The organism is Candidatus Defluviilinea gracilis, from assembly GCA_016716235.1.
GTDB lineage: Bacteria > Chloroflexota > Anaerolineae > Anaerolineales > Villigracilaceae > Defluviilinea > Defluviilinea gracilis.
Genome location: JADJWS010000001.1, coordinates 2017431 through 2248116, shown reverse-complemented (window position 1 = coordinate 2248116; position 230686 = coordinate 2017431). Strand labels below are relative to the sequence as shown.

At 53.9% G+C, this 230686-nt stretch carries 210 protein-coding genes, 3 tRNA genes and 2 pseudogenes (2 of these 215 only partly in view); 97 read left to right on the top strand and 118 right to left on the bottom strand.

From position 1 onward, the window contains the following. The 13 genes from IPM31_10535 to IPM31_10475 all read left to right on the top strand — a co-directional run. Positions 1 to 372 carry the 3' end of an aldo/keto reductase gene (locus IPM31_10535; GenBank protein ID MBK9007417.1) on the top strand. Its footprint begins 444 nt before the window's first position, so 372 of the gene's 816 nt are visible here — the last part of the coding sequence; the start codon falls outside the window, past its left edge; its stop codon occupies positions 370 to 372. Positions 373 to 452: 80 nt separating this feature from the next. Continuing rightward, positions 453 to 758, top strand: coding sequence for an ATP-dependent Clp protease adaptor ClpS (locus IPM31_10530; GenBank protein MBK9007416.1), 306 nt, complete (start codon positions 453 to 455; stop codon positions 756 to 758). A 94-nt stretch (positions 759 to 852) separates the two neighbouring features. Beyond that, positions 853 to 1737 carry a hypothetical protein gene (locus IPM31_10525; GenBank protein MBK9007415.1) on the top strand — a complete coding sequence of 295 codons (885 nt, stop codon included), beginning with the start codon at positions 853 to 855 and terminating at the stop codon, positions 1735 to 1737. A gap of 86 nt (positions 1738 to 1823) precedes the next feature. Beyond that, positions 1824 to 2798: a flippase-like domain-containing protein gene (locus IPM31_10520; GenBank protein MBK9007414.1), complete on the top strand. Its 975-nt coding sequence runs from the start codon at positions 1824 to 1826 to the stop codon at positions 2796 to 2798. Positions 2799 to 2938: 140 nt separating this feature from the next. Continuing rightward, complete coding sequence (locus IPM31_10515) at positions 2939 to 3283, top strand: hypothetical protein (GenBank protein MBK9007413.1); 345 nt, start codon at positions 2939 to 2941, stop codon at positions 3281 to 3283. A gap of 66 nt (positions 3284 to 3349) precedes the next feature. Continuing rightward, positions 3350 to 4384, top strand: a complete 1035-nt coding sequence (locus IPM31_10510; GenBank protein MBK9007412.1) for a zinc-binding alcohol dehydrogenase — start codon at positions 3350 to 3352, stop codon at positions 4382 to 4384. Continuing rightward, entirely contained in the window at positions 4381 to 4737 is a 357-nt protein-coding gene (locus tag IPM31_10505; GenBank protein ID MBK9007411.1) for a hypothetical protein, read from the top strand. Before IPM31_10510 ends, IPM31_10505 begins: the two co-directional genes overlap by 4 nt. Before the next feature lie 14 nt (positions 4738 to 4751). After that, positions 4752 to 5435, top strand: coding sequence for a 2-phosphosulfolactate phosphatase (locus IPM31_10500; protein MBK9007410.1), 684 nt, complete (start codon positions 4752 to 4754; stop codon positions 5433 to 5435). Positions 5436 to 5445: 10 nt separating this feature from the next. Beyond that, positions 5446 to 5823 (top strand): 6-carboxytetrahydropterin synthase, encoded by a 378-nt coding sequence (locus tag IPM31_10495; GenBank protein MBK9007409.1) that lies wholly within the window; start codon positions 5446 to 5448, stop codon positions 5821 to 5823. A gap of 104 nt (positions 5824 to 5927) precedes the next feature. Continuing rightward, positions 5928 to 7007, top strand: a complete 1080-nt coding sequence (locus tag IPM31_10490) for a glycosyltransferase family 4 protein (GenBank protein MBK9007408.1) — start codon at positions 5928 to 5930, stop codon at positions 7005 to 7007. A gap of 139 nt (positions 7008 to 7146) precedes the next feature. Beyond that, positions 7147 to 8382, top strand: a complete 1236-nt coding sequence (locus tag IPM31_10485; protein MBK9007407.1) for an MFS transporter — start codon at positions 7147 to 7149, stop codon at positions 8380 to 8382. A 92-nt stretch (positions 8383 to 8474) separates the two neighbouring features. Then, positions 8475 to 8858, top strand: coding sequence for a hypothetical protein (locus IPM31_10480; protein ID MBK9007406.1), 384 nt, complete (start codon positions 8475 to 8477; stop codon positions 8856 to 8858). Positions 8859 to 8878: 20 nt separating this feature from the next. Beyond that, positions 8879 to 9682, top strand: coding sequence for a hypothetical protein (locus IPM31_10475; protein ID MBK9007405.1), 804 nt, complete (start codon positions 8879 to 8881; stop codon positions 9680 to 9682). 18 nt (positions 9683 to 9700) lie between these two features. Here the strand turns inward: IPM31_10475 and IPM31_10470 are convergent, their stop codons facing one another. Beyond that, positions 9701 to 10192, bottom strand: a complete 492-nt coding sequence (locus IPM31_10470) for a peptidylprolyl isomerase (protein ID MBK9007404.1) — start codon at positions 10190 to 10192, stop codon at positions 9701 to 9703. A 193-nt stretch (positions 10193 to 10385) separates the two neighbouring features. Here IPM31_10470 and IPM31_10465 point away from each other — a divergent pair, with 193 nt between their 5' ends. The 3 genes from IPM31_10465 (at position 10386) to IPM31_10455 (ending at position 16650) form a co-directional block, all read left to right on the top strand. Further along, on the top strand, positions 10386 to 11270 hold the full coding sequence (locus IPM31_10465; GenBank protein MBK9007403.1) for a hypothetical protein: 885 nt from the start codon (positions 10386 to 10388) through the stop codon (positions 11268 to 11270). A 78-nt stretch (positions 11271 to 11348) separates the two neighbouring features. Further along, positions 11349 to 12443, top strand: coding sequence for a P1 family peptidase (locus tag IPM31_10460; protein ID MBK9007402.1), 1095 nt, complete (start codon positions 11349 to 11351; stop codon positions 12441 to 12443). Positions 12444 to 12807: 364 nt separating this feature from the next. Continuing rightward, positions 12808 to 16650, top strand: coding sequence for an ExeM/NucH family extracellular endonuclease (locus tag IPM31_10455; protein MBK9007401.1), 3843 nt, complete (start codon positions 12808 to 12810; stop codon positions 16648 to 16650). A gap of 234 nt (positions 16651 to 16884) precedes the next feature. Here IPM31_10455 and IPM31_10450 read toward each other — a convergent pair whose 3' ends face one another. Together IPM31_10450 and IPM31_10445 are read right to left on the bottom strand one after the other, a co-directional pair. Next, positions 16885 to 17529, bottom strand: a complete 645-nt coding sequence (locus IPM31_10450; GenBank protein ID MBK9007400.1) for a response regulator transcription factor — start codon at positions 17527 to 17529, stop codon at positions 16885 to 16887. Next, positions 17529 to 18731, bottom strand: coding sequence for a hypothetical protein (locus IPM31_10445; protein MBK9007399.1), 1203 nt, complete (start codon positions 18729 to 18731; stop codon positions 17529 to 17531). Before IPM31_10445 ends, IPM31_10450 begins: the two co-directional genes overlap by 1 nt. A 190-nt stretch (positions 18732 to 18921) precedes the next feature. On the opposite strand from IPM31_10445, the gene IPM31_10440 reads away from it, so the two are divergent. Further along, complete coding sequence (locus IPM31_10440) at positions 18922 to 20376, top strand: carbon-nitrogen hydrolase family protein (GenBank protein MBK9007398.1); 1455 nt, start codon at positions 18922 to 18924, stop codon at positions 20374 to 20376. An 82-nt stretch (positions 20377 to 20458) separates the two neighbouring features. Then, positions 20459 to 21451, top strand: coding sequence for a GNAT family N-acetyltransferase (locus IPM31_10435; GenBank protein MBK9007397.1), 993 nt, complete (start codon positions 20459 to 20461; stop codon positions 21449 to 21451). A 251-nt stretch (positions 21452 to 21702) separates the two neighbouring features. Here IPM31_10435 and IPM31_10430 read toward each other — a convergent pair whose 3' ends face one another. Then, a complete protein-coding gene (locus IPM31_10430; GenBank protein ID MBK9007396.1) occupies positions 21703 to 22032 on the bottom strand; it encodes a translation initiation factor in 330 nt (109 codons plus the stop codon). A 257-nt stretch (positions 22033 to 22289) separates the two neighbouring features. Between IPM31_10430 and IPM31_10425 the strand changes: the two genes are divergently transcribed. Next, the gene (locus IPM31_10425; protein MBK9007395.1) at positions 22290 to 23183 is read left to right on the top strand and encodes a site-specific integrase; all 894 of its coding nucleotides are present in this window, start codon (positions 22290 to 22292) and stop codon (positions 23181 to 23183) included. Positions 23184 to 23209: 26 nt separating this feature from the next. On the opposite strand, the gene tilS is transcribed toward IPM31_10425, so the two are convergent. From tilS to IPM31_10350, 15 genes are all read right to left on the bottom strand, one after another. Then, entirely contained in the window at positions 23210 to 24640 is a 1431-nt protein-coding gene (gene tilS / locus IPM31_10420) for a tRNA lysidine(34) synthetase TilS (GenBank protein ID MBK9007394.1), read from the bottom strand. A 70-nt stretch (positions 24641 to 24710) separates the two neighbouring features. Next, positions 24711 to 25679, bottom strand: coding sequence for an ABC transporter permease (locus tag IPM31_10415; protein MBK9007393.1), 969 nt, complete (start codon positions 25677 to 25679; stop codon positions 24711 to 24713). A 444-nt stretch (positions 25680 to 26123) separates the two neighbouring features. Continuing rightward, complete coding sequence (locus tag IPM31_10410) at positions 26124 to 27248, bottom strand: ABC transporter permease (GenBank protein MBK9007392.1); 1125 nt, start codon at positions 27246 to 27248, stop codon at positions 26124 to 26126. Further along, positions 27241 to 28782: an ABC transporter ATP-binding protein gene (locus tag IPM31_10405; protein MBK9007391.1), complete on the bottom strand. Its 1542-nt coding sequence runs from the start codon at positions 28780 to 28782 to the stop codon at positions 27241 to 27243. Before IPM31_10405 ends, IPM31_10410 begins: the two co-directional genes overlap by 8 nt. A gap of 205 nt (positions 28783 to 28987) precedes the next feature. Next, positions 28988 to 30187, bottom strand: a complete 1200-nt coding sequence (locus IPM31_10400; protein MBK9007390.1) for a BMP family ABC transporter substrate-binding protein — start codon at positions 30185 to 30187, stop codon at positions 28988 to 28990. A gap of 186 nt (positions 30188 to 30373) precedes the next feature. Beyond that, positions 30374 to 32377: a hypothetical protein gene (locus IPM31_10395; protein MBK9007389.1), complete on the bottom strand. Its 2004-nt coding sequence runs from the start codon at positions 32375 to 32377 to the stop codon at positions 30374 to 30376. Between the two features lie 338 nt (positions 32378 to 32715). Then, complete coding sequence (locus tag IPM31_10390) at positions 32716 to 34740, bottom strand: hypothetical protein (GenBank protein MBK9007388.1); 2025 nt, start codon at positions 34738 to 34740, stop codon at positions 32716 to 32718. Beyond that, a complete protein-coding gene (locus IPM31_10385) occupies positions 34737 to 35336 on the bottom strand; it encodes a GNAT family N-acetyltransferase (GenBank protein ID MBK9007387.1) in 600 nt (199 codons plus the stop codon). The genes IPM31_10390 and IPM31_10385 overlap by 4 nt, the downstream gene beginning before the upstream one ends. 125 nt (positions 35337 to 35461) lie before the next feature. Continuing rightward, positions 35462 to 35995 (bottom strand): cytochrome b, encoded by a 534-nt coding sequence (locus tag IPM31_10380; protein ID MBK9007386.1) that lies wholly within the window; start codon positions 35993 to 35995, stop codon positions 35462 to 35464. Positions 35996 to 36243: 248 nt separating this feature from the next. Continuing rightward, positions 36244 to 37422 carry a hypothetical protein gene (locus IPM31_10375; protein ID MBK9007385.1) on the bottom strand — a complete coding sequence of 393 codons (1179 nt, stop codon included), beginning with the start codon at positions 37420 to 37422 and terminating at the stop codon, positions 36244 to 36246. A gap of 74 nt (positions 37423 to 37496) precedes the next feature. After that, positions 37497 to 37808, bottom strand: coding sequence for a cupin domain-containing protein (locus IPM31_10370; GenBank protein MBK9007384.1), 312 nt, complete (start codon positions 37806 to 37808; stop codon positions 37497 to 37499). Between the two features lie 127 nt (positions 37809 to 37935). After that, positions 37936 to 38223, bottom strand: a complete 288-nt coding sequence (locus tag IPM31_10365) for a winged helix-turn-helix domain-containing protein (protein ID MBK9007383.1) — start codon at positions 38221 to 38223, stop codon at positions 37936 to 37938. Continuing rightward, a complete protein-coding gene (locus IPM31_10360) occupies positions 38172 to 38621 on the bottom strand; it encodes a cyclic nucleotide-binding domain-containing protein (protein ID MBK9007382.1) in 450 nt (149 codons plus the stop codon). The genes IPM31_10365 and IPM31_10360 overlap by 52 nt, the downstream gene beginning before the upstream one ends. Then, positions 38618 to 39997, bottom strand: a complete 1380-nt coding sequence (gene lysA / locus IPM31_10355; GenBank protein ID MBK9007381.1) for a diaminopimelate decarboxylase — start codon at positions 39995 to 39997, stop codon at positions 38618 to 38620. Before lysA ends, IPM31_10360 begins: the two co-directional genes overlap by 4 nt. Before the next feature lie 94 nt (positions 39998 to 40091). Beyond that, positions 40092 to 40472 (bottom strand): hypothetical protein, encoded by a 381-nt coding sequence (locus tag IPM31_10350; GenBank protein MBK9007380.1) that lies wholly within the window; start codon positions 40470 to 40472, stop codon positions 40092 to 40094. A gap of 188 nt (positions 40473 to 40660) precedes the next feature. Here IPM31_10350 and mce point away from each other — a divergent pair, with 188 nt between their 5' ends. From mce to IPM31_10285, 13 genes are all read left to right on the top strand, one after another. Next, complete coding sequence (mce, locus tag IPM31_10345; protein ID MBK9007379.1) at positions 40661 to 41065, top strand: methylmalonyl-CoA epimerase; 405 nt, start codon at positions 40661 to 40663, stop codon at positions 41063 to 41065. 166 nt (positions 41066 to 41231) lie between these two features. Next, positions 41232 to 42131 carry an FAD binding domain-containing protein gene (locus tag IPM31_10340; protein ID MBK9007378.1) on the top strand — a complete coding sequence of 300 codons (900 nt, stop codon included), beginning with the start codon at positions 41232 to 41234 and terminating at the stop codon, positions 42129 to 42131. 305 nt (positions 42132 to 42436) lie between these two features. Continuing rightward, positions 42437 to 42853, top strand: a complete 417-nt coding sequence (locus IPM31_10335) for a GxxExxY protein (protein MBK9007377.1) — start codon at positions 42437 to 42439, stop codon at positions 42851 to 42853. A 105-nt stretch (positions 42854 to 42958) separates the two neighbouring features. Then, entirely contained in the window at positions 42959 to 45841 is a 2883-nt protein-coding gene (locus tag IPM31_10330; protein ID MBK9007376.1) for a molybdopterin-dependent oxidoreductase, read from the top strand. Positions 45842 to 45942: 101 nt separating this feature from the next. Continuing rightward, on the top strand, positions 45943 to 46107 hold the full coding sequence (locus IPM31_10325) for a DUF2281 domain-containing protein (GenBank protein ID MBK9007375.1): 165 nt from the start codon (positions 45943 to 45945) through the stop codon (positions 46105 to 46107). A 109-nt stretch (positions 46108 to 46216) separates the two neighbouring features. Continuing rightward, positions 46217 to 46528, top strand: coding sequence for a hypothetical protein (locus IPM31_10320; GenBank protein MBK9007374.1), 312 nt, complete (start codon positions 46217 to 46219; stop codon positions 46526 to 46528). A gap of 275 nt (positions 46529 to 46803) precedes the next feature. Further along, positions 46804 to 48072: a threonine synthase gene (gene thrC / locus IPM31_10315; protein ID MBK9007373.1), complete on the top strand. Its 1269-nt coding sequence runs from the start codon at positions 46804 to 46806 to the stop codon at positions 48070 to 48072. Beyond that, positions 48069 to 49316, top strand: a complete 1248-nt coding sequence (locus IPM31_10310; GenBank protein MBK9007372.1) for an AI-2E family transporter — start codon at positions 48069 to 48071, stop codon at positions 49314 to 49316. Before thrC ends, IPM31_10310 begins: the two co-directional genes overlap by 4 nt. Beyond that, positions 49313 to 50245: a glycosyltransferase family 2 protein gene (locus IPM31_10305; protein ID MBK9007371.1), complete on the top strand. Its 933-nt coding sequence runs from the start codon at positions 49313 to 49315 to the stop codon at positions 50243 to 50245. The genes IPM31_10310 and IPM31_10305 overlap by 4 nt, the downstream gene beginning before the upstream one ends. A 126-nt stretch (positions 50246 to 50371) precedes the next feature. Beyond that, positions 50372 to 51775: an MATE family efflux transporter gene (locus tag IPM31_10300; GenBank protein ID MBK9007370.1), complete on the top strand. Its 1404-nt coding sequence runs from the start codon at positions 50372 to 50374 to the stop codon at positions 51773 to 51775. A 109-nt stretch (positions 51776 to 51884) separates the two neighbouring features. Continuing rightward, entirely contained in the window at positions 51885 to 52532 is a 648-nt protein-coding gene (locus IPM31_10295) for an SGNH/GDSL hydrolase family protein (protein MBK9007369.1), read from the top strand. A gap of 146 nt (positions 52533 to 52678) precedes the next feature. After that, positions 52679 to 53317: an O-methyltransferase gene (locus tag IPM31_10290; GenBank protein ID MBK9007368.1), complete on the top strand. Its 639-nt coding sequence runs from the start codon at positions 52679 to 52681 to the stop codon at positions 53315 to 53317. A gap of 112 nt (positions 53318 to 53429) precedes the next feature. After that, positions 53430 to 54647, top strand: coding sequence for a pyridoxal phosphate-dependent aminotransferase (locus tag IPM31_10285; protein MBK9007367.1), 1218 nt, complete (start codon positions 53430 to 53432; stop codon positions 54645 to 54647). A gap of 410 nt (positions 54648 to 55057) precedes the next feature. Here IPM31_10285 and IPM31_10280 read toward each other — a convergent pair whose 3' ends face one another. Continuing rightward, positions 55058 to 55489, bottom strand: coding sequence for a hypothetical protein (locus IPM31_10280; GenBank protein ID MBK9007366.1), 432 nt, complete (start codon positions 55487 to 55489; stop codon positions 55058 to 55060). Between the two features lie 65 nt (positions 55490 to 55554). Here IPM31_10280 and IPM31_10275 point away from each other — a divergent pair, with 65 nt between their 5' ends. Together IPM31_10275 and IPM31_10270 are read left to right on the top strand one after the other, a co-directional pair. After that, entirely contained in the window at positions 55555 to 57021 is a 1467-nt protein-coding gene (locus IPM31_10275; protein MBK9007365.1) for a pyridoxal-phosphate dependent enzyme, read from the top strand. Between the two features lie 83 nt (positions 57022 to 57104). Further along, positions 57105 to 57731, top strand: coding sequence for a zinc ribbon domain-containing protein (locus tag IPM31_10270; protein ID MBK9007364.1), 627 nt, complete (start codon positions 57105 to 57107; stop codon positions 57729 to 57731). A 99-nt stretch (positions 57732 to 57830) separates the two neighbouring features. Here the strand turns inward: IPM31_10270 and IPM31_10265 are convergent, their stop codons facing one another. The 5 genes from IPM31_10265 to IPM31_10245 all read right to left on the bottom strand — a co-directional run bounded on the left by IPM31_10265 (position 57831) and on the right by IPM31_10245 (position 62370). Next, positions 57831 to 58745, bottom strand: coding sequence for a CPBP family intramembrane metalloprotease (locus IPM31_10265; protein MBK9007363.1), 915 nt, complete (start codon positions 58743 to 58745; stop codon positions 57831 to 57833). A 25-nt stretch (positions 58746 to 58770) separates the two neighbouring features. Beyond that, complete coding sequence (locus tag IPM31_10260) at positions 58771 to 59391, bottom strand: DUF4386 family protein (protein ID MBK9007362.1); 621 nt, start codon at positions 59389 to 59391, stop codon at positions 58771 to 58773. Positions 59392 to 59695: 304 nt separating this feature from the next. Beyond that, positions 59696 to 60397: a hypothetical protein gene (locus IPM31_10255; GenBank protein MBK9007361.1), complete on the bottom strand. Its 702-nt coding sequence runs from the start codon at positions 60395 to 60397 to the stop codon at positions 59696 to 59698. 123 nt (positions 60398 to 60520) lie between these two features. After that, entirely contained in the window at positions 60521 to 61186 is a 666-nt protein-coding gene (locus IPM31_10250) for a response regulator transcription factor (protein MBK9007360.1), read from the bottom strand. Beyond that, entirely contained in the window at positions 61186 to 62370 is a 1185-nt protein-coding gene (locus IPM31_10245) for a sensor histidine kinase (protein ID MBK9007359.1), read from the bottom strand. Before IPM31_10245 ends, IPM31_10250 begins: the two co-directional genes overlap by 1 nt. A 113-nt stretch (positions 62371 to 62483) precedes the next feature. Between IPM31_10245 and IPM31_10240 the strand changes: the two genes are divergently transcribed. Both IPM31_10240 and hydA read left to right on the top strand, forming a co-directional pair. After that, a complete protein-coding gene (locus IPM31_10240) occupies positions 62484 to 63047 on the top strand; it encodes a hypothetical protein (protein ID MBK9007358.1) in 564 nt (187 codons plus the stop codon). Then, complete coding sequence (hydA, locus tag IPM31_10235; protein MBK9007357.1) at positions 63031 to 64485, top strand: dihydropyrimidinase; 1455 nt, start codon at positions 63031 to 63033, stop codon at positions 64483 to 64485. Before IPM31_10240 ends, hydA begins: the two co-directional genes overlap by 17 nt. 12 nt (positions 64486 to 64497) lie before the next feature. Here hydA and IPM31_10230 read toward each other — a convergent pair whose 3' ends face one another. From IPM31_10230 to IPM31_10170, 13 genes are all read right to left on the bottom strand, one after another. After that, positions 64498 to 66252 carry a GAF domain-containing protein gene (locus IPM31_10230; protein MBK9007356.1) on the bottom strand — a complete coding sequence of 585 codons (1755 nt, stop codon included), beginning with the start codon at positions 66250 to 66252 and terminating at the stop codon, positions 64498 to 64500. Positions 66253 to 66315: 63 nt separating this feature from the next. Further along, positions 66316 to 67044, bottom strand: a complete 729-nt coding sequence (locus IPM31_10225; protein MBK9007355.1) for a sulfotransferase domain-containing protein — start codon at positions 67042 to 67044, stop codon at positions 66316 to 66318. Then, positions 67041 to 68483 carry an O-antigen ligase family protein gene (locus tag IPM31_10220; GenBank protein MBK9007354.1) on the bottom strand — a complete coding sequence of 481 codons (1443 nt, stop codon included), beginning with the start codon at positions 68481 to 68483 and terminating at the stop codon, positions 67041 to 67043. The genes IPM31_10225 and IPM31_10220 overlap by 4 nt, the downstream gene beginning before the upstream one ends. 304 nt (positions 68484 to 68787) lie before the next feature. Further along, entirely contained in the window at positions 68788 to 69399 is a 612-nt protein-coding gene (locus IPM31_10215; GenBank protein ID MBK9007353.1) for a hypothetical protein, read from the bottom strand. A 116-nt stretch (positions 69400 to 69515) separates the two neighbouring features. Further along, on the bottom strand, positions 69516 to 70334 hold the full coding sequence (locus IPM31_10210) for a glycosyltransferase (GenBank protein ID MBK9007352.1): 819 nt from the start codon (positions 70332 to 70334) through the stop codon (positions 69516 to 69518). A 55-nt stretch (positions 70335 to 70389) separates the two neighbouring features. Further along, positions 70390 to 71325 carry a sulfotransferase gene (locus IPM31_10205; GenBank protein ID MBK9007351.1) on the bottom strand — a complete coding sequence of 312 codons (936 nt, stop codon included), beginning with the start codon at positions 71323 to 71325 and terminating at the stop codon, positions 70390 to 70392. A gap of 5 nt (positions 71326 to 71330) precedes the next feature. After that, positions 71331 to 72782 carry a hypothetical protein gene (locus IPM31_10200; protein MBK9007350.1) on the bottom strand — a complete coding sequence of 484 codons (1452 nt, stop codon included), beginning with the start codon at positions 72780 to 72782 and terminating at the stop codon, positions 71331 to 71333. A gap of 137 nt (positions 72783 to 72919) precedes the next feature. Beyond that, entirely contained in the window at positions 72920 to 74035 is a 1116-nt protein-coding gene (gene dnaJ, locus IPM31_10195; GenBank protein MBK9007349.1) for a molecular chaperone DnaJ, read from the bottom strand. A gap of 64 nt (positions 74036 to 74099) precedes the next feature. Then, positions 74100 to 75980 carry a molecular chaperone DnaK gene (dnaK, locus tag IPM31_10190; GenBank protein ID MBK9007348.1) on the bottom strand — a complete coding sequence of 627 codons (1881 nt, stop codon included), beginning with the start codon at positions 75978 to 75980 and terminating at the stop codon, positions 74100 to 74102. Positions 75981 to 76120: 140 nt separating this feature from the next. Continuing rightward, on the bottom strand, positions 76121 to 76666 hold the full coding sequence (grpE, locus tag IPM31_10185; GenBank protein ID MBK9007347.1) for a nucleotide exchange factor GrpE: 546 nt from the start codon (positions 76664 to 76666) through the stop codon (positions 76121 to 76123). 78 nt (positions 76667 to 76744) lie between these two features. Beyond that, a complete protein-coding gene (gene hrcA, locus IPM31_10180; GenBank protein ID MBK9007346.1) occupies positions 76745 to 77782 on the bottom strand; it encodes a heat-inducible transcription repressor HrcA in 1038 nt (345 codons plus the stop codon). A 308-nt stretch (positions 77783 to 78090) separates the two neighbouring features. Next, entirely contained in the window at positions 78091 to 80286 is a 2196-nt protein-coding gene (locus IPM31_10175; protein ID MBK9007345.1) for a PD40 domain-containing protein, read from the bottom strand. A 60-nt stretch (positions 80287 to 80346) separates the two neighbouring features. Continuing rightward, positions 80347 to 81330 (bottom strand): phosphatase PAP2 family protein, encoded by a 984-nt coding sequence (locus IPM31_10170; GenBank protein MBK9007344.1) that lies wholly within the window; start codon positions 81328 to 81330, stop codon positions 80347 to 80349. A 334-nt stretch (positions 81331 to 81664) separates the two neighbouring features. On the opposite strand from IPM31_10170, the gene IPM31_10165 reads away from it, so the two are divergent. The 6 genes from IPM31_10165 to IPM31_10140 all read left to right on the top strand — a co-directional run bounded on the left by IPM31_10165 (position 81665) and on the right by IPM31_10140 (position 90823). Then, positions 81665 to 84037 carry a transglutaminase domain-containing protein gene (locus tag IPM31_10165; protein MBK9007343.1) on the top strand — a complete coding sequence of 791 codons (2373 nt, stop codon included), beginning with the start codon at positions 81665 to 81667 and terminating at the stop codon, positions 84035 to 84037. 20 nt (positions 84038 to 84057) lie between these two features. Continuing rightward, the gene (locus IPM31_10160) at positions 84058 to 85773 is read left to right on the top strand and encodes a GAF domain-containing protein (protein MBK9007342.1); all 1716 of its coding nucleotides are present in this window, start codon (positions 84058 to 84060) and stop codon (positions 85771 to 85773) included. A 127-nt stretch (positions 85774 to 85900) separates the two neighbouring features. Further along, positions 85901 to 88945 (top strand): SUMF1/EgtB/PvdO family nonheme iron enzyme, encoded by a 3045-nt coding sequence (locus IPM31_10155; protein MBK9007341.1) that lies wholly within the window; start codon positions 85901 to 85903, stop codon positions 88943 to 88945. Between the two features lie 82 nt (positions 88946 to 89027). Continuing rightward, positions 89028 to 89375, top strand: a complete 348-nt coding sequence (gene avd, locus IPM31_10150; GenBank protein ID MBK9007340.1) for a diversity-generating retroelement protein Avd — start codon at positions 89028 to 89030, stop codon at positions 89373 to 89375. A 31-nt stretch (positions 89376 to 89406) separates the two neighbouring features. Beyond that, positions 89407 to 89577 (top strand): SUMF1/EgtB/PvdO family nonheme iron enzyme, encoded by a 171-nt coding sequence (locus IPM31_10145; GenBank protein ID MBK9007339.1) that lies wholly within the window; start codon positions 89407 to 89409, stop codon positions 89575 to 89577. 202 nt (positions 89578 to 89779) lie between these two features. Further along, positions 89780 to 90823 carry an RNA-dependent DNA polymerase gene (locus IPM31_10140; protein ID MBK9007338.1) on the top strand — a complete coding sequence of 348 codons (1044 nt, stop codon included), beginning with the start codon at positions 89780 to 89782 and terminating at the stop codon, positions 90821 to 90823. Between the two features lie 44 nt (positions 90824 to 90867). On the opposite strand, the gene IPM31_10135 is transcribed toward IPM31_10140, so the two are convergent. The 3 genes from IPM31_10135 to IPM31_10125 all read right to left on the bottom strand — a co-directional run bounded on the left by IPM31_10135 (position 90868) and on the right by IPM31_10125 (position 94412). Further along, on the bottom strand, positions 90868 to 92019 hold the full coding sequence (locus IPM31_10135; GenBank protein ID MBK9007337.1) for a M20/M25/M40 family metallo-hydrolase: 1152 nt from the start codon (positions 92017 to 92019) through the stop codon (positions 90868 to 90870). A 92-nt stretch (positions 92020 to 92111) separates the two neighbouring features. Beyond that, entirely contained in the window at positions 92112 to 93110 is a 999-nt protein-coding gene (locus IPM31_10130) for a carbohydrate kinase family protein (GenBank protein MBK9007336.1), read from the bottom strand. Between the two features lie 33 nt (positions 93111 to 93143). Beyond that, the gene (locus tag IPM31_10125; protein MBK9007335.1) at positions 93144 to 94412 is read right to left on the bottom strand and encodes a GAF domain-containing sensor histidine kinase; all 1269 of its coding nucleotides are present in this window, start codon (positions 94410 to 94412) and stop codon (positions 93144 to 93146) included. 64 nt (positions 94413 to 94476) lie between these two features. On the opposite strand from IPM31_10125, the gene IPM31_10120 reads away from it, so the two are divergent. The 7 genes from IPM31_10120 (at position 94477) to IPM31_10090 (ending at position 102171) form a co-directional block, all read left to right on the top strand. Next, complete coding sequence (locus IPM31_10120) at positions 94477 to 95562, top strand: inositol-3-phosphate synthase (protein MBK9007334.1); 1086 nt, start codon at positions 94477 to 94479, stop codon at positions 95560 to 95562. 100 nt (positions 95563 to 95662) lie between these two features. Beyond that, positions 95663 to 96808, top strand: a complete 1146-nt coding sequence (locus IPM31_10115; GenBank protein ID MBK9007333.1) for a polysaccharide deacetylase family protein — start codon at positions 95663 to 95665, stop codon at positions 96806 to 96808. Between the two features lie 213 nt (positions 96809 to 97021). Then, complete coding sequence (locus tag IPM31_10110) at positions 97022 to 97726, top strand: class I SAM-dependent methyltransferase (protein MBK9007332.1); 705 nt, start codon at positions 97022 to 97024, stop codon at positions 97724 to 97726. Positions 97727 to 97884: 158 nt separating this feature from the next. Beyond that, positions 97885 to 100134, top strand: a complete 2250-nt coding sequence (locus IPM31_10105; GenBank protein ID MBK9007331.1) for a hypothetical protein — start codon at positions 97885 to 97887, stop codon at positions 100132 to 100134. Positions 100135 to 100247: 113 nt separating this feature from the next. Further along, complete coding sequence (locus IPM31_10100; GenBank protein ID MBK9007330.1) at positions 100248 to 101222, top strand: hypothetical protein; 975 nt, start codon at positions 100248 to 100250, stop codon at positions 101220 to 101222. 117 nt (positions 101223 to 101339) lie between these two features. Beyond that, on the top strand, positions 101340 to 101573 hold the full coding sequence (locus tag IPM31_10095; GenBank protein ID MBK9007329.1) for a helix-turn-helix transcriptional regulator: 234 nt from the start codon (positions 101340 to 101342) through the stop codon (positions 101571 to 101573). Continuing rightward, complete coding sequence (locus IPM31_10090) at positions 101566 to 102171, top strand: restriction endonuclease (GenBank protein MBK9007328.1); 606 nt, start codon at positions 101566 to 101568, stop codon at positions 102169 to 102171. The genes IPM31_10095 and IPM31_10090 overlap by 8 nt, the downstream gene beginning before the upstream one ends. On the opposite strand, the gene IPM31_10085 is transcribed toward IPM31_10090, so the two are convergent. The 12 genes from IPM31_10085 to IPM31_10030 all read right to left on the bottom strand — a co-directional run bounded on the left by IPM31_10085 (position 102163) and on the right by IPM31_10030 (position 117307). Then, complete coding sequence (locus IPM31_10085; GenBank protein ID MBK9007327.1) at positions 102163 to 102912, bottom strand: site-specific DNA-methyltransferase; 750 nt, start codon at positions 102910 to 102912, stop codon at positions 102163 to 102165. The genes IPM31_10090 and IPM31_10085 overlap by 9 nt on opposite strands. Before the next feature lie 64 nt (positions 102913 to 102976). Then, complete coding sequence (locus IPM31_10080; GenBank protein MBK9007326.1) at positions 102977 to 104014, bottom strand: PD40 domain-containing protein; 1038 nt, start codon at positions 104012 to 104014, stop codon at positions 102977 to 102979. Positions 104015 to 104132: 118 nt separating this feature from the next. Then, positions 104133 to 105335 (bottom strand): DUF1501 domain-containing protein, encoded by a 1203-nt coding sequence (locus IPM31_10075; protein MBK9007325.1) that lies wholly within the window; start codon positions 105333 to 105335, stop codon positions 104133 to 104135. A gap of 336 nt (positions 105336 to 105671) precedes the next feature. Then, entirely contained in the window at positions 105672 to 107147 is a 1476-nt protein-coding gene (locus tag IPM31_10070) for a DUF1800 family protein (GenBank protein MBK9007324.1), read from the bottom strand. Between the two features lie 139 nt (positions 107148 to 107286). Next, positions 107287 to 107826 carry a hypothetical protein gene (locus tag IPM31_10065; GenBank protein MBK9007323.1) on the bottom strand — a complete coding sequence of 180 codons (540 nt, stop codon included), beginning with the start codon at positions 107824 to 107826 and terminating at the stop codon, positions 107287 to 107289. A gap of 195 nt (positions 107827 to 108021) precedes the next feature. Beyond that, positions 108022 to 108513, bottom strand: coding sequence for a hypothetical protein (locus tag IPM31_10060; GenBank protein MBK9007322.1), 492 nt, complete (start codon positions 108511 to 108513; stop codon positions 108022 to 108024). A 100-nt stretch (positions 108514 to 108613) separates the two neighbouring features. Further along, on the bottom strand, positions 108614 to 109147 hold the full coding sequence (locus IPM31_10055) for a hypothetical protein (protein ID MBK9007321.1): 534 nt from the start codon (positions 109145 to 109147) through the stop codon (positions 108614 to 108616). Beyond that, positions 109134 to 109670, bottom strand: coding sequence for a sigma-70 family RNA polymerase sigma factor (locus IPM31_10050; protein ID MBK9007320.1), 537 nt, complete (start codon positions 109668 to 109670; stop codon positions 109134 to 109136). Before IPM31_10050 ends, IPM31_10055 begins: the two co-directional genes overlap by 14 nt. A gap of 166 nt (positions 109671 to 109836) precedes the next feature. After that, the gene (locus tag IPM31_10045) at positions 109837 to 111918 is read right to left on the bottom strand and encodes a hypothetical protein (GenBank protein ID MBK9007319.1); all 2082 of its coding nucleotides are present in this window, start codon (positions 111916 to 111918) and stop codon (positions 109837 to 109839) included. Positions 111919 to 112140: 222 nt separating this feature from the next. Next, positions 112141 to 115023 (bottom strand): PQQ-dependent sugar dehydrogenase, encoded by a 2883-nt coding sequence (locus IPM31_10040; GenBank protein ID MBK9007318.1) that lies wholly within the window; start codon positions 115021 to 115023, stop codon positions 112141 to 112143. A gap of 68 nt (positions 115024 to 115091) precedes the next feature. Next, positions 115092 to 115736: a hypothetical protein gene (locus IPM31_10035; GenBank protein MBK9007317.1), complete on the bottom strand. Its 645-nt coding sequence runs from the start codon at positions 115734 to 115736 to the stop codon at positions 115092 to 115094. Between the two features lie 53 nt (positions 115737 to 115789). Then, positions 115790 to 117307, bottom strand: coding sequence for a hypothetical protein (locus tag IPM31_10030; GenBank protein ID MBK9007316.1), 1518 nt, complete (start codon positions 117305 to 117307; stop codon positions 115790 to 115792). 288 nt (positions 117308 to 117595) lie between these two features. Here IPM31_10030 and IPM31_10025 point away from each other — a divergent pair, with 288 nt between their 5' ends. After that, positions 117596 to 118795, top strand: a complete 1200-nt coding sequence (locus IPM31_10025) for a sulfotransferase (GenBank protein MBK9007315.1) — start codon at positions 117596 to 117598, stop codon at positions 118793 to 118795. 32 nt (positions 118796 to 118827) lie between these two features. On the opposite strand, the gene lgt is transcribed toward IPM31_10025, so the two are convergent. Further along, entirely contained in the window at positions 118828 to 119913 is a 1086-nt protein-coding gene (gene lgt, locus IPM31_10020; protein MBK9007314.1) for a prolipoprotein diacylglyceryl transferase, read from the bottom strand. Positions 119914 to 120000: 87 nt separating this feature from the next. On the opposite strand from lgt, the gene IPM31_10015 reads away from it, so the two are divergent. The 5 genes from IPM31_10015 (at position 120001) to IPM31_09995 (ending at position 124019) form a co-directional block, all read left to right on the top strand. Beyond that, on the top strand, positions 120001 to 120456 hold the full coding sequence (locus IPM31_10015; GenBank protein ID MBK9007313.1) for an SRPBCC family protein: 456 nt from the start codon (positions 120001 to 120003) through the stop codon (positions 120454 to 120456). A gap of 244 nt (positions 120457 to 120700) precedes the next feature. Then, positions 120701 to 121978: a transcription termination factor Rho gene (gene rho, locus IPM31_10010; protein MBK9007312.1), complete on the top strand. Its 1278-nt coding sequence runs from the start codon at positions 120701 to 120703 to the stop codon at positions 121976 to 121978. A gap of 18 nt (positions 121979 to 121996) precedes the next feature. Next, positions 121997 to 123061, top strand: a complete 1065-nt coding sequence (locus tag IPM31_10005) for a peptidoglycan DD-metalloendopeptidase family protein (GenBank protein ID MBK9007311.1) — start codon at positions 121997 to 121999, stop codon at positions 123059 to 123061. A gap of 44 nt (positions 123062 to 123105) precedes the next feature. Beyond that, positions 123106 to 123870, top strand: coding sequence for a biotin--[acetyl-CoA-carboxylase] ligase (locus IPM31_10000; GenBank protein MBK9007310.1), 765 nt, complete (start codon positions 123106 to 123108; stop codon positions 123868 to 123870). A gap of 2 nt (positions 123871 to 123872) precedes the next feature. After that, positions 123873 to 124019: a hypothetical protein gene (locus IPM31_09995; GenBank protein ID MBK9007309.1), complete on the top strand. Its 147-nt coding sequence runs from the start codon at positions 123873 to 123875 to the stop codon at positions 124017 to 124019. Positions 124020 to 124342: 323 nt separating this feature from the next. Here the strand turns inward: IPM31_09995 and gyrA are convergent, their stop codons facing one another. After that, positions 124343 to 126862, bottom strand: coding sequence for a DNA gyrase subunit A (gene gyrA, locus IPM31_09990; GenBank protein MBK9007308.1), 2520 nt, complete (start codon positions 126860 to 126862; stop codon positions 124343 to 124345). A gap of 231 nt (positions 126863 to 127093) precedes the next feature. Beyond that, a tRNA-Leu gene (locus tag IPM31_09985) sits at positions 127094 to 127177 on the bottom strand. A gap of 892 nt (positions 127178 to 128069) precedes the next feature. Here IPM31_09985 and IPM31_09980 point away from each other — a divergent pair. Then, positions 128070 to 130490: a sortase gene (locus IPM31_09980; protein ID MBK9007307.1), complete on the top strand. Its 2421-nt coding sequence runs from the start codon at positions 128070 to 128072 to the stop codon at positions 130488 to 130490. 196 nt (positions 130491 to 130686) lie between these two features. Here IPM31_09980 and IPM31_09975 read toward each other — a convergent pair whose 3' ends face one another. The 5 genes from IPM31_09975 to IPM31_09955 all read right to left on the bottom strand — a co-directional run bounded on the left by IPM31_09975 (position 130687) and on the right by IPM31_09955 (position 136654). Next, positions 130687 to 132399, bottom strand: coding sequence for a thiamine pyrophosphate-binding protein (locus IPM31_09975; protein ID MBK9007306.1), 1713 nt, complete (start codon positions 132397 to 132399; stop codon positions 130687 to 130689). Between the two features lie 319 nt (positions 132400 to 132718). Continuing rightward, entirely contained in the window at positions 132719 to 133129 is a 411-nt protein-coding gene (locus IPM31_09970; GenBank protein ID MBK9007305.1) for a GxxExxY protein, read from the bottom strand. A gap of 203 nt (positions 133130 to 133332) precedes the next feature. Beyond that, positions 133333 to 134331: an NAD-dependent epimerase/dehydratase family protein gene (locus IPM31_09965; GenBank protein ID MBK9007304.1), complete on the bottom strand. Its 999-nt coding sequence runs from the start codon at positions 134329 to 134331 to the stop codon at positions 133333 to 133335. A gap of 69 nt (positions 134332 to 134400) precedes the next feature. Further along, positions 134401 to 135222 (bottom strand): SDR family oxidoreductase, encoded by an 822-nt coding sequence (locus IPM31_09960; GenBank protein MBK9007303.1) that lies wholly within the window; start codon positions 135220 to 135222, stop codon positions 134401 to 134403. Between the two features lie 97 nt (positions 135223 to 135319). Then, positions 135320 to 136654, bottom strand: coding sequence for an MFS transporter (locus tag IPM31_09955; GenBank protein MBK9007302.1), 1335 nt, complete (start codon positions 136652 to 136654; stop codon positions 135320 to 135322). A 194-nt stretch (positions 136655 to 136848) separates the two neighbouring features. Here IPM31_09955 and IPM31_09950 point away from each other — a divergent pair, with 194 nt between their 5' ends. From IPM31_09950 to IPM31_09920, 7 genes are all read left to right on the top strand, one after another. Further along, positions 136849 to 137244, top strand: a complete 396-nt coding sequence (locus tag IPM31_09950) for a hypothetical protein (protein MBK9007301.1) — start codon at positions 136849 to 136851, stop codon at positions 137242 to 137244. Beyond that, positions 137241 to 137525 (top strand): hypothetical protein, encoded by a 285-nt coding sequence (locus tag IPM31_09945; protein ID MBK9007300.1) that lies wholly within the window; start codon positions 137241 to 137243, stop codon positions 137523 to 137525. The genes IPM31_09950 and IPM31_09945 overlap by 4 nt, the downstream gene beginning before the upstream one ends. 19 nt (positions 137526 to 137544) lie before the next feature. Continuing rightward, positions 137545 to 137850 carry a DUF433 domain-containing protein gene (locus IPM31_09940; GenBank protein MBK9007299.1) on the top strand — a complete coding sequence of 102 codons (306 nt, stop codon included), beginning with the start codon at positions 137545 to 137547 and terminating at the stop codon, positions 137848 to 137850. Positions 137851 to 138021: 171 nt separating this feature from the next. Continuing rightward, complete coding sequence (locus IPM31_09935) at positions 138022 to 138792, top strand: electron transfer flavoprotein subunit beta/FixA family protein (protein MBK9007298.1); 771 nt, start codon at positions 138022 to 138024, stop codon at positions 138790 to 138792. Then, positions 138789 to 139802, top strand: a complete 1014-nt coding sequence (locus IPM31_09930) for an electron transfer flavoprotein subunit alpha/FixB family protein (protein ID MBK9007297.1) — start codon at positions 138789 to 138791, stop codon at positions 139800 to 139802. The genes IPM31_09935 and IPM31_09930 overlap by 4 nt, the downstream gene beginning before the upstream one ends. 162 nt (positions 139803 to 139964) lie before the next feature. Then, complete coding sequence (locus tag IPM31_09925) at positions 139965 to 140537, top strand: hypothetical protein (GenBank protein ID MBK9007296.1); 573 nt, start codon at positions 139965 to 139967, stop codon at positions 140535 to 140537. 311 nt (positions 140538 to 140848) lie between these two features. Further along, positions 140849 to 141946, top strand: coding sequence for a hypothetical protein (locus IPM31_09920; GenBank protein ID MBK9007295.1), 1098 nt, complete (start codon positions 140849 to 140851; stop codon positions 141944 to 141946). A 207-nt stretch (positions 141947 to 142153) separates the two neighbouring features. On the opposite strand, the gene IPM31_09915 is transcribed toward IPM31_09920, so the two are convergent. From IPM31_09915 to IPM31_09895, 5 genes are all read right to left on the bottom strand, one after another. Then, the gene (locus IPM31_09915) at positions 142154 to 142561 is read right to left on the bottom strand and encodes a hypothetical protein (GenBank protein ID MBK9007294.1); all 408 of its coding nucleotides are present in this window, start codon (positions 142559 to 142561) and stop codon (positions 142154 to 142156) included. Between the two features lie 222 nt (positions 142562 to 142783). Then, positions 142784 to 143413 carry a sigma-70 family RNA polymerase sigma factor gene (locus IPM31_09910; GenBank protein ID MBK9007293.1) on the bottom strand — a complete coding sequence of 210 codons (630 nt, stop codon included), beginning with the start codon at positions 143411 to 143413 and terminating at the stop codon, positions 142784 to 142786. Between the two features lie 91 nt (positions 143414 to 143504). Beyond that, positions 143505 to 144479: a HAMP domain-containing histidine kinase gene (locus IPM31_09905; protein ID MBK9007292.1), complete on the bottom strand. Its 975-nt coding sequence runs from the start codon at positions 144477 to 144479 to the stop codon at positions 143505 to 143507. Next, positions 144480 to 145199: a response regulator transcription factor gene (locus IPM31_09900; GenBank protein ID MBK9007291.1), complete on the bottom strand. Its 720-nt coding sequence runs from the start codon at positions 145197 to 145199 to the stop codon at positions 144480 to 144482. It lies immediately after the preceding gene. Positions 145200 to 145310: 111 nt separating this feature from the next. Next, entirely contained in the window at positions 145311 to 148175 is a 2865-nt protein-coding gene (locus tag IPM31_09895; protein MBK9007290.1) for a hypothetical protein, read from the bottom strand. Between the two features lie 160 nt (positions 148176 to 148335). Here IPM31_09895 and dinB point away from each other — a divergent pair, with 160 nt between their 5' ends. The 5 genes from dinB to IPM31_09870 all read left to right on the top strand — a co-directional run bounded on the left by dinB (position 148336) and on the right by IPM31_09870 (position 151773). Continuing rightward, a complete protein-coding gene (dinB, locus tag IPM31_09890; GenBank protein MBK9007289.1) occupies positions 148336 to 149580 on the top strand; it encodes a DNA polymerase IV in 1245 nt (414 codons plus the stop codon). Between the two features lie 38 nt (positions 149581 to 149618). Then, positions 149619 to 150263: a GyrI-like domain-containing protein gene (locus IPM31_09885; protein MBK9007288.1), complete on the top strand. Its 645-nt coding sequence runs from the start codon at positions 149619 to 149621 to the stop codon at positions 150261 to 150263. An 81-nt stretch (positions 150264 to 150344) separates the two neighbouring features. Beyond that, a complete protein-coding gene (locus IPM31_09880) occupies positions 150345 to 150704 on the top strand; it encodes a hypothetical protein (GenBank protein ID MBK9007287.1) in 360 nt (119 codons plus the stop codon). Continuing rightward, entirely contained in the window at positions 150705 to 151460 is a 756-nt protein-coding gene (locus tag IPM31_09875) for a zinc dependent phospholipase C family protein (protein MBK9007286.1), read from the top strand. 103 nt (positions 151461 to 151563) lie between these two features. Then, positions 151564 to 151773 (top strand): PspC domain-containing protein, encoded by a 210-nt coding sequence (locus tag IPM31_09870; protein ID MBK9007285.1) that lies wholly within the window; start codon positions 151564 to 151566, stop codon positions 151771 to 151773. 29 nt (positions 151774 to 151802) lie between these two features. Here IPM31_09870 and IPM31_09865 read toward each other — a convergent pair whose 3' ends face one another. The 11 genes from IPM31_09865 to IPM31_09815 form a co-directional block, all read right to left on the bottom strand. Next, positions 151803 to 152951: a hypothetical protein gene (locus tag IPM31_09865; GenBank protein MBK9007284.1), complete on the bottom strand. Its 1149-nt coding sequence runs from the start codon at positions 152949 to 152951 to the stop codon at positions 151803 to 151805. After that, on the bottom strand, positions 152948 to 153451 hold the full coding sequence (locus IPM31_09860; GenBank protein MBK9007283.1) for a response regulator: 504 nt from the start codon (positions 153449 to 153451) through the stop codon (positions 152948 to 152950). The genes IPM31_09865 and IPM31_09860 overlap by 4 nt, the downstream gene beginning before the upstream one ends. After that, complete coding sequence (locus tag IPM31_09855; GenBank protein ID MBK9007282.1) at positions 153448 to 154971, bottom strand: PAS domain-containing sensor histidine kinase; 1524 nt, start codon at positions 154969 to 154971, stop codon at positions 153448 to 153450. The genes IPM31_09860 and IPM31_09855 overlap by 4 nt, the downstream gene beginning before the upstream one ends. Positions 154972 to 155018: 47 nt before the next feature. After that, positions 155019 to 155921: an ABC transporter ATP-binding protein gene (locus IPM31_09850; GenBank protein ID MBK9007281.1), complete on the bottom strand. Its 903-nt coding sequence runs from the start codon at positions 155919 to 155921 to the stop codon at positions 155019 to 155021. Then, entirely contained in the window at positions 155918 to 157009 is a 1092-nt protein-coding gene (locus tag IPM31_09845) for an ABC transporter ATP-binding protein (GenBank protein ID MBK9007280.1), read from the bottom strand. Before IPM31_09845 ends, IPM31_09850 begins: the two co-directional genes overlap by 4 nt. Positions 157010 to 157064: 55 nt before the next feature. Then, entirely contained in the window at positions 157065 to 157475 is a 411-nt protein-coding gene (locus IPM31_09840) for a four helix bundle protein (GenBank protein MBK9007279.1), read from the bottom strand. Positions 157476 to 157553: 78 nt separating this feature from the next. After that, on the bottom strand, positions 157554 to 158894 hold the full coding sequence (locus tag IPM31_09835; GenBank protein MBK9007278.1) for an efflux RND transporter periplasmic adaptor subunit: 1341 nt from the start codon (positions 158892 to 158894) through the stop codon (positions 157554 to 157556). Between the two features lie 11 nt (positions 158895 to 158905). Next, the gene (locus IPM31_09830) at positions 158906 to 160033 is read right to left on the bottom strand and encodes an ABC transporter permease (protein MBK9007277.1); all 1128 of its coding nucleotides are present in this window, start codon (positions 160031 to 160033) and stop codon (positions 158906 to 158908) included. Positions 160034 to 160175: 142 nt separating this feature from the next. After that, entirely contained in the window at positions 160176 to 160469 is a 294-nt protein-coding gene (locus tag IPM31_09825; protein ID MBK9007276.1) for a hypothetical protein, read from the bottom strand. Beyond that, a complete protein-coding gene (locus IPM31_09820) occupies positions 160466 to 160786 on the bottom strand; it encodes a TetR/AcrR family transcriptional regulator (protein ID MBK9007275.1) in 321 nt (106 codons plus the stop codon). Before IPM31_09820 ends, IPM31_09825 begins: the two co-directional genes overlap by 4 nt. Then, complete coding sequence (locus IPM31_09815; GenBank protein ID MBK9007274.1) at positions 160783 to 161244, bottom strand: hypothetical protein; 462 nt, start codon at positions 161242 to 161244, stop codon at positions 160783 to 160785. Before IPM31_09815 ends, IPM31_09820 begins: the two co-directional genes overlap by 4 nt. Positions 161245 to 161357: 113 nt before the next feature. On the opposite strand from IPM31_09815, the gene IPM31_09810 reads away from it, so the two are divergent. After that, positions 161358 to 162626, top strand: coding sequence for an MFS transporter (locus tag IPM31_09810; GenBank protein ID MBK9007273.1), 1269 nt, complete (start codon positions 161358 to 161360; stop codon positions 162624 to 162626). A 22-nt stretch (positions 162627 to 162648) separates the two neighbouring features. Continuing rightward, positions 162649 to 163839 (top strand): aminopeptidase P family protein, encoded by a 1191-nt coding sequence (locus tag IPM31_09805; protein ID MBK9007272.1) that lies wholly within the window; start codon positions 162649 to 162651, stop codon positions 163837 to 163839. A gap of 34 nt (positions 163840 to 163873) precedes the next feature. Here the strand turns inward: IPM31_09805 and IPM31_09800 are convergent, their stop codons facing one another. The 13 genes from IPM31_09800 to nusA all read right to left on the bottom strand — a co-directional run bounded on the left by IPM31_09800 (position 163874) and on the right by nusA (position 175079). Continuing rightward, a complete protein-coding gene (locus tag IPM31_09800) occupies positions 163874 to 164302 on the bottom strand; it encodes a type II toxin-antitoxin system VapC family toxin (GenBank protein ID MBK9007271.1) in 429 nt (142 codons plus the stop codon). Continuing rightward, a complete protein-coding gene (locus tag IPM31_09795) occupies positions 164286 to 164573 on the bottom strand; it encodes a type II toxin-antitoxin system prevent-host-death family antitoxin (protein ID MBK9007270.1) in 288 nt (95 codons plus the stop codon). The genes IPM31_09800 and IPM31_09795 overlap by 17 nt, the downstream gene beginning before the upstream one ends. A gap of 51 nt (positions 164574 to 164624) precedes the next feature. Continuing rightward, on the bottom strand, positions 164625 to 166037 hold the full coding sequence (locus tag IPM31_09790) for an FAD-dependent thymidylate synthase (GenBank protein ID MBK9007269.1): 1413 nt from the start codon (positions 166035 to 166037) through the stop codon (positions 164625 to 164627). 95 nt (positions 166038 to 166132) lie between these two features. After that, positions 166133 to 166810 carry a metal-dependent hydrolase gene (locus tag IPM31_09785; protein ID MBK9007268.1) on the bottom strand — a complete coding sequence of 226 codons (678 nt, stop codon included), beginning with the start codon at positions 166808 to 166810 and terminating at the stop codon, positions 166133 to 166135. A 25-nt stretch (positions 166811 to 166835) separates the two neighbouring features. Continuing rightward, positions 166836 to 167399, bottom strand: a complete 564-nt coding sequence (locus tag IPM31_09780; protein MBK9007267.1) for a hypothetical protein — start codon at positions 167397 to 167399, stop codon at positions 166836 to 166838. Between the two features lie 87 nt (positions 167400 to 167486). Next, positions 167487 to 168404: a bifunctional riboflavin kinase/FAD synthetase gene (locus tag IPM31_09775; protein ID MBK9007266.1), complete on the bottom strand. Its 918-nt coding sequence runs from the start codon at positions 168402 to 168404 to the stop codon at positions 167487 to 167489. A gap of 68 nt (positions 168405 to 168472) precedes the next feature. Continuing rightward, on the bottom strand, positions 168473 to 169414 hold the full coding sequence (gene truB, locus IPM31_09770) for a tRNA pseudouridine(55) synthase TruB (GenBank protein ID MBK9007265.1): 942 nt from the start codon (positions 169412 to 169414) through the stop codon (positions 168473 to 168475). A gap of 43 nt (positions 169415 to 169457) precedes the next feature. Next, positions 169458 to 170423, bottom strand: a complete 966-nt coding sequence (locus IPM31_09765) for a DHH family phosphoesterase (protein MBK9007264.1) — start codon at positions 170421 to 170423, stop codon at positions 169458 to 169460. A gap of 77 nt (positions 170424 to 170500) precedes the next feature. Further along, positions 170501 to 170851, bottom strand: coding sequence for a 30S ribosome-binding factor RbfA (rbfA, locus tag IPM31_09760; GenBank protein MBK9007263.1), 351 nt, complete (start codon positions 170849 to 170851; stop codon positions 170501 to 170503). 107 nt (positions 170852 to 170958) lie between these two features. Beyond that, positions 170959 to 172734 (bottom strand): translation initiation factor IF-2, encoded by a 1776-nt coding sequence (gene infB, locus IPM31_09755; protein MBK9007262.1) that lies wholly within the window; start codon positions 172732 to 172734, stop codon positions 170959 to 170961. Between the two features lie 110 nt (positions 172735 to 172844). After that, a complete protein-coding gene (locus IPM31_09750; protein ID MBK9007261.1) occupies positions 172845 to 173150 on the bottom strand; it encodes a YlxR family protein in 306 nt (101 codons plus the stop codon). Positions 173151 to 173221: 71 nt separating this feature from the next. Next, positions 173222 to 173548 carry a hypothetical protein gene (locus IPM31_09745; protein ID MBK9007260.1) on the bottom strand — a complete coding sequence of 109 codons (327 nt, stop codon included), beginning with the start codon at positions 173546 to 173548 and terminating at the stop codon, positions 173222 to 173224. Continuing rightward, complete coding sequence (gene nusA / locus IPM31_09740) at positions 173526 to 175079, bottom strand: transcription termination/antitermination protein NusA (protein MBK9007259.1); 1554 nt, start codon at positions 175077 to 175079, stop codon at positions 173526 to 173528. Before nusA ends, IPM31_09745 begins: the two co-directional genes overlap by 23 nt. Positions 175080 to 175211: 132 nt before the next feature. Between nusA and IPM31_09735 the strand changes: the two genes are divergently transcribed. The 3 genes from IPM31_09735 (at position 175212) to IPM31_09725 (ending at position 177058) form a co-directional block, all read left to right on the top strand. Further along, positions 175212 to 175709: a four helix bundle protein gene (locus IPM31_09735; GenBank protein MBK9007258.1), complete on the top strand. Its 498-nt coding sequence runs from the start codon at positions 175212 to 175214 to the stop codon at positions 175707 to 175709. Between the two features lie 81 nt (positions 175710 to 175790). Continuing rightward, the gene (locus IPM31_09730; GenBank protein MBK9007257.1) at positions 175791 to 176525 is read left to right on the top strand and encodes a class I SAM-dependent methyltransferase; all 735 of its coding nucleotides are present in this window, start codon (positions 175791 to 175793) and stop codon (positions 176523 to 176525) included. Further along, positions 176522 to 177058: a DinB family protein gene (locus IPM31_09725; protein MBK9007256.1), complete on the top strand. Its 537-nt coding sequence runs from the start codon at positions 176522 to 176524 to the stop codon at positions 177056 to 177058. The genes IPM31_09730 and IPM31_09725 overlap by 4 nt, the downstream gene beginning before the upstream one ends. 92 nt (positions 177059 to 177150) lie before the next feature. Here the strand turns inward: IPM31_09725 and IPM31_09720 are convergent, their stop codons facing one another. The 7 genes from IPM31_09720 to IPM31_09690 all read right to left on the bottom strand — a co-directional run bounded on the left by IPM31_09720 (position 177151) and on the right by IPM31_09690 (position 186776). After that, positions 177151 to 178671 (bottom strand): hypothetical protein, encoded by a 1521-nt coding sequence (locus IPM31_09720; protein MBK9007255.1) that lies wholly within the window; start codon positions 178669 to 178671, stop codon positions 177151 to 177153. Then, positions 178668 to 179222: a hypothetical protein gene (locus tag IPM31_09715; GenBank protein ID MBK9007254.1), complete on the bottom strand. Its 555-nt coding sequence runs from the start codon at positions 179220 to 179222 to the stop codon at positions 178668 to 178670. The genes IPM31_09720 and IPM31_09715 overlap by 4 nt, the downstream gene beginning before the upstream one ends. Before the next feature lie 210 nt (positions 179223 to 179432). Then, positions 179433 to 180620, bottom strand: coding sequence for a hypothetical protein (locus IPM31_09710; protein ID MBK9007253.1), 1188 nt, complete (start codon positions 180618 to 180620; stop codon positions 179433 to 179435). A 3-nt stretch (positions 180621 to 180623) separates the two neighbouring features. After that, on the bottom strand, positions 180624 to 183014 hold the full coding sequence (locus IPM31_09705; protein ID MBK9007252.1) for an FTR1 family iron permease: 2391 nt from the start codon (positions 183012 to 183014) through the stop codon (positions 180624 to 180626). Positions 183015 to 183327: 313 nt separating this feature from the next. Continuing rightward, positions 183328 to 184041 carry a glycosyltransferase family 2 protein gene (locus IPM31_09700; GenBank protein ID MBK9007251.1) on the bottom strand — a complete coding sequence of 238 codons (714 nt, stop codon included), beginning with the start codon at positions 184039 to 184041 and terminating at the stop codon, positions 183328 to 183330. A gap of 23 nt (positions 184042 to 184064) precedes the next feature. Continuing rightward, positions 184065 to 184814 carry a methyltransferase domain-containing protein gene (locus IPM31_09695; GenBank protein MBK9007250.1) on the bottom strand — a complete coding sequence of 250 codons (750 nt, stop codon included), beginning with the start codon at positions 184812 to 184814 and terminating at the stop codon, positions 184065 to 184067. A 9-nt stretch (positions 184815 to 184823) separates the two neighbouring features. Next, positions 184824 to 186776, bottom strand: coding sequence for a glycosyltransferase family 39 protein (locus tag IPM31_09690; GenBank protein ID MBK9007249.1), 1953 nt, complete (start codon positions 186774 to 186776; stop codon positions 184824 to 184826). Between the two features lie 456 nt (positions 186777 to 187232). On the opposite strand from IPM31_09690, the gene IPM31_09685 reads away from it, so the two are divergent. Continuing rightward, positions 187233 to 188207 carry a TerC family protein gene (locus IPM31_09685; protein MBK9007248.1) on the top strand — a complete coding sequence of 325 codons (975 nt, stop codon included), beginning with the start codon at positions 187233 to 187235 and terminating at the stop codon, positions 188205 to 188207. Positions 188208 to 188352: 145 nt separating this feature from the next. Here IPM31_09685 and IPM31_09680 read toward each other — a convergent pair whose 3' ends face one another. From IPM31_09680 to IPM31_09665, 4 genes and pseudogenes are all read right to left on the bottom strand, one after another. Continuing rightward, positions 188353 to 189264, bottom strand: coding sequence for a class I SAM-dependent methyltransferase (locus tag IPM31_09680; GenBank protein ID MBK9007247.1), 912 nt, complete (start codon positions 189262 to 189264; stop codon positions 188353 to 188355). A 75-nt stretch (positions 189265 to 189339) separates the two neighbouring features. After that, positions 189340 to 189492, bottom strand: a pseudogene (locus IPM31_09675) (PT domain-containing protein). A 110-nt stretch (positions 189493 to 189602) separates the two neighbouring features. Then, the gene (locus tag IPM31_09670) at positions 189603 to 190922 is read right to left on the bottom strand and encodes a UDP-glucose/GDP-mannose dehydrogenase family protein (protein MBK9007246.1); all 1320 of its coding nucleotides are present in this window, start codon (positions 190920 to 190922) and stop codon (positions 189603 to 189605) included. A 209-nt stretch (positions 190923 to 191131) separates the two neighbouring features. Further along, complete coding sequence (locus IPM31_09665) at positions 191132 to 191539, bottom strand: response regulator (GenBank protein ID MBK9007245.1); 408 nt, start codon at positions 191537 to 191539, stop codon at positions 191132 to 191134. A 55-nt stretch (positions 191540 to 191594) separates the two neighbouring features. Between IPM31_09665 and IPM31_09660 the strand changes: the two genes are divergently transcribed. The 3 genes from IPM31_09660 to IPM31_09650 all read left to right on the top strand — a co-directional run bounded on the left by IPM31_09660 (position 191595) and on the right by IPM31_09650 (position 195800). Next, positions 191595 to 192782, top strand: coding sequence for a glycosyltransferase family 4 protein (locus IPM31_09660; protein MBK9007244.1), 1188 nt, complete (start codon positions 191595 to 191597; stop codon positions 192780 to 192782). Between the two features lie 225 nt (positions 192783 to 193007). Next, positions 193008 to 194534, top strand: a complete 1527-nt coding sequence (locus IPM31_09655) for a methylenetetrahydrofolate reductase C-terminal domain-containing protein (GenBank protein ID MBK9007243.1) — start codon at positions 193008 to 193010, stop codon at positions 194532 to 194534. Between the two features lie 399 nt (positions 194535 to 194933). After that, positions 194934 to 195800 (top strand): dihydropteroate synthase, encoded by an 867-nt coding sequence (locus IPM31_09650; GenBank protein MBK9007242.1) that lies wholly within the window; start codon positions 194934 to 194936, stop codon positions 195798 to 195800. 223 nt (positions 195801 to 196023) lie between these two features. Here the strand turns inward: IPM31_09650 and IPM31_09645 are convergent, their stop codons facing one another. Together IPM31_09645 and IPM31_09640 are read right to left on the bottom strand one after the other, a co-directional pair. Then, on the bottom strand, positions 196024 to 198162 hold the full coding sequence (locus IPM31_09645) for an alginate lyase family protein (GenBank protein ID MBK9007241.1): 2139 nt from the start codon (positions 198160 to 198162) through the stop codon (positions 196024 to 196026). 82 nt (positions 198163 to 198244) lie between these two features. After that, positions 198245 to 199264: a glycosyltransferase family 4 protein gene (locus IPM31_09640; protein MBK9007240.1), complete on the bottom strand. Its 1020-nt coding sequence runs from the start codon at positions 199262 to 199264 to the stop codon at positions 198245 to 198247. A 177-nt stretch (positions 199265 to 199441) separates the two neighbouring features. On the opposite strand from IPM31_09640, the gene IPM31_09635 reads away from it, so the two are divergent. Together IPM31_09635 and IPM31_09630 are read left to right on the top strand one after the other, a co-directional pair. Next, positions 199442 to 199774 (top strand): hypothetical protein, encoded by a 333-nt coding sequence (locus IPM31_09635; protein MBK9007239.1) that lies wholly within the window; start codon positions 199442 to 199444, stop codon positions 199772 to 199774. Between the two features lie 9 nt (positions 199775 to 199783). Then, a complete protein-coding gene (locus IPM31_09630; GenBank protein MBK9007238.1) occupies positions 199784 to 199999 on the top strand; it encodes a DUF4926 domain-containing protein in 216 nt (71 codons plus the stop codon). A 35-nt stretch (positions 200000 to 200034) separates the two neighbouring features. Here the strand turns inward: IPM31_09630 and IPM31_09625 are convergent, their stop codons facing one another. Together IPM31_09625 and IPM31_09620 are read right to left on the bottom strand one after the other, a co-directional pair. Beyond that, complete coding sequence (locus IPM31_09625) at positions 200035 to 200892, bottom strand: NAD(P)H-binding protein (GenBank protein ID MBK9007237.1); 858 nt, start codon at positions 200890 to 200892, stop codon at positions 200035 to 200037. Positions 200893 to 200971: 79 nt separating this feature from the next. Continuing rightward, complete coding sequence (locus tag IPM31_09620; protein ID MBK9007236.1) at positions 200972 to 202195, bottom strand: glycosyltransferase family 4 protein; 1224 nt, start codon at positions 202193 to 202195, stop codon at positions 200972 to 200974. Between the two features lie 204 nt (positions 202196 to 202399). Between IPM31_09620 and IPM31_09615 the strand changes: the two genes are divergently transcribed. Together IPM31_09615 and IPM31_09610 are read left to right on the top strand one after the other, a co-directional pair. Then, positions 202400 to 202864 carry a DUF3597 domain-containing protein gene (locus tag IPM31_09615; protein MBK9007235.1) on the top strand — a complete coding sequence of 155 codons (465 nt, stop codon included), beginning with the start codon at positions 202400 to 202402 and terminating at the stop codon, positions 202862 to 202864. Between the two features lie 229 nt (positions 202865 to 203093). After that, positions 203094 to 203504: a Zn-ribbon domain-containing OB-fold protein gene (locus tag IPM31_09610; GenBank protein MBK9007234.1), complete on the top strand. Its 411-nt coding sequence runs from the start codon at positions 203094 to 203096 to the stop codon at positions 203502 to 203504. A gap of 74 nt (positions 203505 to 203578) precedes the next feature. Here IPM31_09610 and IPM31_09605 read toward each other — a convergent pair whose 3' ends face one another. The 3 genes from IPM31_09605 to IPM31_09595 form a co-directional block, all read right to left on the bottom strand. Beyond that, positions 203579 to 204523, bottom strand: a complete 945-nt coding sequence (locus IPM31_09605) for a ketopantoate reductase family protein (protein ID MBK9007233.1) — start codon at positions 204521 to 204523, stop codon at positions 203579 to 203581. Continuing rightward, positions 204520 to 205482: a ketopantoate reductase family protein gene (locus tag IPM31_09600; GenBank protein MBK9007232.1), complete on the bottom strand. Its 963-nt coding sequence runs from the start codon at positions 205480 to 205482 to the stop codon at positions 204520 to 204522. The genes IPM31_09605 and IPM31_09600 overlap by 4 nt, the downstream gene beginning before the upstream one ends. 108 nt (positions 205483 to 205590) lie before the next feature. Next, positions 205591 to 208221 (bottom strand): tetratricopeptide repeat protein, encoded by a 2631-nt coding sequence (locus IPM31_09595; GenBank protein MBK9007231.1) that lies wholly within the window; start codon positions 208219 to 208221, stop codon positions 205591 to 205593. A 269-nt stretch (positions 208222 to 208490) separates the two neighbouring features. Between IPM31_09595 and IPM31_09590 the strand changes: the two genes are divergently transcribed. From IPM31_09590 to IPM31_09540, 11 genes are all read left to right on the top strand, one after another. Then, positions 208491 to 209834, top strand: a complete 1344-nt coding sequence (locus IPM31_09590; protein ID MBK9007230.1) for an ISKra4 family transposase — start codon at positions 208491 to 208493, stop codon at positions 209832 to 209834. A gap of 76 nt (positions 209835 to 209910) precedes the next feature. Next, positions 209911 to 210348 (top strand): hypothetical protein, encoded by a 438-nt coding sequence (locus IPM31_09585; GenBank protein MBK9007229.1) that lies wholly within the window; start codon positions 209911 to 209913, stop codon positions 210346 to 210348. Then, on the top strand, positions 210348 to 211433 hold the full coding sequence (locus IPM31_09580) for a hypothetical protein (protein MBK9007228.1): 1086 nt from the start codon (positions 210348 to 210350) through the stop codon (positions 211431 to 211433). The genes IPM31_09585 and IPM31_09580 overlap by 1 nt, the downstream gene beginning before the upstream one ends. Positions 211434 to 211929: 496 nt before the next feature. After that, positions 211930 to 213030: an alpha/beta hydrolase gene (locus IPM31_09575; GenBank protein ID MBK9007227.1), complete on the top strand. Its 1101-nt coding sequence runs from the start codon at positions 211930 to 211932 to the stop codon at positions 213028 to 213030. A gap of 83 nt (positions 213031 to 213113) precedes the next feature. Next, positions 213114 to 213884: a CPBP family intramembrane metalloprotease gene (locus IPM31_09570; GenBank protein MBK9007226.1), complete on the top strand. Its 771-nt coding sequence runs from the start codon at positions 213114 to 213116 to the stop codon at positions 213882 to 213884. Further along, the gene (locus IPM31_09565; GenBank protein MBK9007225.1) at positions 213881 to 214735 is read left to right on the top strand and encodes a hypothetical protein; all 855 of its coding nucleotides are present in this window, start codon (positions 213881 to 213883) and stop codon (positions 214733 to 214735) included. The genes IPM31_09570 and IPM31_09565 overlap by 4 nt, the downstream gene beginning before the upstream one ends. A 2-nt stretch (positions 214736 to 214737) precedes the next feature. Beyond that, positions 214738 to 214920, top strand: a complete 183-nt coding sequence (locus IPM31_09560) for a DUF2759 domain-containing protein (protein MBK9007224.1) — start codon at positions 214738 to 214740, stop codon at positions 214918 to 214920. A 101-nt stretch (positions 214921 to 215021) separates the two neighbouring features. Then, on the top strand, positions 215022 to 216281 hold the full coding sequence (locus tag IPM31_09555; GenBank protein MBK9007223.1) for a glycosyltransferase family 1 protein: 1260 nt from the start codon (positions 215022 to 215024) through the stop codon (positions 216279 to 216281). A 3-nt stretch (positions 216282 to 216284) separates the two neighbouring features. Next, positions 216285 to 217079 carry a 2-oxo acid dehydrogenase subunit E2 gene (locus IPM31_09550; protein ID MBK9007222.1) on the top strand — a complete coding sequence of 265 codons (795 nt, stop codon included), beginning with the start codon at positions 216285 to 216287 and terminating at the stop codon, positions 217077 to 217079. 6 nt (positions 217080 to 217085) lie between these two features. Continuing rightward, on the top strand, positions 217086 to 218165 hold the full coding sequence (locus IPM31_09545; GenBank protein ID MBK9007221.1) for an alpha/beta hydrolase: 1080 nt from the start codon (positions 217086 to 217088) through the stop codon (positions 218163 to 218165). Then, positions 218162 to 219022 carry a CPBP family intramembrane metalloprotease gene (locus tag IPM31_09540; protein MBK9007220.1) on the top strand — a complete coding sequence of 287 codons (861 nt, stop codon included), beginning with the start codon at positions 218162 to 218164 and terminating at the stop codon, positions 219020 to 219022. Before IPM31_09545 ends, IPM31_09540 begins: the two co-directional genes overlap by 4 nt. A 79-nt stretch (positions 219023 to 219101) precedes the next feature. On the opposite strand, the gene IPM31_09535 is transcribed toward IPM31_09540, so the two are convergent. From IPM31_09535 to IPM31_09515, 5 genes and pseudogenes are all read right to left on the bottom strand, one after another. Continuing rightward, complete coding sequence (locus tag IPM31_09535) at positions 219102 to 219788, bottom strand: rhomboid family intramembrane serine protease (GenBank protein MBK9007219.1); 687 nt, start codon at positions 219786 to 219788, stop codon at positions 219102 to 219104. Positions 219789 to 219794: 6 nt separating this feature from the next. Continuing rightward, a complete protein-coding gene (locus IPM31_09530) occupies positions 219795 to 220820 on the bottom strand; it encodes a hypothetical protein (GenBank protein ID MBK9007218.1) in 1026 nt (341 codons plus the stop codon). A 141-nt stretch (positions 220821 to 220961) separates the two neighbouring features. Continuing rightward, positions 220962 to 223423: pseudogene (locus IPM31_09525) on the bottom strand (leucine--tRNA ligase). A gap of 782 nt (positions 223424 to 224205) precedes the next feature. Further along, positions 224206 to 224278: transfer RNA gene (locus IPM31_09520), tRNA-Ala, on the bottom strand. An 87-nt stretch (positions 224279 to 224365) separates the two neighbouring features. Continuing rightward, positions 224366 to 224441 (bottom strand) — tRNA-Ala (locus IPM31_09515). Positions 224442 to 224668: 227 nt separating this feature from the next. On the opposite strand from IPM31_09515, the gene radC reads away from it, so the two are divergent. The 5 genes from radC (at position 224669) to IPM31_09490 (ending at position 226807) form a co-directional block, all read left to right on the top strand. Continuing rightward, entirely contained in the window at positions 224669 to 225340 is a 672-nt protein-coding gene (radC, locus tag IPM31_09510) for a DNA repair protein RadC (GenBank protein ID MBK9007217.1), read from the top strand. A 33-nt stretch (positions 225341 to 225373) separates the two neighbouring features. Then, positions 225374 to 225634 carry a type II toxin-antitoxin system HicA family toxin gene (locus IPM31_09505; GenBank protein ID MBK9007216.1) on the top strand — a complete coding sequence of 87 codons (261 nt, stop codon included), beginning with the start codon at positions 225374 to 225376 and terminating at the stop codon, positions 225632 to 225634. After that, positions 225631 to 225960 carry a type II toxin-antitoxin system HicB family antitoxin gene (locus IPM31_09500; GenBank protein MBK9007215.1) on the top strand — a complete coding sequence of 110 codons (330 nt, stop codon included), beginning with the start codon at positions 225631 to 225633 and terminating at the stop codon, positions 225958 to 225960. Before IPM31_09505 ends, IPM31_09500 begins: the two co-directional genes overlap by 4 nt. Next, a complete protein-coding gene (locus IPM31_09495; GenBank protein ID MBK9007214.1) occupies positions 225961 to 226071 on the top strand; it encodes a hypothetical protein in 111 nt (36 codons plus the stop codon). 70 nt (positions 226072 to 226141) lie between these two features. Continuing rightward, positions 226142 to 226807, top strand: a complete 666-nt coding sequence (locus tag IPM31_09490; GenBank protein ID MBK9007213.1) for a hypothetical protein — start codon at positions 226142 to 226144, stop codon at positions 226805 to 226807. Positions 226808 to 226817: 10 nt separating this feature from the next. Here the strand turns inward: IPM31_09490 and IPM31_09485 are convergent, their stop codons facing one another. The 5 genes from IPM31_09485 to IPM31_09465 all read right to left on the bottom strand — a co-directional run. Further along, positions 226818 to 227108 (bottom strand): acylphosphatase, encoded by a 291-nt coding sequence (locus IPM31_09485; GenBank protein ID MBK9007212.1) that lies wholly within the window; start codon positions 227106 to 227108, stop codon positions 226818 to 226820. A 131-nt stretch (positions 227109 to 227239) separates the two neighbouring features. Beyond that, the gene (locus IPM31_09480; GenBank protein ID MBK9007211.1) at positions 227240 to 228451 is read right to left on the bottom strand and encodes a hypothetical protein; all 1212 of its coding nucleotides are present in this window, start codon (positions 228449 to 228451) and stop codon (positions 227240 to 227242) included. Between the two features lie 2 nt (positions 228452 to 228453). Next, positions 228454 to 229371, bottom strand: coding sequence for an AEC family transporter (locus IPM31_09475; protein MBK9007210.1), 918 nt, complete (start codon positions 229369 to 229371; stop codon positions 228454 to 228456). Between the two features lie 252 nt (positions 229372 to 229623). Next, complete coding sequence (locus IPM31_09470; protein ID MBK9007209.1) at positions 229624 to 230625, bottom strand: HEAT repeat domain-containing protein; 1002 nt, start codon at positions 230623 to 230625, stop codon at positions 229624 to 229626. Between the two features lie 3 nt (positions 230626 to 230628). After that, positions 230629 to 230686, bottom strand: partial view of a site-2 protease family protein gene (locus IPM31_09465; GenBank protein MBK9007208.1) — the final stretch only. The gene runs 1061 nt beyond the window's last position; the window shows 58 of its 1119 coding nt (coding positions 1062–1119); the start codon falls outside the window, past its right edge; it ends in the stop codon at positions 230629 to 230631.

The following is a 230686-nucleotide window of genomic DNA, read 5'->3' as shown; positions in this document are numbered from 1 at the left end:
TTCGATCTGAAACTGCTCAAACAAGCGCAGTCGCTTTCTGAAACGCCGATCATTACGAACCAAGTCCCATTCAGTATTTCGGATCGTTCGTATGTGAAGAACGGCATGTTGGACTATTGCCAACAAAATGACATCATCCTCACCGCCTACTCGCCTGTAGACCAGGGCAAGCTACGCTCGAACAAAACACTGGAAGCGATCGCCAAGGCGCACAACGCAAGCATCTTTCAAATCGCGCTGGCGTGGGTCATCTCGCATCCGCGCGTCATCGCCATCCCCATGTCGTTCAACCCGCAACACATCCAAGAAAACTTTGACGCGGCGGAGATTGAGTTGACGAAAGAAGAAATTGACGCGCTAAAGAAAAAATGAAAGATGACAATGGAAAATAGAAAGTGGAAAGTTGAAAGATTAATTCCTTCGTGCTCCTTCGTGTCCTTCGTGGTAAAAAAATGAATTTCCAAACCCTCCCCGAAATCGAAATCCTCGAAGACTCCGAAACCGCCCTCGAGCCGCTCTATAAAGTCCTCATCCATAACGACAACGTCACACCGATGGATTTTGTCGTGCATATCCTCAAGACCGTCTTCTACCTCGGCGTTGACCGCGCCTCCGAAATTATGATGACCGCGCACATCAACGGCAACGCGTATGTGCAGACGCTGGCAAAGTCCGAAGCCGAGAAGCGGATCGACAAAGCGCATTTCGAATCGAACAATGCAGGCTATCCCCTGAACTTCACCATGGAGCGCGAATGAGACAACGGGCGACAACCAATTACAAATTACCAATTACCGATCACTGCTCACTGATCACTGCTAACTGATCACTCGTATCCCGCAACTCTCCCTCATGCCATCCCAACTCGACACCGTCACACAGATCAATCTCGATGACATCGCCTCCTCTTTCGGTTTGCGAAGCGGCACGTTGCCTGCGCGATTCGTTCAAAAGGTTTTTTTCAACCATGCGCAAACCTTCGCGCGTCAAATGGTGGAGTTCGACACGGTCACAGGCAAACGCGGATTACCCGAAGGCGCGCGCGCTGTCTTGCGACGTCACTTCGACGATGTGCGCGTCCACGGCGCGGACCTCATCCCTGCTTCGGGCTTTCTGGCATTGTCCAACCATCCAGGCTTGGCAGATTCAGTTGCAACCTTTGCCGCGTTGAACCGACCCGACTTAAAAATCATCGCCTTGCAACGTCCATTCCTCGAAGCGTTGACGAACGTTTCAAAACAACTCTTTTATGTGACCGATGACCCGTCGTCAAGAATGACGCTTGTGCGACAAGTCAGCACTTTTCTGCGGAATGGCGGCGCGGTGTTAACTTATCCCGCAGGACACATCGAGCCTGATCCCGATTTCCATTCCGACGCGGCAGAGTCGCTTCAACAATGGACGGACAGCGTCGGCGTCTTTTTGCGCATGAGTCCCGAGACTCCGATCTTGCCGATACTCGTCCGCGGCGTGGTGTGGAAGAAAGCCATAACCCATCCGCTTACAAGGATCAGAAAAACTCGTATGGAGCGCGAAGCCCTCGCCGCCGCATTTCAAGTCTTCATGATGATGCGCGGCAAGATCACAGATGTCCGCGTTCGCGTGCAAATTGGAAATCCCATTTACGCAAAGCAACTTGGGACAACAGAAACCAATGTGATTCATCAAGCCGTATTGACAGAGATGAAGCGATTAATTGAGAATCCGCCTGAAGGTGAAGGAGTTTCTGTACTTTGACACCTCCCTCACCCCTAACCCCTCTCCCAGCGGGAGATGGGGATTCTGATGCCGTAAGTCCCCTCTCCCAGCGGGAGAGGGCTAGGGTGAGGGCGAAATTCCTTCGCGTCTTCGCGATTTACTCGATCCTACTCATCCTCCTCTACCTCGCCCTCCGCAACGCACCCTTCGCCGAAATTTGGAATGCGCTCAAAAATCTGCAACTCTGGCAAATCGGAACGATCCTGTTCGTCAACGCGTTCGTCATCGTCTGCATAACCGCGCGCTGGTGGATCATCGTCCGCGCCGAGAATCCGTCCATGCCGTTTTTGCCGATGATTCGATACCGCCTGTCGGTGTTTGGGTTGAGTTACTTCACATTCGGTCCGCAGGTGGGAGGCGAACCACTGCAAGTCATTTACCTGCAACGCAATCATGGAATCACGCTTGCGCGCGCCACGTCCGCGGTGATCATGGACAAACTGATCGAGTTCCTTGTCAACTTTGTGCTGATCGGCATTGGTACATGGGCGATCGTCAGGCTGGGATTAATTTCAGGAAACGGAATCAGGCTGGCCCTGAGTCTGATCGGGCTGGGAGTGTTGCTGACGTTGCCGCTGGCGTACACCATCCTGCTGTTCAACAAAATCCGCCCCATCGCAAAGATACTTCACAGCAAATCATTTATCCAGAAAAAAAGTAAAGCGACGCGGCTGATCGTCGTGGCTGAACAAATGGCTTCGATCTTTAGCAGGAAACACGCGCGCGCAATGGCTCTCGCAATCACCGTATCATTGGCGGGGATCGCGGGCATAGCAACCGAATATTATTTGATGGTGGCGTTTCTCGGAATGAACATCAGCGCGGTTCAAATTTTTGCCGCGCTGACCGCCATGCAGATCGCGTTCCTCATGCCGTTGCCTGGGGGCTTGGGCGCGTTGGAAGCGAGTCAAGTGTTCGCGCTCGGCGCGTTCGGACAACCCGCCTCTGCCGCGATCAGCCTCACGTTACTCATGCGCGCGCGCGACATTCTGAACGGCGGCATTGGTTTGCTTCTGGCAGGGCGCGGCATTGCAAAGTAAAATGCTTGTACCAAAACCGCCCCGCAGGTTTTCATGTAAAACTCCAATTCGATAAACCAATCCTGCGGGACGTTCTGCGCAAGAAAAGTAAAATAAAGTTCAGCAGACGCATCTATTCAGCAAACCAAAAGGAGTTAACCATGAACCTTGATTGGAAAAAGATCGGCATCATTCTCACGAACCTTGCCACCGCTTTTTTGCATTTATCGTTGTATCCGCAAATGGGAGCCGACCCCATCGTGATGAACGGCGCGGGTTACCTCGGTTTGCTTGCCGCCTATTTCGCCCCGATGGAGATGTTCCAAAAGAATCACAAAACAATGTGGTGGGCTATGTTCGGGTACTGCGCGCTCACGATCGTGTTATGGGTCATCATGGGCGACAAAAATTTTGTCGCTGGCACATCCAGCGCAACAGGCTATTACGCCAAAGCCGCAGAAATTCTTTTGATGGCATTCCTCTGGGCTGATAAATCAAAATCATGAAAACATCCTTGCGAGGGTTGAGAACCTTCGCAAGGAAAAACACAAGCCCTGATGTAAAATTGGGGGATGAAACGAAAGACCGTCTACTTCACCGCGCCGCGACAGGTGGAACTCCGCGAGGAGCCTCTGCCTGCCCTCGGCGCGGAGGATGTTTTGGTCGAAACCATTTGCTCCTCGATCAGCGCGGGCACCGAGATGCTGGTCTATCGCGGGCAATTCCCTCACCTCAGCGATTCGCGCGATACCTTAAGCAGTGATTTATGCTTTCCCCTCGCGTTCGGTTACGCGTGTGTTGGCACGATCAAAGACATAGGCAAACAAGCGGATAAATCGTTACGCGATAAACTTGTTTTTGGATTTGCTCCGCACACCTCGGCATTTATCTGTCATCCGTCAACCTTGATCTTCGCCCCCGCTTCTCTCCACGCCGAAGCCTGTTCCTTCCTCCCCAACATGGAAACCGCCGTGAACCTGATCCACGACGCGGCTCCGATTCTCGGTGAGCGCGTTTTAGTTTTAGGGCAAGGAGTCGTCGGCTTGCTCGTTGCATCCTTGCTCAAAGAATTTCCACTTGATCAATTAGTCTCCTCTGATTGTTACGATTTGCGAAGAAAAGCCTCGCGCGAAATCGGCGTGGACGATTCGTTTGATTCAGATAAATTGAAAGATGGTAATTCAAACAAAATAGATAAATCTCCCCGAAAACCCCAATCTGCCTACGCGCAGACCTTCGATCTCACTTTTGAACTAACAGGTTCCCCATCCGCGCTGGATGATGCCATTGCAATGACCGCCTTCAGCGGACGAATCGTCATCGGCTCATGGTATGGAGAGAAACGCGCGGAGGTTGACCTCGGCGGCGCGTTCCATCGTTCACGCATCAAACTTATTTCATCGCAAGTCAGCACCATCGCTCCAGAGTTGAGCGGACGCTGGGATAAGGCGCGCAGGTTCAACGTCGCGTGGGAAGCGTTGAGGCGAATCCAACCGCAGAAGTGGATCACGCATCGCTTTCCGATTGACAAAGCCGCTGAAGCATATCGTCTGCTGGATGAACATCCGCAGAAGACAATTCAAGTTTTGCTTGAATACACTAAATGAAAATCCTTATCGGCGCAATTTTCACCTTCATGATGGTTGTTGGGGTATTTCTATTTTACATTGGGAGCAAAGGCTATAGATTCCCCACAACCATTCGAGAACGATGGGCACGTTCGCTTAAGCTTGGTTTTGCTATCCCTCTCCTCATGTATGGTGGTTTTTATTTCTATGATTTACTTACTCGATCTAAATCGATCATTGAAAATCAAATCGAGATGATTCTTGTTATGGTGCCAGTAGGGGGCATAATTTCTACAATCGGGCTATTTCTTAGCCTAACCAGCCATGAATTGCGAAGAAAATTAGAGAAGAGCACAAAGAGCAAGAAAGACAACCCAGACAATTTCCTTTAACAAAATCAAACACCATGAAATTTCACTACACCAACCTGGATACCTGCCACGAAGCGACGGGAGTCGTTGTGGTCATTGACGTGATCCGCGCGTTCACAAATGCGGCCTTCGTGTTTCATCGCGGCGCAAAAGAGATCTATCCCGTCAGCGGCGTGGAGGAGGCGTTACAGCTCAAGGCGCAGATCCCCAATTCACTCGCGTGCGGCGAAGTGGGCGGACTCCCGCTTGAGGGGTTCGACTTCGGCAACTCCCCCACTCAAACGAACGCGCTTGATTTAAGCGGAAAAATTATTGTCCAACGCACGGGCGCTGGGACGCAGGGAATCGCTCGCAGTGTGAAAGCCAGCAAAATAGTTGCCGCAAGTTTCGTTGTCGCGCGCCAGACCGCGATGTATTTGCAAAAACTTTCGCCTGATTCAGTCACCTTTGTGGTCACAGGTCAAACATACGATGGCGGTGAAGAAGACCTGGCGTGCGCGGAATATCTGGAGGCGTTGTTGAGGGGTCATACGCCTGACCCAACTCCATTTCTGGAACGCGTGCGAAACTCGAACGATGCAAAAATATTTAATAACCCTCTACGACCCGAATTCCCAGAGATCGACCTTGTCCATTGCACCAGTTTGGATAAGTTCGATTTTGCCATGCCTGTCATCAAAGAGAACGGACATCACATCATGCGTGCGGTGAAGTCTTGATCGGAGGAGAATGTACACCCTGGGAGTAAAACGAAATTTCATCGCAAGGCATTTTCTCATCGGTGGAGATTGGGGACCCGAGAATTTCCCGAACTCGCATCATTACGTTCTTGAACTGCAACTTGAAGGGAAGGAATTAGATCAGCACGGCTATCTCGTTGACATTGTGGATGTTGAGAAACACCTTGACGAAGTCATTGGTCAATACAAGGAACAGATGTTGAATGATTGTCCCGCCTTTGATGGACTGAACCCATCCATCGAGCATTTCGCGCGGATATTGGCAATGTCGTTGAGTGAACGCATCACAGCAAAAAGCATCTCCGCGGTGAAGGTTGTGTTGTGGGAGAACGAGTCCGCGTGGGCGGCGTATCGAGTGGAACGCTAGGCATGTCATGCTGAGGAGCGACGAAGCATCTCTTACACCGCATCAGAGACTCTTCGCGAAGTTTATCCTGAGTTTATCGAAGGGCTCAGAGTGACATACCAATTATGAAGATCGGATTTGTTATTTACGGCTCCTTAGAAACAGTCAGCGGCGGGTATTTGTATGACCGCAAGCTGGTGGAATATCTTCGAGCGCAAGGGGATCAAGTTGAGATCATTTCCCTGCCCTGGCGGAATTACGCGTCACATTTGACGGATAATTTTCCATTTCGACTTCCGCCCAACCTGGATATTCTGATTCAAGATGAACTCAACCACCCATCGTTGATCGCGGCGAACGCAGGGAAACATCCCTACCCCATCGTTTCTCTTGTCCACCACTTGCGATGCTCTGAGTTGAGACCCGCATGGCAGAATTGGCTTTATCGGATCGTTGAAAAGAAATACCTGCAAAGCGTAGACGGGTTTATTTTCAATTCAAAGACCACAGAAAGAGTAGTTAGTCGATTATTAGATAATAGTAAACCATCGGTCGTTGCGTATCCGCCGACGGACAGGTTTGGGGATGGGATTTCGGAAAAAGAAATTATCGAACGCGCGAAAAGTGACGAGTTACGAATTCTGTTTCTTGGGAATGTGATTTATCGAAAGGGACTTCATATTTTGCTCGAAGCAGTCAAAGGTCGAAGGTCGAAGGTCGGGGTGGACGTGGTTGGAGGACTAACCGCTGAACCAAAATATGCCGAGGAAATGAAAAAGTTTGTCATGGTCAACGGTCTATCGTCCATTGTCACATTTCACGGCACATTAGATAACGAACCCCTCATCGAAAAGCTCAAGCAGGCGCATGTGCTGGTCGTGCCTTCGAGTTACGAGGGATTTGGGATCGTCTATCTCGAGGGGATGTGCTTCGGTCTGCCCGCGATCGGGTCAACGGCTGGCGCGGCGGGAGAGATCATCGCGCATGGCGAGAATGGATATTTGATCGAGCCGAATGATGCGGAAACGCTGGCAAATCACTTGAGCGAATTGGCGAGAAATAGAGAATTATTGGCGAGATTGTCATTGCATGCGGTGAAAAGGCACAGGTCACAGCCAAGATGGGAGGAGATGGGAAAGATTGTTAGAGAATTTCTATATCGGATGGCTGGTGTTTCGTCCCCGCGCTCCGCTCAGCGTGGGTGAGTAGAGAATCACCCAAATTACAAAATAATGACGAACAGCTGTAAAACAGGACTGAACAGTAAACTCCCCGAAAAAGCGATTATCATTATCCAAGTCCGCAGGCGGGAAAGATTCCCGACGCCTGAAAAACAGGTCACTCATGCTCAACAGCGTCAAAAAGACATATAACGGGTTTCCCTCTCTTTTTTGGGTCGTTGTCTTTACTTCGTTCATTGATTCCATCGGCAGTACGCTACTCTTCCCCTTCTTCGCGCTCTACATTACAGAAAAATTCGGCGTCGGCATGACCCAAGCGGGGATCCTCATCGGCATGTCGTCACTCGCGGGAATTATCGGCTCCACCATCGGCGGCGCCCTGACAGACCGCTTCGGCCGCCGCAGATTGATCCTCTTCGGCTTGATCTTCAGCGCGGTGAGCAGTCTCTCTTTTGGGTTGGCAAACAACATCAACCTGCTCTACTTCCTTGTCATCCTTGTCGGCTTGCTCTCCCGCGTCGCCGCGCCCGCCCAAGACGCGATGATGGCAGATATCCTGCCGGAAAATAAACGCCAGGAAGGGTTCGGGATCACGCGCGTCGTCTTCAATTTTTCGTGGATCATCGGCACCGCGCTCGGCGGGTTGCTTGCTGAAAAATCCTTTTTTGCCCTCTTCGTTACCGACGCGGTCCTCAGTAGTCTCGTCGCGCTCATCCTATATTTCAAACTGCCCGAAACCCAGCCCGCGCATCACAAAGAAGCAAAGAAAAACGAATCGTTGAAAAAAACCTTCGCCGATTATCGGATCGTCCTGCGCGATGCGGGCTATATCTCGTTCACGGTGGCGGGCATCCTTTCCCTGCTGGTGTACCAACAGCAATATAGCTCCCTGCCCGTCTATTTGCGCGACACGCACGGGATCGCCCCGAAAATTTACGGCGCCATGTTATCCATCACCGGGCTTGAAGTGGTACTACTTCAGTTTTGGGTTAGCCGAAAAATACGAAAATTCACACCCTTTCTCACCATGACCGCCGGCGTGCTCTTCTTCATGGCAGGCTTCACGATGATTGGGCTCATCCGTTCCGTTCCGCTGTTTCTCGCCGCTGTAATCATCATCACCATCGGCGAAATGATCGTCTTCCCCACCAACCGGGTAATCGCCACCGGCTTCGCCCCCGAAGATATGCGCGGACGGTACATGGCAATCTATGATCTCGGTTGGACCCTGCCAGCCACCATCGGGCCCGCCGCGGCAGGTTTGATCCTCGATCACTACAACCCGCACTTACTTTGGTATCTCGGCGGGGCGCTCTGCGCGCTTTCCGCATTTTGGTATTACCTTCTTCATTTGAAATTGGGGGCTGAGCCTCGCTTCCAACCATCCAACGACGAGTAACCGGTCAACTTTCAAGTCTTTGAGAGCCTCCATAGAGTCTTTGAGAGCCTCACGCGCCTATGCTGGGAGAAACTTCAACCCGGAGGCGTCTCATGAAAACCATATCCCTGTTTCTCGCGTTGATCAATTCCATCGTGGCTGGATTGTTACTCGCCCTCACCCTCTCCAATTCAGGAATCCGAGCAAATGAGATTCCATGGATGACAGCAAAAATTGTTGCGGGAACAAGCGTCATCCTCATCGGCTTACTCACATGGGTTGCATGCGCCCGCCCCATCGCGCCGGGCATACTTCCCATCGCCGGGCTATGTCTCGTCATCCTCGGCACCGCCACCCTCGTGTGGACCTTCCAACGCGGACTCTTCACTAACAATATGGAATACTCCATGGTTTTCTTCGGCGGTAGTCTCCTCGTTCAAGGCATGGCATCCCTGCTCGGTTTTGCCAATGACTCGAGAAGCATGGCGGCAACATAACAATTGGGTACAATGCGAGGATGAACATCAAAGCATTCTCCCTCCTCTGCCTCATTCTGACCTCCTCCTGCGCGCCGAATCCATCGGGACAAACCGCCTCCCCCTCCCTTACAGTTGCGAACACACCCCCGGCAATTCCCGCAACCTCAACCGCCACCGCTCTACCCATATCCACTGACACACCGCGACCCACCGATACCCCCCTGCCAACACCTACGCCCACACAAACGCCGCCCCCCACCGTGGAAAATCTATCCGCTAAAGTGATCGCGGACAAGTTGAGTTGCCGCTACGGTCCCGGCGCTGAATACCTCTATCTATTCGCGTTCAACGCCTCCACGAAAGTCAAATTAATCGGGCGGACAGACGCCAACAATTGGGTCTGGGTGGCAAACAAAGACCAAAACAACCGGGATAATAATTGCTGGGTAAACGCAAAATTCCTTGAAATTCAAGGCGACCCGGGACAACTGCCCATTGTGTACCCCGGCTTGAAATTGCCGGTCTCGCCATATTATCCCGGCCCAGCATGGGCAACCGCCGAACGCAAGGAGGATGGCAAGGTTGTCATTTCGTGGGAGCCGGTACCCATCAGCCCGGGGAAATACGAAGACGCGAACATGCAACAATATCTTATCGAAGTATGGCGATGTGAAAGTGGACAAATCATCTTCGAAACGCTGGGCTCCAATTTCCCCTTCATCACCGTGGAGGTGGATGAGCCGGGGTGCGGCATCCCTTCGCATGGACGCGTGTTCGTGCAGGAAAAACACGGCTATGGCGGACCTGTTGAAATCCCCTGGCCCCCGGCGAATGCGCCTTAGGCTAATTACCGACCAAACTCAGTGATGATGATGCCCCTCTTCGTGGACGTGCCCATGCGCCAGTTCCTCTTCGTTCGGCTCGCGCAACTTGACAATTTTCACGTAAAAGTGCAATACATCTCCCGCCAGGGGGTGATTGAAATTTAGCGTCACCATATCGCCATCGATGCGGTCAACACGCGCCATGCGGACATTGTCTTCGTTATCGCGCACTGTTAACTCTGACCCCTCCTCGAATTTCATGTCTTTGGGGAATTGATCGCGCGGCACATCCATGAACGCGCTCTCATCGAATTCGCCGTACCCATCCACCGGCTGAACGACCACTTTTTTGCTGTCGCCGATCTTCATCCCCATCATTTCATCTTCGAGCCCGGGGATGATGTTCCCATACCCGACCAAGAACTGCAACGGGCCTTGTCCATCCGAGCTATCCAACAACTCGCCATCCACATGCAGGGTGTAATCCATCGACACCACCACGCCATCCTGTACCGAATCAATGCTCATGTTAAGTTCCTTTCTTGAAGTGCGTTGATTGTATCAGCGGGAGAGAAACATGTACACTCGGAATCAGATGAGTATGTAAACACGTAGACAGGTAGAACCGTGCAAGCAGATGCGCAGAAATCCGTATCTCATATCTCATATCTCGTACTCTCCTGTCTTGCGCCTTGTCCCCTTCATCCCTTACAATTCCCCTATGCAGCACGACATCTGCCTGCCGTGGTATTGGGAATATGATATTGACTTTGTTCAACTTGTCGAAAAAGCCTGTAAAGAACAGGGGCTGACGCTCTGGCAGGTCACGCCAGACAACTTACTCGAATCGGTCAACGCGCTGTACAAAGGCGAACACACCTTCCACACGTTGCTAGACCGCTCACAAGGCGAGGACCGCTTCCTCCCGATCAACAATTGGGCAAAAGAACACGGCAAAAAACGGATCAACCCCGCCGAACTGTCTCTTTGGTCCGAAGACAAAGCCACAATGCACCTCGAACTCATCACAGCGGGCGTCATCACGCCTCACACAATACTGCTTCCTCCTTTTCTTGAACAACCCATCCTTCCCGAACTGGACCTGAACCCGCTCGGATCTCAATTCGTGATCAAACCCTCCAACGAGGGAGGCGGCGAAGGAGTTGTTCTGGGCGCTTTCTCCCTCGAGCAGGTGTTGCGCGCGCGCATGCAATTCCCCAAACAGAAATACCTGCTTCAAGCCACAATCATTCCCCGCACCATTCAGGGACGCCCCGCCTGGTTCCGAGTTTTCTATGCGGCGGGAAAAACCCATCCCTGCTGGTGGCACCCGTTCACGCACGTGTATGCCGAGGTTACAACGGCAGAGGAACATCGATATGGACTCGCCCCGCTACGCCACATCACCCAGACGATCGCTTCACTCTGCCGTTTAGATTGGTTCACCACCGAGATCGCTCTCACACTTGAAGATTTTGTCGCTGTGGATTATGTCAACGACCAGATCGATACCCGCATCCAATCGAAAGCGGTGGATGGCGCGCCAGACGAAATTATGCAGGATGTGGCAAGGCAGTTAGTTGGGCTGGCGAAGGCAACTCAATGAACGGATTCATACGCGCTACGTATTGCTCAACGCATAACCCGTAACCCGCATAGTATCTTTATCTCAACGGAGACATGTATGAAAAAACCACGCGCGCGAGATTTGGGGATTCCATTTGAGGGGAACACAGGAAAGTACAACGCGATTACCGATGTGGCGGGCGTCGAAGTCGGTTATTCAACGATCATCGAAGGCGAGTCGGCGCGGACAGGGGTCACCATTATCCACCCTCGCGGAAAAGCAAATCATGACCCGGTGTTTGCGGCGTGGTTTCCTTTTAATGGCAACGGCGAAATGACCGGTGCGGCATGGGTGGAGGAAGGCGGCTTTCTCGAAGGTCCCATCGGCATCACGAACACGCACTCGGTGGGAATTGTGCGCGATACGATCATCGAATGGCAGGCGGAGAACAATGCCCTGTTTCAGAAATGGTCGTGCCCGGTGGTGGCAGAGACCGCCGATGGCTGGCTCAACGATATGAACGGATTCTTCGTCAAACCGCATCACGCGCGAGAAGCGCTGAGGAAAGCCGAATCAGGTCCACTCGAGGAGGGAAACGTGGGCGGCGGGACGGGCATGATGAGTTACGAGTTCAAAGGCGGGAGCGGGACCTCCTCCAGAAAACTTCCTGAACGATTCGGCGGGTGGATGGTCGGCGCGTTCGCGCAATCCAATTTTGGAGTCCGCTATCAGTTGACGATCGCGGGCGTGCCTGTGGGGCGATATCTCACCGAACATAGCGCATGGACGAACGGCGAGAACCCATATAAACAAGAACAGGGTTCGTTGATCGTGGTAATCGCTACTGACGCGCCTGTGTTGCCGCATCAACTCAAGCGGATCGCGAAGCGCGTATCGTTGGGCATGGCGCGGACGGGGTCGTTGGGCGGCAACGGCTCGGGCGATATCTTTCTCGCGTTCTCAACGGCGAATCCCAACGCCGCGCTGGCGGGTAAAAGCGGAGTGGTTGATCTGAAAGCGCTCGACAACGAACGGCTCAATCCGCTGTTGCACGCGACAGTGTTTGCGACGGAAGAAGCCATTATCAACTCGATGGTCGCGGCAGAAGATATGACCGGGCATCTTGGGTTTTCTGTGAAGGCATTGCCGCACGAAGAATTGAAAAAAGTTTTTCTACCGTACATGAAAGATTTTTACCGCAAAGCACGCTAAGGTCGCCAAGTGAAAAAGGTTTTCTTTGCGTTCACTTCGGCTTCGCTCAGTACAGGCTTTGCGGGTGTCGCATGGCGCCATGGCGACACTTAGCGGTGCAAATGTACGGTAGAGAGAAAAAAGTGATGAAACTAAAATCGTGAACCGGGCGTACCGCAGACCGGATCGAGCAATTGGTTACACTTGCCTTGCCTTTTTATTGCCCTTCATCTAAAATGGGCGGGCGGGGAATCGGAATACTCTGGTTCGATTGTGATCGATATGAGGAGGTGCTTGCGTTCGTAAAAACCGAACTTCACAACCGACCAGCCTTTGAGGCATGTTTGCGCATACCAACCCATCCATATTTTCTGAGGAGAAACGTATGAAAAGGTACCTACCTAAGTTGTTTTCAGTCAGTTTGATTCTGGCGCTGATCTTGAGCGGAGTATCAACCGCCCAGGTTGCCCAAGCGGCGCCGCGCTCGTTTTCCAACCCCACCTCGACAATCTTCATTAACGAAATCCATTACGACAATGCCGGCGACGATGCCGGCGAATCGATCGAAGTCGCTGGCCCTGCAGGCACCGACCTGACAGGCTGGGACATTGTCCTTTACAATGGCTCCGGCGGAGCGACTTACGATACCGACGCATTAAGCGGAACGATCCCGAATCAACAAGGCGGCTATGGGACGGTCTTCCTTTCCTACCCGTTGAATGGGATACAAAACGGAGCCCCAGACGGTATCGCGTTGGTCAATGCCAGCGATACGGTTATCCAGTTTCTGAGCTATGAAGGTAGCTTTACCGCAACAAACGGACCCGCCAACGGTATGACCAGCACAGATATTGGAGTCGCCCAGTCGAGTTCGACAACTGTAGGTTCATCTCTACAATTGACCGGCAGTGGCGACGCATACGGTGATTTCACCTGGGCATCTACAGCCGCCCACACGTTTGGAAGCCCCAACACCGGTCAGACATTTGTTGTGGCTGGTCCCACGAATCCATCCGGCGCAGGCTCCGCCACCCCGGCGACCGTGGCGCCAGGCGACCCCAGCCTGCTCGCGGTCACTGTGACGCCCGGCACAAACCCTGCCAGCACAGGCTTGGCGGTGAGTTGCGATCTTTCATCCATCGGCGGGAGCGCCACACAGGCGTTTCTCGATGACGGCTTGAATGGGGATGCCGCCGCCGGCGACAATATCTTCTCATTCTCTGCGACGGTGGACGGCGGCACAAGCGAAGGCGTCAAGACTTTGGCGTGTTCCATTACCGATGCGGAACTGCGCTCAGGAAATACTTCGATCGCATTGACAGTCCAGGAACCTGTCGCCATCGTCATCAATGAAATCCACGCCGACCCGGATGCCGCCAATGGCGATGCGAACGGCGACGGCACAGCCAACGCCACCCAGGATGAATTTGTCGAGATCGTTAACAACGAACCGGCGAGTTTAGACATTAGCGGCTGGACGTTAAGCGATGGCAATAGCGCGCGTCACACTTTCCCTGCCGGCACGGTCATCCCTGCCAGTTGTTCGATCGTCGTGTTCGCGGGCGGCACACCTGCCGGCACATTCGGCTTCAGCCTAGTGCAAACGGCTTCCGCCGGGCAGTTGGGATTGAACAACACCGGCGATACCGTCACGTTGAATAACGGCGCGGTGGATGTGGCAAGTTACACATACGGCGCGGAAGGCGGCGACAATCAATCCCTGACGCGCGACCCAGACGTAACTGGGGCTGACCCGCTTGTCAAACATTCCATCGCTACCGGCTCGGGCGGGTCGTTATTCTCGCCCGGCAAAAAAGTGGATGGCAGTCAGTTTGCCGGATGCCCCGCCGAAAATAAGATCCATGATGTTCAGGGCAACGGCGCCTCCTCCCCAGTGGCTGGGCAGACTGTAGTCATTAAAGGTATCGTCGTTGGCGATTTCCAGGATGGCGCCAGCGGCGCGAACGGCGACCTCAACGGCTTCCACGCGCAAGAAGAGGATGCCGATGCAGACGCCGACCCGCTTACCTCGGAAGGCATCTTTGTCTTCGATGGATCTTCCCCGGCGGTCAATGTGGCGATTGGCGACCTCGTGCAAGTTGTAGGCGTTGTCTCTGAATTCAATGGCTTAACCGAGATTACAGCCTTCACCGGCGTGACAGTGCTAAGCAGTGGCAATCCGCTCCCCACCGCCGCAACCGTATCACTGCCTGTGAGCGCCGTTACAGATTTCGAGCCTTTTGAAGGCATGCGCGTGACCTTCCCGCAGGCGTTGGTGATTTCCGAATACTTTAACTTCGACCGCTTCAACGAGATCGTGTTAACTTCGGAACGCCACCTCACCCCCACCGCCCAATTTGAACCCGGCTCGCCGCAGGTGACGCAAGCCGTGCAAGATTTCCTGCTCGATAAAATCACCCTCGACGATGGGCGCTCGACTTCCAACCCGGACCCAGCCATCCACCCCAACGGAAGCCCGTTCGATCTCTCGAACCTCTTCCGCGGCGGAGATACGCTTGCGAACGTGACCGGCGTCATGGATTACTCGTTCAACATTTACAGAATCCAGCCGACGCAGGGCGCATCGTATGCCTCTGTTAACCCGCGCCCGGCCTCTCCCGAAGATGTTGGCGGCAGTATCAAAGTTGCCTCGATGAACACGCTCAACTTCTTCCTGACGCTCGATACCACGAACAGCGATACCGGACCCGGCCCATGCGGCGCGAATCAAAACCTCGACTGTCGCGGCGCCGACGCCAGCCAGCCGTTGGAATTCCAACGCCAGCGCAATAAACTGCTCGCCGCGCTCACCGGCTTGAACGCCGACGTGATCGGCTTGAACGAATTGGAAAACACCCCCGGCGTCAGCCCGCTCGGCGACCCCACCAACGGGATCGTAGCCGGACTCAACGCAACCTTCGGACCCGGCGCCTATTCCTTCATCGACACTGGCGTCATCGGCGGCGATGCGATCCGCGTGGGCTTCGTCTACAAAACAAGCACGGTTGTACCGGTTGGCAACTTCGCCATCCTCGATTCATCGGTCGACCCGCGCTTCAACGACAGCAAGAGCCGCCCGGCGCTCGCTCAAACCTTCGAAGAGATCGCCACCGGCGCGCGCTTCACGGTTGTCATCAACCACCTCAAATCCAAAGGCTCCGCCTGCGCCGACGTTGGCGACCCGGATCTTGGCGATGGTCAGGGCAACTGCAATCAGACCCGCAAAGCCGCCGCGCAAGCCATTGTGGACTGGCTCGCCACCGACCCGACCAATAGCAACGACGCCGACTTCCTCATCATCGGCGACCTCAACTCGTACGACAAGGAAGACCCCATCGACGCCATCAAGGCTGGCTCAGACGATACCGCCGGCACCAGCGACGATTACACCGACCTTGCCTTCCACTTCCAGGGTGAGGATGCCTACTCGTACGTGTTCGACGGACAAACTGGCTACCTCGATTACGGCTTGGCAAACAGCTCGCTCTTCCGCCAGGTGACCGGCATGGCAGACTGGCACATCAACTCCGATGAAGCCGACCTGATCGACTACGACACGTCCTTCAAACAAGCCGCGCAGGAAGCCATTTACGCGCCGGATGCCTACCGTTCATCGGATCACGACCCGGTTCTTATCGGACTGGAACTTGATCCGCCCTTCCCAAGCGCCTCCGTGCTTGACAATTTCAATCGCCCCGGTTCCGCGCTCGGACCCAACTGGCGCGGCTCCACCAGCGCGTACAAGATCGTCGGCAATCAAATGGTGGACGTGCGCAACAACGGACCGATCTACTGGCGGAACGCTTTCGGCGTGGATCAAGAAGTCTTCGTAACCCTCACCGATGTGGACGAGGACGGGCTCGAACAAAACCTGCTGTTGAAAGTTCAGGGTTCGATCCTGCCCAACTGGGGTTCTGGCGTGATCGAAGTGTTATACGACGCCAACACCAACACAGTCACCGTGTGGACCTACCGCCCCGACACGCTCGCATGGTACGGCTATAGCCAGATCCCCGTCACCTTCGCGGATGGCGATCAGTTCGGCGCGCGCGCTCTCTCCAACGGCTTGGTGCTGATCTACAAGAACGGCGTCGAGATTGGCGCTGTCACCCTCAACGCCGGCGACCAGGCTTTCTTCAACCCCAAAGGCGGCCGCATCGGACTCTGGTTCATCAACGCCAAAGACGCCTACTTCGACGACTTCGGCGGTGGGACTTTCGTCCCGTAAACAGATTCAACCTACTTGACTTGGATTGATCGTCAAGTGAATAACAAGAAAACAGCCCTGCGAAACAAATCGCAGGGCTGTTTTCTTGCATCCTCAGGACTTACGCAGTTGGCGGGCAGTTGCACTGCCGCCACCGCAGTCAACTACGGCGCAACAGATTCAACTGCGTAAATCCTAATCCTGTGGGATTGAACTGCATCAGGTGAACTAACTCACAGGGTGATACCTTTCACGTCACGTTCCTAACAACCCCTTGCCTGCCGCCACAGCCACAGCCGCCGCGCGCGAATCGACGCCAAATTTTTGGTAGATGCTTTGCAAGTGCGCCTTGACCGTTCTTTCGGTGATTCCCAATTGATAAGCGATCTCTTTGTTGCGCTCGCCTTTTGCGGCGGATTGCAACACCTCCAGTTCGCGCTCTGTCAGCGTGGAGTCGGCTTGGATGGGCGAAACAGGCTTCCCCTGCGTCTGAGGCGCGAGGACGCGGGCGAGAATCTCCGGCTTGAGCAACGTCTCGCCCTTCGCGGCGGCGCGGATCGTATCCAATAAACTTTCGCGGCTCGAGTCTTTGAGCAGATAACCGCGCGCGCCCGCTTGCAAACCGCGGATCATTAGATCGTCTTCGTTGTAGGTGGTGAGGATGACAATGGCGATTGCGGGAAAATCTTTTCGCAGGCGCTCGATGGCGGTGATGCCGTCCATGCGCGGCATTTGCAGATCCATGAGGATGACTTGCGGGTTGAGTTTTTTCGTTAACTCCAGACATTCCGCGCCATCCACCGCCTCGCCAACGACTTCGATATCGTCGGCTGTTTCGAGAATCAATCGCAATCCCTCGCGGACGATGAGATGGTCATCCGTGATCATCACGCGGATCATCACGACCTCCCCATCACGAATTGCACGCACGTTCCATTTAAATCGGATTGGATGGAGAGTATTCCGCCTGTGAGCCGCGCCCGCTCGCGCATCCCCACCAGCCCGTAGCGACCTTTTGCCTGCCGATTCACGTCGAAGCCTTTGCCATTATCGCAGACTTCAAGTTCGAGCGTTTGACCTTGCGCGATGAATTTTATCCTCACCCGCGCCGCCTGCGCGTGACGCGCAACATTGGTCAACGACTCGCCCAGAATGTTCAGCGCGTGATTCATCGTTTCGGGGGAAAGCTGATTCTCGTTCACCACGATTTCACTTTCGCATGGAATACCCGTCGCGCGTGTGAAGCGTTCGATCCTTTCCTGGACCGAGTCTTCGATCTTGCTCGGCGCCGCCCGCAAATCGTCAATCGCGGCGCGAGATTCTGCCAGCGTGCTTCGCGCCCGCGCAATGGACTGCTCGACGATGGCGGCGGCGCGTTCATTTCGATGCGACGCCAGATGCGCTTTCGCCGCTTCGAGTTGCAAGACCAACCCCGCCACGCCCTGCGCCAGCGTGTCGTGTAACTCCCGCGCCATGCGTTGGCGTTCGTTCTGTAACGTCAGCGACTCGATCTTGGCGGCGGAGGCGGCGAGTTTGGCATTCGCGCTTTCGAGGCTTTCGGCGAGATCGATCGCCTTTTGGCGTTGCGCGAACAAGTGGTTGAACATCACCATGAATAAGATGATCGCCCCGCCGTTGACCAGCAATCCCGTCAACGACCCGAAGAAGGTCTCGCGGTCGGAAAACCAATACAATATGCCCAGCAACAAGGCGATGTAAAACACGCCGATTAAAAAAGCGCGGCGCGTATTGCCCCAAACGCCCAGCGATTCTCCCACAATGGACAGGGTGGCGGAAAAAAGAAACGCCAGTCCCACTTCTGAGCGTCCGTTCAACAACAAGACGATTCCCGCCATCGCCGCCGTCTGCGCGGGGTAATAGAAAAAAAGCCAGCGCTCACTACGCTCCACCCACAACACGTTCAGCCAATACAGCCCGATGTGCAGAACGAATAACGCGATCACTGAAACGATCACCGCCATTTCGCCCGCCTCCCAAACAGACATCACCGCCGCCACGCCCAAATACCCCATCAGCACGGTCAGGAAGATATAGAACGGGAAAACTATTTTTCGGTCAAGATTGACGTTGGGGCTGTTCATGCTTCGCATTGTACTTCAACCCACCCACAAGCATATTGTCCGAACGGACAATGTCCGCTTTCGCGCCGAAAGGACGATGCGGCGAGCGGGGGAAATCCATACAATGACGCTATCTCGACCATAGACCACAGGCGATACACGATCTCCAGCGTCAATGGTCAATCGCCCATCGTCAAACAAGGAGTCCCTCATGTCCAACTACCTCTACCTGCTCATCATCTTCGCGCTCAATTTCATTGCCGTCGGCGGCAAATGGAACCTCCCTCTCGCCGCGTGGATCGTCCCCGTCTTCGCCTTGCGCTTCTATCGCAACAGCCAAAGACCAGGGCTCGACTTTGCCCTGCTCTGGCTCGCCACCGCCATCCCGCTTATCGTCTCGTGGAGCGGCGCCACCTTCTTCCCGCGCCTCGGTGAAATCGGCTTCTTCCTTGCCGTCGCGCCCATCACCCTGCTTGCCGTTGTCATCGATCGTTACTTTCACGTTCGCTTCCCCGCCTCCGCATGGGCGCTCATCATCTACCCCATCGCCGCCACCGCGCTCGACTTCTTCCAAGCCAGCGGTAGTCCCTTTGGTTCGTTCGGCGCGCTGGCATACACCCAACGCGGCTTCCCCGTCGCCATGCAGATCGCATCCATCTTTGGGATTTGGGGAATCAGTTTCGTGATGAGTCTATTCGCCAGCGTGGTCAATCATTTTTGGGGAGGAAACGCTTCGCCTCTTTCCTGGGCTTCGGCTGGGCTACTCACCCTCATCCTTCTTCTCAGCCTCGGCCGGATTCTGCTCCCTGCCCAACCCAAGCAGACCGCCGTCATCGCGGGCTTTTCGCTCCCAGAGGGGACTCTGTCCCAGTCGCTGAATCAATTCAAAAGCGGGGATGAAGCGGGTTTTCGTCAAGCCATGGATGAATTGCACGCGGCAGAATTGAATCAGATCCGCATGTTGGCTCAGAGTGGCGCGAACATCGTCGTCATTCAAGAAGGCGGCGTAATTGGCACAACCGACCAGATCGAGACGATGATCGCCAATGCGGGTATGCTCGCCAAAGAAGAAAATATCTATATCGTCGCGCCGACGTTTGACATCGGACAAACCCCGCCTGTGAATTCCGTCCGCATCATTGACCCGAACGGCGACGTGATTTTGCATCACGTCAAATATGGCGGCAATATGTTCGAAGGCACGCTCAAAGGCGACGGCGTTTTGCAGACGGTGGATACACCCTATGGCAAACTCAGCGCGGTGATCTGCTGGGACGCGGACTTCCCGAACATCATCAAACAAACTGGCGCCCAAAATGTGGACCTGCTCATTGTCCCCTCGCAAGACTGGCTCGGCGTGCGCGACATCCACGCGAACATGGTCGCCTTCCGCGCCGTGGAAAATGGCGTCACAATTTTCCGCCAAACAGGGCAGGGCGTTTCGCTGGTCAGCGACGCGTATGGCAACGTGCTCAATCAAATTGACACGTTTGAGGAGCCTGAAAGTGAATTTGTCGGCATCCAAAACATGACCGTGCCGATCACATCCGTCAACACGCTGTACCCGAAGGTCGGCGATACTCTTGGCAATATGATGTTGCTCGGTTTGCTGGGATTGTTTGTTGGGATGTTCGCGGCGCGGCGCAAAAATAAACCAGTGGCATAATTGCCCAAACGTCCCACAGGTTGGTTGAACCACGCGAATTGTTCGAGCAACCCTGCGGGACGATTCAAATCAAGGAAACCTCATGACATCATACACCCTCCGACACTACACCTCCGCCGATGCCCCACAAGTCGTGGATATGTTGAACGCCAACCGCGCCAACCCTCGCGCCGTAGTGGATGGCGCGGGCAATATCCGCTTGATCCGTTATGTTCCATTTTCAAGCAGTAAAGTTGTTGTTGAAGATGAGCAAAAAAATATCGTCGGGTATGCTTATGTCGCAGACAAGGAAAATAACTTCGTCTTTGAAACAGGCGGCGGAGTCCGCCCCGATCATTGGAATACCGGCGCTGGCTCCATGCTGATCCAGTGGGCAGAAGAGGAAGCGTTCAAACTAAGCGCGAACGCCCCAAAGGGAGTCAGATGCGTCTTGCAGGTCAATATCTTTGAATCGGACGATGAAGCCATCCGATTGTTTGAAGAGGCGGGTTTTTCCAATATCCGCACGTGGGCGCATTACGACATTCAACTTAAAAGCGAGCATGCGCTTTCAGGTGACATGAAGATCCGCTCTTTCGATTTAGACAACGATGACGATTGGGATCTGGTCAGCCCCGTGCAAGATGCCGCGTTCATGGATCATTGGGGCGCGTATTCGCTCCCGCCCCTTGAAAGCGCCGAGCCTGAAGAAGAGAACAATGAAGACGAGCCTGTTATCGATCCTTACTATTCCAACGCCCAAGGCTATTGCTTCATTGCTTTTGTTGGCGATGAAGCGGCAGGCGGAATTCTGTGCAATGCAAAACTGGTCGAATTCCCGAATACGGGACGTGTGGGCAGTGTGTTCACCAATCCCAAATTCCGCAGAAAAGGCGTCGGCAAAAACCTGATGCTTTCCGCATTCAATGCCTTTTACCAAAACGGGATGCGGCGCGTCATCCTGGATACCGATGCGCAAAGCTTCACCGACTCAGCCAAGTTTTACACAAGCTTCGGGATGAAAATCTATCGCCGCGAGTTTTTGTATGAAAAAGAAATCTGCGCGGGGGAAGAAATTCGACGGCTAAGCAAATAACAAGGAGATGACTTGCCTCCCAATTTAATCTTTAAGTAATTAGCCACGGATTTCACAGATTCTCACGGATTTTGTTTTTCCCGAATCGCGTAAAGCGAAAGCCGACCAGATTCAACTTGGTCGGCTTTTTTCGCGCAAATTCGTGAAACTTGTACTGAGCCTGAAAGGAGTGTCGAAGTATCCGTGGCTGAATCCTTAACCACAAGAATAATCCTACCTACCTGACAGTTTTATAATTCCTGTCTACAAATTTACCCACCTGCGATTTTTACTTTATATCCCAACTTCATAAGCAAACCCGCGATCTTCTCGCGATGCTCCCCTTGGATTTCGATCACCCCGTCCTTCACCGTTCCGCCTGTGCCGCACTCCTGCTTGAGCCTCTTCGCCAGCGACTTCATCTCATCCGCCGATAACACAAGATTCCTCACCAACGTCACCGCCTTGCCGCCGCGTCCCGCCGATTCGCGGTGGAGGTAGATGGTTTGTTGCTGAGGGGGAAGACTCCCTCTCGATGAGGGAGATGGCGATTTTCGCAAGTCGCCCTGCTCGGAGGACCAGACGGTTTTGTTGGTAGGCATAGTAATTCAGATTGTATTATAAGCAATGGTAATCATCAAACTTCTCCGTTGACACCTTAGGGCAATCGCATTTTTTTTTTTTTTCTCCCCCCCCCCCCCCCCCCCCCCTTCCTCTCCGAAATTCCCCCCCCCGCGGGGGGGGGGGGGGGCGGGGGCCACCCCCCCCTTTTTTTGGGCCCCCCTTTTTTCCAACCGATTTTTCCCCCTTTGACACCTCCTCTTTCCTCGGCTAAACTACACGAACAAGAGGAGATGTCATGCCTGAGAAAATTGCCTCGCACCTAAACCAGAACACGCCGCTCGTTACCGCGATCAACTCGTGGGAGAGTTACCTCGCTGACCAGGGACGCTCGCCGAACACGATCAAAGCTTTCCTGTCGGATGTGCGCCTGCTCACCACCTTCCTGCCTGAAGACGTTACCATCGGCAAAGTGACCACCAAAGAACTCAACCGCTACTTCGAATGGATGGAAAAAGAGCGCGACGTGCCATGCAGTCCCAAGACGTTGGCGCGGCGCATCACGGCGGTCAAATCGCTGTTTCGCTGGTTGCATAAGTTCGGCGCGTTGGTCGTTGACCCAGCCGAGAAGGTGGCGCAACGCTCTGCCATCAGTCCCATCCCAACTGTGCTGACTCCCAAAGAATACGATGAAGTTCTCCTCGCCGCAGATCGTCACCGCCGCGCCGCGAAGCCCGATGCGCGTCCGTACGCGTTGGTGTATTTGTTATTGTCAACGGGGATCAAAAAGAGCGAGACTCTCGGAATCAAACTCGAGCATCTCGAACTGGATTCGCCCAACGGACTGCAAGTCTTCATCAAATATGCGACCCCCGCGAATCGCTACAAGGAACGGAAGATCACTCTGCCCGAAGACTGGGTTCCCGCCTACGAGGAATATGCCGCCCAGTACAAGCCGGAGGACAAACTCTTTCCGTGGTCGCAACGACGATTGGAATACCTGCTCGAAGACGTCAGCAACGAAGCGGGACTCAACAAGCACCTCTCCTTCGACATGTGCCGCTGGACATGCGCCCTCAACGATTATCGCGCCGGTGTGGAACCGGATGCGATCCGCCAGAAACTTGGCGTGTCGAAGATCCAATGGCGCGAGTTGTTCATTAAGTTGCAAAAACTTGCGGGGAATACCTAAGCGCCCTTTGTGTTCCTTGGGGTGAATCAATCTCTGGTCAATGAGAAGTAGACCGCCTGCCTTGTGGATTCCGTTAAACGAAACGGATGCGCAAGGCGGTAGCCGGGCACCCACACCACGCGCTCGCCAATACATAAGAGGGGCCAGCGGTCGCGCGCGCGCTGGGGCAGTTTCACGTTGATAAAGAAATCGGAAAGTTTCGCCTCGTGACCGTCCATGCCGAGCGGCTCGAAGCGGTCGCCGTCCTCCCGAGCGCGGAGTTCAAGCGAGCCAGATAATTCCTGCGCATCCAACCACACCTGGAACGGATCTTCATTCGCTTTTGCTTCTTCCATGGCAAGCGAGGCAATATTCCAGCGTTCACAGTTGAGTCTCCAACCGCCCGATAATTCCACCTGACCGGGGATACTCAACGAGATCATCGATTGCCCTTGAGGAAGTTGGGGCCAGCGTTCCACAGGGAGCGTGATGTGACCCTGCACAACGTAGAGCAACGATCCTTCGCGCAACAAATGTAAACCCTTCGACAAATCCATGCGCGTGGGATGCTCGGAGTCTGCGATGAAATTGACAGCGCGTTCGAGGGTGGCATAGCTCGCGTCGAGGTTGTCGGGGTGAAGATGCCCCATAGCGCGGCGAATCAGGTTCCTTTGGAGTCCGACGCGTTGTTGGGCGAATGCGGAAATATCGAAGGCGACGAAGTCCGCTGTTTCCTGGGCGACGACATCCTTCCATGCGTCATCGAGCGCGTTGACCAGGATTTCGTGATCGCCTGCCAGCGATTTCGATGTGCGCCAGATCGTCTCGCGGAAACGCGGGTTGTATGATTCGAGAGTGGGGATGAGCAGGTGACGCAAGCGGTTGCGAAAAAAATCGAGCGAGGCGTTGCTGGGGTCGTGTCGCGGACGAAACCCGTTTGCCGCGCAATAGACGACCGTCTCTTCGCGCCAGACATCGAGCAATGGGCGCACAATGGGGATTTCATCGTCGAACATGTGAATGATCGCGCGGTGGCTCATGCCTTTCAAGCCCGCCAAGCCCGCGCCGCGAACAAAGTGCATGAGCACGGTTTCGACCTGGTCGTCTGCCGTGTGACCCACTGCCACAGCTTGCGCCTTGTAACGGCGAGCCTGCTTCATTAGAAAGCGATAACGCAATATCCGCGCGGCTTCTTCGATCGATAGTTTTTCCGCGCTGGCAAAAGCGCGCACATCGCCATTTTCGATCACCCACTTGAGGTTGAGTCGTCCCGCGGCTTGCTCGACTGTGTTGGCATCCGCGTCGGAATCGTTACGCAGTTTGTGGTTGAAGTGCGCGACGATGACTCGATAGCCCTCGGCGCGAAGCACATTCATTAAACACAAGCTATCGGGTCCGCCGGATACGCCCGCAATGATGGGTCTGTCTTTATGGAGTCCGCATTGTTCGCGGAGAGTGGAGGCGATGTGATCCAGCATTATTTTCTTGAACGCGGCAAATGTGAAGACTTACTCTTTCCTTCACGATCTTTGCCCTTCTCGGTAAAAATTACTTGCCTCTCTCGCCGCGAATGTACGGGACGCCCAACGCGGCGGGCGCGCCAAGACGTTTGCGGATCGATTCGCGCGAGCCGATCACCAGCACAATGACCGTGAACGCGTAGGGAATCATCTGCAAAAAGAAACCGAGGTAGGAGTTGTAGTAAAAGGGATTGTCAAAGCCGAGCAGGGTGAGCGGACCTTGAATGTCGAGGATGAGACGACGGAGCGCGCCAAACGCGTACGAACCGATCGCCGCGCGGATCGGATCCCACTGCGCGAAGATGACGAGTCCGACCGCGATCCAGCCCTGCCCGCCCGTGGTCAGTTCGCTGAACCAGCCGGGCGCGACTGCCAGACTAATCGACGCGCCGCCCAGCCCCGCCAGCATCCCACCGACGAAGACGTACGCGTAACGCAAACGAAAAACGTTGATGCCGAGCGCGTCTGCCGCGGAGGGATACTCACCCACTGCGCGAAGATGCAAACCCGGGCGGGTGTGGTTGATGTAATACCATGCGAGCGGCGTCAGTAAATATCCAATGTAAACCAATACGCTTTGGTTGGTAAAGAAGATCGGACCGATGACCGGGATGAGCGCAAGCAACGGGATGGAAAAACTCGGCATGAGCGAAACCGTCCCCGCCTTGCTCAAGCCTTCGCCTAACACAAGACTGATGCCCGCTCCAACGAGCGTGAGCGCAAGCCCGCTCACCACTTGATCGGCTTGCAGAGTGATGGAAATGAACGCGTGGATCTGACTAAGCAAGCCCGCCACGATCATCGCGGCAAGCACGCCGATCCACGGGTTGCCGGTGGCGATGGTCGTGCTGAAGGCGGTCATCGCGCCGATCAACATCATGCCTTCCACGCCGAGGTTCAGCACGCCAGAGCGTTCGGCTAATACTTCGCCCAAGGTGGCAAAGAGGAGCACGGTTCCGCTGGCGACGCCTGCCTGAAGAATAACGATGGGATCCATAAAATAATTTCTCCGATGATTCCTATTCAACCTCTTGCATAAGTATTTGTAGGGCGGGTTTTTAACCCGCCATATGTCAAATGCTAGAAGCACGTCAGGCTAAAAGCCTGACCTACGAATGACTATCCTGCAAAAATCTCAAATCCTTAACCACGAAGGCGCTCCCGAAAAACATCGGGACATGTGAGTCGCGGAGTTTTTTTATTTTCTTTCTCAGTGTCTCCGTGACTCCGTGTTTCAAAAAGCGGTTAATAAGCCGCCGTATGCAGGGTTGTTTTTGGCGGAGAGATGTTCTTTCGCAGTTGTGATTACCGTCCACGAATTTGCACGAATACCCTAACGGGCACATGTAAACGAATTGACGCGCTGCCATTCGTAAATTCGTGGTTTTATTCGTGGACGGTTCACTGCCGAAGCAAAACTGCGCAACATCACTTAATAAATTTATTCCTCTTCACCTTTCACAACCCGCGCGCGATAGCGCAACAGAAAATCGCTCGCGATCAAACACACGAGGATAATACCTTGAATCATTTTCGGGATGCCCGAAGGCTGGATCTCGCGCCCCGCCAGAATCAACGCGCCGAACAAGATCGAAACGACGATGATCGCCAGCGGATTCAACTTCGCCAGCCACGCCACGATGATACCGGTGAAGCCATACCCCGCGTTGAGAGGCGCGGTCTGCAACCGGCGGACAACGCCCGACACTTCACTCATACCGCCCAGCCCAGCCAGCGCGCCCGAAAGCGCCATCACCAGAATCGTGTTCTTCACAATGTTCACCCCGGCGTATTTCGCCGCATGAGGGTTATCGCCGATCAAACGGATCTCATACCCCCAGCGACTCCGATACACGATGAACCACAAAATGACCGCCGCCGCAACGCCGAATAACAAACCGGCATGTGTGGTGAGTCCGCGCAGAAATGGGATCGTCGAAGCATAATCCGACAAGCGCGGCAGGGAGGCGTTCACAGGGAACTTCGGACTCATCTGAAATCCGCCCTCGCTCCACACGCCGAAGATCCAAAAGTTCACCCATGAGACCGCGATGTAATTCAACATCAACGAACTGATGATCTCATTCACGTTGAACTTCGCTTTGAGATAGCCCGGGATCACCCCCCACAGCGCGCCCATGCCCATCCCTGCCAGAGCCATCAACGGGATGAACATCCAGCGCGGCGATTCGGGCGCGAGCGCCGGCGCAAGCACGATCGCGCTCGCGCCCCACGCGCCCATGATGAACTGTCCCTCCGCGCCGATATTCCACAACTTCATGCGGAACGCGATCGTGCAAGCCAGCGCGGTCAGGATGATCGGCGTCGCTTTCACGATCGTGTCCGAAAGCACGCCGACACTTCCAAACGCCGCGCGCGCAATATAATAATAAGTGACGAACGGATTGCCTCCGACAGAGGCGATTACCACGCCGCCCAGAATTAAAGCGACCGCCACCGCGCCGAGCGAGATCATCAGCGATTCTTTTCGGGTCGGTTCGTCGAGCCTCGGTTCGAGTTTGACTCGCCACCCGATTCGTTTTTTCGTCAACGCGGATTCAGCCATGCGACGCGACTCCTTCTTTGTGGATTTGTTCCAGCGGCGTGCCGGTCATCATCAGACCAATCGCTTCGACCAACCTTTCGTCTGGTTCGCCCGCCCCCACCTTTACCTCCCCCATGATTCTCCCCTCGTAGATCACGTAGACGCGGTCGCTCAGCGCAAGCAACTCATCCAACTCTTCCGAGATCAACAACACCGCCGCATCCGCCTCGCGTTGAGTCAACAACAAGCGGTGGACTCCCTCGATCGCGCCCACATCCAACCCGCGCGTTGGTTGGACAGCCACCATAAAGTTGGGATGCCCCGAAATCTCGCGCGCCAGAATGACGCGTTGAAGATTGCCACCGGAGAGCAGACGCACGGGCGTGTTGACCGTCGGCACGATGATGTCGTACGCTTCCTTGAGTTGCTGAGCAAATTTCGACGCCGCGTTCATGTCGATCATCGAACCTTTCGAGATGGGCGCTTTGCGATAATTTTTCATGATGACGTTGTCGGTCACGCTCAAGTTGGGCGAACTGCCGACATGTGTGCGATCCTCCGGCACATACGACATGCCGTGTTGAATTCCAAACAAAGTATCGCGGTTGCTGACCTTATCGCCGTTCAACACCACATCCCCTTGTTTACACTTGCGCAGACCGGCGATCACCTGCGACAACTCGATCTGTCCATTTCCAGCCACGCCGGCGATGCCAACGATCTCGCCCGCGCGCACTTGCAAGGACAATCCGCGCAACGCGGGCAATCCCTTATCGTTCTCCGCATGGACATCTTTCACGTCGAGAATGAGCTTGCCCGCCTCTTTCGGCTTTTTATCCACGAACAACACCACTTCGCGTCCCACCATCATGCTGGCGAGTTCCTGCTTGCTCACACCTTTGGCAGGGACTCCCGAAGCGGTCACCTTGCCGCGCCGCAACACGCTGACGCGGTCCGCGATGGAGGCGACCTCGTTTAATTTATGGCTGATGAAGATCACCGATTTGCCTTGCGTAACCATCGAGCGCAACGTCTCGAACAACACGTCAATTTCCTGCGGCGCGAGGACGGCGGTTGGCTCATCCATTACGAGAACCTCCGCGCCGCGATAAAGCATCTTCAACAACTCCACTCGTTGTTGTTCGCCCACTGAAAGCTGCCAGATCTTCGCGCGCGGGTCAACCTTCAATCCATATTGATCGCCAAGATCAGAAATCTTTTTATCGTATTCGCTCAAACGCATGAGGAAGCGAGGCTCGTCCAACCCCAACAAAATATTTTCAGTGACGGTCTGCGAAGGGACAAGCATGAAATGCTGATGCACCATCCCAATCCCCGCTTTGATGGCATCGCGCGGGGAAGAAAATTCCAGCGTCTTGCCTTTGATTTTGATGCTACCGGCATCCTGTTTGTATAACCCCGCCAATACATTCATCAATGTGCTTTTACCCGCGCCGTTCTCTCCCAACAAGGCATGGATCTCCCCGGCGCGTAATTCAAAATCCACGTGGTCGTTGGCAAGCACGCCGGGAAACCGCTTGACAATGCCGCGCATTTCGACGACGAGGGGAGGCTGTTGTAAATCAGTTGTTGGGTTCGCGGTCACGGCACACTCCGGGGGAAATGTAAACAGGTAAACCAGGAAACACGTACACACGTGTCTACCAGTTTACTTATCTACTTGTTTACTTGCCTACTTGTCTCCGCTTACACAAAACGGGGCAGAACCTCACAGCCCTGCCCCGTCCATGTCAATTTGCTTATTCCGGCAACTCAGCGGTGATGCCTTCTGCCCACCACTTCATACAAACATCGATACTGCACGGCAGACCGAACTCAGGGAACGCATCGAGGTCAACCTGCTCGAGGCTCTGACCCTCCGGCAGGACCACGTTACCCTTGTTATCGTTGATCGGTCCCTTGAACACATCGAAGCGGGTGAACTCGCCAGCCAGCATCTGCGCAAGGATGTCGCGCACTTCCTGAATAACGGCAGGATCAAGATCGGCAACGCCCGGCGTCAATTCCTGTCCTTCCATGAAGCCGTACAAACCCAGCGAACCGGTTTCAGCATCGAAATAGTCCCAGCCGGGAACGTACGTGCCGTCAATGACGCCTTTGGTGATGCGGGCATATTCGGGACCCCAGACCCAATACGGCGCAGTCAGACAGCGCTCAACTTTGCACGAACCGTACCAATCATAGGTCACGCCATACTTGCCCTTCTCCATCGCCACATCGGCAACGGCGGGAGTATCCGCGCCGGTAAACACAACATACGCGCCGGCATCGAACAACGAAGCCGCGGCTTCCTTCTCGATCACAGGATCATGCCACGTGCTGAGCCAGCGAATATCCATCGTACATTCGGGACAAGTCTTCCTCATACCCAACGCAATCGCATTACCCAGGCGCACTTCTTCGGGGATTGGGAAGGTCGCCATGTACCCGAGTTTCGTTTCGCCGTCCTGCTTGGCGCGCGCGCCAGCCAGCATCCCAGCCAGATATTTCATATCTTCCATGGCGCCCATCAAGTTGCCGAAGTTCTTCTGGTTCGACTTAATGCCGGTCAAATGAATGAACATCGAGTCGGGGAACTCGCCCGCCACGATCTCCATCGGGTCGCCAAAGCCGAACGACGTGCCGATGATCAGGTCGAAACCCTTGCGCGCCAACGCGCGGAACACCTGCTCCGAATCGGCGCCTTCGGGCACGTTCTCAATGTATGCCACGTTCGTGTTCGGCACATTCTCTTTCACATACAGCAAGCCTTCATAATGAGCCTGCGACCAGCCGCCGTCATCATGCGGTCCGATCAAGACCATCGCGATATTGAACTTGCCGTCTTCCACAGCCGGGATCTGGAACCCACCCACCTCCTCGACAGCAGGGGCGCATGCCGCCAGAACCAATGAAAGGACGATCAACAAACCGAATACCTGCAAAAGTGACTTTCGCATTTCTCTACTCCTATTGTGTGATTTTGGTGAAGATACAACTCATGCGGCAAGAAAACAATTCTTTGGCGTTAGCCTCCTTTCACGGATTAATTGTCTGACAACTTGTCTATACAAGTAAATTTTATCACAAAAGGTTAATCTTTTCCTATTCTAGACAAACCACACGATATACGCAAGTGCTTTTTTTCATGGATTACAAGCGAGAGTCGTCTGTATTGCGGATAACGCTTCGCTTCGTCCCGGACCTTCGGCTGTCTCAGCCGCGACACGTTCCCACAACCGACAGAGGGGCGCGCTCATCGATTCCGATTCGCTCAACGATCGCATGGATAGTTCTACCGCGCGCTCCCACTCGCCCGCATGGGCGTATCCCTCGATGAACACGAATCGCTCCGCCGGGTCAGTTGGATTCAAACCCTCGGCGAACGCGGCATTGCCCAGCGACACAACTTCATCCCACTGTTTGAATTGACGCGCCAAGTCCGCTTTCTGGAAGGCATAACACCATTCATGTATTGGCTCGGGATCATACGGCTTCGGCATCTGTGAACTTGACTCGGATGAGATCAACTCATAATTTGTCAGCCGCGATGCAAAACGCATCAGGCTTTGTTCGGGGATGGCGCGATTCACGCGGTCAACATCGGGATCAAGAATCCTCATACAACCCGGCGGCATGAAATAAATCGCCAACGCCTGCGATGTATTTCCATGAAATTGTCCTGCTAAATATTCAGTGAAGATGGGTAGATCAGGTTCAAGTTTCGGGAGTGCATCGCTTCGCAAACGCGTGGTGGGATACAGCAACACATAATCAATATCTTCGCCGCGTTTCTCAGGCGCGTACACCCAATTGACGACGGGACTCAAAGAATTATCCGCGTAATATTCCAGCGCGCCTTCGTTCATGATGATGGCAGTATCGGGTGCAATGCTCGGCGCGCGCCACGTCATTTGCCAGAAAAATTCTTTTTGAGTTTGCCAATCTTGCTTGTAATTATTCGCTACTAAAAATTGATAGCCAACGGCAAGACCGATCAATGAAACAAATAAAGCAATACGAATTCGCTCCCATGGAATCAGACTGACCACGCCAGCAAAGATCAAACTGACGCCGAACATGAACGGAAGCGTGAATCGACTCGCGGGCCACGCCAGCGACGGGACGAATCCCACCAGCCAAAAGGGCCAGCCCGAAAGCAGGAGAGTGAAGATGCCCAAGCCGATCATCCAAAGCGAATCTTTGATATTCTTTTGAATCAATTGCGTTTCTTCACGCGAAACAAACAAGAAACCTGCGATCAACACAAGAGCCGCCAACGCAACGACGATGTAATATGAATTAAGAATGGGCTCAGCCGATGAAATTTTAGGTAACTGCGTCACTTGCACCCACGCATCGCGGAGGACGAGAGTCAACGTGGAACGGATGTTTCGCGCAAGATTGATAATCGTCTCCAGCGGCGCGGACTTCAACGAGTCTCCTAGTCCAATCCCGTAGACTTGATTGTTGAAGATGAACAAGCGCGAGAGAATCGCCAAAACTAAAACGATTAAGTATGGAAGCCACAACTTGAAAGTTTTAATAGCCATCTCGCGCAGGCTCATCGTCTCGCCGCGCAGGGCAGTGAGGATGACGCCCACGCGCATCAGTTCCAGCACGTAGAAATATTCCATCATCCATAAGTTGAGCGCGGAGAAGATCAAGCCGAACGCGGTCAATTGCCAATAGCGATTCGGTTCTTCCATGGCACGCAACATCAGGAGATAGGAGTATAAAAAGAAAAACAGCACGATGAAGAAATGGCTATATAAAAACGCCGACCATTGTTGAGTGAATCCAGGGTAGACCAAAAAGAGAAGAGCAACGCCCAGCGCGAGGCGGGGCTTGCCCTTCCATAATTTTTCGACGATGGCGAACACCATCACCGCGCCGAGCCATCTCCAAAATAGCGCGAAGATTTGCCAGTAGATGGGTTCATCGGGAATGATGCGAGTCGTGATCTGGTACAACAATCCCCACACGGGACGGTTGGTCGAGAAGTACTTGGTCAACGCTTCGGAGCCGAGCTCGTAAGCGATCCACGAGATGGGCAGGTCATCCCAATAAAAGCCGAGTTGCGGGATGAGCAATCCGTAAGCGAGGATAGCGACAAGGAGGAGAACGACGGGTGGGCGAAAAAATTTCATAGGTCGAAGACCCCGAAGGGGTCACATGATTCTAGTGCGCGAATTTGAAATATGAATTAACCCCGAAGGGGTGTCATAGGTAATACGATCATGTCATCCCTTCGGGATTTCGGAAACTATGCTCAATTTCTATAATCCTATCATCCCTTCGGGATTACTCTACAAACAGAATCCGTCTCAATTATTGCGCTGGACATTCCAATACGTTTTGGATTTCATTCAAAATCGTAATCGGGTTCAAATCAAACCCCGACATCATACGCGATAATATCATGTCATCTGTCGCCACGGCGCCACGCGACGCCTTCGGCATTATTTTTCGTGAAGGGTTTTGCAAATCATTCTTCGGGGCATTCAATGAGATTTTGGATTTCATTCAATGCTTCGGTTTGCGCTTCGTTTGATGCGGTTTCTGTTGCGATACGCTTCCACAACTTGCAGAGCAACGGGTCAACATAACTCTTTGAAACTTGCCGCGCTTCTTTGGATAGTTGAATCGCACCATCCCATTTCTCTGCGTGGGCATAACCCTCGATGAAGACGAACAACTCAACGGGATTGTTGAAATGCTCGTCGAGTTTGAAGGCGGAATCGGCGAGACGGTTCACTTCATCCCAATCTCCGAATTGACGCGCGAGCTCGGCTTTTTGGAAGTAGTAGCACCATCCGTGTGGAGGTTCCGCCCCGTAGAACGCGGGCATGGATGCGGGCGGCTCGCGCAGAATCCGCTGGGGGTTGGATAATGCCGACGCCTGGCGCATCAGGCTGTCGTCGGGGATGAAGCGGTTGTTTTTATCCAGATCAGAATCCAGCAGGCGGAGGCAATACGGCGGGTCGTAGTAAAACGCGAGGGCATCCGATGTGTTGCCGTTGAAGTCACCCGCGATGTAACTGTAGCGAATGGGGGTGTTCGGCTCGAGGGAAGCAAGCGAGCCATTGAGGCGATTGCCCGGATAAAAGATGACGTACTTGATATCGTCCGCGCTTGCGCCGGGGTCATAGATCCAATTCAAGCCCGCGCTGATCGAGTTGTCGGCGTAATACGCAAGATGCTCGTTCATCAACACGAGCGTGTCGGGCTGGAGCGCGGGCGCGCGCCAGCGCATTTGCCAGAACAGGTTTTTCTGCGCCTCCCAATCCTGCAAAAACGAATCGCCGATCATCACCTGCCTGCCCGCCGAAAGCGCGACAAGGGTTGCGGCGAACACAACGCGCAGTGTTTTGGGAATCAACTCAACCAGCCCCGCGATCAATACGCACGCGCCGAACATGAACGACATGGTAAAACGACTCGCGGGAAACGAAAGGCTGATATCGAGAGACGCCAGCCAATAAGGACCTCCGCCGAGAAGCATGGCGATCAAGCCAATGCCGATCGCCCAGTACGCTGACTGTCTTTGAGGTTGAACATTTGCGCTCTTGAAAAAGAGGAACACCAATACGCCGACGACGATCACCACCGCGAGATACATCAGCGTCGTTAGCGGACCGTCGAGCGCGGGGTTTGGAAACGTAAAGATCGTTCCAAAAGCCTGCGCCGAGGCGAGCCACAGATCCGCCGCGATATTTTTCATCAAGCCGAGAAGCGCCCGAAGCGGATCTGTCCGCAATTCGGAGAAGAACACATTTTGATACGCCACATTCGTAAACACGAACATGCGATACAAAATATTCGCAACGAAGACAAATAGATAAGGAAGCCACTGCAAAAACGCGCGGCGCGCGGTTTGAAATACTTTTTCTCCCCGCCCGCTCTGCCGCAACGCGTAAAAAATGATCGCCGCGCGAATCAGTTCGAGCGAATAAAAATATTCGAGCATCCACAAATTCAGCGCGGAGAGGATCATCGCCAGGCTGGTGAACAGCCAATAGCGCGAGGGCGAGTTCATCGCCCGCAACGTCGACAAGAACGACGCGAAAAAGAAACAGACCACGATCCAAAAATGCGCGGTGAGGAAAGAGGCATACTGCAAGTTGAACCCCGGATAGAGCAAAAACAATAATCCCGCCAACGCCGCCATCTTGTCGCGGTCGCGCCACAGTTCGCGGACGAGTTGCCACAACAACACCACGCTGAGCCAGCGCCACAGGATCGAAACAAATTGCCATACCATCGGCACAGGCGGGAGGAAGGTTGTCGTCACCTGATACAGCACCGCCCACACAGGGCGCGCCGTCGAAAAATATTTCGCCATCGCTTCGCGCCCCAACTCGTAACGGATCCACGTCATCGGCAGATCATCCCAATAAAAACCGTGACGCCATAACAACAAGCCGTAGGCAAGGAACCCGACAATCAAAAAAAGCCACGGCGCATAACGCGGCTGGGCAAACGATTCGATTTTACGAAGGAGAACTGTCATGTGAGCATCAATTCCATGCGATGACGGTCGAACGCGCCTTCTGTGTACGAACGCGCCACGCGAAAACCTGCCCAAGTATACAATGCAATCGCGGCGGCGTTCCCGGCTTCCACGCTCAACTCTACGGAGGTAAATCCCTTCCCGCGCGCGGCTTCGATGAACGCGTTCAACAATTCGCGCCCCAACCCTTTTTTGCGCGCCGATTCATCCACGCCAAAATACGTCAACTCGATTGCGCCCGGCCTCATTGTAACGGACGCCGACCGCGATGAAACAACAACCTGCCAGATCGCTTTTGGATTCGCGAACAACACCCTCGCCATGTGGATGATGAACCACCCCCGCGCCTCGCTCATCCGACGGGCGACTCGTTCCGGTTGTGGCGACCCCACCACCCACCCCAGCGGATTCCCCTCCGCGCCCAACGCGCACATCCCAATCACCGACGAGTCCGCGCGGGCAAACTGGTAATAACGCTCCAGGAACGGCGCGCCAAGCTCGCTCAATAACGAATGTAGAACACGGCGGTGAAGGCGAGCCAGATTTCTTATTTGGTCGCTATTCATCTGCGCGAGCGCAACAACGTTGTACTTCATCGTGCGACTGTTATAACATGGATAGCTCGAAATCACCCATAATGCAAACAGCCGACTTACATAAATAAGTCGGCTGTTTGAAACTCTCTTGGCGCTGTTGCCCTATGGACTGTGCGGAGGGGGGATTATCTTCCGTACCCCATGCGCGCGAACAATTTATCCTTGAGAACCAACTGGTGATAGAACGCCGCGCCGACATGCAGGAGGATGAGCAGGAAGAGCGCGGGCGCGATGAAGCCGTGCATGGCGCGCGCCGCAAAGTCGAAGAAGTCGGCAGGCAGGGAACTTGCGCCGCCAAAGACAATTTGCGGAAGCCCCGCCTGCGCGGAGAGCGCCATGCCGCTGGCCGCCATCAGAAAGACCAGCAGGTAGAGAGCGTAATGCGCGAACTTGCCGAGAGCGTCGAGCAAGGCGTTGCCTGTGGAGGCGTAGGCGGGATGCGGGGTCCTCATCCGCGCGAGGAAGCGGACGACGATCACGACCAGCATGGTGATTCCCAGCATCATGTGAATCGCCAATGGCATGAGTTTTGCGCTATCGTCATTCGGCAATCTGCCCATCGCTTTTCCGACCACAAATGCGGCAAAGACGAGCAGAACAGTCAACCAGTGAAGCGTAACCATCAGGGGGCTGTAACGGGCGGGTGTGGACTTTGACATGAACATCTCCTTGTATGATTTGAAGTCATTATCAAGCAACGTTGTGAACTGGCGATGAAGACGCCATGAAAGCAATAGACTTTATCGGTAATAAGCCCAAGTTCTTTTGTAGGACGCGGATAAACGCCGATGAACGCTGATAACGAAGAAAAAATCCGCGTTTTCCGTGTCAATCCGCGTCCGAAAAAATATTTTCGATAACGTCTAACATTTGAAGTTTCAGTACCACAAGAAAACTCTTGCGCTTATCACACAGACTCGATTCTCCTGAACCCATCGCGGACGATCTCGAACAGTTCCTTGACGGGGGGAATCAGCGCCAGCGCGTAGAGGGCGAAGCCGATTCCGTACAACACGCCGCGCATATCCACGAGGAAGATGCTGACCCAGACCAGAACACTGCCGAGGGCGATGCCCGCCAGACTGAACCAGTGACCGCCCAATGGAGGAGTTTCCTGTTTGAGAAAGAAACGACGCGCAATGTATGGGATGAGGGCAACGCCGAATTGGAGTACCCAGCCATAAATCAGGGGTTGAGGCGCAATCGATTCGACGGGTCCGCCCGGGATGAGGTGAGTCAGAATCAACGGCGCGACGAGCACGGGGAGTAGAATCCATGTGTAGGAAGCGAGCAAGTGCCAGCCGCCCGCCGTCGAGAGATGACCGCTGGCTTTGAGGGCGCGTCCCGCCAGGACGATCAACAGGATCGTCGCCGAGAGATGCAAGATCAAGCCTGTAATGGTCGGGGGAAGCGAGCCGCCCAGCCAGGGTCCGAGCACCAGCCCGAACGCGCCGAGTGTCATGCCCCAGTAGATGTAAGAGATCGCGTTCTTCCCGCCCAGCGGACGACCCGTGATCATGGGAATGAAGTCAACGAACAGACCCGCGAAAACCAGCGACATGAAGCCCCACGAGTTGGCGTGGATATGTACCTCAAGCGGAACTTTGATGTAGAGGGCTTCGCTCCAGTTGAGCCACAAGCCCGTGCCGACGAGGATGCCGACGAATAAATAAAACACGCTCGCGATGTAAAACTTAAGCGAGGCGGGAGCGTTGCCGCCGCGCGCGTTCCAGAGTTGAATGAAGAAAAGCGTCGCGGCGGTGAAGATCAGCGCGCCGCCCGCAAAGATCATCGGATGGTTGACGCCCGCGAATCCCGCCACGAGCGCGACAAATCCCGCGTTGAGCGTGAGCCAGATATCCCAGCGGATGGCGGGTCTCGTCTTTTTGGCGAGCGACGCGACGAGAACGGGAAGCAAGCCGAAGATGGTCTGCGAAAGGATGCCGAGCGTAATAAAGTGGACGCGCACCCAGCGCAGGGCAGGAAACGCGCTGGCGAGGTTAAGGCTGACGAGCGACGCATCTGCCGCAGCAAAGAGGGCGACGAAAATATAGAGCAAGGTAGTGAGAAGATAAGGGATGGGCATGAGAGTTTCCTTTGGAAAAGATTCAGTACGACAAGGTTCACCTTGTCCATATTCACAAAGTGAACTTTGCGGTACTAGGATGCGCCTTTCGAACCGAGGAAAACGAGGCGCGTTTTGGCGTTCATGCCGCGCTTCGATCCGCTGGGCGCGATGACAGTCACGCCGGGTTTGACCGCGAAAGTTTCATCGTCCACGGTCATCAGCCCCTCGCCTTCGAGGAAATGGTACATTGCCGCTTCAGCGGGATGAACAGGCAGTTGCTGTCCCGCCTCCAACCCCACTACCAGCGCCTTGAACTGCGGCGCGTCGAGCAGGAACTGCGGCTTTGGTCCATCGGCGGAAAAAACGGCTTTGGATTTTGTGTCTGGAAAATAGATGTCGGGCATGGCGTCTCCTTGTATGCCAAAACTGTACTCCTCGCCCCCGTTTCGCGCCCCGACTTTTGTCGGGTTTTTTGGAATTCTTTTGCGCGCGGATGAATGGAATTCCGCGTAATCCGCGCGCCGATCTTTTTTACTCCTGAATCATTGCCCGTTCTGCCAAGCCCGCCCGATCCAAAATGCGGATGGATTGCCTGTCCATTTCGATCAGCCCCACCTTCGTCAGTTCGCGGATGACGCGACTGAGCACATCGGGGACGGTGCCGAGTCGCGCCGCCAGTTCGGTCTGGTTCGTCCAGCGGCGGCGTTCGATCACATCCCCTTCCGCGGCATCGAGCAATAACTTGGCGAAACGCGCCTCGACCGTTTTCAGCGATAGATCTGCGGCGAGCGTGACCAGCCCGACGATCTTGTCTGCCATGTTTTCGATGATCTGCAACGCCACCTGCGGATGTTCCAACAGAATCTTGTCCAGCGCATGGCGCGGGAGAAGCCACACCCCGACTCTTCCAGCGCAATGGCTGTGGCAGGATTCGGCTTTCGCGCCAACGCGCCGACCTCATTGAACACCTCGCCCGCGTAGAGAAATCGCAGAACCTGTTCGCGCCCATCGGGTGAGGTTTTCATGGCTTTGAGCGAGCCGTATTGCAGGAAATACAAATTCGATTCGTTATCCCCTTCCCAAAAGATGACCGCGTTGGGCGGATAGACCTTCCACGCCGCGCTCTCGGCGATCTGTCTTAACGCGCTCTCGTCCAACCCGTGAAGGAATTCGGAAGCGCGCAGGCGTTTGAGAAACAGGTCGGCATTGGTGGTCATGGATCGCGCCTGAGCAAATCATCCACCGTCTCCCTCCTCAACATCACTTCCACCTTTCCCTCCTCCACCATCAATACTTCCGGGCGGCGCGCGCCGTTGTAATTGGACGACATGCTCAAGTGATACGCGCCCGCCACAGGGATGGCGATCAACTCGCCCTCTTTCAACTCCGGCATCGGCAAATCTTCGATGACCACATCGCCCGATTCGCAATAAGGTCCCGCAATCGAAACCTTCGCGTTGACTTCTCGATTGAGTCTCTCGACGGGTAAGCAAGAATACCTCGCGCCGTACAACGCAAAGCGCGGATTATCCGCCATGCCGCCGTCGGTGAGGATCCAAATTTTATCGCCGCGTTGTTTGATCGCGCCGACGCGATAGATCGCCACGCCCGCCCGCGCCACGAGACTGCGCCCCGGCTCAAGATGCAAAATGGGGAGGTCGAGTCCGCGTTGTTTGCAACCTTCAATCACTGCTTCGGCAATTCCGCGCACATAACTTTCAATGGATGGGTTCGGCAATTCATCTTCGTGATACGCCACGCCCCATCCGCCGCCGGGACAAAAATGCCACGCGCCGTTGAAGCCGATCTCTTTGGCGATGTCGAGAGCCATGTCAATGGCGGGGATCAGCGGCTCAGGGTCGCGGAAATTCGAGCCTTGGTGAAAGTGGATTCCATTAATTGGAAGATTTGCCGATTTACCTATTTGCTCATTTGCTGATTTGCCGATTTGCTCATTTGCCGATTTGCCGATTTGCACCGCTTGCAATATCTCTTCGCGCGTCATGCCGAACTTGCTATCGTGCTGTCCTGTTTGTGTGTGTGAATGATGTGTTGAGACGGCAACGCCGGGCAGGAGGCGAAGCCAGAGGTTAGGCGTAGTGGCGACTCCGCAAAGCGCCTCTGTGGGGTCGGTCGCCCTTTTGCTAACGACTGAAGTCGTTACTACGTTATTTATTTCTGTCAGATTATCCACAACTATTATCCCCGCATTTCGGAACGCGGACTTCAAGTCCGCTAGCGATTTATTCACCCCATGCACAAGAATCTTTTCACGCGGCACGCCGCCAGCAACGGCGATTCCGATCTCGCCTTCGCCGGTGCAATCCACCGTCAAGCCGTGAAGTTGAGTCCACGCGGCGATGGCTTTGCACAGGAAGGCTTTGCCCGCGTAGGTGATGTGCGACTCGCCCGGATAATACGTGCGCAACGCGGATTGATATTCCGCAACGGCGAGGTCGAGGGTGGCGCGATCATATACGTACAGCGGAGTCAGATGCCCATCTGCGAGAGAGGCGAGGGAATGTCCCGCGAGGAAGAGCGAGTCGCCGCGCGCGCGAGTCGATTCGGGGAAGAGCGCGAGTCGGTTGGTCATCCAAAATGGATTTGGGTTGGGCGATAAAAACCCCCCCCCGGCCCCCACTCCCCGAGTGAAAAACCCCCCCAAACTCCCCAATCCGGGGGCCCCATTAATGTTCGCCGAAGAACAAGTCCCACCAGATTTGCATGTTCGTCATCGGCGTTGCAGTTGGCGCGGGCGTGCTTAATTCGACGGGCGCGGCGCCCGGTTGACCCAGCGGCACGACCGGCAGATCGCCCTCTTGCACATAGTGACCGTCGGTGCGCGCCCATTCATCCACAGCGCCATCGGAAGCGGCAAAAGCCACCTGCGTTTGCAACGCGGTTTGGGTCTGCACCGCCTGCGTGGCTTGCTGTTGCACAAGCTGATATTGCTTATTGAGCAAATTCATTTCCTCGAGGCGGCGATTGAACTCTAACACGATGAACACCAGCGCAACGATACCGATGATCGTCGCAACGCGCCGGACGTTGAATGGAAGAGCGGGCATGCCTCTATCTTAATCGCTCTCTGATTCTCTGGCAAGCGGATATAATCGAAGTTAAGACTCTTACCACGAAGGACACGAAGTACACAAAGGAAAAGGCAAGGAGATTTTGAGGATTTGGTTTTGCCGATTGATGGTTAACCTTCGTGACCGTTGTGCCCTTTGTGTTTGAAGGTTTGTCGGAGACACATATGCCTCACGTAAAACAGATCAACCACGTCGCCGTTGTTGTGGACGACATGGACAAAGCCCTGTCGTTCTGGCGCGACGCGCTGGGGATGGAACTCCACGAACTACGCGACGTGCCCGCCGAAAAATCGCAGGTGGCGTTCCTGCCGCTTCAAGGCGCGGAAGTGGAACTGGTCCGCCCGACTTCGGACGATTCGGGCATTGCGAAATATCTCGCCAAGCGCGGACCCGGTATGCACCACATCTGCGTAGAGGTGGACGATATCGAGGGCATGCTGGCGCAGTTGAAATCGAAAGGCACGAGGCTCATCAACGAAGAACCGCGCACCGCGGCAGATGGGAAGAAGTACGCGTTCATCCACCCCGACAGCGCTTCGGGAGTGTTAGTGGAGTTGTATCAGATCTGATTTGCAGCAAGAGATGCGAAGAACATGCGAAGGGGTGAACTAGTGGTGCGTTTGAAAAGTAATTTAACATAGTCGATTCAGATTTACGAGAGAAAACCACGCGGACTATGTTAAATTACTTACTAGAATCCCTCCAATGCGTCAAATCCTTCGCGTTCAAGAACAAATGACACTCTGGCAACATTATCTCAAACCCAAGACTCTCGCCGAAGCCATCGATGCGTTCGCCCACGCCCCGCGTCCGTTGCTCCCCATCGCCGGTGGAACCGATCTACTCCTCGACCTCGAACAGGGACGCCATTCACCCATCCAAACATTAGTAGATGTGACTTCCATCCGCGAGCTGACTCTCCTCGAACAGCGCGGAGATGAACTCTTCATCGGCGCCGCCATCCCGGTCAACCGCATCGCACTGGACCCTCTAACTGTTCGCCACGCCCAAGCCTTGACCGAAGCCTGCAACTTGATCGCCGGTCCGCAAGTCCGCAATGTCGCCACCCTCGGAGGCAACGTCGCCCACGCCCTCCCCGCCGCCGATGGGACGATCGCTTTGCTCGCGTTAAATGTCACAGCAGAAATCGCAAGCGCAAATGGCGCGCGTCGAATCTCATTCAAAGATTTATTTCTCGGTCCCGGCAAATCCTCCATCAAGCAAGGCGAAGAACTCATCGTTGGTTTTCACTTGCCACTTTCCACTCTCCATCAAGCCTCCTGCTTCCAACGGATCATGCGTCCGCAAGGCGTCGCGCTTCCCATCTTGAATTGCGCCGTCTGGCTCGAACGCGAGAATGACATCATCAAAGACATTCGCATCGCCGTCGGTCCCGGCGGCGGGACTCCCTTCCGCGCCACGCAAGCCGAAGATGTTTTGCGCGGAGGATCTCTCAACGAAGCGACATTCGAATCCGCGCTGAATGCTTTGCTCGCCCAAGCCCAATTCCGCACCAGCGCGCGCAGGGCAGGCGCGGATTACCGCAGGCATATCGTCAGCGGGTTGTTTGGGGATACGCTTGAGTCCGCGTGGTTACGAGCAGAAAGGAAAACCACGGAGTCACGGAGACACTGAGAGTGCAAAAAAACGTAGGTCACGTTTTTAACGTGACAGGTTACTTTTGACATTGACCAGCGCGAGAAAGCCTCAAAGGTCGTGGAAGTTATTACCATAACTGTAGAATGAAAATGAATTCTTTTATCTGCCGTTCCAGCGCCAACTATCGCAGATATATCGTCAGTGGGCTGTTCGGGGATGGGTCGAGTCCGCGTGGTTACGAGCAGAAGAGAAAACCACTGAGACACGAAGACACTGAGATTTTTAAAATTGGTTTTCTCCGCGCTTCAGTGTCTCCGTGGTTAAAGATGAAAGGATGACAAATGCAGCGCAACTTTCCAGTTCTGAAGAATAAGAACAATCAACCGTTGTTAGAGAAAGACCTGACCGATAAGATCATCGGAGCGGCGATTGAAGTTCATAAGGTACTTGGTCCTGGTCTACTTGAGTCGTCATATCAGGTGTGTCTGGAGCATGAAAGCGAATTACAGAAAATGCCGTTTGTGCATAAGGTGAAATTGCCTGTGAAGTACAAAGGCATTGAATTGGAAGCAGGCTATGAGATAGACCTTATTTACGACAAGCGCGTGATTGTCGAATTGAAAGCGGTGGAACGGGTTATTCCCGTTCATGAAGCCCAATTATTGACATACATGAGACTCACAGGAATTCGTGTTGGGTTGCTTATCAACTTCAATGTCCCTGTTTTGAAAGACGGTATTTATCGCCGAGTTCTATGAAGGAAAACATCTCGAGAAAACTACTGAGACACGGAGACACCGAGAAACCCAATTAAAAACTCCGTGGCTCAGTGTCTCCGCGGTTCGATCTTTAGGAAGTGACCCATGACCAATCAATTCTCCTTTACCGTAAACGGACTTCAACACACCCTCGAAGCCAAGCCGAATGAAACGCTTTCGGATCTGCTTCGGTATCGCCTGCGCCTCACAGGGACAAAGATCGGCTGTGACGAGGCGGAGTGCGGCGCGTGTACCGTCCTTGTGGATGGGGAACCTGTGGTCTCTTGTATGTATCCCGCCGAGCGGGCGGAGGGGAAGATGGTGTTGACTATTGAGGGACTCGCGGGGGAATTTACCGCTAAGCACGCGAGGAGCGCGAAGGATTTAGAAAAGAAAGAGGAAAGAGGAAAGACGCTGCATCCTTTGCAGGAGGCTTTCGTAGAGCATGGCGCGGTGCAGTGCGGATTTTGCATCCCCGGGCAGATCATGACGGCGTATGCGCTGCTCGAGCGGAATCCGAATCCGACGAGCGATGAAATCCGTTTTGCGCTGAAGGATACGCTGTGCCGTTGCGCGGGGTATCCGACCATTGAGAATGCGATTCTCGCCGCGGCAGAGTCGTTGCGGACGGGCGAGCCTGTTCGCAAGCCGAACGTCCCTGATTCGATTCATGTCCATAAATCGGTGGGACATACGCATCTGCGCCCCGATGGAATCGAAAAGGTCAACGGCAGGGCGATCTACACCGACGATCTCGTGTTCGACAATATGCTGTTCGCAAAAGTAAAACGCGCGATGATCCCGCATGGGTTCTTGACCAAACTTGATATTTCAAAAGCAAAAGCGTTGAAAGGTGTGGTCGCAGTTTTAACCGCCGAAGATATTCCCGCCGAACGCAATCATGGACTGATCATCTACGACTGGCCCGTGATGGTGGGAGTTGGAGAACGCGTCCGCTATGTGGGGGATGCGATCGCGCTCGTAGCGGCGGAAACGCTTGAGGTTGCGAATCAGGCGTCGGCGTTGATCGAAGCGGAATTTGATCCGCAGACCGTGATCACGAATCCCGTGATGGCGCGTGAGGAGGGAGTCCCGCAGATCCATGAAAAAGGAAATTTGCTCAAGCACATCAAAGTCCGCAAGGGCGATATGGAAAAAGGATTCGCCGAGTCGGATGTGATCCTTGAACATACGTTTCACACGCCGACGTATGACCACGCGTTCATCGAACCCGAATGTAGTATCGCAGTTCCAGTAAAACCTGACAGGTCTTCAGGAGACCTGTCAGGTTTCCGACTTGAAATTTATTGCGGTTCGCAAATTCCGTATCAGGATCGAACGCAAGTGGCGCGTGTGATGGGTTGGGATGAGTCGCGTGTGCGCGTCGTCGGGCAGTTGATGGGCGGCGGCTTCGGCGGCAAGGAAGATGTGATGGGGCAGATCCATGTGGCGATGCTGGCGGATGTGACGAAACGACCCGTGAAGTTGTTGTTCGATCGGCATGAAAGTTTGCTGGTCCATCCGAAGCGGCACGCGACGCAGATCCGAATCAAGATCGGCGCGAAGAAAGATGGTCGCATCGTGGCAAGCGAGTCTGAATTGTATGGCGACACGGGCGCGTACGCGTCGCTCGGCGAAAAGGTGATGACCCGCGCCACCACGCACTCGGCGGGTCCGTATGATGTGCCGAATGTCCGCGCCGATTGTTACGCCATGTACACCAACAATCCGCCTGCGGGCGCGTTCCGTGGATTCGGAGTGACGCAGTCGGCGTTTGCGGTTGAATCAATGATGGACATGCTCGCCGAGAAATTGAACATCGAGCCTGTTGAACTGCGTCGCATCAATGCGTTGCATGTCGGGAGCATCACGAACACGGGACAGGAGTTGCGCGAGTCGGTGGGACTCATGGAATGTATTGATAAGGTGTCAGGCGCCATGTGTCAGGTTTCAGGTTTGTCTGAGAGGGATGTGTTCAAGCCGCACGTGAAACTTGAAACGCCGCACTTGGTACGCTCTTGGGGATTTGCCGCGGCATACAAAAACACGGGACTTGGCGGCGGCGCGCCTGATATTTCCAACGCCGAAGTTGAGTTGTACGATAACGGCATGTTTGAAGTGCGGAGTTCGTCCGCAGAAATGGGGCAGGGGCTGGTCACCGTCATGCGATTAACCGTCGCGGAAGAAATGTCTGTTCCGCCTGAGCAGGTCAAGGTGTTGGTGATGGATACGGATTTGACTCCGAACGGCGGACCCACAACTGCGTCGCGTCAAACGTTTGTCACTGGCAACGCGTCACGTTATGCGGCGAAGACTCTGCGAGATGCCATCACCGCGACACTTGCCGAGAAATATGACGTCAAGCCTGAGCAGATTCGTTTTGAAAATGGAATCGTCCATGCCAATGGGCATTCCATGACCTACGCCGAAGTCGCCAAAGAAATGAAAGCGCTGGGACAACATCCACGCGCGTTGTATGAATACGAAGCGCCGAAGACACAACCTTTGGGAACAGGCGGCGATATGCACTTCGCTTTTTCGTTCGGAGTCCAAGCCGCTGAAGTGGAAGTCAACAAACTGACTGGCGAAGTGCGTGTGCTGAGAGTCATCTCTGCCAACGACGTGGGCATGGCGGTCAATCCGCTGGGCTTGCAGGGACAAGTCGAAGGCGGCGTGATGATGGGACTCGGCAACGCCCTCACCGAAGAATTCATCATGGACAACGGCAACGTAGTCACTGACCGTTTGGCGCGTTATCGCATCCCTGGGATTATGCTCACACCTGAGATCACCTCCATTATCGTGGAGCATCCCACTGCGGCGGGACCGTATGGCGCGAAGGGAGTTGGCGAGATATGCAGTATTCCCACCACGCCCGCGATCACGAACGCGATCTATAACGCGGTTGGTGTGAGGGTGGATAGGCTGCCTGTGGATCAGGAGTCCATTGCGCGGGAGATTTGGGAGAGGGAAGAACGGCAAGGATGAATGCGGAAGGATAAAATATGAAAAGGACTCTCAAGATTTTACGTCTGAGAGTCCTTTTTGCATATCGGGTAAAATAGGCAAAGAGAGAACAGGAGACAATCATGGCTGATTTGTCCTTGCAGGAAATGTTGCGCATGCTTCCGCCCGCCTTGCAAACTGAGGTGCGGGATTTTGTCGCGTTTTTGTTGGAATACCGAGTCAAAAAGCAAAGCGCCCCCATGAACTTCCGATGGGAAGGCGCGTTGAAAGATTTGCGCGGCCAATAAACTTCGGTTCAACTTCAACACCAAATTGCTGAATTGCGGGGCGGTTACCATGAAGGCTCTGCTTGATACGAACATCTTTCTTGAGATTTTTTTAGCTCAGGAGTTCTAAATGAAAATCAAAATACAATTTCAAAAGTATTTACTAGTTGTGATATTAACACTATTAGCGTTTTTCAGTGTTTTTTTAGCTTTTCATGTATATAGAGAATACCCAGCTGTTGCAAGAGGAATTTCAGGAGTCGCCATGGCTGCCATGTTGTTTTATTTTGGAAAGTCCTCAAATCTCGACGTGACTTTAAATGAATTATTTCTAGACAAGAGGAAAAGCAAATACATTATCTCTGCATTATTTGTTCCCTTGTTATTCTATTTCGCGACTCTTCAAATTTATGAAATGATGCTAGTTTTTATGAAAAGGTAAACGATTCGCTCACGAGAAGTTTGCGATATTTTCAAGTTGAAAAGCCTGATTTTACTAATTCAACCTTGCGGGCTTCGCCTTAAATCAACCAAATACTTCACTATTCCATAGAAAGACTCTCACGTTTTCAAACCTGAAAGTCTTTTTTGTTTAAGACCTGACAGGTCTTATTCACGACGTTGATAATCTTAATCCACACGTGGACATGGCCGCGAATCCGTTGTGCTTTCGCGGAGACCCATCAGGTCTTCACATGTATCGGGTAAAATCAGCGCATGGATAAATTCCTCGGCTACCGCTGTTCGTTATGCGGAACGGAATATGCTCCCAACGAAGTTGCGTACACTTGCCCCAAAGACGGCGGCAATTTGGATGTGACGCTCGATTACGATTCCATCAAGACCAAATACCAGCCCGAAGACCTGCTCTCGCGCAACGACCCGTCGCTGTGGCGATATTTGCCGCTCCTGCCGGTGGGCGAACCTGAAGGCGACTCAACCCCGCTTCATGCTGTGGGCGGAACACCCGTTTATCAATTATCCTCCCTTGCAAAAAAATACGGGTTGCAAAACCTGTGGCTAAAGGACGAGTCCCGCAACCCCACGGCTTCCTTCAAGGATCGCGCCAGCGCCATCGTGGTGACTCGCGCGCATGAGATCGGCGCGGAGATCGTCGTCACCGCTTCGACGGGGAACGCCGGCGCGGCTCTCGCAGGGATGTCTGCCGCGGTTGGGCAAAAGGCGATTATCTTTGCGCCGAAGTCCGCTCCGCCGGCGAAGGTGGCGCAACTGCTCATCTTCGGCGCGAAAGTGATTCTGGTGGACGGCTCGTACGACGACGCGTTCGACCTCACCGTGAAATGCGCCGACGAGTTCGGTTGGTATTGCCGCAACACGGGCTACAATCCGTTCACGGCGGAGGGAAAGAAAACCGCCGCATTCGAAATTTGGGAATGGTGGCAGGACGCCCACGCGAAATGGCACGAAGAGTTCGGCGCGGGTTTGGAGCATCCGCCGTTGACTGTTTTTGTTTCGGTGGGAGACGGCAACATCATTTCGGGAATCCACAAAGGTTTCAAAGACCTGGTGGAACTCGGTTGGATGGCAAACACCCCTCACATCATCGGCGTGCAAGCCGAAGGGTCTGCGGCGATCTCGAACGCCTTCCATGCCAACACCGAAGCCATCAAGCCTGTCACGGCAAAGACGATTGCCGATTCGATCTCTGTCGATTTGCCGCGCGATGGCGCGCGCGCGGTCCGCGCGGCGAAGGAAACCGGCGGCACGTACGTTAATGTATCAGATGAAGAGATCCTCTACGCCATTGCCGAACTTGGCAAGGTGGGCATCTTTGCCGAACCCGCCGGGGCGGCGGCGTATGCCGGGGTGGCGCGGGCAATTTCCACTGGGGTGATCGGAAGCGGGAATCCCATCCTGGTAATCAATACCGGTAGCGGATTGAAAGACATCCGCGCGGCGATGCGGGCGGTCGCCGAGGCGCCGGTCATCGAACCGACCCTGAATGCCGTGAAAACATTGTTATGAACCAGGATACGCCGTGGAGCCCAACCTTCCGATACACTGCGGGGATTCTTTTCTTCCTCGCCTGTGTGGCATTTCTTTTTTATGGGCGCGATGTGGCGCGGAACATGGTGATTGCCGCGTTTATCGCCTACTTGATCAACCCAGCGGTTGTGTATCTTACCAAGAACACCCGAATGTCTCGCAATGCGGCGGTAAACATTGTCTATTTCTCCTCGTTGATCCTGCTCGTGGGCGTGCCCGCCACTCTTGCGCCGATCTTCTATGATGAAGCGCAGGTGGTCTTTCAAGACCTGGTCGACCTCTCGAGTCAGTTGAGCGCAATGTTGATGCAACCCGTTCAAATCGGCAACCTGGTCTTCCACCTCGAGGAATGGGGGCAGAGCCTGGCGCAACTTCAGGACGCGATCACCGCGCCATTGCCAAAAGACGCGTTGCACTTGCTCGAAACAACCTCCGTGGGCGTGTTATGGTTCCTCGTCATCCTCGTGGGGGCTTACCTGTTCCTATCCGAATGGGCGGGCTTGCGCGAGAGATTGTTCTCCTTCGTCCAGCCGCCCTACCGCGCGGAAATTCACGAATTGTATCGCCGCATCCGCCGTATTTGGATGGCATACCTGCGCGGTCAGATCGTGCTGATGATCATCGTCGGCGCGGTGTTCACCGTAACATGGCTCATCCTCGGTATCCCCGGGGCGCTGGCGCTCGGCTTGATCGCCGGCTTATTCACGCTCGTGCCAGATGTGGGACCGTTCCTCGCCGCCGTGATTGCGGCAAGCGTTGCCCTCCTGGAAGGCTCCACGTGGATTCCCCTGCCGAACTTTTGGGTGGCGATGATCCTCGTCGCTGTCTTTTTCATCTTGATGACCCTGAAGAATCTTTTCTTGCGCCCGCTCATCATGGGGCGCAGCGTGCACATGCACGAGGGGATCGTCTTCATCGCCATCATCGCGGCGACGGTGCTCGAGGGCATTCTCGGCGCCCTGCTCGTAGTGCCCGTGCTGGCGTCAGCCATCATCATTGCGGGATACCTCCAACGGAGGATCCTGGGCTTATCTCCCTTCGAAGATGACGGCAACACGCAATTTGTGGCGCCGCCCGAAAAGGTGAACCCGCCCCGGCGCGGCTCGCGCAAATTCAAACTGTTGGATAAAGCCCGCGCTTCATCCGCCCATACGGTTGCCTCCCCCACCCCAACCGACTCCACCCGTGGAAAAAAAACCAACCGAAAGAAATCATATCCATGAATATCGTATTTTCGATCATTGCCCCCATCTTCAACGAAAAAGACAACCTGCCCGAACTCTATCGCCGCGTGAAAGAAGTGATGGACAAAACCCGCAAGTCGTGGGAATTGATCCTGATCGACGACGGCTCCTCCGACAGTTCGAGCGATATCATCCGCGACCTTGCCAAAACGGATCAGCGCGTGCGCCCGGTCATCTTCGCGCGGAATTTTGGTCATCAAGTGGCGGTGACTGCCGGACTCGATTATTCGCGCGGCGACGCGGTCGTCATCATTGACGCGGACTTGCAGGACCCGCCCGAATTGATTCTCGACATGGCGAAGAAATGGCAGGAGGGGTACGAAGTGGTCTTTGCCGTGCGCGCCGAACGCGAGGGCGAATCGTGGTTCAAGTTGTGGACGGCGTCGCTGTTCTATCGCCTGATCTATCGCATCACCGATGTGAAGATCCCGCTCGACACCGGCGACTTCCGTTTGATGGATCGCAAAGTGGTGAAGGTGATGAACCAGATGCGCGAGCGGCATCGCTTTTTGCGCGGCATGAGCGCGTGGGTCGGCTTCAAACAGATCGGCGTGGAATATAAACGCGCCGCGCGCGCGGCGGGCGAGACGAAATATCCGTTCCGCAAGATGCTCCGCCTCGCCATCAATGCCGTGACAGGCTTTTCATATTTCCCATTGCAAGTAGCCACATTTTTCGGGTTCGCCTCGGCGGGACTTGCCATCATCGCCATACCCGTGGTTGCGATTTTACGCCTGGCAGGCACGCATTTCTTTGAAGGGCAAACGACCACGCTGGTCTTTGTGCTGTTTTTAGGCGGCGTGCAATTAATCTCGCTCGGCATCCTCGGCGAATATATTGGGCGGTTGTACGACGAAGCCAAGGGCAGACCGCTGTACATCGTAAGAGAAGCGCCGGAAGATCAGTAAATCAGCGACGACAAGCATGTTATCCGCATGTTGCGAGTTACAAGTTACCTGCGCGTATCTCGCAAAGCGTAACCCGTATCTCGTGCCTTGTATCCAACTTTCATCATTCATCCATCGAAATTTCCCATGACCTTCCTCAAAGATAAAGAATTCCTCCGCGCCGCATTGGCTCTGGCTGTGCCGGTTGCGTTCCAACAACTGATCACCGCTTCGCTCAACATGGTTGACGTGTTGATGGTCGGGCAGTTGGGCGAGACGGCTGTCGCCGCGCTGGGGCTGGCGAATCAGATCTTCTTCCTGCTCATCCTCTTCGTCTTCGGCGTGACGAGCGGCATGTCCATTTTCACCGCGCAGTTTTGGGGGAAAGGCGATGCGGAGAGCATCCGCAAAGTGTTGGGGATTTGTCTCATCGTCGCGGTCTCGGTCGCGGCGATGTTTTCTCTGGCGGCGGTGTTCATCCCCGAAACGCTGATGTCGTTCTACACCGAGGATGGCGAGGTCATCAAACTTGGCAGTGACTACCTCCGCATTGTGGGACTGAGTTATGTGTTGATGGCGGTCTCGTTCTCATACATTTCGATCTTGCGGAGCATCACGCAAGTCACGTTGACCGTCGCTGTGACCACGCTGGCGTTGCTGTTGAAGACCGCTCTCGGATACTCGCTCATCTTCGGGCATTTTGGTCTGCCCGCACTGGGCGTGCGCGGCGCGGCGATCGGCACAGCCACCGGCTGGGCGTTTGAATGTGTGTTGTTGTTATTTCTTGTGTACGCGAGAAAAACCCCGCTCGCCGCAAATCCGCTTACGTTCTTTCACTTCGATCGCGCGTTCCTGTTCAACATATTGCGCACGTCCATGCCTGCCGCGCTGAACGAAGTGATCTGGTCGTTCGGTATTACCTTCTACTACGCGGTCTACGCGCGCATCGGCACCGACGCCATCGCGGCGATCAACATCAACGCCACCATCGAAGAACTCATGTTTGTTTTGTTCATCGGCTTGGGCAATGCCTGCGCGGTGATGGTCGGCAACAAGATCGGCGAGAAAGAAAAAGAGACCGCGTTCGAATACAGCCGCCGCTTCACCATCATGGCTGTGACGTTGGCGCTATTGGGCAGCGTGATCGTGTTCTTCTCGCGCGACTTTATCGCGAGTCTATATCAAGTTTCCGATTCAGCCGTGTATGATTTAAAAAACATCATGCTGGTCTATTCGCTGTCCGCGTGGCTGCGCGTGTACAACTTCATGTTGTTCATCGGCGCGTTACGCGCGGGCGGCGACACGCGTTTCGCCATGTTCACCGAACTCTTCTCAATCTGGCTGATCGGCGTCCCCGCCGCGCTCATCGGCGGATTTGTCCTGCATCTCCCCGTCTATTTTGTGTACGCGCTGGTGCTAATAGAGGAGGTCGTCAAAGCGATCGTCATCACGCGGCGTTATCTCTCGCGCAAGTGGATTCATGATCTCGTCAACACGACCACGGACACAACCCCGCTTCTCTCGACGGTGGGGCCTGATTCTGCCTCTTGAAGTTTTTCCACACTGAGGCTTTGTGGCTATAATTCGGCTTGCGCTCTTACTGGCTTTCCTCATAGGCTGTACTCAAAATCCAACCACGCTTGTTTCAGGAGACGATGATATGCCCGCTGTCCGTTACCTAGCCCTCGGCGATTCCTACACCATCGGCGAAAGCGTGGACGAGGCTGAACGTTGGCCCAACCAACTTGCATCCCTGGTCGAATCTTCCCCCCAAATTGCTTCGCAATTTGGGGGGATTGAGGGGGGTGTCGAAGTCACCATCATCGCCCGCACAGGCTGGACGACCGACGAACTTTGGGATGGAATTCAAGCGCAGAAAATTGATCCCCCATACGATTTGGTCTCCCTGCTGATCGGAGTCAACAACCAATATCGCGGATTGGATATTGAAGAGTATCGCAAGAGTTTTGTTTTCCTCTTGAACAAAGCGATCGAATACGCAGGCGGCGACGCGAACCGCGTCATCGTGCTATCCATCCCCGATTGGGGAGTGACACCCTTTGCAGGCGACCGCGACAGTAAGAAAATAGCGGACGAGATCAACCGATTTAATGCGATCAACCGCGAAGAGACCGAAAAGGCGGGCGCGCACTACATTGACATCACGCCCATCTCGCGCGAAGCGGTCAATGATCCATCGTTGATCGCGGGCGACGGTTTGCACCCGTCAGGCAAAATGTACACTGAGTGGTCGAAGCTCGCGTTGCCTGTGGCGTTGGATATTTTGATCACAGACAACAAACCGTAGCCATTCGTATTGCGTACTGCGTTCTTCGTAATCTCCAGCGCCCGCTCACTGATCACTGATTACTGATCACTGATTACTCGTAACTCGCAACCTGCAACTCAACCTCTTTCCACTTTCCACTTCCTACTTTCCACAAGGAGCCTCCCATGCCAAAAATCAACTACGACAAACTGCAAGACTATCTCACCTCCCTCGTCCCGCCGCGTGATGCGGAAATGCAAAAAATGGAAGACTATGCCGAGAAAAATAAATTTCCCGCCCTCGGCGCGGCGTGCGGATATTACTGCTACCAACTCGCGCGCATGATCGGCGCGAAGTCCGTGTTTGAACTTGGCTCAGGCTACGGATATTCCACCGCGTGGTTTGCGAAGGCTGTCCGCGAAAACGGAGGCGGCGTTATTCATCACACAGTTTGGGATGACAAACTCTCCGCGATGGCGCAGGATCATCTCGCCAAACTCGGCTATGCTGATCTGGTCAAATTTCACAATGCCGAAGCGGTCGAGTCACTGCGAAAGACATCGGGCCCTTTCGACATCATCTTCAACGACATTGACAAGGAAGGCTACCCCGATTCGCTTCCCGTCATCAAAGAGAAACTCCGCTCAGGCGGACTGCTCATCATTGACAACATGATCTGGCATGGACAAATCCTCGACCCCAACGACCACGAGGAAACCACCGAAGCCATCCGCCGCTTCACCCGCGACGTGACGACTGATTCGGACTGGATAGTTTCTCTCACCCCCGTCCGCGACGGGATGATCGTGGCGTATAAGAAATAACTATTTCGTATTGCGTACTGCGTATCTTTCAATCACTGATAACTGCTCACTGATAACTCGTAACCCGTATCTTGTAACTCGCCCCCCCCATCCCACTCCCCAAGGACTCATCATGCCCTACAACTTCGATCAAATCATCGAACGCCGCGACACAAACTCCGCCAAATGGAATATGTATCCGCCGGACGTATTGCCGATGTGGATCGCCGACATGGACTTCGCCACTCCCGAGCCGATCCGCCTTGCCCTGCATCAGGCGATCGAGCGCGGCGTGCTGGGATATGAGTTTGCCACGCGCCAACTTAGGCAGACCGTTGCGAACCGCATGGAACGGCTGTATGGATGGCAGGTAGACCCCGATTGGGTTGTGGAAACGACCGGCATGGTAAACGGATTCAACATCGCGGCGCGCACGTATTGCAATCCGTCCGACGGCGTATTGATACAAACGCCTGTCTATCACATGTTTTATGGCATTTACAAAAATATCGGGCTGACACAACAAACCGCTCAATTTTCGTTCACGAGCGAAGGCGGCGTGCTCAAATCTCACCTGGACCTTGGCGTGTTTGCCCGGGCGTTTCACATGAACAACGCGCGAACCCGCATGTTCCTGCTCTGCCATCCTCATAACCCGACCGGGCAGGTTTTCTCACGCGATGAACTTTCGAAGATGGCAGAATTGTGCCTGCAAAATGACGCGGTGATCGTGTCGGACGAAATTCATAGCGAGTTGATATTAGACGGATCGAAACATATGCCAACGGCAATGCTTTCCCCCGAAATTGCCGCGAAGAGCGTCACCCTGATCGCCCCGAGCAAGGCATTCAACATCGCCGGATTATTTTGCTCTTTCGCCATAATTCCCAACGATGGTTTACGCGAAAAATTCAAGAAGACCAGTGAAAGCATGACGGGTCACCCCTCCAGTTTGGGGCTGATCGCCGCGGAAGCGGCTTTCTCCGGCGCTTGCGACGATTGGCTGGCTGAATTGAGGATCTACCTGAAGGAAAATCGCGATTTCGTCATAGGCTGCTTGAGAGAGAATTTCCCGGAAGCAAAATTCACAATCCCCTCGGCAACATACCTCCATTGGCTTGATTTCGGCGGCTATGTAGAAGCGAGGCAAATCACCGGTTCCCCGTTCAAGTTCTTCCTCGAACAGGCAAAGGTCGCGCTCAGTGATGGCGGGGAATTCGGCGAAGGATTCGAGAATTTCATCCGCTTGAATTTTGGCGCCCCTCGCCCGCTGGTGGAGCAGGCATTAAGTCGAATGAAACTCGCGCTTCAATCCGTTCAGGTGGAAGCGGCTAACACTCATGGACGGTAGATTGCGAAAATAGGTTTTTGATGCGGTCGTACTGCGTCAAAGTCAGGCGACAGTTGCGCTGTCGCCTGAACTTTCGTGAAGCGCTGATTTCGCGCGGACACGCTCTTTTAAAGAAAGGACGGATGGGGATCACCCATCCGTCAAAAATTCTAGAACCCGGTAAGGAGCGGGGAAATTGCCTCTTTCTTTTTTCGTTCGGGGAACGTCTGGAACAACAGCCGAGGGCTATCGCCAGTTTATGGCATCCCACTCTTACCTTCTATTAAATTGTCAGGCGGTGTCTCTATGGCTACCTCCTTTCACTTAAGCACATCATACACCTCGCAAATTGGTTTTGCATTAAAAACAACCTACGCTTCTGTTAAAATTTGATTCTTGAAACAGATGTGCGTAATTAATTTCACCATCGCTCAGCGGATCTGGTTTTTCCTCATCCTGCTTAATAGTTTTGCGATCAACACACCCGCAGGCGCGGCAAAGACGAACGCAAGAACTCCTGCAAGGATCAATCCAATCCCAGCGATCGCGCCCGTCCACAAGAATGCATAAGTAACAGGATCTTCCATCACAACATCGCCGTTCGAATCCACGCACTGCATCACATACGCGGTGCTCGGCTCTGAATTGCCGAACTCATCGGTTGTTGTCGTTGCGTAAGAACGCGATTGAGCCGATGTGCCCTCGGGGCAGATCAATGGCGCGACCGTCTCCATCGCAAAATCTGTCACAGACGTGGATACGCCGACGATCATCGAAACGGGGAAAATACACATGCTGATGACCACGAACGCAATAACCCACACAAGACAACCCGAAAGCGCGCCTGCCGATGTCTGTTTCATTTTCGTCTCCTTATGCTCGGCGAGTATAATTCATTTGCTAAACGATATTTCCCAGGAGTGACAAAATGACTACCATTGATCTGACCGTTGATAAAACCCGCCGCGCGCGCGCCATCCAACGCGCCAAAGAAAAGAACATCGTCATCCCCACGTATGCACAGATGAAAGACCCGTCGAAGATTCCCGCGAAAGTGAAGGATGAGTTGAAAGGCATCGGACTCTGGGATATTCATCCGCGTAACCTCTTTCGGATTAACTGGCACAACCAACCCACCGCTTCAGGCGGGACGTTTGGCGGAGTCAACTTCCTCGAGCTTCCGTCGGCGCTGACGGGAGTCCCTGCCCGCATCATCGCCATCGTGGGGAAGTGGTTCCCGACGGGAGCGCACAAAGTCGGGGCGGCGTTCAGCTGTCTCGTGCCGAGACTGGTCACAGGCCAATTTGACCCGACGACTCAGAAAGCGGTCTGGCCCTCCACAGGGAATTACTGTCGCGGCGGCGCGTATGACTCCGCGTTGTTGGGATGCGAGTCCATTGCGATTCTGCCCGAAGGGATGTCGAAGGAGAGATTCGAATGGCTCGCGAAAGTCGCAGGCGAGACGATCAAAACCCCCGGGTCCGAATCGAACGTCAAAGAAATCTTCGATAAATGCTGGGAGTTGAAAAAGTCGGGACAGGATTTGATGATCTTCAATCAATTCGAAGAGTTTGGCAATTACTTGTGGCACTTTGAAGTGACGGGGCACGCGATGGAAGAGGTCTTCAATCAGGTGGCTGGCAAGCACGGACGGTATCGCGGCATGGCGTCTGCGACGGGTTCGGCAGGGACGATTGCCAGCGGCGATTACATGAAAAAATTATTCCCCGATTCAAAGATCGTCGCGAGTGAGGCGTTGCAATGCCCCACGCTTCTCGAAAACGGATTCGGCGCGCATCGCATCGAAGGCATCGGTGACAAGCATGTGCCGTGGGTTCATAATGTCAAGAATACGGATGTCGTCACCGCGATTGACGATAACGCTGTTGTGAATCTTGCGCGCTTGTTCAATGAAGAATCGGGACGGCAATATCTCGTCGAACAAGGTGTGCCCGAATCTCTAGTCTCCAATCTCGATTTACTTGGCTTTTCTGGAATCTCGAATGTTTTATCGTGTATCAAAACCGCGAAGTATTACGAAATGGACGAGAACGATGTGATGATCACCATCCTCACCGACTCGATGGAGTTGTATCGCTCGCGTCTGCATGAAATGCATCAGGAATTTGGCGAATACAACGAGCGTTCCGCCGCCGCCGACTTTGCCCGCTACCTGCAAGGCGAATCGACCGACAACATGCTCGAACTCCGTTACACCGACCGCCGCCGCGTGCACAATCTCAAATACTATACCTGGGTCGAGCAACAGGGGCGCACGTATGACGAAATCCAAAAGCAATGGTACGAGCCGAATTATTGGACCGACGTGCAAACGCAAGCCGATGAAATTGATGAGTTGATCGTTGAGTTCAATAAAGAAGTTGGGATTATCTAATCAATTGACAGTCACCTTCAAGGTGACTGTCAATTTTTCTCTCTGTGCTACAATCAAAATAATCTTTCCACGGAGGTTAACCCATGACTCTCATTCAATTCACCCGAAACTATCGCGACCTAAGCACGGACGCGGGATTCCAGTTCGAGTTCTTCTGTGACCGTTGCGGCAACGGCTACCAGACCGAGTTCCAAGCCTCGGCGATGGGAACCGCGACAAACGTATTAGATGCCGCGAGCAACCTTTTTGGCGGCGTCCTTGGGAAAGCCGCAAACGTGGCGCGCGGAGTCCGTTCGGCGGGATGGGAAAAGGCGCACGATAACGCGTTTGCCGACGCGGTGGAGGAAGCCAAGCCGCATTTCCACAAATGCAAACGGTGCGGCAAATGGGTGGATGACGATTGCTGGAACGATCAACGAACGCTTTGCAAAGACTGCGCCCCCGATATGCAGGAAGAGATGTCGTCCATTCAAGTGCAAGCCGCGATACGCGACGCGCAAGAAAAAGCCAACACCGTGGATTACGTTTCCGCCGACACCTTCAAACAAACCATCGTAACGACTTGTCCGCACTGCGGCGCGAAAGCGGGCGGAGGAAAATTCTGTCAGGAGTGCGGCAAACCTCTCGCCGCCGAAAAATTCTGCAAGAAATGCGGCGTAAAAATGGAAGCGGGCGCAAAATTCTGCGCCGAGTGTGGGACGAAGCAATAACTTTTCGGCACAACCAAAAATCAAGTGTGGAAAGTGGAAAGTTGCGAGTAGAATCTGCTCTGCACTTTCCACACTTCGATTCTACTCAGTGCATGCTGTCTACTTTGCCAATAGCCCACTCTGCAAAGCAGACAAGTCCATGTTCTGGCGTGCCAAACGTTGGTATCCAAATACGCGAATCACCAACCCAGCCATTCCCCAATTCAAGGTTGCGCCAATCAACGGGTGAAGCTCGGCTGAGGAAAGAAACAACCCAGTCACGCCAATGGAGGCATGAAATAGTAGAGCCAGCAAGAGACTGCCCTGCGTGTTGTTGTAAACCCAGGTAAACAAGAGGGCGGTTGCCATTAATTCAAGAAAATGCCATCCGATAAATCCATCTTGAACAAGATTTCCTTTGGTTAACCATAAGGGTAAATGCCAGGTCCCCCATATCAACCCTAAAAGGAGACTGGCGTTCAAACTGCTTTTTTTGAACTGTAACCGCGGCAAGGCAAAACCACGCCAGCCGAATTCTTCTCCCATCGAACTTCCAAACAGCAGTTGTTGAAGAAAAAAGGCGGGTAGAAACACCAAAGGGGTGGCATTCAATAACTCTGGAAACAGATTCACAAAAGGGGGTTGCGAGAAGTTTGGTATTGGGCTACCCAGCAAGATTGAAATACCGGTCTTTGTCAGTGAAAGAACGACGGGCCAGGCTAGCGCGAACAAATACCACTGGAGTCCGATCCGCCATGTCAACAAGCGTTTAAATAGACCGCGGAAACCGTCCCGCCCATCATAGGCGGCTGTCGTAATAAGCGCGGCTAACGACGGACCAATAGCGCCCAGCAAGCCGGTCAAGAATGGATTAATCTGGAAGCGGATGAAATCATACGATGCCAGCGCTGCGGGAACCCAGACCGCCCATGAGATCCCAAAAGCCAGAATTAGAAAGACTGCCAGTGAATATGGTTTTGGCGAAATGGAGATCGGAGACCCATCCCCTTCGTAATGGTAAATAGGACTTTGCATTTGATCCTCCTTTTATAATCCACTCTCACATTGAGAATTGACGGTCAGCCGATAAGGTTTTTCCCAACCACGCTAGCCATACGATACTGAGGAGCAATACAATGATACCGAGCGGAGGCAACAGGCTTAATCCGCCTATAACCAATCCAAGATAACTTAGCCGCTTTGGCAATCCCCCGGTCTTCAATGCCGCCACATTCAACAGCAAATACCATAGTCCATTAATAACGATGACCGCCATTCCCAGCGCCCCAATAATTTCATACATACCCGTTTGCCCTTGAGTTAAGCGCGATGCTTGCAATACGGCAAACAAGCTTAGACCGGTGTTGACGAACAGGCATATCACCGCCAGGAAACCAAATAGAGTGGCGAGAGTTGTCAGTACCGGGGACTCGTTTCGCAAGCGATGGGACATTGCGACCATCAAGACAGTCGCCGCAATTGCCGACATGAACTTGAGCGCATCCTGAATAATCAAGGGCATTGGGTTAGTAATTGCTATTTGCGCAAGTAAGGCATTATCGGCGAGCGCGGTAGGTCCGATCAGCCCCAACGCCACGATCAGCGTGGTAATCGCCAATACCGCATTGATCCGAGCGGCATTCCCCCCAGCTTTTTGAAGATTCAGTCGATTCATTTGCATTGTCTTATTCCTTTTGCTTATTCAACAACTATTCGCTCCCGTTCTTAATGTACGCGGCTTTCACCAGCTCGATAACATGGGATGTTTGTGTTGACTTGGACGCTTCCGGTCAAGCACACCCATTATTTCATGTTCGACTGGAATACGCATCGGTCAAGCGCCGCAATTCCGAACGGTCTTTCGTTGGAAATGAAATCTGGGGCTTGGGTTGTATGCATCTACAGCTCTGGCCGTAGATGCGCGCATAATCATTTCGACGGTTATTATCATGACCGTCGAAATGATGCGTCCCTGGATGATGGATTTATTCCGTTTTGGGGTTTAACTGGGATATCAATTTGCGCATATCTGTTAGGGCGCTTTGCGAGAGAGCGTGGAGTTGTTCCAGCGAGATACGCGCGAGGGCGGGGTTGCGCTCCATCAAAATCTGGGCAGACCGCGTCGTCAGGACGATGGTGAAGATGGTTTGTGAAACCGAGTTATGTAATTCGCGAGCCAACCGGTTGCGCTCGTCGATCACCGTCAATTCTTCCACTTGAGCAACGTATGCTTGCAACTGGCGATTGATCTCAGTCAACTCATTGATGATGGCTTGGCTTTTCAAGCGAGCAAACTCAAGTTCACGGCCCGCTGTAATATACGCAGACAGGATAAAAATACCCATCATCGGTAACAGAGCGCGCGCCAAACCAGTGAGGGTTCCCAGAAAGTACATCATTGGCAACCCAGTCAGGGCGGTGAAAATCCCCACCCAAATCCAGAGGCTTCTATCGGCAAACACAGAAGCCGCTTGGAAAGTTAACAACACAAATAGCGCCGCAACAGCGCCGAAGTTTGGGTTCAGCCCCAAAATAACGGTAACAATGAGGGACTGGATTGCAAAGTAGAAATGACAAAATCCTCGAGGCAGGTTCGGCACCCACACAAACGCCACATAGAGCGCAAGGAAGACCGCATGCAGGCTAACATACCAGGGTGTCAATTCAGCGCGTTTATTGGACAGCACTGATTGCGCGAACTCCGCTGTGAAAATCAGAAAGGTTGCTACAACTACAATTCGCTTGGAGCGGGGCGGCGAGGATGCGATCTTCCATTCGAGCAATTCGGTTCTCCCTCGCAATCAGACTTTTTAAGCCAGCCCTTGCTTAATGGCGTAAATTGCCAATTGCGTGCGATCTTTCAGGTTCAATTTGTCGAGAATGTTACTGACATGCGTTTTAACGGTCTTTTCACTGATAAACAATGCTTTGGCAATATCGCGGTTACTCCGTCCTTGCGCCACGAGACGAGTCACGTCGAGTTCGCGTTCGGTAAGATTTGTCGCAGTCTCAGTGGGCTTGTTCGTAGAGTCATCGTGCCGAGAATTTCGCGCAGCATCCATCAATGCGCGAACGACATTTGGATGCAATCGGGCTTCCCCTCGATAAGCGGCGCGTATGGCTCCAATCAGATCGTCTGGGGAGATATCTTTAAGTAGATAACTTGAAGCCCCCGCCTGGATCGCGGGAAAGATTTTGTCGTCATCGGCAAAACTGGTCAACGCAATGATTTTGATCGTATCGCTCAGCGACGTAATTTGTCGCGTAGCTTCGATTCCGTCCAAGTTGGGCATAACCAAATCCATCAACACGATGTCGGGTTGTTGCAAGCGCGTTGCTTCCACGGCTGTTCGTCCATCGCCCGCCTCGCCAACCACAATGATATCCTCATGCAATTCCAGAAAAGCGCGCAACCCTTGGCGAACGATTTGGTGATCGTCAACGATGAGCACTTTTATTTTTTCTTCCTGCGCCATCATGACAATTCACCTCCTAACTGCTTCTTCTCAATTCGGATCAATGTGCCTGCGCCGGGCGAGCCTGTAATTCTCAAGTTCCAACCAATCTCATCAGCCCTCTCGCGCATGGAAGCCAGCCCCATCCCGTTACTGTTCGACACGTGTTGCACATCGAAACCAAGCCCCTGATCGGAAATTTCAACAGACGGCGGATTATGCAAGTTCAATCGAATTCTCGCTTGAGGCGACCGGGCATGCTTGACGATATTATTTAGCGCTTCTTGAATGATGCGAAAAAGCCCCTGTTCGTCAGATGGGTCTAGAGGAAAATCGCCTTCTACTTCTAACGAAACGTTCAGACTCTCCGGCAAATAACGGCTGGCAAGATGTTGCTGGATGGCTAGAACCAACCCGCCTTCTTCCAACGGCCCGGGGCGGAGTTGCAAAATCAGCGCTTGCATCTCAGAGAGAGCGCTTTGGGACAACTGATTTAACCGATCTAATTGCGCGCCCACCTTGGTCGATTCCCGATCAAGCAATAATACAATTGACCGCGTCGTAAGAGTCATAGCGAAGACGATCTGCGTTACCGTGTCGTGGAGTTCCCGGGCAAGGTGATGACGTTCGCGCGCCTCCACAAGCTTTTGGCTCTGCCGGGCAAAGTCTTGCAACTGCCGATTTGATTCGTGAAGTTGTCCCAGCAACACTTGGTTGTAATCGTACGCATCCTGAACCTGGCGCAGTGTCAGAGCATAAGAAGCCAGTAGTCCAATTCCACCAGCATAGATTAGCGCAATGACGATCCCTACCAATAAACCGTACGTCTTGATCATCGGCAAACTCACTAAAACGGCAAATGATCCAATCCATACAGTACCAAATTTGATATTCGTCCTCAGTATGATCTGCATACTGAGAATGCCAAACAAGACCGCAAAATAGTCTCCCGACTCGGCGGTGAAAAGTAGCATCAAAGACAACAAGGATTGTAAGATCAAATAATAGGGAAAGTAATTGGGCTGACGTTTTGAGACAATTTCCTCGCCAATGAATAAGATCATCCACAGCGTCAGGAAAACAGCCATCACGCCCGCCCCGGGGCTATGGCGCTGTTCGATCCATAACCGTAACACCGCCGCTCCAAACAAACAAGCAACTGTAAGATGAAACATCCATTGATAGCGACCAGCGGAAGCCTTCATAGGTTGTCGTCAATTATAGCCTCATCCAGCACAACCAATCATCGAGAAACACGCTCAAGAAAACAACAATAATTGAAAGACATCGGAAACTCTCGCTGGCGTATAATTATTTTGTGCTTCAACCCACCTCCCTCATCCTCGTCTGCCTCCTCCCAACCCCCCGCGACCTTGAAATTGCGCGTCTGCTCGGCTGGTATCGTATCCCGCTTCGCACCGCGCCGAAAGTTGTCGCGGTGGATTATCTCGCCTTTTATCAACCTTCAGCATTCGGCGATCACAGCGGACAGATCGAATTCATCGCCCAAGTAAAAGGACACGAACTGACCACGCGCGGCGAACTGCTCAAAGAGGAAGCGCATCATCCGCGCGCGAAAGAGGAGTATTTCAAAATTCAACTCGGCGGACTGGAGAAATTGAACGACCCCATCCATTCCGACAAATGGAAGCGTCTCACGTTCCTCTACACAACGGGCGAATATTTGCTCAACGCAAAACTGCTCAACGACCTCGTCGTCCAAAGCGAAGAGCGCGACCTGCTCTGGAAGAGTCTGCGCGAACGCGCCGAGAACGAACAACTCTACAAAGTTGACCTCCCCGAAACGGACATTCCTCCCGATGTGTTGCTCGCGTTGTTGGGAATCAAAGAAGCGCAGGAATCGTATGGCGACATTGATTAAGAATGGGACTCTCGTCACCGCCGAAAAAACGTTTCAAGCCGATATCTTGATTCAGGATGAAAAGATTCAGCGCGTCGCTCCGACGATTGAGGCTGATTCGGCGTTGACGATTGACGCGTCGGGCAAGCTGATTCTCCCCGGCGGCGTGGACCCGCACGTCCACCTCGACCTGCCCATGTTCGGCACCGTCTCCTCCGACGATCATTACACCGGTCACAAAGCCGCCGCATTCGGCGGAACGACAACCGCAATGGATTTTGTTCCGCTCGCAGAATCCCCCTCTCCCAGCGGGAGAGGGGTTAGGGGTGAGGGAGAATACAATTTCAAATACTCAATCAACCTCTGGCTCGAAAAAGCCCAAAAAGCCGCCATTGATTATTCCTTCCACATGAACCTCACGCAATTCAACGAGAACATCGCCAAACAGATTCCATCCCTGCGCGAGATGGGAATCCAAACCCTCAAAGTATTCACCGCCTACAATGGACGATTGCGCCTCGACGATGGCAGTATCTTCAAAGCTTTGCAAATTGCCAGGGACAACGGAATGCTCGTCATGGCGCACTGCGAAAACGGCGACGTGATCGAAACGCTTGTCGCGCAAGCATTGGCGAATGGACACACAACTACCGAATGGCACGCGTTGACTCGCCCCGCGTGGGGCGCGGTGGAAGCGACCTTCCGCATGGCGGCGATGGCGCAACAAGCCGACACGCCGGTCTACATCGTCCACATGAACGCAGGCGGCGAAGTGGACATGCTCAAGTATGCCCGCGAACACGGCGTCAAAGTGATGGGCGAGACCTGTCCGCAATATTTATTTTTCACGATGGATAACTTGCGTCAACCCGACGGCGCGAAATGGATCTGCTCCCCGCCGATGCGAACGAAAGATGACAACGCGCGTCTATGGGAAGGATTGACCGAAGGAATCCTGCAAACCGTCGGCACGGATCATTGTCCCTTCTTTTTTGATGGAACGGAACCGATCATCTACGAAGGCAAACCCGTCGCCATCCCCGGCAAAGAGTTAGGCAAAGATGATTTCACAAAAATCCCGAACGGACTGCCCGGTATTCAAGATCGTATGCCCGTGTTATGGACAACAGGCGTCCGCGCGGGGAAAATCACTGCAAATCAATTTGTCGCGTACATGTCTACCAACACCGCGAAAATTTTCGGCCTATATCCACGCAAAGGCGCCCTGCTCGAAGGCTCAGACGCCGACATTGTGATCTGGGACCCCGAAAAGAAAGTGAAATACGGAGTCGCCATGTCACATCAACGCACGGACTATAACTTGTACGAAGATTGGGAATTAATCGGCTACCCCGAAAAAGTTTTCCTGCGAGGAAGGCTAATCGTGGACAGAGATGCGTGGATGGGCAAAGCAGGCAACGGTCAGTTTTTGAAGCGCGGCATGGGCGAATTTATTTAACGCCCGCCCACTTCACCTCTTCGCGTGATGCAGGCGGTCCGTCGCCTCTTCGGTGAGCGGGATGTACACTTGAATCCTCGCGCCTTTGCCCGGCGCGGAATCGATGTTGAGCAAGCCGCTCACCAACTCCGTCCGTTCGCGCAGGTTGACCATGCCCAGACTGCCGCGCTTATCGTATGATCTATTCACCGCATCCACATCGAAGCCCAGCCCGTCGTCTTCGATCTCCAGCAACGCAATCCCCGTTTCAAAAGGTCTCAATCTCACCCAAATGTGCACCGCGTTGGCGTGCTTGCGCGCGTTGTTCGTTGCCTCTTCGATGATGTAGAAGATCACGCCCTGCTTGCCCATCTCCATGCTTTCGAGCATCTTCTCATCCACGTTGATGACGACGTTCTGTTGAAACGTTTCGCGCATTTTTTCCGCCATCGCTTCGAGCGCGGCGGTCAGCCCCTGCGACTCAAGAATGAGCGGTCGAAGCGTAAATAGCATGTGGCGGATCTCCTTGGTGGTGCGATGCGCCAACTCCTCGATCTTCTTTAACTCATCCGTCGCTTCGTCGACATTCTTCGTCATCATGCGCCGGGCGATATTGATCCGCATCGCCATCGCCGCAACGGATTGCGTCGGTCCATCGTGCAGGTCGCGCGCCAGTTTTTTGCGCGTCTCCTCTTGCACCTCGACCATGCGCTCTTTTTCTTCCACAAGGTCTTGATACAGGCGCGCGTTCTGCACCGCGATCACCGCCTGCCTGCCGATGATATCGAGCAAGCCGCGACGTTCCATCGTGAAATAATTCTGGTCGGGGTGGGCAAAGAGCATCATGCCATACATATTGAACCCACTGCGGAGAGGGAAACAATACGCGGCAGTGCAGGACCGCAAGGCAATGATGCGTCCGAGTTCGGGATCATACCCCACGTCGGTGGAAAGAAGCGGCTCGCCGTCGTCGAAAATTTTCTTGAGGATGCCCTCGTTGCCGTGCAGGCTGACGCGCATATCCGCGTTCGTATATCGCCGCGCCGAACCGACGCGCAATTCATTCCCGCGGAATAAATAAACGGCGCTCACCAGCCGCTCATCCAGTTCAGGCTCATCGGGATCGGCAGTGGGATTCAACGCAGAGTACCCCAGATCAAGAGCAGAATCGAGCACGCGCTTGTAACTCAGCGTGGCTGTCAGCGTGGAGGTCAATTCATAGATGGCGCGGAGACGTTCGCTTTCCATGTTACTGCGCCGCTCCTCCGCATCCAACCGGGTGCGGCGTTGGAAGCGTAAACGCCTCATCAACATCTGCCCCCCCGCCCCGCACACCAGCGTGAACAACACAGTGAGCGTCAATCCATTTGAAATGGAAAAAGTCCAACCATTAACGAGAGACGCGCGCGAAACAAACAACTGCCACGCGATAAATAAGATGCCCACCACCAACGACCCCAAGAGCTCAAAATATACCGCGCCGGTGAGAATAGGATACAACCCAGTCCATACCGACGCATTGCCCAGCCCGCCCTGCAAATAGAAAAATAAGGCGGCGAGCGCAAAATCAACAGCCAGCACAATGTGCCGATGGAAACGGACGCGCAAGTTCATCCCCACCAACACGCTCATGGCAATATTCCACAACGCCATTAACAGAACAATGGTCAGCGAAACCGCGTTGATCAAGTCGCGCAGTCCCAACGATACGAGCAATCCCACCAGCGTCACCCAGCGCAGGGAAACCGCCAACCAGTCTGCCACATACGGCGTTTCAAATTTACGCATGTTTCCAATGATACTCGAAAAGTAACAATGCAATTTCCGCCCGGTCTTACAGATGGCTTACGACTACGCCTCATACCCCATACGAGCGAGATACGCGCCCATCTTTTCTTTCAAAATTGCCTGTTGTTCGGCAGAATAGGATTCGCGGAAGCGGCCGATTCTTCCCTTGAAAAAATGGAGACCCTGTTGCCCCTCGCCTTTTTCGGGACGAAAAGCCTCGATCACTTTCTCGACGTCGGGCTGGTTCGCCCGTAGACGGAGGAACTCAACCAGACGCGTCGCCTCGCTGTCATAGTTCGTGAGCAGGTCTTCGTAGCGCGCGATCAACACATTCTTTTCGCGCGTCCACTTCTCCCAAATGCGGACGTAGTCCATGATGAACGCGAGACTCTTGTCGAAGTCGGTGAGATGCGAGAAGGCATTGGGTCGTCCCTTTTGTAACGCGCGTTGACCGAAGTCGAACGCCGAGAGCATGGCGTCGCGGGGATCGCGATAAATGTAGGTGATGTGAAGCAAGCCCACCCGTTGAAAGAGGCGGCTCGTCGTCGTGGGTCCCGCGTGTGCTTTGATGACAAATGTGTTCCCCATCAACGCGGGGATCGCCACCATCCCCAACCGCCGCGCGGAGAGGACGCCGATGTTGCAATTCACTTCGGTCAATATTTTTTGCAGTTTATATTTTTCGCGGATGTCGCGCGCGTCGGCGCAACCTGTGGTCTTCATCAGGTCGTGGATGAGGTTGTAGTGCCAACCCGAACCCGCGCGCGGCATACCAACGGAAAGGACGATCATTGTGACTCCAACTGCTCAGCCGCCGAGGACGGCGTTGGGAGCAAGTGATTCGATTCTAACGCATACGCCATCACACCCGCAAGAATTCCGAGGTTGACCCAAAGATTCGGAGTGGCGAATGAATCTTGCGTGGCATTATAGATGGCAATGGCGATCCACGAGAACAAGCCCGCGATGCCGAGAAAACGCGCGTATGAATTTTTATGTTGTAGCGCGGTCAACGAATCGGCGAGCAGTGAAAATAAAAACGCGATGAATAGAACGAAGCCTATCAATCCTGTTTCGGCGAGCAAACGCGCGTACATATTTTTGGGGTTCGGATAGAGTTTACTTTCAGGGTTGAGTTGTTTCGCAATTTCAGGCACGACCGTCAACGACCAATCGGGGAGATGATCGTACATGTACAATCCGCTCGCGCCCAAACCCACGCCCAACACGGGACTCTCCTCATACACGCCCATCGCGCTGACCAGATACGCCGAGCGCGCACCCGCTGAATTTTCTACGACGAACTCCTCCACGCTCTCCGCATCCGATTCAAACATACGCGCGATGTATCCCTTTTGAGCGAGGAACAATCCTGCGCCGAGGATCGCACCGATTGCGAGAGTCAAAACCCCAGCGCGTAAAATTAAACTTTTTGAAACAAACCATGTCCACGTGGAGCGAAGTTCGGCGCGACCGACGAGTAAAAAAGTCAACGCGGTTGCCGCGCCTGCGGTGAGTAATCCGCCGCGTGAGTAGGTAGCGAGAATTAATAGACCTGCGAATCCCAACAAAATAATTTCAAGCCACTTAAAGCGCGTGACGCGCACACCCGTGAGCAATGACGCGAACAGCCACGGCAAATAGACGGTTGCGATCTGCCCCGCGAGCCACGCGGGCTCGTACGCCATGCCAGAGACTCGATTCGTCTTCACCAGTTCGCGCATCGAGAAGGCGAGTTGCCAGTGCGTGACCGTCACCTTCGGAAGGATCGGTGTGTAAAACGCGAGCGCCTGCACGCCGCTCCATGCCACGTCCAACGCGAAGCCAGCGAGAATCCATCTCACCGAAAATTTCAAGTCGTCTTCGTTGCGATTCATCCACACGGCGGCGATGAAAAAGGATATGCCGATGACCAGCGTCGCCCACGCGCGGATGACACGCCCGAAATATTCCTGCCCTCGCAAGGGAATCGGATCGAGCCACGCCCCGAAACTGCTCGCCACCAAAACGACCAGCACAAACCCCGCCAGCGGAGTCAACGCCCCCGCGCGTGGGAAAGCTGTTTTGCCGCGAATCCATTGAACGATGAGCAACGGCAACAACAACGCAATCGGGTAAAACGCCAGCGGACGGACAAGTGTCCCCTCGCCCATGCCTGGGAAGTAACGAAAACTCGTGACAGGCAACGCCATCAACGCCGCGCCCCACAGGAAGCGCGTCAACTTTGACATAATGCCCCCGCGCGTACTGCGACATTTATGTCGCCATAAGCGCAAATGCGACATATTGCAGAATCACAATTAAACCGAGCAATCCTTCCGCTCCGATTTGAACCACGGAGACACTGAGTCACGGAGTTTTTAATCATTTTTTCTCTGTGTCGCCGTGTCTCAGTGGTTAGGTTTATTGCTCGATCAATTTGAAAAAGAGCAAAAGTCGCTTTTGCCGCAATGGGACGACTGAAGTCGTCGCTACGTGTTACCCATTTAATGGTAGCTCGAAAAGTGCGACATAAATGTCGCGGTACGTGAATCTTCATTTTGCTTTGCCAAAAAACAAAACCCCAAACGCGCTCACGGCAAGGAAGCCAATTGCACCAATCAATAAATATGTGCTTAGTGACAAACTTCGCTCGGAGGGTAAATTCTCCACCTGAGCCATATCCGCGCGAATGAACGGATTCAATCCATCGGAAGCGGCGGCTTTCTTGTTCACTTCATCGGTAAACAACCGCGCCCACGTGGATGCGATCCCCACCGCTTGTCGCACGGTTTCGTCCGTTGCATAGAAATGCCAGCCGCCCTCCGCGGGTTGACTCAACTCCAATTTTCCGCCGCGTAATTCATCAACAGGAATCCCAAACTCGGAAGATAGTTGATTCATCACACTATCAGAATATGCAATCTCTTCCAGTTTGCGAGTCTCGCGTTCGAGATAGTAGAAATATTGACGGTCTGTGTCTTGCGGGAACGCCGCTTCCAAATTGAAATCCACAACCACCGTTGCACGCGCGCGATACGGCGGAGGCGCGACGTAATAAACCGCCGCGCCGATCGCCGCGCCGAGGATCGCGCCGAGAACCCAAAAGCGCCAGGCTTTGAGTAATCGAATCAGGTCGTTGAGGGAGGGGGGAGAGAAGAGGTGCATGGTAATTGGTAAATGGTAATTGAGAATTAGAGAATTAGAGATTAGAGACTGGAGATTAGAGACTGTCTTTGCAGAAAAGTTCTACCTTCAGCCTTTTAAACTTTGTGTACTTCGTGTCACCTGCCCCGATGCTCTTGCGGGGTTTGTGTTGAATCTTTTAGCATCCTTCGCCGCCGCCAATTCCAGATCGGGGCGATGAGTTTACGGATATAGTATTTTGCCACGATGGTTGAAAAGAACGAGCCGCCATCGCGGTAATGCACACGGACCATTTCGGGCCAACAGCGGTCATCGGCGACGATGGTTTTGCCAGAGGTGTGCAAGCGGAAATTCGCCCACGTCTGCGGCACATATTGTATCCGCGAACGCGCCGCGAGACGCGTCCACAGATCATAATCCATCGCGAAATAAAACGACGGGTCGAGCGGACCGACCTGCCGCCACAAGTCCGCGCGGAAGAACGCAGTCTGTTGCGGGATGTGAACGTATCCCTGCCTCAGCAGGCGTTCATCCGTTTGCGCCGAGTTGAATTTGCCGATCACGCGTCCGCTTTCGTTGATGAAGTTGCAATCGCCGTAGACCATGCCCACGTCGGGATGTCCCTGCAAAAATTTCACCGCCGCGCCGACCGCGCCCGCCTCATACGTGTCATCGGAATTGATCCACGCAAGGATGTCGCCCTTCGCGCGCGCGAACCCCTTGTTGATCGCGTCGGTCTGACCTTTATCTGGTTCGCTCACCCACGAGGCGATTCGCCCTTCAAATTTTTTGAGGATGTCAACCGTCCCATCCGTGGACGCGCCATCCACGATGATGTATTCGATGCGCGGATAATCCTGCGCCAGCACGGACTGGACCGTCGCTTCGATGTAGCGCGCTTGGTTAAAGGAGGGAGTGATGATGGAGACGATGGGGAGAGGTTTTGGGGTGGTCATTGGGTGAGAAAGTTAGCAGTTATTAGTGATCAGTGAACAGTAATTGGTAATTGAGTTACCAGTTGATGTCGGGGTAAAACAATTGTGCAGAGTCTTCGGTGATCTCGCGGATGCGGTTTATTTCGTCAGGAGATAGTTTCGATCTCCAATTGTCCACGCTGGCGCGACTGTCCATTTTCACGGAGTGAGTTTTGCGGCGCGAGAGTTCGGTCGGGTTGTCGGAACTGCTTGAATTCAAAATTTTATTTTCGGCATGAGGTGTGAAGTCCAAGCCCAGCGCGGCGTATAGGTCGCGGAAGCCGTTGACGGGATCGCGCGAGAGGTCTTCGTGGCGAACGATGATGAGATGCCGATTCAGCCGTCCCTGCGAATGAACCGTGCGGTAGATCATCGTCCACAACAAACTGGCTTGACCGATGACATCATCCGCTTTGATGGCTTGCATTTGTTCGCGATATGGTTCAAGATGATCGCGCATCAGCAGAGGTTGGTCGAGCAGGTCGTTGAAATCGAAATTCCAGCTGAGGCGTTTGAGACTGCTGGCGAACGCGGCGGGGTGACGAACCGTGACGACGATGTTGAAATCGAATCGCTTTGCGAACCACGGCATCGAAAAGACCGCGAACGGATCTTTGAGCAAGGCGCGTTGACCGTGTTCGAGCGCGTCGTAAAAAATTTTGAAATCGCGCCCCATGCGTAAAAAATCTTTGAGTGAACGAAGCGACTTGATCTCGCTCCATGTGTGATAACGATAATCGAGCAGTTCCTCGAACGGCGCGAGATACTCGGCTTCGTTGTCGTCGCAGACGTATTGATACCAATGCTTCACCTTCGCGCACAACACGCCAGGACGATGCAACACATTCAACGGCTCGCTGATGTACGCAACTTGCGAACCTGCGAGCATTTTGCCAACCCACGTGGTGCCGCTGCGATGCGCGCCTGTGACGAGGATGGGTTGAGTGGTTGAGGCTTGCAAATCGGTTTTCATGGACTTCAAGGTGCGATGATCGAATTCAAACCGTAGAACCGCGCCACGCACCGATTGATCCAATCTCGCGGGTTGCCTTTGTATTCGCCGACGCCGCCAGGCGCGTCCAATTGCACGACGACGAGATCGGTCTCGCCATTCGCAACGGCTTGTTGAATGAGCGCGTCGCGTTCATCCCATTGTTGCGCAAATTTTTGATATTCATAATGAAGCGCATACACCCTCGGCGCCGAGCGGATCGGATGAACGATCAACGCGACCAGCAAAAGCGCGACGGCGACTTTCACCCACTTCAATTGAACGACCGAATGCGCCTGCGTCATCAAAATTCCAAACACGCCGCCTTCGATCAACAACCCAAGCATGAACACGAAATGGGATGCGTATCGCGCGCGCGCCGCAGGGAACGTCCGCACGAACGCGCTGGGTGCATAACTGAATCCGATGACGATGAAAATGACAATTGGGATGATCAGCAACGCCGTCCACAAATACGATGTTTGAATAGGCGATAATTCTTTCTGGCTTGTTGTAAGCGCGAGATACACAACGCCAAATGACACCGCCAGCGCGACAACAATCAACGTCGGGTACGATTTAGTTGTTTCCAAAAGAAACTGCGACGTATAAAGGATCACATCGCCAGCCAGTTCGATGGGATTGTAGATTGGTTCTTGGCGCATGATCCTGCCCAAACGGTTCGACGTCCCTGGCGACGCCGCCGTGATCGAGATGGCGATGATCGCAGTGAGCAAACCAACGATGAGAAACGTCAGCACGTCGCGGCGTTGATGGAGCCGCTTCGTCCACCAGACGAGCGCGACCGCGACGAACATGATTCCCACCAACATGCCCGATGTCGTTTCGCTCAATCCGCCTGCGAAGAAGATCAAAATGGTAAACAGGATTCCAAACCGAACGGCGCGCGATTTCTCGTATGGCTTTTCGACATAACCCAGAAAAAACGCCGCGATGCCGATGAACCACAACAGCGGCAATGAATAGGGAATCAATCCCGTGCGCCAAAATAAAACCTGATACAACGCGGATGTTTGATACAAACTCAACGCGATCGCCATGCACGCCAGCCACACGTATCCCGCTTTCGGTATCTGAACCCGCAAAAGTTTTCCCAACTCGACGAACATCCACGCGAGCAACAGCGCCCAGATCACAAGTTCCACGCCCGCCATCACGCGGATGCCGTTCACGCCGCCCAACTCGATCAATTGCGAAAACATCAAACGCGAGTAACTGTTCCCCCACAACGAATACGCCCGCAGTGTGGCTTCCACAATATTTTGCGATGAATATAAATATGTGGACGCGCAATAATCATCAGCGAGATAGCGCGAAAATGTCCCCAACCACGCATACACCGCCAATGGCACACACGCGCTCAATGCCCCGATGAAAAACAAAAACGATATCCAGCCATTTTTTTTCGTCAAACTCATTCGTTCATTAACCTCATGGTATAGCGCGAGTCAGTATAACATACGTCCCCATCATGTCATTACGTCCACTCGTCAATTACCATTTACCAGTCTCCAGTCTCTAACCCCAATTCTCTAATTCTCCATTCCTCTCCCCATCACCCCCCCAACGCCTCATTCAACCAATCCAAGAATCCTTTTTCTTGCGGCTTGACCGTCGTCCCCAAACTCTCTGCCAACTTCTCGAACAACTCGCGTTGCTCTTTCGTCAACTTGGTTGGCACCGCCACATTGACCAGCACCAACTGGTCGCCGCGTCCGCTTCGGCGCACATGCGGCACGCCTTTATTTCGCAAGTGAAATACTTTGCCGGGTTGCGTCCCAGCGGGGATTTTCAACTTCTCTTCGCCGTCAATCGTCGGCACTTCAATTTCCGCGCCCAAGACCGCCTGCGCCACGTTGATATCGAGATTCAACAAAATGTCATTCTCGCGGCGTTTGAAAAACTTGTGCGGCTTCACATCCAGCATCAGATACACGGTTCCGTTCGGTCCGCCATTCTCACCAGGATTGCCTTCCCCCGTTAAACGGATTTGCATAGTCGCATCCACACCCGCAGGGATTTGCACCTTCTTCTTTACCTTCTTGCGTTCCAATCCGCTCCCGCGACAAGTTTTGCACGGAGATGAGATCGTCTCACCGCGTCCGTTACACGTCGGGCAAGTAGACGATTGCACCATCTGACCCAAAAACGTTTGCCGCACAGTCCGCACTTCGCCTTGACCGTTACAAGTGGCGCACTTCACAGGCGACGTGCCAGGCTCCGCGCCGTTGCCGTTGCAATGCGAACAAGTTTCTTCGCGCTGGAATTCGATCTCTTTCTCCACGCCAAACACAGACTCTTCGAACGTCAACGTAATCTGCATTTGCAGATCGCGCCCGCGCCTCGGCGACCGACGCGAACGCCCGCCACCTGTCGAGAATCCGAATCCGCGGAACAAGTCCTCAAAAATATCGCCGAAGTCCGACGTGTAATCGTGGAAGCCGCCCGAGTTGCCCAGCCCCGCTTTGCCGAAGCGATCGTAACGCGCGCGCTTATCCGAATCCGAAAGCACGCCATACGCCTCGTTGATCTCTTTGAACTTCTCCTCGGCGTTCGGCTCTTTGTTCACATCGGGATGATACTGACGCGCGAGCTTACGGAACGCGCCTTTGATCTCGTCATCGCTCGCGCTCCGTCCCACGCCCAGGGTTTCGTAATAATCGTTAGACATAAACCAAGAGGAGTAGAGAATTAGAGGATTAGAGAATTCTCCAATCCTCTAATTCTCGACTTTCCTATTCCTTTACTTCCCCTTCAACCACATCAGGATTCTCACTGGATGTAGAGCCCGCCTCTCCCCCACCCGCGGCCTGATTCTGCTCGTAGACGCTGGCGCCAATCTTTTGAATCACTTGCCCTAGCGCGTCTGTGGCAGATTTGATCGCCGACACATCTTCACCTTCTGCGGCTTTCTTCACCGCAGCGACGTTCGTCTCGATCTCCGTTTTGACCTCAGCAGGGACTTTCTCGCCGAACTCGCGCAATGCCTTCTCCGCCGCGTAGACGGTGTTATCGGCATGATTGCGCGCTTCGATCAAATCTTTGCGTTTGCGATCTTCTTCCGCGTGAGATTCAGCGTCTTTCTTCATCTGTTCCACTTCCGCGTCCGATAAACCAGACGAAGCCGTGATCGTGATGTGTTGTGAGCGTCCCGTTGCCTTATCCTGCGCGCTGACTTTGAGGATACCGTTCGCGTCCACATCGAACGTCACTTCGATCTGCGGAACACCGCGCGGCGCGGGAGGAATCCCATCGAGAATGAACTTGCCCAGCGACTTGTTATCCGCCGCCATCGGGCGCTCGCCTTGCAGAACATGAATCTCAACTTGCGTCTGGCTGTCGGTTGCAGTCGAGAACACCTGACTCTTGCGAGTCGGAATCGTCGTGTTGCGTTCAATTTGAGTTGTGGCGACTCCGCCCAACGTCTCGATGGCGAGCGAGAGCGGGGCTACATCCAGCAACAAAATATCTTTCACTTCGCCGCCCAGCACGCCCGCTTGAATTGCCGCGCCGACCGCAACAACTTCATCGGGGTTCACACCTTTATGAGGTTCCTTGCCGAAGAAAGCGCGGACGCGTTCTTGCACAGCAGGCATACGCGTCATGCCGCCCACCATCACCACTTCATTCACTTGACTCGCTTGCAATCCCGCATCGGACAAGGCTTGTTTGAGCGGGGCAATCGTACGGTCAACAAGATCGGCTGTCAGTTGTTCGAGTTTGGCGCGGGTGAGGGTCATCACCAAATGTTTCGGTCCAGTCGCGTCGGCGGTCAGATACGGCAGGTTGATTTCCGTTTGCATCGTCGTCGAAAGTTCGATCTTCGCTTTTTCGGATGCTTCCTTCAATCTCTGCAATGCCTGACGGTCGTTGTGCAGATCAATGCCGCTGTCTTTTTTGAATTGCTCGATAAGATGATCCATGATGCGGAGGTCGAAGTCGTCGCCGCCGAGGAACGTGTCGCCGCTCGTCGCGCGGACTTGGAACACGCCGTCGCCCACATCGAGGATCGAAATGTCGAATGTGCCGCCGCCGAGATCGTAGACCGCGATAATTTCATTTTTCTTTTTGTCGAGTCCATACGCCAGCGATGAAGCCGTCGGCTCGTTGATGATTCGCAGGACTTCGAGTCCCGCGATCTTGCCCGCGTCTTTGGTGGCGTTGCGTTGCGCATCGTTAAAATACGCGGGGACAGTAATGACCGCCTGCGTGATGGTTTCGCCGAGATATGCCTCTGCATCGCGCTTGATCTTGCCGAGGATCATCGCCGACACTTCAGGAGCCGAATATTCTTTCTCGCCAAGTTGCACGCGCACGTCGCCGTTGTCCGCGCCGTTCACCGCATACGGCACGCGCTTCCGCGTGCGTTCCACTTCGGGGTCGTCAGACTTACGCCCCATGAAACGCTTCACCGAAAAAATTGTGTTCTGCGGATTCGTGATCGCCTGATTGCGTGCCACGCGCCCCACCAACCGCTCGCCATTTTTATTCACCGCCACCACCGACGGGACGAGTCGCTCGCCCTCCGCCGACGGGATCACCACAGGCTCCCCGCCCTGCATCACCGCCGCAACGGAGTTTGTCGTGCCAAGATCAATACCGATAATTTTTGCCATGTAAAAAGTTCTCCTATGATTCGTGTTTCGTACCGCGACATTTATGTCGCCCTTACCCTGGTGCAACTCAAAAGCGACATAAATGTCGCATTACAAACATCCACTGCGTATTGCGTAATACGCAGTACGCAGTATGATTTTTACTGCGCCACCCGCACCAACGCGGGACGTATCACGCGCTCGCCGAGCATGTATCCGTTTTGCACCACTTCGATCACATGACCGCTTTCAAAATCTTCGTTATGCTCATGCGAGATCGCTTCGTGGAATCTCGGATCAAACTCCGCGCCTGTTGCCTCAATGCGCTTGATGCCTTCCACATCTAAAATATTTTGCAACTTGCGCGCGATCAATTCGATGCCGCTCGCCCACGCATCGTCGGCGGGACGGTTTTGCAGAGCGCGTTCCAGATCATCGAGAACAGGCAACATTTTCTTGACGATGTCGCTCTTCATCGAGAGAAACGTCATTTCGTTATCGCGCTCGACGCGCTTTCTGTAATTTTGGAAATCCGCCTGCGAACGTTGCCAGCCTTCGACGCTTTCGGCGAGTTTCGCTTCCGCATCTTCGAGTTGACGCTTCAACGCTTCGACATCCCCTTGCGGCTGATTCTCCGCTTCGGGCATTTCCGCCGCTTCGATCTTGATCTCGTGCGTTTCGTGTTTGTGGTTCTTCTTATTCGTCATGCTTTCACTCTCTTTATGTTTATTTCGGAGTACTTCGGAGCGCAGACTTAAGTCCGCGCTCCTGTTTTGGATAGACTCTTATTCACCTGCAATGGTGTCATTCACCAGATCGCTCAACAAGCCCGCGACATATCTCACCGTCGGAATCGTCTTCGTGTACGACATGCGCATGGGACCTAACACGCCCAACGTCCCTGTTGCCATGCCGGGGACTCCGTATCGCGCGATGACCATCGAGCATTGACGCAGTTCTTCCCATTCGCCTTCGCCGCCGATCAACACTTGCAAGCCGCCGATGTTGGTGTTGGTTGTTGTGCGGGCAAGCAGGTCGCGTAACGTGGATCGCTCTTCAAAAATTTTCAACGCCCGCCGCGCTTCATCCGACTCGGCAAATTCAGGTTCGGATAAAACGTTGGTCAAGCCGTCGGTATAAATTTCACCTGAACTACTTTCAGCGGTGCGGCGCACATCCTGCCGAATGAGGGTGAGGATATCCTGATCGAGCGCGTCGGAAGGAGTCGCAAGGGCAGAGATATTGTCCACGGCGAGACCAGCCAGAAGGGCGTTAAGACGCGTGGCGGTCTGGCTGAGTCGCTCCTGAGTCACAGGTTCCGCCAAAGTCAGAATCTGCTGACTCACTTCCCCTCCGACGAGGACAAGCACCATCAGCACTTGGCGTCCCTGCGTGGAAATTAATTCCACGTGTTTGAAGCGCGATTGCTCGGCGTGCGGCGCGGTTATGACCGAAACGCCCTGCGATTGATGCGCGAGGATCGAAGCGGCGAGCGTCATCCACTGATCCATGTCGGCGCGCGATTGGTGGAATTGATGCGAGATGGTGTGTTGCACCGCCTCGGGCAATTCGGCGTTCGGCATCATCTGGCTGACGAAGTAGCGATAACCTTCTTCGGTGGGCACGCGCCCCGCGGAGGTGTGAGGCTGGCGCAAATATCCCATCTCGGTCAGCGCGGACATTTCGTTGCGGATCGTGGCGGGCGAATAATCGAGGCGATAATTCTCGACCAGCCGCTTCGAACCGATCGGCTCGGCCGATTCGATGTGATCGCGGATTATTAATAGAAGCAACGTCTTTTGGCGTTCGGTGAGTTCGACCATGGCTTTACATGATTAGCACTCTCGATTTGAGAGTGCTATTCTTTGTGACATGAATGATAAACGAGGCAAAAAGGGAAGTCAATAAGAAGTGTATAAGAAAATGCCTGCCGTTCAGAAAGGCAGGCACAGATTACCTTACACTATAAAAATCGGGACGCTGTTCACGCAGAAAACGCGGATTTGCATTCTTTTGAATCAGCGTGGGTCAACGTTTACACCTGCCCTTGCGGGCGGTGCAAGGGTCTGCGTCCAAAAGCACTCTGTAGTTAATTAGAGGCAGGCATTGTTTCGATTTGCAACGCGAAGGGTTATTGACCAGTAACCGGTCGCCAGGTTGGGTCGAAATCCACTTCGGGATCGTCGGTGAGACGCATGCGGTCGCCGCCGCTCACTGTGGAATAATAAATGTCTCGGTTGCCGTCGCCGCTCGAACTTTCAAAGATGATCCATAATCCATCCGGCGAAAATTCCACATCCTCAATTGGCGTTGGCAACGCCAGCTTAGTTGGGGTCAGGGTATCATGCCCCGCGAACGGAATGCTCATCAACCACGGGCGCGTTGGGGCGAGGTTCCGCTGGTTAAAAAACACGGTGGAACCGTCCAGAGACCAGAACGGCAAATAATCCCACAACTGTTGTCCACTGCGGACCAACTGCGCCTTGTCTTCGCCATTGGCAGACATTGCCCAGACTTGGTAGGCGTCGAAACGTTTGACGGTGTAGACGATCATCCTGCCATCGCGCGACCAGGAAGGTTGCGCGCTTTCGATACTGCCATCCGATGTAGTGAGCCGGGTCACCTGACCGCTGGCGATCTCCAGCGTGTAAATTTCGTTTCGCCCATCGCGGTTGGACGTGAACGCGATGCGCGTCCCATCGGGCGACCAGGCAGGGTCGAAGTTTGCTCCGAGAGTCTCGGTGAGGGGCGCCAATCCGCTTCCATCGGCATTAATGAGATAGATCCCCGCGTCAGAGTAGATGTTTTCATGCACTTCACCGCGCGCGCGGCATGGGGAAATGAACGCCAACCGCGCCCCATCCGGCGACCATGATGGCTGGCACGCGCCTAGTTCAAGGTTCGTGAGTTGGACGGGGTCTGAGCCATCGGTGTTGATGATAAAGATTTGTGGAATCCCTAACCGCGCGGATGCGAAGGCGACCTGCCCGATCGTTCCGCCAATTTGGGTTGGCTCGCCAAGCGACGAGGGATCGACCGTGGGGGTGCTGGTCGGGTTCAGCGTTGCGGTGGGGAGTTTTGTGGGAGTGTGCGTGAAGGTGGATTGAACCGTTGCCGTGGCTTCCACCGCCGGCTCGGTGGCGGTCGGTGTTGCGGTTGGCGCGGGAATATTCGTCTGAACCGCGGACGGAAACAGGAATGGGAGGTGAAGCGATTCCAACGTGTCGAGCAACGCGGGCGGGATGAACTGCGGCGCAAAACGCGCCGCGCCCACGATCACTGCCGCGCTGATCAACAACAGCCATAAAACAGCGGTAACGAACCGGCGGATGAACCCTTTCTTCTTCCGCTTTGGAGGCTTAAAGATGGGCCCCTCCTCTTCGGGCGAGAGCAATCCGCCTGATGGACTCATGTCCGGCGGCGTAGACGCGCGTTCGATCGCGCCCATCTCGTACGGTTCAGACCTGTCCTCCGCCGGCGCCGGCTGGATGACGTAATCGCCCGGCAGGCGCTGGGTCTTGCCTTTGGAACCTAACAGGGAATTTTTGAACTCCTCCGCATTTTGAAACCGTTCCGCCGGGTCGATGCCCATCGCGCGTTCGATCGCGGAGGCAAGCCGGCGCGATACCTTGCTGTTGCGTTTACGCAACGGCGTAAGTTGCGTGTTATCCATCGCGCGGGCGAGACCATCTTCCGGGATGATGCCGCTCAACGCCGCGTACAACGTGGCGCCGAGCGAATAAATGTCTGTGCGCGGATCGGTGCGGGCTGTGCCGTATTGCTCCGGAGGAGAATAGCCCGGCGTCATGGCGCGCGCGCCGGTGGTGGTTGCCTGACTGCCATGCAACACTTTTGCCAAGCCAAAATCTACGAGAAAGACATGTCCATCCGGGGTAATTTTGACATTGCCCGGTTTCAAATCGCGGTGCAGGATCGGCGGCTTGCGCGTGTGTAAATATTGGAGCGCGTCGCACATTGCCGCGCCAAGGAGCACGGCTTCATCTTCTGTGATGTTGCCCATGCGCTCCATGCGTTGGCGCAGGTCTTCCCCCTCGATATAATCCATCACCAGATATTGTCCCTGATCGCCGATGACAAAATGATCGGTTACGCGCGGAAGATTCGGATGGCGAAGATTCGCAAGGATCACCGCCTCGAGCCGGAATTGCCGCGCATACTCGTCGGTGGTAAACAGATTTTCCTTGACGGCAACGTCCACGCCAAGGTTTTCATCCACCGCCCGGTAGACGGAACCCATGCCGCCCTGCCCAAGAATTTCAACGATGCGGTATCGTTTATGAAGTAACGCGCCTCGCTCAAGTGTCATCGAAAACGTTATGCTCCCAGAGAATAGGACTAGATTTGGGATTATATCAACTGCATTCCCCTATATCTTCGGGTCTGCCAATTTGAAACGAAAAAACAACTCCGGCGCCCCGGCGGAGATCCAAAAACCGACCAGCGTGTAACGCAAATATCGCAACATCAACGGGACGAGACTTTCCCCATCGGGCAACACCGCTCCCAACCCGCGCCATAGGATGAAAACCCCGATCAAGCCGACGAAGAATCTCAGCGCCCGCTTCGCGCCCGGACCGTCTGCCTGATACCCGCCCCGTGAGAGGAGCCACGCCAAACCGGCGAAGAGACCGAAGAACGTCCCCGCGGAGGTGACGATCGTTTCGAGGGAAGCCGGGGCAGGCAACTCGTCGGAGACGCGAAGCGCATTGACGCGGAACTCCTCCGGGAAGGTGTAACCGTCCAAATGCGCCGCGCTGACGTATCCAAGAGCGATCATCAACAAAGAAACCGCGAACGCCAACGTCATTTGAGTGGCGACCGGTTTTGTTTTCAACCACGCCGCCGCTGAATCCCAAAACCGCAGGATGAGCCACAAGACCGCCGCGCCCAGCGCCCAACCCGCCAGCACATCGTGAACAAAATGGACGCCGAGGTAGAGACGCGAGAAGCCGACGAGGAAAATGACCGCGATTGACAGCGCCCATGCAATGCGCTTTCCGATCCATGCGGCGATCGTCCCCCACACCGCCACCGCATTCTCGGTATGCCCGGAGGGAACCCCAAACGAAGTTTCAGCCGTCAGCCCTTGCACCTCCGCGCTCACCCAATACGGACGCGGACCTGCAAACCATAACTTAATGTAGAAATTCAAACTCACGTTGGCGATCAACGCAACCGCCACGCGCATGCCCAGCCCGGCGTCTACGCTCCAGTAAATGAACGGCAGGACGAGGAAGAAAAAATCCTGCGAACCGAGGAACGTAAAAAATTTCAGGGGCGCTTCGAGCCAGCCGCCCAGCGATTGTATGGCAAGGATCCAATCGATCCCGTTTTGAATCAAAGAACCCATCTCTTCCTCCTCATTGTCGCAAAGTACGGCAACGTTCACGTTGCCCTGGCATTTTGATTCGTAATCAGATTACCGCACATGAGAAGATTTTTACCGCAAAGCGCGCTAAGGTCGCCAAGTGAAAAAGGTTTTCTTTGCGTTCTTTGCGGGTGTCGCATGGCGCCATGGCGACACTTAGCGGTGCAAATGCACGGTAGAGAGTTGCGCGATCAATTTAGAAAAGCGCGACAACTGCGTCAAGCGCCTATTTCCGATGCCTTGCGGCAGAACGTTCAAGAAATACCCCTCTCCAGTATTTGACGTGTCACCTCGTTGTATTGTACACTACCCCCCGATGAAAAAATCGCCCGAAGCCCCTCTCTCGCGCTGGTGGGATTGGACCGCCGTTATCCTGCTGATCCTCCTTTTGCAGATTGCCGCATCGCGCCTCATCGCCACCGAATGGACAGAGGATCTGGGCTTGATTCGCGGCTTCACCTGGATGGGCTCCGCCATTGGACTTTCGCTGGGTTACAGCACATTCCGTCGCCGCACAGCGCGTTGGCTGTCCTTCTTCTACATGCTCCTCCTGCTTCCACTCTTATGGACCTCCCTCATCGAGGGACCTGTGAAGATGGAGGAAAAACTGCTTAGCGTCGGCGGCAGGTTGCTTTTTTCGATCTCGGAATTTGTCGCGCGCCGTCCCGTTGAAGACCCATTGTTCTTTATCGCCATGATGTCGGTTATGTTCTGGGCGTTGAGCGCCTCGGCAGGTTATGCCCTGACGCGCCACCAGAACTTTTTGCTTGCCAGCCTGCCATCCTTTCTCGGGGTTCTCATTATCCAAAGTTACGATAACGCGATCGCGAGCCGCTTGTTGCTGATCGGCTTTTTCATTCTTTTCGCGCTTCTGCTCCTGGGAAGGCTGAACTTCCTAAACCAGCAATCACAATGGAAACAATCGCGGGTGTTCCTCTCGCCCGAAAACAGCATCGACCTGACCGGCGGCATGGCGATCATGGCGAGTCTCATCCTCCTCGCGGCATGGCTGACTCCCTCCTCCATCCTGCGCGTCGAAGCCGCGCGCCGCGCCTGGAACCGCGTTTCAGAACCCTGGAAAAATTTTACCGAACGGTTTGAGAATGCCGTCAGCGCGTTGGACTCTCCGAGCGGCGGAAGACCCGGCGAATTCTTCGGCACCGAGCTCGAACTGGGCGTGGGCTTCCCACTGTCCGATGTTTTGATGTTCAAAGTGGAAGCGCCCGAACTCGCGTTCGACAAAAAACCGCCGCGTTATTACTGGCGCGGGCGCGCATACGATTATTTTTCAAACGACCAGTGGTACACCACCGGCACAACACGCGAGGAATATTCCCCCGCCAACCCACTGCCCGGGGTAAACGATACCAACGCGGCGATGTTTAACTTCGACACCGGCGAACAACGGATTTCGTTGTTATACTCCCCCTCGCAACCGGTCTGGGTCAGCCGGCCCGGTTCCATGCTCACCGCGCCCGGCGGCGATCAACTCGATATCGTTTCATGGAACGCAACCCCCAGCATCCTGCCGGGCGAAACCTACCAGGTGAAAGCCGCGCTGAACAACCCCACCATCGAGGCTCTGCGCGCGGCGGGAACAGAGTACCCAAAATGGGTCACCGACAAATACCTGCAACTCCCCGATGATTTCTCGCCGCTCATCAGCGCCCTCGCGTTCGATATCACCGCAAACACCGAAACCCCCTACGACAAAGCCTTTGCCATCACGCAATACCTGCGCGCGAACATCGAATACTCGCCGACCATCCCTTCCGCGCCGCGCGGCGCAAACAAACTCGAATGGATACTCTTCGAACACAAGCAAGCCTATTGCGTGTATTACGCCTCGTCAGAAATACTCATGCTTCGCGCGCTGGGCATCCCCGCTCGCATGGCGGTCGGCTTCGCGCAGGGAACAGGCTCCACATCCGGAGAGGGATTCGCCGGCGAAGTGGAGGAGATCGAGGTCAACACCTTCACCGTCCGCAAGGAGAACGCGCACGCCTGGCCCGAGGTCTACTTCCCCGGTATCGGCTGGGTGGAATTTGAACCCACCGGCAACCAAGCCCCGTTAGACCGCCCGCTCGCGCCGCGCGAGGACGATTCGCCGGCCGGCTTGCTCAACCCCGGCACATTGATCGGCGAAGAACAACTCCCCGAGGAACCCATCGACCCGAGATTGGAAGATGAACTTGTGGACGCTGGGACAACCCGACCCGCCTCGCTTCTTCCGACCTTATATCTGTTCCTCACGCTGATCGTTATCGCCGTTGCGGCGTTTTTCCTCAACCGCCGCTACTCGCTCTCCGATCGTTTGCCTTCCGTGGTGCGCGCCACCATCGAACGGAGCGGCATTGAAACCCCGCGTTGGATCCTCAACTGGGAACGCTGGGCGCGACTCTCTCCCATCGAAAAATCCTTCGAAAGCGTCAACTTCGGCTTGCGGCAAATGAACGCGCCAGCGCAAGTAGACGCCACGCCCATCGAACGCGCCGAGAAACTTGCAAAAATCATCCCCGACGCCGCCTCGCGCATCAAAATACTTCTGGACGAACACCAAACATCCCTTTATACTTCCAGAACAGCAGACCCCGTGGAAGCGCGGCGCGCGGCGTTCGCCCTGCGATCACAGATCACCCTTGCCCGCATCCGTCACTTTTGGACGGGCAAATACTCACCCAGAACCTAGCCAGGCTCAAAGGAAACTTCATGGCGACGATCACGGCAAAGGCGAAAGCCATCACGATCAATGACCAGGTGATCGCAGTCACCAAGCAGGCAGAGAAGATCCGCGCTTCGGTCAGCGCCGGCGCAACTCCCCAAACTCTTGAAGAATTGAAAACTCTCGACACCTCGCTCCAGCGTATCAGCGAGGCGCTCGTCCCATTCGAACAACGCTTCAGTCACTTGCAAGCGCTCGCGGGGATCGGGCAGGTGGTCAACTCCACGCTCGAGATCGACGAAGTGCTCCAAGCCGTGATGGACACCATCATCCGCCTCACCGAAGCCGAGCGCGGATTCCTCATGTTGCGCGACGAACGCGGCGAGATGGTCATCCGCATCGCGCGCAATTGGGAACAGGAGTCGATCAATCAGAACGAATCGAACATCAGCCGCACGATCGTGCAAAAAGTGATCGACACCGGCGAGGCGATCCTCACCACCAACGCGCTCGAAGACAAACGCTTTAGCGGCACGGAAAGCGTGATCGCCTTCAACCTGCGCTCCATTTTGTGCGTGCCGCTCATGGTGAAGACCGAACTGACCGGCGTGATCTACACCGACAACCGCATCCGCACGGGAATATTTTCCGAATCGGACCGCGACCTTTTAATCGCGTTCGCCAACCAAGCCGCTGTCGCCATCGAGAACGCGCGGCTGTTCTCCTCCCTCAAGCGCACGCTCGCCGAAGTGACCGAACTCAAAAACCTCATGGACGATGTGTTCGCCTCCATCGTTTCGGGCGTGTTGACTGCCGACGTGGAGGACCAGATCACCCTGTGTAATCGAGCCGCCGCGTCCATTTTGGGGCAGGCATCCGCGGAGATCGTCGGCAGGAAGATCGATGAAGTTGTGCCTACGTTTGCGAGCAACATCATCCCGCATCTTGAGTCGGTGCGAAAAAGCGACAAGCCGGTCATCGGGCTTGAACTCAGCCAATCGCGCGCCGAAGGCGGCAACATTGACTGGCGTTTGAATCTCTCGCCGTTGAAAGACGCGGGACAAAAAACGCAGGGCGTGGCGATCGTGTTGGACGATTTGACCGAGCGCAAAAAACTCGAAGCCCAGCGCGGACTGTTGCAACGCATGGTGTCGCCCGCCGTGCTCGACCAGATCGACCCGAACAGTTTGCAAGTGGGCGGCAAAAAAGTTTTTATCACCGTGTTGTTTGCAGACGTGCGCGGCTTCACCTCGTACAGCGAAAAACATTCGCCGGAAGAATTGGTGGCGGTGTTGAATCAATATCTCGCCGCCGCGGCCGACGCGGTGCTGGCACAGGAAGGCACAGTGGATAAGTTCCTCGGCGATGCGGTGATGGCGTGGTACAACGCGCCGATCCTGCAACCCGATCACACGTTGCGGGCGGTGAAGTCCGCGTTGGCGATCCGCGAGGCGATTGCGCGATTACATTCCGAATTACCGAAAGAGGCGCATCTCGATTTCGGCGTGGGCATTCACTACGGCGAAGCCGTCCTTGGCTGGATCGGCACCGAGAAGCGACTCGAATTCACCTCGCTCGGCGACAGCGTGAACACGACCAAACGCATTCAGGAAAACGCGGCGAAGAATCAGATCCTCATCAGCAAAGAGGCGTACGAGCGCGTGAAAGATGAAGTGGAAGCAAATCCCTTCGCGCCGCTGACGGTAAAGGGCAAGGCACAGCCGCTGGAGGTGTTTGAGGTGGTGGGGTTGAAGGGTGGGTGAGGGAGTGAGTGGTAATTGGTAATTGGGGATTGGAGATTGGAGACTGGGGAGTGATGGAGGATTAGAGAATTGGAGAATTGGGGGGAGAGATTGGAGAGTAGAGACTGGAGAGTAGCGGAGGCAGATTGTGGATATTGACATTGCTCTTTTAGCGCAACAGGTGGCGACCGTTTTGATACCGTACCTCGTGAAGGGCGGGGAGGCGTTTGCCGGGGAAGCGGGAAAAAAACTCGCAAGCGCATTGTGGGAAAAGTTCAAACCCAAGGTGGAAGAGAAGGAAGCGGCGAAAGAGATCATCCAGGATTTGAAAACAACGCCCGACGACAAGGGCGCCCGGGATTCTTTTGAATATCAGATCAGGAAGATTCTCGAACGGGATACAAAATTCGCCGAGGAGATTTCGATCACGATCGGGGAGATTGACGCTTCGTCCATGCAGGCTGGGGATGACAGCATTCTCGTAAAAGGGGATGTAAAAGATGGCAACGTTCAAACCGGTAGAAACAATCGTATTATTCACGCGGGGACATATATCGAGGGAAACGTGTACAGGGGACCTGCCCTGCACAGTCCACAAGACGCCCTGAAAGCCTATCGCGCGGTACTCGCCAGCCTCACGTCCAGCATTTCAATGCGCGGTATTGACCTAACCGCGTCCGACCCGAACACACAACGAACCATTGGTCTGGCAAACGTATACATAGATTTAGACACAACCGCCCAAGTGGAATTCGAAGAGACGCGTGGAAAGATAAGAAAACAAGCAAGGGACATGGCTGACGCAACAGGCTTATCGCCTGATGTTGAGTTGGAATTTCCACAACGAGAAGGAAAGACCAACCCGCTCTCTTCCCTGCAAGCGGTAGTTGACAACCGATCTCTGGTCATCAAAGGCGACCCCGGAAGCGGAAAGTCTACGTTTGTCAATTTCCTTACATATTGTCTTTCAACCCATACCGCCGACAGGCTCAAACATTGGAAAAAGGAAGACGCTGACCTTCTACCTGTGATCGTGATCCTGCGCGACTTTGTGAAAGCCTTCAAGAAAGTACCGGAACGAGCCGAATCTCATCATCTCTGGGATTTCATCGAAAAACGATTGAAGGATCAAAACCTATCCAAAGCATCCAAGCCCATTCAGGAATTACTGGAAGAGGGAAAAGTCATCCTGTTTTTCGATGGCTTGGATGAAGTGTCCACGATCCCCCAGCGCGTGTTCGTGCGCGACGCGGTGCATGCCTTCGTAAAACGATTTTCAAAGAATCGCTTCGTCGTGACCAGCCGTATCCTTTCTTATGTGGAGCCGAAAGATGGAGAGCCGAATTTACGCCTGACGGGATTTCCCGAATTCGAACTCGCGCCTTTCGACAACAAAAAGATGCAATCCTTCATCGACGCCTGGTACAAAGAATTGACAGCCCTGGGCGTCCTGACAACCGAAACAGCGGATGAACTGAATCTGGGTCTTAAGAGCGCCGTCCGCCGCCGCGAATTAAGCAAACTTGCCCCGAACCCGCTATTGCTTACCGTAATGGCGGTGGTCAACACGCACAAAGGACGGTTGCCCGATGCCCGCGCGTTGTTATACAAAGAAACCGTTGAAATCCTGCTTTGGCAATGGGAACAATCCAGCAAGGGACACGAGGCGGCGCGCCTGCGGCAGCTGATGTTGGAGGCGGACTGCGCGGACGCCGACCTTGAACAAGTGATCTGCAAACTTGCCTATGAAGCGCACGCGCAAACCGACATCAATAGCGAAGACCCGGAGTCGCTGGCGGGCATTAGCGAACTCAGCCTGCAAAAAGGATTAGCCTCCATCAACAAGGGCGATTTGAATTGGGCGGCAAGCGTGATCGAAGCCATGAAACTGCGGGCGGGATTACTGCTCGAACGCGACAACAACGTCTTTACCTTTCCTCATCGTTCCTTTCAGGAATTTCTGGCTGGCTCGTATCTCGATTCGAGGGATGATTTTGCGGCTCTGGCAAAAGAACTTGCCGATAATCAACTTCTTTGGCGGCAGGTGATCCTTTGGGCGGTCAGCCGGCGCGTGTATATTCGCGGTTCGATTGATGGACCTCTGGCGCTGGTAGCCGAGTTATGCCCAAGCCGCGAGTGTAACGATGATAAGGAATGGAGCAGGGTCTGGCTGGCGGGAGATATTTTGCTCGAAATCGGCTTGAACCGCGCCGAACGTTCCGAATTGGGAAAAGAGCTACTGCCGCGCGTTCAAACTCGTTTGAAAGAATTGCTCGAACAAAGCCGCCTCATCCCGCGCGAACGCGCCGAAGCCGGGGATACCCTCGCCAAACTCGGCGACCCGCGCGAAGGCGTAACAACCGATCTCTTGTTTTGCGAAATCCCCGCAGGCAAGTTCATTATGGGAAGCAGTAAGAAAAACGACAAAGATGCCTATGATGACGAAGAACCGCAATTTGAATACAACATCAAACAGAACTATTTCATCAGCCGTTATCCGGTTACTAATGCCCAATTCGATCTGTTCGCGGCCGACCCCGAAGGATATACGAACGGAAAGTGGTATACGGACAGCGGAAAGGAATGGCTGAAACGAGCAAAACAGGATAAACCGCCCAAATCAGGCGGCGCGTTCGACCTGCCGAACCATCCCATCGTCAACGTCACATGGTATGAAGCCGTCGCCTACACGCGCTGGCTGACAGACAAAATGCGAAACGAAAACATCGCGTTGAAACTATGGGACAAAGACTCGATCAAAAATATTTCACTCGATCTCGCAACATGGGAAGCGCGCCTACCCACTGAAGTCGAATGGGAAAAAGCCACGCGCGGTGAAAAGGGCTTGCGGTATCCATGGGGCGACGAGTTCGATCAGGAGAAAGTGAACAATAATATGATCATCGGGTCTACCAGCGCGGTGGGGTGTTTCCCCGGCGGGCAAAGCCCGCATGGCTTGCTCGATATGAGCGGCAACGTGTGGGAATGGTGCGCTACACAGTGGACTGAGAATTATGAAAACTACGGAAAAAACGAGAAGAATAATTTGGATGGAGGTGCTCCCCGCGTGGCGCGCGGCGGCGCGTTCCACGATGGTGGGAGGCTCGTCCGTTGTGCGTTTCGGAACAGGAACGACCCTGATAACGGGGACAGCAATCAGGGGTTTCGTGTGGTGGTGTCCCCATTTTTCTAAACTCTGTTCTCTGAAGTCTCTGGTTCTCTGAGGCTCTGATTCTCTTGGTTTTAAAAAAATTTTTTGGTTTTTGGAGGTATCCATGAGCGGACAAGAAATGCCCATCTTCACACGCACGTTCGATTTTCTCACGTGGCTGTTGCCAATTACAAATCACTTCCCCACCGCGCACCGGCATACATTCACAAAGCGATTACTGGATGCGGCATTCGATCTGCGCGAACAACTGGAAGCCGCTAATCACCGAATGGGAAAGGAACGGTTAGCCTTTCTTAAATCGGCAGATGAATCGCTCGATAAAGTGCGGACCTACTTGCGTCTTGCCGCCAAATGGGAATGGCTTTCCCAAGGGCAATACTATCATGTAGCGGCGATGGTTACGGAGATCGGGAAACTGCTAGGCGGCTGGAAGAAAGTGACTACCCCATAGCAACCCGCGGTTGTACCGCTGTTGCGGGGATATGCCCGAACATCACCGCGTGGCGCGCGGCGGCGCGTTCAACAATAATGAGAGGAACGTCCGTTGTGCGTATCGGAACAGGAACAACCCTGATAACAGGAACAACAATCAGGGGTTTCGTGTGGTGGTGTCCACGCTTTTCTTGTTTTGCCGAAATGCCTGTGCGGGCTGAGCCTTCACAGTTGAGGCTCCTTAGAAAAATGGCGGGGCGTATTCCTGGCCAATCTCGCAATGAGATTGGGCAAATATAGAATAGCCCCGTCTCCTAATCCCTCGGCTTTGCCCAGGATCTGAGGCGGGGCAACGTACTCGCCGTCCCGCAGGTTTTGGAAACGATTCAATCAGTTCATACAACCTGCGAGACGTTCACCCTCATGTACCAACAACTCCACTCATGGGAAAACCTGCTCCTCGCCTACCGCAAAGCCAGCAAAGGCAAGCGCGGGCATGCAAACGTGGCAGAGTTCGAGTATCGGCTGGAAGATAACCTGCTCGAACTGCAACATGAACTTCGCGCAAAAACATACGCCCCGGGCAAGTATCACAGTTTCTACATCCATGACCCCAAGAAACGGCTGATCTCCGCCGCGCCGTTCCGCGACCGCGTCGTTCATCATGCCTTGTGCAATCTGATCGAACCCTTGTTTGAACAATCATTCATTTTCGATTCCTACGCAAATCGCATCGGCAAAGGCACGCATAAAGCCCTCGACCGTGTAACCCAATTCGCCCGCCGCTTTCGCTACGTGTTGACTTGCGACATCCGCCAGTTCTTTCCAAGCATAGATCATGAAGTCTTGTTCGATACGCTGAGAACCAAAATCGAAGACAAAAATGTTCTCTGGCTGGTCGAAAAAATACTGCAAAGCGGCATCGGCATTTTATCTGAAGAATACGAAATGATCTACTTCCCAGGCGATACCCTTTTTGCGGCGCATCGTCCGCGCGGCTTGCCCATCGGCAACCTCACCAGTCAGTTTTGGGCGAACTGCTATTTGAATCCGTTCGATCACTTCGTTCAACGCGAACTGCATTGCAAGGCATACGTCCGCTACGTGGACGATTTCCTCCTGTTTTCGAACGACAAAGGTGAACTATTCGAATGGCGCGGCAGGATCATCCAACGCTTGCAACAATTTCGGCTGACGCTCCACGAGAACAAAGCGCAGGCGCGTCCCGTCACGGAGGGGATCCCATTCCTCGGGTTCTCGGTCTTTCCAACTCACCGAAGATTGAAACAACGAAAAGGGATCGCCTTTCAAAGAAAATATCGTCGCTTGTTGTTGGCATATCATGGTGGAAAAATTGCGCGCGACCAACTAACCGCCTCCGCGCAAGGCTGGGTCAATCACGTCCGCTATGGGGACACGTGGAACTTGCGCCGCGCCATCCTCAATCTCAATTCCCCAATTCTCTAATCCTCTATTCTTCTATTCTTCTATTCTTCTATTCCTCTAATCCTCTAATCTCCAATCACTCCCCCCACAAACCTCACCAACTGCTCCAATCCTTTTTCAATTGGTTTGAGATTGATAAATTCATTCGTCGTATGCGCGCCGCCGCCGGTGGCGATTCCCAGCACGAGCGCGGGATAGCCTTTGCTCAGCGGGATGTTTGCGTCTGTTGAACCCGACGTGAGCGTTGGCTCCATTCCCTGCTCGCGGATGCACTCTTGCGCGAGTTGAATGAGCGGATGCTCTGCGGAGATTTCACCGGCGGGACGTTGCCCGATCACCTCCGCTTCAAACGCGACGTCGGGCTGGTTCGCCTCCTCGATCTTTTTCTCCACCTTCGAGATCAACTCCGTCAGCGACTCCTGCCCCTCCGAGCGCAAGTCCAACTCCATCCACGCTTCGGACGCGATCACATTGATCGAAGTGCCGCCAGAAATTTTCCCCACGTTCATCGTCGTGCGCGGCGACTCGGGCAACTTCATCGAAGTCAATTCCACCACAAGTTTCGACAACTCATGGATCGCCGAAGGGCTCCCGAAATCCGACCATGAATGTCCGCCCGCAGTTTTCGCCGTGATGCGATATCGTTTCACACCCGTGCCGCGATGATAGGCACAACCCAACGCCATCCCTTCGAGGACGAGATAGCCAGCCACCTCCGCGCCGAAACGCTCGACGACCGCTTTCATCCCGCGCAAATCGCCAAGTCCCTCCTCGCAAACGTTTGCCACAAACCACACATCACGACTCCCCTCTCCCTGAGGGAGAGGGGCTGGGGGTGAGGGTAAAATCGCGCCTTCCCTCAACCCCCACAACAGCCCAAACAACGCGGCAACGCCAAGCGAGTTATCTCCGATGCCGGGACCAAACACTTTATTTCCCTCGCGCCGAACACGCAAATCTGTCTCGACGGGAAACACCGTATCCAAATGCGCGGAAACGACAAGCGGCTTGACCTGCGACCTTTGACCTTTGACCTGAAACCGCCCCAACACATTCCCCACCTCATCAACGAACACATCCTCCAACCCCTCCCTCTCGAACAACCCGCGCACAAACTCCGCCCGCTTCCCCTCCCCAAACGTCGGCGCAGGGATTTGTTGAATCTGAATCGCCAACTCAATCACACGCTCCGCAAGTTTCAAGTCACCAGTCTCCAATCTCAATTCTCCAATTCTCTAATTCTCGATCACGAATTACCACTCACCAATTACTCACGCTTCGACTTCGCTACCACTCCGCTCAGCGCAGATCAAACATCCCTCGCCATCCCCCTGACCACATTCAACCTCGCCTCCCCCAGCCCCGGCAACACATCTAGCGGATAGAACGCGCCGCTCCCCTCCAATTTCAACGATGCGGAGACACTTCCGTAAAACACGCCTTCCAACGGATCGTAATTTTTGCAATAGCCCGCGAGAAAACCGCCATTGAACGCATGACCCGCGCCGGTGAGATCGGCAAGCCTGGACGGGTAAGCGGGGATCTCGTATTTTTTCTTTGCCCCAGCCGCATACAACAATTGTCCCTGCGCGCCGCACTTAATCGCCACATATTCGCATCCGTACAGCGAAACAGCTTCCGCCATCGCCCACAGATCGTGCGTCTCACCCCAGAAAAGACCTCGCAAATCCTCTTGTGAAATCAAAAGCGTTGTCACCCCGCTTAAAAATACCGGCAGGGCGCGCTTCGCTTTGGGGTTCATATCCGCAGAGGAAGGAGCGAGCAGAATCGTGTGGGCGCTCCCACGCTTGAGACCGGCGATCAATTGATTCTGCGTGGAAAGATCCATCGGGCAAATCAACGCCGCGCGAGCCGAGAGATACTCCTCGGGAATATCCGTCACCACAAGCCGGCGGGATTCCTGTTCCGCGCGTTCTTCAAGAGGCTGATAACCAAATAAAGATTTAGGAATGGTCATCCCGCGCCGCGCAAATTGCGTAACCGGGTTGGCTGGGTTGGGTTCGAACGATTCGCTATACGAGATGAATTCACGCGCATCAAGATTCTGCGGAAGGATTTTCACCCCCGCGGTATCGAACCCGCGTCCCTTGACGTCGTTCAACCACGCGCGCGGATAATCATCCCCGACGCGTCCCACCAAGCCTACATCTGATTCACCCACCCACACTCTCGCCCCCGCCCCCGCGTACAACAGGCTTCCGCCCGGCGCATCCAACCGCGGCGAGCCGCTGGCAGGGAGTAAAAATTCGCGCGTCAGGTTTCCAAGCACAAGATATTGAGGAGGCATGGCGCGATAATTATAAAGGGCGTCAACCCTGTTTTATTCCGAGAACGGTTTTGCTTTGACCGGATTCCCCGCCTGTTGAACCGGCAACAAGAAGGTGAACGTGCTCCCCTTCCCCACCTCGCTCTCCACCCAGATACGCCCACCGTGCAGTTCAACCATTGCCTTTGCCACGGCGAGTCCAAGACCCATCCCTGTGTGCCGGCGCGTGAGGTGCGTCTCCACTTGAAAGAAGCGCTCGAACACGCGCGGCAGATCGCGCGCAGGGATACCGATGCCGCTATCCGTCACTGAAACTTTCAAATATCCCGACTCTTCGCCCGTTTTGACGCTCACCACCCCCCCAGGGTCGGTGAATTGCAACGCATTCTTCACCAGATTGCTCAAGGCAATATTAATCTTGACCCCGTCGGCATCGATGTACAATGGGTCACTGCCGGTCTCGGCTTGCAACGTAATGTTCCGCGATTTTGCCTCATCCTGAAAGGTGAGCGCAACATCTTCCACGATGCGCGTCATCGAAACCTGATGACTGCGCACACGCGAGGATCCCTTCCGATAATTATCCACATCCGCCAGGTTTTCGACGATCTCCTTCAATTTCGTTGTGTTGCGGATGATGGTATCGAGTTGTTCGCCGTGCGTCTCGCCGATCAGTTCGCGCAAAAATGTGGCGTGACCCAGAATCAAACCAAGCGGGGTGCGCAGTTCGTGAGACGTGATCGCGATAAAATCTGATTTGAGGCGTTCAAGTTCCGCCAACTCGATCCGCGCCCGTTTGACATCCTGCATCAGCGTAAAGTTCCGCATCGCCTGCGCGGCAAGCGCGCCCAATGTGCCCAGGATCGCCAAATCCTCCTCGGTAAAATGCGCGCCATCTTTTTTGTTGATGGCTTCCATCACGCCGATCACTTCGCCGCGCACCACCAGGGGAACCGCCGCCAGAGAGCGGGTATCGTATTGCGAGACGCGGTCCGGCGCCTTGAAATGCCGCTGGTCGATTCTCGTATCCTGTATAATCAGCGGCTGGGTATGACGGAACACCCAACCTGCCGCGCTGCCGTCGATCGGCACGCCCACCGGGCGGAGCAATTCACGATGGATCCATTGCATCGAGAGGAAGCGCAATTCCTTCGCCTCCTTATCATATTCAAGGATCGAAGCGAACGCGCTGTCGGTCATCTCGCTGGCTTCGGTGATCACGGTTTGAAGAAACGATTCAATATCGGGCGCTGTCGTCAAACCCCGCACCACTTCAAGCAGGCGTTCCAAATGGTCTAACCGCTCGTTGGTTATCATTGTCATAGATTATACAACACAGGCAAAATACCTACCAAGCAACTTCATTGAAACACAAGGAGAACTCACAATGGCACAAAAAAAAGTACGCGTGGCGATCATCGGCGTGGGCAACTGCGCCTCTTCGCTCGTGCAAGGCGTTCAATTCTATAAGAACGCTAAAAAGGATGACATCATCCCCGGCATCATGCACACCCAGCTCGCCGACTATCACGTGAAAGATATTGAATTCACCCTCGGCATTGACGTGAACGCCACCAAAGTGGGCAAAGACCTCTCGGAAGCGATCTTTGCCGAACCGAATAACACCTACAAGTTCACCGACGTCCCCAAACTCAACGTCCCCGTTGTGCGCGGCATGACCCACGACGGATTGGGCAAATATCTGAGCGGCATGATCCAGAAGGCGCCTGGCTCCACCGCCAACATCGCCAAACTCCTACGCGACACAAAAACGGATGTGGTCATCAACTTCCTGCCCGTTGGTTCTGAGATGGCGACCAAATGGTATGTGGAGCAAGTTATCGAAGCGGGATGCGCATTCGTCAACGGGATTCCCGTGTTCATCGCCTCGTCCGAATATTGGGGCAAGCGCTTCGCCGATGCGGGTCTGCCGATCCTCGGCGACGATGTGAAGAGTCAAGTCGGCGCGACAATTCTGCATCGTCAACTCGCCACACTGTTCGTGGATCGCGGCGTGAAGATCGACCGCACCTATCAACTCAACTTCGGCGGCAACACCGATTTCCTCAACATGCTCGAACGCGAACGACTCGAGAGCAAGAAAATTTCAAAGACCAACGCGGTGACAAGCATGATTCCGTATCAGATGGACCCAAAGGACGTGCATGTCGGTCCCAGCGACCATGTGCCGTGGCTCACCGACCGCAAGTGGTGTTACATCCGCATGGAAGGCACAACCTTCGGCAACGTGCCGCTCAACGTGGAAGTGAAACTCGAAGTGTGGGATAGTCCCAACTCGGCGGGCGTGATGATCGACGCCATCCGCTGCGCCAAACTCGCGCTCGACCGCGAACTCGCGGGTCCCATCATCGGGCCGTCATCGTATTTTTTCAAGACGCCTCCCAAACAATTCCGCGATGAAACTGCCAAACAAAAAGTGGATGATTTCATTTCGGGAAAAAGCGAAGAGTAATTCGATTTACGATTTACGATTTTGGATTTACGATTTACGATTTACGATTTTGGATTTGCGATTTACTGATAACTATTCACTGATCACTGTTCACTTTCAAATGAAACGCATCTTCCTCTCCCTCAGCCTGCTCGCCCTCACTCTCAGCGCCTGCGCCCCCGCGACTCCCCCTCCCACACAGGATATGAGCGCCGCGCTCACTCAGGCGTTTGGCACTGCGTTCGCGCAACTCCAGCCGACGCCGACGTCGCTTCCTACGGGCACCCCAGTTCCCCCTCCGACCGCGATCCGCACACCGCCGATGTTGCCATCCATATTTGTTGCGAGTCAAATAAATCCGCTGGATGTTCCGCATACGTACATCCAAGACTCGTGCGAATATCTGCTCAACAAATGGAGTTCGACCAACGCCGCGCCCGGGACGGTCGTGATGGTCATCATGTTCCATGGCATTAACAGAGACTCGGTGGATAACCCCAACGACATCCTCGTGCCCGATTTCAAACGGATGATGAAGGATCTGAAGGATCAAGGTTTCGAAGCCATCAACATGACCCAGATGGCAGACTTCATGGATCGCAATGCAAAGATACCCGCGCGTTCTGTTTTGCTCATTTCCGACGACCGTCATCAAGGCGAATATTTCGACGATCATTTCCGTCCCTATTTCAATGAATGGGGCTGGCAAGTGGTGAACGGCTGGATCAGTTTAGAAGATGGACCGCGCGCGATCAGCATTGACGCGAACATCGCTTTGGAAAAAGAAGGCTGGGTGGATCATCAATCGCACGGCTACATCCACAACATCAACATGAGCGATTCATCCACCGATGAATTCATCCGCACTGAATTTGAAAAATCCATCGCCGACCTGCAAACCAACTTCGGCAAAACTCCCGTTGGCATCATCTGGCCCGGCGGCAGTTTCGGAATCCGCCCGGTGCAATTCGCGCGCGAATACAACTATCGTCTTGGCTTCACCATCAACCCGCGCGGACCCGTGATGTACAACTGGATTCCGCTCGCCGACCAGCCCGACCCTGCGCGTCCCGCGTTTCTTCCCGAGGGTTATGTGAACGACCCGCGTATGGTCATCCCGCGATACTGGCCCTATCAAGTTTCAGCGAACATTGACACGGTTCGTCAGATCGGCAACCAAGCCGCGGAGTATGCGGAACAGAACAAAGCTGTCGAACTTGAATACTACGATATCGTCTGCGCGCCGACGTATGGGGCGATGCCGTAGATTCTTTTTAAACACAAAGGACACGAAGTACACGAAAGTGAGTTGCGTGATCATTATGGTTCTTCCATTTTGACTTTCACGAAAGATGGCGCAAAAGAAGTCATCCCGTTGCGCCATTCGTCAAACCATTGTGACTGTCGCGTCACTTCGACACGGTGAGCGAAAGACGAACCGTCAGCGCAAGCCTTCGTGGTAAAGGATTTTCACCATATCATGGACTCCTCCTCATTCAACGCCTACAAAACACGCTACCGTTCCGCGATTCGCAAGGTGCTTGCCGACTCTGAAAAGGGACGACTCGACGAAGCGGGCTTTCCCGCATATTCATCTGCCAACGCACTCATCAATTGGCTGTTTTGGCAACGACTGCATATCGCGATGGATCATATCGAACAGTCCGCGCCGTATGAACACATTCTCGATTTCGGTTGCGGAAGTGGCGTGATGCTCCCGTTTCTGGCGCAACAAAGCAAACATGTTGCCGCGATTGACATTGATCTGCACCCACTCGAACAAGTGAAGCAATACATCCCTCTCGCCGCGAATGTGCAAGTCTTCGATGCAAATCAAATCCCCATTTCGAATCTCCCCCCAAAATCATTCGACCTCATCAACGCGCTCGACGTTCTCGAACATGTGCAAGACCTGCCGCAAACGCTTTCGGAATTGATGAATCTGCTCAAACCGAACGGTCAACTCGTTGTATCGGGTCCGACTGAAAATATTCTCTATCAGATCGGGCGCAAACTCGCAGGCTCTGAATATTCGGGCGCGTATCACGAACGCGGCATCGCCGAGATCAAACGCGAACTCAAACGCATCGCTCGCGTCGAGCACATTGCCACGTTGTATCAACCCATTCCATTGTTTGAAATTTTTGCCGCGTTCAACCGTCCCGCAGGCTCCCATTCCGATTAACCATCATTGCTAAATGTCGTAGTGGCGACTTCAGTCGCTCTTTCGCCGCGAAGTAAACGACTGACGCACAGCGCGCTTCGCAGAGTCGTTACTACGGTTAATAGCCGCCTCAATTAAACCTACGGGACGTTATTGCTCGGGGGATGTATACTTAACGTATGGAACCTGAGCCATACATTCCAGGGACGAAGCCAGCGGATGCAGGTCCGCTCTCGCGATTCATTCCTCCGCTGGAGGAGGGAGTGATCTCCCGCTGGCTTCCGCTTCACGCGCCGACTTCAAGTTGGTTGCTCGACCCCTTCGGATTCTCCCCTCGACTCGTCCTCGAAGCCGCGCGGGCAGGGTATCGCGTGTTGGTCACGGTGAACAATCCCATCACGCGATTCTTGTTGGAGATCGCGGCGAATCCCCCATCTGAATCAGACTTCAAAGCCGCGCTGGCTGAACTCGAAACCGTCAAAAAAGGCGACGAGCGACTCGGCGCGCATTTGCAATCGTTGTATCAGACGACGTGTGAAAAATGCAGTCGCGAGGTTCAAGCCGAATATTTTTTGTGGCGCAAAGAAGCGGACGCGCCGCACGCCCGCTTTTACACTTGCCCGCAGTGCAACGACTCGGGCGAGCGCGTTGCCACGCAAGGAGATATTGACCGCGCCAAACAATTCGCCGCAACGGATGGTCTGCATCGTTCGCGCGCATTCGAGCGCGTGGCAAAACTCGACGACGATGACCGCGTCTATGCAGAGGAAGCGATTCAACATTACCTGCCGCGTCCGTTGTATTTTCTAACGACGGTCATCAACCGCATTGACGGATTGAATCTCACGCCTGAACGCAAACGCGCGTTGAACGCGTTGATCCTCGTTGCGTGCGATGCGGGCAACACGTTGTGGGATCATCCGCCGACACGTCCGCGACCGAAACAACTTAACATCCCGAGTCAATTCCGCGAGCACAACTTGTGGAAAATGCTGGAGCGTGGATTAAGTCTCTGGACTGAAACAGGCTCACCCATCGTGTTTGAAGCGTGGCCCAATAAGATTCCAGAAAGCGGAGGGGTGTGCATCTATGAAGGTCGTCTCAAAGAGTTGGCGCATGAAGTCAAAAAAGAAATTCCGATTGCCGCGGTGATCGGTTCATTGCCGCGTCCCAATCAGGCGTTTTGGACTCTCTCGGCGTTGTGGGCGGGTTGGCTGTGGGGGCGCGAGGCGGTGGAACCATATAAGATCGCGCTGCGTCGTAGGCGGTATGACTGGGCTTGGAATGCGACGGCTTTGCACGCCGCGTTCGCGCATCTGTTTGAGTTGTTGCCGCTCGGCACGCCCTTCTTTGGATTCATGCCCGAGCCTGAACCGCCGTTTCTCACGTCGGCGCTTACGGCGGCAGGCGCGGCAGGATTCGATTTGAAAAGCGTTGCGTTGCGAACCGAACATGACCCGATTCAAATTTTATGGAATCGCGGAGAGCATTTAAAACGTGAAGCCAATGAACCCGATGTCGCGGTTGTGCGCGAAGCGATCCATGCGCATCTCATCGAGCGCGGCGAACCTGCGAGTTATTTGCACGTCCACGCGGCAGGGTTGATCGCGTTGGCGGAGGCGCACGCGTTGAAAAATAAAATGCAGGAGTTCGACGAAGCCATGCGCGCGACGAACGCGTTGATCCAATCGGCGTTGTCGGAGGATGAACGGTTTGTTCATTATTCGTCGGGCGAGAGTGTGGAGACGGGACTCTGGAGCGCGGACTTCAGTCCGCTTGCCGAACGTGGGGCGGACTTAAGTCCGCGCTCCGTCGAGTCTCTCGCAGACCGCGTGGAGGTTGCAATCGTCACGTTCTTGCAAAAGAATCCGAACAGCATTTATCTCGAGATCGAAGATGACTTGTATCCGCGCTTTACGGGTTTGCTCACGCCATCGAAAGCGATGATCTACGCGGTGTTGGATTCCTACGCGGAGCGCGACGGCGCGTCGTTGAAGTTGCGCGCGGAGGATGTCGCTTCTGCGCGGCGCAACGAACGCGATACGATCATCCCGATGCTTGAACTCGTCGGCAAGCGGTTGGGATATTCCACCAGCCTCGCGGATAAAAATCACGTGTGGGAGGAAAACGGTTCGATCCAGTTTGCTTTTTATGTGCTTGCTTCAGCCCTCGTTGGTCGCGCAATCGCCGAAACACCGTATTCGCCCGAGCAGACGATCCTCGTCATCCCTGGCGGGCGCGCGTCGTTGATCGCATACAAAGCGGGGCGCGACCCCGCCCTCGCGGCGCGTTTGAAAAATTATCGGCTGGTGAAATATCGCTTATTGCGCGCCATGCTTGAAGTCCCAGTATTGACGCGCGAGACGTTCGAGGAGCAGATTGCCAGCGATCCGCTCGAAAAATCCAAATCACAGATGATAATGTTTTGACGCCATGTCACTCTGAGGGAGCGCTCCCCAGCGACCGAAGAGTCTCGCGCAACGTGACGGAGATTCTTCGTCGCCGCTACGCGGCTCCTCAGAATGACATGGCAGAGAGTAATATGTACAAAAAAATTCTCCCACTCCTCTTAATTCTCCTCTCTTCATGCGTGACCGTTTCATCGGAAGGCGCGCCGACGGATGCGCCGATTCTTTTCGTGACGTCTACCCTGCCGCCCACCAAGCAGGGACTCACCGTCCCGACGCCGATTCCGCCCACCGCGACAGCGACGCTCGACCCCTCGGCTCCCACGCTTACGCCAAGTTGCCGCGACAGCGCGGCGTTCGTCGAAGATGTGACGATCCCCGACAACACGAATTTCGAAAAGGGCGAATCGTTCACCAAAACATGGAAGTTGCAAAACTCTGGCACATGCGACTGGAAAGGGTATACCGTTGTCTTCGCCTCAGGCGAACGGATGAGCGCGCCCGATTCGGTTCCCGTCCCTGAGACCGCCGCAAAATCAGACGTGGATATTTCCGTTGATCTCGTCGCGCCATCCATTGACGGTCAATATCTCGGCAGTTTCAAGTTGCTCAACGAGCGCGGCGAGCTTGTGCCGATTGGAATCGAAAAAACATTCTGGGTGAAGATCGCCGTCGGCGAAACGTCGGTGCAGATCGGCACGACGAATTGTTATTACACGACCAACGCCGAGTATGTCCAACAACTGATTGACCGCATCAACCAAGCCCGCGCGGATGTGGGTCGCGCCGCGCTGACGGTGAATCCGCAACTCACTGCCGCCGCGCAGGGTCACAGCCTCGACATGGCGTGCAACGATTTCTTCAAGCAACGCGGCTCAGACGGGTTGTGGACTGGCAAACGCCTGCTCAACGCGGGATACACGTCCGCGTATTATGTTGAACTTCTCGCTTTCGGTCTGCCAGGCGACGCGATGAATCAATGGAAACTCGATCCGCTTCAATGGGACAACGTCCTCAATTCGCGCGTCACTGAGATCGGGGTGGGGTATGTGTTTGTGAGGACAAGCAGTTTTGGAGGCTATTGGACGGTGGAGATGGGGGGACCGTAAATAGACCTTGGTATCCACCTTACCCATCGTCCGTTTTATTAGGTAGATTCTTGGCTTTACGACACCTAGTCAATATCCTAATTTTGGATATTCTGAATTAGGATATAAAATTTGCTCATGAAAAGGCGCGACGCACATAACCAACTGCGAGATGTTTTACTTGATGCAAGGCGCAAAAAAGGACTAACGCAAGTCGAGGTTGCCACTCTGTTGGAAAAACCACAATCCTTTGTCTCAAAATACGAAAGCGGCGAAAGACGGTTAGATATCATCGAGTTTCTTGAAGTGTGTAAAGCTCTAAAGGTAAATCCTGCAACAATTATTCAGCAATTGGAGATTGATGGTGGTTAAAACACAATCGATTTTAAAGCGTTGGGGAATAACTGAGCGCGAACTCACTGAACTTGTGGACCAAAATCCGAGTTTACGTGGGATTTTATTGGGCTATGTTGCAGAAAAGAAATTCCATGATAAATACCTGAGTCATCCTGACATTTCCGAAAAAGAAAAAGGCGACGATCATGACAGGAATAAGAAAGGAGATCGACGGATAGTTTATAAAGGTCATACTTTTCTTATAGAAGTTAAGAGTTTGCAAACAAACAGCGTGAAAAATCTTGGCAGTGGAAAATGGACAGGAAGAGCCCAAGTTGACGCAAGTGACAGACGAGTGGTTACGTTTCCTAATAAAACCAAACTGAATACAACCTGCCTGCTCAGAGGCGAGTTCGATTTATTGGCTGTAAATTGTTTTGCTTTTGGAGAACAATGGCGTTTTGCTTTTGCGCTCAACTCAGAATTACCTGAAAACACTTATTCAAAGTACACAGCTTATCAGCGAAAACATTTATTGCCATCTCTCATTACCATTGAATGGGCTTTACAACCGCCTTTTACTGACAACCCATTTGCTTTACTTGACAAACTAATCCAACAAAAATCATCTTGAACGAGGCAAAGATTTTCCGTTTTTGTTCTTGGTCAATTTGATAAACACAAGAAAATAGCTATGATTCTTTCGGGCATGTTTTTGCTTAATCAATCGTGAAATTCCTGCTTTATTTGTTCTAACCACAACAAAAAGATCTTTGGTATAAAACCCCATTTTTTCATAGTGGTTGATTATTTCTACATGTGTGAGCCACTGGCGATTCGCAGATACTTCGTCTTGGCATTTAACAATCAGTACGCCATTTGACCGCAACACTCGATACGCTTCTGCGCCTGCTTTGAAATAAAGGTCTGTCACGGCGGCATGCCATTTCGCTCCCCCATTTTCTTCATCGCCATTCGAATAATAATTTCTAAATGCGGAAAACGAGCCGTTTCCCGCTTTGTGCTCTTTGTTATTTCGTAATAGTCCTTCCATGTACGGAGGATCTAGAACCAATGCGTCAAAACTTTCGTTTTCATATGGCAATTTCCTACAATCAACACCCGAAGCAATGTCGCTCTTGGCAAGTTCGTATTTTGACAATTCTACATTTCGCCAAAACACTCCATTGCCATATGTAACGTCAGCAATTTTTGAACCTTCAGGAACATGCAAAGTGAGTATTTGAGGAAAAATTTCGGAATTTCCATTAACGGAAGCAGACACCACGACATCTGTTGTGGAAATCCCACCTTGAATTCTTTTTGATATGCCATTTTTTTTCTGTTCAAGAAAATCTAATTGTTTTATTGTCATACTGGTAATAATATCCTATTTTGGGATACGCGACAAGGGTGCAGAAAATGTTTGCAACCCTAACCTACCTTCCCCACCTCGGTTGCCAATCGGAGATTGAGTTATTCGTGAGCCGAGTCAAGCCTGTCCCGCCGGGGTGGATGATGTAGATTTCGTTGTTGCCGTCGCGGAAGGAGGTGAAGGCGATCCAGATGCCATCGGGCGACCACGAGGGACCGAGGTTATCGCCGCCGTGCGTGAGTCGCACCAGCCCTGTGCCGTCAATGTTGATGATGTAGATGTCGTGGTCCCCTGCGGGACCGCGATAGAACGCGAGTCGAGTCCCATCGGGTGACCAGGTACTGCGTCCGCCCACGTTGTTCAAGTCGGTCACTTGTTGAATGTTCGAGCCGTCGGCATTCATCACGAACAATTGACGTTGTCCACTGCGCGAGGAGGCGAAAGCGATCATCGAACCGTCGGGTGACCAGGTGGGGTCAATGTCGTCGCGATCCGTGAACGGACGCGGGTTATCGCCGTCGGGTTTCATTACCCAGAGTCCGTCGCCCGATTTGGCGAAGACGATCAACTCTCCGCTGGGGGAAAGTTCGGGGGCGTAGAGACTGCCGATATCGCGCGTGAGGCGTTGCAGTCCGTCGCCGTTGATTCCGATGGAGTAGATTTCAAATCCGCCGCTGCGTTTGGAGGAAAAGTAAATCGTTTGCCCGTCGGGTGAAAGCGATGGGTAGAACGCGGTCGCGTCGAAGTCTGTGAGTTGTTCGCGCCCTGTGCCATCCGCGTTCATCAGGCAGATCTGGTCAATCTGTTTGATGTAACAGGCGAAAACGATTTTTCCTGTTGGAGGAGAGTCGTTGAAGTTTGGGATGGAGGTGGGAGATAGAGTTTCGGTGGGAGGAGGGAGTGGTGAGGAGAATTGGAGGATTGGAGAATTGGGGGTTTGTGTTGGTGGAGCGAGTTGCGTGGATTCAGTTGATGGGATGGGCAAGTTTTGAACGATGTACGCAAACCACGCGATGATGCCGCACAGCACGAGGACGCCGCATCCCAGACCAACGAGGAGAGTTTTATCGAACGCTGAGACAATCTTGTTTTGCGAATCCATCGTGCGATGGATTGTAATTCATGTTTGGCATGTCACCCTGAGCGACAGCGAAGGGTCTCTACGACGGTGTCAGAGATGCTTCGTCGCTTCGCTCCTAAGCATGACATATCACAATTTATTATTTCAACAAATTCCTCATCACAGGCGAGTAATCGGGGAAGATTTGATCGGTGGCGGGGTTGTTCAATCGCTTCTGCAACACTTCGGACAGCACATCGCGGTAATCGGTCGTGACGGCGAGGTCGCCTGGTCCGATCATTTGACCATCCTCCAGCCCGGGCCACTCGCCGTGGACTTTGCCGCCGTCCACGTTGCCGCCCATGACCATCATCATGCTTCCGTGACCGTGATCGGTGCCGAGGCTTCCATTTTCAGAGGCGCGACGACCAAACTCAGACATGGTGACAACGGTGAGATTCTTCATGTGTTCCTGCATATCGGCGTGGAAAGCCGCCATGCCATCTGCCAAATCTTTCATGAGATTCGGCATGATGCCAGTCGTCGAGCCTTGCGCGAAGTGCGTGTCCCAGCCGCCCACGTCAATGGCTGAGACTTCGAGTCCCACTTCCGCTTTGATGAGCATGGTGGTTTGTTTGAGCGCGAGACCAAATTCGGAGTCGGGGTAAGTGGTAAAGGGGGATTGGTAATTGTTTGGGTCGAGCGTTTCGAGAGTATCCATAATGGATAACGTATCCTGCCCAAGCACGTCATCTTCATACACGATGTTCAACGCGGCGCGCATTTGTTGCAGAGCGCGCGGATCACCGCCGAGATGAAAGTCCGCGATCGAACGCAGGGCAGAGACTGGGACGCTTCCGCTCAGACTCCGTTGCGGACGAGTCCCCATCCCCACCGCGCGCAGAGGCGACGAGTTGCCCGTATTCAACGTGGCGAGGTGACGACCGATCCAGCCCGAGGCGGGGCCGCGCTCATCGTCCACGCCGCGCTCCATGAGTTCCATCGCTTTGAAGTGACTGCGCGATTCGTCGGGCGCGCCGCACGCGTGGATGATGGCGAGTTGATTCGAATACCAAGAGTCAAGCAGTGAATTCATCGAGGGATGAAAGCCGAAGAATCCATCTAAATCTAAAACTCTTTCCTCTTTCTTCTTTCCCGAGTCATCTGGTCGCGCAACTCCCAATGTTGGTCGCATCGCGTAATACGCCTCTTCGCCATGCGGCACGACCATGTTGAGAATGTCCGCGGCGCCGCGCAGGAAGATGACGACAAGCGTGTCGCCGCGCGGGGCAACGTTATGAGGCGCGAACGCGAGTCGCGGCATCCAGGATTTTTGTTGTAGGGTGGGTAAGGTTTGTAGCATGTTTACTCCGTATTCATTGGGTGGTCGAGTAGCGAGCCGCTGTACTGAGCCTGTCGAAGTGGTTCGTTGCGAGCGTATCGAGACCACATCATCTGGCTACATTTACATTTGCAATTGGTGGTTTCGATACGGGCGGGAAAAGCACCCGCCCTACTCAACCACCAAAGTTGCTTGTTATCTCTATTCATAAGGTGGTCGAGACGCCAGCAGGCGAGACCACAACATCTGGCATCATTTACGCTGGTTATTAGTGGTCTCGATACGTCCTTCGTCTCCGCTACCGCTTCGACAGGCTCAGCGCGGCGGCTTCGCTCAGGACTACTCGACCACCGAGGTTTATCTCCACTGAAACGCGGGCGAGGCGAGGATGCCAGCGGCGAGGATTTGCAGAGTCTCCTCGGGGGTAGAGTCCGCTGAATGGACTGAGGCAATTAGCCCGTCGCGTTCGAGGCGTTCTAGAGGGGCGCCTAAAAGCAGAGAGGTGAGCGCGTCCACGTCGTCGACGAGAATGCCCGTCGAAGAGACATCCAATAAATGATTCAAATTATTTTTCGTGCCGCCGATCTCATCGCGCATCAACTCGAACGCGAATTGCCAGCGCGGCATGAGATTACTTTGCCACGGCGCGCTGACATCGGGATAGCCATCGGGCGTGGGCAAATTGAAATACAACTGACCCATGCGAAGCAGATAATCGTTGAGGGCGCCGTCGGTTTCGGTGTTGGTGAGTCGCAACGCGGATGTGATGAAGTTCGCGGGGCGTTTATATTTTGGTTGCGCGCGCGAGAGACCATCAAGCAGAATCACACGCAACACAGATTTGATGTCGCCGCGCGTGTCGAGAAAAGTTTGCGCGGCTTTCTCGACGATCTCTTGCGGAGGATCGCCCGCGATGAAGCGACGAGTTAATTTCGTCGCGATGAATCGCGCAGTGGATGGATGCGACGCGAGATGCTCGATGACCTGCTCCGCTTCACTCTGACCGTTCGGCTGGATCGCCAGACCCAAAACTTTTTTCGCCCCCTCATCGTGGATGTCTTTGTTGAAGGTGAACTCGCCCAACCAAAAATGTTCTTTGACCGTCCAGCCCGTGAGACAACGCGCGAGTTCCATCACGTCGCTTTGAGTGTAGCCGCCGTCCACGCCGAGGGTGTGGAGTTCCATGAGTTCGCGCGCATAATTTTCGTTGGGATGACTCTTCTCGTTGACGTGGTTATCGAGATAGACCAGCATCGCGGGCGAATGTGCCGACGCCCACACGAGATCGCGGAAGTTGCCGAGCGCGTGTTTGCGAATCACTTCGCGGTCGTCAACCGTCTTGAGATAAAACAGCGGTTCTTTCTCGATGAAGATGTTGAAATGATCGCTCCAAAATTCGACCATCACTTCGTAGAATTGTCGCTTGCTGTAAATCTGACGAAGCAACGTTGCTTGACGTAATTCGCGCGCGGGTCGTTCGCGGTCGTAACCATCGAAGAGTTGATTGGTGACGCCTTCGATCTCGTTCGCGTCCATGTGAAGAGTGTCGAAGGTCGAAAGTCGAAGGTCGGATGAGAAATCGTCAATCGATTCAACATCGAGCTGTTCTTCGATGAAGGCTTGCAAGCCGATCTCTGCGAAGCGGGCGCGTTCCTCCACGCGTGGACCGAAGGTGAGTCGATTCAACGCGAGAAAGTCCTGCGCGTCGAGCGGAGTCCACGGGAGGGTGGGGAGTCCGCCTGTGAGTCGTCGGTACACTGGGGCGCATGATGAAAGCGCGGCGCTGGCGGTGACGAGGGTACTAAGTTTTAGGAAGTCGCGGCGGGAGATCATGAGGATTGGAGAATTAGAGAATTAGAGAATTGGAGGATTAGAGGATTGGTTGGTGTAGAAACTAGAAAGTGGAAGATGGTCTACTTATCTACTCATCTACTTATCTACTTTCTACTTTCCACTTTCTACTTCCGACTTTCTAAACACTCTCTGCCTTCAACGTGCTTACCTGTGTACCTGTCTCCGTGTTTACGGCTTTCACACGCGGCATCCAATTCAGCAACGCAAACGCGGTCGCGCCGAAGGAGGTGATGAGGAGCGGAATCCACACGAAAAGCCAGCCGATGAGCGGGAAGAAGGCGGCGAGTTCGAGGATCAGTGCTCCGCGCACGAACGCGCTGAGAGGTGAATAGTTGTTGCCCGTTTGGTTCATCCGTTCGCCGAGGTGCGCGGCGATGCCAGCGGAGCCGATGGAGGAGAACACCAGCGACGCGCCGAGGAGAATCCAAGCGAGGGATTTGGCGGGACCGAGCGGCAACGCGAACAGGATCACGATGGGGATGACAAGCGCGATGACGACGACAAGTCCCAGCCAGAAGGTCGCGCCGAGGGATTTTTCGACGCGGGTCTGCGCGCGTTGGATGAGTTTAGGGAACAATAGCCACCACGCGGCGAGCATCGCAGGGTACGCGACGCCGAGGATCAAGAGGATGAAGAAGATGGCGGAGATGTCAGCCATGGGGAATGTCCTTTCTTTTGGTTGATGTATGGGATACAGGGGAGGGAGAGGGAAAGTTGCAGGGAAGAGAGTAGTGAATAGATGAAAAGATGAAAAGAAAAGACGCGGGGTTAGCGCGTCTTGGAAAGTGGAAAGTGGAGGATGAAAGAAGAAAGAGGAAAGAATCTTTGCGTGCTTAGCGGGCTTCGCGGTAAATTAATTATCGCGTTGGAAGAATCCCAATATCACCGCGCCGAAGCCTGTGAGGGCGACAAATGGGAAGAGCAGGAACCATCCCAGAAAGGGAATGGCGGACGCAAAGGTGAGAATGACCGTTCCCCAGAATGATTGCTTCCATGCCGAGAGATCGGGGAAAATCCGTTCGCCGAGGATGCTCACCATCGAGGAAAGTCCGAGGCTGAGAAGAATTACCAGAATAGTTGCTAGCAATAACGATGGGATCGTTACGATGAATTTGATCGCGCCATTTTCCGCACCATCTGCAATTGCGAACAACACAACGGTGATCGTGCCGAAGAATAGGAAATTGACGAATCCGATGCCCAAGGAACGCGCGGGAAGTTGCTTCGCAACGTTGAGCGTTTTCAAGACGCGTTTGTTGAAGAACGCGCTGACGACGAGAAAATAACAAGCAAAATCAACGGCGAGCAATGTAACGAGCAGTGTTACGCGGATGATGTCGGTCATGGATTCTCCTAATTTTCGCCCTGAGCGGAACGAAGTGCAGTCGAAGGGCGCTTCGACTACGAGCCTCAAATTGCATTCGGCTCTCCGCTCAGCGCGATGGTTATCTTATTTGTTTCCTCAACAGCAACCCATTCCCCACCAGCCAGAGCAGGGATGCAAAAGCAAGGGCGAGGGAAAGAGTCAGTGTGGGGATTTGAAGCGGTGGTAACGAAGGCAAGCTTGGTAATTGGAAATTGGTAAATGTGTTGAAGAATGTGAGCCATTGCGATTGGAGTTGGATCAATACTTCGGTGAACGATGGCGTTTCAAGAGGAGGCAACAAGTTCAATACGAACGGCGCGGCGATGATGAGCGCGATCAACGCGAGCGCGGCTTGGAGAGTCGCTGTCAGTGTGAGCCAGCGCGAGAGTTGCGGAGTCAGCTGTCCCTGCGAAGAGAAGCGTGCGGCGAGGTCGGTGGAGAGAGTCGCTTCGGGGAGGGAATCCAGTTCGGCGAATAACGATTGAAGCACGGTAAGACGCGCCGCACATTCTCCACATGAAGCAAGATGCGATTCGATGTGTGTGCGATCCGCAATTTCGTTATCGAGATATTCGTTGAGTTGCACATCCGAGATGTGGTCAGTCAGGTGCATGGAGTTTCTCCGCCAACAGTTTGCGGGCGCGGAAGAGATGACTCTTCACGTCGCTCAATGGGATTTTCAATTCAGCCGCAATTTCATCATACGACATTTCTTGATAATGCCTGAGTTCGACGACGACTCGATAATGCGGAGGCAACGACGCGAGCGCCGCGCGAATTTGCTCGCTTCTTTCTCGCACCTCAACCTGCTTCTCAGGTCGTTGGCTTTCATCAGCGTCCCGATCCTCGTCGAGCGGCGCGGTGACCTTCTGCGACTCGAGATGATTGAGGCACAAGTTCGCGGCGACGCGCCTCACCCACGGACCGAACTCGCGTTCAAGATCGAACTGCTCGAGGCGATTATACGCGCGCATGAACGTCTCTTGCGCCAGGTCTTCGGCTTCGCCGCGCTCATGCAGAATGCGGTAGCAGACATTGAACACGTTGGTCTGATAACGCGTGACGAGTTCGCTGAACGCGCCGCCGTCACCGCGACGGGCGCGGACGATCAAGTCGCGGTCGGTGGGCGCGGTCATGGCTGAATTGTAGTACAGGAGTCGGTGGGAAAAAGTTGCAGGAAAAAAAAGAGATTGGAGATTAGATGATTAGAGACTAGAGATACCTGCTGAGGTTCACAGACCAATCTCCAGTCTCTACCATCTACTTTCTACTCTCTACTTTCTACTCTCTATCCTCTATCTTTCACTTCGCCAGAATCTTATTCCAATCCATCATCGTCTTCATATGTTCGGTCGGAACCTGACCTTCCGGCACAAAGCCGACGAACGAGCGATTGTAGAAATCCTCGGTGCCGTCATCGAGATTCCAGCGGAGCGAGTTGCGGAAGACGCCGAGGCAGGAGGTACCGCGGAAGTCATCGGGCAGGGATGTTTCGAAAGTGTACACGTACGTACCGTCGGCAGTATCCACCACTTCAACGACTGTCGCCTCATGGATCCACCTCAGCCATTGATGTTCAGGGATCGGTTTCTTGTTCGCGTCCACTGTAGTGCGGCTCCGCGTGATCGGCTCGCCCATTTTGTATTGCCACGAAGGAGCGGCGGGCGCGTTCTTTCCGCTTCGATCTTTTTTCTGCTTGCCCACAACACTCCCTGAAAGCAGACCTTCGCCATTCGCATCTTCCACACCTTTGGCGATCTGCCACGGGCTTGGGTCGCCGCCGACAAACCTCAGCCAGAAGATGCTCGCGCCTTGTGTGTAATGCTCCGCTCCCGTCGGGCGGATGAAAGTGACGCCGGGGGTTTTCGCTTTGAACAATTTGAAATATCGCGCCGCGTTTTCGGTCAACCCGCCGGGCGGTAAATGTCCGCGGATGTGTTGCAGGTGTTCGGCTGTCTCGTTGCACACCGCGCGCGAGACGATGAGTTCGTGGCTCTGCCCATGCTCGGGTCGCCACATACCGGTGTTATCCGTCGCCCACTTGCTGAGGAGCGGATAGAAAGTTTTATCGGCAAAGCGGACTTTATCTTCCTCGGCAGTGAACGTTTCCCAGCCCGGCGCGGTGACGTGATTGACTCGCAGAGGCGTGAGCAAGACGATCATCTTCCACGCCCACGCGGGGAATTGACCCTTCATCGCCTCCAACTTCGCCAACGCCTGATCGGTCGTCATGGACATGAACTCGTATTTGGCTTCCGCTTCCGCCAAGCCGTCCAAACCGATGCGGCGGGACTGCGGTCCGCGCGCCTTGACTCCCTGCATGTGCAACGCGACGCGATCCTTCCAGACTTTTTCAGTTGCCTTCGCCAGCCCGGGCTTGTTCACTCCCGCCCCTTCGTACTGGGCGATCTTCTCCTTACAACGCGCTTCCACCTCCCCGTCGGAAAGAGCCGCTTGGGCTTTCTTCACTTCCTCCACGCGCAGACGCGCGAGCAAGTCCTTCGGGTCTGCCCACGATCCATGCGCGGACTTATAGCGCATCCCCGAAAAATGGACGATCATGTATTGAAGCCAGACCGGGAAACGCTTCGGCTCTTTCTCGAACCGCGCGCGGATATCCGCCAGCAGTTGATATTGATCCTTGCCCTCGAGGGTCTTGGCGTATTGCTCCGTTTTCAAACGCGCAATATCTTTCACAGTGACCGGTGTTTTCGAATCGTAAGTGCGCAGGAATTCCTCTTCGGAGGTTTTGAAGTTCGGGTCGGCTTTGGTGAGTTTGTACCACTCCAGTTTCGGCGCGCCGAGTTTGTCGTAGCACAGATCGAACTCGCGCAGTTTTTCCATTTCATCCAGCAGCATCGGCATGGACGATTCGCTTTTAAGTTTATATTCCGCCTGCACCTTCGGGCGGTTCGGATGTTCGGGGAGCATCGCATCGAGCTGGCGTTGGAGGTAACGCGCCCGGTCGCGCACGAATCCCAACTGCAACTTGAACGATTCGATGCGGCTTTGAATGAATCCGCGCTCGCCGCGAATATCCTTGGGCCACGACGCGATAAAGAGATCGTGATTTTTTTGGATGAGCGCCATCGCCTCAGGCTCGACGGGTTTGTATTTGGCAAAGGCGGCGCTTACATCTTTCGTAAGGAAATACGTTTTTAATTTCGAGTAATTATCTATCTCCGCTTTGCGGGCGGCTTCCATCCCTCTTTTATATTCCGCCACATCCGCAGTCAGCGCGGCAATGTCCTTGTTTTTATATTCCGCCCACAGGTCGGCTTCTTTGAAGAAGACCAGAACGTCGCGCAGTTTCACCAGCCGCATCGGGTAAATATCTTTGAGCAAAATATCGTTCTGCCATTGGAAATATTTTTGAGCCGCCATGATACGCTCCTTGAATTAGGCTTTGTGTGGTGAGTTCTGCTAAGCCACAGAGATCACAGAGTAAAAAGAGCTTTTCTCAGTGGTCTCTGTGATCTCTGTGGCAAAGATTTTTGCAAACGATGTATTGATTGTATTCCATTTTGACGAAAGACTGCGAATCAAAAACCCCTTCGGGCTGGTTCGCCTTCGGGGGCTTTGGTCTACTCGTTCAATTTTCGCGCGTCATTCCCACAGGATCGGACCGGTCTTGCGGTAGTTCTTCGCCAGCAATTCCAAATCCAGAATATTGATGATGCCATCGCTGTTCAAGTCTGCGCCGGGCGGTTCGGAGGTTCCGTAACCGAAACCAATGGTCATCGCGTCGAATTGGTCAATGGAACCGTCATCATCAATATCGCCAGCCAGCAAGGCAATGGCTGGCATGGCATGGGTTTCTCCACCAGAAAGTGTAATCGTCCCTTGAATGCGGAGAAATCCGTTGGCAGTGGCGACGATGGTGTACGTTCCCGCCGCAACGTCAAGCCTGAACGTGCCATCGGGGTTCGCATTGACCGATGAGACAAAAGTGTCATTTGTGTCATACAATCGCACAGTGACAACTTTTGAGGCGATCACTTGTCCAGTGACTGCCGCGCCGGAAATTGCCGTAGCAGTAGGCAATGGCGTGAACGTTTGGATGGGAATATCTGTAACAGTCGGCGTTGGAGTGGCGCCGGGAACGGATGTAAATGTTGGAATAGGCGTGGGCGACTCGAACGGGGTTGGGGTGAAAGTTGCCGTTGGAACTTGCGCATTCGGACCGATGATCTTCTGCACTGAGCCACTCGAATAATCGGTGAGATACAGTTCGCCCGCTTCATCTTCGCCGAACGAGGAGATGAAAAACGAGGTATCCGTGATGAGGTCGGAATCCCAAACGCCGGGAGATTGTTGCAGGAGCCCCCAAATTTCTCCACTGCAATAATCGCCGTAGAAATAGATGCCAGTCATCGGCGCAGACTGCGAACCGCGATAGACGTATCCGCCGGTCACCGAGCAGGTGACTCCCGTGTTGTCATATTCAGTGACGGGAAAAACTTTTCCGCTGGTGTCGCATCCGCTGGAGGGGTTGAAGCAGAGACTGCCTTCCATGACCCGCCAGCCATAATTCAGTCCGCCAGATGATGAAGAGGATTCAAAGTCAATTTCTTCGCGGCTCCCCTGCCCCACGTCGCCAATGTACAGATCGCTCGTGCCTCGATCAAAGGAAAAACGCCAGGGGTTGCGAAAGCCATAATCCCAAATTTCGCCGCGCGCGCCTGAGACGCCAACGAACGGATTGTCCGAGGGGATCGAATACGGACTGCCGGAGTTCACATCCAAGCGCAGTATTTTCCCCAAGAGCGCATTCGTATTCTGCGCATTGTTGGGAACATCTCCCCCGCCGCCGCCATCGCCCGTTGACCAGTAGAGGTAACCGTCACTGCCGAAGGCAAGCATCCCGCCGTTGTGATTCGCGTTGCCCGGATGCGGAATCGTCAACACGGTCACCGCGCTGGCAGGGTTCGCCACATTCGGGTCTGATGAAACCGAATACTTTGCAAGAACGAGATTGCCAGACGTATCGGTGTATGCGACAAAAAATAATCCGTTGGATTCGTAATTGGGATGAAAGGCGAGTCCCAGCAAACCTTCTTCACTTCCCGATGAACCCACGATCGAGGTGAGATCTAAAAAAGGAGTTGGAAGAAGACTGCCTGTGTTGCTGATCACTCGAACGCGCCCAACTCGTTCCAGAACAAACAAACGCCCGGAACCATCGCCCGCATTCGTGACCAAGACCGGTTGAGATAAACCGGTGACAACTGGAACGAAAGACAGCGAAGGGACCAAGTCACCGGGACCAAGTGGGGTGGAGACAATCGTCGGGGTGGCGGAGGGATTGGTCGAGGTGGGGATCAATGTTGAAGTGGGCGAGGCAGGCACAGGCGTCGAAGTGACCGGCGGCGTCGGTGTGGATGATCCAAGAACCGTGATACTTGTCCCAACATAGGGGATGCTCGTCAACGCGCCGTTGCCTTGCGAGATGCGCGCGGTGCAATCAATGGCGGTCAATCCCGCTTGCAGACCTTTCACAGTGAAAGTGAAGACCGTGCCGCTTGTGGTCGCTCTGTTGCCCTTCTTGCCCGCGATGGCGGCGATGAAACTTCCGTCTTGCGGACCGAAGATCGTCGTTGCGGCATCGGCGCCGAAGAGATTCGTAAAGGTGATGTTGCTCGCTTCAAGAAGACTCGCGTTGTAAGTGCAAGTGATCTCCGCGCTGGTGTAGCCCTCCGCAGGCACGTTGTTCAAATTGACAGTGACAAGCGCGGTGTCGCCCACAGCCACATTCGGCGCGCTGACTGTCGTCGAAATGTACGGGCCCGATAGCGCGGTGCTGGTCGCCGTTGGAATCAATGTTGGAGTTGATGGTGTGGCGGTTATCGGCGTTGGCGTGGTGGATGTTTCCATCACATTCAAGAGGGGCGCGAATAAACCAACGCTGTTGCCGTTCTTGACAAAGGTTGTCGTTTTGAACAGCGAGTTATATTTGAACTCCCAACCCGCGAACGTCGCGCCGACCATGTTGGGGCGTAGTGAAAAATGCAAATGCGGCGTATCCTGATCTTCACTGCCGAGGCACACGGGCTGTTGAGCCGAAGCGTTCGCGATCACTGCCAAGCGTTGATTGCGCGTCACCGCGTTGCCCAACTTCACTTGAAAATTTGCGAGGTGTTGGTATTCGCTTGTCCAGCCGCCGCTGTGCGCAATGATCAAATGGCATTTGGAAATCGCCACCACCGTGCCATCGGCAACAGCGGTCACCCAGGCATTGGATGTGTTCTCGCCTTTTTTCATGTTTGTGTGCGGCGCAAAATCAACCGCTCCGCCGTTGGCAGGGTTGTGCGCGCTGGTCGCGTGACGCCCAAACCCATCATACGCAACCCACGCCTTGCCCAACTCCCACGGCAGTTGGAACATGTCCACTGGCGGGAACGGCGGCGCGGCGCGAACAGGCTGACCCTGCGAGAGAAGCGAGGTCATGAACATGATCAAAAACATGGCGCGAAGAATCGTATTGGACATTGCTCCTCGCATCTTTCCACGGGGCGGCTTGATTCGCTTTTCAGTCAGCCGAGTCGGCAACCCCGATCTCATGATGGTTTTCGCAAGACGCGGTACACGCCGAACAATCCCACCGCGATCAGAATCGCAATGACGGCTACGATGCACCCGATCGACGTTCCGCCTTCGGGTTCCGGCGGCTCGAGCGCCAGCATCGAACCGCTGTCCTGCGGAGCGACTTGCGTTACGACTTCTTTGTCGATGAATAAGGAGACATTCCGCTCACCGACGAGAACGCTCAACAACGGCGCGGCAAACCCCTCGGCATTGCGTATTGCCAGGGCGGCGCTTTCCAGATACAGGCTGGTGTCGCACCCTTGCAAGGCGGTGAATCTCACTTCTGCCAGCGCGCCGTTAATCGTTTGAGGGGTAGTGCTGGCGTACGAGCCATCCACCAAACCGGTGAGCTGCGGAAGTTGCAAACCGTTCATTCCCGCGATCGGGCTAGAGGCATTGACCGGACGCAGACATTCCGGATCGTAGCGGATCTGGAAGGTGAATCCCTGAACGGGCGTGGCAGAGGAGGCGTTGACCGTGACGAGAACGGTCTCGCCTGTTTTGTACGATGTGTTGACAGCGCTCAGCCAGATGGTCTCGGCGCCTTGGGCATAGGCGGCGCGAATGCCGATCAGCGCGATAAGGAGCGCCAATAGGATAGGAATAATTCGTTTCACTACATACTCCAAATTCCGGGCGCGCGTACGCGCGCCCGGAATTTATCATCCGATTATTCCCACGCTGTGGGTCCGGTGTCGCGGTAGTTTTGCGCCAGGAGTTCCAGGTCTAGCACATTGATCGTGCCGTCGTTGTTCAAGTCGGCGGCGGCAGGAGAGGCAGTGTTGTAGCTCATGCCGATGGTCAATGCGTCGAATTGATCGATTACGTTGTTACCGTCAATGTCGCCAGCCAGCAGTGTGATGGTCGGCTTCGTGGTCGTGTTCCCCGGCAGGATGTTGGCAGAACCTTGCGCGGAGAGGTAGCCGCTTGCCGTGGCAATCACTATGTAATTGCCCGCCGGCGCGACGAGGCTAAACGTCCCATCGGGATTGGCGTTGACCGAAGTAATCGCCACGTTGCCGGAGAACAGCGTCACAATCACCTGCTTACCCGCAATGACTTGTCCCGCGAGCGTGCCATCCGGGGCAGATGTGGGAGTGGGCGAACTTTCGGGAGTGAAGGTGAAAGTGGGTGTCGGCGATTCAGCCGGGGTGGAGGAAGCCGTGGGCGTGGCAGATTCAGCCGGGGTGGAGGTGAACGTCGGTGTGGCGGTTTCGCCGGGCTGGGAAGTCGGTGTGGCGGTTTCGCCGGGCTGGGATGTTGGCGTGGCGGTCTCGCCGGGCTGGGAAGTCGGTGTGGCGGTCTCGCCGGGTTGTGACGTTGCAGTTGGGGTGTCACCCGGCGCCGGCGTAGAGGTTGCGGTGGGTCCGCTTCCATTGACGGTGAGATTCATGCCAGTGGACGGGAGGGAGGTCAGCGTGTTATTCCCTTGCGAGACGCGCGCGGCACACTCAATGGAAGTCTCGCCCGCTTGCAACGCGGTTACGTTGAAACTAAAGACTGCTCCGCTGGCGGTCGCTTTGTTGCCGTTACTCCCTGCAATTGCCACAATGAGCGCGCCGGGCTGAGGCGTGTTAATGGCGACCGCAGGATCGGCCCCAAAGAAATTAGTGACGACCGGAGTTCCCACGCTGACGAGGCTGGCATCAAAGGTACACGTAAACTCCGCGCTGGTATATCCCTCTGGGGGAACATTATTCAAATTTACGGTGACCACGGCAACTTCACCCACGTTCACACTCGTAGGCGCAACCACCGTGGAAACGGACGGACCGGTACTCACCACATCCCGCAGGGTCATGAAGTAAAACCCGGCGCCTGAATCTGGCTGGACCTGCACGTAGAACGTGCCCGCCGATTGGGAGGTGATGAACGAGCCTGTGCCGCGTGTGACTTCAACGCCGTTCGCATCCTGCAAGATAAGCAGGGGCACAAGGTCTCCAGCCGCCGTGTTGGCTTTCACCTCGAAGGTGTGCGCTTCGGTCAGTTCGAGCCGCCATTTTTCATGGATGGCAGACGATACGAACCCGATGAAGGTGGCGTCCCAGATATTCAGGTTGCGGTTGATGACAATGGGATCCTGAGGCACAGAGGCAGGCGAACTGGCAGAGACAACCTGCCCGCTTCCAAATGTGCTGAACAACAGCGCGATCAAAACAAAGACTTGAAACCGACGTTTTAAATTCATGATTTTTACTCCTCTTCTTAAACGTGACATATCAATACAATGAATATGTTCTGCTTCCATTGTATGACCGAGGTTACGAATCACGCGTTGCAGTAAAGTTGCCGCGAAGTTGCAAAACGATTGCGCACTGTGGAGGACTTTTGGGTGAGGCGTGAATGGATTGCATCCGTTGAATCGATGTGCATTACCTTAAATCCTGATAGAATGGGGAGGAGAAAGCCCTTCGCGGGCTTTTTTGATGTCAACATGCGCCGTCGACTTAAGTCGGCGCTATTCAAGGATGCCTTCATGCACTACAACCTCCGCCTATTCTGGCGCACATTCTATCGTTCGTTCTTTGCTTCCAAAAATACGCCCGCCCCGCTCAATAACAAACGGATCATCTTCCTGACCCTGTTTTATCTGGTCTGGCCCCTCGGGTCGCTCTTCATCTGGCTCTGCTTCTGGCTCGATGACATCTTCTTCCCCGGCTACAAAACGCATCCGATCGAGAAGCCCCTTTTCATCATCGGCAATATGCGCAGCGGCTCTACCTTTTTGCACCGCCTGCTCTCGCGCGATACAGCCACATTCACCAGCCTCACCACATGGGATATTTACCTGACGCCGTCGGTCACACAGAAGAAGTTTACCCAGTTTGTTTCGAGGCTCGATAAAAAATTCGGCGGGTACCTCCACCGCGCGCTCTATGCGTTCGACCGCCGCACTCTGGGTCAGATCAAGATCCATCCCATTTCGTTCTTCCAGCCTGAAGAGGATGAAAACGTGTTGATGCATGCCTGGGATTCGCTGTGGGTTACTTTCCTCTTTCCCTTCATGGATGAGTTTCCCAACTACCAACACTTCGACGAAGCCCTGTCGCCCGAGCGCAAACGAAAGATCATGGCATTCTATAAATCCATGCTGCAACGACACATGTACGCCACCGGTAAAAAATACTACGTGGCAAAGGCTCCCGCATTCAGCGCCAAGATCGAAACGCTGATCGAGTTCTTCCCCGACGCGCGCATCATCTACCTCGCCCGCAACCCGCTCGACATGCTCCCCTCCACAGTGTCTTGGATCAACTACTCGCGCGGCGTATTCACCGGTGGATTCACAAAATATCAATATCTGGATGAAATCACCGACCTGACCCAACACTGGTATCGCTATCCGCTCCAATACCTCGACGCGCATCCCTCCCCCAGATATCTGATCCTCAATTACGACGGTCTGATTCAACGCCCCGAGCAGGTCATCCGCGGATTTTACGAACAATTTGGCTACCCCGATAAACCGGGGCTGGACAAGATCGTGGACGAAGCGGTAAAAGACACGCTCGCCCACCGCAGTGACCACACCTACTCCTACGAGGAGATGGGCTTCACTCGAGAGAAGATCGTCGAAATGTACGCGGACATCTTCGAACGTTTCGGCTTCGACAAGCGCGAAGAAGAAACGTCTATTCGGCGCTCGCAGGTTGTGACAGTCACATCGATCGAATAAAATCAGGTCAGGCGTTTGCCTGACCTGATTTTTTACTTCTCCTTGCGGGTCGTCTTTGGCTTACGAGGCGGAGTTTCTGCTTTCGACTTTTTTCGGCTGACACTTTTAACTTTTACGGTTTCACGTTCCATGGCCGGTAGCGCAGTAATCGCGCCAGCCGCCATCGCTTCCGCGCCTTGACCATCGACCTGATACTCCTCCTCCCAGTTTTCGGCGCCGGGGAAATTAATGGCGTTATAACGGATCATCAACAGAATCGCCCCGGCAACCGCCATCAGCGCGGCGACCACCATCGAATAGCTGATGCCCGTCTCTCCAATCTTCGGCTGGTCTGGGCGGAAAAGTTCGATCCACGCGCGACCGATGCCGGCGAGCAGGAGCCAGCCGGCGAACATTGTTCCGGGCTTGAGTCCCTTTTCATAGCGGCGAGACAGCCATAACAGGAATCCCGCCGCGGCAAAGTTCCAGAGCATTTCGTAGGCAAACGTTGGGTGGAAGCGGGTAGTCTCCAGATAATTGATCACCGCGTCGATCGGTTGATCGCGCATTTCAATCGGGGTCTGATAGGAATATTGGGTTGAGATCTTCAGCCCCCACGGAAGCGTGGTGGCAGGACCATAAAGCTCCTGGTTGACGAAATTGCCGAGCCGCCCAATGCCCTGCCCGATCAACATGGCGGGACCGATCGAATCCAACACCAGCCAACGGTCAACGTTGTATCTGCGCAACAGCCAAAATAATGCGATCGCGCCAAAAAGAAAACCGCCAAAGATATGCAAACCGCCATTCCAAACCCGAAGGATCTCGGAAGGGTTATCCATGTAGATTCGGTTACCGCCAATCGTGGCATTCATTACATACCACAGCCGCGCGCCCACGATACCGACCGGCAACACGCCCAGCGGCAAGCCGAACTGGAAAGCGCCAAACGGAAACTTCATCTTGGGTCCAATATCGACCCAACCTACCAGCACATCCCAGATCACATCGCCATTGCCGCCGCGCCGGATCAATTCCCGCTCGGCAATTAGCGCTCCGACGATCACGCCCGCCATCACGATCACGCCGTACCAATGCAGGGAAAAATTACCAATCGAAAAAATAATAGGGTTAATCATTCATACCTCAAACGCTGATTTTTTGAAATTATAACATTGCAATCCTTCGCCACTTGTCAACCGCGCAATCAGGGTTAGAATTGGGTGATGCGCTCTTTTGAACTCAATATTTTCATCAACCGTCCGCGGGACGAGGTGTTCGACCAACTTGCCGAACCGATCAACATGATCGGGCTTCGTCCGCGGCTGACGACGATCGATGTGCTCAAGGAACAGAAAGATACGGCGGGCGTGGTATTACGCCCATTCTACACAGTGGAGACCTATCGCTGGGCTGGGCTACCCATCTTCCGGAGCCGCATCTATCTCGTCATTCACCTGACCCACCCGAAACGAGCGCTAACGATTCGCTTGTATGGCAAATTTGGAACCCGTATCGCCTTCCATTACGAATTCCATGAGGTGGAAAACGGCAAAACACACCTGGTGCAAAGGGTTCAATTCGAGAAGGTGAACAGACTGGTCGAAAACCTTGTCTACAATGAGGCAAATCACAGCCAGCGCGCCTTGCTCACAAACTTGAAAGTTCGCCTCGAAAAGTAGTCAACCGCTTGCCTTGCAAAATCTACCGTGCTATAATCGCGGCACATCCCCAGTTACTTTACAGCCTACCAATGTGTCATCAGAATGCTTGGTTATTCAACCTGCGCGGGTGACACGCCCGGCAACATCTTGATAGAAAATCCAAATTCACCTACAAACTAAGGGAGTCTCCCGATCCAGCGCCGAACTTCGGCGCGTTTGGGGCGTTCCCTACGAACAATAATCCCACCTAGAGAAAAGAAACATGAAGATACTTGAATTAGAAAACGAACCCCTCTCAAAACTACGAGCGTTGGGAAAATCGCTGAATATTCCCAATTCGAATCGCCTCAAGAAAGAGACGCTCGCCATGATGATCCGCGAGGCGGAGGCGCAAAAAGAAGGTATCGAACTGCGCGGCGGCATCCTTGAGATCATGAGCGAAGGCATCGGTTTCCTGCGAGCCACGAATTACCGCATTAGCGACCAGGATGTGTACGTCTCGCAGGCGCAGTTAAGGCGGCACGACCTCCGGGCTGGCGATCTCGTCATTGGGCAGGTGCGCCCGCCGCGTGAAAGTGAACGGCATTTTGGTTTACTCAAGGTGGAATCTATCAACGGGCTCGATCCTGAAGAAGCCTCCCGAAGACCTGCGTTCGAAAACCTCACCCCAATCTTCCCGGACAAACGTTTTGACCTCGAGACCGATCACGACACGCTCGCCCCTCGGCTGATCAACCTGATCGCCCCCATCGGGCGTGGTCAACGCGGTCTGATCGTATCTCCTCCCAAGGCGGGGAAAACAACCATCCTCAAACAGCTCGCGAATTCGATCTCAACAAAATATCCCGATGTGCATTTGATCGTCGCCCTCATTGGCGAACGTCCCGAAGAAGTGACCGATATGGATCGGTCGGTGGATGCCGAAGTGGTCGCCTCCACCTTCGACGAGCCGGTCACCTCTCACGTGCGCACGGCGGAACTTGCCTTAGAGCGCGCTAAGCGCCTCGTGGAGATCGGTCGCCACGTGGTAATCTTAATGGACTCGATCACCCGCCTCGCCCGCGCGTACAACCTGGTCGTCAACCCCAGCGGGCGCACCCTCTCCGGCGGTATGGATCCTTCGGCGTTGTACCCGCCCAAGCGGTTTTTCGGCGCGGCGCGCAATATCGAGGAAGGCGGTTCGTTGACCATCATCGCAACTTGTTTGGTAGACACCGGCTCACGCCTCGACGACGTAGTCTACGAAGAATTCAAAGGCACCGGCAACATGGAATTGCACCTCTCGCGCAAACTCCAGGAACGGCGCATCTTCCCCGCTGTGGATATCGAACGCTCCTCCACGCGTCGCGAGGACCTGTTGCTGGGTCCCGATATCCTCCAACGGGTCTGGCTCATGCGGCGTATGTACATCCAGATGACTTCGCCCCAGCCGCAAGGCGCCGGCATGGATCAATCTGTCGCCACCGAAGCGATCGTCACTCGTTTGGATAGGGCGCGCAACAATCAGGAATTCCTCGAAAACCTCGGCAGGGATTCGTAACGATACACAGACTCAGAAATGTCGAAAGCGATTTCGTTTCTCAAAGAGAATAAATTCTCCATCGTCAGTTGGGGCGTGACACTCGCCCTGGCGGCCGGGATGATCTTCGGCGCGCTGGCGTGGAAACAGGCTCACACTCCGCAAAGGCTGGTTGCTCCCGCAGCGACAATGGCTCCACAGGAGAAACCGGCCAAGGTGGCGATGCCAGCCTTACTTGGGTCCGATCCGTTTGCGTCCATTTCCAGAGATATCCAACTGAAGACAAACATCCCCGCAGATAAACCTCGGTATAAGCCGGTGGAATATCGCGTGTCGCGCGGCGATTCGATCTTTGCCATTTCCAAATCGTATAATGTGGAACCAGAGACCGTGTTATGGGCAAATTACGATGTGTTGCAGGACGATCCGCACAGCCTGAAACCGGGGCAGGTTTTGAGCATTCCCCCCACGAATGGAATTTATTATCAGTGGAAGGCGAACGATACCTTGCAATCGGTTGCCGCCGAATTCGACGCGAACCTCGACGATATCATCAATTATCCGGGCAACAATATCGACCTGACCGATCCCAAGGTTGACTCTGGTTCGTGGGTGATGGTGCCCGGCGGATCGCGTGAATTCGTGCAATGGCTTGTGCCGACGGTAGGCACCGGCAATTCGGGGACGGGTAGTTCCCCGACCAGCCAAAGCGCCTGCCCCGGCGGCGCAGTTGGCAGTGGCGGCTTTATGTGGCCCGCCGACGCCCATTCGCTCTCCGGCAATGATTATTGGAGCGGGCATCTCGGCCTTGATATTGCGGCTGGCGAGGGCGCGCCGGTCTACGCGGCAGACAGCGGCGTGGTCACCATGGCTCAAGGCGGGTATAACTACGGTTACGGCAATGTGATTCAGATCGATCACGGCAACGGATATTCGACCGTGTACGCCCACTTAAGCACCATTGGCGTATCGCCCTGCCAAAGCGTGAGCGCGGGTCAATGGATCGGCGCGGCGGGCAACACGGGCAATTCACAAGGCGCGCACTTGCACTTTGAAGTGCGTCAGGGCGGCGGTTCGATCAGTCCGTGGTTTGTGCTTCCCTAGAGTATTCGATGAACCAAGCCTCGCTTCACTCTCTTCTTTCAACTATGGGGCTCGGGGAAATCAAGTATTTCAGTTCCATCGGTTCGACGAACGATGAGGCGCTGGCGTGGGCAAACAAAGGCGCGCCAGACTTTTCCGTTGTGATCTCAGACGAACAAACGATGGGACGCGGCAGGATGGACCGTCCGTGGTTCACGCCTGCTGGCACGGCTCTCGCATTCAGCTTAATTCTGCGCCCAACGGCCGCTGAAAGACCCTTTCTTTCAAGGTTTGTCGGGTTAGCCGCCCTCTCCATTTGCAAACCGCTTCAAAACTTTGGTTTGAATCCCCAGATCAAATGGCCCAATGATATTTTGTTGAACAACCGCAAGATTGCGGGTGTGTTGATCGAACTGGTGTGGGCTGGGGACGATATACAATGCGTGGTGATCGGCATCGGGTTGAATGTTCTCAAACGGGCGGTTCCCGATACCGATGTGTTGCGCTTTCCCGGTACCAGTCTCGAAAACGCGTTGGAGCGCGAAGTGGAGCGCGAAGAAGTTTTGCGCGATATTCTTGCCGCTTTCGTATCCCTGCGTCCCGAATTAGGCTCGGATGATTTGATGAATCAATGGGGAACGGCGCTCGCCTTTCGAGGCAAGCAGGTGCGTGTGGAAATGGGCGCCGGTAAATCCGTGGTCGGGCGCCTCGAAGGGATTCTTTCCGATGGCAGTCTGCGAGTGCGCGATGACAATAACAAATCCGTGACAGTACAATTTGGCGATGTGAGCCTGCGCCCGTTCACGGGTATACTTATTCATAACAGGTAACCATGTTCGATAATTTACGCGAATCAGCATCCGACTCCCCGTTCTACGAGGAGGAAACCAACGATCTGTATAGAGAACCGGCATCCAAGCCCATGGATTCGATTGCCGCGCCAGCCCCCGCAAGCGCGGGTCGCGATTCCTGGGAATGAATGGCGCCCAGCGTTTTTTTCTTTCCATGATGCTATTCTTCATCGTTTGCCTGTTGGGCACACTGGCGATGTTGCTCCTCGGCAAGATGGCTGTGTTGTAGCCTGTAAGAGTTTATACAAAAATCCCGGGATGATCTCCCGGGATTTTTTATTCGTTCGTTCCTCTTAAAGCGCGTTTCTTAGAGGCATGGAAAAAAGAGCCTCAGTCTCAGGGAACACCGAGTTCGCAGAGACTTTGAAAGAGTTTTTTCAGCGTTCTCTGCGCGCTCTCCCGAAGGACATCGGGACGATGCGTGGCAAAGAAAGAGTTATGAAACATGCTCTTACATCAACGGCTGTTGAGGGTCAGGCTTTTCCTCTTCCATCATTGCCGCGCCCGCCTTTTTCATATCCTCGGCAGAGATGCGCGCCACCGACGCCACATAATCTCCCTCTTGCGGCTTGATGAGATGCACGCCTTTGGTGGCGCGTCCGGCTGTCTTCACCGTTTTGTTCTTGATGCGGATCGTCTGCCCGTTGGCGGTCATGATCGTGAGATCGTCGTCTTGTTGAACGACGCGCGCCGAGACGATCTTGCCGATCTCCTTCAATGCTTTATTGTCGATCGTGGCGATGCCGCCGGTGGCGCGTCCCTTGGATGAATATTCTTTCAAGGGAGTCTGCTTGCCAAACCCGCCGCTGGTGACAACTAAAAGCGAACCATCTTTCTCGACCACATCCATACTGGTGACCGCGTCATCTTTCTTGAGTTTGATTGCCGTCACGCCCGCGGCTTGCCTCCCCATCGAGCGGATCTTGGATTCGTTGTAGCGAAGCGCCTGTCCATTTTCAGTGACGAAGATGAGATCGTCCTTGCCGCTGGTGACGCGCGCCCAGCCGAGGTGGTCGCCGTCTTCTAAATTGAGGGCGATCAAGCCGGAAGGTCGGACCGACGCGAATTCTTCCATGACAACGCGTTTGGTTTTGCCGCGCGCCGTCGCCAGGATGCAAAAGCCATGCGCCGAAAAATCCGAGACGGCGATGGCGGCGGTGATACGCTCATCGCCGTTCAACGCCAGCACGTTGACCAGCGGAATGCCTTTTGCGGTTCGATCCGCGTCGGGGATTTGATAGACCTTCTCGCTGTACACTTTCCCTTTGTCGGAGAAGAACAACATCGTGTCGAGACTGCGCGCGGGGATGAGCGCGACAACTTCATCTTCTTCTTTCGTCTCAAAGCCTTTCACGCCGCGTCCGCCGCGACTCTGCGAACGGAACGCCGATGCCGCCACGCGCTTGATGTAGCCGCGTTCGGTGAGGCTGATCAGCACGGCTTCATCTTGCACAAGATCGGCTTCGCTGAGGGATTCTTTGGCTTCTGCCGCGATGCGCGTGCGGCGATCGTCGCCGTATTTTTCGGCGAGTTCGTTCAAATCTGTTTGGATGAGCGCGAGGATCTTTTTCGGGTGGGCAAGCAAATCTTCGAGGTAGGCGATCTGCTCGGCGACTTGTTTATGCTCCTCTTCGATCTTCCAGCGTTCGAGCGCGGCGAGGCGGCGCAACTGCATATCGAGGATCGCCTGCGATTGCAGGTCGCTTAACTTGAAGCGCTTCATCAGGTTTTGCTTGGCAACGTCGGCATCTTCCGATTCGCGGATGGTCTTGATGACCGCATCCAAATTGTTCAGCGCGATCAAGTACCCGTCGAGGATGTGTTGCCGCGCGCGCGCTTTCGCCAGGTCAAAGTTCGTGCGGCGGACGATGACCACCTGCCGATGCTCGATAAAAATTTGCAACGCGCGTTTGAGCGGAAGCGTGCGCGGCTCGCCATCCACAAGGGCTAACACTTGCGCGCCGAAGGTTGTTTGCAGTGAGGTGTATTTGTAAAGTTGGTTCAGCACCTTCTTGGGTTGGGCGCCGCGCTTCAATTCGATGACGATGCTCATGCCGCGTTGATCGGATTCGTCGCGCAGGTCGGAGATTTGGTCAATTTTGTCGTCGCGCACGAGTTCGGCGATGCGTTCGATCAATGTCGTCTTGTTGACTTGATATGGAATTTCCGTGATGATGATCTCGTGCCTGCCGCCCTTCCCCTCTTCGATGTGTGCCATACCGCGGACAACGATACGCCCCTTACCGGTCCCATACGTCGATTCGATCCCCTCGCGTCCGACGATGATACCGCCTGTTGGGAAGTCGGGTCCTTGCACGAACTTCATTAAATCTTCGACGGGAATGTCGTCCATCCTGTCGTGGTTATCGATCAGATAGTTGATGGCATCCACCAGTTCGCGCAGGTTGTGCGGCGGGATATTGGTCGCCATGCCGACCGCGATGCCCGAGGTCCCGTTGAGGAGCATGTTCGGAACCCGCGCGGGCAGAACAAGCGGCTCTTCGAGAGAATCGTCGAAGTTGGGACCGAAATCCACCGTGTCTTTATCGAGGTCCGCCAGCATTTCTTCCGCCAATTTTTGCAGGCGGGCTTCAGTGTAACGCATCGCCGCGGGCGCGTCGCCGTCAATGGAGCCGAAGTTGCCCTGCCCATCCACGAGTAGGTAGCGCATGGAGAAATCCTGCGCCATGCGAGCCATGGTTTCGTAGACCGCCGAGTCGCCGTGCGGATGGAATTTACCCAGCACCTCGCCCACGATACGAGCGGACTTTTTATAGGAGGTGTTCGAGCGGATTCCCAGTTCCTGCATGGCGTACAAAATACGCCGGTGGACGGGTTTCAGCCCGTCGCGGGCGTCGGGAAGCGCGCGCGCCACGATCACGCTCATGGCGTAATCGAGGTACGCCGAGCGCATCTGGGCGTCTATATCTACGTGTTCGATGTTTCCAGATTGGGTGGTTTCTTCTGCCATGTTTATCTCATAGGAAGGGATTTCGGCATAAAAAAGACACGAAGGACGAATTTCTGCGACTTCGCGTCTTAACTAATGAAAGGTCTGCCTGATTTTTCTCTGATTATACCACTGCCCCACCCCAACCCTCCCCAAATTCCGACTGAAGTTCGTCGGAATTTGGGGAGGGTGCCCGCAGGGCGGGAGGGGTAACAAAAAACCCGCCTCTCAGCGGATTTCAACCTGCTACAATGCCGAAGGAGGGATTTGAACCCTCAAGAGATTGCTCTCACCACGCCCTGAACGTGGCGCGTCTGCCAGTTCCGCCACTTCGGCTTACGTGCGGCTTGAATTTTATCTCAAAGGCGGGTTTTGTCAACGCGGGAGCGCACTGACAGACCTCCATGATTCAACAGGACTTACGCAGTTGAATTTGTTGCGCCGTAGTTGCACTGCGGCGGCGGTACAACTGCCCGCCAACTGCGTAACGCCTATTCAAAACTTCGACCAGTTGGAATCGTATGAATTTTGGAACATACTTTTAGCGCTCAACGTCAAGTCAATGTTCTTTGCGCGTTTGAAAAGCGACTCCATTACAGTACCGTTAGGGGATGGAACTTTCAAAATAAAAAGATGTTTAATCAGTCATCAGAGAAAGGAGTAGCCATGTTTATCGCCGCAGTCGCAATCTGTTTGCTCTTGTTCGCGGCTCTTGCCGCCGCAGACCTGCTCGTCTCGAACAGCAATTCAGACGAGTTGAGCAACATGGGTGTCGAAAAAAGACCATGATCGGCGACACCCACATTCCCTAGCCCGATGCGAAATCGAAAACGCATTGGGCTATTTTGTTTAATGGATCTCTTCCGCATGATCGTCCGCGCGGTGTTGGTTGAGGGTTTCAAGTTTCAGGCGTCGCCCTGAGCTTGTCGAAGGGTTTCAGGTTTCAGGCGTCGCCCTGAGCATGTCGAAGGGTTTCAGGTTTCAAGTTTCAAGTTTCAAGTTTCAAGTTTCAAGTTTCAGGCGTCGCCCTGAGCTTGTCGAAGGGTTTCAAGTTTCAAATAAAAGCGGAGATTGGGCAATCGCCCAACCTCCGCTTTTTCATTCCGTGAATCCGTGACAAAGTCCGCTTACCAGTTCATTTACGATTTTGTCATTCCCATTCCCCCGCCTCCCTGCTACAATGGCGCACATATTGCCGAGTAACACAGAATCGTCGGGAGGGCTTTTCATGCACGCTTTCAAAAAATTATTCTACGCATTTCTTTGCGCCAGTTTGTTGACTGCCGCGCTGGGGATACAACCCGCTTATGCCGCCAGCATCGTGGTGAACAGCGCCGCAGACACCGTCGCCAACGACGGCGCCTGCACTCTGCGCGAAGCCATCACCAACGCCAACGCGAACGATCAATCCGGCTCGACGGATTGTGCCGCAGGCTCCGGCGCGGACGCGATCACCTTCGCCGCGAACTACATCATCACGCTCGGCAGTCAACTGCCCGCCATCGCCACCAATATCACCATCAACGGCAACGGCGCGGCGAACACCATTATTGAGGCGAATGTCGCGCCCAACACCGCCACCTACCGCGTTCTGGAAGTGGCTGGCACAGGCAACCTGACGCTCGACGGCGTAACCATTCGGAATGGAAAGGATAGCGACGGCGGCGGGATTTACAACTCTGGAACTGCGACGATCAGCGCCAGCACGATCAGCGGAAATACGGCTGACAACGGCGGCGGCGGGATTTACAACTGGGGAACTGCGACGATCACCATCACCGCCAGCACGATCAGCGGAAATACGGCTGACGGCGGCGGCGGCGGGATTTACAACTGGGGAACTGCGACGATCACCATCACCGCCAGCACGATCAGCGGAAATACGGCTGACGGCGGCGGCGGCGGGATTTACAACCGGGGAACTGCGACCCTCACCGCCAGCACGATCAGCGGCAATACGGCTGACATAGGCGGCGGCGGGATTTACAACTGGGGAACTGCGACGATCACCATCACCGCCAGCACGATCAGCGGAAATACGGCTGACGGCGGCGGCGGCGGGATTTCCAACTATGGAACTGCGACGATCAGCGCCAGCACGATCAGCGGAAATACGGCTAACATGGGCAACGGTGGCGGGATTTCCAACTATGGAACTGCGACCCTCACCGCCAGCACGATCAGCGGCAATACGGCTGACAGCGGCGGCGGGATTTCCAACCGCGGACCCTTGAGCGTAACGAACAGCACGCTCGCGGGCAACTCCGCCACCAGCGCTGGCGGCGGAGCCCTGAGAAATGGCAACGCCAGCATAGCGACTTTGATCAACGTCACCATCTCGGGCAATGCCAGCACTTCACAAGCCGCCGTCTGGAACGAGAGCGGCACGCTCCACCTGACCAACACCCTCATCGCCAATTCCAGCGGTGTGACTGCTGTGGACTGCCTCAACAGTTCCGTACTCGGCACGAACGCGAACAATCTGATCGAAGATAACACCTGCTCCCCAGCCCTCAGCGGCGACCCCATGCTCGGCGCGCTGGCGAACAACGGCGGCTTCACGCAAACCTTCGCTCTGCAAACAGGCTCGCCCGCCATTGACGCAGGCACAAACGCGGGCTGTCCCGCCGACGATCAGCGCGGCGTATTACGCCCACGAAATGTGACTTGCGATATCGGCGCGTATGAATACTCGTCCGATGCTACTTTCCCAACCGTCATCACCACCAGCCTGGTCGCTTCTTATATCACCACAGGACCCAGCGCCTTCACCGTCACCTTCAGCGAAAACGTGGCAGATTACGCGGGCAATTCCAACCCCAACGATGTCACCAACCCCGTCAACTACCTGCTCGTCGAAAACGGCGCGGACAACGCCTTCAACACCGCCTCGTGCGCGGGCGGCTTGCTCGCCGACGATACGCAAGTCGCCGTCATCGGCGTGACGTATAACGCCGTCACGTTCACTTCCAACGTCACGCTCAGCGGCGCTCTGCCCGTCGGTGTCTATCGCCTGTTCGTCTGCGGCACCACCTCCATCGTGGATCCTTCGCTCAACGAACTCAACAACGGACTCTCCGATTACATCTTCAACTTCGTGGTCACAACCGCCTCAACTGCGAACGCTTCTTCCCTGCCTTCCACAGGCTTCGCCCCGAACCGTATCACCACGCTCCCCGTCCAGCCCGCCGAACTGGCATACCGCGCCATGGGCGATCTCTGGCTCGAGATCCCCGCGCTCAAGATCAAGTCGGTCATCGTCGGCGTGCCGCAAGCCAGCGATAAAACCTGGAACGTGGACTGGCTCGGCGCGAATGCGGGCTGGCTGAACGGCACCGCCTTCCCCACCTGGAACGGCAACTCCGTCCTGACGGCGCACGTCACCGACACGAACGGCTTGCCTGGTCCCTTCGCCGCCATCAAAAGCCTGACCTACGGCGACAAAGTCATCGTGCATCTGCTCGGTCAGCAATATATCTATGAAGTGCGCGACACGCGCCTCGCGCGCCCCACCTCGACGAGTTACGCGTTCAAGTCTCTGCAAGATCATTCCTATCTGACGCTGATCACCTGTCAGGACTACAACGCTTCGTCAGATAGCTATCTCTTCCGCATGATCGTCCGCGCGATATTGGTGGAAGTGAAGTAGGTTTCAGGTTTCAAGTTTCAAGTTTCAAGTTTCAGGCGTCGCCCTGAGCTTGTCGAAGGGTTTCAGGTTGATAAAAAAAGCGGAGATTGGGCAATCGCCCAACCTCCGCTTTTTCATTCCGTGAATCCGTGACAGAGTCCGTTTACCATAGTCCGCTTTCATTCCGTGAATCCGTGACAGAGTCCGCTCACCAGTTCTACAACGTCCGCACATACCTGAACTGCTTATAGCCTGGCGGGTCGGCGTTGATGGCGGGATCAACCGTCACGTGGAGCAAGGCTGGTTTGCCCGAATCAACCGCCCGTTGGAGAGCGGCGGGCAAATCCCCCACCGCATCCACTTTTTCGGCGTAGCATCCCAGCCCTTGCGCGATCAAATCATAGCGCGTCTCGCCTGAAAGATTTACGCCCTGTTGTTGCTCCGTTGGAATGCCGCCGAAGTTGTGCGCCGAGCGCTCCATGCCCCAGCCGTCGTCCACCGCCACCAGCACGATGATCGGCGCGTTCTCGCGGACGGCGGTTTCCATCTCCATGATGTTGAAGCCCGCCGCGCCGTCGCCCGTGATGCAATAGACGGGGCGTTCGGGCGCGGCAAGTTTCGCGCCAATCGCAAACGGGATGCCCGTGCCGAGAAAGCCCATCTTCACCGAATACAAAAAACTGCGCGGCTCATAAATCTGATTGAACGCCACGCCCCACAACGTGGTATTGCCGCCGTCCAACACCGTCACCGCATTGCGCGGGAAAAAACTGCGCGCATTGAACACCATCTGCCCAGGGTTGAGTCCGCGCGCGGGTTGCGCCATCAAAAATTGGATGCCGTTCGTCATCGTCTCCTGCGTCAACGCGCGATACCGCGCCAGGTCGGGCATGTCACTACGGGCGGCGGTCTTCGCCTTCACTTTGGAGAGGATCGCCTTCAGCGCCGATTTCGCGTCGGCGACGATGCCCACATCCACAGGGCGATTCAACCCGATGGAAAGCGGATCGGAATCAATTTGAATTGTTTTCTGTTTCTCGGGCATTCCCCACGCTGGAGGCGAACCCCAACCGTCATACTCGCCCAGCCGCGAACCGACCACGAGGATCACATCCGCTTCATTGCGCGCCAGCGACGTGGCTTGCATATCGAAGAGGAAAAAATAATGCGGGTGGTCTTCGGGGATCGCGCCGCGCGCGCCCATGCTCGAACCCATGCCCGCCGCGAGATAATTGCCCAACTCCAAAAATTCAGCGGAAGCCTCCGCCCACAACACGCCCTTGCCCGCGTGCAGATACGGCTTCTTGGAATTCGCCAGCAACTCAGCCGCCTGCTCGATCCACTCTGGATCGCCCGCGCCCATATCCACTTTGCGATAGCGCGCAGACGGATACACAGGGACTTTCTCGGCGTCAATTTTCACGCTCATCAATTCATCGGGGATGGCGAGGAAGGCGGGACCAGGTCTGCCCGTGAGCGCGGCGCGGAAAGCGGCGCGCACCATCTCAGGCAGTCGCTCAGGCTGACGGACCAACGCGCTATATTTGGCGATCGGTTTCGCCATCTCGACGAGGTCGGTCGCCTGCCACGCGCCGCCCCGCTCAGGGTCGGTGGTGAGGCGCCTGCGCGTGCAGGCAATCGCAAGGATGGGATGTCCCTCCGCAAACGCGCTGGAAACGCCCGCCAGCATATTCGCCGCGCCAGGTCCTGGCGAGCCGATGACCACGCTCGCCTTGCCGTTCGTGCGCGTGTAGCCCTCCGCCAAATGCACCGCGCCTTCTTCGTGTCGGCAGTTGATGTGACGGATGCCATAGCGCGCGGCGTGAGCCGTGAACGGGATGTGCGCCCCGTCAATGATGCCGAACATCATCTCGATGCCCTCGGCTTGCAAACACTTTGCCAACAGTTCTCCAACGGTTATTTCAGTCATGTTGTCTCCTTTTTAATTGGACGCGGATAAACGCTGATTGCGAAGCGTGCGGAGTTTTTTTTCTTTTCTCTTTCTCCGCGTTCATCCTGCTCGCCCGCGTCCCACTTGATAATTGCTTCCTTTTTAATTGGACGCGGATAAACGCTGACTGCGAAGCGTGCGGAGTTTTTTCTTTTTCTTCCGCGTTCATCTTGCTCGTCCGCGTCTCATTTGATAATTGCTTCCTTTTTAATTGGACGCGGATAAACGCTGACTGCGAAGCGTGCGGAGTTTTTTTCTTTTTCTTCCGCGTTCATCCTGCTCGTCCGCGTCCTATTGATTATTTCCACGTTGGAGTCTTGCGCTCATTATCATACGCTTTTCGGGCAAATGTGGGTTTTGGACCGAAGTTGAGCAAGAGACCCACTTCATAAGGCGTAGCTCGCAGGTAATTCAAAAGTTGAGCTTCATGCTCCAACAAAAGACGGCTTGCCGCTTTCAACTCCACAATCACAACATCCTCAACAAGCAGGTCTGCAAAATATTCGCCAACAATCTGCTCTTGAAAATATACAGAAATTTTCACCTGTTGTTGAACCTTCAATCCCATTGCAGTTAGGGCAATCACCATCGCATTTTCGTAAACTTTTTCAAGGAATCCATAGCCCAATTGTGGGTAAACCACTTTGAAAAACGCGTGCAGTATCTTATCTGTGATATCCCTGTGCTTAAGATCAATTTGAGTTACCATGTTCATCCTTTCATGATCGAGCCTTATGAAATTCAACAAGGTGATTTATCGGACGCAGATAAACGCTGAATACGCGGAATTTTTCTTTTTCTTCTTCCGAGTTCATCTGCGCTCGTCCGCGTCCCATTTGACCAATGATACCTTTTTGTTGGACGCGGATAAACGCTGACTACGCGGATTCTTTCTTTTCTCTTTCTCCGCGTTCATCCGCGCTCGTCTGCGTCCCTTTTGATTCCCTGTTCCCGCAACCAAACTTCCGTCCGCTTCATCCCTTCTTCCAAACTCACTTGCGCCTGCCAGCCGAGCAGGTCATGCGCTTTTTGATTCGAGACGGTGTTTTTCTTCGAGAGCATTTCCATCGCGCCGCGCCCGAGTTCGGTGGGTTTGCCGAGCAATTTGAAGATGATACGCCCAATCTCGGCAATGGCAATCGCGGACGAGGTACTCATCACACGCGGACTGCCCTTCCCCAACATGCGATAATAATGCCCGAAGAAAGTTTCGCAAGTGATGGTCTCTTCGCCGCCGAGGATGAAAATTTGACCCATGCCTTCGTCCCTTTCCGCCGCAAGCATGATGCCGTTCACCAAATCGTCAATGTAAATGGCGCGGAAGATTCCCTGTCCATGCGCGGGCAGGAGGAACAATCCCTTTTGAATCATCTGCACGGGGATCACCGTCCACGGGCGCGAGCCAGGTCCGTAAATATCGGCGGGGCGGATGATCGTACAAGTCATCGCGCCTTTCGCGTGCGCCGCCAGGACGACGTGTTCGCTGGCGATCTTCGTATCCACATACGGGTTGCCCGTCGGCATGATCGGTGCGGACTCGTCGGCGCGATCCTCGATATTGAAACGCATGGCGGCGAGCGATGAAACATGGACGAAGCGTTTCGCTCCCGCGCGGATCGCCGCCTCCAACACGCGCCGCGTCCCCAACACATTCACCCGCCACGCTTCTTCCCGCGCCACATTGTTGCTCACAATCGCGGCGGTGTGGATGACAAGGTCGCAGTCAGTCAGCGCGGATTGCCAACGTTCTGGCTTCGATACGTCGCCCGCGACGATGTTCAAAGCGGCATCGGCGCGGATGTCCAGTCCGCAAGTCTCTGCGCCCAATGCGCGATACTGTTCCGCCAGCGCGCGCCCGACAAAGCCCAACGCGCCCGTGATGAAGATTTTTTGATAACGAGTCGTTTTCATATTCAAATATATGCGTAGCGCGCGTTCTCTAACGCGCACTGATATACCATCGGCGTTAGAGAACGCCGATTACGCGCGGTTTCGCTCATTTCGCATCTTTTCCAAGCGCTTCATGCCGCGCCGCTTCATGGATTCGTACAGCCAGAGCATGAGCGACGGGTTGGCATGATTCAACTTCGTCAGCCAGCCGCGCCAGCGCGGGAGGTTGAGTTCAAGCGGCTTATCGCGCATGGCTTTCCAGAAGGCGCGCTCCAGGTCGAACACTGTCAGCGTGGCGCCGCTAAACGCAAGCGCGGCCTCCTCCCCCGCCGACTCGAGGCGTTCCGTCAGCACGGGCGTATCCACCAGATCGGGCGAGATGACCGTCACCGCGACTCCCATCCGCCTCCATTCAATCGCCGTTGCAATCGAAGCGTTTCGCAAGCCGCCCTTCGCCGCCGAGTAGAGCGCGTTGCCAGGCGTGGGCGAGACTCCCGCCAGTGAAGCGACATTGATGATGTGCCCCGCCTTCTGTTTGAGCATGATCTCGCCGACGAGTTTCATCCCGATCAACGCGCCCTTGAGGTTGATGTCAATCACGCGGTCTATCGCGTCGAGCGGCTGGTCGCGCAAAAACAGCGGACGATTCGCCCCCGCGATGTTGAACAGATAATCCACGCGCCCGAAGCGCTTCAACGTCTCTTCGATGAGCGCCTGCCATTGTTCGGCTGAGCGAATATCGAGCGCGCACAAAATCATTTGTTCATTGGGCGCGAACACAGAACGCAGTCCATCCATATTTGAATCGGCGAGTACCAATTGATACTCGCCGATTTTTTTCGAGAGGGCTTCCGCCCAATGCCTGCCGATTCCGCTGGCGGCGCCAGTGATGATGATGGTTTTTAGGGTCATGTTAATTCATTGGACGCTGACGAGCGCAGATTTACGCGGAGATTTTTCTAATATCCGCGTTCTTCCGCGTTTATCCGCGTCCAATTATGAATTGGCATTACTCCGCCGAGTTTGTAGATAACGTCGCCATTTCGCGGGCTTTCGTTTCGTTGACGCGCAACATCAGCGCCCAGCCAGCGAAGAGGAACACGGCAATCGAAAGAAGCGCGAGCCTGTGACCCGATTGTTCAGCCACCAACGCCGCCTGCCCCTGCGACTGATACCAGATGGTCAACTCCGCCGCGAGCCAGCCGAAGATGGCGGGACCGATGAACGAAGAGGTGCGCCCCGTCAGCGCGAAGAAGCCGAAAAATTCGCCGCTCTTTCCCTGCGGGCTGAACGTGGCGACCATCGCGCGGCTGACCGATTGCACGCCCGCCATTGCCGCACCGATGAACGCGCCGATGATGAAGAAGTGCGTCTGGTTTTGGGCGAAGTACATCGCGCCGATACAAGCCGCCATCAGAAAGATCGAAAGCGTCAACGCTTTTTTGCCGCCCAGTTTATCTTGCAGGTTTCCAAAGAGCAACGCGCCGACCACGTTGGTCGCCTGCACGACGATGAAGAAGATGATCAAGCCCGTCTGTTCCAGACCGAACAACACCGCGCCGAGGATCGCGGCGAAATCGAGCGCGATGATCACGCCTTCGTTATAAATCAAATAGGCGAGCATGAACTTGAGGAACTCTTTGAAACCGCGCGCGGCTTTGATGGTCCCGCTCAGTTGCTTGAACGCGATGCTGATATAGTTCTCGCCTGCGGGCAAAGCCTGCGGCTGGGCGCGTTCCTTCAACCAGCGGAAGATGGGGATGGAAGCCAGCGCGAAAAAGATCGCGGTGACAACCAGCGTGCCGCGCACCACGAGCAGGTCGCTGTCGGTCATCAGAATCGGCGGGAGGATGAGGAGTAGGATGACGATACCGCCCGCCGAGCCAATCGCCCAGCCCGTCCCAGCGATGCGACCCGTCTCTTCGGGGGCGGCGATCTCAGGCAGGAGCGCGTCGTAGAAAACTTGCGCGGCGCGATAGCCCAGTTCCGATAAAAGGAAAAAGAGGATCGCGATCGCAATCGTCCCTTTTTGGGTGAAGAATAATAAAGCGGTGAACACAACCGAGAGCGCCGTGAAAAAGAACAGGAATTTTTTCTTCGCGCCCGAATAATCGGCGATTGCCCCCATGATCGGCGCGGCAATGGCAACGATGATCATCGCGACCGAGATGCTCAAGCCCCACAAGCGCGAACCTTCCGCGCCGCCCACCACCTGGTTCTTGAAGTACGCGGAATAGACTGCCAGAAGTACAACCGAAGCGTACGCGGAATTTCCGAAATCGTACAAGTACCACGCCACCCGCTCGCGCTTCGTGGATTTGACCTGCGGAATTGTGTCTGTCATCTGTCCTTCCTCCTCGGCGATATGAAATTGTCTTACATTTCGCGCAAGTATATCATGGGGAAAAATGACTTCCGAAATTTTCAAGAACAAGAAATGCCTGTGTTCCAATCATATTTCTGTCAGGGTCTAACAATGAAAATCGGCGTTAGGCGCTAAAGCCACAAGGTATAATCGGTAAATCACGAAAATAGGTCATGGACGCGGTTACACTGCGTCAAGGCAGGCAACACGCTTTGTTTGGCAAATCGAACTGTCGCCTGAACTTTCATGAAGCGCTGGTAATCGGCGCAACAGCTAAAATGGATATTCAACCTCTTTATACAAAGATCGACAAGACCATCCAGTTGACGATGGGCTTCCTGGTGCTCGAAAGTTCGAGCGGGTACCCGCACGGCGAATCCAACATGTATCTGGTTGCCCCAAACGGAAAGATCCTCTGGAAAGCCGAAACCCCAGAAGGAAATACGTGCTTTTCGCGCGTCAAACTGAATGAAGACGGCGAGACATTTTCCGCCTACACGGTACACGGTCACGCCTGCGAATTAGATCTGAGAACGGGAAAACTGATCAGTTTTACGAGCATTCAATGATCCGAGGCTTTCTCAACCAGCCGTGGTTTCTGTGGGCAGGGCTTGCCATGATTTTGGCAATCGTGTGGGTTTTCGTAGGACCGCATACAAAGATTCCAGCCGCGCCGGGCTTTCGATATTTCATTATCCGCTGGGGTCACGCGCTGACGTGGCTCCTGTTGGCGGTGAATTTCTTCCTGCGAGGGATTAATCCGTCGTTCGATGGGACAGCCAACTTGATCGCCGCGGCGGGCGGGTTGGTATATCTACTGTTTATGGTGATGACGTTTATAATTAAGTAAGCATAAAAAGGAGTCCCGAATGGTACTCAAAACTCTTGATGAACATATAGAAATCACGCCTGGCGTCATGGGCGGAAAGCCGCGTATTGCGGGTCATCGCATCTCGGTGCAGAATGTGGTCATTTGGCATAACGAAATGGGCTACAGTGTAGAAAAAATTGCCGAAGACTATAATCTGAGCCTTGCAGATGTTTATGCCGCGCTCGCCTACTATCACGACCACAAAGAAGAAGTTGACAAATCCATCGTAGAAGGTGAAAAATTCGTTGAGGAGATGAAGAAACTGTATCCATCGAAGTTGAAGAAGAAACTCGATGGCAATTAATCGCTTATGCCCATCAAAGAACGCCCATGCGCCAAAACATCGAGGGCTTGGTTTTGATTGCAGAAACAATGACCGAAGAGGAACTGGTAAATCACGTTGAATACTTATAGCGCTTACCGCGACGCTCTGCGCAAGGCGGATAACAAGAAATCATAATTTCAGGAGTCACAATTGAAAATCATCGCATGTATCAAACAAGTCCCAGACTCGGAAGCGAAGATCAAAGCCGAGAATGGGCAAATCAACACAGGCGACTCGCCGCTGGTCATCAATCCATTTGACGAGTACGCGGTGGAAGGCGCGCTTCAGCAGAAGGAAGCGACAAACGGCACAGTCACCGCGTTGTGCATCGGACCCGAATCCGCGAAGGAGGCGTTGAAGCACGCGCTCGCAATGGGCGCGGACGATGCTATTCTCGTCTCAGACCCCGCGTTAAATAATTTAGATACAGTTGGCGCGGCGCGTGTCCTTGCCGCGGCGATCCAAAAGATCGGCAGCGTGGACATGGTCGTGTTCGGGCGGCAAACGCTCGACAACGGTTCAGGACTCACGTCCGCGCAGACGGCGCGCGCTTTAGGGTGGTCACTGCTGGGGTTGGCGGGGCAGATCAAAGTCCAAGAAAGAAGCGTGACTGTTGAACGAGTCATCGAAGAGGGCAGGCAAACTGTCAAAGCGAATCTGCCCGCAGTCATCAGCGTTGTGCAAAGCATCGGCGAGCCGCGCTATCCGTCGTTCATGGGAATTCGCAAAGCGTCGAAAGCCGAGATCCCCGTGTGGTCGTTGAGCGATCTGGGAATCGCCGCGCCCGATGCGATCATCAAACGCAGTGAGTTGATGAACCCGCCCGCGCGCGACACGTCGGTGGAAATTATTTCGGGCGAAAGCCCCGCCGAGATCGCCGACAAACTTGCCGACAAACTCATCGCGGAGAAAGTGTTATGAAAATTTTTGTTTACATTGATCACTTCAAAGGCGAAGCGCAAGCCACATCGTGGGAGGCGTTGGGACTCGCAAAAAGTTTCGGCGCGACGACTGCTTTGGTTTTTGGTTCTGGCGTGGATGATGTGGCGAAAGCCGCGTTGGAATATGGCGCGGATGACGCGCTCGTTGCAGACGACTCGGCTCTTTTGGATTTTCGCGCTGAGACGTACGCTTCGACCCTCTCTGCCATCGCTTCTTCTCGGACCCCCGACCTGATTCTGTTCCCCACAACGACTCGCACCCGTGAGTTCGCCGCCATGTCGGCCGTGGATTTGAACACCAACGTCATCACCGACGCGACCGCCGTTGAAGTGAACGGCGATTCGATTGTTGTGACACGTCCGATCTACGAAGCAAAATTGTTTGAGAAGGTGACTACCTCCGCAAAACCGCAATTGATCACGTTACGCGGACGCGCATTTCCGAAGCCAGAAAAAGTCGCTGGCAAAACTGGGACAATCACAAAAGTGGAAGCGAAGACCGACGCGCTCACAACCGTCGAAGGCTACAGCGTTGCGGATGTTGGAGTCAGTCTCAACGACGCGGGCATCATCGTCTCGGGCGGACGCGGCGTGTCGAATAATCCGTCCCTGCAACCGCCTGCTGGACTCGACGACAAGCAAGCCGAAATTTGGCGCGCGCATCAAGGATTCAAGTTGGTTGGCGATCTTGCGTCTGTGTTGGGCGGCGCAGTCGGCGCAAGTCGCGCGGCAGTGGACGGGGGCTACATCCCATACTCGAATCAAGTTGGGCAGACGGGTAAAGTCGTCGCGCCCGATCTGTACATCGCCTGCGGCATCTCTGGCGCGATCCAGCATCTCGCGGGAATCCGCTCGGCGAAGATGGTCGTGGCGATCAACAAAGACCCCGACGCGCCGATCTTCAAAGTGGCGCGCTATGGCGTGGTCGGCGACTTGTTCCAGATCGTCCCCGCGTTGACGGAAGCGTTCAAGAAGAAGTTGGGGAAGTAGCATTATCAACAGGGATGCGAATTCGATCCGTATCCCTGTTTTATATAGGGCTTACGCAGTTTAACCGTTGCGCCGTAGTTGCACTGCGGCGGCAGTACAACTGCCCGCCAACTGCGTAAGTCCAGTTATATCTTTTTTCGGAATGACGGAAAGGATGATCGCGTGAAACACACCCAAGTGTTACTGGTCAGCATGGCTCTCCTGACGCTTGCATGCAATGCTCTGCGTATTCCCGCCACCCCGGAACAAGAATCAAACGCGCCCCAGAACTGTCCCTCCACCCTATCGAGCGACGCGGAGGTGGAGCAAGCCCGACGCTATCAAGAATCAGAGTTTACCAATGGGGATTGGGAGCAGAGCTACACGGTAACGGAATTTCGGCTTACGGTCACAAGAAAGAGCGAAGCCTTAAACTCGGTGATCAACTTCGATACGGTCATTTTCTGCGATGTCACAAATCCCGCCCTGAATGAGTACTATTCTCCCGAAAATTTCGCGATCATTTTCCAATATTACGACACCTATAAATTTCTGGATGAATGCCAAACCGGTAATCTGCGGCTGTATGAGTTGGCGTTCAGCGACGCGGGGATCGACTATACGGGTCGCTTTTGGTCTGAGATTCTTGACCAACACCATATTCGAGAAACTCTGGTCGTATTTCCCACGCCTGATCAGGCAAGCCTCGAGCAATTCAGCCAGGCTTTGGAGTTTGAATTGCCCGCCTGCAAGTAAAAAGAATAGGGTCTCCCGTAATCAACGGGAAAGAGCTTCACCACGAAGGGCACAAAGTACACAAAGGCAAAGGGCTCGTTCCTTTGTGACCGTCGTGTCCTTTGTGTTTGAAAAAAAGGTTTCCCGTTAAAAACGGTAGAGCTAAAGAATATTCACCTCGCCGACCGACGGTGGTTGAATCAGTTTGATTGGATGTGAAGTTTCATCCACCCCATTGGGGGAGTAACGAACAGCGGTTCTTCGTGTCATGGCTGACATGCTTCACGACAGTTCCCGTATAAAGAAGCAATCGCCACTCGAGGTGAACCGCCATGAAACGACAAAGCCATAAAACCATCCTGATCTTATTCGTAACCTTCGCGACAATTCTGGCATGTAACATGCCCAGCCAGGCAACGCCCACCGAGGCGCCTGTCGTCGAGCCGTCGGCAACGCTGATCTCGCCCGTGATAGAAACGCCGGTTCCGCCGCCGACCGAAATCGGCATCCAACATACAACCATCCCCGCGAACCTGCCCGAAAATCGAAGTAGTCATGCGGGCGACTACGATTCGTCGGTGACGGCGGACGAGAAAAAATCCAACGGCGGAGACAGGTTCACCTTCGAACGATTCGAGCGCCCGTTCAACGCCAACACGATGGACATTTACTATCCCGAACTCGATATTGTGGACACGTTCGTATTCCAGGATGAAACCTGGCTCTACGGCACAATCAAAGTGGTCGACCGGGCGGCGGTGAATATGTCGCCGTATCGTTTTGCCATGCAACTGGATACGGATGTCAACGGCAAGGGCAATTATCTCGTTGTTGCGTTGAATCCCTCCTCCACAGAGTGGACAACGGACGGCGTTCAAGTGTATCAGGATGCGAATCGCGATGTGGGGAACTTGACCGCCATGGTATCTGATAAGGGCGCTCCCGGAGGCGATGGGTTTGAAGCCAACTTATTTGATAACGGAAAAGGGAACGATCCAGACAGCGCGTGGATTCGCGAATCGCCCAACGATGCCAATACAGTTGAAATCGCCGTCAAGCGCGCATTGGTTGGCAACCCGCCTTTGTATATGGTCGATATGTGGGCGGGTCATGGAAACCTTGACCCATCCCTGTTCGATTTCAGCGACCATTACACTCACGATCAGGCAGGCGCGGCAGACCCGGGGTTGCCGAATTTCTATCCGATCAAATCGGTCTTCGAACTGGATAATTCCTGCCGCATGGCAGTCGGATTCGAACCCAATGGCAGTGAACCCGGGCTTTGTCCTTTTATTGCGCCGCCAAAAGCCGAGGGAGGAGAAACCCCCACCAGTTGTGCTCCCAGCATGACAGAACTCAACTCTTGCATGCAATTCGGCGGAACCTGGAACTACGCGACCTGCCGTTGTGATATTCCCGTTATTCCTTGATGAGCAATAAACAGACTTTATCGGTCATAAGACAAAACCTGCGTTGGACGCCGACCGCAAAGCGCGCAGAAGACGCAGATTGTTTCGCTCTTTTCATCAGCATGCATTAGCGTTCATCCGCGTCTTAAAGCATTTTGCAAGATAATCAGGTTGAGCAACTTGTTCGTCAACCGCAGCGACTCGAGCCTTTGAGTCGCTGCGGTTTCTTTATTTCGCTGGCTTCACCACACGTCCGCCGATGATTGCCGCGATGCCGGCAAGAACTAAAACCAGCGTCCCGCCGCACACGCCAACCGCAGTGAAGGACGCGCCCAGTCCTTTGATCGCGATCTCCTGGTTGGGAACCACTTTTGTGGTTCCATCTTCAAAGGCGCACGTCCATTCCTCCTGGTGACCGCTGGGACCGCTCGGGCTTGTTGTAACGGGTCCGCGATTATATTCTTCCTGGTCGATGGAAACAGCGCCGGGGCAAACCGCCCAACCGGTCAACATATCGAACACCGGAGGGATGCCCACCAACATCGCCCCACCGACCGGCACAATAAACAACAAGGAAGCGCCGCCCGCAAGCAAGACAATTAACGCGCCGATACACGATCCATGCCAACGCTTCATGATCGATCTCCTGGGTTGAAATTTATCGATTTGTTTCTCGTAATGCGACATTCATGTCGCTCTTGCGCAAGAGTAGCCTAACAAGCGAGACGCTTCGCAGTCTCGCATTACGGAGTTAACTGCGTAAGGCGAGTTAATAAGAACATTTCTCGGCTTCATTATAGCAACAAAAAATTGCGCGGAGCGTGTGCTCCGCGCAACCTAACCCCGTCCAAGTTTGATTCAGGCATGAGAAAAACTGGGCATCTCGACCCGGTATGCCGAGGGAAGCAGGTCTTCGACCTTTTTCAACGCGGATCGTAACTGCATTCGAGCGCGGGCGAGGCGGCTTTTCACCGTTCCAACCGGCACGCGCGTCGCTTGCGCGGCTTCTTCATACGACATCCCTTCAATGTCTACGAGGATTACCACCAGGCGGTAATCCGGCGTCAGGGCGCGGATGCAACGACGGAGGACCTCTTGCACCTCCGAGGATTCAGCCAACTCCTGCGGACCTGCCGCGAGGTCCATCAGCCAGGCTGGCGATTCGATCTCCTCGCCTTCGTTGTTATATGGCTCGAGCGGCATGGCAAGGTGACGTTTCTCGCGCCGCAGTTCATCATAACTGGCATTGATCGCCACCCGCGCCAGCCAACTTTTGAAAGACCCGCCGCGAAACGACCGGAGGCTATTGAAAGCCTGGGTCAACGCGTTCTGGGTGGCATCCTCCGCGCTGAGTTCGTTGTGTGTGACCCGCAAGGAAACACGATACATCATATCCTGATACTTTAACACAAGCAGGTTGAACGCATCCAAGTCGCCGCGTTGGGCGGTGGCTATCAACATGGTTTCGGTATCGGGATAAGTTTTCATACGTTTATCATACTCCCCCGATGTTACAAGCCTGTCGCAAAGATGTCACAGTTTTGTGACATCTTAACTATACCCCGCTTGAGATGGCTGTTTATCGTCGCGGCAAACGGAGCGAGAAGACCGTCCCGCGCGGTTCCGCCTGACTGGAGCGCACCCCGCATCCTCCACCGTGCAAAATGGCTATACGATTGACGAGTGCAAGCCCTAACCCGCTCCCCTCTGTGCTCCGCGCATTCGACCCGCGATATAACTCATCGAATATTTTCGACAAATCTTCGGAGGCGATGCCCGCTCCCGAATCTGCCACTTCGATGACGATTGCCCTGCCGTCCTCCATTGCGCGCACCTCCACCGAATCATTCGCGGACGTGAACTTGAGCGCGTTTTCGACGAGGTTGTACACCGCCAGCACGAGCAGGTCGCGGTCGCCGGTGAGCATGGGGAATGGCGATGGGATTTTTGGAATCAACAGGCTGATGCTCCGTCCTTCATAAGCGGGGATGGCGCGCGCGCCTTCCACCACATCCTCGAGCAGGTCCGGCACATTGACTGCGTACCGCTCGATGGGACGCTCGTCGAGGTCGGCGAGTTTGCGCAGGTCGGTAAGCAGGCGCGTGAGGCGTTCGACCGCCCTATTCGCGTTTTGCCCAGCTTGCGAGCGCTCGTCTGCCGCTTGCGCCTCCTGTAAATTGACGAGCGCGGCGCGTAACCCGGTGAGCGGGTTTTTTATCTCGTGATCGAGCCGCCTCAAAAAGTGACGGCGTTTTTGTTGCGCATCTTCCACGTAATCGGCGTAGAGCGTATGCGCCTCGTCTGCGCGGCGTTTGTCCCAGTATCGAACGAATACAATAACGCCGGTGATAAAAAAACCCAACAGGAATGCGAATACTGCCGTGTTGCGAATGGATAACCCAAGCACCAAACCGAAGATGCCAATGTCGATTGTTGTGAGTGTGGGAGGCGCGAATGGTAGCAGAAACCACGCCAGCCCGGCGAGGAGCAGTCCCACCCAGAGCGGCAGTGTGAGTTTGGCGTACCTCAACCATCTTCCTGAAAGTCGTCGCATTTACCCTTCTCCATGAACGGGCGCGATGAAGCGATAGCCCTCGCTGGGAATCGTTTCGATGAAGCGCGGTTCGGAAGGGTTATCGTCCAAGGCGCGGCGGAGTTCTGCCATGCGCGTGTCTACCGTGCGCGTGCCGGTGGGATATTCCCAACCCCAGACCACATCCAACAGGCGTTCGCGCGAGATGGCTTCATCGGGATGGGTCATCAAATATTCCAATACGGCGAGCGCTTTGGGTGTGAGTTCGATGGTTTCACCGGCGATGGCAGCCCGACGCGCGCGGCGATCTAGCACAAGTTCGCCGGCGGTGAGCAACCAGGCTGTGGATAATGATCGTTCGCCGGGGCGCGCCCGCCGCAATACCGCGCGGATGCGCGCCAACAATTCATGCGGATCGAAGGGTTTGTTGAGGTAGTCATCGGCGCCTTCTTCGAGGGCAAGGGCGCGTTCGGAGGCTTCGCCGACTTTTGTGAGCAGGATGGTGGGGGTCCAGATGTTCAGTTTCCGCAGGCGGCGCAATGTTTCGCGCCCATCCATGCGCGGCATGAGCACATCGAGGATGATCAACTCGGGGTGATGCGCCTGCGCTTTATCGAGCGCGGTTATGCCGTCGGATACGACCAACACGTGGAATCCCGCGCGTTCGAGGAACGGCGCGAGGCTATCCGCGATGGTGGGATCGTCGTCGGCGAGGAGGATGGTGGATCGGTCGAGGGACATTAACTCTCCCTCACCCCTGCCCTCTCCTGCGGGGAGAGGGGGAAAAGATGAGGCTAGAGAAAAGCCCGGTCGGGCGGACCAGGCTTCTCGTCGGAAAAGAGGCGATGCATCCTATTGGAAAAATCCAAAGGTGTTGATGATCAAGTCGAAGATCGCCGACTCGACGTTTTTGTCGAAGACCGGCGGGGGCGTGGGCAGGTTGCCAGGGTTGACCGATTTGAGCACGAAGGCGAGGTTGACGCACGCGTTGTTGCTCACGGTGGAGTAACTGACCCAATCGAAGAAACTGCCCGCCGCGCCTTCCGAGCCGCTCTCTTTGAGGAATTGCACGCCGTTGATGGTGACATTGCTCGAGGAGACGGCAGACCCGCTGGCGTATTTACAGGATGCGGCGTTTTCAGTGACGGTGATGGCGAGGTATTTTTCGCGCAGGTTGGTGTTCGGGGCAAATTGTAGATCGGCGCGACCGGAGTTTTCGCTCATGCCAGCCGAGGCGTCGGGCGGAATCATGACAAAGAATTTGTATTTATCGTTTTGGAAACGGTTCCAGCCGTTTGGTGTTGAGGTCTGCGGGTTAGGGGTGGGCGTAAAGGTTGGGGTTGGGTTCTGCGGGTTAGGGGTGGCTGTAAAAGTTGGCGTGCCTCCGCATGGCAATGGAGGGGTTGGGGTCGGCAAGGTTTCAGCGCGCGTATTATTTTGTTCATTGCTTTCAGCAACGGTGTTGCCCGGATCAACTGTCACTGTGGCGGGGTTGGCAAAACTTGTGAAGAATACGGATTTGGATTCGCCCACTGCCAAGCCGTTGACGGTTTGTTGGGCGCTCCCGGACTGCACAATGAAACTTCCCACAGCCGCCTGTCCGCTGTTGGTCACGCTGACGCGCAAGCCCAGCGCTTCACCGGGGTTGAAACAACTCGGGTTCGGGAAGGATACGCTCAGGGAGTTGATGGCGAGGTCTGGCAACGCGCCTCCGCCGCCTGTTGGGCGGAAAATATGCGGACCCACCCACAAGGCTCGGTCGCCAGCGGCAGGACCCACCGCCAGCGCGGTGAGGATGAATTTCACATCTTTACCGGCGAGCGCCGAGAGGTCAATATCCACGTTGTACACTTGTCCTTCGTAGCGTTCGAGGAACGGTCCCCATAGCGTGGCGATCGGGTCGCTTCCTGTTTGAAAGTCGAGGCGGTAGGCAACGTAACAGAGGGTCGCGCCGCCTTCGCATCCGATGGTGGCGCGGAAGCGGTCGCCGTTTTGCACTTTGAAGGCGGGGAAGAAGCCTTGAACGTATCCGCTGGAGACATTTTGGGGGAAGGTGAGGATGCTCGGACGGTTGTCGGTTGCGCCGGTTTCGAGTTTTGCGCTGGAAAGTTTCAACACAAATCCTTTTGCATCGCCGTCGGCGCCGGGGCACTGCAATTGACCAGCCCCGCTGAACCAGGTGCCGGCGCACGCGTTCGTGGCAAAGTCATAGGCAGTGTTGGGGCTGGGCGTGACGGTCGGTCCCGCAGTGGCTGTTGAGGTTGCGGAGGTTGGCGTTTTGCTGGGTCCGCCAGGCGTTACTGTTGGGCCTGAAACTTTTATATCGACCCACCAGGGTTTGTTTGCTTGCGCGCCAATACCAAACAACGCGCCGCTGGCGTTCTTGAACATCCAGTAACCGCGATAGGAACCTGCGGCAGAGGGCGCGATCATCGGCACCGAAATGTCGATGGTCTGCCCCACTTCCACCGCGCGCGAGAATGCCGCGGCGGAGGGCGCGCCCATTTGTTCGCCGCTGAAGAATACCATTTGGTATGAAGTCGACCATGCGCACGCGCCGACGTTCTTCAATCGCCAGGTTTTGGTAAACGTCTGACCGGGCGCAAAGGTTGTGCCGTCGGATACAGTCACGTCGGAGACGAACTGCACCTTATCGCATGACGATGGCTGGACGGTCTGCGTGATCGGGGCGGGTGTTTTTGTCGGTGTGGAGGTGGCAAGTGTGCCGGTCGCAGTTGGAGGAGGAGCGCTTCCTTTTCGGACGATGACCGGGTTACCCCATAGGGCGCGATCGCCCACGGGCGAGCCATACGCGGAAATATACAAAATGAATTTGACTTCCTGACCTGCAAGCGGAGAGAGGTCGATGTTCGCATCGTAGGTCAATCCCTCGTAGCGTTCGCGGAATGTCCAAAACGTGCGGATCGTGCTCCCCACTTCGTAATCGAGCCGGTAGGCAACATAACATGACGTTGCATTGAATTCACATCCCACGCGGGTTTGGAATTTATCGCCGCTTTCCACTTTGAAGGCGGGGTAACGCGCTTGAATGAATCCGTTGGTGAGGTTTTGCGGGGCAAACAACATGCCCGCCTGCGCCATCTCGACACTTGATTCAAACTTCGGCTTATCTTTCTTGATGGCAAAGCCTTTTGCATCGCCGTCATTCCCGGGGAACGAAAGCCCGCCCGCGCCGCTCGACCAGGTGGCTTCATTTGCCTTTGCGGTAAAGTCGTAGACTACGTTCGTGGTCGAAGAACCGACGACATTGATCTCGACCCACCAGGCTTTGTTGGCGCTTGCGCCAATTCCAAACAACGCCCCGGAGGCGTTTTTGAATTTCCAGTAACCGATGTAATGACCTGCGGTGGCGGGCGCGGTCATGTTCACGGTGAGGTCAATGATCTGACCGGGGGCAACATTATTCGCAAAATTACTGGAGGTGGTGGCGCCCATTTTCTCACCGGTATCGAATACCAGCGAGTAGGAGGTCGTCCATGTGCAGGTGCCAACATTCCTTAACTTCCAATCTTTGGTAAATGCCGCGCCCGCATCAAAACGGGTACCATCGGGGACGGTGACATCGGCGATAAACTGCGCCCTATCGGTGCATGACTGCGCCGCCGCTACAGACGACGCGGTTGCGGCGGCTGGCAGGAGCGACAACATCAACGCGAACACCACCATGATGGAAAGTGCATGGAATCGGGTTTTCATAGGCTTCTCCTCTTGTTCCAATTGACTACGACGATAGAAACGTCGAAAAGTTCCTCAGTGACTATACGCCTCTAGTATAACTTTTCTTTAACAAATGTTCAATATCGGCTGGATGACTCTTTTCTCCTCGTATAATGTAAACGCCTCGCAGGATTCCTGAATGGATTTCACCTCTGATCCAAGCCTGCGGGACGGTGAAAATTACACCATGCCTAGAACGATTCTCCACCTGGACCTTGATGCCTTTTTCTGCTCCGTCGAAGAGACGCGCAACCCCGAACTTCGCGGCAAAGCCTTCGCGGTGGGAGGCAGACCCGAGGAAAGAGGAGTCGTCGCGTCCTGCTCGTATGCCGCGAGGCGGAACGGAGTCCGCAGCGCCATGCCGATGAGCCAGGCACTTCGACTCAACCCCGGGCTGATCGTCGTGTCGGGAAATCATCGCGCCTACCGCGACGTGTCAAAACAAGTGATGGAGAGACTCCACGACCTCACCGCGTTGGTGGAACAGATTTCAATTGACGAGGCTTTCCTCGACATCTCGGATATTCAGGATGACTCACAACGCATCGCCCGCGGACTTCAGACTCGCATCCGCGACGAACTGCATCTCCCCTGCTCGATTGGGATCGCGTCGAACAAGCTTGTGGCGAAGATCGCCACCGAGGTTGGCAAAGCGCTCGCGCTGAAACGCATCAAAGCCGACGGGCGAACTGAGCCGCCCAATGCGGTGACAGTCGTCCCGTCGGGCGAAGAAGCGGCGTTCTTGAATCCACTGCCAGCGGATATGTTATGGGGCGTCGGTCCGAAAACATCGAAGCGACTCGCCGAGCTGGGCATCCACACGATCGGCGATATTGCGAGGTGGCGCGAAGAGGATTTGATCCGCTTGTTCGGCGAGAATGGGCGCGACCTTGCGCATCATGCCAAGGGAATTGATAATCGCGCTGTTGTCACAGAGCGCGAGACGAAATCCGTCAGTCAGGAGATCACGTTTTCGCGCGATGTGCGCGACGACAAAATGTTGGAGAAAACTGTGCGCGAACAATCGGCGGAGGTGGCACGGCAGTTGCGAAAAAATGAACTGGCTGGCTCGACGATCAAGTTGAAGATCCGCTGGCCCGATTTCACCACGTTGACGCGGCAAAAAACGTTGAACCATCGCACCGATCAAGAGGATGAAATTGCAAAAGCCGCATTGGAGTTGTTGCGAGCAGTCCGCAAGCCGAATCAATATGTGCGCCTCATCGGCGTCGGCGTGAGCGGACTCGGCGCGCCGATCCGTCAACTCGGCTTGTGGGATGTGGACAACGAGAAGTCGCGCAAACTACAAGAGGCGGTGGATGTGTTGAGGGAAAAGTATGGCGAGGATGTTATTTTCAAAGGAGAGCAAGAAGTAGACACGTAGACAGGTAAACAGGTAGAGAAGTAAACAAGGAGAATGCCATGAAGACTCTTGATCTGAAAAAGGAATTGAAATATTTGTACGCGCCTTCCGCAAAGAAAGCGGAGATCGTCAAAGTGCCTAGACTGCAATTCGCAATGATAGACGGCGTGATCGAAAAAGGAAAAGAGCCTGGCAACTCGCCCGCCTTCGCCGAAGCGACTCAAGCCTTGTACAGTATTTCGTACACGCTCAAGTTTATGTTGAAGAAGCACAAAACCAACGCGATAGATTATCCCGTGATGGCATTGGAAGGATTGTGGGGCATACAAGATGTGAATGTTGACGTGGGTAAAAAAGATAATTGGTCTTTCACGTTGATGATCCTGCAACCCGCTGTCATCACCAAAGATATTTTCGCGGAGGGGATGGAACAAGTCCGCAAGAAGAAAGGCGACTCGCCTGAATTGTCGAAGGTGCGGCTGAGTCATTTTGAAGAAGGCATCTGCGCGCAGATGATGCACATCGGACCGTACGCCACCGAACCCGCCACCATCGAGATCATGCGCGCCCTCGCGGCCGAAAACGGCTACCGCGATAACGTCGGACCGAACGGCTTGCACCCCGAGATCTATCTCGGCGATCCGCGCAAAGCAGATCCCGCGAAGTTGAAGACGGTGGTGAGGCATCCTTTGAAGAAAGTCTAAAATCTTGAACCGCAAAGGGCGCTAAGACCGCGAAGAAAAAAATTAAACTTTAGCGCACTTCGCGTGCTTAGCGGTAAAAAAATGAATTGCTTTTACCATCCCAACAGACCCGCCATTGCCCTCTGCAAATACTGCCAGCGCGGACTATGCTCCGATTGCGCCGCACACGCAGGGGATTCGCTCGCGTGCAAGAATCTGCACGAGGAACAAGTCCGCGCGATGGAGGCGTTGATGCAGAGGAACATCCTGCAATCGAAACGCGTCGGCTCGGATTATTTGCGGAACACAATTTTTTACGGCGTTGTTGGGATTTTGTTCACTGTGTTTGGAATATCCCAACTCAATTGGCTGGGATTGCAGGCTGTCGTCTATGTGATGATCGGGCTCGCTTTGCTCTGGGCGGCAGTGGCGAATTATTTGGAAAGTAGGAAGTATAAATAAATGGGAACTTGGATTTCACACCTTCGCATCGCCGAAAATTTGTTGAAATATTTTCCTGAACTAGACGAGGTCGCATTTTCTTTTGGTAATCTCTCACCTGATTCGGGAATCCCCAATGCAGACTGGACAGAATTTGATCCTCCGAAAGAAGTTACCCACTTTCTGAAAAAAGGCGAGGGTGAAGATGCCATTCATGATATTGTGTTTTACGACCAATATCTACGCAATGTCAATCCAACAGACAACATTAAACTTTACAGTTTTCGCCTCGGTTATTTCTTTCACCTGATCTGTGACATCACGTGGGCAAAACGCATCGGCGCAGCAACTAAACGAGATTTCAAAGAACTATTTGAAAAGAATCGGAAAGAATCTGTGGGGATTGTCAAAGATGATTGGTACGGATTAGATCAACTCTATGTGAGAGATCACCCCGAAAACATTTTCTGGCGTTTGATTATGAAATATCCAGACCCGCCGTCTTATCTGCCTTTTGTGAAGGATGAGGCGCTTCACCAGCAGTTTGCCCATATCCGCAAATATTACAGTCAACAAGAAGACAAATGGTTTCTTTCTCTGCCTTACATCTACTTAAATGAAAAAACGATGAGTCGCGTCGTGGACGACAGTATTCAGGCAGTCTTAATGGTCTACGAAAAAGTGCAGAACATGAAAAACCTTGAGGAAGTAAAAAGCAGTGTCAGCATGTTACCTGAATTCTTGATTACGCCTTATGACTCTCCTTTGGGAAATTAACACTGCAACTTCGTCAATCCACCTGCGTATGCCTTTCTAGAAATCAAAAGGTGACTGTCACTTCAAAAGTGACAGTCACCTACTCAACGAAAGGAGTACACACATGAACACCAACTACAAACAATTGACTCGAAGCGCGTCCAACCGCATGATCGCGGGCGTGTGCGCGGGCTTGGGCGAATACATCGGCATTGACCCGACCATCGTCCGCTTGTTGACCGTGCTGGCGTTTTTCACAGGCTTCGGCGGGATCGTGCTGGTCTACCTGATCATGGCGCTGGTTGTCCCTGAGCAGGCGCAAGTGACTGAATAAGGATCGATGAGACGACCTATACGGTCATCTCATTTTTTCTTGTTTGAGCTCTTCCTATTCATTAGATCAACTTTCATAGCAAGTAATTTATTGGAAGTTTCAAATCTCATGACGTTATTAAAATAAAACACCGAACGGTCTACTGCTTCGCTCATAGGATTATTTGTATATGGAATAATCGAATCGATCTTCTTGTTCAATTCAGCACGTATACTATGATTATCAGACCAAAGATGTGAAATTATGCCAAGCGCATATGAAGCAATCAATGATTTATCAACTTTTTCGGGAAGGGAATCTCGGCTAATAAGAATATTAAGTTTATTTGCGACAATAAAGCCTATATGCGTCAAGTTCTTAGAAATGGCTTGTACACCAATTTCATATAGTACTTGGCTAACCTGGTTTATTGAACTTAAATGCAAAGTAGCTGTCATATCCAAAACATCTATGTATTTGAAGACAATTTCATCTACTTTTCTTGGTTGAGTTTCTACTCTTCGTATAACAATTTGACTTAAACCGCCAAGCGATCTGACCGCATCTTGTATATCATCTCTTACATCCAACTCTCTATCTTTACTAACAAATATTATTAATCGAATCATATCAGCTGGTATAGAAAAGTTTTGTAAGTTACCAGAGATATCAGTATCAAACACTTCCACCAATCTTAATGAAAGCGACTCCAAACTTTCTCCCTGATACTCGGGACGAGAACAGGCTTTTTCGACAATCCTAGTCATACTTAAGAGAATAAGATTCCGAATTTGCCATGAGTCGGTTTTAATTCCCAATTCAAGCAAATCAGAAATAGAATTCTTATTTAACTTGCCCGATTTTTTCAAAGAACGGAAAACTTCCAACTCTAATTGCTGCACTAAACCATCATAGGTGTTGACAAAATATGCAAGAACAATTGCCGTACTCATATCAACCAACAGCAAGATCAATATCAAACCATACCAAATCCGTTCTGATAAACCTGTATACCTGTTTGCATAAAACATTGCTAAGAATAAAAACACAAATGATATAAAAATTGGCACAAGTGCAGTAAACACCCATTGTTTTCTTTTTAAAATTACAATTCTAATTTCCCGAGGTGCGGCCCATGGGGTATATACCGCCGGAAATAATATCAACGACACTATAGGACCAAATGGAATATCCATCATTTTAGCCCTCTTGTTTTTTCTAAATATTTAGGGTTTTGCTCTTTGATCCGATCAATAAGATCAACGAGTATTGTGTCTTTAAGGCCTGCAACTTTCTGTTGAAACACCTGGATATTCAAATCTTCTAAACTGGCATGAAGAACCGCATCATTCTCTACTGTAAATACGCCAACATGGTACGGTCTAATCCATCCTGGAGGTGGAAAAGAAATATCGGATTTATGACTTAGCAACCAATTTGCTAATTCCAAGCCTAACCGCGCATCTGCGTTATCTTCGCCCCTTTCTCGATACACATTGACCCAGTAATCGTCTATTCCTGGAGGTAAGCGCATATCAAGAATGACCACGTCATATTCCTTGGTTAGTAAATAACGGACTGCGCTCGTAGCATCCTCGGCGAGATTGATATCATATTCACCACTGATATAAATAGGACCGGTCAGGTTTCTCAATTCCAAACGGGCACTATCTTCCACCCAAAGAACTTTGGTCTTCATACAGTTCTGGCCTCCTCAGCTGGTTTAGAATTTCTTACCGAAGGCAATACGAAAGTTGCTTTCGTAAGAAAAGGTTGATTGTAGTAGCCTTCACTTCTTTCATCATAAGAACTATGAGCAGGATGACTTTCAATTTCTAGATACCCGCCGTGCGACTTGGCAATATGATTTGCATCAGTAAGTCCAATACCCGTACCAAGACGACCGAGATCTTTGGACATTTCTCCACGATAACCAAGTTCAAATACCTTCCCCGTTTCAATTTCCTCACGCTTTATAGGTACTCCCCAATTTTCAAATTCGATATAAACTTTTTGATCCTTTAACATTGTACGGATAGATACCAATGTTGTCTTCCGGCGCTCAAAACCGCGATGCCAGGAATATTTAATGGCATTATGCATCAAATTAGAAAAGGCGCGTACTATCTCGCGCTCATTGACGTTGACATATATATCATCTACTTCTTTGCGATCAATATCTACTTTGAGACTTCGGGCATATTCAGCGTGACGCCTAACGCATTCAATAATGAGTGCCTTTACACTCATAATCTGACGTTGAACCGGGGCTCGCGCATCAGAAGTGATAAATTCGCGCAAGCTATGTATAGTGTAATCCATCTGAATGACTGCCGCTCGTGTCTCAAGCACTTCTTTGAGACTAGCCAGCCTTTCCAGTTCCCAAGCCACGATTTGGATTTCACGTGTCCGTGCACGCGGGATTTTCCCCGGTGTGATAGCGGCATGGATTTGACCCACCTCATTAGCTACTTTCCTTAGTGCGGGAGAGTATGACTCGGGAGTCGGGATTTGTTCTTTGAAGGAACGCAGAAACCTCACAAACCACAGTAACTGCTTCCAGCGTGAGGCAGGCAAAGCCTTCAGACGCTGTTTCTCGTCGGCACTTTCAACCAATCGTTCGATGGTAAATGCCAGCTTGTTAGCCGCGTCAGTCAGATGCGATTCCACTTCATCTGTGGACGGAATGGAAACATCCGGAAATGGCTTTGGTTCAAATGCCTCAATCACTGCATCCAGCGTCTGCTTGACCATTACCAAGGTGGTTGTGTTGGCGTGTAGAATACGCCCAATATCGAAGCGCAATTCATTGACCGCATCGCTTAATTCCCTTTCATGCCGCCTAGACTCAATCTCACTTGTTATATCCACCATGCATCCCACAAAACCAATTATCTGCCCATCATGGGCTTTCATTACTTGTGAATAATCTTCAACATATAAATCCCGCTGTCCTACTTTCAAATGCAATATTCCCCGCTCAACATTCTTCCCCTGTTTTGCACGTTCAATGGATTGCTCAAGCGTAGATTCTCTATCAGCAGGGTTAGCATAATAATCTTCAATATTCGCGTCAATTGGGCCTTCGATGGGTAGTTCCAACATCTTGCGAGCTGTTCTGTTACAAACAATTATCTGCCCGTCCAAAGTTGTCATATATACCCCAATAGGCAACTCACGAAAATCGAAGTTCTCAAACTGGCTTAATGAAGCTGACATGCTAAGTCCTCAAAACTGAGTATACAACATATCTGCTAAAGTTGTCATTACCTCGCCAGCGAAATAAACACATCCTCCAACGTCGGCTCGCCGACAACCACATCGCGCACACTCAACACCTTCAACCCCCTCAATAACTCCTCTTTCTTCTTTCCTCTTTCCGTTATAGTTCTCAAATGATCCCCCGCCAGCGAAACGCTTAACACGCCGTCCACAGCGGGCAACACTTCCAGTCCCACTTCCAACGGATCGGCATACACTTCCCACACGTCGCCCGCGATGATGTTCTTTTTCAAGTTCGACGGCGTGTCCATCGCGAGCAATTTTCCGTCGCGCATGATGCCGACGCGTTCGCAATATTCGGCTTCGTCCATGTAATGCGTTGTGACCAAAATCGTCACGCCGTTTTCGGCGAGTTCGTAGATCAAATCCCAGAAGGCGCGGCGCGCGGTGGGGTCAACGCCTGATGTCGGTTCATCGAGGAACAATAATTTCGGTTCATGCACCAACGCGATTCCCAACGCGACTCGCTGACGCCAGCCCGCCGACAGCGAACGCGTCAGCGTGGAATCATGCCCACGCAAGCCGACCAGTTCCAACGTCCGCGCGATGCGCGCCTTGTCGCGAATCCCGTAGACGCCGCCGTAAAACGTCAAATTTTCCAGCACGGTCAGGTCATCATAGATCGCAAATTTTTGCGACATGTATCCCGCGCGCGCCCGCACCTGTTCGCTTTGTTTGAACGCGTCGAATCCAAGCACGGTCGCGCTGCCATCGCTCGGCTCGAGCAAACCCAACAGCATGCGGATCGTCGTCGTCTTGCCCGATCCGTTCGGACCGAGATAACCAACGACTTCGCCCGCGCCCACTTCAAAGTTGACGTGATCCACCGCGACGAATTCGCCAAATCGCCGCGTGAGATTTTTCACTTGGATGACTGCTTCGCTCATTTGGACTCCGACCCCCCTCTTATCCCCCCATCGTGAACATGATGGGGGGAAGATAATGCAATGAAGACATCTTCGAGAACGGGACTCACCGCGCGGAGTTCATCCACGCGTCCGCCCTCGCTTCGAATCGCGGACTTCAACCTGCTCAGCACATCGTCAGCCTTTCTCTCCCCTACGCGGATGTGCAGACGATCACCGAACGCTTGAACATCTTCGACATCCCGATCGTTGTGCGCCACGTGACGCAAAAGATTGATCGGCGAGCCGCGCAACTCAAGCACGCGATTATTGAGTCGCGCCCGCAGATTCGACGGCGTATCTTCCGCGATGATTTTTCCATTTTTCATGAATCCGACGCGATGGCATCTGGAAGCCTCATCCATATAAGGCGTGCTGATTAATACTGCCACATCGCCCTGAGCGGAGGACTGAGCGTTCGCTGCGAAGTCCGCAGACGAAGGACGACTTGCAACCTGCGCTTCGTCTGCGTTCGCCAAACTACGGCTCACTCCGCTCAGCGCGAGAGATTGGGAGGGCGACACCAACTTAATCACCAACTGCCAAAAGTCTTGACGTGTGACGGGATCAACGCCTGTGGTTGGTTCATCGAGCAATAGCACGCGCGGCTTTGTCACCAGAGCCGAAGCCAACCCCAATTTCTGTTTCATGCCTCCCGAAAGTTGACCTGCGCGGCGGTCTTTGAATTTCTCCAGCCCGACGAATTCGAGAATCTCCAGCGAGCGCGGAAGCCACTCATTCGATTTCAATCCACGCGCCTCGGCAAAGAAGCGGATGTTTTCGAGAACGGTCAAATCCTCATACATGGAAAATCTCTGCGAGAGATAACCAAATTGGGCGCGGGCTTGTTCGGTCTGCTTGTTGATGTCGTAGCCGCAGATGACCGCCTCACCCGCGTCCGCTTTGAGCGCGCCGACGAGCAGGCGAATCGTCGTCGTCTTCCCCGCCCCATCCGCGCCGACGAGTCCGTAGATTTCGCCTGATTGGATGCGCAGGGAAACATCGTCAACGGCGTGTGTATCGCCGAAGTGTTTTTTGAGGTTGGAGGCGGAGACAAGGAGGTTATTCATAGTTGGGTTGAAATATTATTGAGTCGAAAGTCGAAGGTCGAAAGTCGGATGAACGTTAAACTTCGTAGTCTGCTTCGTCATCGGAAATGCGGCGTTTGCGCGGGTTGGATTCTAGATAGGTGATGAATTTTGAAATTTGACGGGCGCAGGTCTGAGCCAAAGCATAAGTTTCTGTGAACTGTTCTTCGGTAATGTAACTTTGGTCGAGAGCCACGTAGAGTTGCGCTCGCGCTTCGCCTGCCGACGCTTTTGCTATTCCGAGAAAATTGATGAACTGAATATCAGTACGGCTTTCAAAACCTTCGGCGATGTTGCTCATCACGGAAACAGAGGCGCGTCGAATCTGGTCACGTAAGCCAAAGTCGCGATTAAAGCCTGTCTGATTGCCCAATCCATAAATCAAGTTGGTCAATTGCCTTGCAGTCTTCCAAGCCTCGATCTCTTCAAAGCGAGTGATACCAGCCATTTTATTTTTCTCCTTTTGGTATGAATTTTGACCTACAGCATTATTTGACCTTCGACTTGCGACCTTTGACCTGTGACTTTACTTGAACACCACATCCGCTGGCATGCCGATCTTCAATTTGCCGTCGTTATCTGTCACTTTCAACTTGATGGCATACACAGTTGAACTGCGTCCCTCCACAGTTTGGACGTTGCGCGGGGTGAATTCGGCTTGGTCGGCGATGTGGATGACTTCGGCGGTGAAGGTTTCGCCAGGGAACGAGTCGACAGTGACGGTGGCTTGTTGCCCAATCGAGATATTGCCGTATTGGTCTTCGGGAATGTACACAGTGATGGTCAATTCATTCAGGTTTGCCATCGCAAACGCGACGGAGCCAGGTTGGACAAACTCGCCCGGTTCAACGTTGCGCGTGAGGATGACTCCATCCATGGGCGCGTTGACCGTGAGTTTGGCGATCTGCGTGTCAATGAGATCGAGATTGGCTTGCGCGGTGTTGACGGCGGCTTGCGCTTGTTCCATCGCGGCTTTTGCCTGATCGAGAGCCTTTTGCGCGGTGACAACGGCAGGAGAATTCGCGCCCGTTTGCAAAGCGCGGAGATTGTCCTGCGCCGTATCGTAATTTTCCTGCGCGATGGCAACGTTGGCGCGGGCTTCAAGCACATCCTGCGCCTTATCAGTGGAGAGGGCATCATCGTATTCGGTTTGCGCGTCGTCCAGTGCGAGTTCGGCGTCATCGAGGACAACTTGCGCGGCATCCCGTAAATCCTGGCTGTCGGATGCGCCAGCGGTTTTGTCATAAGCCGCCTTTGCAGTTTCCCATGCGAGTCGCGCCTGAGCGAGGTCCGCTTCAATGGTCATGAATCGCGCGTTACCGTTGCTTTTTTGAAGATCGGCTAATTTCGCCTGGGCATCTTGTAATTTCGCCAGAGTCGCATCTACTTCGGCTTGCGCGGCGGTGAGTCGTTCCGCTTTGGAGAAATACCAGCTGGGTTGATTAAACTCTGCCGGGTTTGTCGCGCGCCAAACATTCGCGCGCGTGGATTGTTCTTGCTCGAGCGCGTTGTTGAGAGTCGCATCGTATTGCTGTTGCGCCACGGCGTATGCGGCGGAGGCAGTGTTGAGGGCGGCGTTGGCCGAGTCAAGCTGGGCGGACGCGACGGCTCGCTGGGCGGTAAGCAGACTCCCGTCGAGAGAAAGAAGCGGATCCCCCGTCTGCACGGGCTGTCCCTCATCTGCAGACACGTCCAACACTTTGCCCATCATCTCAGGCGAGATGTTAACCATCACCGCCTCGATGGCGCCCGAGGCTTTGAGTTGTCCATTTTCTTTGGGCGCGAGGGAACGGAACGCGTAATATCCGATGGTGGAGAGGACGATCAATACAACGATGATGCGAACGGCGAGCGGTGGTTTGTGCATGGTGAACTCCTTTAATCGAGTCGTTTTCTAAATCGCAAAGCGGCGAGGGTCATGATGCCGATTGCGAAGAGAGTCATGGCGATGACATCGAATTGAATCTTATCGAGTCCCACGCCTTTGAGTAATAACGCGCGAATGATGACGAGGTAATAACGCAACGGCATGAGATACGAAAGCCATTGCAATATTTTGGGCATGGCTTCAAGCGGAAAGAAAAAACCAGAGAGGAAAATGCTCGGCAGGAGAGTCATCCAAACCGTGAGCATGGCTTCCTGCTGTGTGTTGGCGATCGTGGAGGCGAGCAGACCGATGCCGAGACCCGTGACGAGGAACACGCCTGAAAGCAAAATGATCAGGGCGAGGTTGCCGCGGATCGGAACGCCGAACCACCAATGCCCCACTGCAAGGACTTCAATCGTGTTGAAAAATCCCAGCACGACATACGGCGTGAGTTTGCCGACGATCAATTCCCATGGACGAATCGGTGTGACGATAAGTTGTTCGATGGTGCCGCGTTCGCGTTCGCGCACAACGGAGGTGGCGGTGAGAATTGCCGCAATCGCGTAGAGGATCATGCCGATCACGCCGGGGATCATGAAGTGCGCGCTGATGAGGTCGGGGTTGAACCAAACGGTCGTACGGACTTCGACAGGCGGTTGCACGCGCAAGTTCATGCCGCTAAGTTCAAATTTTTGCAAAAGGATTTTCGAGGCGTGCGCCTGTCCGATCAATTGCGAGGCGGCGAGCGCGGTAGATGCGCTGGTGGGATCGGAGCCGTCGAGGATGAAGGCGATCTGCGCGTCTCCTTCGGCAAGCCGCTGGGCGTAATCGGGCGGGATGATGACCGCCGCGCGCGCTTTGCCTGCCAGGATCAGATCTTCGATCTCCGCTTCGGAATCGACCGCGTACGCGATTCGGAAATAATCCGCCGCGCGATACGAATCAAGCAGGGCGCGCGATTCCACGCTCTGACTTCGGTCCAACACCGCGAGCGGAACATTACGCACATCGTTTGTGGCAGAATACCCGAGCAGGAACAATTGCATGATGGGAATGACGACGATCATGACCAGAGTGCGCGGGTCGCGGAAGATCTGAATGAATTCTTTGCGGATGATGGAGAGGAGACGGGTGTTCATGGGGGCTCCAGTGAAGAAGTGATCAGTTATTAGTTAGCAGTGATCAGTGGGTGATGCGGGTTACGAGATACGAGTTACGCAGTACGTATTACGTAGTGCGTATTGCGTGTCTACGTGTTTACCTGTGTACGTGTATACCTATCTACTCCGCAGGCTTGAGAATGCCGTGTAGGAAAATGTCCACGTAAGCATCCTCTGTGTTCTTCGGCATGAGTTTGCTTAGAATCGAATTTGAAATCATCATTTCAGTCATTAGGTATGAAATCACCAGTCCGATAAATGAACGCATCAACAAGGCGGGGTTGGTGACGCGCAGGTCTTTCCGTGATTTGATAAACCTCTCGAAGACAGGCAGTATTTTGGGGGCGATCTCTTTCAACAGCGCCGCGCCGTGCCTGCCTTTGAATTCGACCAGTTCGATGAACATCAGGTTCACGAATTCGGAACGCTTGCCCATCTCGGCGATGACGATGTGCGCGGCGTTCGTGTAAAAGTCTTCGGCGGTGTCCCCTCCGCGGCAAGGACGGCGGGCAGGATTTGCTTGTACGGATGTTTATCAATGATGATGCCCTCAAAAATCTCCTCCTTGCTGGAGAAGTGGTTGTAGATCCCGCCCAACGCCAGCCCGACCGCGTCTGCGATCTGGCGCATGGACGTGGCGGCGTATCCCTGCTTGAGGAATAGATTCATCGCCGCGTCTTCGATGGCGAGGCGGGTGGCTTCGCCTTTTTTGAGTTTGTCTTTGGGCGTCATAGATTTGCCAAAGCAACAACAAGAGCAACAAAAGAGGCCAACTGCCATACCGTGCTAAAAGTGTGCCAGCGGGCAAAGCGATCCAAGGTTTGTGAAAGCAAAGTCTCATCGTCTGAAGCTTGACGCAGGCTTAGCAGGGCTGGAAGCGCTCGCGCCGTGCCAATGAAAGCCAAAACAGTGGCGATTAACGACGCTGCGATTGACCAACTGACAATCGCCGATTCCCCTCGCAGAAAAGCAGCGACAGTCACAAAAAGTGTCAGGAGCGCGCCCAGAATTGAGACGGGAGCATACGTCTTGACCCCAACACCAAAGTTTGCGACAGCAAATTTAGTATAAGGAATTGCGCCAATTTGCCGCCGTACAGGCAGGCTGATCATTGCGACGTCATAAATCAGACCCGCCCCAAAACCTCGCACGAGTGTTGTGAAAGAAAGTGTTATGAGAAACCAATCCATCGGATTTTCCCTTCGTGGGCTTTTAATAAAAAATGAACAGTCGTTCGTTTTTTATTGTAGCGTATTCGGACAAATTTTGTCAAGCCTGAAAACCGAAATGGTAGAATCGCCCCATGCTTCCCCTCTCCAGCATGGAAAAATACATCCGCGCGCATTTGCGCTATAACGTCACCATGAATCTGTTGGATGGCGCCTTCTTCGGCTTGGCGCTCGGCTTCGGCTCGTTCGCCACGATCATCCCCCTCTTCGTCACCCAATTGACCGACTCCGCGATCCTCATCGGACTGGCGCCCGCGTTCCACGCCATCGGCTGGCAGTTACCGCAACTCTTCAACGCGGGTCAGATCGCGCGGGCGCGCGAGTATAAGCCGATGGTCCTGCGGAACACCCGCCACGAACGCGTCCCGTTTTTTGTGCTGGGAGTCACCGCGTTATGCATTCCCGTCATCGGAGTCAAAGCCGCGTTGGTCATCACGTTCCTCGCGCTGGCGTGGCAGGGAATCGGCGCGGGCTTCACCGCCAACCCGTGGACGAGTTTTATGTCGAAGATCATCCCGCCCGAATCGCGCGGCGCGTTCTTCGGCATGCAAGGCGCGCTGGCGAATCTGGCGATCAGCATCGCCGCCATCGGCGCGGGATATTTGTTGGAAACTGTCGTCTTCCCCAAAAATTTCGGCGTCAGTTTTTTGATCGCGGGCATTTTCCTTTTTGTATCGTATGCCGCGTTGGCGCGGTCGCGAGAACTTCGGGACGAGGAAAAAGTCGTTTCGGAGAAGCAGGCTCACTTTTGGGAAGACGCGAAGCGCATCCTGAAAAAAGATAAAAATTTTAATTGGTATCTCGTCTCGCGCTTCTTCATGATGTTCGCAACGATGGGATTCGCGTTTTACATCCTGCTCGGGTTGCGGCGCTTCCAAATGGATTCGATCACGGCGGGCTACTTCACCGCCGCGCTCACGCTCGCGCAGACGTTCGCAAACGCGGGCATGGGCTGGCTCGGAGATAAAGTTGGGCATCGCGCGATGTTGATCCTCGGCGCGGTCGCGACCATTGCGAGTTCGGTCATCGCGTGGTTTGCGCCGACCATCGCATGGTTGTATCCCGCGTTCATTCTTTCAGGAATCGGCAATGTCGCCTTGTGGACAATCGGCATCACGTTCACAGTGGGCTTCGGCAACGACATCGAACGTCCCACCTACATCGGCTTATCGAACACGCTGGTCACGCCTGCAACCATCGCCGCGCCGATCCTGGGCGGATGGCTAATCGATCATCTCGGGTTTGGTTCCGCATTTGAACTGGCGACGATCATCGGAATCATCGCCGCAGGCATTTTGATTTTTGTTGTGAAAGATCCGCATAAAAACGTAATGCCGACTTAAGTCGGCGCTACAGGAGATAACCATGACCCTCATTCAAGAAAAAGTTTCGCAAGCGATTGACATTCTCAAAGAACAACAAACCGATATGTGGTTGACGTTCGTGCGCGAGACGAGCGGTGTGCGCGATCCCGCGCTCGATCTTTTGATTGGCGACAACGATCTCACATGGCACTCCGCGTTGATCCTCACACGCGAAGGCAAGAAGATCGCGATCGTCGGCAACCTCGAAACGGAAGCGGTTCGACAGCTCAACGTCTTCGATGAAGTTCTTGGATACGACTCCGCCGTCAGCGGACTTTTGCGCGACACGATCACTCGCCTCAACCCCGACGGGATAGCGGTCAACACTTCCCGCAACAACGTCCACGCCGACGGTTTGACTCACGCGATGTACGAATTCCTCAAAGAGTATCTGGCAGGCACGCCATACGCGGATCGTCTCGTCAGCGCGGAACCCATCATCAACGCCCTGCGCGGACGCAAGACTCCCACCGAACTTGCGCGCATCCGCAGAGCCGTTGAGATCACGAACGAAATTTTCGAGAAGACTTTCTCTTTTATCAAAGTCGGCATGACCGAGATCGAAGTCGGCGAATATATGCACAACCTTGTAAAAGAATATGGTGTTGGACTCGCTTGGCCCGCAGAGAACTGCCCCGCTGTGAATTCAGGTCCAAACAAAGTAGTGGGACACAATGGTCCCACCGAGATCAAGATCGAACGCGGACACATTGTCCATTTCGATTTTGGCGTGAAATACGAAGGCTACTGCTCCGACATTCAACGCGTTGGCTACGTCTTGCGCGAAGGCGAAACCGAAGCGCCTGTCGAAGTCCAGCGCGGCTTCATCACGATCCGCACCGCCATCGAAAAATCACGCGAGGCGATGAAGGTTGGCGCGACGGGAAATTCTATTGACGTGATCTCGCGTGAGATCGTCGAAGATTCGGGGTACCCCGAATTCATGCACGCGCTCGGTCATCAGTTGGGACGTGTCGCCCACGATGGCGGCGCGTTGTTGGGTCCGCTGTGGGAAAAGTATGGCGAGTCGCCGAATCAAAAACTGGAACTCGATCAGGTCTACACCATCGAGCCGCATGTCATGGTCGCCGGGTATGGATGTGTGGGGCTGGAGGAGGATGTGGTGATGACAAACAAAGGCGCGGAATACATCGGCGAGCCGCAGAGGGAAATTGTGTTAATTCAGGGATAAAAGTGAAAAAGACACTGCGGTCGCAGTGTCTTTTTCACTCAGGCAATGTCAGCAAGCCCGCCCTTTTAGCGGCATCCTTAAGTTGCATGTCATACGTAACAACAGTGACGGGCAACTCGAGCGCATCCTGCCAAGTTAACCCACAAGCCAGATGAATAGCATCGTATCCACGCAGGGAAAATTCTCCAGTAAGCGAATCGGCACGGGCGACAAGTTCCTCAGAAATCACGATACGTTCATAATGGTGCCAATCAGATCGGAAGTCTCTTAAGGCAATCGAGTGATGTTCCTGAGTAATGGAATTCATGCGAAACAAACGATTGATCCCAGCCGCCATTTCCGCCCGCGTGGTCAATCCTGTGGCAACAACCGCTCCGCCAGCAATCAACTCAGCAATATAGTCAGAGCCATTCTCTTCAATATATCGCTTGATCAACGCGCTGGTATCAAAATACAGATTCATTCCGCATCTCCACTACAAGGTCAGAGGCAAGCTTTTTGCCGCGATTGATCGCAACAGGTTTGCGGCGCGGCAACTTCTGGCCACTCCACGCAATAATGCCAGCCTGTTGCAAGGTTTTCACTCGCTCCTCCAAGGTAATGTTGGGCGGAAAAATTCGCGCGACGGACTTGCCGTGCGAAGTGACGTTGATAATCTGCCCCTTCTTCGCCTTCGCAAGGTAATAGCCCAAACGGGCTTTGAAATCGCGGACTCCGACAGTCATTTCAGCCATTCCTGCTCCTTCCAATTTTGTGACCACATTATATCATTTATGGTCACAAAATTATACCCCTGCAAAATACCCATCCTCAACCCCCTGCCAAGTCTCTTCGTGTAATTTCATGTACTTCGTCAACAGCGGATGGACACGCGCCATCTCCTCGTAAATTTTTTGTGCGACCCTTCGAATCGAAAAGTGCGCGTTGGCGGCGGAACGTAACTGGCAAAATGCAAACGCCTCGCGCAGATTGAATTGCGCCAGCACGCGACGGTTGAATCCGTTGGGGACGACATATTGCGCGACAGCGGGATTGAACGCGAACAACTTCTCGTACATCCCGCCAGCGGACTCCATCGCCGCCTCATACGCGGACTGGAAGCCTGCCTCGCCGATCAACAGCGGAGTCGCGTACCCCAGCCGCGTCGTCAGTCTCTGCGGCGTCTGCGTCATCATGCGGTGACGTTTGAATTCGGCGTACGCGCCCTGATCCATGACGAGATCGAAGGTGTAGGTGGAATATTCCAGTTCGCGGAGGGGAACATCGAATTTCCTCAGTCTGCTCAATAAACTCTCAGCAAGTTTTTCTTTTTCTCCGCCGCTCAATCCCTCAACATGATTCAGCGCATCTGCATAAGCCATCTCGCCAAACCGATACAACGCAGCGGCAAGTATTTTCCTCTCCCCATCTTTATCGTAATCAATCAATTTACACCAGTCTCCACTCTCCACTTTCCATTTTCTATTCTCTAATTCCCCCAATTCTCGTATCGTCTCCACCAAATACGGAACTTCATCCGCATATTTCACCAGCGTAGGAGTCTCGGCTTTGGAAACTTCTCTCACCTTCACGCCGATTTCTCGCACTTCGGCGAGTTCGTGCGAAAGCATTTTGCGAATCGTATTTTCGATAACGCGCGCGTTCGCGGTCATGCCGACGTTCGCCAGCGCGGCGGCGGGAAGGAGGAATCGGCACACGTCCACGTACTTCGAGCGGATACGGCGATCCCATGCCTCGTCTTTTTCGTTTTCGCGGCGCGGGAAGCGGTCGAGGATGAGAGTCCGCACGGGGTCAAGCGACTCGGCATACGTCCGAAAGAGGAAGCGGATCGTTTCCACAAATTCATCATGCAATGGATGTCCGATCAGTTCGGGCGGAATCGTGAAATCATCCTGTCCCCATTTTTGATAGCGCGTGGATTTTTCAGTGTATGAGGCGAGTCGATTCGACTCGATGCTCTCGATGGCGATGCGCGAAACATTTTCGAAGGCGATGTGCAGAACCGCATGTTCCGCCACCGAGGCGTGACCGTATCCCACCACCCACTTCTCATGGAACTGCGCCGACTTTTCGTCGCTGAGTTCGGCGGCAATGTCACGGAAGGATTCGGGCGAGCGCGATGTTTTGGCAAAAGCGACCGCGATGGTTTCGGGGCTGAGCGCGCGTGGCGAGAGTAAATAAATTTCATGTTTGGGCATGAGGGTCTCCTATAGTGAGCGAGATAAATCTCGCTTTACGAAAGCGGGCAGATTATAAAAGAAAAGGGCGGTCAAATGACCGCCCGCGGGTTTTGTCACAAAGACTCAACGGTTTGTTTCATCTTTATCGTGACCACCATCGTAATGATGAGCGAAAGCAAATACAACGCGCCAAAAATCGTGTATGCCAAGCCCGTTGCACCACTTGCAAAGAACAGCGCGGCAAAAACGACGAAGAGGACAAATTGCGCATACGCCAATGTTTTAGCCGAACCTTGCCGAGCAACGTCCGTGTTGTGTTTGCGCGAAAGTGAAATCAGGAGGAGGAAATATAAACCAAACGCCAGAAACTCTCCCGTTTCAAGAATGATATTCAACCATGCAGGGACGGTGAATCCCGCCCAGAAATTGACTTCGCCGCCGAGGGGCCAAAATATTTCAACGCCATTGAACCAAATCATCAGGTCGACCAGAATGTGCATCAGAATACCGGTGCCAAACCCGATCCCAAAGTTATTCCATTTTTGATTTTTCGTCGCTGCGGCAACGATATAAAATAACACCAATATGGCAAGCACAGTGAAAACGCTATGCGTGAACGTACGATGTAATCCATGCGTATCGCCGCCGGTCAACGTAGCATAGGCGACGGCAAGGTTATCGAGGTCGGGCGCCATGCTGCCCAGCACTGCGCCAAGCAACAGCCATTCCTTTTGCGGCATCCATTTACGCGCCGCTATCCCTATGATTGCATGAAGTCCGTTTTGTGACATGTTACTCTCTCTTGATCTCTGGAATTTAGGAACTGCCGATATTTTGCGGAAAGTCCGTTGGGTTCGACGGTTTCTTTGGCGCCAATTGTTGGAGTTTGTTCAACGCGCTCAAACCGCCGAACAAGCCAAAGAGGAAAAACACATGGAAGAGCAAGCCCATCCACTCTTGAAAGACCAGCATCAAAAGCGTATCAATCGCATAGAAAATCATGCCCACAATGAACGCCCATTTCATGGCGCGGTTGGCGAAAAGACCGAAGAGCGCAAAGATTCCCGCGACAGCCGCGCTGACGATCAAACCGATCACTTTCACGACGAGCGCGGATTCTTGCATAGCATTAGCCAGCTCAATGAAGATAGTGTCCACAAGCAGGGTTCCAGCCAAGCCCACGACAAAATACATGCCTCCTCCAAATTGAAGCAAGGCGGAGTTGATGACTGACAGCGCGGCGATCCAATAAAAATTGTTCGCGCCGCTCTTCATGCGACGGACAAGGTCTGCAATTGCCGCTTGCATACGATACATCTCTCCCGTAGAGTCTGAAGCAGGCGATTGGACAGGTTGTGGCGTAGGTTCAAAAGATTGCATGATGTTTGATTTCCCTTCTCATGTGGGTTCCTATAGACACTTTACAACAAATCGGATTGAAAATCAATTGCAAAGAGGTTTCAGTCTTCACCGAAAGATTTGCCTTACCCTCTCCACATCACCCTTGATCTGTGCAATAAGCGCCTCGACCGAGTCGAATTTCAACTCATCGCGTAATCGCGCTTCAAATTCGAGTTGCAGATTTTCATCGTAGATATCGCGATCAAAATCGAGCATATACGCCTCCACGCTCATTGTTTTTTTATCGGGGGTGAATGTTGGGTTGGTACCGATGTTGACTGCCGCACGAAATTTCTCACCATTCACATACGCCCAGCACGCATAAATGCCGCCAGCGGGAATCAATTTATCAACCGCATAATCCAAGTTTGCGGTAGGGAATCCAATCCTCCTACCGCGTTGGTCGCCGCGAATCACAACTCCCCGCAAACGATACGGATGCCCCAGCAACTTTGCGGCTTCTTCGACTTTCCCAACGGTGACTAATTTGCGGATCGCTGTGGATGAGATCACGCCGCTCTCGTCACTTAGGGCTGGTACGGTTTCGACAGTGTATCCCAACTCCGAGCCGATCTCGGTCAGGCGCGGAATATTGCCTTCGCGGTCTTTTCCGAGCGCGGAATCATATCCAAGCACAAGGTGATCCAGCCCGAGATAGGATTTGAGGCGTTGCATGAAGTCGAAGGCGGTGATGTTCGCCACCTCCCTGTTGAACGGATGCGTGATAACCACGTCCACGCCCATGTTGCCGAGAATTTCTGCGCGTTCGTCGGGCAGGGTCAGCAACTTGATATCGCCGCGCCCGAACACTTTGGATGGATGCGGATCGAACGTTAACACAACCGACGACGCTCCGTCTGCGCGCGCGCCCTCAACAAGTTTCTGAATGATCTGTTGATGTCCGCGATGCACGCCGTCGAAGACACCGACAGTGAGCCACGACTTTTGCAATGCTATTTCTTCGAGGGAACGATAATGATTCATGTAGATAAACGATTCCAGCGCCTCATCGGCGCTGGAATGATAACAGTTAACTTCTTTATCGTGGAGGACTAGGCGTCGTTCGTGAAGAATACTTTCTTCGGTTGCCAGGCGAGCGCGCCGTCTTCGCCTGTGATACATTCCATCAATGCGACTAGTTCGCCTTGCGTGCTGACGCCGCGCACTTTATTTCCAAGCGCCGCATCTTCCGCCGCTTTCACGCGATGACCATGCCTCACCCCTTCTACTTCATCGGGGCTGAGTTCGATGGCGGGCCAATCGCCCAAGGCTTCGGCGGCGGGGATGAGATATTGATACCAATTGCCTGCGGTGAACGCCTCTTGCAATTTGCGGAGCGGCGTCGCGTCGCGCAACGAGAACCGTCCGCTTTTGGTGCGACGCAAGCCGACGAGGTACGCGCCGCATCCCAATTTTTCACCGAGATCATTCGCCAACGAGCGCACGTAGGTGCCAGACGAACAATGCACATCAATCACAACTTCGGGCGGCGTCCACTCCAACACTTCGAGGTGATGCACGGTGATCTTGCGCGGGGCAAGGTCCACCTGCTCGCCCTGACGCGCCATTTCGTACGCTTTGCGTCCCTGCACTTTGACGGCGGAATACGGCGGCGGCGTTTGCTCGATCTCGCCGACGAACGTTTTCAACGCTTCTTCAAATTGCGCCTCGGTCACATTGACGGGCTGGGCGGATGGAGTCACCCTCCCCTCCGCGTCGAAGGTATCAGTCTTGCCTCCCATGCGGATAATCGCCTGATAGCGTTTATCCGATGCGGAAACATATTCGCTCAACCGAACGGCGGGACCGACCAAAATCACCAACACGCCAGACGCGCGCGGGTCAAGCGTGCCGGTATGCCCTGCGCGGCGCAAACCTGTCCCATTTCGGATTGCCTGGACTACATCGTGTGAGGTCATGCCAACAGGCTTGTCCACCACTAGGACGCCGGAGATGGCATTCTTCATTGTCTGGTTATCGGTTTGTTTATTCATTTTTCCTCCATAAATTTATTGATGGCATTTGTGGATAACTATTTTAATCAAGGTGGAGCATTTCACGAGTTGACTTTAGTACTACAGGCTGTACCTCGCTTAACGCGCCGGGGATGTCTGCCCCGGCTGCGGCGGCATGACCGCCTCCGTTGAAGTGTTTCGCAACTCTCGAAACATCCACAGACGGGTCCAGCGCGCGCCATGAAATCTTGACATGCCTGTCGTTTTGTTCGACGAATATCATACCCACTTTGTTTCCGTTCCCGGTAATTGCTGAGATTATATTAATCAAATCGGCATCGTCGTTCCCGCCGTATCCGGCTCGTTTGCGATCTGCGACGGTTAGGGTTGCCCAGACAATCCCATGCTTTTGCTCAAGATTGGAAAGCCCCGCCCCCCAATATCGCGCCGCAGGAAACGTTTTATGCACCAACGAACGCATGTACAAGTCAGACATGTCCACGCCTGTTTCCATCAACGCGGCGCACAACCGCATCGCGGAGGGGTTTGTGTTTGGCGTGCGGAAGCCAAGCGTGTCGGTAACGATCCCGGTTAATAAAGCCGCGGCAATCGGCTTGGTGATCTTGTATCCCCATTGGGGCAGATAATTGGTGAGGATGGCGGCGGTTGCCACCTCATCTTCTTCGATCAGGTTCAATATGCCGAATCGTTCGTTGGTTTTGTGATGGTCGATATTGATATCGGGCGCGCCGAAATTCTCAAATGCCTTCCCTACGCGCTTGAAATCGGCGCAATCGACGGTGATGAAGGTATCGTGTTCCCCTTGCGGCTCTTTGACGATCAGTTCGCTTCCCTCCAGATATTTGAACGAGGAAGACACGCCGTCTACCAGCACCATTTGCGTTTGTTTACCGGCGTCTTTGAGCGCCAACCCCAAACCGAGCAGGGAACCGATGGCATCGCCATCCGGGCGAACGTGCGACGCAATGACGATCTTCTGCGCCTGCTCCAACCGTTGTTTAATTTCCCCTGATTGTGTTTCTATCATTCTCGAAAAAATCCCTTCCATTCATGATCACCCGGCGTCTTGGCGAAGTATGATCATCGCATCAACAAGCCGCGCGGTTATTTTTTGTTTCTCAACTCTGCCAGCGCCTTTTCAATACGGTCGGCATTTTCAGGCGTCACATCCCAGTGGAAACGCAGGCGCGGAAAGGCGCGCAGTTCGACGCGCGAGGCGAGAGTCCGCCGCAGGAAACCGGAAGCAGACTCAAGTCCGGCAAGAACGTCTTTCGAGCGCGTCGTCCCTTCGATGGCGGAGACGTACACATCCGCGTAGGCAAGTTCCCTATCTACTTTTACGTCGGTAATGAAGATCTGTTGCAGGCGCGGGTCGCTGATCTCGCGGATGAGCATGTCCGCAAGTTCCTGACGGATGCGATCCGCGATACGTTGAATACGAATTCCTGAAGGCATGGCAATTTACGATTTACGATTTTTGATTTACGATTTACGATTGGTGGTCGAGTAGTTCTGAGCGAAGTCGAAGCGTCGCGGGACATATCGAGACCACAGTTTTTGATTTACGATTTTTCCAACACGTAGCAAATAAGTTGGTCGCCGGGCTGAATGTCGCTGAAACCTTTGAAGCCAACGCCGCATTCGTATCCCTGCTTGACCTCTTTGACATCATCCTTCTCATGGCGAAGCGAGCCCATGTCGCCTTCGTAGACAAGGTCGGTGCCGCGATAGAGTTTCACCTTGGCGTTGCGGCGCAGTTCGCCATCGGTGACGCGGCAACCAGCCACACGTCCGAATTTCGAGGCGGTGAACACCTGCAACACTTGCGCGCGACCGATGACTTTTTCCTTCACTTCGGGTTCGAGCATACCCTTGAGGGCTTTCTCGATATCCTCGGTCATGCGATAGATGATCTCGTACAGGCGGATATCCACGCCTTCTTTATCGGCAAGCCGCCGCGCAGAGACTTCCGCCTGCACGTTGAAGCCGATCATGATCGCCTTGGATGATGAAGCCAGCATCACATCGTTCTCGCCGATATTACCGGTTTCAGCGTAAATAACTTTGATACCGATCTCGCCCTCGCCAAGTTTGTTCAACTCGGAAATGACCGGGTCAAGCGACCCTTGCACGTCGGCTTTGACGATGAGGTTCAATTCCTTCGCTTCGCCCGCCTGCACGTTGGCAAACAAGTCTTCCAGCGAGAGCTTCTTTTTCGATTGCGCCTGCGCCTTCGCGGCTTCGGCTCGTTCAGCCACGATGACGCGCGCTTCTTTATCCGAACCGACAACTTCAAACAGATCGCCTGCCGACGGAACGTCGCTCAAGCCCATGACGGATACCGGCGTCGAAGGTCCAGCCTTCTTCACGGGTTTGCCTTTGTAATCGGAAAGCGCGCGTAATTTCCCATGCGCGATGCCCGCCACAACCACATCCCCCATTTCGAGCGTTCCGTTTTGAATGAGCAGGGTGGCGATCACGCCCTTGGTTTTATCCACTTCGGCTTCGATGACCGTGCCGATAACCTTGCCGTTCGGGTTTGCCTTGATCTCGGTATTATCCGCCACGAGCAAAATGCCTTCCAACAGATCGTCGATGCCCTGCTTCTGCTTGGCAGAGACGGGGATCACCATCGTATTCCCGCCCCAATCATCAGGGACGAGTTCTTGCTCGGCAAGTTGTTGTTTAACGCGGTCTGGGTTGGCGTTGGCTTTATCGATCTTGTTGAGCGCCACCATGATCGGAACACGCGCGGCTTTCGCATGGGCAATGGCTTCGCGCGTTTGGGGCATGACCCCATCGTCCGCCGCGACGACCAGCACCACAATATCCGCCCCTTGCGCGCCGCGCGCCCGCATCTGCGTAAACGCCGCGTGACCGGGCGTATCGAGGAACGTAATCGGGCGACCCTTCTTTTCCACTTGATACGCGCCGATGTGCTGGGTGATGCCGCCCGCCTCGCCCGACGCCACATCCGTCTGGCGGATCGCATCGAGCAGGCTGGTTTTGCCGTGATCCACATGTCCAAGGATCGTCACGACCGGTGGGCGGTTCTTCAACTGCCCAGCCTCCTCGCCGGCGATCATCTTACGCCACAGCGGAACTTCGCCAGTCTCCACTTTGACTTCTTCGATCACTTCGGGCGCCGCTTCATAGCCGTATTCAGCCACCACGATCGCGGCGGTGTCGAAATCCACCGACTGATTAATGGTCGCCATGACGCCGTTGGTCATCAATTTTTTGATCAGGTCGATTGGGCTTTTTTCGATCTTTTGCGCCAGGTCTCGCACCACAATACTGACCGGCAATTCGATCTTCTTGTTTCCATTGGTACTCATAGGACTGCCTCCAATTCTCAAAACGCCAAAAGCCATCGGCAATCTGACGCCTTGCTAATTACACCTTCCACGGCGGCAACCCGGTGAGTCAACGATTCATATGGCTCGGGTCACCGTTCCCTATCTGCGTGATTAGCAGGCAGGGTATTCATAAAGTTTTCCAACGTTTTGCGTTCATCATCCGTAATCGTTGTTTTTAACGCATGCGCCAATGCGCCCTTCAAGGCTCGTTCCCAACATTCGCGGCGGTCATGTAAGTATGCGCCCCGCCCGGCTTTTTTACCGGTTGGGTCCGGTTGCACCCCTTCTGCCGCGCGCACAATGCGGATCATCGTCCGCTTGGGCAGGACTTCACGACAGCCCACACACGTCCGCTGGGGCGCATGCTTCACACGTTGAACAAGTTTCTTTACCATGCTCCTTGACGTTGTGTTCGCGATGCGCGATTTGCTTGGCAGAATCGCGCCTCACGAAGATTCACCAGAAATTACTCTTCCTCACCAAACGCATCGCCGCCGCGCTTATGTTTCTTGCGACCCACAACTTCGCCGCGTTCTTCATCCAATACCAACTCGACGCTCTTCTTCTTGACTTTCTTGCCCTTCTTCTTATCTGCGGACTCATCGTCTCCGCCCGCAGTTTGGAAGATCTCCGGCTTCATTGCGAAGAGTTCATCCAGCGAGACGCCGTCTTTGGCGTGTTCGTCTTCATCTTCTTCGACAGCCTTCCTCGCGTCTTTCTTCGTGGATGCCTGCTTCTCCGTAGGCGGCATTGCCTCAACGGGGAGAGCCTCAGGCTGGGATACCGCTTCCACAGCCGGTTCCAGCCGTCACGTCGGCGGGAGGCGTTTCGGGGAATTGAATCGCCGCGAGGGCTTCCTCGATATTTTGCATGGCTTTCGGTCCGATACCGGCGAGTCCGAGTATGCGGTTTGAATCCGTTTTCAAGGTTGCCATGAGACTGCCAACCGTATCGTAGCCCGCTTCGACAAGGATGTTGTATGTATGTTCTTTGATGCCGGCTTGCTCGAGGGGCATGCCGAATGCCGCGGTGGGAATATCGGAGTGCTCGCCTGTAACCACCCCTTCGGCGCGGGCGGCTTCTTCTTTGATCTGAATGGTGCGGCGCTCTACACGGTCGACAAATTGCGCAAGGGCGGTAAATTCTTCCGGAGTGAGCGGGCGATTCTCCGCTTTTTTGGCGAGGCTTTCTTCGATGCTGGGAATTGCCTCGACCGCGTTGGGCATGAGCGCGGAAAGCTCGGCGTCGTTTTGAAGTTTTTGCAACGCATCGCCAGCGGCTTCCGTGAGCGATTTGATGTCGATACGCCAGCCGGTCAGTTTGGCGGCGAGGCGGGCGTTCTGACCGTCGCGCCCGATGGCGAGACTCAGTTGGTCTTCCTGCACCACCACGGTGGCGGTCTTGTTGCCGTCTGCATCAGAGACATAGACGCCAGTGACACGCGCCGGGCTGATGGCTTTCGAGATGTATACAACGGGGTCTTGATCCCATTGAATGATGTCGATCTTCTCATCGTGCAATTCTTTGACGATGGCTTGAATGCGCACGCCTTTGATTCCCACGCACGCGCCCACCGGGTCGACGCCAGCCTGGGTTGCCATAACCGCAACTTTGGCGCGCGCGCCGGGTTCGCGCGAAATGGCGCGGATCTCAACGATGCCGTGATAAATTTCGGGTACTTCGTTCTCTAACAGGCGGCGCAAGAAGTTACGATGCCCGCGCGAGAGCACGATCTGCGGGCCGCGCGAGCCGTCCTTTACTTCGAGCACTACCGCGCGGACGCGATCATGCACCTTGAAGCGTTCGCCAGGGATGCGCTGGTTGGCGGGCAACATGCCTTCGGCTTTCATATCCAGCCCGACGGTGGTTGCCTGCGCGTTGGTGGCTTGCACCACGCCGCTGACGATCTCGCCGATCTGTCGTTCAAAGTATTGCATCTGGTTGGAACGTTCCGCTTCGCGAATGCGTTGTTGAATAACCTGGCGGGCAGTTTGCGCGGCGACGCGGCCGAAATCTTTAGGAGTGGTCTCCACGATCACCATGTCGCCGAGTTGCGCTTCGGGGTTCACTTGCCGCGCTTCGTCGAGCAATACCTCGGTTTTGGGTTCGATGATATCTTCGACGACTTCTTTTTCGGCGAACACCAACACTTTGCCGGTTTCGAGGTCGATCTTCGCTTCCACATGTTGGGCAGTGGACGCGTTGACAGCCTTGCGATAGGCAGATGCCATCGCAGACTCGATCGCCCCAAGGATGATCTCCTTGGAGAGTTGTTTTTCCTCCAACACTTCGTTGAACGCCAGGGCAATTTCGTTCTTTGACATGCGTGGTACTCCAATTTCTCCTATTTCAAACAAAAAAGTGGGGGTGAGCCCACTTTCCAGTGCGTGCTTCTAAGTTCAACTGACAACGGCATTTTAGCACGGGCAGTAAAAAGATGCAAGATATAATTACGGGTGCAGGTCAGCAAAAAGGCAAAAGAGCAAAAAGGCAAAAGAGCAAATTGGCAAATCTGTAATCTACCAGGAGAGGAATTGAAAATGGACCATAATGAAATGAGTTTTGAGGAATGGCAACAGACGGTTCCAGCGACAATCCGATCTGAAAAGTTTTGGACGTTAACCGCCTATCAAAAAGGGTTGTATCTTTACGATTTATTGTGGGAAGATACCGAAGAATGGCGAAAAGATGAGCGAGGACAAGTCCTTTCAAAACAAATCATCGGGAGCTCAGATTCGGTCTGCTCCAACATTGAAGAGGGCTTTGGGCGAGGATACGGAAAACAATATTTGCAATTCTATCTATATTCCCTTGGCTCTGCGCGCGAGACCAAAGGACGCATTTACCGCGCCAAGGCATTTTACTCAAAGGATATACTTGATAAACGCCTCAAACTTGCCAGTGAAGTCGTCGCCTTAATTCTCACCGAAATCAATCGCCAACGCGGGCGTTAACCCACTTGCTGAATTGCTCTTTTGCTCATTTGCTGAATTGCTCATTTGCTCATTTGCCCATTTGCCATTCACACAACACCTATGACTCCTAGAAACCTTGCCAAAGCCGCTTTGCGCGGCGAGCCTTCATATGTTTGGAGAGCCGGTCAACAACGACGCCTCGACATGATCGTGAAATTTGCAGGTGAACGCATCAAAGGGACGATTCTCGAAAACGGATGCGGCGTCGGCATGTACGTCGAACGCCTCTCTCCTTTCGGCGGAACCGTCATCGGATTGGAATACGACTTCGACCGGGCTCACGAAGCGCGGACTCGCTCACCCTTCATCCTTAACGCGGCTGGGGAATTTCTTCCGCTTCTTTCCGGGACGTTCGACCTGATTCTCAGTCACGAGGTGATCGAACACGTGCAAGATGACCGCTCCGCCATCCGCGAAATGATCCGCGCTCTCAAGCCCGGCGGAAGGCTTATTTTATTTTGCCCAAATCGCGGCTACCCCGTCGAAACGCACGGAATTTATTGGAAGGGCAAATATTACTTCGGCAATAAATTGTTCGTCAATTATCTGCCGCGTAAACTGCGCGACAAACTCGCTCCGCATGTGCGGGTTTATTCACACAATGATCTATTGAATCTTTTCGATGGCTTACCTGTTAAATTCATCGAACAGACGGTCATCTTCGGCGCGTACGACAACATCATTGCGCGGTTTGGGATGTTGGGTAAGTTCTTGCGCGGAATGTTGCAATTCCTTGAAAAGACGCCGTTGAAGATTCTGGGAATATCCCATTTTTGGGTTGTGGAGAAGATATGAGTTCAAACTCGAACAAATTGGATTTGCTTTCCAAGTTAAAAGACTCCAACCAGCGAGTCATCAATTGGTTCACAGAGATCCCAGCGGACGAATTCTTTCATCGCGAGGGCGCGGTCTGGGCGGCATCGGATAATGTGGATCATCTCATCAGGTCGCATAAACCGATTGCCCTGGCGCTGAAGTTGCCGAGGCTCACACTGCGGACAATGTTCGGGGCGGCGAATCAGCCGTCCCGTAGTTATGAGGCGATCTGCGGGGTGTACAAAGATACGCTCGCCGCGGGTGGAGTCGCTTCGGGGAAATATCTTCCCAACCAGCAGACTCCTGCAAAGCCAGAAGTTGTAAAGGCAGAATTACTGAGTCAATTTTCAAAAGCCAGCGCGGACGTGGTCTCGGTCGCCGAAAAATGGAACGAGGATGATCTGGATGGTTATCTGCTCCCCCATCCGTTGATCGGAAAGTTGACGATCCGCGAGATGTTGTATTTCACGATCTATCACAACCTGCGCCATGCGAGTCAGGAAGGCGATTGAGACAGCGTAGTTATTTTATCTGCGCGCGTTTGTGTTTCTTCTGCCTTGACGCAGTGACTCTGCGGCAAGAACCTGTTTTCATGATCGCTTGATCACTTAATCCCAATCTCCACGCTCGTCCGCTCCAGCAGTACGGGCGGAATGATCACGTCCAGATTCAGGCTGTACGTCACGAACTCTTGCAGGGCGAGGCGATACCAGAGCGTAGTCTCCACCGTCAGCGGACCTTGCGCCGAGGCGGGGATGGGGATGGCGTAGGGAATCGTGTCGCTGGCGTTGGCGGGGATGGGGTCGCGGGTGTAGGTGTAGGATTCGGCGTTGAAGAGGATATGCTCATTGATAACTGCGCCGTTTTTATCTTTGAGGACTTTGATGTAAATGACGGCGTTGGGATCTATCTGTCCTGTCTTATCGTTGAACCAGCCGCTGTGATAAATGATACTGCCCGCCGCGTCGGTCACTTTGACTTCGAGCCAGATGTGACGCTGGTCGAGCGCGCCTGTGGGCAGGTTGTGTCCCGCGCCCGTGTTGGCGATGGTGACGTTGAGATTCGCTGTGGCATTGGGGGAAACGCTCTCAGGCGCCGAAACGCTCAAAGTCGCCGCCGACTGCAACAGGTCAAGAATGAGGCGGTTTTGTTCGAGCAAATCCGCTTTCCATTCGTCCGTCGAAATATCGCCAGGCGGAAGTCCGCCGCGCAGAAACGTCACCAGATTGGATGGGAGGTTGGAATTGGTGAGCAGATAATTCACGCCGACAAAGCGATGCGAAACGATTCGTTCGGGAACCTGACCTGTTTCGTTTAACTGGGAGATATACGCCGCTGGATCAGGGTGCATGTGGCAATCCTGACATTGGATGTTTTTCTCGGCGTATTCGCTCTTCTGCCATTCTTCGTAGGTGTTTTGCAAGTGCATGGGTTCGCCGCCGTTGATTTCGACGGGGCGAATTTCGGTGTGACACGCGCCGCAAAAATCGGAACTGCCCATGAGCGGGTTGTGCGTTTTGGCTTGCATACTGCGGGCGTGTTCGGCGGGCGCCGCCATGATGAGCGCGTCGTTGTAATTGTTGAGGTTGTTGATATCGAGCGTGAGCGCGCCGTTGCCCGCCAGCGGGTCGGCTTTGACGGCGGTGTGACAGATGATGCAGGTTGTGCCTTCGGCAGTCGCTTCGCTGGGACCGACGACCGCCAGCGGATTAATTTCGCCCATCAGCAAATTGACGGGTTCGTGACACGAATCGCACCAGCGAATTTTCTCCGTGCCGAGGCGGTTCTTGTGCGCCACTTCGTTGTTGCTGATGGCGGTTTCGTACAGAATATCGGGACCTGTGACCGAGTGAATGGAACTGACCCACTCGCGGTATTCCTTGTCGTGGCATTGGGCGCAGAACTCGGCGGTGGGGATGTTTTTCGCGTCGAGCATTTTGCCGTCGGCGGTTTGCAGGTTGCCAGGCGCGAAGGGATTATCGTTCCAGGGCATGGAATAAAACGGAATATCTTCGCCCGCAGTCAACCCCGTGCCTTGCGGTTTGGGCAGGAGGAATGTGGCGAATAAAAACGCGATCAGGGTGAGCGCGCCCCCAACGACGAGAAATCGAATCGGCTTGCTCATTGCGGGTTGATGCGTTTCCTGCGGCGGGCAACGTGAAAGCCGATGAACGCCAACGCCAGCAACGCCAGCCCCAAATGCGCGGTGTTCATAATGAGATACGCGGAGTAGCCCGCCATCCAGACCACGCCGCTCATCCACAGAATGCTGGGGATGAGGAGGATGAATCCGCTCAGACCGAGCCAAGCCATCAGCCAGTTGAGGATGTGACCGTAGACGCGCTGATGATACGCCCAGTCCGATTCGTTTTCGTTGCGGCGAAAGGCGCGCCAGACGAAGATCAGGTTGATCGCCAATTCGCCCTTCTTCTTGTAATGCGATAATACATACGGGATTAAATAAAAGAATCCAAGAATGCCAGTGATCAGGTGAATCCATAACGCGGCTTGCGAGGCGCGCCAATTCCACGAGCGCGGGACGAGGTAATAGAACAACCCGCTGACGAGGGCGATGGCGAAACAGACCATGAACGGCAGGAGATAATCGCGCACGGCTTTCACGGCGGGAGAGATGCGGGCGGAAGTTCGGGATTTGGCGGTTGCGTTTGTAATCATAAAAATTTACCACAAAACAGAAGAGCGAGATTCAACGTCCCGAAGGCTTAGGAAGAAGGCGGTTTGATGTGCAAAAGCCTTCGGGACGTTCTGCGAAAATTATTCAATCGCCTTACGCGATGTTCCGTACCGCAAAGTTCACTTTGCGACCTACTCTGAGGAAAAACGGGTGAATGGCAAGATAAATCTTGCCGTACTGCGTAAGGTGAATCATTCTATCGCCGCGGGGGCGGGGACAGTGACTTCGATAACAGGCGGCGCGTCGGGCGCCCAGCCTTCCGCTTCGAGGTTGAGCGCAATGTTCGCTTTGGCGGCGGCTTGCGCGACGAGCGCGGCGAGGGCGGTGGCTTTATCCTGCGCTTCCGTGCCGAAGGCGTCGGCTTCTTCAGGCGAGAAGACTGTGCCAGCCTTTTCTTTATCATACAAGTTGTTGACGTAGGTCACCAGATCGGTGAAGCCCGCGTCAATTTGCGTGTCGAGGCTGGCGTCGGCGTTGGCGACGATGGGGCGGATGTTATCATACGTCAAGTCCAAGCCTTGCAAAATGCCCGTCACATCCAACAGGCGGCTGGCGGCGATGAAGCCCGTCCCTTCAAAGTTGTTGCCAGAGACGAAGGTGGATAACTTCCATTGTTCAAAATATTCGTTCATGGTCGGGATCATCGTGACCATCGCCATGAAAGCGTCTTCGAGAGTCGGCTCCCAGGCTTTGATGGCGTCCAGTGTTTGTTGCGCGGCGCTATCCAAACCTTGCGTCGCGCCGAGCAAAATTTCCGCTTCGGGCAGGGCTTCGCCCAAACCGAGGCTTCCGTCGCCGTTCAAATCCACAGCCAGCCCGACGTATTTTTCAACCGTGCCATACAAGATGGGTTCGGTGAGCGTGTGGAAGAAGTTGCCAGGGCTTTCGAGCGTTGTGCCATCGGCAAGTTTCAACGTCCATTGAATCGCTTCGGGGTCTTCAGAGGCGGGCGCACCCGCGTCCAGCCAGCCGTCGTAATAGGCAAGCGCAGGCACGCCTGCGATGATGCCTTCATTCAATTCGTAATGCGTGTGCGCTTCGAGCCAGTCGGCGCGCATTTTATCGAGCAGGGTTTTCGCGGCTTCGGCATGATTCGCCCACAAATATTCGTAGGGATTCGCATCGGGATGGTCCGCTTTGATTTGGGCGATGGCGGCGTAATATTTTTCCGCGCCCGCGCGCAGGGACGCCGTCGCTTCTTGCATACGGGACGCCTGATCCACCGCGTAGGCTTTCACTGCGCTGAGGTCGGCTTGGGCGGCGGCGGGTTCTGTCGAAGCCGAATCAACTGTCGGCGCGGCTTGAGGCGTCGCGCACGCGGAGAGAATCAGGCTGAGGGTCAGAATCCCTGTCAGGGATGTGATCCAATTTTTCTGCATGTCTTACGAAACTCCTTTGGGTTGTGTGATGAGGGTGTCTTTCTTTTTCTTGCGCCATAGACTGTAACTGAATGTAGCGATCAGCAATAGCAAAAATAAAATTTGCGCGAGCGTGGTTTCGAGCGTGGGGTACACGCCGAAGAGTTCCATCAGGATCAAGTTTTCGGGAATCCACGTCAGCAAATGCGCGGCGACGAGACCCGCCTCCTGCAAACCGCGCACGCCCGCGCCCGTCAGGTTGAACGCCAGCATCATCAGCAATAAACCTGTGACGGTGAAGAACGGTTTGAGCGGCAGGCGTTTGCTCAATTTCAAAATCGCATACGCGACGGCGAAGATGACGACCGCGCCAATGACGAAGCCGAGCAAGATCGAACTGGCGGGCGCGTCGAAGGCGAGGGCTTGATAAAACAAAACAGTTTCAAAGCCTTCGCGGAAAACGACGGTGAAGCCCAAGCCCGCCAACGCCAGCGCCGAACCCGTGTTGAGCGCCTTGCCCACCTGCGCTTTGACGTAGGCGATCCAATCCACCACGTACACTTTTTCAAACAGCCAGTTGGTGACGTAAAACAACACGACCACCGCCAGCAAACTGGAGGCGCCTTCGATCACTTCGCGTTGCGCGACGGTGATGGTGATGAAGCTTTGCGCCGCCCACCAGATGAGGAGGCTCAACGCGATCGCGGCGGCGACGCCCGCATAAACCCACGCGCTGAATTTGCGCGGGCTGTTGGTGGCGCTCAAATAACCGAGGATCGCGCCGAGGATCAGCACCGCTTCCAAACCTTCGCGCAGGATGATGACCATGCTGTTGACGACGGCTAAAAATCCGCTCATGCCGACGGAGAGAAAATCCTGCGCTTCGTTCAACTTGACGTTGAGCTGGTTCACGCTGGCGGCAATTTCCTCGGCGGGGGCTTGATCGGCGATCAGCGTGGACAAGCCCTTCTGCCCTTCTGTGCCTTCCCAAAACAAGCCTTCGAGCTCGCGCGAAAGGACGGGAGCGCGATGCGCCAGCCGTTGTTCGGGTCCGCTTTCGTAAATGGCGTAGGCTTCGATGCGCGCGCGTTCCGCGTCGGCGTAATTTCCCGCGCGGGCGGAGGTCAGCATTTCATTGAGCAGTGTATTCAAAATGGTGAACGCCGCGGAGGTATCGGTCGCGTCCGCGCTGACCTTCAACGTGGATTCGATAATCCCCAGCGCTTCATCCACCAAAACTTTCACGTCGTTCGGTTCGCCATAATTGAGGATCGTCGTATTGAGTTCGCTCAAGATCGCTTCAAGCCGCGCGGCGGCGTTCGGGTCCACAGCGGCAATGGACGGGCGCACGTCTTCAAAGACCGTTTGCGCCTGGGCGCGAAAGGTGATCGCTTCCTGATATTCGATGGCGACTGTGATCTTCCCATCGCGCACGCCGTTCTTGTATTCGACGTAAATGAGATTGGTGAAGAGATACAGCAGTTGTCCGCGTTTGGAAATTTCGGCGGGCGTGAGTTCAACGGGCTGATAATTCGTCAGCGCCGCATGAATGCCGTCCGCTTGCGTTTTGACTTCCGCCCAATCTTCGTTCAACGCGGCGGCTTCGAGCGCGGCAAAAGAATCTTGCAACGCGGCGGTTTCGTCCGCGCCGAGCTTCTCGCGCATATCCGCTTGCAGGATGGAGAAATATCCCGCCGACTGCCCCGCCCATTCGGCGGCGCGGGTGGGGAATTTTTTCTCAACCGCATCTTCGATTTGAGTCAACGCATCGCGCAGGCGGAAGAAGTAGGAGTCGCGCAGATCGTTGGCGATGATATCCGCCGCATCCCCCGCCGACAGTTGATTCTGCGCCACTTCGGCAAGCGCCTGCGCCGACGGATCGTCCACCGTGTTGACGCGCGTGGCGGAGCGGTATTCGCGCAATTTCAGCCATTCAGCGGCGGCGGCAGAGTCGCCCGCCGTCAGCGTGGCTAAAGTCAAAGTTTGGCTACCCTGCAAAAGGGCGGTCCAGAGGCGTCCGCGCGCGGCGGCTAAGGCGGCGGCGTTGCCATCCAGCGCGGCGGTTCGCGCGCGAGTCAAAGAATTCAAAACCAGCGCGTCGGCTTCTGGCGCGGATTTTTGATACGCGGGTTGTAGACTCGTCGCGTAAATTTCTGCGGCTTGGTCGAGCAAACTCGCGGCGGTCTGATAATTGGCGGCGGGGTCGCTGGCGCGCGCGGCGGCATACAACTCGCTTTGGGCTTGAAAGGCGAGGTCGCGCATCCGCTGGGCAGAATCCCAGACGGGAGTGGTTTGGGCGCGGGCGGGGAGGGTGAACGCGAAGAACAGGAGGAGAGGCAATAAAAGATAAATGAAGCGCGATATGGGAACATGTTGAAAGGGAATAAACGCGCCGCACTTCCTATGTTGAGTCATTGCGGCAGTATAACGATTGTTAGTATGAAATTCTAGGTGGAGGTGGGAGATTGGATATAACCCCGCTTGCGATTGATTTTCAACCAGGTTGAGAGTCAGTCTGCCTCGTGGCATCTCAACATCGCAAAAATTGCCTGAGAGAGCGTTTCTTAACTTCTTTTTTAGACACGGACGCCACGGATTTCACGGATTTTCACGGAAGGATCATATAAAAGGCTGTCTTTTTTCCGTGTGTTCCGTGAAATCCGTGTACAAAAGAACAGGGTTTAAGACTTAAGAAAACAGTCTCTGAGAACAAAAACGCCATGGCGCTTCAAACCCGTTTGTGTCTTTTTTGAACAACAAGTTTCCAATACAGTCCAGCCAACTGCCGCAGTGAGCGAATGATCCGCCAGGGGACGAAGAATTGAGAGACGCCGTACTTGCGCGAGTAATGATTGACGGGGACTTCGGCGAACACATACCCCGCGTCTTCGATCTTCTTGACCATTTCAAGACAGATCGCCCCGCTGACACTTTCTAATTCGATCTCGTTGAGAATCCTGCGGGGAATTAAACGAAAGTCACAATCCACATCGCGGATGCGAATACCGAAAAATATTTTGACGAGGTTGTGATACGCGCGACCGATGATAGTTCGAAGAATTGAATCATTGCGGCTGAGTTTGTATCCGTTCGCGGCATCCGCGCCCTCGTGAAGCGCGCTCACGAGCAGAGGCAACTCCAGCGGGTTGTATTGCGAGTCGCCGTCGGTATAAAAAACCCAATCTTTGGTCGCCGCCTTGAAGCCGCTTCGCAGAGCCGCGCCGTATCCCTTATTTACAGGGTGATGAATGATACGCAATTCGGGATATCTATTCCTCATCTCATCCAGGACGGTTGTTGTGTAGTCTGCGCTTCCGTCATTCACAACCACAATTTCAAAATCATTGGAGACCTGACGCAGCGCAACGCTCGCCGCGCTGATCATGCTCGCGATCGAACCGCCATCGTTATACGCCGGGAATACCGCGCTGATGCTGGACACTCGTCCCTGTGCGGGATTCGTTGTCACGCGGTTTGCCCCTTTCGCCCCACTGCGACAACGCTCAAGCCAAAGGGCAGGCTGTTTCTAGCAATGAGGGCTGATTCACTCGTCAGAATTTTCTCGAAGATCGTGTTGAATATCCCCGCATTCAAGTTGAGGTCGGATCGTCCTTCTCTCGCAGAGAATAGTGTTTCGCCTATGCGCTTCAACACTGCCAGGGGAAACAAAAACATATTGGCAAACGTGATGTGCTCGACCTTGAATCCGCCTTCAGCCAGCAAATGGGCGACCTCTTTGGCGGTATATCGTTTCTTTGTATGCACCATCTCATCATGCCGCCCGCGCAGCCAATCGTACGCGGGGAGGCGTAGAAGCACGCGCCCATTCGGAACAAGAACACGGGCAAATTCACGAAGCGCAGCGAGATCGCTATCAACTGCTTTTTCGTAGAGGACGTCGAAGCTGGTCACAAGGTCGAATTCCGCCGAACCAAATGGAAGGTCGAGAATTGAGGCGCAAGCGATGCGGGAAATGCCTCTCTTACGGCAGAACTGCAAGGCGAGAGGGTGAATATCCACGCCGGTCACGCAACCATAGGCAGGCAGAAGCGCGGTCATGGCTGAACCGGTCCCGCATCCCGCATCGAGGATGCGAAGCGATGAAGAAGCGCCGTACCAACGGGCAAGCATCGTCCGCGTGATGGACGCCATGCCGCGATACCACCAATGCTCGTCTTCGACCCGGTACATGAGTTCATATTCGCGCGGGTCCAAGGTTCCTCGCTAGGGAATTTGATACGCCATCAAGATGGTATTTTGGCAATCATAGACATAATGAACTTTGCCGCCGGGGTGGAGGCGCACCCAATCTTCCAATTCTTTGATTCGATCCGGGTTGGCAATGATCGTTTCACCGTGAATCGCGCGTAACGAATCGATCGGATCAGAATGGTTGATGATCGGCCTGTGTTGGCTGAGAAAGTCAGTGGATGCGTGACTCCCATAAAAAAATTGACCGTCGCTAAGCAAATACACCGAAGACTCGCTCTCGAGGGTCTTCACGTATGACCCCAGATAAGATGCAAAGCGACCCGCCAGGTTTCCTCCAAAACGACACTGGCCCGCAAAATCGCCAAAATAAGTCCATGCGTTGAGGATGAGCAAGCCGAGAAGGACTATCGATATAGAGAACGCGTACGCTTGCTTTGAATTTTGCCACCCTATCCCAAATACCGCGAGAATCTGATCCAGTCCAATCGCGCACATGACCAACGCCGCGGGAAACGCCATCAACATTCGGTATGAATCCGCGGAAGGGGGAATGGCAAATAAACCCACAGCCAAGGTTGCGCCCCAGAAATATCCGTTCAGGAGAAGGTATTCGCGCGAACGAGCGCGTAATAAGGAGACAGCCAAGCCGATTAAAAACAACACAGATGAAACGACGGTTAGCATGGGCGCCGGGGAGCCATAAAAATCGAACGCCGGGTAATAAATAAGCGACAGAAAGGCGTGAACCACGCGCCCAAAGAGAATGGTCGCCGCCGATTGTCCCGTGCTTTGGATGGTGATATCCAGCCAGCCCGATTGAAAGGTTCCATTCTGCGCCAGCCGATTCAGAAATTCGTTCGTATTGCGTGAAATGTAAACCGCTTCCGGCAGGATCGCGATCAAGAAGCCGCCCCAAAAAGCGAGCGCGACTCGATAGATCGTTTTGAACCACGCTCGGTAAAAAATGAGGGCGAGCAACATGTAGACCAGCACAAGCGCAATCATGACCTGCGCCGTCAAATAGACTGAAAAATGGATCGCCACCAGAATGCCGCTCAACGCGGTCCGCCAAGCCTGGCGTTTTTCGAGCCCGCTTAAGAGGAAATATAATTCAAGCGGCACAAGCCAGGTGCCATGAATATACGCCACAGACGCAATACGGCTGAAATTGATATGCGTATGCGATATCGCCAACAGAATAGACGCGATCAACGCAATTCTGGGTCCGCCGACCTGGCGGGCAAACAGATATAACGCGGGAACGGCTATCACGCCTCCGATCGCAGGCGCCAGCCGCAATGCAAAGGAATTTGCGCCAAACGACCTGAGCGCGATGTTGATGACTTGCAGATAGAGAGCGCCAAAATTTTCCCATAAAGCGAACGGGTTGGATAACCTTCCCACAGCCGTAGATTGGGCGGCAAGCCCAACCAACCCTTCATCGCCATCCAGGACTCGCGGAACCTGCCCAAGATTGTAAAAACGCGCGGCGACAGCAACGGCCGTTACGGCAAGCGCCAACAAAATCTCGATGCGGTTTTCTCGTATTTTTTCCTTGATGGTCCCCACAGACACACCCCCATTCGCAAACCCGAACAGGTAACCGATCACCCCCATGACCCAAATGGACATGATAGGCAGGTAATTCCTCTGAGAAAGAGTCGCGCCGTATGCCGCCAGCGCGGAAAGCGTTATTGCAAACAAGCGCCAGAATACTTGATCGCGAAACAGAGGATGAGTTGAAATCTTTTGCAAAAACCCTGTGGGTTGAAGTGTCAATCCCACCAGGAACAAGATTGCGCCCGCTAGAGCCAGGCCCGTAAACGGTGGAAAAACAACAAGATCATTGACAGGCTGTGACGCGATCAGGATTTGACTCAGGAGGAGAAGCGCGAACCCTATAAAGGCAATGAATCGGCGCGCCTTCAAAACATCCCCATCCATCCCCGATTGTTGATCTGTCATGGCAACTCCGCGTGATCGATAATTTGCAGAACGGTACAGTCCGATGGCGCTTCACAACTTACGCAGACGTTGTGATCGACATACTCCTATTTCATTTTTGATTCGCCGGCGCGCATGGATATCGGGATTATACCGAAAAAAAACACGCTTTCCAGCCAAACATAAAAAAATTGCAAAGCCGAAAATGAGAGTTTGTTTATTTTTTGATTGAATTCATCACAGAAATACAATACAATCGGGCGCAAGTTAGGGAGTAGCCATGACGCTGGTTTGATCCGAGCGGAAACATTGCCGCCAGACTCAACCCATAAACGTCATCGGCTGGTCGTCAAGACGGAACGAACGTTCCCGGCCAGCCGTACGTGCAGAATCCGCACTACTGGCGAGACTATCCACATTCAAGACTGTGGAGTCTCGCTTTTTGTTTTCCACGGTCGGCTATCAGGAGAATGCACAATGGACGGAACGATATGGCTCTGGGTCGGGTTTAATCTCTTCGTCTTGGCGTTGCTCGCCATCGACTTGGGGATCTTTCACAGGAAATCACATGCGGTCTCGGTCAAAGAAGCGGCGATCTGGAGCGTCGTGTGGATCAGCCTGTCGCTATTGTTCAACCTGGGGATCTATTTCTTTTGGCAAACGATTTCACCCACCAGCTCGTACACAAACAGCGAAGCCGCGTTGGCTTTCCTCGCGGGGTATCTGATCGAAAAATCCCTCAGTGTTGATAACATCTTTGTGTTTGTGGTGTTATTTTCCTTTTTTGCAGTCCCCGCCGCGTACCAGCACCGCGTTCTCTTCTGGGGCATCATCGGCGCGCTCATTATGCGCGGCACGTTAATTGCCATCGGCGCGGCTCTGCTTCATGAATTCCATTGGATCATCTACGTATTCGGCGCGTTTCTCATCTACACCGGCTTCCGCATGGCATCGCACAAGGAAACCGAATTGATCCCGGATCAGAATTTTGTGATCAAACTCTTCCGACGGATATTCCCTGTTGCCGACGCTTACGAAGGCGATAAATTTTTCATCCGCCGCGCGGGAAAACTCTTCGCAACGCCGCTTTTCATTGTGCTATTAGTCGTCGAAAGCACAGACTTGATCTTCGCCGTAGACTCCATCCCCGCCATCTTTGCGGTGACCGACAACGCCTTCATCGTATATACCTCGAACGTGTTCGCCATCCTCGGACTGCGGTCGCTCTACTTTCTGCTTGCGGGCGTCGTGGACAAATTCTACTACCTCAAGCTTGGGCTTTCGGTTGTGCTGGTCTTCGTCGGCGCCAAAATGCTCATCGTGGACTTTTACAAGATCCCCATCGGTCTCTCCCTCGGGGTGATCGCAACCATCCTCACAACTTCCATTGTGGCTTCGTTGATCCGCTCGCGGCGCATGGAAAAACTGGAAGCGTCCACAAGTCAATCGTAACAGCAGGTCACGAAAACAGGTTCTTGGCGCGGTTTGCGCTACGTCAGTCGCGCTGTCGCCTTCCCTTCACGGTACTGGAAACCAACGCGCTCCGTTCACAACGAACGGAGCGCGTTTGTTTTGGCGCTGCGCCTGCCATCTCGCGTTATACACTGAGCGACTCTCTAAAATCGTAAATCTCATCTTTCACTCCCCATTTCTTATTGCAGTTTCCACATTCGAGATATTCTTTCTTATCCACAAGCGGGTGATGTCCGCAACTGGGGCATTTGAAGTAGTATCTCACATCGCTTGGCAGATCAGCCAATCTCAAATCTCCAGTCTTCAATTGAGCCTTCACAAACACCGAAGGCGTCATTTGAATCCACGCGCCTGTCCATTGCAGAATTGAATCGAAAAAGACCAGGATGCTCGCGGGAATGATTCGCTTCAACACACCCATACGGAAGTGAGAAAGGGTCAGCATCTTCTCGATGGCAAAACCCAACCCGGTCAACCATTGACGAATTGCCTGCGGATGAAAATCGAAATTCAATTTCACGAACTCAACAGGCTCCAGCGTGAACGGATTCCATGTTTGCCTGCCAAGCCAATACCGCAAAATGGCTTTCAAATTATGTTTATTCGCAAATTCCAAAATGAAAACACCGTTTGCGCCCAATACATTCCTCACCTGACCCAACGCCTTCGGCGCGTCCGCCATGTGATGCAAAACGCGGATCATGGTCGCCGCGTCGAACAAGCCATCCACGAACGGGAGGCGATACACATCCGCCGCGACGTAAATGTATTTGTCCGAGTTGCCGAGCCGCTGTTGCGCCTGCTCTAGTTGAGTGCGCGAATAATCGAGGAGCACAACGCGGTCGAAGCCGAGATAGCGCGGCGTGTTGCGGCCCGCGCCAGCCCCAAGTTCGAGGAGGAGGCGTCCGCGTGGAGGGAGGAGTCGCTTGAGGGCAATGGCTTCCGCGCGGTCTTCGTATTCGCGTCCGCCCTTATCCCAAAAGGAGGATTGGTAGTCGGAGCCTTCATAATCACAGACGGGAGGAGTGTTTGGCATGTAGTTAGTTAGTTGGTTAGTTGGTTAGTTAGTTAGTTAGTTAGTTAGTTAGTTAGTTAGTTGGTTGGTTGGTTAGTTGGTTGGTTGGTTAGTTAGTTGGTTAGTTAGTTGGTTGGTTGGTTGGTTGGTTAGTTAGTTAGTTGGTTAGTTAGTTAGTTGGTTGGTTGGTTGGTTAGTTGGTTGGTTGGTTGGTCTTGTAGTTAAGAACAAAGTCGGGTAGCGGGGCATATTGTACCCGACTACCCGACGAATATCTTTGATCAAGAAACGTAGTAACGACTTCAGTCGTTATGCTAAAAAGCGAATAAAGCCGTCACTACGCTTTCGCAATGAATGGATCATGCGCGTCCGTTGTTGTTGAATGGGCGACCGATGGCGCGGTAGGTAAAACCCATCTCGTGCATGCGGGCAGGATCGTAGATATTGCGCCCATCGTAAATCACCGGCGATTTGAGCAGGCTTTTGACTTTCTCTAGATCGAGTTGTTTGAATTCATTCCACGGCGTGACGACAACGAGCGCGTCGCATCCCTTCGCCATTTCGTACACATCGGAAACAATTTCGACAGCGGGCATGTGCGGCGCGGCGGATTCGCGCGCCACCGGGTCATACGCGCGGACTTTCGCTCCCGCGGCGATCAGTTCATTGGAAATATCCACAGACGGCGCGTCGCGCATATCGTCCGTGTTTTCTTTGAACGCTAAACCGAGCATGCCTACGGTTTTGCCTTTCAGGTTGCCCCCCAGTAATTTTTCCACTTGTTTGGGCACATCGCGCCGACGATCGTAGTTGACATCCACCACATCGTTGAGGATGCGCGGGTTGAGTCCTTTTTGCTTCGCCATGAACGCGAGCGCTTGCACATCTTTGGGGAAGCACGAACCGCCCCAACCCAGACCGGCGTCGAGGAAGTAACGCCCGATGCGAGCATCGTACCCCATGCCAGCCGCCACTTCTTTTACATCGGCGCCGTAGGCTTCACACACGTCCGCGAGTTCATTGATGAAAGAAATCTTCGCGGCGAGGAAAGCGTTGCTGGCGTATTTGATCATTTCCGCGGTGCGCAAGTCGGTGATGACGATAGGGGCGCGCAACGGCAAATGCAACTGCGCCACTTTATTCGCGGCGTCTTTATCGAGCGAGCCGATCACGTTGCGGTGCGGCGCCATAAAGTCGGCGATGGCTGAACCCTCGCGTAGAAACTCGGGGCAAGACACCACGGCAAAGTCGATCGGCTTGGGCTGGGCAGATTTCACAATATCGGCGACCCAGTCCCCCGTCCCGATGGGAACCGTGGATTTGTTGATCACGATCAGCGGGGCAGTCATGTGTTGGGCAAGCGAACGAGCGGCGACTTCTACATATTGCAAATCCGCCGCGCCATCCACGCCTTCAGGAGTCCCGACGGCGATGAAGGCAAACTCCGCGCCTTTCAACGCATCGGCATACGAGGTGGTGAAGGTCAAACGTCCCGCCTTCACGTTGCGCTTGACGAGTTCCTCCAGCCCGGGTTCGTAGATCGGCATGATGCCCTTGTTGAGATTCTCGATGCGTTTCGCGTCCACATCCAACGCGATCACGCGGTTGCCCAGGTCGGCGAAACAGGCTCCGGTGACCAGCCCCACATAGCCAACGCCGACGACACAAATTTGTTTCATGGTTTACCTCTTGGTTTGAATTGATTTCGAAATGGTTGTTTGGCTTTCAAACAACACGGTTTTGGGCGGCGAACTTTTACAATCCCATCCATGACCCGAAACCGCCCGATTTGTTACTTTTCAGGACTTACGCAGTTGGCGGGCAGTTGTACTGCCGCCGCCGCAGTGCAACTACGGCGCAACAGGTTCAACTGCGTAAGTCCTAACTTTTAAAAGATCAATTTCCTCGGACGGCGTTTATTCTTCTTTTTCCCCAACACATTGCGCACTTCAGCCAAAAAGCCTTCCACATTCAAAGGCTTCGTAAAGTAGCCGTCGCAACCCGCCTGCATGGCGCGGAAACGATCGCGCGGCAGGGTGTGCGCGGTGAGCGCGTAAATGGGAATATCTTGTGTGGCAGGGTCCGCCTTGATTCGTTCCGCCGCGTTCCAACCGTCCATCTCGGGCAGGCTCAAATCCATCAGGATCAAGTCGGGCTTTTGCAATCGCGCCGCGTCCACGCCATCGCGCCCGGTCACAGCCTGAAAAGCGTCATAGCCGCCGTGCTCCAGAATCACGCGGATGAGTTCGTAATTATCCATGTTGTCTTCGACGACCAAAATCTTCTTTTTGTCCATGCCCGGCAAATATACCCCGTCTTGCCGCTTCGGGCAATGACGTATAATCGCAAACATGAAAATCCTCTTCGTGGTAGACGCGCGCTCGCCCATTGCGCTGAATTGGATTCGCCATTTCGTCGAGCGCGGCGATGAGGTTTATATCGCCTCCACATTTCCCGCAACGTTGGATTTGCCCATCAAGCGGATGGAGACCATCCCCGTCGCCTTTAGCGGGCTCAAGAAAGCGACTCAGCGCCCCGGCGCCGCCTCAGCCCGGACCTTGGGCTTGCGCACAGTCATTCGGCAATGGCTCGGTCCGCTGACGATTCGTCGCGCGGCAAAACAGCTCCGCGCGTTCATAGACGAGGCGCGACCCGATCTCATCCACGCCATGCGTATTCCCTATGAGGGGATGGTTGCCGCATATGCAATCGGCGGCCGAGGAGTCCCGCATGATCTTCGCGGAGCGCATCAAGATCACAGGTTAATCGTCTCCACCTGGGGCAACGATTTCACCTTGCACGGGCCCTCCTCCCCGCTCATGCGCTATTACACGCGCCGCACAATGCAACGCGCAGACGCAATTCATTCCGATTGTCACCGTGATATTCGGCTGGCGGTCAAATGGCGTTTCGATTCATCGAAATCTACGTTTGTCGCGCCAGGCAACGGCGGTATCCACACAGATCTGTTTTATCCACCAGTGAAACCCGTCGAAGAACCAATCATCCTGAACCCGCGCGGGTTTCGTCCTTACGTGCGGAACGACATGTTCTTCAGGGCTATCCCTCTTGTACTGGCAACACACCCAAACGCGAAATTTATTTGCACCGGTATGGCGGGAGAAGAAGAAGCAATTCGGAGGATGAGAGAATTGGGAATCGAGAACTCAGTGAGACTGCTCGGTCTGATACCATCAAACCAAATCGCCGATGTGTATCGCCGCGCGCCGATACTGGTCTCACCCTCCATTCACGACGGCACGCCGAACACCCTGCTCGAAGGCATGGCATGCGGATGCTTCCCCGTCGCTGGCGATCTCGAATCCATCCGCGAATGGATCACGCCGAATGAAAACGGGTTGCTATGCGACTCTAATGATCCGCAATCCATTGCATCGGCGCTGATCGAAGCCATCGAAAACAAAGCCTTGCGCGAAAAGTCCGCAAGTTTGAATCGCGAGATCATTTCCACGCGGGCGGAATACGGGAATACTATGCGGAGGGCAGAGGGTTTTTATAGAGGAGTAATTGGCAATTAACCCGTCGACGTTATGCGCTTGCCTGACGATCAAAAGAAAGTAAGCTCTTATCTCTGAACTGCTCAGTGGTCACATTGCACAAGCCGCGCTATTTTCCAATTACATAGCGCGGCTTGTGTTTTGGTCTTTACTCGTAACAATTTGCCTCTTCCAGTTTTTCGCGAGTCGGGAGTACAATCCAGCCAGTCGAAAATTATATATAATGTATAATCCGAAGGAGCGCGAATGACAGGCTTCACTCCAGGACGACGCTGGCAACCCGCCTATTCCCCATTCCAAAAAGAGACGTTCGGTGAGCGTGCCTTGCGCGTGATCGAATACAGCGTGAAGGGTCCGCTGTTTGGGTGCCGCATGTGCGGAAATTGTTTGCTCGCCGAAACCGCGCTGATCTGCCCGATGGAATGCCCGAAAGGTTTGCGAAACGGTCCGTGCGGCGGCTCGACATCGGAGACGTGTTACGTTGACCCAAGCCGCCCGTGCATCTGGTACAAAATTTACGAACGCTCGTTTGAATGGGGGCGCGAAGATTTGTTGCTCGAAGTTCTGCCGCCGCTCGATTGGGAAAAAGTGGGGAAAGATTCGTGGGGCGCAATTTTCAAAAACGCATGGAACATCGGCGCGAAAAAAATATTTACAGGATTGCTTTCTGTTGAAACGCGCGCGCAAACTGTTGATGGGATTTTCCGTCCTGTGCGACAGCCCGCATGGTGGAAGGGCGATTCGGAGTATCATGCGCCCGCGTACGACGGAAACGCTTCTTCTCTTCAGGGACGGCTGGTCGCAGGCGATTTTGTCGTCACCGCCGAGATAACGCCTCCCCTCTCCTCTTCGACCGATAAACTAATCCGCAACATCGAGATGGTGAAGTCACTGGTTACTGCGGTGAATTTTACAGACAATCAAGGCGCGACGCCGCGCATGTCGTCGTGGGCGTGCAGTCAAGTGGCGATGAATCAGGGAGCCGAGCCTGTCCTGCAAATGTCTGCGCGCAACCGCTCGCGTGGAAGCGTGCAAAGCGAAATCATCGGCGCGACTGCGTTGGGCGTGCGAAATGTCTTGTGCGTAACAGGCGACAGCGCGAAGATGTCGCCTTCACCGCGTGACAATATGCAGATCAACGATCTGGATGCGATTCAAATGCTGTGGGTCTTGCGCCGAATGCGCGACGAAGGGAAATTTCTCGACGGGCGCGAGATCAAGAATCCGCCGCTGTTCTTTTTAGGCGCGGCGGCCTCACCGTTTTCATCGAACGTCAAGTTTCAGGCATTGCGTGAGCAGAAGAAGGTCAATGCAGGTGCGCAGTTCTTCCAAACGAATCTGATCTTCGATGTGAACGGCATGGAACGGTGGCTGAACGAATTGGCAAAAAGAGACGTGCTGGATAAAGTTTTTATTCTGGCTGGAGTCACTCCGATCAAGAGTTTGAAGATGGCACAGAAACTGGCGGAAGTCCCTGGGGTGTATTTGCCCAAAGATGTATTGCATCGCATCGAAGTTGCAGACCAAGCGGGCAATGCGCAAGAGGAGGGAATTCAGATCGCATTGGAGATCATTGGCAAAATACGCGGCTACGAGAAGCAGGGCATACACGGAATCCATTTGATGCCTGTGGGGTGGGATGAGGTGATTCCGAGGATCGTTTTGGAGGCGGGGTTGGGCCGTCGGGCTGATGCTTCGACGAACTCAGCACAAGCGCCCTTGCCTCAATTCGTGGAAGTCCGCTCAAGCGGACTCGGCGTGCCAGTTGTATAGAAACTATTGATGAATGCAGGTTCAGCCACAGAGTTGCAGAGATACTGAGAAAAACAATTAAGGTCGCCGCGGCAATTGCTGTAAAGTCACACGCGACATATTGTAGGTTAACAATTAAACCGTGCAATACAACATAACCCACAGACCCCGAAGGGGTCAAATGATTATAGGATTGCAGGATGTATCATATTCAACCCCGAAGGGGTGTCAGAGGCGGAATATTTATGTCATCTGTCGCCACGGCGCCACGCGACGCCTTCGGGATTTGGAAACCCATTCTGCCGTTTTTAGAATCCTGTCATCCCTTCGGGATTAGATTTATGGCAACAATCCATATCGTGTTTATTGCTAGATTTATTGGTTAATTTGCAAAATGTCGCGTTACGTTGGAGGAATACAATGCACACTATTTTGAAAAGTAATTCCAAAACTGTGACTATCGGTCACGATAAGCCGTTTGTCATTATTGGCGAGAAGATCAACCCGACGGGAATCAAGAAGTTGGGACAGGCTTTGGTAGACCAGAATTTCGAATATGTTCAACATCTCGCAAAGCGACAGGTCGCTTGGGGCGCGGATGTGTTGGATGTAAACGTTGGGCATCCGCAGATTGATGAAGCGGCGATCATGCCGAAGGTAGTGGAGGCGATATTGGCGGTGGCGGATGTTCCATTGTGCATTGACTCAAATGAGCCGAAGATTCTCGAAGCGGGATTGAAAGTCACGCCTGGGAAGCCGTTAGTGAACTCGGTCAATGGCGAAGATAAACAATTGGCAACAGTCCTGCCCATTGTCAAAGATCGAGGCGCGGCGGTGATCGGGATGGCGATCGGTAACGAGGGCATCCCACCCACCGCGGAGGGGCGTCTCGCGGCGGCGGGGAAGATCATCGAGCGCGCGGCGAAGATGGGAATCCCTGCGGAGGACATCATCATTGATCCGCTGGTGATGACGGTTGGGCATAACAGCCAGGCGGGTCTGGTCACATTGAAGGCAATTGAATTGATCGTGAAAGAATACGGCGTGAATATCAGTCTCGGCGCGAGCAATGTGTCGTTTGGTCTGCCTGACCGTCACGCGGTGAATAGCGCGTTCCTTGCATTGGCGATTCAGGCAGGCGTGACCACGTCTATTACGGACCCAATCAAGTTGGGGAATTCGATCAAGGCGATTGATTTGCTTCTCGGCAAGGATGCGAATTCGATGCGGTATTTGAAGTATTTTAGGGCGACGGAGAAGTTGAGGGAGGAGGAGGGGAAGAAGTAATTGGTAATTGAGGGAGGAGAATTGGAGGATTAGAGAATTGAGAGATTGGAGATTAGAGATTAGAGACTGGAGATTAGAGATTGGAGATTGATAAATCTCGGTGGTTGAGTAGCGACGAACGGAGTGAGGAGCGTATCGAAACCACCGCGCTGCGAAATAATTTTGGTTACAAGATTACTCTTGATTCCTGCTGGTTTCGATACGGGCTTCGCTTCACTCCGCCCTACTCAACCAGCGAAATTGACTTTGAATTAATTTTCAGTTCATTCCCAACTTTTTCAACAACATCATCCTCAAGCCCGAAGAAACTCCAAAAGGTGACTTGGGGTTGAGTCGCTTCGAGTTGGATTGAGATGGCGGGTTCTTTATGACTGTAATAGCGTGAACGCCAGCCGCGCGTGGAGTTGGGGTCGGCGCGGACGATTGAGAGTTTGCCGTTTCCGTCGAGCATTCCCATTTGAATCTTAATTCTGGAGTCGGACGGCTTGCCGTCCGTTTTTGTTTGAAGTAACAATCCATGTGCAGGAGCAAGCTCCTGTACTTCAAAATCGGCGAGCAACCAGTGAAGCGCGTAATGATGTGTTTCATTTGCAGTGAGTTGATCAATCACAAGCCAGCGATCACCTTCGAGCGCCATCACCGTTCGCTTGTGAGATACAGGTTTATAACCATCATGCTCGCCCTGCCAGAGATTCTTATCGTGCCTGAGAACTTTTCCCTTTGACCAATTCGTCCACGTGAAGCGGCTGACCATTGTCATTTGGTCTTTACCATCAACACTGATGGTGTTGTGGACATTCGTGTGCGCGAGTCCGTTGCGCCAGACGCCTTGTCCGCTGTAGAGGTAGGTGCCTGCGTCAATGGCGATGTTGTATCCGCGAATCCATAAGTCAACGTGGAGTTGATCGGCATGGGAGGGACGGGAGGTGAAGTCCGTGCAGTGGAGGAGGGCGTGGGAGTTGGAGGAGCGGAGGAGGTAAACTCCCCCATCGGGGAACGACTCACCGCTAAGCACGCGAAGTTCGCTAAGATTCTTTCTTCTTTCTTCTTTCTTCTGTTTTTCGCCCTCACCCCTAACCCCTCTCCCGCGGGGAGAAGGGGATTCTGCGCCACATAACCAAAATATATCTTCATCCCATGGACCAGGATCGAAGAGGAATTCTTCTTTGGTGATGTACCATCCCAGTTGCAACAGCGGACGGTAGTCGGTAAAGTCACAGTTGTTCAACGGCAAAACGAGCGCGCCGTCGTTGGAGCCGTAGGTGGGCATTTCGCCTGTTTCGGGGTTGATGAGGTGGGAGAGGTAAGTAATGGAGTTGGCGACCGATTCTTTGAGTTCAGTGGAAAGTGGAAAGTGGGTGAGTTCTCCGAGTTGAATGGCATACAAGTAAATATGAAGGATGAAACGATGGTAGTTGAGGGAGTACATCGAGTAAGCGCCATCGAGGAAAATCTGTTCGGCGGCGGATTGCTCGAGGAGGTTTCGTCCGAGGGTGAGATATTTTTCGGCGTGTTTGAGTTCAGGGAAGAGCAGGCCGACCATCCACAAGCCGAAGGCTTCGCTGATGGTGTGGTTACTGCGCGTGGAGATGGCGTAGCTGATGTTTTTATAGATACGGTTCGTTTGCGCGGCAATTAGCAAAATGAATTTTGCTTTACGGTCGGGAGTGGAGGAAGGAGAATTGGAGAATTGGAAGTAACCGAACGTCCACGCCATGAGGCGGAGGGCGATCTCTTGTCCATCCATCCAGTTGGGTCCTGTGTTGGGAGGGTTGTGTTGCGCCCAGTCTTCGATGAGAGTCCAGAAGGCTTCGGGGTATTTTTCGTCGTGCGTTGCCACATAAGCACGGACGAGGGTGTAGACGAAGGCGAAGCGATTGGGTTCCCAGATGAATTTGATGTCAGCAGAGGAATCGTCGGAGATTTGTGACCAATGTTTCGCCATGTCATTCTGAGGGAGCGTTTGTTGCGACCGAAGAATCTCTGACTGTGAGAGGAGAGACCCTTCGCTTTCGCTCAGGGTGACATAATCGCGGTGCCAATTGGGAGGAGATCCAGTTTTGATGAATTGGTGGGAGAAGTATTTTATTTCGCCGTTGAGGATGCGATCTGCTTCGGCGCTGGCGGTTTGTGGATTCCAAGAAATATTTTCTGGCAAGCGTCGCGCTTCGACGGCGTGACGAGAAGGGCGTTCGCCACTCCGCTCACCGAGGAGGTGTACATAATCACTCCATTCACCCATCGGCATCTGCAAGCGGATGAGTCCCGTGCGGAGACGAAAGGCGTAGGCGACGCGAAAGGCTGACCAGCGAGGACCAAGCTCACGGTAGAGAGAAGCGAGTGTTCGGAGTTTCTTCAACATTTTGGGGGGAGATAAAAGTCAAAGGGCGAAAGAGGCATGTAGAAAGGAAATCCAAAAAATTAATCGGGTTTTGTCAGCGCAATCAGCGTTTATCAGCGTCCAAATTTAATTGCTTAGCATGTCGAGAGAGGATAATCCAAATGAGCGGAAGTCCGATGATGATCAATGGCGGGGCGAGGCGGCTTCCCGATGACCATTCGAATGACAGCACGCCCGCGAGAAGTGTGAGCATGAGATACAACGTGCTGACGATGTGATGCGGATACCCGCCGATGACGAGTCGTTGGTAGAGATGCGTGCGATGCGCGGCGAGGACGTTTTCGCGTTTGAGCGCGCGGCGGATGAACGTGACGCCCGCGTCCATGATGAACGTCCACATCAGGAGCGTGCCGAGCATGAGCGCGTCACCGCCCTGATCGGCGGAGAGCAAGGGCAGAACCGCAAAGGTATAACCGAGAAATGTGCTGGCAACGTCGCCCATGAAAATTTTCGCGGGATGCCAATTGTGCGCGAGAAAACCCAAACTGCTCGCGGCGATGGCAAGCGCGACCGCAAACACAAACGCGTTGCGCATGTTCGACGCGAGCATCATCCAACCCAGCCCGCTCGCAAACGCGACGCCGCCCGCGATGCCGTCAATGCCGTCCATGAAATTATAGGCGTTGACGAGTCCGATGATCCACAAAAACGTGATGATGACTCCGACGACACCCAAATGCAACTCGCCGAACAACGGGATGGTGACCGTTTTGAAATATCCCAGCCCATAGATCGAGACCGCCGCGACGAGTCCCTGCACGGCAAAGCGAATCTTTGGTGACAATGACGAAACATCGTCGCGCCAGCCCAGCCATGCGATGACGACTCCGCAGACGAGATAGATCAACGCGTGATTGAGTTCCGCTTCTTTCATTGACCATAAGCCTGCTCCCGCTACGAGGACGACGATCGCCACCCCTCCGCCGCGCGGCGTGGGCATGGAATGTGAACTCCGCGCGTTGGGATGGTCGAGGATCTGCCGCCGCTCCGCGTAACGGCGGATGAGATGGACGAGGAAGTAGGAGAGGATGGCTAAGATGGAGAATGCGATGAGGGAGGACATTGAGGATGATTGTAATGGAGAATTGGGGAATTGATTCGCTTCAATAGGCTGTTGTCTCTCCCTTACCCCGCCCGATGAGTATTTCAAGCTACTCAGCCGCCTAGTTCAACTCAACCCCTATCCCCTCCTCCAAACGCCAGCGGACTGAACCCGAAAGCGGCGGTATAATTTTCACAGATGAAACTGCCAAACGCCGCCCGCGCCGTTGTTGAAATCGAGAAATTGCGGGATTATTGCTTGAGCGCCAGTCATCCTCGCGGGAAACATAAAGCCCGCGTCTTTGCCACATCGCTCGGCATAACATCAGATGACGTAGAAGAACTCCGCGACGCAATTCTGTCCGCAATTGTTTCTGAAGATGCGACACCAACCGAGAGAGATGAGTACGGTCAACGTTATGTGGTAGACTTTACGATGTCAAGACAAGAAGGGCAGGCAACTGTCCGCACGGCATGGATAATCCGCACCAATGAAGATTTTCCACGGCTTACAAGTTGCTATGTCTTGTAGGAGTACGAAATGAAAAACAAAGTTAAATTACTTGATGTGGTTGCATTGACCGATGATCTCCCCGAACACGAGCTAAAACGCGGGCAGGTTGGGACGGTGGTTGAAATCCTCGCGCTTGATGCCTTTGAGGTTGAATTTGTTGATAAAGAAGGGCAGACCTATGCAGAGCTCGCAGTCAAGGCAGATAAGTTGCTGGTTCTGCACTACGAGCCAGAATTCGCCTGAGAACTCAAAACTCAGAGAGTAAAATCTCTGAGTTTTTATTTTCTCAACTCATTTTCTATTCCCTCCTCAAACGCCAGCGGACTAAACCCAAAATCCGTCTGTGCTTCGGCATAACTGAAATCTTTGTTCTCGTTCAGCCGCAGGACTTGTTCTGCTTTGATGGGGAATGGAATTCGCATCCGCTCGAAGAGACTTAGCATAGCAACGACAGGCTTCGAAGGGATGTGGAGTTTCCACACTCGCTTGTTCATCGCTTTAGCAATCGTATCAATGACTTCGTTGTACGCCAGCGGATGTTTCCCTGCGATGTTGTAACTTTTGCCAATCGTCTTGTCGTTTGATATGCAACTTACCACCGCTTGCGCGACATCGTCCACGAAGATGGGTTGTTGCAGAGATTTTCCATCGCCGAAAACAGGAATAATTGGAGAGACTCGTATAAAGCGAATCAGTCGCCACATATTTCGGTCGCGTGGACTGCCGTAGATCATCGTCGGGCGCAGGATGGTGTACTGTAGCCCGCTCGTTTCGATGGCAAGTTCCGCCGCCACGCGGACTTTCTTGCTCTTGGCATTCAACTGCGTGAAGATGGCAGTCGTGCTGATGAAGACCGCGCGTTTGATGCCTGCGTCTTTCGCGGCGCGGATAATCGAGTCCGCGTGACCGAAGCCGAGCGAGGCGATGTTGACGAGGGCGTCGGTCCCCTGCATGGCAGAGGTCAAAGCTTGGGTATCGGATAAATCTCCCAATGCCCATTCAATTTTGGGATCGGAAAGAGTCGAACGATCGCTGGAGGCGCGGTGAAGACAGCGGACTTCGTATCCGTTTTTGAGGAGAAGATGGACGACGCGTGAGCCAGTGAAGCCCGTCGCGCCTGTGACAAATAGTTTCATAATCATCTTTTGCCACAGAGACACAGAGAACGCAGAGAAAATCTATTAAAAAAATCTCTGTGGCTCAGTGTCTCCGTGGCTAATTCTTTTGCACTAACTTTTCGAGCAATTCCAATGTCTCATTCAGCTTATCACGTCGATCAAGATGCTTGACCAAATACTCGCGGGCGTTTTGTCCCATTTGTTGGACAATATCCACATTCTTTGAAAGATCGAGGATCGTTTCGGCAAGTGTTTCATCGTCATTCGGCTGGACGAAGACTCCGCCATACGACGATTCGATTAATTCGCGCGTGATTCCATCAATGACGAGCACAGTGGCGCGTCCCGCCGCCATGTAGTCGAAGACTTTGTTCGGGTATGTGGTGCGGAACATGGGAATATCCTGCAAGATGGCGAGACACACATCCGCAGAGGCGACGACACGCGGCATGTCCTTTTTGGGGCGGACGCCTGCAAAGGTGACGTTTGTGAGTTTCATCCGTTTCGCTTCGTTTTGCAGGCGTGGGCGTTCTTTGCCATCACCAAAGAGGACAAAATGAATTTTGTCGTACGGCTTCAAGCGTTCCGCCGCGCGGAGGATGGTGTCAATGTCGTTCGCCTGTCCCAATGCGCCTGCGTACAACACGATGAATTTATCCTGCAACCCCAGATCGGCGCGGATAGATGAGCCATCCACTCGCGGATTGAACATATCCACGTCTGTGCCGTAGGGGATGAAAGTGATCTTCTTTTCAGGCACGCCTTTGCCGATCATGTACTCTTTGTACGCGGGAGAGTTCACCAAAATATGGGCTGCACGCGCGTACAAGAATTTCTCCAGCCGACGTCCCAGCGCAATGACAATCGGATTCTTCAACACGCCCATGCTCACGCCGAATTCGGGCCACAGGTCGCGGACTTCGAGCAGGAACGGCTTGCGACGAATCCATGCTACGAACCACGCGGAAACGGCTTGAAAGATCGGCGGCGTGGTGCCTAGAACCAAGTCCACATCGTTTACCCGAAAAGAAGTCCACACCGAACTGAACATGAAACTGAAAAACGAAATCACGCGCCAAAAATAACTGCGATGCAGAGCGGGATAAATATACGCGCGTAAAACCCGCACACCGTCAATGATCTGCTCGGCGAAAACTCCTTTGCGTTCAACAGTCCGCTTACCCGTTTGATAGTTCAAATCGCTGGCAACGATGACCAGCTCGTGTCCGCGCGATTGCAAAAATTTTGCCAACTCGAAATGACGCGTGTGTCCTGGCTCATCGGGCGAGACGAAGGCTTGGTTGATCAGCAGTATCTTCATTGGGAGCGATTATAAATTATTTGCGTACCGAGGCGACGAACTGCCGAAGAACAACGAATCAACTTGAACTGGCAAAATGCGGCGTGAATAGAGGATGATCAAAATCTATAATACTCAGCACATCCATCAAGCATATTATCGTTTATAATGACCACGCAGGAGAAATTCCCCTGACAACATATATAAATTCGAAAGGAATATCTTATGAGTTTTTTCAGCAAAATCCTAAGCAAGTTGGGTATCGGTAAGAAAGAGGAAGAGCCCGCAAAAAGCGCCGCCGCCGCGGTTGCGCCCAAACCCGCTCCTGCCGCGAAACCTGTTACCACGCCCGCCTTCAGACCGCGCGAAATGGAAAAGGACGACGCGGTCCTGCGAGGTCCCGCGGCTGTCGCGCCGAAAGCCATCTCTGAGGTGGATGTGGTTGCGAAACTTGAGGGTCTCGCTCAGGCAAACCCCGCCAAACTCAATTGGAAAACCTCGATCGTGGACTTGCTCAAACTCCTCGACCTCGAATCCAGTTTCGATGCTCGCAAGGAACTCGCCACCGAACTCGGTTGCCCCGCCGATCTGATGGGCGACTCAGCCAAGATGAACACCTGGCTTCACAAGGAAGTCCTCAAGAAGATCGCCGCAAACGGCGGCAATATTCCGAAGGAATTGCTCGACTAAAAGAGTCGGATCGACTAACAGCGCAGACGGATATATAACGTCTGCGCTGTTTTTGTTTGCGGACGCGGCGCTTCGCCTCCTCCTTGCGGCTGGGTCGCCACTGGCGAATCAGCCCTCCCGTCGGGCTGACTCGGGCAAGTCATCCCATAAACATTCTTGCAAAGAATCCAGTTTGAGAGTCTTTGAGAGTCCAGCGGGATAGAATTACCCTTGCGAAAGGAAAGCAATCATGGAAATTCCAAGACACTGGAGACTCAAGAAACAACGCTACGGGCTGGTCGGCGAGGTGTGCCCGCATTGCGATTACAAAATTTTCCCCCCGCGCGACGTGTGCCCGAACTGCGGCGACGAAGCCAAAGACCTGTACACCTTCAGCGGCAAAGGCGAGGTGTATTCATTCACCACCGTGTACGAAGCCCCCGCAGGCTATGACGCCAACGCGCCTTACACTGTTGCGTTGGTAAAGTTGGATGAGGGCCCCATGATCACCGCGCAGTTAACAGACGTTGACAACAACGCCGTCGAGATCGGCATGCCCGTCGAAATGGTGACGCGCAAAATGCGCAACGACGGCGATGAACGAGGTTTAATCGTGTATGGGTATAAATTTCGCCCGCAAAATTTTGTACCCGCCGACTAAAGGATAGTACATCTGATAAAACAAGAACACCCCTGTCGACAGGGGTGTTCTTGTTTGGGTTTTCTGATTGAAATTCAAGGCATTGCGAGATATTTCCCCATCGCATTCAAGTTTGGCATCTCGAAACCAAGTTCAGCCGCAGATTGCATGACCTGGGCGTAGTGATATTTCGACTCCCTACGGCTGCCCTCACTGACGGCGTGAGCGGTATAACGCTGCATACTTTCATTCCGGCGGAAGTTCCGACGCAATAAGAAAGCCACCAGCCAGATAGGGAATTTGATATAGCCGATCTCAGGGTACTTCTTCAGATCCACGCCACGCTGGGCGCACAGATCGTACAATTCTTTTGTGGCTCGAATCGATTGGTAGACCAGTTCATTATCCGCGAGATAGGGGTCGATGACGCGATACTTCGCCAACCCAGCTGCAAATCCTATCACGCCTGCATTGTGGATCCATAACCAGTGCAGCATATTCTCCTGCATGTCGGGCTTCATATCAGCGCGGGTAAATACATTCTTTACTTGTTCCAGTCGTGCGGCAGATTGACCTTCCACCAGACCGAGATGAACCTCCGCACCCAGGTTCGTCCAGTAGACGCCATCCTTGACCGTTCCGCCGCCATCGGGGTAACCAAGCAAATAACGTTCACGCGGCAAGATCGCATCGTAAGCAGCCAGTCCATCCCAATTGCTGGAGAACAGAAAGAAGGTGGCATCCCCCGAAACCGACGCCAAATCCTTCATCGCTGCTTCCACCTGCTGACCGTTGGTCGGCACAATGATAAGCTCATAGCCGTCCGCCGGAGAAATCGAATCCACACAGCGGATCGGGTAATGTTGGATGGATGTGGGCGGATAGCCCTTGCGTTCGTCGAGCAGGTCGAGGGTGACGCCCTTTGGAAACTGACCAGCCATGCCAGGGCGAACGAAGTGTGTAACTTCCGCGCCCGCTTTTTGCAGCGCCCATCCGTAGATGACGCCGATGACACCTGCGCCAACGATCAATGTTTTCATGAGGCTGCTCCCTCAAAATTCTTAATATCGGTTTCGAATGCGCTCAAGGCAGGCATCGCCACGTTGAGTGCGCGTCCGCTGTTGAGCAGGTCGTAGTAAAACACTTTCACTTCTTCGATGTCTTCCAGTCCGTGCGCTGAACTGCGCTGGACGAGTTTGTTGTAGCGAAACAGCACTTTGATCACAATGTTGGCGACCCACATGCCGAACGGCGAATTGTTCATGTACATCTTTGCATCGGGGAATTTCGCCAGATTCACACCGCGGCGGGCGATGACTTCCAGCGATTCGCGCGCGGCGCGTAAGCCCTGTTCGCCGACCTGACGATTCTCCAGCACCGCTTCGAAACTGCCCGCTTTGACCAGCGCGGGCCACAACCCGCCAGTGATGGCATACTGTACCCAGAGATAATGCAGGATATTCTCATGGACAGTGACACCCACCTGCGCCGATTCGCACAACGCAACCACTTTATCCAAACTGGTATCGCGCCTGCCATTTACCTGCCCCACATCAACGCTGGCAATTGTGGCGATCAGTTTGTCTCTTTCGAACTTGCCGCCCGCCTTGGCATCGCCAAAGACGTAGCGTGAGGGCGGCAGGATGGCGTCTATCTCATCCGTCCCATCCCAGTTCTGGGTGAGGAGCAGGAAGTCCGCGCTCCCTGCCTGCGGGACGATCTGTTTTAGCGTTTCGACCAGGTGATAATGTTTGGTCGGGATGATGATCAGTTCATACCCCTCAGGCGAATCGAGCGTTTCGGTCACACGGATGGGATAATGCCCGGTGAAGTTCCGTTTGTGCCCCTTGCGGACGTCGTACATATCGATCTCAAATCCATTTGCAAATTGCGAGGCTTTTCCGGGGCGGACGAGATGCGTGACCTCGTGCCCCGCTTCTGCAAATGCCCAGCCGTAAATAGTTCCGATAATGCCTGCGCCGACGATCAGTGTTTTCATGTTTTATCTCCTTGAAAGAAATATGCCCATCGTTTATGGATGGGCATATCTTATCGAGAAGGAGGGGGGAGGTCATCCCTCGAAAGGATGAACGGGCGGGGGGAAAGGCTAGAGCAGTTTCAACTCCCTGGCACGCGCCACCGCCTCGGTGCGGTTTTTGACTTCGAGTTTCATCAGTATACTTTTGACATGACTCTTGACCGTCGAAAGCGCGACGACCAACCGCTCGGCGATCTCCTGATTCGAAAGTCCCGCCGATAACAGGCGCAGCACGTCCATTTCACGCTCGCTCAACAGGGCAGATGGACTCTGCATGGCGGCGCGTCGTTCAAAATCATCCACGAGGCTGATGGCGAACAGTTCGTCAGGATGTTTGGCGCGATAGATTCGCAGGAGGGGTAGCAGTTCTGTCTCATCCAGAAAGACGCGGCGCTGGTTTTGCGGTTCTGCCATTTGCAAGGCTTCCTTCAATATGGAATCCTTCTCAGGCGCATCTGTGGTTGGGAGTTGAATCTTCAGGAGTAGAATCTCGATCAGGCTGGTACGACGACCCGCGCGGGCATTTTCTTCGAGTTGCACAAGCAACCCTGCCGCATGTTCAAATTCGTGGCGTGTCAGCAGGATCCGCACAAGAACCAGCCACTGGCTTTCATTATCAAAGGTGACGGGAGTTGCTGAGGGAGCGAACTCTTGCGCCCATGCCTCGGCGTCTGCTAATTGTCTCTTTGCGAGAGAAAATCGCGCGTGAATGGAACGCAGGAATCCATTTTCATGTATGGGCATGGCAGAAGCAAACTCGCCCTCCAATTTTTTGATGAAAGCCAGCGCTTCGTCCAGCCTACCTTGTGTAAACCGCAGACGCGCCAAACTTAAATACCCGCCGATCTGAATCTCAGGGCTACCCCAGCGTTGACCGATCTCCAGTCCCTTCTGAAAAACAGACTCGGCTTCTTCGAACAGCAAATGCTCGTGCAGGACTCCGCCCAAACCCACGTATCCCACCCCAATCAATGGCAACCCGCTCAAGACGGAGTCTGATTCGAGGGCGATCACCTGCCGATGTAGTCGCTCGGCGCGGTCAAAGTCGCCTATCGCTTCATAGGTTTGGGCAAGCGTGCTGGTGGCAATCAAGTAGATGATGGGCTGGTGTCCGCGCTGACTTTCCTGAATGGTCTGCGTGAGCAATTGGATGGAACGCTCGATCTCACCCGAAAGCGTCGCTGCCGTTCCCTGACTGAGCAACACCCCACAGCGGATCGAGCTATCTTCGAGAGGGATCAAACGCAGGGCTTCCTGCGCATATTGATGAATGGCAGGCAAGTCCTGATGTACGGTAGCGAGGATGGCGCGGATGGCGGCGATCTCCCCCGCCATGACAGGCGACAGTTCCGCGCGTCCGTCAATCTCATTCAAGAGCAGTTCCACATCATCCAGTTTGCCGTCTGTGATCAATGCCCAACATTGAGCGACGACCAGCGCAGGGCGGGCAACCACAGACTCATGCGGCAATTTGGCGAGCCAGCCTTGCAAGGTGGCGCTGCCTCCGCGCATGACCAGGTTTCGGGATGTGGTTTCGATGAGACTCGCCGCCCCTTCCATTTCTCCAGCCGCGATGGCATGGGATACGGCTTCATCCAGAAAACCGTTCTTTGAAAACCAATCAAAGGCGCGGCGATGCAATTCTTTGATCTGGCCGGACTGTTCGCATTTCAGGCGGGTTTGCAGCACCTCCGCCCAGAGTGAATGATAGCGATACCATTGACGGGTCGTATCCAGCGGAAGGAGGAATAGATTGGCGCGCTCCAAAAACTCCAGCACAGATTGAGAGTCGTTTGATCCAAGAATCTGGTCGCAAAGCGGCGCAGTCAATTTTTCGAGCAGGCTGGTCTGTAACAAAAAGGATTGGATCGACTCGCTCTGGCGCTTCAAGACTTCGTCGGTCAGATAGTCGGTTACATAACGGTGACTGCCGCCGAACATCTGAATGAACGATGTCGATTCGGATTTGTCCTTCTGTTGGATGGATTGCAACGCCAACGCCGCCAATTGCAAACCGGCGGGCCAGCCTTCGGTGCGGTCGGTCAATAGTACGATCTCATCCGCCGACAACTCCAATTTCATGGCGGTGTTCAGGTAGTCCTGGGTCTCGTCCGTCGAAAAGCCAAGCGCGTCCACGTGGATTTCGGTGACCTGTCCACGCGCGCGCAGGCGGGGAAGGTCGAGCGGCGGCTCGTTGCGGCTGGTCATCGCGATGTGAAAATTGACGGGCATGCGCGCCAACAGTTGAATCAGAATGGCATGGATGCGTTCATTTTGGATGACGTGATAATCATCCAACACCAGAACCAGCGGCATCTTATCTTGTACGAGCGCATTGATGAAAGTGGTTGTCAGGATGTCGCCTGGCAGTTGATGGAGCGGATCACTTTGCAGAAGGGTTTGAATCGTGTCCGCCAGGTTGGGGATGTGAACCGTTAGCGCGTTCGCTAGATACGTCCAGGACTGCGACGGATCATTATCTCCTTCATCCAGTGTCAGCCACCCAAAGCGATACTTCCCTCGATCCAGCCAGTCGCTAAGCAGGGTGGTCTTCCCATATCCCGGAGGAGCAGAAATCAGGAAGAGGCGATGTCCAAGTTCAAGTCCCCGGTCGAGTTGATTCAACAATCTGGGACGCGAGACTCGAAATGTCCGGCTGTGTGGCATGGCGAGTTTGGTTTGAAGTACCGAATTAAGCATGTCGCGATTGTAGCGCAATTTTGAATAGATGGTTGTTGACGACCAATAATCCGAAAAAATCCAGCCATTCATAACATCAAACGAATTCCCGCGCGGTACAAATCAGGTATATAAATTCGTCGCCTAGATTTTCTTTCAAGGTTGGATCGCTCTATCGCACTATCGCACTATCGCAGGGTGCACTCAAAGTTTGTAGATGAGTTTTCAAAAAGGAGCCTCTGAGATAGGCTTGGGCTTGGACAAGCATAAACCCGAACTCGGAGGCTCAAATGGAGTTTAGCACAACACGGCTGGAGCAGATCGCCAAAATATTAGCAGAAGAAATCAAAGAACAGATGGCGGAAAAGCAGGGTATTCATGAGATGGAGCAAACCATGCGCGAGTTGGTAAAAGCGGCGGCGGGCTTAGGGCTGCAACAAGCCATTGAGCAGGGCGAAGAACGGTACGCCCAAAAAGAAATTGAATGTGCTTGTGGGGCGAAAGCCAAGTTTGTCAGCAACCGCGCAGCAGTTCTATGGACCGTATTCGGGAAAGTAGGCTACCAGCGCAGATATTATCTTTGTACAGAATGTCATCAAGGGCAGTCTCCCTTGGATCAGAAATATAGGATAGTGCCAGGGCAGGTCACTCAGGCATTGGCAAGCTTGTTGGGAGTATTGGGAGTGGAAGTTGCCTTTGAGGAAGCTAGCCAATTGGCCGAACGCTTTCTGCTGTTTCGAGTCAGCGACAACACGGTTCGTAAGCAAACCGAAGGGTATGGCAACGCACAAGCGCAAGCAGAAAAAGAATGGATGGAAAAAGCAGAGGATGAGCCATCTTTGCAAGTGCGTGAGCGCAGTTTGGAATACCGTTCTGGACGTATTTACGCTTCTATCGATGGCGCTCATGTACCCTTACAGCAGGAATGGCGCGAATTGAAGACCCTGTGCTGGTATCACGTGGAGCCAACGCCCAAAAACCATTCTGGGCAACCTGTGGGTGAACAGAACCATTTGCACGCCAAAGACGTGCAGTATTATTGTGACATCATGGAAGCGGAACAATTTGGCCGATTGCTTTGGGCAACAGGCATCCAAAACAATGTCGACACCTACGAGGAAGTCGTTTTTGTCTCAGATGGAGCCGTTTGGATTTGGAGATTGGTCGAACACTATTTTCCGCAAGCCGTCCAGATTGTGGATTGGTATCATGCCTGTCAGTATCTTGCTCCCATTGCCGAAGCCGCTTTTGGCGCAGGTGCAAGTCAAGCCCAGGAATGGCTGACGCAAGTACAAACCGATCTTTGGGAAGGGCGTATTCAAGAAGTGTTACTGGCCTGTCGCACTTTCCTGCCTCACGCCCACGCTCGACCCTTTGCCGAAAAAGCCATCACCTATTATGCCAATAACGAAAAAAGAATGGACTATGCACGCTTTCGACAACAAGGCTATTTGATCGGCAGCGGCACCATCGAAAGCGCTTGTAAACAAATCGCCGCGGCGCGCCTCAAATGTTCTGGCGCTCGCTGGACACTGGCTGGCGTTATTGCAACTGCCAAAGCTAGAGCCGCCTGGCTTAGCAATGCTTGGGATAATTTGAAACCCTTTTATCTCAACTTGTCTACCTCCCCCTAACAAACTTTGAGTGCTCCCCTATCGCACTATCGCACTGCCAGATTCGCGGCAGGGCGATTTTTGTTATACTTCACTCATGTCGCTTGAGTCTTCTCTCCGTCACCGTTTCGGCTTTGACTCCTTCCGCGCGGGACAGGAAGAAGCGATTCAATCCCTCCTCAACAAACAACACACTCTTGCCATTATGCCCACAGGCGCGGGCAAATCGCTCATCTATCAATTTGCCGCGCTGCACTTCGAAGGACTCACGCTCGTCATCTCGCCGCTCATCGCCTCGGATGCCGAGACAGGCGGCACCTGGGCGGGCGCGACCGAGACGCTCAAGAATAGTTGGGTTCCCGTGTTTGTGTTGGATCACGATCACATGCCAGAGGGAAATAAACTGCTCCTGCAAAAAGGCGCACTGGCTTTCCCTCATCCGTTCAAAGATAAACCCGCGCAATTGCCCAATTGGATGGAACGAGAAGCCGCGAGCCTGCCTCTTCAGCAACCGATACAACCAGGTTTATTCTGATGACCACTTACCCTGATTACGTTCGCCAAACATTAGCCCGTGCCAGAGAGGATGGTCAATGGCATGCGGGGCAAGCCGATGCGGCGGCGTTGTGTTTCGATGTGTTGGCTTTGTTCCCTGATTGTGAAGAGGCAAAGGAACTTGTGTATGAACTTTTTTGCGACGAATGGATGATCTACGACAACCGTGTCGCCATTCAGCAGAACATTGACGAATGGGATGACCGTCCGTGGCAACAACGGCGCAGGCTGGCGTTGTCGTATCGTTTTATAAGTCGGTGGGATGGGAAGCGCGAGTTGAAGCGCGATCGGGGTGGGCTAAACGATGTGCTAAAAATTCTCGAAGACGGCAAGAGGGAGTTGCTTGGAGCGTACTGTCTCGGCGATGAGGAATGCGCCGATTACGCGTGGACGATCTTTGCAGACGCAATTGCCAAAGCCAAAAACCCACAAGAGACCTTGTTCTGGATCGGCTGGCAATATGCCGATCTGGGATTCTTCGCCGACGCCGCCGAAGCGTTGGGCGAACTGTCTTCGCGCTTTAACGATGAGAAGGCAAGGCGATTGCTTGCTGAAGTGATTTGGTGGCGGGACAATGCTCACCGCATCCCATGGATTCCACCCGCGGGCGATGGTTCTCGTTATGACCGTATGATGGAGTTCGTTGATCCCTCCGCGCCGAAGACGAAGGATTATTTGCAAAGAGCGCGCAACGAGAATCATTTGAAACGCATTGTTCCGTACCGCCCCAGCATCGACAAGGGATTGGCAAAACTGTTCGAGGCGTCCATCCCTGAGAAAAAGGAAACACCCACATCCACGCTTGTGGATTGGAGTTTTCTCGATATGGATGATGGTCAGCCAGGGGAATTGCCCGATTGGGCAAAGAAACAGATCCGCATGTACGAGAAGTGGAAGGATGAACTCCATGCAGAAATGCTGGAGGAGTTGAAGAATTCACATCAATGGACGCGCAACATTACTCCCCCATCCACGCCAAAACGATATGACCCGAATGAACCGCCATTCATTCCGCCCACTGAATTTTTTGATGGTCTGGAAGAGGACGATGAAGATGAATTATAAGTTGATTGGTTTCCAGCCGCTCTTTGGACGCAGATGGACGCGGGTTTTTTGGAAAAGATCCTCTAAATAATCAATCGGTATCAGCGCTTTCAGCGTTCACGCCGCGCTGGCGCCAGCGTCTGCGTCCCAGTTTAAAACTGTCAGGAGGCAGGTCGTTTTTCATAAAAACAAGGTTATGGCGGGGGTACAAATCTGCTCAACGGGGTGTAAATTTCGTCCCTCACTCCATGTCACAGCCTGCTATCCGAATAAACGCTCCGAGGGGAATATGCCTTTCTACATGCGGAAAAGGGAATGATGTGACTGTTGCGCCGAACCAGAGTAACGGTAGAATGAATCGGAATGAAATCGCACAGCGCTTTTCGGCAGCGGTCAGCGTTTTTGGTTGTAATTAACTGCGAATTCGACAATACACCTGCGGGGAATCAACAGAGGTTTGCGCTCAACTCAGGGAGGAAGCGCACCGCTACCGAAAATAAGCAGAAAGGAATTTCCGATGAATACATCGAACAAGATTGGAGTTCGAATGCTCTTCCTGCTCATTCCTTTGTTGTTGGTCGCGGTGGTGATCTACTCACAGTGGACGGCGCATACTCCCGCCATCCTCGGCGCGGATGGGAAAAACCTGCCCGGCAGTATCGCCTCGCTTGAAAAAGTGAAACTTGGCGGCGTCGACCAGTGGCTCATCATTCGCGGGCATGATGTCAACAAGCCTGTCCTGCTCTTTCTCTCCGGAGGACCTGGAGCCAGCGAGTCGGCGCGCGTGTTGCGCTTCAACAGCGAACTGGAAAAACACTTTGTGGTCGTCATCTGGGAACAGCGAGGCTGCGGTAAATCTTATCCCTCGCTCAACCCTAAATCCGACTTGACCATTGACCAATATGTGTCAGATGTCATCGAACTAAGCGAATTGTTGCGCGTCCGCTTCAAGGAGCAGAAAATCTATCTGGTGGGACATTCCTGGGGCACCATCATCGGAGCGCTTGCCGCCCAACAACGCTCCGATCTATTCCACGCCTACATTGGAACAGCGCAGATGGTGGACGTGCGGGCAACTGACCAGATGATTTACGATCTGGTGCTGGAACACTCCATTCAAACCGGCGACACGGACTTTGCGCAAACCCTTGAAAAGCAGGGGCCGCCACCGTACTTCGGCAAGAGCCCCATCAAGCCATATGCCACGCTGTTCGGACGCGAATACCAATTCTTTGAAGTGCCGAACATCAAAGACGAAACCTATCGCCGCGAAGGTGATGCCATTCAGTTGATGCTCAAACAACCCGAATACGGCTGGCTGGACCGGGTTTATTACCTGCTTGGGCTGATGAACACCTTCAATGTAGTCTATCCGCAATTGCAGGAGTTGGATTTTCGTGTGGACGCCGCCCGTCTTGATCTGCCCGTCTACATCGTGCTTGGGCGGCACGACATGAACAATCCATCGAGCATTCCAGAAGAGTATTTCAACTTGCTCGAAGCGCCAAAAAAAGAATTGATCTTTTTTGAAAACTCCGGACACGGCATGATCTGGGAGGAAGCCGATCTGTTCCACCGCCTGATGGTGGAGACCATCCTCCCTGAAACCTACAAATAGAGATAGCGGATTCGTTGTCCAGAAGGTTGGTTCAAAACCGCCTCTAACGAGATAGGCACTATCGTCTCATCCAGGAGTCTCCCATGAAACTAGCCCCATTGATCGAACGTCATCCGTATCGGTTTGTTGCCATCATGGAGGCTATGGTCGTGGTGGTTTACCTTCTTGCGGGGACATTCGCCTACTTCTTCGGTCTCGCCAACATGACGCTCTACGGTCTTGCCAACCTCGGGCTGACGCTCATCGTCATTGTTTTGCTGACCCGATTAAAGTGGTGGGAGTCCATCGGCTTCACGCCTCTGCGACGGCGAAGCGACCTGCTCTATTTCCTCATTCCTCTCATTCCCGCAATCCTCAATTTGATCCCAGGCGCGCAGATCGAAAGTTTTGCCCAAGTATCCGCAGTGTTTGCCGTTGCGTTGGCTGTGGCATTCGCCGAGGAAACCGTCTTTCGCGGGTTGATGTTGCAAGCCATAAAACCTCTCGGTCATTGGAGAGCCGCGATCGTCACCGCATTGCTCTTTGGGTTGACCCATGCCATGAATGCCCTGACGGGAAAAAATATGTTGGCGAGCGCGATGCAAATCGGGTATGCGACCGCCATCGGCTTTGCCTACGCCGCGCTGGCGCTAAAGAAAGACGCTCTCTGGCTTTTAATCCTCTCGCATTTTCTCACCGATTTTATTTTCTTCCTTCAGAAGCCTGGCTTTGTGATGCCTCCCTTCTGGCAATCCTCCCTTGTCGTCGGCCTGACGATCATCTTCACAGCCTATGGGATTTTCATGATGCGACAAAAATCCCGTTTGCAAAGTAACGCGCCAGCGCAACGCCTGAGCGAAGGAAAAAGCGCATGAACACCAACTCCCTACTTAAATGGCTCGTCCCCGCGATCATTCTGCTGACGCTCCTCGCTACGCTGGCTGGTTTATTACCGGGCGAGGGACAACCCTTTGCCATCACCAACTTTCGCGGCGAGGCGGTGACCATCAACGCGCGCGGACTCTACTACTGGGATACCGTCAGTTCCGCCGCGCAGATGCAAGCCAACGACCTGGTGACGCTGGCGCTTGGTTTGCCCCTGCTTGCCATCTCTTTTTGGCTGACCTTGCGCGGCTCCCTGCGCGGACGCCTGCTCATGACCGGCACGCTCGGCTTCATCCTCTATACCTACATCACCATGTGCTTCGGCGCGGCATATAACAAATTCTTTCTGATCTATGTGGCGCTATCCAGCCTGAGCCTGTTCGCCTTTATCCTGAGCATGATGTCGTTTGACCTCAAGGCGCTACCCTCTCACTTCTCCGAAACACTGCCGCGCGGCTCGATCGCCGGACTGCTTTTCTTTGCCGCCGCGTTTCTCTCGCTGGCGTGGCTGGGGCGCATCGCCGCAACGTTTGCGCCGAACGCCATCCCTGCGCTGGAAAACACAACCAGCATGTTCATCCAGGCGATGGACTTGGGACTCATCGTCCCGCTCTGTGTGATGTCGGGCATCCTGCTTCTGCGCCGCCGCGCGTGGGGCTACCTGCTGGCGTCTATCGGTTTGATGAAATTCCTGACGATGGGCGTCGCGGTCAGTGTGATGAGCCTCAACATGTTGCGCGTTGGCGTGTCCATCAGCATGGTGGAAGTGACAGTGTTTCCGATCATCGCCATCGCCAACATGGTCATGGTGGCGTTATTGCTCAGAAACATCAAGGAGTAAAAATGAACAACACGTTTGGTCTCTACGTTGTTTTGGGATTGATCGTCGGGGCGCTGTTTGGCGCATCTTTCATCCCCATCAGCGAGAACGATGCGCTTGCGATTTTGGGCGGAGCGCTCGCGGGCGTTTTCATCGGATGGTTCATATTCGCCGCCATGAACATGCGCAAGCAGGATCGAAAATGATTCGGAGGCGATCAAGGCTGACGACGGGCGCATCAAACCGACGGGAGACCTGATTCGCCGCCTGACGCCTTGAGTCAACTTTGAGGAGGAATCATCCAGCCATGCGCGTCGTCATCTTTGGCGCGGGGTCGCAAGGCGATATCCAGCCCTGCGTTCGATTCGGAAAGGGCTTGCGAAACGACGGCTACGATGTGCTCGTGGCGGCTCCGCAAAACTTTGCGAAACTGAGCGCCGAATATGGCTTGGCATTTTATCCATTGCGCGGCGATACGCAAAAAATTATGGCGGGCGAGACCGGGCAAGACTTCATGGAACGAAGCGGCGCGAACCCGATTCGTGCCATCGTCGCAATGCGAAACATGTTGAGACCGATCGCAACCCAAATGGCGGAAGACGCGCTCACAGCCAGCCGCGAGGCGGAGGCGTTCATCACGCTGGCGGTGTTCGCGCCGTTTGGTAAAACAATCGCCGAGATTCTGGGCATTCCGCTGATGCTCATCGAGCCGACGCCAACCCTGCCGACTGGCGATTTTGCGGGCGCGGGGTTTCCCATTCAAAAGAATCTTGGCAGGTTGTTCAATCGTCTTTCGGGCTTGGTCATGTTGGAAGCGCTCTGGCAATGGTATCGCCCATTTGTAAATGAATTTCGGAAACGGCATGGATTGAAGCCGCTGCATGGCGCAGACTTCCATCGCGCGTTGACCTCCGCGCCTTTGTTGGGCGCCTATAGCCCGACGGTGATTCCACATCCGCGCGATTGGGGGGATCACGCGCATATCGTCGGGTATTGGTTTCAGAAGGATGCAAACGAATGGCATCCGCCAATTGAATTGAAAAAGTTTCTAGATCAAGGTGAAACGCCCGTTTATATCGGCTTTGGGAGCATGTCGGGACGCGACCCTGAACGCTTCACAAAGATCGTACTCAACGCCTTGCTGAAAACAGGTCAACGCGGAGTGATCGCCACTGGCTGGGGCGGCATGAGCGCGATGAATGTTCCGAAAAACATCTTCGCGCTGGATTCTGCGCCGCATGGCTGGCTCTTTCCGCGCATGGCGGCGGTTGTACATCATGGCGGGGCTGGCACAACCGCGGAGGGTTTGCGGGCGGGGATGCCATCGGTCATTGTTCCGTTCACGGTGGACCAACCATTTTGGGGAAACAGAGTCAGGTCGCTGGGCGCGGGACCCGAGCCCATCCGCGCTTCACAATTGACAGCCGACGCGCTGGCGAACGCGATTCACATTGCAGTCATAGACAAGAGCATGAGGGAGCGGGCATGTTCAATCGGACAAGCGATCCGCGCCGAGGATGGCATCGGCAACGCTGTGAAGATCGTCGGGCAATATTTGGGAGCATAAACAATGAAGATTGAGCCGTATCAGGTTATCCCCTTTCCAAAGATCCGCCGCCTGATGGTGGACGGCGGGCGGCTGGCTAAACAGAAACATCTCATCCACGGCTTGGTGGAGATGGATGTGACCGACGCGCGTCGGTTGATTCGCGATCATAAGGCGAAGACCGGCGAAGCGCTTTCGTTTACTGCCTTTATCATTTCCTGTCTTGGGCAGGCGGTGGATGCGAACAAGCACATGCAAGCCTATCGCACATGGCGGGAGAAACTCGTCCTGTTTCACGATGTGGATGTCAACACCATGTTCGAAGTGGAAGTAGACGGCCGCAAGATCATCCGCCCGCATATTCTTCGGGCGGTCAACAGGAAAACCCTGCGCGAGATTCATGAGGAGTTGCGCGCCTTTCAGGCTGAACACGAAAACGGGCGGGAAGCGAGTTTCATCGGCTGGTTCGTCCTCCTGCCCGCGTTCATCCGCCGCCTGTTTTTGGGAGCGCTGTTCAAGAACCCACATTGGTTGAAGGAAATGAACGGCACAGTCTCCCTGACCTCTGTGGGCATGTTTGGGGATGGTGGCGGCTGGGGCATTCCCGTTCCCATTCATACGCTTCAGGTCACGCTGGGGGGCATCGCGAAGAAACCGATGCTCCTCAACGGGCAACTGGAGAACCGCGAATATCTATGCGTGACGATCAGCCTCGATCACGACATCGTGGATGGCGCTCCCGCCGCGCGCTTTATCCAACGATTGAAGGAACTCGTCGAAAGCGGTCACAAAATCTCCGACTTCATCGAGAAAGCGTGAGGAGATATGAACCATCTGAATCGTCAACAATCCGCCGCCGAACGCCGCAGGAAAATTGCGGCACGAATCGGAATTGGAATACTCTCAATAATTGTCTTGAGTGTTGTGGCGTTATTCCCGCCATACCGACCGATCGCCCCCAGTGGGAAATACGAAGTAACCACAGTCCGCCACACCTACATTGACCCAAATCGAATCGAAGGATTCAACGATAACGGCGAACACAGAAAGGTCAATGTCGTCTTCTGGTTTCCAGAAAATGCCAGGGACGGCGAAAAATTTCCCCTTGTCGTATTTTCACACGGAGGGCTTGGCACGGAAAATAGCAACGAATCCCTCTATCTTGAACTGGCAAGTCACGGCTATGTTGTTGCCTCCATCGGACATCCGTATCATACGCTCTGGACAAAGGATGAAGCGGGTCGTACCACCTTGATCAACGGAGACTATTTCAAAGACATTCAGCGGGAAAACGCAAAAAAGGATAAGGAGCAGAGCCTTCGCTTGTACGGGGAATGGATGAAAACCCGCACAGAGGATATCAACTTTGTGATTGACACAATCGTGGCAAACGCGGCGGACAAGGATGCGGGCGTTTCCGCATTGGTTGATACGGGAAAAATCGGCGTCATCGGTCACTCGCTCGGCGGTTCTGCGATGCTAGCCATCCCGCGACAGCGGAACGATGTGGATGCGGTCATTGCGCTGGAATCCCCGTTCCTCTACGACATCGTCGGCGTTGACAATAACGAATTCGTATGGAGCGACCAACCCTATCTCGCGCCGACGTTGAACATCTATTCAGATAGTTCCTGGAACCATCTCTCGGAATGGTCGCAATATGCCAGAAACTACGAATACCTCTCCAGTCCCCCGGAGAATATCCATAACCTGTATTTATCCGGCGCGGGTCATTTTTCCCTGACCGACCTCTCGCTCGCCAGTCCGCTATTGACAAGGCTGTTCGAAGGCGGGCAGGCTAATCATGATCGTGAAGGCTACCTGCGGAGGGTAAATTTGGCGTGTCTTGAATTTTTCGACCGCTACTTGAAAAATATCGACGAGGCGACGGAGGGGAAACGATGAAGAACAAATACTCAACCCTCTTCCGCTTCGACAGGCTCAGCGCAACGCTCGTTATTACCGCGATCATAACGATATTTCTCACGCGTGCCTGGCTGGCTTCCTCGATTCCAGCGCCGCGCACATTTGAAGTTTTCGATACGCTCACTGTGGCGGGCGCATTCCTCGTTCTTATGAAGAGCCATCGCAACCTGCGGCGTGGCGATTGGATCATCGCATTGATCTTGGGCGCGGTGATCGGTATGGGGATGCTGTTCGCCTCTCTCTTTTCGCCTTATCCCTTCTTTGGAATCGTTCGCGACAAAATCGGGCAGGCATGGATTCGCGGGAGTTTTACGTTCCTCGCCACCCTGGGCGGGCTCGCGATCATGCGTCAGGGTGGACCGGTGCAACTCCATGCCGCCAATGGCAACTGGCGGGAAACGAGTCGAGGCATCCTGCTGGGGTTAGCCATGGGTCTGCCGCTGGCTCTTTTGAACGTCTTTGCCTTGCAGATGACCCAGGGACAGTCGGCGCAATGGCAAAAACCCATGCCCGCGCTTCTGGACGCTCTTCAACCGGGCATTGTTGAGGAGGTAATCTATCGCTTCGCCCTCTGGGGGTTGCTCTGGTTGATATTGCAACGTTCACTCCCGCAACAGGCGATCTGGTTGGCGGGCTTGCTGGCAATGCTCACGCATACGTACTCACATTTTGACGATTTGTTCATCCAGTCGCCTCTGACCGCCTTGGGAATGGGCGCCGCGCTGGCTCTCCTCTGGGGACTTCCGCCGCTAATTCTGGCGCGCCGCCGCGGACTCGAGTCTGCTATTGCGTTTCACTGGATTCAGGACGCCGCGCGATTCATGACAGGATTTTGATCTCCTTGACGACGAAGAAAGACGTTGCAAGAAGCCCGAGTCGCATCCCTGTTGCAGGTTTCCCGGCTCCTGGTTTTCGTCATACTGCCACATTACTCATGTAGCGCGCAAAAGCCTCAGGTTTCAGAAACAAGAAGATGAAAATACAGGCGACAAATCCGCCAAGATGCGCCCAATACCCGATGCCGTAGTGAACGCCATTCATAAAGCTATCGAGCGCGGGGGGAATTTGTATCACAAGGTAATACAGCACAAACCAGAAGGCGCGTATTTTAGGCCACGTGGGAATAATATAAATAATCCATAATGCGCGAATACGCCCCTCGGGGAACAATAATAAGTAAGCGCCCATCACGCCGAAGATCGCTCCGCTTGCGCCAATGCCGGGAATTGCCTCATGAGGTTGAACGAGCGCGGTAATGAAATCGGCGGAGGTTCCAGCCACCAGATAATACAGCAGGAAGCGGACCGGTCCGCAGGCATCTTCCACCCGTCGACCAAACACCCACAGGAAGAGCATATTACTGACCAGGTGAAACATGCCGCCGTGCAAGAACACCGAGGTAATGCTCGAGATCATTCCAGCGCCCTCTCTGGACCACATTAGCGACGGCGTGGAGCCAAAAAGCCAGAATACCGCATTCAGAGTTTCAGCAGGCAGAGTGAGTTCCCAGACAAGAACGATCGAGTTGACCGCGATCAGGAAAACGGTCATGATCGGAAACAGGCTGTAACGGTTCGGCTCAGTGTCATTGAGTGGAAGCATACTGTTTTATGGAGATCCCCAAAGGATGGAGTTTACCAGGCGCTGATACGCCATGAGGACCAACATCACATGCGGAAGCAGGACGAAACACCAGCCTGCCGAAGCAACCAGCGCGCGGGCGGCTGGAGCGCCGCCCGCGCCGACATCCTTGAAGAGGAGATACCATAGGCGATGACGAGAGCGCACGGATGCCAGCGCGATCATGAAGCTCCCGAACAAAACCAATAAAAATCCAAACCATAAAAACGGCTCGGGGTGGGCAAATGGGTTGATCCCCGTCTGGATCAACATCAAAAGCAGGTATAAAAGCGCGGGTCCGCCGGTCAGGCGGGCAACCGAGATACCGGGCGGGATACGAGCGATATTTTCCTGAAGCAGGTTTTCCAATTTGACGATGCGCCAATAGATCATATTCCATTGCCGCTTTGATTTTGTATTTGCCGCAACCTGCCCATAGACCGAGATCGCTTGTTCAAAATTCCCCTGCTCTTCATACATCTCAGCCAGTTCCATCGGATTTTGCTGAAAATGCTTGAGCCGCTGAAGGTCGCGTTTCACCTGGATATCCTCCGGCGTCAACGCCAACAATTTTTCAAGCGAGCGGATTTTTTCATCGGCATCGGGAGATAACTGCGCCAGGGAGCGCCAGACATCGGCATGGTTGATATTCCTTTGAGCCAGACTGCGAGCAAGTTCCAATGCCGATTCAAGTTTTCGCTCTTTAATCAACTCTTGTATATGGCGCGCCTGTTCACCGGCTTGGATTCGTTGCTCCTCTACTTGCTGTTGCCGTTCAGCCTGCAACCTGATGAGCAAGTGTCTGGCGTTTAAGTTCCCCGCATTGATCGCCAAAACTTGTTCGCAAGCATAGATGCGGTCATCCAGATCGTCCAACAGATCGATCAACCACATCCATGCCAATTCGTTCCGAGGCTCTGCCTCGATGACTTGCAGGAACATATCCCGCGCGCCCAATTCACGTCCAGCGCGCGCCGCCGCTATCGCTTGTCGAAGCAGGTTATCTTCCGTCATGGCTTATTGGATAAGGCGTATTGTATCCGTAATTCCCCTCCATGAAGCGATCAAAGTAAACGCAAGTTCCCCTGTTCATAAATAATCCCCGAAGGTCTCAAAACCTTCAGGGACTATTCATCTACTCTCTACCCTCTACTATTACACCACCACACTCACCAACTTCCCATGCGCCACAATGACCTTGCGCGGCTCCCTGCCTTCCAGATATTTCTGGACGATCTCACTCGCCAGTGCGGCTTTGCGGATTTCCTCTTCGCTCGCGTCCACAGCGACGACGATTCGGTCGCGCACTTTGCCGTTGACCTGCACGGGAATCTCGATCGAGTCTTCCCTTGCGGCGGATTCGTCCACTTGGGGCCACTTCTGCTGATGGATCGAGTACGGCTTACTTAATTGATTCGTCCACAATTCTTCGGCGATATGCGGCGCGACGGGAGCCATCATCTTCACGTAGATTTCAGTCGCCTCATCCCATTCGGGTGTACCGACCGCGCCAGCCTCGCGAGCTTTGTACATTTCGTTCAGCAACTCCATCAGCGAGGAGATGATCGTATTGAACTCGAAGTTCTCGAAGTCGTGCGTGACGCGCTTCAGGGTCTGGTGGACGCGTCGGCGTAGATTCTTTTTCACGTCGGCAGAGGCAGTTGGAGGCGTGGAAGGATCCGTGAACAGTGTCCACACGCGGCGCATCCATCTTGCAGTCCCTTCGATGCCGTTTGAGTCCCAGGGCGCGCCTTGTTGCCAGCGCGCGAAGAACATCAAATACGCGCGGACGGTATCGGCTCCATATTTTTCACCAACACATCGGGCGCAACGACATTGCCTTTGCTCTTCGACATCTTGCTGTTATCTTCCGCCAACACCATGCCCTGATTGCGCAACTGCATCACGGGTTCGCTGCCCTCGGTGATGCCCATGTCGCGCAACGCCTTGTGAAAAAAGCGGAAGTACAGCAAGTGCATGTTGGCATGTTCGCTTCCGCCCGTGTATGTGTCAACGGGCATCCAATAGTTGTATTCGGCATCGTCGAACGGCGCGTCGTTATCGCGCGGACTCAGATAACGCAAGTGATACCACGATGAACACATGAACGTATCCATCGTATCCGTTTCGCGCGTGGCAGGCTCGCCGCACACAGGGCAAGTCGCGTCCTTCCACGTCGGATGAAACTTCAACGGCGACTCGCCCGTCGGCTTCCATTCGTCAATATCATCGGGCAACAGCACGGGCAGTTGATCATCAGGCACGGGGTTCCATCCGTGCGTTTCGCAATACACCATTGGGATCGGCGCGCCCCAAAAACGTTGGCGCGAGATCAACCAATCGCGATAGCGATAATTCACATCGCGCTTGCCAATCCCTTTTTGCTCCAAATATTCAATCACCGCTTTGATCGCGGGATTCTTCATGCCTTTATCGTTCGTGGCGCGCGTGCCATTGAACGGACCCGAATTGATCATCACGCCATCATGCGGATACGCTTCGATCATCGTCTCGCCGTTTAACTCCATGCCTTCTGCCTGGATAACGGGAATCACTTTCAACCCGAACTTGCGCGCAAATTCAAAGTCGCGTTCGTCGTGCGCAGGCACAGCCATGATCGCGCCCGTGCCGTACGACATCAACACATAATCCGCAACCCAGATGGGGACGCGCTCCTCATTCACTGGATTGATGGCATAGCCGCCCGTGAAGACGCCCGTCTTCTCTTTATCTTTCGCTTCGCGCTGGATGTCGGTCTGCTTCTCCGCTTCAGCCTTATACACGTGGACGGCTTCCGCGTTCTCCGCCGTGGTGACTTTATCCACCAGCGGATGCTCAGGCGACATCACCATGAACGTCGCGCCCCACAATGTGTCGGGACGTGTTGTAAATATTTCAATGGGATCGCCCGTTTCAGTTTTGAACGTCACCGACGCCCCCTCCGACCGACCGATCCAATTCGTCTGCGAAGTTTTGATGAACTCGGGCCAATCAATGCCATCGAAGTGCAGTAATTCATCCGCATATTTTGTCGCTTTGAAGAACCACTGCTCCAACTCTTTCTTGATCACAGGCGTTCCGCAACGGTCACAGACTCGATCCTCGCCTTTGACTTGTTCGCGCGCCAGAGTCGTGTTGTCCTTCGGGCACCAATCCACGGCTTGCTTTTTGCGATACGCCAATCCGTGTTTGTACAACTGGATAAAGAACCACTGCGTCCATCGGTAATATTCGGGGTCAGACGAGACCGCCTCGCGCTCCCAATCGAACATCGCACCCATCGTGCGCATCTGTTTACGCATCCGCTCGATGTTTTGATATGTCCATTTTTTCGGATGGATATTGTGCTTGATCGCCGCGCCCTCCGCTGGCAGACCGAACGCGTCGAACCCCATCGGGAACATGACGTTGTATCCCTGCATCCGCTTGAACCGCGCCCGCGCATCGGACGGAGTCATCGCGTACCAGTGACCGATGTGCAAGTCGCCGCTGGGATACGGTAACATCGTCAGCGCGTAATGTTTCGGTTTGCTGTTATCAATCACCGCGCGATACAACTTATCCGCTTCCCACTTTGCCTGCCACTTCGGCTCAAAGGCTTGCGGGTCGAAAGACATATCCTTATTCGCCGTAGTGACGACTTTAGTCGTCTTATTTCTCACAGGCGCGGACTTTCTAGCCATCGATACAGGCTTCGTCACCTTCTTCTTCACCGCGACAACTTTCTTCTTCGCTGGCGATGCTTTCGATTTCAAAGTCTTTTTCACCTTTGGCGCGTTGTTCTTTTTAGTAGTTGTTTTCTTCTTCTTAGTAGCCATTCTTACCTCATTATGAGTTTCAGATTCCAGGTTTCAAGTTCCAAGCGTTGCCCTGAGATTGTCGATGGGTTTTGGTTTTTCGTTTCTTTGCGCATGAGGAGGCGAGGAAGGAGAGGTCCCTGCTTCCAGAAAATGAAATTGATTCCATCGCTCATATGTGCCTCCTTTCAGATCTGACCATAGACCATCGACGCTAGATGATACAGGATGGTCTATCGTCCATCGTCCAGTACAAAACAAAAAACTCCTCATCCACATCAGGGACGAAGAGTTCACTCCGCGGTACCACCCAGTTTGTCAATTAGTCTCCTAGTCTCTAGTCAACTAGTCTCTAATCAACCACTTTAATCAAGATAACGGTTGAAACCGTCGCTGACTACTCGATTCACCAGCGAAGTCCCCTTCGACTTTGGGCTAAAGCCCTCCGCTCAGGGCGACAGGCGAGTTCGGTCTCTTGGTATTCCCGTTCGATACCGTTTGAAGGGCTTCCACCTTGCCTTCCCTTCTCGCTGACGGGATGACCTACTGCTCCTGCCATAACTTTTGTTGTACGTCAAACTTAAGTTTGACATACTAAATTGTGGACCCAGAGGGATTCGAACCCTCGACCTTCTCAATGCCATTGAGACGCGCTCCCAACTGCGCTATGGGCCCCATTTCGATTTCGGATTTTCGATTTCAGATTTACGATTTGGATCGTGGGTTTCAATCGTCAATCCAAAATCGGCAATCGTAAATCGGTGGTGGACCTGAGGGGATTCGAACCCCTGGCCTCATCAGTGCGATTGATGCGCGCTCCCAACTGCGCTACAGGCCCAAAGGAAATTGCGTTCGGTATTCTACTGTACGGGTTGGGTGATGTCAAGCAACGTTTCGCTGTAAAATAGGGACAGACGATGGCTTGATCAATGAGAATGATTTGCCACAGAGCGCGCAGAGATCCTGAGTTTTTCTCAATGGTCTCAGTGAGCTCTGTGGCTAAATAAATAAACCAAAAGGGATATTTCCATGGCTGAGACAAACTCCAAACCCATCTACCGCATCATGGACTTGAGTGAGGCTGATCGCCCACGAGAGAGATTATCCACGCTGGGAGCGCAAGCCCTCACCAATGCCGAATTGATTGCCATCCTCCTGCGCGTGGGCGTGAAGGGAGAGAACGCGGTGGAGGTTGGTCAACGCCTGCTCAAAAAATTCGGGGGACTGACGGGACTCCACCGAGCGCCGTTCGCCGACCTCAAAAAGCAGCACGGACTCGGCGACGCCAAAGCCGCGCAGATCAAAGCGGCGATCGAACTCGGTCGAAGGCTGACGCTCGAATCCCCCGAAGAAAGAATCGCCATCAACTCCCCTGCCGATGCCGCCGCGCTGGTCTCGTACGAAATGTCCGCGTTGGAGCAGGAGCATCTGCGCGTGATGCTGCTCGACAGGAGGAATCGGGTGTTGGAAACCGTCGAGGTGTACAAAGGATCGGTCAACTCTTCGCAAGTGCGAGTCGGCGAGATTTTCAAGGAAGCGATCCGCAAGAACGCCTCCTGCATCGTCATCATCCACAACCACCCGAGCGGAGACCCCACTCCCAGCCCCGACGATGTCGCTGTGACGCGCGCCATCGTGCAAGCAGGCAAATTGCTCGACGTGGATGTGCTAGACCATCTCGTGATCGGTCAAGGCAAGTGGGTGTCGTTGAAAGAGAGAGGATTGGGGTTTGTATAAGCCCTTGATTATAGTATCACTTTATGATATTATATATTCGTGGACAACAAACACCGCAAAACTCTCGAAGCAATATTTGAAAAGCCGGAACGAGCCAATATTGCGTGGAGAGATGTGGAATCCTTGTTCACCGCATTGGGCGCTGAGATTACAGAAGGAAATGGCTCACGAGTGCGGGTTGCGTTGAAAGGAGTTCGGGCTGTGTTTCACCGCCCCCACCCGAGGAAAGAGACAAATAAAGGAGCCGTCAAGTCTGTTCGCAGGTTTCTTGAGACGGCAGGAGTAAAACCATGATGGAATATAAAGGATATGTCGGCAAAGTTGAAATTGACGATGATGCGGGCATTTTGCACGGCGAAGTGATCAATGTCCGTGATGTGATTACGTTCGAAGGCGAAAGCGTTGACGAGGTTCAAAAGGCATTTCGAGATTCGGTGGATGATTATCTCGACTTTTGCGCCAAACGCAATGAAACACCTGAGAAACCGTTCTCGGGCAAGTTCGTCCTTCGCCTCCCCGCTGAATTACATCGCAAAGCCTACATTCAGGCAAAATTGGAGGATAAAAGCTTGAACGGTTGGGTTACAGATGTTTTGGAAACCGCGCTTGAAAACGAGTAACTGCGCCATTGTGCAAGCAGGCAACTGCTCGATGTGGATGTGCTAGACCACCTCGTGATCGGTCAGGGCAGGTGGGTGTCGTTGAAGGAACGAGGGCTGGGGTTTGTGTAAAATAAGCGACAAAAAAGAAAACACGGATTAATTCAAACTCCTCCCATAAACACAGAAAGGCCAACGAAAAATGGAAAGTGACAATTCGGCATTTATTTACGTAAACATTTTCTTAATTGCTGCACTTCTATTTCTGTATTTTTATTTCGTAAAGGATGCTAAACAAAAAATTAAGTCCTTCTTACAAAGTAGAGGAGCAACTGACATTGAAATTTATCATGAGTGGTTCGATTTTGATCGCGACACACTCACATTCTCTGTAACTTATGTCAGTTACTTAGGCAACATACTCACTACTAGATGCAAGTTGCGTGTATTATTTGCCTCTGTAAGTGATGATGTCTTTTGGTCCGAATCTCAAGATTTGGAATTTCTCCAACCCAATCAAAAAGTTTCTTCAAAAAAATATACCAGATCTAAAGTGAATCCTAGTGAATATGAAAAGAAGATTCGTTCAAAGACAAAGAAAAAATTACCCACATTTGAAATTTTAACGACTCTGAGAGTTCCCAATAGCGACCATAAAATTGTAATGTTGAACTACACAACAGCGTTCAGAAATATTCTTCGTTGCAAACCAGATGGCTCAATAAAATGGCAGGTGGAGTTGCCTACATCAACAAATGATGTTTATACCGATGTGGCATGGAAAGATGGGCAATTAACGGCATTTAGCAGGTCTTGTATTTCCGTCGTTCTTGATGTTGAAACTGGTAAGATCATCTCGCCACAATAAGAGTTTTCCTTCACCCACTCCTCCTCACCCCAAACTCCCGAAACTCTCCTGTCACATCCTCCCACTCCACCGTTGACTCATCCACCCGCGACATGCTGGGACCTTGCTTCATCATCTCGATGAGGCGTTCCACGTTTTCGCGCTTGCCCTCTGCGATTGCTTCAACGGTGTTGTAGCCAACGTTACGAACCCAGCCTGTTAGCCCTCCAATTTGGCGCGCGTGATATTCCACGTGGGCGCGGAAGCCCACGCCCTGCACGCGTCCTTTTACGAAGATGTGTGCGCGGACAAAATCTGTCATTGGATAATTTCTCCTGTGTAAAATCGAAGGATCAACGACCATGCACAATGGACGATTGACTCATGTTCACCGATAACTAATGCATGGTCTATGGTCTATGGTCTATGGTCTATGGAGCTCAGGTCAAAAAATCACTTCCCCGGCTTCTGCCGCATCGCAAGCAACCCCAACGCCAGCGGAATGACCAGCATCACGCACAACAACACCAGGTACGGAAACGTGGCTTGCAAGGCAGTATCCACGACATCCTGCCCCAACGCCGATCGCCGCCAGTCGGCTTCCAGTTGCGTCAATGTCAATCCGTACACCAACTCCACGCCGCTGTCGCAGGCCAAACCATCGGCATAGGCAGTGGCGAGGTCGACAAGTTTGGTAACGCCGAACGTGTCGCGCAGAAAGGCGGTAAACGACCGGGCTTGGGCATACGCCAAAAACGCCGAATCAGATTGAACGGGGAAAGAAGCGCACAAATCCACGAACGGGATTAACGCGCCGCGCGCGGCGGCATCCGACAGCGCGCGATCGTATTCGGGCGTCGGGTTTGCCTCCACAAGAGTCGCGAACCCTTCGCGCAACCAAGCGGGCGCCCGATCGTATCCCTCGCCGAGGTAACGATACATGATCACATGCATCAACTCATGCGGAATGCGCCAGCCCATCAGTTCGGCTTGCTCATTGCCCGGCTCGATCACCGCCAGCGCCGCGCTGCTCGACGGCTCCGCCACACCCACCACCCACGAATCATAGCCGGGGAATTGCATATCGCTTTGCGAAGCATAGATAAAAATATCGACCGGCTGAGAAAGATCAACGGGAAAATATTGTCCGATGGTCTCCAGCCCCGCGCGCGCGGCGTTCAACGTGTCTTGCGCAAACGCATCATCGCCCCGCGCCCAGCGCAAGCGCAACCCGCCCTCATCCAACTCCTGCCAATTGAATCGATTATCGTCGTATCGAAACGAATAAAAATCGCTTTGGAACGCGGCGCCGTCGCCAAGCACAAGATCATACCGCCAATACACCAGCGTGAACGGGCGAATGTTGGTTTGCCGCGCATCCAGGGTGAATTGCGATGTTCCATCCGGGTTCACCGTCAGCGGTTCCGAACGAAGGACGTTCAACCGCTGATCGAAGATCGTGATCGACGCGCTTTGTAACGGGCTGGGCGAAAGGATCGCGGCAAGGAAATCGACTTGCTCCCCAAACCGATACACCGCCTCGACGCGCTCAAACGCGACGCCCGCCTGCCCCGCCGGCGCGTTCAACCCCGACGAGTGAACCTGCCTCGCCCACCCCAACGCATACGCCAGTGTCATGAAGATCGAGAGGCGCGCGAGTTTCACCGTCATCTCCCCAACAGCACGATCAGCGGAGTCAACGTTAGCGGGCTAAGCACTGTGCCGAGGTACACAATGGCAGTCACCAGCGATGAATCGAGTTTATATTCGGTGGCAAGGATCGTGGTATTCACCGCCGCCGGCATCGACGATTGAATTACCGCCGCCTGTTGCGCCGCGCCGCTTAACCCAAAGAGGAGGCTGAGAAAAAATCCGACGAGGGGTCCTGCCAATAGGCGCAGGGAAACGCTCAAACTCACGCCGCGCAATTTCTCCGTCCACTGCACGCGCGAGAGTTCCACGCCAAGCAGGACGATCATCATCGGAATGCTCCCGCCCGCGGCAAGCTCGATGGTGCGCGCGAGCGCCATGGGTATTTCAACATGCAACGCCCGGAACAGCACAGCGAACACCAGGCTATACACCACCGGCACTTTGAACATGCCAAGAAAGGCTTGCTTGAAGTTCATGTGCCCAAGCGAGGCGATCAACACGCCGCCGGTGTTGTGCAAAATTGCCGTGGTCACAAAGAATAGGCCGGCGTATTTTAGCGCGTCGCCGCCAAACGCAAACGATACAAGCGGAAGCCCGTAGTTGCCCGTGTTGCCAAAGACCGTGGCGATCATCACCGCCGCCAGGGTCGGGCGGTCGAGTTTAAAGGCGAGGCTAAACCCCAGCGTGATTCCCAGCATGATGAAGATGTACACGGCTGTGAAAGACACCACCTTCACGGCTTCGGTGATGTCGATCTCGTTTTGCACAAGCAGTTCAAAGACGAGCATCGGCGCAAAAATATAGAAGATCACCCGCCCAAGCGAGCGCGAGTCGATGGGGAATATTTTACCGAGGGTAAACCCAGCCCCGCTCAGGAGCAGGATCGGCAGGAGGTTGTTGGCAAATGTGGAGGCAAGAAGGGAAAGCGACATGGGTATAGAGTAAAAAGATCACGGGGATTATAACGTCTCCGTGGCCGGGAAAAATTTCTCTACGGTAGTGATGTTCGCAAAGATAGTTTCAAACTTTTTTGCCATACATCGCCCCAATATACTTTTGGAAATTGTTCAGAAGCCTCAGAAACTGTTTCCCAGCTCTTTCTTTGCCACACCTCATCTCGATGTCTTTCGGGAGAGCGCGCAGAGAATTCTGAGAAAACCCATCAAAATCTTTGAAACACTTTCTTAGGAATCTTCTTCCTCATCCTCCTCTTCGCCATCGAACTCCAGGTCGGGTTCAATGTTGAAGAGGTCGAACTTGTCCAACTCATCGGTGAAGGCGAGGTTTTCGAGCGCCTCTTCGAGGAATTCGATCTGGTCTTCATTTTCATCGTCGGTCTGGTCGAGCAGGTTTTCGATGAAGGCGCGCGCATCCTCGCCGCCGATCTGCGAAAGCGACCAGATGATCGCGCCGGTCACATCGTCGTCTTCTTCCTCTTCGACCAACTTCAATAAAATCGGGAGGGTTTCTTTGATGCCCAGTTGGCCCGCCGCTTCGACCGCGCTTTCGCGCACATTGCGGTTCACGTTGGCGAGCGAGGCGATCACATCCTCGTTCCAACGGTTGTCGGCGGAGCGCCCCATCGCAAACAGCGCGGAGGTCTGCCAGGCGGGGTCTTCGCGCTTGAACGATGACTCGATCAATGCCATCACCTCGGGGCGGGAGGAAAATCCCAGCGCTTCGAGCGCGCGCCGGCGGACCCGCCCATCGTCATTTCCATTCGCGGCGGAGAGCAGTTCATCTTCCACTTGTTGCTTGATCGCGGGAGGGATTTCTTCGAGTTCGCCAAGGGCAACGAACATGCCGAGGTTGGCGGCGGCTTCGGCGCGTGTTTGCGCGTCCGCATCCGATTTGAGCAGGTCGATGTACTGCGGGATCAGGCGGGTATCGTCCGATTCGCGCAGGAGGCGCAGAGCGCGCCCGCGCACGGAAGCATCCGCATCGTTGAGAATCGATTTTGCAAAATCGTCGAATGAGACGAGCGTATTCTCTTCGGCAAGCGCTTCAAGTTGTTCAAGCACGTTTAATTTGCGTTTGACGCTGACGCGCGACCAAATGTCGCCAAGGGTTTTGAGTTCAAGCGCGCCCATGTCGGAAAAATGGTGCAGGAACTTGGGAGAAAATTCCTTTTTCTCGTTGAGCAGGGCGTCGAGCACAAGTTGGAAGGGATTCGGGTTTGGGTTCATTGGTTATGGCACCACAATGCCGATCGGGTTAACAAAGTCCATTACGTTGACGTAGATCATG

What these genes read in the sequence shown, in the direction of transcription:
- IPM31_10040 (MBK9007318.1), bottom strand. Translation starts at nt 115,023, where the DNA reads ATGTCCAATACGATTCTTCGCGCCATGTTTTTGATCATGTTCATGACC.
- IPM31_10095 (MBK9007329.1), top strand. Translation starts at nt 101,340, where the DNA reads ATGAAAAGGCGCGACGCACATAACCAACTGCGAGATGTTTTACTTGAT.
- IPM31_09835 (MBK9007278.1), bottom strand. Translation starts at nt 158,894, where the DNA reads ATGCACAAACCACCGCTCGCCGTTCGCATCATCGTTGTATTGATCGTC.
- IPM31_10460 (MBK9007402.1), top strand. Translation starts at nt 11,349, where the DNA reads ATGAAAAAACCACGCGCGCGAGATTTGGGGATTCCATTTGAGGGGAAC.
- IPM31_09950 (MBK9007301.1), top strand. Translation starts at nt 136,849, where the DNA reads ATGGACGCGGTTACACTGCGTCAAGGCAGGCAACACGCTTTGTTTGGC.
- IPM31_09710 (MBK9007253.1), bottom strand. Translation starts at nt 180,620, where the DNA reads ATGCAGAAAAATTGGATCACATCCCTGACAGGGATTCTGACCCTCAGC.
- IPM31_10250 (MBK9007360.1), bottom strand. Translation starts at nt 61,186, where the DNA reads ATGGCGCAGGAAGAAAAAATAAAAGTGCTCATCGTTGACGATCACCAA.
- IPM31_10380 (MBK9007386.1), bottom strand. Translation starts at nt 35,995, where the DNA reads ATGTCAAAGTCCACACCCGCCCGTTACAGCCCCCTGATGGTTACGCTT.
- IPM31_10465 (MBK9007403.1), top strand. Translation starts at nt 10,386, where the DNA reads ATGCAGCACGACATCTGCCTGCCGTGGTATTGGGAATATGATATTGAC.
- IPM31_10340 (MBK9007378.1), top strand. Translation starts at nt 41,232, where the DNA reads ATGACACTCTGGCAACATTATCTCAAACCCAAGACTCTCGCCGAAGCC.
- IPM31_09785 (MBK9007268.1), bottom strand. Translation starts at nt 166,810, where the DNA reads ATGTCACAAAACGGACTTCATGCAATCATAGGGATAGCGGCGCGTAAA.
- IPM31_09665 (MBK9007245.1), bottom strand. Translation starts at nt 191,539, where the DNA reads ATGGACAAAAAGAAGATTTTGGTCGTCGAAGACAACATGGATAATTAC.
- dnaK (MBK9007348.1), bottom strand. Translation starts at nt 75,980, where the DNA reads ATGGCAAAAATTATCGGTATTGATCTTGGCACGACAAACTCCGTTGCG.
- IPM31_10450 (MBK9007400.1), bottom strand. Translation starts at nt 17,529, where the DNA reads ATGATCCGCGTGATGATCACGGATGACCATCTCATCGTCCGCGAGGGA.
- IPM31_09685 (MBK9007248.1), top strand. Translation starts at nt 187,233, where the DNA reads ATGGACGGAACGATATGGCTCTGGGTCGGGTTTAATCTCTTCGTCTTG.
- IPM31_09870 (MBK9007285.1), top strand. Translation starts at nt 151,564, where the DNA reads ATGAACACCAACTACAAACAATTGACTCGAAGCGCGTCCAACCGCATG.
- IPM31_09485 (MBK9007212.1), bottom strand. Translation starts at nt 227,108, where the DNA reads ATGACAGATTTTGTCCGCGCACACATCTTCGTAAAAGGACGCGTGCAG.
- IPM31_09580 (MBK9007228.1), top strand. Translation starts at nt 210,348, where the DNA reads ATGACCACTTACCCTGATTACGTTCGCCAAACATTAGCCCGTGCCAGA.
- IPM31_09540 (MBK9007220.1), top strand. Translation starts at nt 218,162, where the DNA reads ATGAAGAACAAATACTCAACCCTCTTCCGCTTCGACAGGCTCAGCGCA.
- IPM31_10305 (MBK9007371.1), top strand. Translation starts at nt 49,313, where the DNA reads ATGAATATCGTATTTTCGATCATTGCCCCCATCTTCAACGAAAAAGAC.
- IPM31_09780 (MBK9007267.1), bottom strand. Translation starts at nt 167,399, where the DNA reads ATGCAATCTTTTGAACCTACGCCACAACCTGTCCAATCGCCTGCTTCA.
- IPM31_09535 (MBK9007219.1), bottom strand. Translation starts at nt 219,788, where the DNA reads ATGCTTCCACTCAATGACACTGAGCCGAACCGTTACAGCCTGTTTCCG.
- IPM31_09975 (MBK9007306.1), bottom strand. Translation starts at nt 132,399, where the DNA reads ATGACTGAAATAACCGTTGGAGAACTGTTGGCAAAGTGTTTGCAAGCC.
- IPM31_09915 (MBK9007294.1), bottom strand. Translation starts at nt 142,561, where the DNA reads ATGAAGCGTTGGCATGGATCGTGTATCGGCGCGTTAATTGTCTTGCTT.
- IPM31_09790 (MBK9007269.1), bottom strand. Translation starts at nt 166,037, where the DNA reads ATGCCCAAACATGAAATTTATTTACTCTCGCCACGCGCGCTCAGCCCC.
- IPM31_09895 (MBK9007290.1), bottom strand. Translation starts at nt 148,175, where the DNA reads ATGAAAACCCGATTCCATGCACTTTCCATCATGGTGGTGTTCGCGTTG.
- IPM31_09840 (MBK9007279.1), bottom strand. Translation starts at nt 157,475, where the DNA reads ATGGCTGGTATCACTCGCTTTGAAGAGATCGAGGCTTGGAAGACTGCA.
- IPM31_10000 (MBK9007310.1), top strand. Translation starts at nt 123,106, where the DNA reads ATGGGGCTCGGGGAAATCAAGTATTTCAGTTCCATCGGTTCGACGAAC.
- IPM31_10105 (MBK9007331.1), top strand. Translation starts at nt 97,885, where the DNA reads ATGGAACCTGAGCCATACATTCCAGGGACGAAGCCAGCGGATGCAGGT.
- IPM31_10245 (MBK9007359.1), bottom strand. Translation starts at nt 62,370, where the DNA reads ATGAAGGCTTCCGCTGGTCGCTATCAATGGATGTTTCATCTTACAGTT.
- IPM31_10405 (MBK9007391.1), bottom strand. Translation starts at nt 28,782, where the DNA reads ATGCGCGGCATTGTCAAGCGGTTTCCCGGCGTGCTTGCCAACGACCAC.
- IPM31_09590 (MBK9007230.1), top strand. Translation starts at nt 208,491, where the DNA reads ATGGAGTTTAGCACAACACGGCTGGAGCAGATCGCCAAAATATTAGCA.
- IPM31_09500 (MBK9007215.1), top strand. Translation starts at nt 225,631, where the DNA reads ATGATGGAATATAAAGGATATGTCGGCAAAGTTGAAATTGACGATGAT.
- IPM31_10005 (MBK9007311.1), top strand. Translation starts at nt 121,997, where the DNA reads ATGTCGAAAGCGATTTCGTTTCTCAAAGAGAATAAATTCTCCATCGTC.
- IPM31_10510 (MBK9007412.1), top strand. Translation starts at nt 3,350, where the DNA reads ATGAAACGAAAGACCGTCTACTTCACCGCGCCGCGACAGGTGGAACTC.
- avd (MBK9007340.1), top strand. Translation starts at nt 89,028, where the DNA reads ATGAGCGGACAAGAAATGCCCATCTTCACACGCACGTTCGATTTTCTC.
- IPM31_09775 (MBK9007266.1), bottom strand. Translation starts at nt 168,404, where the DNA reads ATGAATCATTATCGTTCCCTCGAAGAAATAGCATTGCAAAAGTCGTGG.
- tilS (MBK9007394.1), bottom strand. Translation starts at nt 24,640, where the DNA reads ATGCTGGATCACATCGCCTCCACTCTCCGCGAACAATGCGGACTCCAT.
- IPM31_10350 (MBK9007380.1), bottom strand. Translation starts at nt 40,472, where the DNA reads ATGCCCGCTCTTCCATTCAACGTCCGGCGCGTTGCGACGATCATCGGT.
- IPM31_10225 (MBK9007355.1), bottom strand. Translation starts at nt 67,044, where the DNA reads ATGATCGTCCTTTCCGTTGGTATGCCGCGCGCGGGTTCGGGTTGGCAC.
- IPM31_09705 (MBK9007252.1), bottom strand. Translation starts at nt 183,014, where the DNA reads ATGACTCAACATAGGAAGTGCGGCGCGTTTATTCCCTTTCAACATGTT.
- IPM31_10280 (MBK9007366.1), bottom strand. Translation starts at nt 55,489, where the DNA reads ATGAAACAGACATCGGCAGGCGCGCTTTCGGGTTGTCTTGTGTGGGTT.
- hydA (MBK9007357.1), top strand. Translation starts at nt 63,031, where the DNA reads ATGGCGACATTGATTAAGAATGGGACTCTCGTCACCGCCGAAAAAACG.
- IPM31_09845 (MBK9007280.1), bottom strand. Translation starts at nt 157,009, where the DNA reads ATGAATAACCTCCTTGTCTCCGCCTCCAACCTCAAAAAACACTTCGGC.
- IPM31_10500 (MBK9007410.1), top strand. Translation starts at nt 4,752, where the DNA reads ATGAAATTTCACTACACCAACCTGGATACCTGCCACGAAGCGACGGGA.
- IPM31_10015 (MBK9007313.1), top strand. Translation starts at nt 120,001, where the DNA reads ATGCGCTCTTTTGAACTCAATATTTTCATCAACCGTCCGCGGGACGAG.
- IPM31_09980 (MBK9007307.1), top strand. Translation starts at nt 128,070, where the DNA reads ATGCACGCTTTCAAAAAATTATTCTACGCATTTCTTTGCGCCAGTTTG.
- IPM31_09640 (MBK9007240.1), bottom strand. Translation starts at nt 199,264, where the DNA reads ATGTCCTCCCTCATCGCATTCTCCATCTTAGCCATCCTCTCCTACTTC.
- IPM31_09715 (MBK9007254.1), bottom strand. Translation starts at nt 179,222, where the DNA reads ATGATTACAAACGCAACCGCCAAATCCCGAACTTCCGCCCGCATCTCT.
- IPM31_10215 (MBK9007353.1), bottom strand. Translation starts at nt 69,399, where the DNA reads ATGCACCTCTTCTCTCCCCCCTCCCTCAACGACCTGATTCGATTACTC.
- IPM31_09655 (MBK9007243.1), top strand. Translation starts at nt 193,008, where the DNA reads ATGACAGGCTTCACTCCAGGACGACGCTGGCAACCCGCCTATTCCCCA.
- IPM31_09965 (MBK9007304.1), bottom strand. Translation starts at nt 134,331, where the DNA reads ATGAAAACGACTCGTTATCAAAAAATCTTCATCACGGGCGCGTTGGGC.
- IPM31_09850 (MBK9007281.1), bottom strand. Translation starts at nt 155,921, where the DNA reads ATGAGCGAAGCAGTCATCCAAGTGAAAAATCTCACGCGGCGATTTGGC.
- IPM31_10200 (MBK9007350.1), bottom strand. Translation starts at nt 72,782, where the DNA reads ATGAGTTTGACGAAAAAAAATGGCTGGATATCGTTTTTGTTTTTCATC.
- IPM31_10110 (MBK9007332.1), top strand. Translation starts at nt 97,022, where the DNA reads ATGGACTCCTCCTCATTCAACGCCTACAAAACACGCTACCGTTCCGCG.
- IPM31_09660 (MBK9007244.1), top strand. Translation starts at nt 191,595, where the DNA reads ATGAAAATCCTCTTCGTGGTAGACGCGCGCTCGCCCATTGCGCTGAAT.
- rho (MBK9007312.1), top strand. Translation starts at nt 120,701, where the DNA reads ATGAAGATACTTGAATTAGAAAACGAACCCCTCTCAAAACTACGAGCG.
- IPM31_09475 (MBK9007210.1), bottom strand. Translation starts at nt 229,371, where the DNA reads ATGTCGCTTTCCCTTCTTGCCTCCACATTTGCCAACAACCTCCTGCCG.
- IPM31_09830 (MBK9007277.1), bottom strand. Translation starts at nt 160,033, where the DNA reads ATGAACACCCGTCTCCTCTCCATCATCCGCAAAGAATTCATTCAGATC.
- IPM31_09645 (MBK9007241.1), bottom strand. Translation starts at nt 198,162, where the DNA reads ATGTTGAAGAAACTCCGAACACTCGCTTCTCTCTACCGTGAGCTTGGT.
- hrcA (MBK9007346.1), bottom strand. Translation starts at nt 77,782, where the DNA reads ATGGTCGAACTCACCGAACGCCAAAAGACGTTGCTTCTATTAATAATC.
- IPM31_10480 (MBK9007406.1), top strand. Translation starts at nt 8,475, where the DNA reads ATGAAAACCATATCCCTGTTTCTCGCGTTGATCAATTCCATCGTGGCT.
- IPM31_10270 (MBK9007364.1), top strand. Translation starts at nt 57,105, where the DNA reads ATGACTCTCATTCAATTCACCCGAAACTATCGCGACCTAAGCACGGAC.
- IPM31_09750 (MBK9007261.1), bottom strand. Translation starts at nt 173,150, where the DNA reads ATGGTAAAGAAACTTGTTCAACGTGTGAAGCATGCGCCCCAGCGGACG.
- IPM31_09530 (MBK9007218.1), bottom strand. Translation starts at nt 220,820, where the DNA reads ATGACGGAAGATAACCTGCTTCGACAAGCGATAGCGGCGGCGCGCGCT.
- IPM31_09930 (MBK9007297.1), top strand. Translation starts at nt 138,789, where the DNA reads ATGAAAATTTTTGTTTACATTGATCACTTCAAAGGCGAAGCGCAAGCC.
- IPM31_10455 (MBK9007401.1), top strand. Translation starts at nt 12,808, where the DNA reads ATGAAAAGGTACCTACCTAAGTTGTTTTCAGTCAGTTTGATTCTGGCG.
- IPM31_09690 (MBK9007249.1), bottom strand. Translation starts at nt 186,776, where the DNA reads ATGACAGATCAACAATCGGGGATGGATGGGGATGTTTTGAAGGCGCGC.
- IPM31_09555 (MBK9007223.1), top strand. Translation starts at nt 215,022, where the DNA reads ATGCGCGTCGTCATCTTTGGCGCGGGGTCGCAAGGCGATATCCAGCCC.
- IPM31_09565 (MBK9007225.1), top strand. Translation starts at nt 213,881, where the DNA reads ATGAACACCAACTCCCTACTTAAATGGCTCGTCCCCGCGATCATTCTG.
- IPM31_10300 (MBK9007370.1), top strand. Translation starts at nt 50,372, where the DNA reads ATGACCTTCCTCAAAGATAAAGAATTCCTCCGCGCCGCATTGGCTCTG.
- IPM31_10425 (MBK9007395.1), top strand. Translation starts at nt 22,290, where the DNA reads ATGCCTGAGAAAATTGCCTCGCACCTAAACCAGAACACGCCGCTCGTT.
- IPM31_10365 (MBK9007383.1), bottom strand. Translation starts at nt 38,223, where the DNA reads ATGGCAGACAAGATCGTCGGGCTGGTCACGCTCGCCGCAGATCTATCG.
- IPM31_10430 (MBK9007396.1), bottom strand. Translation starts at nt 22,032, where the DNA reads ATGCCTACCAACAAAACCGTCTGGTCCTCCGAGCAGGGCGACTTGCGA.
- IPM31_09905 (MBK9007292.1), bottom strand. Translation starts at nt 144,479, where the DNA reads ATGCGACGACTTTCAGGAAGATGGTTGAGGTACGCCAAACTCACACTG.
- IPM31_10045 (MBK9007319.1), bottom strand. Translation starts at nt 111,918, where the DNA reads ATGGCGGCTCAAAAATATTTCCAATGGCAGAACGATATTTTGCTCAAA.
- IPM31_10085 (MBK9007327.1), bottom strand. Translation starts at nt 102,912, where the DNA reads ATGACAATAAAACAATTAGATTTTCTTGAACAGAAAAAAAATGGCATA.
- IPM31_10310 (MBK9007372.1), top strand. Translation starts at nt 48,069, where the DNA reads ATGAACCAGGATACGCCGTGGAGCCCAACCTTCCGATACACTGCGGGG.
- IPM31_09490 (MBK9007213.1), top strand. Translation starts at nt 226,142, where the DNA reads ATGGAAAGTGACAATTCGGCATTTATTTACGTAAACATTTTCTTAATT.
- IPM31_10415 (MBK9007393.1), bottom strand. Translation starts at nt 25,679, where the DNA reads ATGGATCCCATCGTTATTCTTCAGGCAGGCGTCGCCAGCGGAACCGTG.
- IPM31_10100 (MBK9007330.1), top strand. Translation starts at nt 100,248, where the DNA reads ATGTACAAAAAAATTCTCCCACTCCTCTTAATTCTCCTCTCTTCATGC.
- rbfA (MBK9007263.1), bottom strand. Translation starts at nt 170,851, where the DNA reads ATGCCTTCAGGAATTCGTATTCAACGTATCGCGGATCGCATCCGTCAG.
- IPM31_10530 (MBK9007416.1), top strand. Translation starts at nt 453, where the DNA reads ATGAATTTCCAAACCCTCCCCGAAATCGAAATCCTCGAAGACTCCGAA.
- IPM31_10265 (MBK9007363.1), bottom strand. Translation starts at nt 58,745, where the DNA reads ATGCAAAGTCCTATTTACCATTACGAAGGGGATGGGTCTCCGATCTCC.
- IPM31_09945 (MBK9007300.1), top strand. Translation starts at nt 137,241, where the DNA reads ATGATCCGAGGCTTTCTCAACCAGCCGTGGTTTCTGTGGGCAGGGCTT.
- IPM31_09720 (MBK9007255.1), bottom strand. Translation starts at nt 178,671, where the DNA reads ATGAGCAAGCCGATTCGATTTCTCGTCGTTGGGGGCGCGCTCACCCTG.
- IPM31_09960 (MBK9007303.1), bottom strand. Translation starts at nt 135,222, where the DNA reads ATGACCCTAAAAACCATCATCATCACTGGCGCCGCCAGCGGAATCGGC.
- IPM31_09630 (MBK9007238.1), top strand. Translation starts at nt 199,784, where the DNA reads ATGAAAAACAAAGTTAAATTACTTGATGTGGTTGCATTGACCGATGAT.
- IPM31_09725 (MBK9007256.1), top strand. Translation starts at nt 176,522, where the DNA reads ATGAGTTCAAACTCGAACAAATTGGATTTGCTTTCCAAGTTAAAAGAC.
- IPM31_10335 (MBK9007377.1), top strand. Translation starts at nt 42,437, where the DNA reads ATGCAGCGCAACTTTCCAGTTCTGAAGAATAAGAACAATCAACCGTTG.
- IPM31_10125 (MBK9007335.1), bottom strand. Translation starts at nt 94,412, where the DNA reads ATGACAATGATAACCAACGAGCGGTTAGACCATTTGGAACGCCTGCTT.
- IPM31_10515 (MBK9007413.1), top strand. Translation starts at nt 2,939, where the DNA reads ATGAACCTTGATTGGAAAAAGATCGGCATCATTCTCACGAACCTTGCC.
- IPM31_09470 (MBK9007209.1), bottom strand. Translation starts at nt 230,625, where the DNA reads ATGAACCCAAACCCGAATCCCTTCCAACTTGTGCTCGACGCCCTGCTC.
- IPM31_10260 (MBK9007362.1), bottom strand. Translation starts at nt 59,391, where the DNA reads ATGCAAATGAATCGACTGAATCTTCAAAAAGCTGGGGGGAATGCCGCT.
- IPM31_10065 (MBK9007323.1), bottom strand. Translation starts at nt 107,826, where the DNA reads ATGGCTGACATCTCCGCCATCTTCTTCATCCTCTTGATCCTCGGCGTC.
- IPM31_09805 (MBK9007272.1), top strand. Translation starts at nt 162,649, where the DNA reads ATGACCCTCATTCAAGAAAAAGTTTCGCAAGCGATTGACATTCTCAAA.
- IPM31_10175 (MBK9007345.1), bottom strand. Translation starts at nt 80,286, where the DNA reads ATGACACTTGAGCGAGGCGCGTTACTTCATAAACGATACCGCATCGTT.
- infB (MBK9007262.1), bottom strand. Translation starts at nt 172,734, where the DNA reads ATGAGTACCAATGGAAACAAGAAGATCGAATTGCCGGTCAGTATTGTG.
- IPM31_10370 (MBK9007384.1), bottom strand. Translation starts at nt 37,808, where the DNA reads ATGCCCGACATCTATTTTCCAGACACAAAATCCAAAGCCGTTTTTTCC.
- IPM31_10295 (MBK9007369.1), top strand. Translation starts at nt 51,885, where the DNA reads ATGCCCGCTGTCCGTTACCTAGCCCTCGGCGATTCCTACACCATCGGC.
- IPM31_10505 (MBK9007411.1), top strand. Translation starts at nt 4,381, where the DNA reads ATGAAAATCCTTATCGGCGCAATTTTCACCTTCATGATGGTTGTTGGG.
- IPM31_10385 (MBK9007387.1), bottom strand. Translation starts at nt 35,336, where the DNA reads ATGAAGTACAACGTTGTTGCGCTCGCGCAGATGAATAGCGACCAAATA.
- IPM31_10050 (MBK9007320.1), bottom strand. Translation starts at nt 109,670, where the DNA reads ATGACCGCGCCCACCGACCGCGACTTGATCGTCCGCGCCCGTCGCGGT.
- IPM31_10330 (MBK9007376.1), top strand. Translation starts at nt 42,959, where the DNA reads ATGACCAATCAATTCTCCTTTACCGTAAACGGACTTCAACACACCCTC.
- dnaJ (MBK9007349.1), bottom strand. Translation starts at nt 74,035, where the DNA reads ATGTCTAACGATTATTACGAAACCCTGGGCGTGGGACGGAGCGCGAGC.
- IPM31_10360 (MBK9007382.1), bottom strand. Translation starts at nt 38,621, where the DNA reads ATGACCACCAATGCCGACCTGTTTCTCAAACGCCTGCGCGCTTCCGAA.
- gyrA (MBK9007308.1), bottom strand. Translation starts at nt 126,862, where the DNA reads ATGGCAGAAGAAACCACCCAATCTGGAAACATCGAACACGTAGATATA.
- IPM31_10070 (MBK9007324.1), bottom strand. Translation starts at nt 107,147, where the DNA reads ATGATCTCCCGCCGCGACTTCCTAAAACTTAGTACCCTCGTCACCGCC.
- IPM31_09615 (MBK9007235.1), top strand. Translation starts at nt 202,400, where the DNA reads ATGAGTTTTTTCAGCAAAATCCTAAGCAAGTTGGGTATCGGTAAGAAA.
- IPM31_09585 (MBK9007229.1), top strand. Translation starts at nt 209,911, where the DNA reads ATGTCGCTTGAGTCTTCTCTCCGTCACCGTTTCGGCTTTGACTCCTTC.
- IPM31_10485 (MBK9007407.1), top strand. Translation starts at nt 7,147, where the DNA reads ATGCTCAACAGCGTCAAAAAGACATATAACGGGTTTCCCTCTCTTTTT.
- IPM31_10075 (MBK9007325.1), bottom strand. Translation starts at nt 105,335, where the DNA reads ATGCTACAAACCTTACCCACCCTACAACAAAAATCCTGGATGCCGCGA.
- IPM31_10120 (MBK9007334.1), top strand. Translation starts at nt 94,477, where the DNA reads ATGGCACAAAAAAAAGTACGCGTGGCGATCATCGGCGTGGGCAACTGC.
- IPM31_10475 (MBK9007405.1), top strand. Translation starts at nt 8,879, where the DNA reads ATGAACATCAAAGCATTCTCCCTCCTCTGCCTCATTCTGACCTCCTCC.
- IPM31_09610 (MBK9007234.1), top strand. Translation starts at nt 203,094, where the DNA reads ATGGAAATTCCAAGACACTGGAGACTCAAGAAACAACGCTACGGGCTG.
- IPM31_09730 (MBK9007257.1), top strand. Translation starts at nt 175,791, where the DNA reads ATGACTCCTAGAAACCTTGCCAAAGCCGCTTTGCGCGGCGAGCCTTCA.
- IPM31_09575 (MBK9007227.1), top strand. Translation starts at nt 211,930, where the DNA reads ATGAATACATCGAACAAGATTGGAGTTCGAATGCTCTTCCTGCTCATT.
- thrC (MBK9007373.1), top strand. Translation starts at nt 46,804, where the DNA reads ATGGATAAATTCCTCGGCTACCGCTGTTCGTTATGCGGAACGGAATAT.
- IPM31_10440 (MBK9007398.1), top strand. Translation starts at nt 18,922, where the DNA reads ATGTCCAACTACCTCTACCTGCTCATCATCTTCGCGCTCAATTTCATT.
- IPM31_09650 (MBK9007242.1), top strand. Translation starts at nt 194,934, where the DNA reads ATGCACACTATTTTGAAAAGTAATTCCAAAACTGTGACTATCGGTCAC.
- IPM31_10285 (MBK9007367.1), top strand. Translation starts at nt 53,430, where the DNA reads ATGCCCTACAACTTCGATCAAATCATCGAACGCCGCGACACAAACTCC.
- IPM31_09865 (MBK9007284.1), bottom strand. Translation starts at nt 152,951, where the DNA reads ATGATGGATATTCCATTTGGTCCTATAGTGTCGTTGATATTATTTCCG.
- IPM31_09820 (MBK9007275.1), bottom strand. Translation starts at nt 160,786, where the DNA reads ATGACGCCCAAAGACAAACTCAAAAAAGGCGAAGCCACCCGCCTCGCC.
- IPM31_10220 (MBK9007354.1), bottom strand. Translation starts at nt 68,483, where the DNA reads ATGTCAAAGTTGACGCGCTTCCTGTGGGGCGCGGCGTTGATGGCGTTG.
- IPM31_10390 (MBK9007388.1), bottom strand. Translation starts at nt 34,740, where the DNA reads ATGACAGTTCTCCTTCGTAAAATCGAATCGTTTGCCCAGCCGCGTTAT.
- lysA (MBK9007381.1), bottom strand. Translation starts at nt 39,997, where the DNA reads ATGACCAACCGACTCGCGCTCTTCCCCGAATCGACTCGCGCGCGCGGC.
- IPM31_09970 (MBK9007305.1), bottom strand. Translation starts at nt 133,129, where the DNA reads ATGGTAACTCAAATTGATCTTAAGCACAGGGATATCACAGATAAGATA.
- IPM31_09995 (MBK9007309.1), top strand. Translation starts at nt 123,873, where the DNA reads ATGTTCGATAATTTACGCGAATCAGCATCCGACTCCCCGTTCTACGAG.
- IPM31_09860 (MBK9007283.1), bottom strand. Translation starts at nt 153,451, where the DNA reads ATGAAGACCAAAGTTCTTTGGGTGGAAGATAGTGCCCGTTTGGAATTG.
- IPM31_10080 (MBK9007326.1), bottom strand. Translation starts at nt 104,014, where the DNA reads ATGGATTCGCAAAACAAGATTGTCTCAGCGTTCGATAAAACTCTCCTC.
- IPM31_09620 (MBK9007236.1), bottom strand. Translation starts at nt 202,195, where the DNA reads ATGAAGATACTGCTGATCAACCAAGCCTTCGTCTCGCCCGATGAGCCA.
- IPM31_09885 (MBK9007288.1), top strand. Translation starts at nt 149,619, where the DNA reads ATGAAGACTCTTGATCTGAAAAAGGAATTGAAATATTTGTACGCGCCT.
- IPM31_10115 (MBK9007333.1), top strand. Translation starts at nt 95,663, where the DNA reads ATGAAACGCATCTTCCTCTCCCTCAGCCTGCTCGCCCTCACTCTCAGC.
- IPM31_10435 (MBK9007397.1), top strand. Translation starts at nt 20,459, where the DNA reads ATGACATCATACACCCTCCGACACTACACCTCCGCCGATGCCCCACAA.
- mce (MBK9007379.1), top strand. Translation starts at nt 40,661, where the DNA reads ATGCCTCACGTAAAACAGATCAACCACGTCGCCGTTGTTGTGGACGAC.
- IPM31_09800 (MBK9007271.1), bottom strand. Translation starts at nt 164,302, where the DNA reads ATGAATCTGTATTTTGATACCAGCGCGTTGATCAAGCGATATATTGAA.
- IPM31_09810 (MBK9007273.1), top strand. Translation starts at nt 161,358, where the DNA reads ATGCTTCCCCTCTCCAGCATGGAAAAATACATCCGCGCGCATTTGCGC.
- IPM31_10495 (MBK9007409.1), top strand. Translation starts at nt 5,446, where the DNA reads ATGTACACCCTGGGAGTAAAACGAAATTTCATCGCAAGGCATTTTCTC.
- IPM31_09875 (MBK9007286.1), top strand. Translation starts at nt 150,705, where the DNA reads ATGGGAACTTGGATTTCACACCTTCGCATCGCCGAAAATTTGTTGAAA.
- truB (MBK9007265.1), bottom strand. Translation starts at nt 169,414, where the DNA reads ATGAATAAACAAACCGATAACCAGACAATGAAGAATGCCATCTCCGGC.
- IPM31_09900 (MBK9007291.1), bottom strand. Translation starts at nt 145,199, where the DNA reads ATGTCCCTCGACCGATCCACCATCCTCCTCGCCGACGACGATCCCACC.
- IPM31_10170 (MBK9007344.1), bottom strand. Translation starts at nt 81,330, where the DNA reads ATGGGTTCTTTGATTCAAAACGGGATCGATTGGATCCTTGCCATACAA.
- IPM31_09550 (MBK9007222.1), top strand. Translation starts at nt 216,285, where the DNA reads ATGAAGATTGAGCCGTATCAGGTTATCCCCTTTCCAAAGATCCGCCGC.
- IPM31_10210 (MBK9007352.1), bottom strand. Translation starts at nt 70,334, where the DNA reads ATGACCACCCCAAAACCTCTCCCCATCGTCTCCATCATCACTCCCTCC.
- IPM31_09625 (MBK9007237.1), bottom strand. Translation starts at nt 200,892, where the DNA reads ATGAAACTATTTGTCACAGGCGCGACGGGCTTCACTGGCTCACGCGTC.
- IPM31_09595 (MBK9007231.1), bottom strand. Translation starts at nt 208,221, where the DNA reads ATGCTTAATTCGGTACTTCAAACCAAACTCGCCATGCCACACAGCCGG.
- IPM31_10030 (MBK9007316.1), bottom strand. Translation starts at nt 117,307, where the DNA reads ATGAATTTAAAACGTCGGTTTCAAGTCTTTGTTTTGATCGCGCTGTTG.
- IPM31_10145 (MBK9007339.1), top strand. Translation starts at nt 89,407, where the DNA reads ATGCCCGAACATCACCGCGTGGCGCGCGGCGGCGCGTTCAACAATAAT.
- IPM31_09920 (MBK9007295.1), top strand. Translation starts at nt 140,849, where the DNA reads ATGAAACGACAAAGCCATAAAACCATCCTGATCTTATTCGTAACCTTC.
- IPM31_09570 (MBK9007226.1), top strand. Translation starts at nt 213,114, where the DNA reads ATGAAACTAGCCCCATTGATCGAACGTCATCCGTATCGGTTTGTTGCC.
- grpE (MBK9007347.1), bottom strand. Translation starts at nt 76,666, where the DNA reads ATGACGAATAAGAAGAACCACAAACACGAAACGCACGAGATCAAGATC.
- IPM31_10470 (MBK9007404.1), bottom strand. Translation starts at nt 10,192, where the DNA reads ATGAGCATTGATTCGGTACAGGATGGCGTGGTGGTGTCGATGGATTAC.
- IPM31_10400 (MBK9007390.1), bottom strand. Translation starts at nt 30,187, where the DNA reads ATGCGAAAGTCACTTTTGCAGGTATTCGGTTTGTTGATCGTCCTTTCA.
- IPM31_10320 (MBK9007374.1), top strand. Translation starts at nt 46,217, where the DNA reads ATGAAAATCAAAATACAATTTCAAAAGTATTTACTAGTTGTGATATTA.
- IPM31_09855 (MBK9007282.1), bottom strand. Translation starts at nt 154,971, where the DNA reads ATGTCAGCTTCATTAAGCCAGTTTGAGAACTTCGATTTTCGTGAGTTG.
- IPM31_09940 (MBK9007299.1), top strand. Translation starts at nt 137,545, where the DNA reads ATGGTACTCAAAACTCTTGATGAACATATAGAAATCACGCCTGGCGTC.
- IPM31_10410 (MBK9007392.1), bottom strand. Translation starts at nt 27,248, where the DNA reads ATGGCTGAATCCGCGTTGACGAAAAAACGAATCGGGTGGCGAGTCAAA.
- lgt (MBK9007314.1), bottom strand. Translation starts at nt 119,913, where the DNA reads ATGATTAACCCTATTATTTTTTCGATTGGTAATTTTTCCCTGCATTGG.
- IPM31_10395 (MBK9007389.1), bottom strand. Translation starts at nt 32,377, where the DNA reads ATGAAATTTTTTCGCCCACCCGTCGTTCTCCTCCTTGTCGCTATCCTC.
- IPM31_10290 (MBK9007368.1), top strand. Translation starts at nt 52,679, where the DNA reads ATGCCAAAAATCAACTACGACAAACTGCAAGACTATCTCACCTCCCTC.
- IPM31_10275 (MBK9007365.1), top strand. Translation starts at nt 55,555, where the DNA reads ATGACTACCATTGATCTGACCGTTGATAAAACCCGCCGCGCGCGCGCC.
- IPM31_09815 (MBK9007274.1), bottom strand. Translation starts at nt 161,244, where the DNA reads ATGGATTGGTTTCTCATAACACTTTCTTTCACAACACTCGTGCGAGGT.
- IPM31_10165 (MBK9007343.1), top strand. Translation starts at nt 81,665, where the DNA reads ATGAAAAAATCGCCCGAAGCCCCTCTCTCGCGCTGGTGGGATTGGACC.
- IPM31_10375 (MBK9007385.1), bottom strand. Translation starts at nt 37,422, where the DNA reads ATGCCCATCCCTTATCTTCTCACTACCTTGCTCTATATTTTCGTCGCC.
- IPM31_10140 (MBK9007338.1), top strand. Translation starts at nt 89,780, where the DNA reads ATGTACCAACAACTCCACTCATGGGAAAACCTGCTCCTCGCCTACCGC.
- IPM31_10160 (MBK9007342.1), top strand. Translation starts at nt 84,058, where the DNA reads ATGGCGACGATCACGGCAAAGGCGAAAGCCATCACGATCAATGACCAG.
- dinB (MBK9007289.1), top strand. Translation starts at nt 148,336, where the DNA reads ATGGATTTCACCTCTGATCCAAGCCTGCGGGACGGTGAAAATTACACC.
- IPM31_10325 (MBK9007375.1), top strand. Translation starts at nt 45,943, where the DNA reads ATGGCTGATTTGTCCTTGCAGGAAATGTTGCGCATGCTTCCGCCCGCC.
- IPM31_10130 (MBK9007336.1), bottom strand. Translation starts at nt 93,110, where the DNA reads ATGCCTCCTCAATATCTTGTGCTTGGAAACCTGACGCGCGAATTTTTA.
- IPM31_09545 (MBK9007221.1), top strand. Translation starts at nt 217,086, where the DNA reads ATGAACCATCTGAATCGTCAACAATCCGCCGCCGAACGCCGCAGGAAA.
- IPM31_10060 (MBK9007322.1), bottom strand. Translation starts at nt 108,513, where the DNA reads ATGACCGACATCATCCGCGTAACACTGCTCGTTACATTGCTCGCCGTT.
- IPM31_09765 (MBK9007264.1), bottom strand. Translation starts at nt 170,423, where the DNA reads ATGATAGAAACACAATCAGGGGAAATTAAACAACGGTTGGAGCAGGCG.
- IPM31_10205 (MBK9007351.1), bottom strand. Translation starts at nt 71,325, where the DNA reads ATGAAAACCGATTTGCAAGCCTCAACCACTCAACCCATCCTCGTCACA.
- IPM31_10230 (MBK9007356.1), bottom strand. Translation starts at nt 66,252, where the DNA reads ATGCGTAAATTTGAAACGCCGTATGTGGCAGACTGGTTGGCGGTTTCC.
- IPM31_09560 (MBK9007224.1), top strand. Translation starts at nt 214,738, where the DNA reads ATGAACAACACGTTTGGTCTCTACGTTGTTTTGGGATTGATCGTCGGG.
- IPM31_10445 (MBK9007399.1), bottom strand. Translation starts at nt 18,731, where the DNA reads ATGAACAGCCCCAACGTCAATCTTGACCGAAAAATAGTTTTCCCGTTC.
- IPM31_09910 (MBK9007293.1), bottom strand. Translation starts at nt 143,413, where the DNA reads ATGAAAACTTATCCCGATACCGAAACCATGTTGATAGCCACCGCCCAA.
- IPM31_10055 (MBK9007321.1), bottom strand. Translation starts at nt 109,147, where the DNA reads ATGCACCTGACTGACCACATCTCGGATGTGCAACTCAACGAATATCTC.
- IPM31_09600 (MBK9007232.1), bottom strand. Translation starts at nt 205,482, where the DNA reads ATGAAAACACTGATCGTCGGCGCAGGCATTATCGGAACTATTTACGGC.
- IPM31_10525 (MBK9007415.1), top strand. Translation starts at nt 853, where the DNA reads ATGCCATCCCAACTCGACACCGTCACACAGATCAATCTCGATGACATC.
- IPM31_09605 (MBK9007233.1), bottom strand. Translation starts at nt 204,523, where the DNA reads ATGAAAACATTGATCGTTGGCGCAGGTGTCATCGGCGTCATCTACGGA.
- IPM31_09880 (MBK9007287.1), top strand. Translation starts at nt 150,345, where the DNA reads ATGAATTGCTTTTACCATCCCAACAGACCCGCCATTGCCCTCTGCAAA.
- IPM31_10490 (MBK9007408.1), top strand. Translation starts at nt 5,928, where the DNA reads ATGAAGATCGGATTTGTTATTTACGGCTCCTTAGAAACAGTCAGCGGC.
- IPM31_09795 (MBK9007270.1), bottom strand. Translation starts at nt 164,573, where the DNA reads ATGGCTGAAATGACTGTCGGAGTCCGCGATTTCAAAGCCCGTTTGGGC.
- IPM31_09955 (MBK9007302.1), bottom strand. Translation starts at nt 136,654, where the DNA reads ATGACAGACACAATTCCGCAGGTCAAATCCACGAAGCGCGAGCGGGTG.
- IPM31_09635 (MBK9007239.1), top strand. Translation starts at nt 199,442, where the DNA reads ATGAAACTGCCAAACGCCGCCCGCGCCGTTGTTGAAATCGAGAAATTG.
- IPM31_09670 (MBK9007246.1), bottom strand. Translation starts at nt 190,922, where the DNA reads ATGAAACAAATTTGTGTCGTCGGCGTTGGCTATGTGGGGCTGGTCACC.
- IPM31_09680 (MBK9007247.1), bottom strand. Translation starts at nt 189,264, where the DNA reads ATGCCAAACACTCCTCCCGTCTGTGATTATGAAGGCTCCGACTACCAA.
- nusA (MBK9007259.1), bottom strand. Translation starts at nt 175,079, where the DNA reads ATGTCAAAGAACGAAATTGCCCTGGCGTTCAACGAAGTGTTGGAGGAA.
- radC (MBK9007217.1), top strand. Translation starts at nt 224,669, where the DNA reads ATGGACTTGAGTGAGGCTGATCGCCCACGAGAGAGATTATCCACGCTG.
- IPM31_10025 (MBK9007315.1), top strand. Translation starts at nt 117,596, where the DNA reads ATGCACTACAACCTCCGCCTATTCTGGCGCACATTCTATCGTTCGTTC.